This window comes from Xanthobacter sp. NM-59, assembly GCF_021401125.1.
Lineage (GTDB): Bacteria > Pseudomonadota > Alphaproteobacteria > Rhizobiales > Xanthobacteraceae > Xanthobacter.
In genome coordinates this window covers 1-230686 of record NZ_JACBFQ010000009.1, presented here as the reverse complement: position 1 = coordinate 230686, position 230686 = coordinate 1, and the positions used below count along the sequence as shown (strand labels likewise).

Here is a 230686-nt window from a genome sequence, read left to right as displayed (position 1 = left end):
TCACGCGCGCGGCCGAACGCTTCGCGGAGCTGGAGCTGCTGCCGCGCGAGACGATGACGCAGAAGCTGGTGGCAGACCTTGTGGAAGGGCGGCTCGACACCGCGATCGTGGCCCTGCCGGTCTCCGAGCCTGCCTTGGAGGAGCGGGCGCTGTTCGATGAGGAGTTCGTGCTGGTGCGCCCGGCGCGGGACCGGGCCAAGGCGCTGCCCACCCTGCAGGCCCTGCGCGAGATGCGCCTGCTTCTGCTGGAGGAGGGGCACTGCTTTCGCGAACAGGCGCTCTCCTTCTGCCAGATGCCGTCCCACCCCCCGCGCGATCTCATCGAGGGCAGCTCGCTGACGACTTTGGTGCAGATGGTGGGGGCCGGCCTGGGCGTCACCCTGATCCCGCAAATGGCGGTGCCTCTGGAGACACGCTGCGCCACGGTGTGCGTCGCCCGCCTGCCGGAGCCGCGGCCCTCGCGAACCATCGGGATGATCTGGCGCCGGACCAGCCCGCTATCGGCGCAGCTGGACCAGGTGGCGCAATTGGTGCGCGAGGCCGGCCTTGCCGCCGTCACCGCCGGCCTGGACGGCGCGTAAATGGCCTTTCGGGGTTTGTCGACTATCCCCCGCGCGGTAGATTTTGAGCGCGGGCTTTCAGGGGCTGGCCAGTTCTCCAGTCGCGAGCGCAAGTCGCCGAACGTGGCGTCTCAAAGCAAATTACTTCCAGCGTTCATTTTTTTGCCCGGCGTCTGGAGCCGGGGTGCGCGAACCTGTTCCCCCCGGAGCCTCTGGTGCGAGCGGGCCGAACTCTATGCCGGCGGTGGTCTGCAACGCCACCGTCGCCGCCAGGGTGAAGGTCGCTTGAAGGCTCTCCCGATCGGCATCATCGTTCGTTCGGCTTGGTTGAAGAGCGACCAGGACGATGGCCCTCGCTCCCCATGAGCCTGGCCGCCACGGTGCCGATGAACACGGCCGAGCCGTGCGCGAACACCGTGCGCGGCGGGCGGAGCCCGCGGCTGCCGGCAGCCCCTCGGGCGCGGGTGGGCGCGCGTCGCGTCGCGGTGCAGTGCGTCCCGTGTTCCGGCTCCCGCCTTGAGAGCGATGCCCGGCGGCGGGATTGTGGGTGATGGCAGGCGCCGCGACACCCCGGTTGATGTTCATTTGAATGTCGCAGAACTGACGCCTTAGCTTCAATGAGGCCGGATACGGTCCCGCCAATGTTCGATTGAACATTGCGATGGACGGGAATGAACATCACTTCGCGGCAGCAGGACATTGTGGAGCTGGCCCGCCAGGGCGGCTTCCTGAGCATCGAGCAGCTTTCCGAGCATTTCAGCGTGACCCCGCAGACCATCCGGCGGGACATCAACTGCCTGTGTGACGCGAACCTGCTGCGTCGGCGGCGCGGGGGCGCGGAATACATGGAGGCGCCCCGGCTCAACCTGCCCTATGCCTCGCGCCGCATCATGCATCCGCGCGCCAAGGAAGCCATTGGCGACCTGGTGGCCGGCCTCATTCCCAATGGCGCCTCGGTGTCGTTCGGCATTGGCACCACGCCCGAATTCGTGGCGCTGGCCATGCAGGGCCACGAGGACCTGACCGTCCTCACCAACAATCTGAGCGTGGCGATGGCGCTGAGCGTGACGGCCTCGAACCGCATCATCCTGCCCGGCGGCCCTGTGCGCCTGCCCGACCGCGACATGCTCGGCCCCCATGTGGAGGAGATGTACCGCAATTACCGGGTGGATTTCGGCATTTTCGGCGTCGCCGGCATCGAGCCGGACGGCACGCTGGTGGATTTCGACCGGGACGAGGTGCTGGCCCGCACCGCCATCCTGGAAAGCTGCCGCCGCTCGGTGCTGGTGGCCGACATCAGCAAGTTCGGCCGGCCGGCCCCCGCACGCGGCGGGCACATTGCCGATGTCCACATGGTGGTGCTCGATGCCGCGCCCCCTTCCGCCTGCGCGCCGCTGTTCGACGCGCCTGATGTGGCGGCGCGGCTGCAGGTCGCGGCCTTTGGCGTGGGAGCCTGAACATGGACGGAACGGCTTCCGATTTCGTGCGGCTGGATCGGGTCACGCGCACCTTTCCTGGTGGCGGCGGCGTGGAGGATCTCTCCATCTCGGTTCCCCGCGGCTCCTTCACGGTGCTGCTCGGCCCCTCGGGCTGCGGCAAGTCCACCACGCTGCGGCTGATCGCAGGGCTGGAGACGCCCGATCGCGGGCGCGTGGAGATTGGCGGGCGCGACGTGACGGGACTGGCGCCCTCGGCGCGGGGCCTGTCCGTCGTGTTCCAATCCTACGCGCTGTTTCCCCATCTCTCGGTGGCGGAAAATATCGTGTTCGGGCTCAAGGTGCGCCGCGTCGGCCGGGCTGTGCGGGAGCGCAAGCTTGAGGAGGCCCTGGCGCTCACGGGGCTGGAGGGGCTGGGGGATCGCAAGCCCGCACAGCTCTCCGGCGGCCAGCGCCAGCGCGTGGCCCTCGCCCGCGCCATCGTGGCCGACCACCCCCTGTGCCTGATGGATGAGCCCCTTTCCAATCTGGACGCCAAGTTGCGCCACAGCGTGCGCCAGGAGATCCGCGCCCTGCAGCGCCGCCTGGGCATGACGGTGGTCTACGTGACGCACGACCAGACCGAGGCCATGGGCATGGCCGATCAGGTCATTCTCATGCGCCAGGGCCGGGTGGAGCAGCGGGGCGCACCGGCCGAACTCTATCAGCAGCCGGCCACGGCCTTCGCCGCCGGCTTCATCGGCTCCCCGCCGATGACGCTGATCCCCGCCGCGGCCCTGCCGGGGGTGCCGGTGCCCGCGGAGCGAGCGCGCGAGGGGGTGCTGGCGGGCATTCGCGCGGAGGAGCTGAGCCTTCTGGCGCCGGGCGCCGGGTCGCTCCCCGCCACCGTTGCCGCGAGCGAGTTCCTGGGCGCGGAAACCTTCGTCTATCTGCGGCTGGAAGGCGGAGCGGAGCTGATTGCCCGCGTGCCCGGCCGCGTGGAGCCCGCAGCCGGGAGCGCCGTCTCGGTGGCCTGGGGCGAAGGCGCCATCCACTGGTTCGACCGCGAGAGCGGCCGGCGCATCCCCTCCGCCCAACGGCCCGACGGCGCCGTGGGCTGACCCTTCTCTTTTCACCCGTGTACGCGTTCCCAAAAGGCAGAGGACACGACCATGAGACGCTTCTTCACCGCCGCCGCCATGGCCGCGGGACTGTTCGCCGCCACCACGGTCTCGGCTTTCGCGAAGACCGAGCTCACCATGTATTACCCGATCTCCGTCGGCGGCCCGCTGACGAAGGTCATCGACGGCATGATCGAGGGGTTCGAGAAGGAGAACCCCGATGTGGACGTGAAGGCCGTTTATGCCGGCAATTACGACGACACCCGCGTGCGCGTGCTTTCGGCGCTGAAGAGCGGCCAGCCGGCCCAGCTCTCGGTGCTGTTCTCCATCGACGTTTATGATCTCATCGAGCAGGACCTCATCGTGCCGTTCGATGATGTGGTGAAGAGCGATGATGAAAAGGCTTGGCTCAGCAGCTTTTATCCCGCGCTGATGGCCAATGGCCAGGTGGAGGGCAAGACCTGGGGCATCCCGTTCCAGCGCTCCACCATCGTCATGTACTACAACAAGGAGATGTTCAAGGAAGCCGGCCTTGACCCCAACGCCCCGCCCAAGACCTGGGACGAAATGGTGGCCATGGGCAAGAAGCTCACCAAGGACGGCCGCTACGGCCTCATGGTGCCGTCCACCGGCTATCCCTATTGGATGTTCCAGTGCTTCGCCATCCAGAACGGCAAGGAGCTGATGAGCAAGGATGGCGCCAGCGTCTATTTCGATGACCCGGCCGTCATCGAGGCGCTCGACTTCTGGAAGTCCTTGTCCACCGACGCGAAGATCTCGCCCGCCGGGCTCGTGGAATGGGGCACCCTGCGCCAAGCCTTCGTGCAGGGCCAGACGGCCATGATGTGGCATACTACCGGCAACCTCACCGCCGTGAAGAAGGAAGCGAAGTTCGACTTCGGCGTGGCCGAGCTGCCGGCCCACAAGCGCCCGGGCTCGCCCACCGGCGGCGGCAACTTCTACCTCTTCAAGAACGCCAAGCCGGACGAGCGCGCCGCCGCCTTGAAGCTGATCCGCTACATGACCGCGCCCGAGCGGGCGGCTGAGTGGTCCATTGCCACCGGCTATGTGGGCGTCAGCCCCGCGGCCTATGAGACGCCGGCGCTGAAGGCCTATGGCGAGCAGTTCCCCCAGGCTTTGGTGGCCCGTGACCAGCTGAAGGTCGCCATCGCCGAATTCTCCACCTGGGACACCGCCCGCGTGCGCGAGGCCCTGAACAACGCCATTCAGGCCGCCCTGACCGGCACCAAGACCCCGGCCGAGGCGCTGAAGGGCGCCCAGGCCACCGCCAACGGGCTCCTCAAGCCCTTCAAGCACTGACACGCCCTTTAGGAACACTGCGGGGGCGGGTCATCGCCCGTCCCCGTGCTGCGAAGAAGCCCCCATGCCCGACGCTCTCGCCCCGGACCCCATCGCGCGCCAGCAGCGCCGCCTCCAGGCCCTTTATGGCTGGATGCTGCTCTCGCCCGCGCTGATCCTCCTGACGGTGTTCGCCTTCCTGCCCGCCTTCGCCACGGTGTGGGGCAGCCTTTATTCGCGCGGCACCGCGCGCCGGCCGGCGGTGTTCAACGGCCTTGAGAACTATGCCGACCTCGCCGCCGACCCGACCTTCTGGACGGTGCTGGGCAACAATTTCGTCTATGCGGCGGTGACCATTCCCGTTTCCATCGCCCTGGCGCTCGCCATGGCGCTGTGGGCGGATTCGCGCATTCCCCTGCGGGGCTTCGTGCGCAGCGCCTATTTCACACCGACCGTGCTGCCCATGGTCGCGGCGGCGAACCTGTGGCTGTTCTTCTACACGCCGGGCCTCGGCGTCATCGACAGCTTCACGTCCCTGTTCGGCCTTCCCGCCGTGAACTGGCTCGGCCAGCCGCAGACCGCCCTGGGCGCGGTGATGGTGGTGACGGTGTGGAAGGAGGCGGGCTTCTTCATGATCTTCTATCTGGCGGCGCTCCAGACCATTCCGCCGGACCTCAAGGAGGCGGCTTTGGTGGAGGGGGCTTCGCGCCTCACCTATCTGCGGCGTGTCCTGCTGCCGCTGCTGATGCCCACGACCGCGTTCATCTTCATCAACGCCCTCATCAATTCGGTGAAGTTGATCGATCACCTTTTCATCCTCACCAAGGGCGGGCCGAACAACGCGACCAAGCTCGTCCTCTATTGGATCTGGGAGATGGCCTTCTCGTATTTCGACCGGCCCCACGCCGCCGCGATGACGGTGCTGGTGCTGCTGGTGCTGGGCGCCGTCGCCGTCTTCCAGTTCGCGGTTCTCGACAAGCGGATCCACTACCGATGATGCCTTCATCCCCCGCCCGACCGATCCGCTGGAGCGCGGCGCTGGAGGCGATCGGCGCCTGGCTGCTGGCGCTGGTGTGGATCGCCCCGCTTCTGTTCGCCCTGTGGGCCTCCCTGCGGGCGCCGGGGCAGGCGCTGGATTTCTCCCTGGCCGCGCCCTTCACCTTCGAGAATTATCGCGCGGCCTGGGCGGCGGCGCCGTGGCCCGTCTATGCCCTGAACACGCTGGCGCTGGTGTCGTTCACCCTGGTGGGGCAGCTCGTGCTGTGCACCCTGGCCGGCTACGCCTTCGCCCGCTTCCGCTTTCCGGGGCGTGAGGCGCTGTTCGTGCTGGTGCTGCTGCAGCTGTTCGTGCTGCCCGAGGTGCTGATCGTCGAGAACTACGCGATGATTTCGCGCCTGGCCCTGCTCGACACCATCGCCGGCATGGGCCTGCCTTATGTGGCGAGCGCCTTCGGCATTTTCTTGCTGCGGCAGGCCTTCAAATCGGTGCCGGTGGAGCTGGAGGAGGCGGCGCGGGTGGAGGGCTGCTCCTGGCTCGGGGTGCTCTGGCGGGTCTATGTGCCGGCCGCGCGGCCGGTTTATCTTGCTTACGCCCTGGTTTCCGTCGCCACCCACTGGAACAACTTCCTGTGGCCGCTGATCGTGACCAACACGCCGGGCAGGCGGCCACTGACAGTCGGCCTCTCTTTGTTCGGTGCGCCCGAGAGCGGGGTGGACATCTCCGTTATCAGCGCGGCCACCATCATGGTGGTGGCGCCGTTGCTGATCGCCTTCCTCATCTTTCAGCGCCAGTTCATCCAGGCCTTCCTGCGTGCCGGGATCCGTTGAAGGGGGAAGACAGATATGCGTGGGTATCCACCGATACGCGCGCGGATTTTCCGAATGCAACCGCGTGTTATACTTTATGGCGGCTGCCGATCTAAAGCTGTTCGTCTTCAGATGACTATTTTCTGTGCAAGAAGTCCGTGAGGTTGATTCTTACCTCCACGGCAAAGTGATACCGGAATGCCACAATGTGAAACAAATTTGACTCTGGATACACAAATGCGGTGATGAAACCGGGTTCGGCGCTCGCCGCTCCATTGCGCGCTCTCCACTGGGCCTCTACGGCTTTTAGCCAAGGAAACTATCCGGTCGGGCGACCTTGGGGGGCGGAACGCGGGCTTGTTCTCGTCGGGCTGCATCGGTCGCATGCCGGGCTTTCGGGGCGGGGCAAGGCTGATGACGCGGGCGGAAGTCAAGGGTGGGGGTGCGGTTCGCGTCGAGGTTCTTGGTGGAGTGAAAGGCACGCGCCGGCTGCTGGACCGCTGGCGCCTGCTGCTGACATCGGCCCTGGTGCCGCTGCTGGAATTGGCCCAGTGGAGCTCCCCCTGGGACTCCACCAAGGGGCGTGCGGCTTCCGCGCGCGGCAGCTCCCGGCTCCAGCGTCGCCGCGGCAGGGTTCTGCGTCCGCTCGTGCTCGGCTCCGGCAGCGCGCTGTCCCTGGCTGCCGCCAGCATTTTGGGCGCTCACGTGGCCGGTGCGACTCCGTTGCCGTCCAATTGCGCGGTCACCGGCACCACCACCTTGTTGAGCTGCGACGCGACCTTGGTCAATGTGAGCATGACCACGGGCGCGGGAACGCTGACGGTGGATGGCCTGACCACCGGTGTGGTGGCCTACGGTTCCCCGACCACGCCGGGAACCTATGACCAGACGGTCACGCTGACCGGCGCCACGACGATCAACAACCCCACTTACAGTGCTCTGGTGATGCAGTTCGGTACCCTGCCGGACGCCAGCGTCATCGATGTCATCGTGAATGCCACCGTTCATATCGGCCCTGATGTGAATGCGACGATGGGCGGTGGTGGCGGCTTTGGCACCATCTGGGTTCGCAACGACAAGGGGGGCAATGTCGTCATCGACAATGCCGGCACCCTGATGGGCACGGCGCCGAGCACGACGGACGATGCCCCCACGCTAAGCGGCGTGACCAATCTGGGCGCGGTGAGCATCACCAACAGCGGAATCGTCACCTCCACCAATAATCGCGGCATCTATGCCGACGGCAATCATAACGGGGCCGTCGCCGAAACCGTGTCGGTGACGAACACCGCGACGGGGCAGGTTTTCGCGTATACGGCCGGCATCCGCGTCATCGACTATCTGGGGCTTGCCTCCATTGACAATGCGGGAAGCGTCAATGCCACGCTCCGCCAGGGCCTGATCGCCTGGTCGGCTGATGGTGATACTACCATCGTCAATTCCGGGACTGTCATTTCCGGCAACGACAACGCCATTCATGCCGCCACCGAGAATGGCAAGGCCACCGTCACGAACAGCGGCACGGTCACGGCCCAGGGGGATCCTGCTCTTGATGCGGCGCATGCCGCCATCACGACCCCTGACGGCTATAACGGCCTGCGCGCGTCGGTCGATGTGGCGGGCGACATCGAAATCACGAACACCATTACCGGCGTGGTTTCCGCCACTCGCGACAGCGGCATCCTGGCGGAAACGCCCCTGGGGGATGTCACCATCATCAATGCCGGCTCGATCACGAGCAAGACCGGCATTGTGGCGAACAGCGGCTTCGCCACCGGCAGCACGGTGGCGACTGGCCCCACCACGAATGGCGACATCTCCGTCACCAATTCCGGCACGGTGAGCGCCACCGATCTTGCCGTTTCCCTCGACGGCACCACCAATTATCTCGCAAACAGCGGCGGCATCAGCACCACCTTCACGACCGCGGTCGAGACTGGAAACGGTGACAGCACCGTCGTGAACCGCGGTACGATCTCCGCCGGTTCTGCGTCGGGCACGGCCATCAGCATGGGGTCGGGCAGCAACCGCCTGGTTCTGTACGACACCTCCTCCATCACCGGCATCGTCACCAATGCCAGCTCGGGCAACACGCTGGAGCTGACCGGCACGGGCACGGCCACGCTCGCCCTCGGCTCGGTGGGCGCGAGCGGCACCTATCGGGGCTTCGGCGATCTCACCAAGTCCGGCACCGGCCAGTGGACGCTGTCCGGCACGGGCGCCAGCCTCACCGGTACCGTCGATGTGGAAGGCGGCACGCTGGCGCTGGGCACGGGGGCGCAGCTGATTTCCCTGGGCGTCGTCATCGCCGGTGAGGTGGGGACAACCGCGACCGCCACCGCAAGCGGAGCGGGCACGTCCTGGACCGTGGGTGCTGATCGCATCGGTGTCGGCGTGCATGGCACGGGCACCTTGACCATCAGTGATGGTGCGACCCTCAGTTCGCCGGGCGGCGTGATCGGCTGGTACGCGGACGGCAACGGCACGGTGACCATCAAGGACAGTGGCAGCCGCTGGACCAACACCGCCGCCCTCTATGTGGGCAATGAGGGTACCGGCAGCCTGTCTGTCGAAAATGGCGGCTGGGTCGGCGCCACCGACACCTATGTCGGCACGGTGAGCGGCTCGCAGGGCACGGTGACCGTCACTGGCGCCAACTCCGTTATGACCCTCAGTGGCGCCTTCATCGCGGGTCATGAGAACGGCACCACCGCCACGGTGACCGTGAGCGACGGGGGGCGGCTCGACGCTGTCACCGGCACGCTGGGCAATCTGACGGGGTCGTCGGGCACCATGACCGTGACCGGGGCGGGGTCGTCCTGGGCCGCGGTGGAGGACGGTTCCGCCTATTCCGGTTACATCAATATCGGCCTCTATGGTCACGGCGAGCTCACCGTGACCGATGGCGGCGCCGTCTCCGCCACGCGCGTCTATATCGGCAATGACACGGGCTCCACGGGCATCGCGTCCGTGAGCGGGGCGGGGTCGTCGATCACGACGACGAGCAACCTTTATATCGGCACTGGCGGCGATGGCACGCTGACCGTTTCCGATGGCGCGCAGGTCAGCGCGGAGATCATCAAGATCGCCTATTTCAGCGGTGTGAACGGCACCTTGAACATTGGCGCGGCCTCGGGCCAGACGGCGGTGGCCGCCGGCGCCGTCTCGGCCGATGAAATCTGGTTCCTGGACGGAACCGGCAAGATCGTCCTCAACCACACGAGCACCGACTTCAGCCTCTCCGCGGCCATTTCCGGCACCGGCGAAGTGGATGTGGAGCACGGTACCTCCACCTTCTCCGGCGAGAGCACGTTCGCGGGTGCGCTGAACGTCACCGGCGGCAAGCTGGTGGTGACCGGCGCCATCCAACCCCTCAGCGGCAACTCTGCCCTGGACCTGACGGTGGCGGGCGGCGCGCTCGAGGTGCGCGGTGGCGGGCAGCTGACGACCCGTAGCGCCGCCATCGGCGCCACCACCGGCGCCAGCGCGGTGACCGTCACGGGCACCGGCTCCACCTGGGTGAACGCTGTTAACAGCGTCGACCTTTCCCGGGGGGTGGGGCAGACCGGCTCCATCACCATCAGTGATGGTGGCACGTTCAAGTCGCTGGGCAGTGGCGGTCTCTACATGGCGGCCGGAGGCGCCTTCACGGTCACCGGCGCCGGCAGTCACGTGCAGATCGGCGATCCCACCGCTCCCGCTTCGCCGCTCTGGCTTTATTCCTACGGCGGCACCATCTCCATTTCCGATCGGGCCAGCGTCTATACCAGCGGCACCTATGTGGGGGGCGATGGTGGTGATCTGGCCACAATGACGGTGACCGGCGCGGGCACCAGCCTCGTGGCCGATCAGCGCCTCTATATCGGCGGGCAGAACGGCTCCTATGACGTCTATCCCGTGAACGGCAATGGCCGCGCCACGGTCTCCGCCGGCGCCACCGTGACCACCGCCACCGTGGGCGTGGGCATGGATCCTCGCTCGGAAGGCGCGCTCCTGATCACGGGGGCCGGGTCTCAGGTCTGGGCCAAGGCGAATTCCACCTTTGCCACCCTGGGCAATTTCTATGTGGGCTATGCCGGCAACGCCACGGTGGTGGTGGCCGATGGCGCCATGCTGAAGGCCGATAACGAGGTGCGCGTCGGCTACGACACGGCGGGCTCGGGCGAGCTGGCCATCGGCGCGGACAGCGGCTCGGCGGCGGCCGCCGCGGGCCGCGTCGATGCGGCGAAGGTGGTGTTCGGCGCGGGCGCCGGTTCGGTGGTCTTCAACCATACCGACGCGGCCTATGTGTTCTCGGCGGCCATCAGCGGCGACGGCAGCGTCGCGCAGATGGGCAGCGGCACCACCATTCTTACCGGTGCCAGCACCTATACGGGCGCCACCACCATTTCTGGTGGAACGCTTCAAATCGGCAATGGCGGCGCCAGCGGCTCCATCAGCGGGAACATCACCGACAATGCGGCGCTGGTGTTCGATCGTTCGGACGATGTTTCCTATGCGGGCGTGATCTCCGGCTCCGGCACCCTTGAGAAGCGGGGCGCGGGAACGCTGACGCTGGCGGGGGCGAGCACGTTGAGCGGGCAGGCGACCGTGTCTGCCGGCACCTTGCAGCTGGATGGCAGCCTCGCGGGCGGCCTCGCCGTGGAAAGCGGAGCCATCCTCACCGGCACCGGCTCCGTGGGCGGGGCTCTGGCCGTGAAGGCCGGGGGCACCTTCTCCGGCACCAGCGGGGTGGCCTTCACGGTGGGTGGTGCGCTGACGCAGGAGGCCACCTCCGCCCTCGCGCTCACCCTCAATGCCCCGAGCGCGACCGCGGTGCTCGATGTCGGCGGCAACCTGACCCTCGACGGCACGCTGAACCTCACCGCCGGCACGGGCTTCGTCGACGGAACCTACCGGCTGATCGATTATGCAGGCACGCTGACCGACAATGGCCTGGCACTGGGCACGGTGCCGACGCATTCGCTCTATCGCATCGATACGGCGACCGGCGGCGAAGTGAACCTCGTGGTCGCGGCCGGCCAGTGGTGGAATGGCGCGGTGACCACGCCCGGCGGATCGTCGGTGGTGGGCGGCAGCGGCACCTGGGACGTGAGCGCCGCCACCACCAACTGGACCAACGCGGCCGGCAGCACCGCCGCGTCCTGGACCCAGAGCGGGCTTGCCATCTTCTCCGGAGCGGCCGGCACCGTGACGGTGAGCGGGGCGGTGGCGCCTCAGGTCGCGGGCATGGAGTTCATGACCGACGGTTATACGGTGGGCGGGGGCGCGATCACCCTCGCCTCGTTCTCGGCGGGAACGGCTCCCTTTATCCTCGTGGACGGTGGCACGGCCACCATTTCCTCGGCGCTCGCCGGCACCGACGGCATGGAGAAGAAGGGCGCGGGCGCCCTCGTTCTGACCGGTGCGAACACCTATACCGGCGGCACCACCATCACCGCCGGCACCCTGTCCATCGGCGATGGGGGCTCCGCAGGTTCGCTCGTCGGCGACATCACCAACAATGCGGCTCTGGTGTTCAACCGCGCGGACGATGCGACCTATGCGGGTGATATTTCCGGCACTGGCACCCTGGAAAAGAAGGGCGCGGGCACCCTCGTTCTGACCGGTGACCACACCCATACGGGCGGCACCACCATCACCGCCGGCACCCTTCAGCTCGGCAATGGCGGCACCTCCGGTTCCATCGTCGGCGATGTGGCCAATTCCGGCACGCTGGTGTTCGACCGCTCCGACGATGTGACGACCTCCGGCACCATCACCGGTTCGGGCGCGCTGGTGCAGCAGGGCACGGGCCGGCTGACCCTGGCTGGCGCCAACAGCGCCGGCGCGGGAACCACTGTGGCCGCCGGCACCCTGGTTCTGACGGGTGGCGCGAGCCTTGCGAGCGACGTGACGGTGCAGGGCGGTGCCGTCCTGGAAGGCAGCATTGGCGGGATGTCGGGCGGTACGGTCGCGGGCACGGTGAGTGTGGCCGATGGCGGCACGCTGCGCGCCAGCGCGGCGGGGTCCCACGGCCTCACCATGACCGGCCTGGTGCTCTCGAACACCGCGCATCTGGATGTGGGGCTGGGCACCACCGGCGCCAGCGCCGTCTTCGCGACGGATACCCTGACGCTCGATGGCATTCTCGATGTCACCGACACGGGCGGCATGTCGCTCGGCGTCTACAGGCTCATCAGCTACACCACCCTGACGGCGGACAACGGGCTCGAGCTGGGCACGACGCCCGGCCAATACGTCTACGAGATCCTGCAGACGCCGGGCCAGGTGGACCTGGCGGTGCTGAACAGCGACATGCTGTATTGGAACGGCAGCACCACCAGCCCGGATGGCACCCTGCATGGCGGCACCGGCACCTGGAGCGCCAACGCCTCCAACACCAATTGGCTCACCAGCACGCTCAACCAGTCCAAGGCCTGGAACAGCAGCTTTGCCGTGTTTGCCGGAACGCCCGGAACGGTCACCATCGACACATCGTCGGGTGTGGTTTCCGCGAGCGGTCTCCAGTTCATGGTGGATGGCTATGAGGTCACCGGCGGCGCGCTGGTTCTGGCGGCCCCCTCCGGCCGTACGCAGATCCGCGTGGGTGACGGGACGAGCGCCGGTGCCGGCTACACGGCCATTATCGCGTCCGAGCTCCAGGGCACCACGGGCCTTGAAAAGACCGACGTCGGCACCCTGGTTCTGACGGGCGAGAATACCTATTCGGGCGGTACGGTGGTTACGGCCGGCACGCTGCGGATCGGCAATGGCGGCAGCGCCGGTTCAATCCTGGGCGACGTGGAAAACAACGCGACCCTGGCCTTCGACCGTTCCGATGACACCACCTTCGCGGGGGCCATCTCCGGCACCGGCACCGTGGTTCAGCAGGGCGCGGGCACGCTGGCCCTGACCGGGGCGAACAGCTTCTCGGGCGGCCTCTCCATCCAGTCGGGCACGGTCCAGGTTGCGACCGCCGGCGCCCTCGGCACGGGCGGGCTGGCCCTCCAGGGGGCGGGCGCGCTGCAGGCCAGCGGAACCTTCGCCTATGGCGGCAACGTCACGCTGACGGCGGTGGGCGGCTCGGGCGGCGGCACCTTCGTCGTCGATGGCGCCGAAACGCTGACGCTGGCGGGGGTCATCTCCGGCAACGGCCAGCTCACCAAGTCCGGTTCCGGCACGCTGGTGGTGACGGGCGCGAATACTTTCGCGGGCGGCACGGTTATCGCCGCCGGCACCCTTCAGATTGGAGATGGCGGCACTGCGGGCACCATCACCGGCGACCTGGTGAACAACGGCACCCTGGTGTTCAACCGCTCGGACGCCTACACCTTCACCGGCGCCATCACCGGCAGCGGCGACGTGGCCTTCACGGGTGGCGGCACGGTGTCCTTCTCCTCGCCCTATCAGGGGCCGGTGACGGTGGACGAGACCACGGTGACGCTGGTCGCGGGCACGGTGAGCGGTTCGCCGTTCACGGTGAATGGCGGCGGCCACCTGGGCGGCACGGCCACCATTGGCGGCCTCGTGGTCAATTCCGGAGGCGTGGTCGGGCCGGGCTATTCGCCGGGTACCCTGACCGTCAGCGGCACCGTGACCTTCAATGCGGGCTCGGTCTATCAGGTGGATGTCACCCCGTCCGGCGCGCACGATCTCATCGTCGCGTCTGGCGACGTGACCATTTCGAGCGACGCCTCGGTTGAGGTGAAGGCGGTGGCGGGGCGCTATCCCGGCTCCAGCTCGCTCCAGATCCTGACCACCTCCGGCACGCTCACGGGCACCTTTGGCAGCGTGACCTCCGATTACGTCTTCCTCGACCCCACGCTGACCTATGACGCGCAGAATGTGTATCTGTCGCTCGTCTATAACGGTGTGGACTTCGTCACCTATGCGCGCACGCCCAATGAGGCGGGGGTGGCGGTGGCGGCGCAGGCCCTCGGCGGCGGCAACGCGGTCTATGACGCTATCGTCGCTCTGCCGGAAGGCGCCATTGCTCCGGCGTTCAACGCCCTGTCCGGCGAGATCTATCCGTCGGTGAACACGGTGCTCCAGCAGGAGTCCATCTATGTTCGCCAGGCGGTGGGCGCGCGCCTGCGGCAGGCGGCGGCAGGCCCCGATGCCCTGGCCCAGTCGGCCCAGGCCGCCGGGCCTACCACCGGGCGCCTGAGCAAGGATCTGGACGTCACCCTGTGGGCGCATGGTTATGGCGGCTGGGGCAACAGCTTCGGCAACGGCAATGCCGCCAGCATCTCCAACAGCCTCGGCGGCTTCCTCATCGGTGCCGACGTGGCGGTTGCGCCGAATGCGTGGGCGGGCGTGTTCGGCGGCTACAGCCGGTCGAGCTTCGACGTTGCGGCCCGCGCCTCCAGCGGCAACAGCGACAATTACGACATGGGCGCCTATGCCGGGGTGAAGCTTGACGCTTTCTCCCTGCGCGCCGGCTTCGCCTATGGCGTGCACGATGTGTCAGCGAGCCGGTCCATCGCCTTCCCGGGCTTCGCCGAAAGCACGAACGGCAGCTACACCGTGGGCACCACTCAGCTCTTCGGCGAGGCAAGCTATGGCGTGCCGGTTGGCGCGGCCATGTTTGAGCCGTTCGCCGGCCTCGCTTACGTGAACGTCGGCAGTGCGTCTTTCTCCGAGACCCTGCGCAGCGCAGCGCTGGCGGTGGACACGGGGTCCATGGACACGCTCTACAGCACGCTGGGGCTGCGCGCGGCGTTCTCGACCGAGCTGTTCGGCCGCAACCTGACGCCGAGCGTGACGCTGGGTTGGCAGCACGCCTTCGGCGACACCGACCCGGTGGCCGCCATGCGCTTCCTTGGCGGCACGACGCCCTTCTCCGTCTCGGGTGTTCCGATCGCGGAGGACGCGCTGCTGGTGGATGCCGGACTGGCCTATGGCCTCTCCGACACAGCCAGCCTTTCGGTGGCCTATACCGGTCAGTTCGCCACTTCCGCCAGCCAGAATGCCTTCATCGCGCAATTCTCGCTGAAGTTCTGATCTGAAGACGAAGGCCGGCACGCTGCGTCGGCCTTCTTTTTCGATCCCAGGGCACGTTCACGCGACGGCGGATCCGGGTCGCGTGAGCGGCGGACATAAGAACGGCGGCTAGATTTTTTTCCACGGCACGATGGAAGGCAGAAGCAGTCCCGGCCAGCCCTTCGGTGCGCCCGGATCGCCCGGGCGCGCTCGCGTCTCCATGGCCGCCTTCGGGGGAGGCGGCGGCCACGGTCCTCGCCTGTCGCGGACGGGCCGCGCGTTTGGGGGCTTTCGAACCTTCGTGTCGGTCCCGGGCCCGGCGATTCCCCTTCCTTGCCATGTCACGGCGGGTTCGGTGGCGATGGTGGGACGATCTAAGACTGCGACCCATTCGCGCATTTCCTTCGGGAATTGCGCCCGCGCCTGCGCGGTGGCTGCGGGGCGTTTTCGTTGGAGTTCAGCCGTTTGCGGCAACAATGCTGACGATCTGGCCGGCAGCAGAGACCCAGAAGGTCGCACACCTTAGAATGATTATAATTCCAATAATTCTCAGCTACTTACGCAAGTTGCGGTGAGGTGTTACACCTTGTCTCACCGACCTGAGCGCGGTGGTGCCCGGGTCTCGTTTCAGCGTTGGTGGATGCCATCATGGGGATGAGTGGGGGGATTTCCCTTCAGGGTTGCGGAGTTTCTTCCGCTGACTGCGCCCGACCTTCCCGCTGGCCCGGAATGTGTATGCCAACTTCCGGAAGCGCTTTCTCCGGCGGCCGTCGGTGCTCTCGGGCGGGGAAGCGACACCGAGCCATGACCTTTCAGTCCGCGTTTTTCATGGTCCGCAACGTTCGTGATTTCGAGGTTTGAGATGCACGATTCTTCTCCGAAATTTGCCCATGCCGGCCAGATCACGACCCTTGCCAACCTTCAGCCGGGCGAAAGCGGCGTTGTGGAATCCGTGGAAGCGGGCGTTTTCGAGCATGGATTGTCCGTGCGCCTGCGCGCCATGGGCGTGAGCGCCAGCCGCGAGGTTTCCATGATGCGGCGCGGATGGTTCGGCGGTCCGCTCGTGGTGCGCGCCGGCAAGGCGACCGACATCGCGATCCGCCGGGCGGAGGCTGCTCAGGTCAAGGTGCGCCGGGTGTGAGCCGAACGGCAGCCGCAGACGAGGAAGACGGGACGCGATATCGTCCTGAGCGATAACCGCGAGCCGAAGCCAGCGGAAGGCGATGTGTGTCCGGCAGGTCCGCCGGTCCGCATCATGGTGGGTGGCAGCCCATGCCGCCCTCGGACAGCGCCGGCAGGCTGCGCCGGCGGGTTCATTGAGGACCGTTCGAGCAACCGCGTCCGGTCTGCGCCCCGAGAGCGGCTCCGGACGGCTTCCAGCTGGGAAACACGATGGATTGCTGTGCACCCGAAGTAAAGCTCGCCCCGACGGATAATAAAATTCCGCGCGTCGCGCTCATCGGCCAGCCCAATACGGGTAAGTCGATGCTGTACAATCGGATCACGGGTGCGAGTGCCTATGTCGGGAACTGGCCGGGCATCACGGTCAGCCTCTCCAACGCCCGCGTGAAGCTGGGGGGGCGCGAGGTCGAGTTCGTCGACCTGCCGGGTATTTACGACCTCGAGGGCTTTTCGGACGACGAGACGGTGGTGGCCAACTTCCTCAAGGCCTATCCGGTGGATCTCGTCATCGTGGTGGTGAATGCGAGCCAGATCGATCGGCAGATTCTGATGCCCCTGCAGGTGAGGCTTCTCGGCCTGCCGGCGGTGGTGATGCTGAACATGGCGGACGAGGCGCGCAAGGCGGGCATCGAGATCGACCCCGCGGCGCTGTCGGCGCGGCTGGGTGTGCCCGTGCACCTCATCAGCGCCAAATACGGCCACGGCTTCGCAGATGCCATGGTCTCCGTGTCGGCCGCGCTGGATGGGCGGGCGGGCACGAAGCCGGTGTTCGCCAACTATGAGAGCCTGCGCGGGACCCTCATGACCGAGGAGACCCTCGCGGAGACGCTGCACGGCGCCGTCGCTTATCCGCACGAGCCGCCCAAGACCATCACGGACCGTCTCGACCGCTGGCTGCTGCACCCCATTCTCGGACTGCCCATCTTCTTCGCGGTCATGCTCGGCGTGTTCTACATCGTCTGGAGCATCGGCCTGCCGTCGCAGGACTGGGTGGGGGCGGTCACCGACTGGATCCAGTCCTCGATCCTGGAGCCGGTGTTGAGCCTGGGGCCGAGCTGGCTGCAGAACTTCGTCATCAACGGCATCTGGCTGGGCGTGGCCACGGTGGCGTCCTTCGTGCCGCTCATCATGCTGTTCTTCTTCTGCATGGCGGTGGTGGAGGATAGCGGCTACCTCTCGCGGGCCGCTTATCTCATGGACACCTGGATGCGCCGGCTGGGCCTCGATGGGCGCGCCTTCGTCATGCAGATGATGGGCTTCGGCTGCAACGTGCCGGCGCTGATGGGCACGCGCGTGATGCGCTCGCGGCCGCTGCGGCTATTGTCCATGCTCATCATCCCGTTCTCGCTGTGCTCGGCGCGGCTGGCGGTGTTCGTGTTCATCATCTCGGCGGTGTTCTCGCCGGTGCAGGGGCCGCTGGTCCTGTTCTCGCTCTATGTCATCAGCTTTGTCGCGGCTTTCCTGGCGGCGGCCATCTTCAGCCGCTCCAAGCAGTTCAAGAGCACCGAGCCGTTCGTGCTGGAGCTGCCGCCCTATCGCGTGCCGACCCTGCGGCAGGTGTGGCTGCGCGGCTTCGGCGAGCTGCGCGAGTTCCTGCACCGCGCCACCAGCTTCATCATCCTGGGCACCATGGGCGTGTGGTTCCTGACCAACTTCCCGGTGGATGCGGAAGGGCTGGACACCTGGGGCGGGCAGATCGGCCGCTTCCTCCAACCGGTCATGGCGCCCATCGGTATCGACCCCTACCTCACGCTGGCGCTGATCTTCGGCTTCATCGCGAAAGAGGTGGTCATCGGCTCCCTGGCAACCATCTATGCCATGTCGGCCGGGTTGGTCGCGCAGCACATCGCCACCACCGTCTCGCCGGCCGCCGCCTATAGCTTTTGCCTGTTCTGCCTGCTGTACACGCCGTGCCTGACCACGGTGGCGACCGCGAAGGCGGAGAGCCGGTCGTGGGGCTTCATGCTCTTCTCGCTGGCCATCTCGCTGGTCTATGCGTGGCTGGTGGCGTTTGTCTTCTACCAGTCGGCCCTGCTGCTCGGTTTCAAGTAGCCGCGGCCCTCCGGCTTCGCTCCACGCGTGAAACAAGAGGGCCACCCGCCGTCCGGCAGAAACGCTGGCCCGGCGGGTGGCCTTTTCACGGGACTGCGAGCTGGGGCCCCCATCCAAGGGGCGCGCGCTGAGCCGAAAGGCGACGGGGCCGGAATGCCCCGCCGTTGGGCGTTCGGGGCGGCTCAGGTCACGGCAGGGATCAGGCCGGCACCCGCGCGGCTTCCGGCCGGGCGTCGGCGGCGGGGGCAAACTCCATTCGGTTGCGCCCGTGCATCTTGGCGCGATAGAGAGCGCGATCAGCCAGCGGAACGGTGAGCATGAGATTGATCCCGTCGTGGTCCCAATAGACGCCCAGGCTCGCCGTGACGGGCAGAAGCCGGCCATCGGCCAGTGGGCCGAGATCGCCGATGGAGGCCCTCAGCCGTTCGGCAATCAGCTCGGCATCCCGCGCGTTCGTGTCGGTCAGGATGATGATGAACTCCTCGCCGCCGAAGCGCCCTACCAGGTCCTGTTTGCGCACCTTCTCCTTCAGCTGTCTGCCAACGGCTGACAGCACCATGTCGCCAACGTCATGGCCGAAGGTGTCGTTGACGGCTTTGAAGTGATCGAGATCCAGCACAAGGACGGCGGATGGGGCCATTCGGACCGCGCTGGGCAGGGCTTCGATATATTTGTCGAAGCCGCGCCGGTTGAGCAGGCCGGTCAGCGGGTCCGTCGTCGCCTCGCTCCTCAGCTGCATCATCCGAACCGCATTGCTGCGCTCGCGCTCCATCAGGCTGCCGAAGAGGATGACACCGAGCACATTGAAGAAGACCACGAAGGGGCCAGCCCCCGTGAGCACCCTCCACATGGCGTCTGCAGGCAGAAGGATTGTTGCGGCCAGGGAGAGGGAGATCATGGCGCCAAGCAGGGCGAGGCAGCGGGCGTGCTTGCAGATCCGGCCGTGCATGAAGTGGCCCCAGAACAGGCCCGCGGCCGACGCGATGCTCATTGAGACGAGCCCTGTTTCCATGCCCGCGCCGCCGATGGAAATGCGCATGGCAAAAGCCCCGACGAGGGCCGCCACAGCCCCCCAAATCCCCAGGAAGGCGCCCGAAAGGCCGACGAAAAGATTGCGCGGATCGACAATGACGCCCGGGGCCAGGGTGATGGTCTGAGACATCGCGAGAGCCGCGGCGCCACCGAAAAGAAGCCCCAAGCCAAAGCGCATCACGCTCTGCGGCAGCTGCGCGCGGAAAGAGAGCCCGTAGAGCACGGACAGCAGCGCCATGATGCCGAAGCTGTAGAGATAATGAATGACGAAAGCCATGGCGGTCCCGACGCGATTCAGCATGACGGGAAAACTATCCGGCAAGCTGTCATGCTTCGCAATCGTACTGGTTGCAGGCAGGCGAGTTTCGCTTCGGAAATGGACTGGAAGCCTCAGGAGATGGATGTTTTTCGGCCTTGGCGCGCAGCCTTGTGACCGGCACCGCTCACCACCCTCGGCCGCCACCCGCGAACGCGCCGCCCGGAACGCGAGGGGCGACGGGCAGGGCTGCTCATTTTGCCGCCCATCAAGGGCACGCGCTTCGCTGAAGCGACACGCCGACGTCACCGCTCACGGGAGGGGAAGCGCGCCGAAGGCACCTTCGCGCCGCCGCTGCGGCGTCGTCCAATCCTGGGATTTGCAGGGGAGCTTTGGTGGCGGATCGGGTTGGTGGAGCCGAGGGGAATCGAACCCCTGACCTCTGCAGTGCGATTGCAGCGCTCTCCCATCTGAGCTACGGCCCCGATCCATGGGAGGCGCCATTTACGCGGCGCCTCCCTTCAGTGTCAAGCGCACCCGGGCGGATTTTCAAACGCCCTGTGGATGGCTGCTGGTCTTGTCCACATCCCCTTGCGGCACCTCGCGGTCCCCGCGCAGCGCCACATAGATGGCGGGGATCACCAGCACGGTCAGCGCCGTCGAGGACAGGAGCCCGAAGAACAGCGAGATGGCGAGGCCCTGGAAGATCGGATCGGTCAGGATCACCGCCGCGCCGATCATGGCCGCCACCGCCGTCAGCAGGATTGGCTTGAAGCGGATGGCGCCGGCTTCCAGCAGCACCTCCTTCAGCGGCCGGCCCGGGGCGCGGGCGTGGCGGATGAAGTCCACCAGCAGGATCGAGTTGCGCACGATGATGCCGGCGAGAGCGATGAAGCCGATCATGGACGGCGCCGAGAACGGCGCGCCGAACAGCCAGTGGCCGAACACGATGCCGATCAGGGTGAGCGGAATGGGCGTCAGGATCACCAGCGGCAGCTTGAACGAGCCGAACTGCGCCACCACCAGGATATAGATGCCCAGGATCGCCACCCCGAAGGCGGCGCCCATGTCGCGGAAGGTGACCCAGGTCACTTCCCATTCGCCGTCCCACAGCACGGTGGGCTTGCTCTCGTCCGAGGGCTGGCCGTGCAGGGAGACGACGGGCTTGGGCAGGTTGCCCCAGTCCATGGCGTCGAGGGCCTTGCCCACGGCGATCATGCCGTAGACGGGCGCCTCATACGCACCGGCCAGATCCGCCGTCACCATCTCGGCCGCGCGGCCGTTGTGGCGGAAGATGGGGTAGGAGGAGGGCTCGCGGCTCACGCTCACCACATCGCCCAGCTCCAGCACGCCGCGCCCGCCGGGCACCGCATTGGCGGGCACGGGGGTGGAGAGGGTGCGGGCGTCCACCTGCTTGTCCGCCTTGGACAAAGCAAGGCGGATTGGGATCGCCGGGCGTCCTTGGCCGCGATGGGAATAGCCCACCGTGGCGCCGCCATAGAAGGCGCGGATGGCGTCGTAAACGTCCGCCTGCTCCACCTTGTAGAATTCGAGATTGTCCTGGTCGATGGCGAGGCGCACGCGCTCGGCCGTGGTGCCGAAGCTGTCGTCCACGTCCACGATGAAGGGCACGCTCTCGAATGCCTGGCGCACCTTGCGCGCCACCGCGCGGCGGGTTTCCGGGTCGGGCCCGTAGATCTCCGCCAGCAGGGTCGCCAGCACCGGCGGGCCGGGCGGTGGCTCCACCACCTTCAGGGCGCTGCCCTTGGGCAGGGGAATGGCCTTCAGCCGCTCCCTGAGCTCCAACGCGATCTGGTGGCTGGTGCGGTGGCGATCACCCTTGGCGGTGAGGTTCACCTGGATGTCGCCCTGGCGCGGCGCATTGCGCAGATTGTAGTGGCGCACCAGGCCGTTGAAGTTGAAGGGCGAGGCCGTGCCCGCATAGGTCTGGAACGAGACCACCTCGGGCACCGGGGAGAGCAGGTCCACCATCTGCTGCAGCACGCGGTTGGTGTCCTCCACCGACGCGCCCTGGGGCAGGTCGAGCACCACGTTGAGCTCGGTCTTGTTGTCGAAGGGCAGCAGCTTCACCGTGACATGCTCGGTGTAGAAGCTGGAGAGGGAGGCGAGCGTGATGCCCCCCACCACCAGCAGGAAGGTCCAGGCCCGCGCCTTGGTGCGCAAAATGGGCTCGGCCACCCGCACATAGAGCTGCCCCAGCTTGCCGCCATTGCCCGCCTCATGGGCGTGGGCCACCGCCGGCTTGGAGCTCGCCGCCTTCAGCATCAGCCAGGGGGTGAGCACCACCGCGACGAAGAAGGAGAACACCATGGCCGCCGAGGCATTGGCCGGGATGGGGCTCATGTAGGGGCCCATCATGCCCGACACGAACAACATGGGCAGCAGCGCCGCCACCACGGTCAGCGTCGCGACGATGGTGGGGTTGCCCACCTCCGCCACCGCCTCGATGGCGGCTTCGTCGCGCTTGAGGCCGTTCTTCATAGCCCAGTGGCGGGCGATGTTCTCGATGACGACGATGGCGTCGTCCACCAGGATGCCGATGGAGAAGATGAGCGCGAACAGGCTCACCCGGTTCAGCGTGTAGCCCATGAGGCGCGACGCGAACAGCGTGAGCAGGATGGTGGAGGGAATGACCACCGCCACCACGAACGCCTCGCGCCAGCCGATGGCCACACCCACGAGGACCACGATGGACAGCGTGGCAAGGCCGAGATGCAGCAGCAGCTCGTTGGCCTTTTCATTGGCGCTTTCGCCATAGTTGCGGGTGATGGTCATCTCCACGTCGGAGGGGACCATCTGGCCGCTCAGGGCGTGGATGCGCTTGAGCACCTCGTCGGCGATGACCACCGCATTGGTGCCGGGCCGCTTGGCGATGGCGAGCGAGACCGCCGGCACCCGCTCCAGCCTGTCGCCGGCGCCGCGCCGCACGTCATAGACGCGGGTTTCCTCGGGCTCGGTGGCGAGCGTCACCTTGGCCACGTCGCGCACATAGATGGGCCGCCCGTCGCGCGCGGTGAGCAGAAGGTTGCCGATCTCGGCCGGGGTCTGGAGCGTCTGGCCGGCGACGAGGGTGCGCTGCTGGCCCTTCTCGCGCACCGTGCCCGCCTGGAAGGAGCGGTTCGCCCCCTCGATCTTGCCGGAGAGCTGGGCCAGCGTGATGCCATAAAGCGAGAGCTTTTCCGGATCGGGCTCGACGCGGATCTCCTCCGGCTGCTCACCCACAATATAGGTGAGGCCGATGTCCGGCAGCTTGGCGATCTCCACCTGCAGCTCGCGGGCGATGCGGGTGAGGCCGTTGGCGGTCCAGCGGTCGGCGGCGTCGGGCTTGGGGGTGAGGGTCACCACCAGGATCGCCACGTCGTCGATGGAGCGCCCGACGATGAGCGGCTCGGGAATGCCCACCGGCAGCCGGTCGAAATTGGCCCGGAGCTTCTCGTGCACGCGCAGGATGGCGGCATCGGGATTGGTGCCCACCAGGAAGCGGGCGGTGACGAGCACGCCATCATCCGCCGTGTTGGAATAGACGTGCTCGACCCCGTCTATGCCCTTGACGATGGTCTCCAGCGGCTCGGTGACGAGCTTCACCGCATCTTCCGCCTTCAGCCCGTTGGCGGTGACATGAATGTCCACCATGGGCACGGAAATCTGCGGCTCTTCCTCGCGCGGCAGGGTGACCAAAGCGATGAGGCCGAACGCGAAGGCCGCCATCAGCAGCAGCGGCGTGAGGGGCGAATTGATGAAGGTGCGCGTGAGTGTGCCGGCAATGCCGAGCTTCACGTGATGGGGCTCGGGAGTGTTGCTCACGGCATCACCACCTTGTCGCCGTCGGCAAGGCCGGTGAGGACCTCCACGCGCGGCTTGCCGTTCTGGGCGAAGCGCTCGCCCAGCACCACCGCCACGTCCATGGGGCCCTGCGGCGTCATCAGGCGCAGATAATCCACGCCATGGCGGGTGGTGACGGCCTCAGGCGGCACCGCCAGCACCGGACGGCGGCCGATCTCGATCCACACGAGGGTGCGTTCATTGACGAAATAGTCGCCCAGGCCCGCCACATCCACGTCCGCCATCACGCGGCCGCCGGTGATCTCGGGATAGACTTTCACGATGCGACCTTCGCGCGCCGTGGCGATGTCACCGGCAGTCTGCACCGAAATGCCCCGCTGGCCGATGCGCACGAGCCCGCCTTCATGGATGTTGGCCGCGTGGCGCTCGGGCAAGGACAGGCGCAGATAATATTGGCCCGAGGCGATGCGGGCGATCTCGTCGCCCGCCAGAACCACGGAGCCGGGGGTGACCGGAACGGTCAGCACGCGCCCGTCGGCGGGGGCGAGCACGGCGCCCTCGCGCTCGCGCTGCACCACCACGGCGCGGTCGGCTTCCGCCGCGGCCACCTGGTTGGCGGCCACGTCGAACTGGGTCTTGGCGGTGTCCACCCGGCTCTGGCTGGCGAAGCCCTTGGCCTGCAGCTGCTGGGCGCGGTCCAGCTCGGTGGTGGCATTCTCGAGCTGGGATTTCAGCTCCTTGATCTTGGCCTCGGCGGCATTGAGCGTGAGGGTGAGCTTGTCGTCCACCACCAGGGCGATCTCATCCCCCTTCTTCACCTCGCTGCCCTCGGTGACCTTCACCTCGCGCACGGTGCCGCCGATTCGGGCGCGGGCCGGCACGACGGTGCGGCTTTCCACCTCGCCGAACACGCCTTTCATCTCGGGGATGTCCAGGCGCTGTACCAGGAAGGGGGCCTTTTCCGAAGGCCCGGTGGCGAGCTGCGGCGCAGGCGGAAGTGCCTGCGCCAGGGCTGGCGCGTAGGGAAGGCTGGCTGAAAGGGCGACAATCGCGGCGCCGCAAAGGGCCGCAGCGAGCGAGGGCGCGCGGAGAAGGGCAGGGGACATGATGTTCCGTTCCGGGCGGCTGTGCCGCCGAGTGCTCAGGAGAAAGCGCAGCCGGTCTTGAGGCCGAGCTTCTTGAAGATCATGGCCGCCGGGCAGAACCCGGTGACGGAGGCCTGCATCAGGTTCACGCCCACGAAGGCGGTGAGCCAGAACCAGTAGGGCGACACGAAAACGCCAAGGGCCAGGGACAAAAGCACCATGAACCCGGCAAACATCATGACGGCGCGATCGACCGACATTATTCTCTCTCCCGATTGCGGGCGGGGCGGGAAGCGCTCCGCGTTCTCTGGGTTGCAGATAACATTCAAAAGTTATAAATTCAAGATCATGAATGTAGTTGATATGATCCCGGCTTCGGAGAAGGCGGCGGAGCTGATGCGCTCTCTGTCCCATCCGCAACGGCTCCTGGTGCTGTGTGCGCTGGGGGGTGAGGAAAAATCCGTCGCGCAGCTGCGCGAGGAGCTGGGCATCGAGCAGGTGCCCATGTCGCAGCAGCTCATGCGCCTGCGGGCGGACGGCCTTGTCCAGGCGCGCCGGGAGGGCACCAGCGTCTTCTACCGCATCGCCCGCCCCGAGATCACTCAGGTGGTGGAGGCGCTCCACGATGCCTTCTGTGGGAAGATGGCGGGGTGTTGAAGGGGCGTCTACGGTTCCCAGATGAACCCCCTTTGGCGGGCCTCCGCTGCGGTGACGTTGAGCGTGTCTAAAGCGTCAATTGGCAACACAGGTGACGTGATGTGCGACAGATTGCCAACCGTCAGCGTGACTGGGTCCCGAGTGGGGCGCGAATCGCAACTCTAAATTCGCTTTGCCACTTATAGATATCGCTTTTGCTAAATTCCGTAAGGTGACCGCTATACATATCTTCTGAAAAATATTCCACTTGCTTGCCGCGGATGCCAATTTTTTGTTGTTTCAAATTATTTTTTTAAAATGTCGCCGAACTCAATTGGGCTTATGATTATAAAATGCTCGCCAAACTCCGCTACTCTCTTGTCTATTGGAAATAGATCTGTCGGTCGTCGGATGGCGTAGGTGCAGAATATATGTGTGTAATTATTTTCTGCATATCTTGTGATGACGGGGTCGCCTAAGTCCTCTGGTTTCACCGTTACAGATCGGACGGGGCCGTGTTCGAAGCCAAATATGATATCGCTTATATCGTGCGGCTGTATTATATGTGATGCTCCCTCTAGGCTGTCGCCTCGAACTTTGTTGTCTTCTAAAGAAGAAAAATAATTTATATGATTTAGGTGTATAGAGCCAAGTTCACGCAATGCCTCTAGGTGTTGCTTTTGGCCAAATTTAAGAAGTAGCAGGAATTCGAATTCGTCCCGGCGCTTCGTTGTGATTTTTGCAAGGCTAAGCAATCGCGCCTCCTCGCCTCACGGCCTTAATTGCCTCCCCCAGCTCCCCCGCCAGCCGTCCCTTTTCCTCCGGTCCCAGGAAGCCGCCCACGGCCACCCGTCGCGGGCCGCTCACCAGGGCCACTTCCTGGGTACCGAAGTCTTCGTCGTCGCGGCGGAAAAGGCGGGTCCAGAAGGGGTTGAGGCGCTCGGTGGTGGGGTGCCCGCGCGCGGGCTCCTTTTTCACTTCGATCAGGGTGGTGGTGACCGTGATGTGCTCGCGCGCCCGCGCCGCCCCGTAGCTGGCGCGGAAGGCGAGGTACAGCAGCAGCACGTCCAGCCCGAAGAAGCCGAACACCGGCCAGGCACCCATGGCCAGGAACAGGCTGCCCGAGCCGAAGCTCACCAGCCCCACGGCCCCCATCAGGAGCCGGAAGCCCGTTGGTGAGAGCGAGCGATGGGGCGCGAGCGTGACGGCATAGACGACCGGATCGCCCGCCGCTGCGGCGAGGTCCCCGCGCGCGTCCTTTCGGCTCAGGCTCGGATCGGTAGCGTCGCTCATGGGGCAGCAGTATACGGGAAAAATGCCACGAAAGCCGCCCGCTCCGCAGCCGCCCGTCGCCGAGGACAGCATTGATCCCCTGGCCGACCTGATCTCTCCGCCCCCGGCCCGGCCCAAGCGCCGCAAGGCCGCCGCTTCCGATGTCGCGACCGCCAAGGGGCGAACCGGCAAGGGGCGCGCGGCCACGGCCAAGACGGCCGCCTCGGGTGAGGCTGCCCCCAAGGGGGCGGGCGCCGGCAAAGGCGCAGCGAAGGGCAAGCCCTCAGCCAGCGCGAAAGGCGCGATGGCCTCCACGCGCAAAGGGGCGGCGAAGGCGGCCGAGCCCGTTGCCGCGCCCCGTCGCAACAAGGCGGTGGCCAATGCGGCGGCGGCCGCCTACGGCAAGACCGTGACATCCTGGAGCGAGGCTGAGATCGTCGAGGCTTTCTCCCGCTTTGAGAAGCAGGATCCCGAGCCCAAGGGCGAATTGGACCACACCGACCCCTACACCCTGCTGGTGGCCGTGGTGCTTTCCGCCCAGGCTACCGACACGGGCGTGAACAAGGCGACCAAGGGCCTGTTCGCCGCCGCCTCCACGCCCGCGGCCATGGTGGCGCTGGGGGAGGAGCAGGTGGCCCATTACATTCGCACCCTGGGCCTGTTCAAGAACAAGGCGAAGAACGTGGTGGAGCTTTCGCGCCTGCTGCTGGAGCGCCACCATGGCGAGGTGCCGCGCGACCGCGAGGCGCTGGAGGCGCTGCCGGGCGTTGGCCGCAAGACCGCCAATGTGGTGCTCAACATCGCCTTCGGCGAACCCACCATTGCGGTGGATACGCACCTGTTCCGGGTGGCGAACCGCACCGGCCTTGCCCCTGGCGCGACGCCGCTGGCGGTGGAAGAGGCGCTGGAGGCCCGCATTCCGGACCGCTTCAAGCTCCACGCCCACCATTGGCTGATCCTGCATGGCCGCTACATCTGCAAGGCCCGCCAGCCCGAATGCGGCCGCTGCCTTATCGTCGATCTGTGCCGCTGGCCGGAAAAGCATTTCTGATGCCGCAGGGGCATCGGCTTGAATTCGCGGCCCCTGTGGGCTAGTTGAAACGCAGGGTCCGCAGTTCACCCAGGCGTCACCGCCCCGAAAGGGGAGCTAAACCTGCCTCGTTCACGTTCGACCGACAGCTTATCCCGCGCCGCGTCGCAAGCCGGTGACCAACGACATCCGTTTCCCGGACCATCGGCGCACTGTCGAGGATAAGTCATGTCCAGACCGGTCTTTGCCCTTGCGGCGGACGACATTTCCGCTTTCGCGCGCGCCCTGCGGGGGCAGCTCGCCCAATGCGATCACCTGCCGAGCCATCTCGAGCTGCTCAACATGCTGGCGCGCGCCGGCGGGCACCGCAACTTCCAGCATTTTCGAACCGTGACACAAGCGCGGAGCCTGCCCCCGTCGCCGCCAGCGGAGCCGGTCGACGAGAAGCGGCTGGAGCGGGTGGCGCGCCTGTTCGATGCCGAGGGGCGGCTCACCCGCTGGCCCGGCAAGGAAAGCTGGCGCGTGCTGTGCCTGTGGCAGCTGTGGTCCCATCTGCCCGCCGGCGAGACGCTGTCGGAAGCCGAGATCAACGCACTCATGAATGCCCGCCATCTGTTCGAGGACCACGCCTTGCTGCGGCGGGAGATGGTGGATCGTGCGATGGTGTGGCGCACGGCTGACGGGCGCGCTTATCGCCGGATCGAGCAGAAGCCTCCCGTGGAGGCGCTCGCGCTCATTCGCCGGGTGGCGCAGCGCACGTCGCAGCCGCCGGGCGCGGCGGTTCAGGTTCACATTTCCCGCAATCCGGGGAATGTTCGGCACTCATGAGTCGCGGCCCGCGCGGGCCGCACTCCACGGAGCGAGGGGATGCACCCTGTGGCGTACGCGGCGGAAAGATTGCTGGAGCAGATCCCCAAGCCTCGGATCATCGAAACCCCGCGCGGGCCGCTGGCCTGCGCCATCGGGGGGCAGGGGCCGACGCTGCTGGCTCTGCACGGCGTCATGGGGGGGCTCGACCAGTCCTGGCTGCTCGCCCGCGCGCTGCTGGCGCGATGGGAGGGGTGGCGGATCATCGCGGTGGCGCGCCCGGGCTATCCGGGCACGCCGCTCAACACCGGCCGCACCGCCGAGGAGCAGGCCGAGGCTTATGCCAGCCTGCTGGCCACTCTGGGGGTAGAGTCTGCTTACGTGGCGGCCTTCTCCGGAGGCGGGCCTTCCGCTTTGGCTTTTGCGCGAAACCATGCCGCGCAGTGCCGAGGCCTGGTGCTCGTCAGCGCCTGCACGGGCAAGCTGGAGGCGAAGCCCGCGGCGCGCGCGGGCCTTGCCCAGGCGGACTTCCTGGCGCGCCTGCCGGGCATCCACCATGTTCCTGCTTGGCTGGTTCGCCATTGGCCGCAGGCGGCCGCGCGCGGCTTCGTGCCCGATGACGGGCAGCGGGCGCAGGTGTTCGCCGATCCCCAAGCCGGCCCGCTCCTGACGGCCCTGTTGCTCAGCTCGTGCCTGCGCACCGACGAGCGCATGCCGGGCACGCTCAACGACGTGGAGGAATTCTCGAAGCTGCCCGTGCGGTGCGGGCAGGGCGTAAGCGTTCCGGTGCTGGCGGTGCATGGCACTGATGATGGCATCGTGCCCTTCGCGCACGGGCAGGAGGTGGCGCGCACGGTGCCGGGCGCCCGCCTTCTGGCCCTTCCTCACGCCACCCATATGGGCGTGTTCACCCACATGGCGTCCGTGCGCGGGGCGGTGGACGAACTGCTGGGCGCGGTCCAGGTTTAGGGCTGGTCGACCTTCAGGATGCGAGGATTGGCGTAAAGCGGGCCCCACTCCCGCTTTGATGAGACGAAAACGCTCGCGGCTAGCGCTCCCAATGCGTCAGGCGATCGGCACGGCCTGCACAACAGGCCCTTGCCGCCACAAAACCTTCGGCGCGCGCCGCCGTTCCCCCCGCGCCCGCGGTCCTGCCGCTTACGCCCCGCCGCAGCCTTCTCTGGCAGACGGGAGAGGGAGCCACGGCGTGAAGAGCCGCCAAACGCGGGCGAAGGGTTGGCCCCGTCGCGGAATGGCGCTCCGTCCCATAGCGCAGTCGCGCGAAGTCGAGCGCGGGCTGTACGGAGAAACACGTCGAATCGATGGGTTGGAGCATGTCGCCGTAGCAGCGACATGCTCCCCGCACGCCCCTTGAGTTAGCCGGCCGGCGCTCAGCGCACCTCGGCGAGGAAGGCGCGCACCTGGGCGGGGTCCACGTCCTTGGCCACGAAGGCCTCGCCGATGCCGCGGGCCAGAATGAAGGTGAGGGCGCCGCGGCTGACCTTCTTGTCCTGGGCGATGAGGGTCATCAGGCCGTCCGTATCGGGCAGCTCGCCCGGCACGTCGGCGATGCGGGTGGGCAGGCCGGCGGCCTGAAGGTGGTGCACCACCCGCGTCACGTCCTGCCCGCAGCAAAGGCCAAGCTTGGCAGAGAAGGCGAAGGCCAGGGCCATGCCGATGGCCACGCCCTCGCCATGCAGCAGGCGATCGGAGAAGCCAGCGCCGGCCTCGAGCGCATGGCCGAAGGTGTGGCCGAGATTGAGCAAAGCGCGGTCGCCGGTTTCCTTCTCGTCGCGTGCGACCACGGCGGCCTTGGCAAGGCAGCTTGTCGCCACCGCCTCGATGCGCTCGGGGCCGCCGCTAATCACGCCGGCGTGGTGCGCTTCCAGCCACTCGAAGAAGGTGCGGTCGCCAAGCAGGCCGTATTTCGCGACTTCCGCATAGCCGGCGCGCACCTCGCGCACGGGCAGGGTGTCGAGCGCGGCGGTGTCCGCCAGCACCAGAACCGGCTGGTGGAAGGTGCCCACCAAGTTCTTACCCTGGGGCGAATTGATGCCGGTCTTGCCGCCGACGGACGAATCCACCTGGGAAAGCAGGGTCGTGGGCGCCTGCACCACGTCCACACCGCGCCGCAGCACCGAGGCGGAGAAGCCGGCAAGGTCGCCGACCACACCGCCGCCGAGGGCCAGCACCAGGTCGCGCCGCTCGATGCGGGCCGAAATCAGGCCTTCCACCACTTGCTGCAGGCCCGCCCAGCACTTGGTCTTCTCGCCCGGCTCCACGACGATGGCGGTGTGCTCGATGCCGGCCTCGCGCAGCGAGGCTTCGACGGTGGCGAGATGGCCGGCCGCCGCCACGTTGCGGTCGGTGACGATGGCCACCCGCGCACCCTTGCGCAAGGCAGTGATGTGGATGCCCGTTTCCGCCAGCAGTCCGGGGCCGATGAGGATGTCATAGGGCCGGCCCGCCAGGTCCACGCGCACGGCGCTGCGCGGGGCGCCGGCAGGGGAGGTGGGGGCAGGCGAAACGGCCATGGTGCTGTGTCCTCGATCAGGAAGGGTCAGGTGCCGGGCGAGCGATGCCACCACTTCGTCCACCACCACGTCATGGGCGACGTCGCGGGAATCCACCACCACGTCGGCTTCGGCATAAGTGGGGCCGCGCTGGCGCAGCAGGGCGGCGAGCTTGGCGCCGGGGTCGCCCTGGGCCAGCAGCGGGCGGTCGTTGCGCTTCTTCACCCGGCGCAGGAGGGTGTGCAGATCGGCCCGGAGCCAGACCGAGATGCCGTATTCGGCAACCGCCGCGCGGGTTTCTGCACTCATGAAGGCGCCGCCGCCGGTGGCGAGCACCATGGGGCCGGATTGCAGCAGCCGGGCCACCACGCGCTTCTCGCCCTCGCGGAACTCGGCTTCGCCACGGCGGGCAAAGATCTCCGGAATGCTCATGCAGGCGGCGCGCTCGATCTCTTCGTCGGCATCGACAAAGGGCAGGCCGAGGCGCTTGGCGAGCCGCCGGCCCACGGATGACTTGCCCGCGCCCGGCATGCCCACCAGCACCACAGTGCGCGCGCCCAGCCGCGCCAGAAGCTCATCGGTGGCGGGCTGGCCATGGGGGCGCCCCGTGGTCATGGTCCGGGTGTCCTCTGCTGGCGGCTCGATCTTCTGTGTCTGCACCCGAAATGTCCTTGGCTCCGGCCCGCCGGTCGCATCGCCGATTGGTTTGCCCGCGGGTTCGACCTTGGGCACGGCGCGGCCATCGCGACAGGTGGAAGTCATGCTTTCCAGCCGACACCTTCGGGCTCTACCATTGGCGAGCGAGGCGGGCAATGCGGTTGAACACGACGGTGGAGCGTGGCACCTCTTCGCGCATGGCCGGGATGTCGCGATTCGCCCGGCGTGGGAGAAGCTGCCGGTGCCTACTCTCATCCGTCTGCTCGTGGTGCTGGGCATTCTGGCCGGGCTCGGCTACGGCGCCTTGTGGGTACTGGCCAATCAGGTGCAGCCCAAGGAGCGGGAGATCACCTTCACGGTCCCGCCCGACCGGATCGGCAAATGAGCAGGTCCGGGCCCCTCGCTTTGTTCCTCGACATGCAGGCGGTGGAACGCGGGGCGAGCGCCAACACGCTGGAGGCCTATCGCCGCGACCTGGAGGACTTCTCCACGTTCCTCGCGGAGCGCCCGCAGGCCCCGGCCGATGAAACCCTGGCCAGCGCCGGCACCGATGCCATCCGCGCCTATCTGGCCGATCTCGACAAGCGCGGCTTCAAGGGCACCACCATCGCGCGGCGGCTTTCGGCGCTGCGCCAGTTCTACCGCTTCCTGTTCGCCGAGGGGCACCGGGGCGATGATCCCGCCGCCGTGCTCGAAGGGCCCAAGCGCGGCCGCCCGCTGCCCAAGGTGCTCACGGTGGCGGAGGTTTCGCGCCTGATCGAGGCCGCCCACGCCCGCGCCAAGGAGGATCTGGCCCCCGCCGAGGGGGACGGCGCGCGTGCCGCCCGCGCCGAGGCGCTCAAGCGGCAGCGGACGGTGTGCATCGTCGAGCTGCTCTATGCGAGCGGGCTGCGCGTGTCGGAGCTCGTGGGCCTTCCCGCATCCGCTGGCCGCAGTCGCTCGGATGCCATCATGGTGATGGGCAAGGGGCAGAAGGAACGCCTGGTGCCCCTCTCCGCCCCGGCCAAGGCCGCCATGGCGGCCTGGCTCGACGCCCGCGCCGCCGCCGGGCTGGAGGCCTCGCGCTGGCTGTTCCCCTCGTTCGGCGAGAGCGGCCACGTGACCCGCCAGCAGGCGGCGCGGGACCTGAAGGAACTGGCGCTGGCGGCCGGGCTCGACCCCGCCAAGCTCTCGCCCCACGTGCTGCGGCACGCCTTCGCCAGCCACCTTCTGGCCCATGGCGCCGACCTGCGCGTGGTGCAGACCCTGCTCGGTCACGCGGACGTATCCACAACGCAAATTTACACCCATGTGCTGGACGAACGCCTGAAAGGCATGGTGCGCGACCTGCATCCTCTATCGGAAGGATGAGGGCAGAGACGACTTTGTCCGCCGGCGCCCCTTTCCAGGGGGGCGGGGCGCGCCTATATTCCCCATGCCGGCGCAAGCCGGCTATGGCGATAAATGGGTGTCGTAATAAGCCATTCGGACCCGGGGGCGGTACCCGGCGCCTCCACCAGAGCCCAAGCCGCTATTCGGCGGCTGGGCTCCGGCGGGGGCGAAATAGGATCGACGAGGGTGTAAAGGGCTTTCTTTCGCTCGGCATTGTACCACCGTTATCGGGCTAAACTTATAGTTGCGAATGACAACTATGCTCCGGTTGCTCAGGCCGCGTGAGCGGTTTGAAAGACCAAATCAAAGTCCTCCCGGGTAGCACCGGATAGGCGGGGTTCGGAGGCACCTGGCAACAGAAGCCTCCACTTCCCTCCGGCGCAGCCGGATCGGCGGGAAGGTCGCACCCCGCTCCCGCGCGAGATCTGGCGCCTTTGGGGAAGGCGGCGGTGGAATTGGGGGTCCGGCTGGGGAACAAGGCTCAAGCGGACTCATGTCGGTCGATCACATCCGCTACGATCTTCTCGCCCAGGAAGCACTGCGCTCCGTCGTGCGGCGCGTGCTGTTGGACGTGGCCAAGGATGGCCTGCCGGGCGATCATCACTTCTACATCTCCTTCGACACCCGCGCCCCCGGCGTGCGGCTCTCGCAGCGCATGCGCGAGAAGTATCCGGAGGAGATGACCATCGTTCTTCAGCACCAGTTCTGGGATCTCAACGTCACCGACATCTCCTTCGAGGTGGGGCTGTCGTTTGGCGGCATTCCGGAGAAGCTGCTCATTCCGTTCTCGGCCTTGAAGGGCTTCTTCGATCCGTCCGTGAAGTTCGGCCTCCAGTTCGAGCTGGCCGCGCCCGAGGATGAGGCGGAAAGCGATGGCGAGGATGAGGGCGAGGAGCACCCCGCCGTGAAGCCGGCGGTCGCTCCCACCGCGCTCAAGCAGCCCTCACGTGGGGCCGCTTCGGAACCTGCGGTGTCCAGCGCCAATGGGGGCGTGGTCGACGCTCCGGTGGAGGACGAGGCCGCCGAGCGCCCAGCGGGCGGCGCCCAGGTGGTGCAGCTCGACGTTTTCCGAAACAAGAAGTGAGCAGCCGTTTCGTGCCGGCTGAAGGGTTGCTTCAGTGACCTTTGAAACCGAGGTGGCTGTCATTGGGGCCGGGGCCGCTGGTCTTGCGGCCGGTGTGCGCCTTGCTGCGGCTGGGGTGGACTTCCGGGTGCTGGAAGCGGCCTGCGTGCCCGGCGGCCGTGCGGCGACGGACCGCGAGACGCTGGGCGTGCCGTTCGATCTCGGATGCCACTGGCTGCACGACGCGCGCCGCAATCCCTTCGTGCCCATCGCGCGGAAGCTGGGCTTTGCCTTTGATGATTCGGGTGGGCGCCGTGGTGAACGGATGCTCCATCTCGGCACGCGGTTCGCGAAGCCCGATGAGATCGAGGAGGCCGAGGCCGCCGTGGAGGCCGCCTTTGCCGCCGTCTATGCCATCGGCCGCACCGGCCGCGACGTGGCGGCGAGCGAGGTGCTGCCGGAGCTCGGCCGCTGGGAGCCGTTGGCGCGCCATTGGCTGAGCCTGATGTCCGCCGCCCCGCCGGAGCGGATTTCCACGCTCGATTTCAGCCTCTATCAAGACAGCAACGACAACTGGCCGGTTGTCGACGGGTATGGCGATCTCATTCTCGCTCATGGGCGGGATGTGGCGGTCACCCTGGATTGTCCGGTCTCCCGCATTGATCACGGCGGCGCGCATATCGAGCTGGAGACCAAGCTGGGGCGTCTGCGGTGCCGCATCGCCATCGTCGCCGTGTCCACCGCGGTGGTGGCGCAGGGGCTGCTCGCATTTTCCCCGGCCTTGCCGCCGAAGCTGGGGGAGGCCTTCTCGGCTCTGCCCCTCGGTGTGGCGGAAAAGGTGGCGCTGCTGTTCGACCAGGACATGTTCGGCGTCGCGCCGCGCACGGGGCTTGATGCCTTTGACGAAAGCCGCGCGGAGGCGCTGGCTGTGTCCGCCATCCTCAATCCCGGTGGCGCTCCCGCCGCAGTGGTGCACATAGCGGGCCCCGATGCCGGGGCCCTGGTGCGCGCGGGCGAGGGGGCGATGGTGGATTTCGCTGCGTCGGCCCTGGAAAAGGCCTTCTCTTCCGGCCTGAAACGGCACATCCGGCGGGCGCGGGTCACCCGGTGGTCCGCCCGGCCCTATATTGGCGGGGGCTATTCCTGTGCGCTGCCCGGCGCGGGTGACCTACGCCAGACTTTGTCCGAGGGCATCGACGAGCGCATCTTCTTTGCCGGAGAGGCCTTGGGAGGCTCTGCGTTTTCAACGGCTCACGGAGCCCATCTGTCTGGCCTCGCGGCCGCGGACAAGGCGTTGGCCCAGCTCGGAAAGGCGGGCCCTGGATGAGCGCGTCCCTTCCGCTTTCGCTGGTCGTGGCGGTGGGCCGGAACGGCGTCATCGGCCGGGAGGGCGCCTTGCCGTGGCATCTCTCGTCGGATTTGAAGCGGTTTCGTGCCCTCACCTGGGGCAAGCCGCTGATCATGGGCCGGCGAACGTTCGAATCCATCGGCAAGCCTTTGCCGGGGCGCATTTCTGTGGTTCTGAGCGCCGATCCGGCCTTCACTGTTCCCGAAGGCGTCATCAAGGCCACGGACCTGCCGTCGGCCCTGGAGGCCGCCACCGCCGCTGCGGCATCGCTCGGGGCCGATGAGGCCATGGTGATCGGCGGCTATCGCGTGTTTGCGGACACGCTGCCGCTGGCACGGACCCTGGAGCTGACGGAAGTGGACCTGTCGCCCGCAGGCGACGTCCGCTTCCCGCCATTTGACCGTTCCCTGTGGCGGGAGATCCGTCGTGAGGGGCCACTGCAGGGCCCGCGCGACGACGCGCCGTTCACCTATGTGACCCTGGAGCGCGCCTGACGGACTGCAGTGGCTGTGCGCGATCTGCTCCCGCTCGCATGCGAGCGGGGCGATGACCGATCAACGTCCGCGACGCAATGCGCCTCGCTCGACGACCGGAAAAAATCGCTACTTCAAACGCGAGCGCATGTTCCGGATGTCGCAGAACGCAGAAATGCGCCGCGACTGTCTCCGTGTCTCAGGGAACCGCTGAGGCAACCTATCCTATTGCTGGTGCGCGCTTTTCCCGCGCGAACCGGTTCCCCTTTCCCGCGCGAACGCGTTAGTCCCCCACCAAGCCTGGTGGACGCGGCAGGTCGCCGAACCCGCGCGTGGGCGGCAGGGTCGGTTCCAGCGGCAGGGGCGGTGGCTCTACGGTGGCTGGCTGGCGTGGCCGTGGCGGCGCGACGTGCGGGCGCTGCGCGGCCTGCTCCGCGGCTGTGGCCGGGGGCGTCGCCGGGCGCGGCGGACGGCGCACCGTGGTCGCTCCGTTGGCGGCCGGCGCGGCGCTGGGCGCGACGGTCGGCTGGGGCGCCGCCGAGCGGTTTGCCTCGTTCGGCGGACGGGGGGGAGGCGGCGCGGCGGCAGGAGCCGGCGCATGCGATGCTGCGGGCGCAGGCGACGGAGCCGGCGACGTGCTGGTTCCGGCCGCTGGCGCGCTGGTGGAGACGCCGAAGGGGGATGTGGCCGGAGCCGGCGGCGCGGGCAATTCGCGACGCTCGATGACATCATTGCCGCGGCTCACCGGGCGTGTGGCTTGTGGTGCCGCCGGTCGGGCGGGGACGGCCACCGTTGGTTTCGCAGGTGCGGTTGCGGGTTGCGGCGCGGGTGGCTGCGGGGTTACGGGCTGGGGCGCGGCGGGGCTCGCAATGGGAACCTGAGGTGCTGCAGGGGCCGGGGGCGGAGGCGCCGCTGGGGCGGCAGGCTGGGCGCCGGCCGGGCTGCCATGCTGCTCTTCCAGCCGGCGCGTCTCGCGCTCGATGGCGCGCATGGCGATGACGCTGGTGAGGCCGGTGGCGCTCACCCTGCGATCCGGATCGGTGAGGACGCCGCGCCAGGCGAGTATGCCCGTGGGGCTGGTGCCGGACAGCGCCGCGCCTTCATATTCAATACCGCTCTCCATGAGCAGCCGGGCGAGGTCGATCCCGCCGGTGAAGGCAAGGCGGGTGTCGCCCACCTGCGCCCGTGCAGGAGAAAGGCGCACCAGGCCATTGACGGCGCTCAGCGTCGATTCCGCCGCCGGGACCTTCAGCGGTCCGCGCATCAGCGCGCGATCGAACAAGAGCGCGGTACGGCGTTCGTCGGGCGGCGTGGCGAGGCTCGCGGTCTCCTGAAGCACGGCGGCGAGCGCCGTCGGGTCGGCGTCACCCACCTCCAGGTTTTGAACCGCGATGGTGCCCTGGCCGGACAGGCCCTGCACCAGCTGCAGCGGGGTGCGGCCGCTGCCGCCAAGGTCGAGGGAGAGGCTCACGCGACCGGTGGGGGGCGCGCTGGCGCCGGCAGGGGCGGCGAGGGCGGCAATGTCCACCTTGTCGAGCAGCAGGCGGCCTTCCGTCTCCACGCCGTCGCCTCGGTGGCGCACTTCCAGATGGGCGCCGACCCGCCCGCCCCCGAAGCTGCCGGTGATGTCCCGGAGGTCGAGGTCGACGCCGTCGCTGGCTAGCCGCAGCTTGGCGGTGGTGAGGGCGTAGGGGCCAATCAGGGCGAGGCGGCTCGCCACCAGGTCCACGCCCAGTGCCACGCCGTTCACCGGATGGGGCCGGAAGAGCGCGGTGCTCCAGGGCGTGACGGCGGAGCTGGCGGGCTCCACCCCTGAGCGGGCGCCAAACAGGCCGACGAGGGTCGGCACGGACAGGGTGTCGAAGGCGAGCCGGCCGGTGAAGCGCGGCACGGTGCCGGGTTCCAGGTCGATGTTTCCGGTCACGGGCGCGCCGGCGAGTGAGCCTTCGATCTTTTCCGCACGCCACACGCCATCGGCGCGGGAAAGGTCAAAGGCCAGCGCCGCCGGCACCGGGCCATTGTCAGTGGCGGCGGCGAGCTGGGGCAGCAGGCGCCCGAGGTCAGCGCCATCGGCCCGTACGGAAAGGCGGGGCTCGATGGCGTCCTTGACCATGCGCGCGCGGCCCTCGGCCTGGAGGGTGACGCCGGTGGCCGTGAGCCGGGCCCGCACATCGCCTTCGCCCTGGGTGAGTGGGGCAAGGCTGAATTCGCCATGTACGGAACCGAGGCGCGGATTGAGCCCCTCAATGCCCAGCGCGCCAAGGACGGCAGCGCCGTCGGCCGCATCGGCATTGAGCTTCACCGCCATGGGTACGCCGGCCGCGCTGCGGGTGAAGGCCACCTCGCCCGAGAGGCTGCCCAGGCGCCCGGCGCTGGTGATGGCGCGCCCGCCGGCTTCGCTCCACACCACGGCGGTGGAAAGCTTCACCGGGGCGGCAACGGGCGCCAGGCGGGCGAGCACGTCTGCCGTTTCCGGGCCGGCCATCAGGCGCGCCACCGGCACCAGGCCATCGGCTTTGGCGCCCGCCATGGTGAGGTTGAATTCGCCGCGGGGCGTGGTGGAGAAATTCTCCATCCAGCCTGCCCCTTCCAGATGGATGCCCCCCAGGTCGTCCATCACCATGCGCTTCACGCGCCAGCTTCCACCGGTGGCGCTGGCCTCCAGGGCGAGGCTGCCCAGGGGCTGGCCGGCGACGGTGAGGTCGTGCCCGTCGAGCTTCAGCGCCGCATCGGCGCCACCACCCACGGCGGTCGCGGTCCGCTGCATCGCCGCCACCAGGGGGTCGAGGTCGAAGCCGTCCATGGCCAGGGTCATGTCCAGCTTCGGTCCGCCGCTGGTGGGCAGGGCGGCGGCGATGGTGCCGGTGAGCCGGCCATCGCCGAAGGCGGCGTTGAGATTGTCGAGGGTGAGCGCGCCGGGCGAGACCTTCAGCCGCGTGGCCATGCGCGCGGGCGCCTTTACCACCCCGGCGATGTCGCGGGCGGCGTCGGGCGCGGCCCAGCGCAGGAAGGCGGCGGGGTCCTCTGCGCTGAAGTTGAGGGCGCCGGCGAAGCCCTGGCCCTCCGGCGCGCCGGAGGCTTTCAGCGCGGCCTTGCCGGGAAGCTTGGCCTCTGCGGTATCGACGCGCCAGCCGGTGGGGCCTCCGGTGATGTCGAGCCGCACATCCCGAACCAGGGTGCCGCCGAGCACCAGCTGTTCCGCCGAAACGCCGATCTTGGAGGCGATATCGGGCGAGGGCAGGTCGGCGAGGGTCCACAGGCCGCGCGCCAGGGCTTCCGCCGGGCGGATGGCGGGGCTGGCGGAGGGGGCGCTTGCAGCGCCGCTCGCGCCGAGGGCGTCGAGGTCGAGGCTGCGGGCGTTCAGCACCACATCCAGGCCGATGGCGCGGCCCAGGCTGAGGCGGGCGGCCCCGGCGAGCTGGGCGGGGGTCGCCTCGCCGCCCAATGCCAGTTCCAGATTGTCGGCAAGGATCTGTGAGGGAGAGGCCTTCAGGTGGCCCGCGAACTGCCAGGAATCGAGCCCACCGGCACCCTTGCGCGCGAGGCTCGCACGCCCGTCGAAGGCGAGGGCGCCGCCGGTGGCGGAAAAGGCCCCGTCGAGATCCACGCTGTAGGGCCGGTTGCGCCCGTCCAGAACCAGCCGCAGCTTGCCCGTGCCGGCCTCATCGAGCTTGCCCAGGGTGGAGCGCAGCGCGAACCGCGCGCCGCCCGACTCCACTTCGCCGTCGAGCTTGAACGGGCCGCTGAGTGAGCGCGCCTCCCCATTCAGGTCGAGGTCGCTGAGGGTGAGGGTGTGGTCGGAGGCGCGGTCGAGCACGTCCAGGGTACCGTCCCGCACGTCCAGGCGGGCGATGCCGATATCAGCGGCGCGGCCGGCGCCGGTGGGCAGGGCGACGCGGCCATTGCTGTCGATGATGATGCGCATGCGAGGCTGCACCAGCGTGACGCCGGTGGCCTCCACCTGCCCGCGCATGAGGGCGCCGAGGGACAGTTCCGCCTTGAACTGCCGCACCGTGCCGCCGGTGGAAACCACATCGCCCAGCGTCACGTCCGATAGGGTGACGCGCGGGGCCGGCAGGATCTCCGCCTCGATGGGGCCGCGAATGACCACCGGAATGCCCAGGGTCTGGCCGATCTCACGCTCGAACGTGCCGCGCCAGGCGTTCCAGTCCACCACCAGCGGCGCCGCGAAGGCGCCGAGAATGGCGAGTGTCACCGCCGTCGCGAGGCTGATGAGGATCCCTTGCACGCCCGTCTCCTCGATCGCCCGCCGCCGGCGGGCCGTTTCGGCTCCATTGTGGCGCATCTTCGCGTCATTGTTGCAGCGCGAAAATCGCTCCTGCCGTCCTTACGGAAATTTCCTGCGCCGCGCATTCCGGTTCGCAGGAAGAAGGTATTTGGATGCCGCGAGCAGGGGCGGCTTTTCCGCTTGCCCCGCGACCGGCGCCCGTAGGTGGTCAGAGGGTGACGACCTTGCCGGGATTCATGATGTTGCCCGGATCCAGGGCCCGCTTGATGGTCCGCATCACGTCGAGCGCCTCTTCGCCATGTTCGGCCGCCATGTATTTCATCTTGCCCTGGCCGATGCCATGCTCGCCGGTGCAGGTGCCGCCCATGGCGAGCGCCCGTTCCACCAGCCGGCCCATGAATTGCTTGGCCTTGGCAAGGTCGGTGGCATCCGCCATGTCCACCATCAGCACGGTGTGGAAATTGCCGTCACCCACATGGCCGACGATGGGCGCCACCAGGCCCATGGCGTCAATGTCCGCCTTGGTCTCCTCCACGCAGTCGGCAAGGCGCGAGATCGGCACGCAAACGTCGGTGGCCACGGCCTTCGCGCCCGGGCGCAGCAGCAGCGCGGCCCAATAGGCATCGTGCCGGGCCTGCCACAGCTTGGAGCGTTCCTCCGGCCGGGTGGAAAAGACGGAAGGGCCGCCGCCAAACTCTTCCGCGATGGCGCCGAAGCGCTGCGCCTGTTCCTCCACACCCGCGTCGGTGCCGTGGAACTCCAGGAACAGGGTCGGGCTCTCGGCGAGAGAGAGCTTGGCGTAGGCGTTGCAGGCCTTGACCTGCACCTCGTCCAGAAGCTCGATGCGCGCCACCGGAATGCCGCTCTGGATGGTGGCGATGACGGCATCGCAGGCCGCCGTGATGCTGGGGAAGGGGCACACCGCGGAGGAGATCGCCTCCGGAATGCCGTAGAGCTTCAGGGTGATCTCGGTGACGATGCCGAGCGTGCCCTCGGCGCCCACGAACAGGCGGGTGAGGTCATAGCCCGCCGAGGATTTGCGCGCGCGCGTGGCGGTCGTGATGAGGTTGCCGTCGGCGGTCACCACCTTCAGCGACAGCACATTGTCCTTCATGGTGCCGTAGCGCACCGCATTGGTGCCGGACGCGCGGGTGGAAACCATGCCGCCCAGGGAGGCATCGGCGCCGGGGTCGATGGGGAAGAACAGGCCCTGGTCGCGCAGCTCCTCGTTCAGCCGCTTGCGGGTGACGCCGGGCTCGATGACACAGTCGAGGTCGGCGCTGTTGACCGCCAGGATGCGGTTCATGCGCGACAGGTCGATGCACACCCCGCCGTGCGGCGCATTCACCTGCCCTTCCAGGGAGGTGCCCGCGCCCCAGGCGACGACCGGCACCCCGTGGGCCGCGCAGATGCGCACCGCCGTCTGCACATCCTGCGTGCATTCCGCCATCACCACGGCGTCGGCCGGCTCATTGGGCAGGTAGGTGGTCACATTGGCGTGCTGCTCGCGGATGGCCGCATTCGTCACGACCTTGTGATCCAGCGCCGCGCGGAGGTCGGCGATGGCAAGGGCCACCTGCTCGCCATCGCGGGGGGCGGGGTTCGCTGCTGCAGCAAGCATTTACGTTTCCTTAACTTTGACGGCGACCGCCGATGGCGGGCTGATTCGCGTTTGAACGGAAGTGGTAGGTGATGGCCATCGGGAGGTGTTTTCAATTTGACAGTGATATTTCTGATTCGGCCGGTCCGCCAGATTTTGCTCCATTTCCGAGGTGACGATAGCCCAATCTGCGGGCAAAGTGAGTGCCCATAAAGAAACTCCAAGACAGGGTGCGACTGCCATGCTGGATCGGATCGACTTCGAGCCTGTATTCTTCGCCCCGTTTGTCTCCTCCGCCAGGAAGGTGGAACGGGCGTGGATCGATTATAACGGCCACCTGAAGATGGCTTACTATAATCTGGTGTTCGACCAGGCAGTGGAAGAGGCTTTAACTCTTCTGGGCCTTGGTCCTGAATATGCGCGGGAGAGAGGGGCCTCCTTCTTTACTGCGGAAGCGCATGTGCGCTTCCTTCGGGAGATCACGCCGGAATGCCCCGTGCGCGTCACTCTGCGCCTCATGGACTACGACGAAAAGCGGATCCACCTCTATCAGGTGCTCCATCATGCCGCCGAAGGGTGGGTGTCGGCCACCTGTGAGCAGGTGGCGCTCCATGTGGACCTCAGGACACGGGGCGTGACCGCTTTTCCCGATGACGTTCTGGAGCGTATCGCCATGATGCGCGCCACCCATGCCGCGCTGCCGACCCCTGATGGCCTGGGGCGCCGGGTGTGCATGACCGCCCGCTGCTGAGGCGGTTTTCTGTTCAGCTTCCGCCACGGGATGGCCGGCGCGCAGCAGGGTGGGCGCCGGCCATTTCTTTTGCTCCATGCGCTCGTGCTCTTTGCTGCATGGAGAGCGGTTGACATGGCCGCCCCTCGGGGGTATTTCCTCACCCGTCGGCGATGCCTGAATTTTGAGCTGTAGCGCGGCGCTCCTCGGAAAATAAAAGAGATTGGTTGCCTGCAAGGTGCGGGCCGGATGGGGCGTGCCTTCGTTGCGTGCAATGCAGGGCAGCTATGCTGACCTATCTCTTCGTATTCTGTGCAGTGCAGCATATCCTGTTGGTCATGACGGGCGATGTGCCCGGAACCGATGCCGGATGACGTGACCCGGAACAGGAGGCCTCCATGAGTGCCGTGACCTATCCCGCGAAGTCGTTCTCCCTCCCGCGCGATGTGGCTGCCGCTTCCGCCGTGAAGCCTGAACGGGGCTTCTGGGGGCGGATGTTCGATGCCCTCATCGCCGCGCGGACCGCTCAGGCCGAGCGTGAAGTGGCGCGCTATCTCGCTCACCGCGGCCAGGATTTTCGCGATCTCAGCCTGTGAGCCTCTCGCGACGCGCGTGAGCCCTGCTTTTGAAGTTTGCTCCGCACCCGGAGGGTGGGTGCGGATGATGAGGCCCGGCCTCCGGGCCGGGCCTCATGCACTGAAATACAACTGGCCGCGCATGGCGTGTGCCTGATCGCACCGCACAGGGTCCCGTGCGACCTCGGTGGCTTCCGTTTTTCAGGAAGCACAGAGCCGTCTGTCTTTTTGTCTTGATGCGTTTCCTCCACGCAAGCCGGTTCGCACCTCGCGCGGAAAGGCCCTTAGCCCTGGCCGGCTCAGGTCTGTGTGGTGGAGGCTTGGTGGGGGCGGACCGGCCGCGCAGCATGAAGCACTTGCGGCCTTTTTCTTGTCTTTGCTCGCCCTGCTGACGCCGCTGGTGTCAGGCGGCTGCGCCTCTGCTTGATTGCGCATGACGGCGGTAACCGCATTGACGCGCGCAGCAAGGTGACGGCGGAAGGGCGTCCGCCATCACCGCTCCTTGGGCGGGCGTTCAGTCGTAGGCGGCGAGCATCAGAGTGGCCCAGCCCTCGATATGACGTCGGGAAACCAGGTGGAGACCCTGGCTGCGATAGGCGGCGAGGGCAGCCGGCTCCTGCGCCACCAGCAGGCCCGAGAGCACGATCCGCCCACCCGGCGCCAGCAGCGCCCGCAGCGGCTTGGCGAGGCGCTTCAGCGGCGGCAGCAGGATATTCGCGAGGATCAGATCATAGGGGCCGGCCGCCCGGATGCTCTGGGCGTCGGCGCCCGCCGCATGCAGCAGGGTGACACCGGGCCCGGCCTTGTTGGCGCGCGCATTGGCCTTGGCTGTCCGCACGGCAACGATGTCGATATCGCTGGCCACCACCTGGGTGTGAAAGCGGCGAGCGGCGGCGATGGCGAGCACGCCGGTGCCGGTGCCCACATCCAGAATCCGCTGCGGCCGCCCGATGCGCGCGATGTCGGCGATCGCGGCCAGGCACCCCTGGGTGGTGCCATGATGCCCGGTGCCGAAGGCGAGGGCGGCTTCGATCTCGATGCCGATGACACTGGCCGGCACCCGCCCGCGATCATGGGCGCCATGCACCATGAACGAGCCCACCTTCACGGGGGCAAGACCTTCCAGGCTCGCGGCCACCCAGTCCTTCTCCTCGATGGCGGAAAAGACGGCGGTGGCAGCGATTTCCTCCCCCGCGGCGGCGGCCACCAGGGCGCGCAGGCGGTCGGCATCGAACGCCTCGCCGGCGAACACCTCCACCACCCATTCGTCCTCCGTCCGCTCAAAGTCCGTCACAGCCACATCGGCGGGGTCGAAGCTCTCGGAGATGAGGTCGGAGATGTGCAGGGCCGCGAGGCGAGGGGCGGCCACGCGCATCACGTGGGTGGCATCGTTCGGGGGAAGGCCTTCGAGCATCGGGAACGGTATCCGGACTTCAGGGGCGCCTCAGGCTTCGAACGCTCCGACGAAATTGTCGCGTCCACCGGCCTTGGCCGCATAAAGGCGCTTGTCGGCCACCCCGAGCAGGTCCGTCAAGCTCTCCCCATCATGGGGGGCGGTGGCGACGCCGATGGACAGGGTGAGCGTGGGCACGCCGTCCGGCAACGTCAGGGCGGCGACGCGCGCCCGCAGAACGGAGGCCAGCCGCAATGCGCCGGTATGGTCCACACCCGGGGCGAAGGCGGCGAACTCGTCGCCGCCGTAACGCACCACATAGTCCGATTGCCGCAGGGCGTCGGCCAAGGCGTCCGCCACCTGCCGCAGCACCTGATCCCCCATGGGGTGGCCGTGCTGATCGTTCACGTCCTTGAAGTTGTCGATGTCGATGAGCAGCAGGCTTGTGGGCCGGCGGGTGGCCTGCGCCAGCTTGAGCAGCTCGCGCCCCAGCGGCTCGAACTGGCCGCGGTGCAGAACCTGGGTCAGCGGGTCGCGGCGCGCAGCCAGGCTCAGCGCCTCATAGCGCTGCCGGTAGGTGAGGGCGTCGAACACATCGCGCAGGCGGCGCGGGGTGCTGGCGGTGTGCAGCTCATAGCGCTGGAGGTAGAAGACAAGGATGACCGCATAGATGCCCGCGGCCACCAGCTTGCCGATCCAGCCGCCAAGGCCGGCGGACAGGGGAACCCCGACGCTGAGGTGCAGCACCGTGAAGAAGCCCGCCTGATCGAAGGTGAGCACCAGCGCCAGCGTCAGCCAGATGGCGAGCACCGGCATGCGCCGCAGTGGCCGCGAAATGCGTTCGTAAAGCAGGATCATCGCGATGCAGTCCACGAACAGCAGCGCGGTGCCCCACAGCATGAGGCCGCCGATCTGGTCCATGAACGAGAGCTCGCTCGTCGCCGGGCCCGTCCCGTGCGCGAACTCCAGCCGTAGGATCGAGACCAGGGCGATGAGGATGGCGTTGCCCAGAAGCAGCCCGTAGATCGGTTGGCGTGCCATCTCCGCATCCTCCCGGATGTAGACCAGGAGCAGCAGCGCCAGCTTGCCAGAGAACATGACCACCGAGCCCGGTGAAAGGGACACGCCAAAAGGCAATGAGAGGTAGAATGTGGCCGCAAGATAAGTCTCCATGAAATGGAGACTGCCCAGCGCGCAGAAGAAGGTGCCGATGCCCAGGGTGGCGCGCAGCCGGAACAGCGCCAGCATGGCTCCGATATAGAGGAGCAGCGCGAGCAGGAGCGGGGTCAATGTCAGCAGGGCCATGGGTCGGATGCGACACCGAGCGACCCGGCGGCGGCGCCGTTCGCAGGGAGGAGAGAATGCGTTGGCTACCGGATGCCGCTTGGGAAGGCACCTCCCACCGCGCGACGAGGAAAATTAAAGCATGATGACGGCCTCTGACAAGGACCAGGACCGTAGTTTAGGCGTGCAATTTTTCTTTAATGCATCTTTTGATCTGCCGGACGCACCGGCTGCGCCACTCGCATCTGCAAACAAAGGGTCGGCCAAGCATTCATTGCCGCTCACCGACGGGCCGATGACGTATCGGCAGCGCGGGAGAAGGGCCTTCTGGGCGTGGTGGCCCTGTCGGTCTTCCGCTGCGTTGCCCTTTTCCCTCGCCCCCCGCGAGCGGGTGAGGGGCTGTGGCATGAGGATGCTTTGGTGGCCGGGAGTGCGCCGCGCGCGGCCAGCACGAGCCGCGCTCGGTTTCAGGCCTTCTCCACAAAGGTTTCAAGCACCCGCTTCTCGCCCGCTTTGTCGAACTGGACGGTGAGCTTGTTGCCGTCGATGCCGATGATGTCGCCGTAGCCGAACTTGATGTGGAACACCCGCTCGCCGCAGCTGAAGGCGGAGGACGATGCGGTAGAGGACGCCACCAGCGTGCCCTCGATGACCGGCGCGCTGCGCTGCGGGCTGCGGGCGCTGCCGCGTCCGGCATTGTAGCCGCCGCGGTCGTTGGCGCTGTCGCTGCGCTGGCTTTGCGCGCGCTGCCAGCCGGGCGTGGAATAGGACGAGTTGCCGAACGAGCCGCCCATGCGGTCGAAGCGGCTCTCGCCATAGCCGGAATTGCCATAACCGGAATGGCCGTAGCCCGATCCGCCCCAGCCGGCGCCGCCGCGGCTTTCCTCCACCCGCACATGGGCGTCCGGCAGCTCGTCCAGGAAACGGCTCGGCACGGTGGAATTCCACAGGCCGTGAATGCGCCGGTTGGAGGCGAAATAGATGCGTGCCGATGCCCGCGCGCGGGTGATGCCCACATAGGCCAGGCGCCGCTCTTCCTCGAGCCCCGCTTTGCCCTGCTCGTCCAGCGCGCGCTGGTGGGGGAACAGGCCCTCCTCCCAGCCGGGCAGGAAGACGGTATCGAATTCCAGGCCCTTGGCGGAATGCAGGGTCATTACCTGCACGGCGTCTTCGCCGGCGCCGTTATCGGTGTCCATCACCAGGGAGATGTGCTCCAGGAAGCCGCCGAGATTCTCGAACGGCTCCATGGAGCGCACCAGCTCCTTCAGGTTTTCGAGGCGCCCGGCCGCCTCGGCGGAGCGGTCCTTCTGCCACATCTCCGTGTAGCCGCTGTCGTCGAGGACGATCTCGGCCAGTTCGGTGTGGGGCAGCACGCGGGCCTGCTCGCGCCAGCGCTCGAAGGATTCCATGAGGCCGCGCAGTGTGGAGCGCACCTTGGGCTTCAGCTCCTCGCTCTCGGTCAGCACCCGCGCGGCGTCCTGAAGCGGCACGCCGGCGGCGCGGGCCACGTCGTGGATCTGCTTCATGGTGGCATCGCCGATGCCGCGCTTGGGAACGTTCACGATGCGCTCGAAGGCGAGATCGTCCGAGGCGGAGTTCACGCAGCGCAGATAGGCCAGCGCATCGCGGATTTCCGCCCGCTCATAGAAGCGCGGGCCGCCGATGACGCGATAATTGAGGCCCAGTGTGACGAAGCGGTCCTCGAACTCCCGCATCTGGAACGAGGCGCGCACCAATATGGCGATCTGCGAGAGCGGATGGCCGGCGCGCTGGAGCGCCTCGATCTCCTCGCCGATGGCGCGGGCTTCCTCGCCACTGTCCCAGGCGCCGGTGACAGTGACGTGCTCGCCATCCTCGCCTTCGGAAAACAGGGTCTTGCCGAGCCGGCCCTCATTATGGGCGATGAGGTGGGAGGCGGCGGCCAGGATGTGGCCGGTGGAGCGATAATTGCGCTCCAGGCGGATGACGGTGGCGCCGGGGAAATCGCTCTCGAAGCGCAGGATGTTGTCCACTTCGGCGCCGCGCCAGCCATAGATGGACTGGTCGTCGTCGCCTACGCAGCACACGTTTTTCGAACCCTGGGCCAGAAGCCGCAGCCACAGATACTGGGCGACGTTCGTATCCTGGTACTCATCCACCAGCAGATACTTGAACCTGCGGTGGTATTCGGCGAGCACATCGGGGTTTTCGCGGAACAGGCGGATGCCTTCCAGCAGGAGGTCGCCGAAATCCACCGCATTGAGGGCCTTCAGCCGCGCTTGGTAGGCGGCATAAAGCGCGCCGCCCTTGCCATTGGCGAAGGCCGCGCCCTCGCCGGCGGGCACGTCCTTGGGGGAGAGGCCGCGATTCTTCCAGCCGTCGATGGTGGCGGCCAGCAGGCGCGCCGGCCAGCGCTTCTCATCGATGTTGTCTGCGGCCAGCAGCTGCTTGAGAAGGCGGATCTGGTCGTCGGTGTCGAGGATGGTGAAGCCGCTCTTCAGCCCCACCAGCTCGTGATGGCGCCGCAGGATGCGCACGCCGATGGCGTGGAAGGTGCCGAGCCAGGGCATCCCCTCCACCTGGTCCCCCACCATGGTGCCGATGCGGTCCTTCATCTCGCGCGCGGCCTTGTTGGTGAAGGTCACGGCCAGGATCTGGGAGGGAAAGGCACGCCCGGTGGCGAGGATGTGGGCGATGCGGGTGGTGAGCACGCGCGTCTTGCCGGTGCCCGCGCCGGCCAGCACCAGCAGCGGGCCCTCAAGGGTCTCCACCGCCGCGCGCTGTTCGGGATTGAGCCCGTCGAGATAGGAGGGGCCGGGGGCGGAAGCCATCATCGCCGCGCGCGCCCGCGCCGCAATGCCGCCAGGGCGGGGCGTCGCGGCGGGAGCGGGGGTGTCGGCGCGGTGGATGGGATCGGAAGGCGTGCTCAAAACGGATATCTCGTGTCGCTCCGCGATTCTCGCAGGAGAACAAAATGGCACTCGAGCCCCCGGAAAGCGAGAGGCAGAGCGCGGATGGGGCTGGCGGCCTTCGGGCCGCCCTCAGTCGGTGGTGCGGGCGGTCGCCTCGGGAGCGGCGGCCTGCGCCTCGGCGGTGTCCTTGGGCAGGTGCACCACATAGAATTTGCGCACGGGCGTGACCGAGCGCCAGATGCCCTTGAAGCCCGCGGGGATCAGGAAGGATTCCCCGGCGGTATAAGTTTCCAGGTGGCCGGAGGCGTCGGTCAGTTCCACCGTGCCCTCGATGAGCACGCAGAATTCGTCCTCGTCATAATGGACGGAGAGGGTGGAGCTCTCCGAGGCCCAGAAGCCGGCGGAAAAGGCCCCGGTCTTGTCCTGGTACCATTCGTGGACGGTGGTGGCGGAAGCCGGGTCCACATGGGGCACGGGATTGAAGCGGATGGAACGGAGCGTCATGGCAGCCTCGGCGCTTGCGGACAGGGTCCGGCGGTGCGCCATCCTTGGCGGACGATTCCGGCGGCGGCAAGGAGGCCGCTCACCGCACAGGCTCCTGCGGTGAGCTCTTCAGCCCGGCGATCAGCAGCGCGCCTAGGCCAAAGAAAGCCAGCAGTACCGCGACGCCGGCCCTTTGGCTGGCGGTGATGGCGGTCACCAGCGCCACCGTGGTCGGCGCGGCGAAGGAGGTGATGCGCCCCGACAGCGCGAACAGGCCGAAGCATTCGGTGAGATGCTCGGTCGGGGCCAGCCGCACCAGCAGGGTGCGCGAGGCCGCCTGCAGCGGGCCCGCCACCAGGCCGATGAGAAGGCCAAGGCCGAGATAGGCCTGCTCCGGCACGGTGGCGAACAGTCCGCTGGCGGGCGCCGTGGGCAGCAGGCCGAACAGGACCGAATCCCGCGCCAGCGAGAGCAGACCGATGCAGGCGGCGATCAGGCTGATGAGCGAGACGAGGATCACCGTGCGCGAGCCCAGCCGGTCGTCCAGCCACCCGCCCGCCAGCGCCCCGAACGTGCCGGTAATGGTGATCAGGATCCCGAAGATGCCGATTTGCACCGAACTCCAGCCGAACACCCCGGCCGCATAAATGCCGCCGAAGGCGAACAGGGCCACCAGCCCGTCCGCATAGATCATGTTGCCGATGAGGAAGCGCGTGAGCATCGGCCGGGCCTTCAGGCGTGGCAGCAGGGCGCGGATGCGCGCGAGCCCGGTCCGCGCCGCCAGCGCCATGGGCATGGCCGATGGCGGATCACGCACCAGCAGAAACAGGGGCGTCACCAGCACGGCGAACCAGACGGCGGTGAACGGCCCTGCCAGCCGGTCGCCCTGCCGCTCGGCCGCGTTCAGCCCGAAGGCCGGGGGGTGGCCCAGCAGGGTGAGGCCCGTGTCCGGCTGGGTGGAGAAGAATGCGAGCATCAGCGCCAGCGAGATCAGGCCGCCGAAATAGCCCGCCGCCCAGCCGATGCCTGAAAGCCGGCCGAGCTGCTCCGGCGGGGCGAGCCGGGGCATCATGGCATTGTTGAACACCGTGGCAAATTCGACGCCGATGGTGCCCACCGCGAACGCGACCAAAATCAAGGGAATGCGGCTTTCGTCCCCGGGCGGCGAAAACCACAGCAGGCCCGAGCCCAGCATCAGCATGGCGCCGAATAGGGCGATCCAGGGCTTGCGCCGTCCGGAGGCATCCGCGACCGCACCCAGCACCGGCGACAGCACGGCGATGATGAGGCCGGCCGCTCCGGTGGCGAAGCCCCAGAGGGCCTGCCCGTCCGCCGGCGTGGGCGCCACCGCCGAGGCGAAGTAGGGCGCGAAGATGAAGGTGGTGATCAGTGTGAAATAAGGCTGGCAGGCGGGATCGAAAAGGATCCAGCCAAAGGCCGCCCGCCGTCTTTCCCGGTTCGTGTCGATCGGGGGCATGGAGAAGAATTATCGCGTTGGTGGAATGGGGATGCCAATGCGGATTTTTGACCTTATCACAATCCGTTCGCCGGCAACGGGATGCAAGAATTTCGTTTATTATACAAGCTATTTTGCCTTGAACGACGCGGCGTGTTCCGTACACTCCCGACCGTGACCCTTCATGAGCGACGAACCCCGGCGAGGTGGCCTTTCCCCTGCGCCCGTGGTCGTGGCCGGAGGTTCGCGGGCGTAAGCGATGGGCGTCGTCCGTGATGTCCCTGGCGCTGCCCGGCGCCAAGCGAAGGTCTTGAGCCATGCGGCTGTTCGTTCCCGAGCGTGACATTGTCATTGGCGAGGAGGTCTTGTCCTTCCTGCGGCTGTTGCGCAGTGCGCTTGGGGTTGGGTTCATGGTGCTGGCCTGCCCCGGCAAGGGGGAGGTGGTCGTGGATGCCGAAGGGCGGGTCGGGGGCAATGACACGGCGACGCCCGCGCATCTGTTCGAGGTGGCTGCGGCGCTCCGGCAGCGCCTGGCCATCGACGATCTTCAAGAGTGCGCAGCCTATAGCGACACGCGGCTTCCCGGGGTCGACGAGCCGCTGCGCTTCTTCGCGAGCGTGCCCCTGATCGCGCCGACCGGCGCGGGCCTTGGGGCTTTGTGCGCGGTGGACACGCAGCCCCATGACATCGGGATGGCCGAACTCGCCGCCCGCCTGGAGGATGCGGCGCGCGTGGCGGCCTCGCTGCTGGCGCCGCGGCTGGATGGCGCCACCCTGGCCCAGCTCGGCTTCGATCTCGCGCAGGCGGAGAGCGCATCGCGGGCCCATGTGGCGGGTGAGCAGCGATACCGGAAGATGTATGAGCGGGCCGCCGCGCTGGCCAAGATCGGCGTATGGGAGTGCGATCTCGTCACCGGCCGGCTCTCCTGGACCGATGGCGTTTATGACATTTTCGGCCTGCCGCGCGGCAGCCGCATTACCCGCGAGATCGTGCTGCCGCTTTATGACCATGCCTCGCGCCGGGAGCTGGAACGCCGGCGCGAGCAGGCCATCGAAACCGGCACCGGCTTCACCCTCGACGTGCGCATTCGGGATGTGCGCGGCACCCTCAAATGGATGCGCGTGACCGCCGAGGTGGAGATGGAGAATGGCACGCCGGTGCGCATCTTCGGCCTCAAGCAGGACATCACCGCCGATCATCGGCAGATGGAGCGCCTGCGCCAGTATGCCGAGCACGACGCCCTCACCGGCCTCGCCAACCGCGCCATGTTCGAGCAGGCGCTTGCTGCCCAGTCCGCCGCGGATCCTGCGGGCGGGCCCGTGTGCGCGCTGCTGCTGGTCGATCTCGATGGCTTCAAGGCGGTCAACGACACCTACGGTCATGCGGTCGGCGATGCCTGCCTTGTGGAGGTTGCGGCCCGACTGCGCCGCATTTTCCGCGGGGCGGAGGTGATCGCCCGCATCGGCGGGGACGAGTTCGCCGTGCTGGTGCGCGGCGGACATGCGGTCTCCAGGCTGGAGGGGCGGGCGCGCGCGGCGGTGGAGGAAATTGCAAAGCCCATCTGCGCGCTCGGCCAGGTCTTCAGCGTCGGTGCGTCCGTCGGCATCGCGCGAGCGGGCGGCGGAGAAGGCGGCAGCGCGTCCGTGACGGACCTGTTCGCGCGGGCGGATTCCGCCATGTATGCGGTGAAGGGCGCCGCGCACCAGCGTGGCGCGGACGACGCGAAGGCCCATCCGCGCCCCCGGCGTGCGTAACCCCCTGGACATGGTGTTGTTTGTGTCGGGCGATGGCGGCGGGCCTCACGGCACGCCTGGAGCGGCCATGACAGGGGCATCCGCCTGCCGCGTCTTTCCTTCCCGCATTTTCGCCTGAGGCGGGAGTGTCCTCCGCCTGCCGGGGCGGCTGCGCCACTTAAGGTGGCTGGGGACATCCTTGGTCGCCTGGGCTGTGCCCGCGGGGCCGGGGCGGCCTTCGCGCATTTTGGCGGAAGGCATTCTCCCAGCGGAAGCGGCCTATGCATAAATGGAGCGGATCCTCGGCGGCATTCAGTTCATCCGCTAAGGTAATGATGAAGTCATGTTTATGAAAACGTCATTCAATGACGATTTCATGACGGGCTAGATCGGGATACCGCAAAAAATTTATCGCATCTCGTCCATGATTTCATATGCCATTGCTACATATGCGGATATGTCTCTGTCGCATGTGCCGGGATGCGGTTCATGGCTGCGCCCCTGTGCGTAGTGCCGGTCTTGGCCGGCAAAAAGCCGCCGCCAAAGGTGGGAGATGATGATGAAGTCCCAGATCGTCGAGGAGCTCGGCCAGGGCGAGATTCTCCTGCCGTCCCTCATCGCGGAGGGCCTCAAGGCCAATGATCGCGTGAAGGTGCGGCTCAGCGTGCTGCAGGATGCCAGCCGCCACGCCCGGGCCCCTGCTGTGCAGCGTTTCGACCTGGGCGACGAATGCCGGCAGGTGGGCCTCGACCCGGTGGCCATGGATGCGCTGGTGACACGGGCGGGGCGCGCGGCGGCCAGCGATGTCAGCGCGCCGGGCATCGGGGCGCTGGGCGTCGGCGTGTGGGAGGATGTGGCGACCATGGCGCGGGCCGTGGCGGCGGGTGATGCCGCTGCGGGCGAGGCCGCCCAGCAACGCCTCGCGGCCTTGCGCGCCAACACCGCCCTTGGCCACAGCGACACCCTGTCGGAAGCCGAGATCCTGACGCTTTCCAGCCTGTCCGCCAATGGCGGCGACAGCCTGCATCGCCTCATCATGGATCTGCACAAGGAGCTGAACCAGCTCGCCGCGACCCACGCCGAGGAGGTGGTGGCGGGGGCCCATGTCTATGGCCTTCAGCCGGAGGACCGGCCGGCGGTGGAGGCGTTCATGCGCGGGGTGGAGGCGACCCGGCGGCTGAAGTTTGACCATCCGGGCCTCGCCACCATCGCCACCCGTTCCGGCACGCGGCTCACCATCCAGAACGACATCGGCGAAACCGACGCTCATGTGGTGGTGATCGTGGTGGAGAACGACACGGTCAGCGTGACGTATTCAGACGTGCATCGCCCGCGCGCGAAATTTTTCGTCGCCTGCTTCGACGACTTTCCGGCGCGCTGGAGCGACTTGGACGCGCACCATGCGGAAGGGCTCGCAGAAGGCGGCGTCTTCTATCTCGTGTCCGGCCGCCTGACCGATGCGGACGAGGCCAAGCGCTTCGCCTTCCTGGAAGCGCTTGGGGCGGCGCTGGTGTTCCTCATCGATTGGAACAAGGCGCGCAAGGTGCTGCGCACCTGGGTGCCGAAGGCGGACGCGCTGCGCATTCTGCAATGGGGCGCCCGCAACCGCGTGGGCCATCGCGCCTTCCTGGAGCTCGGCGGCAGCGAGCTGGTGGCGGCGGCGGTGCATCATGCCGCGCCCACCCGCATCGGCTTCGGCGAGCGGCTCGATGCGGTGCTGGGCCGCGAGGCGGCGGTGAGCTTCCTTCAATCCGTCCTGCGCATTTCGGCGGAGGCGCTGCTCGACGGCAGCTCGCTGCGGCTGGCGCGCGACCGCATCGAAGCGGATCTGGTGTGGCGCCTGCAGCGGGTGGATACGGCGCTGCTGGCGGTGGTGATCCGGCAGGCGGGCCTTGCGCGCGAGGTGGCGGTGGACATCGCCCAGCACGTGGACGCCATCGCCAATGGCCGCGAGACCGATGGCGATGCCCTGGCTGAGCGGGCCCGCAATATCGAGCAGAAAGCGGACCGCATCGCCCTCGAAGTGCGCGGCGAGATCGCCCGGCTTGATGCCGACCGTGGCGTGGAGCGGCTGGCCAACAGCATCGAGGAGGCCATCGATGAGCTGGAGCAGGCTGCCTTCATCGCCTCCCTGGTGCCCTCGGGGTTCGATGCCGACCTTGCCGAGGTGCTGGTGCATCTGGCGCGGATAGCGGTCGAGGGCAGCGAGGCGGCCGCCATGGGGGTGGCCGCGGCCTCCGAGATCCCCGACGGCAACCGGGTGGACAGCGAGGACGCCCTTGCCGCCTTCGCGCGCCTGGTCGAGATCGAGCATGAGGGCGACACCGCCGAGCGGGCCGTGACCACGCGGGTGCTGCGCGGCGACTACGACATGAAGGTGGCCCTCTCCGCCTTGGAGCTGGCCCGCTCTCTGGAGCGGGCCACTGATCAGCTCGCCGGTTTCGGCCATCTGCTGCATGCCCATGTTCTCGCCGACCTCACCAAATAGGAAGGGCTCATCCATGAAGATCGTGCGCATCGGCGCGACGCGCGCGCCAGCCGAGCCCGGCACCCTGCCATCGGCCGACACGGTGGGGGCGAAGGCGGCCAATCTGGCGCAGATGGCGGCCCTGGGGTTGCCCGTTCCGCCCGCCTTCGTGCTCCCGGTGAGCCTGTGCGCCGCCATCGTGCGGGGCGATGGGGATGCCCGCGAGAAGCTGCGGGCCGGCCTTGCCGAGGGCATCGGCTTTCTGCAGGAGGCCACCGGCCGCATGCTGGGGGATCGTCGCAAGCCGCTGCTGGTTTCGGTGCGCTCGGGCGCCGCGCGCTCCATGCCCGGCATGCTCGACACGGTGCTGGATGTGGGCGCCACGCCCGAGGCGGTGCATGGCCTGATCCGCAGCACCGGCAATCCGCGCTTCGCCTGGGACTGCCGCCGGCGGTTCCTGGAGAGCTTCGCCTCCGTCGTGCTCGGCATCGATCAGGCGATTCTCTCGGCGCCCCGCGCGGCCTTGCTGGCGGAAGAAGGCGTGCGGCGGGTGGAGCAGCTCGACGGCGAGGCCCTGGAACGCCTGGCCCGCGCCTATTCCGAGGCCCTGGACGATGATGGGGACGCTGCCCCCGCCGACCCGATGGCGCAGCTGGAGGCCGCCGCCCAGGCGGTCTACCGCTCCTGGATGGGCGAGCGGGCGCGGACCTATCGCGCGCTGGAGCGCCTGGAATATCTCGAGGGCACGGCGGTGACGGTGCAGGCCATGGTGTTCGGCAATCGCAGCCTGACCTCCGGCTCGGGCGTCGCCTTCTCGCGCGATCCCTCCAGCGGGGCGCCGGAGCCGGTCATCGACGTGCTGTTCGAGGCGCAGGGCGAGGATGTGGTGTCCGGCTCCCGCTCGCCGCAGACCGAGGCGGCCCTGGGGCGCGTGGTGCCGGTGGCCGCCAGGAACCTGCGCGAGACCCTGGTGACCCTGGAGCGGGCCTTCCGCGACGTGCAGGACGTGGAATTCACCATCGAGGACGGGCGGCTTTGGATGCTGCAGACCCGCTCCGCCAAGCGCACGCCGCGGGCGGCCCTGCGCATCGCCATCGATCTCGTCCGGGAGGGCATCATCACGCCCGAGGAAGGCCTCAAGCGCGTCGGTGCGCTGGATCCTGAGATGCTGGTGGAAGCGCGCCTGACCGATGTGGGCGAGCCGCTGGTGCTCGGCACCGGCGCTTCCGCCGGCGTGGCGGTGGGGCGCGCGGCCTTTTCTTCCCGGAGCGCCCAGCGCCTGGCCGATGGCGGCGAGCCGGTGATCCTGGTGCGGCCCGACACATCGACCTCGGACGTGGCCGGCTTCTCGGTTTCCGCCGGCATCGTCACGGCCGTGGGCGGGCGTACGGCCCATGCGGCGCTGGTGGCGCGCCAGATGGGCAAGCCCTGCGTCGCCGGCTGTGTCGAACTCGCGGTGGAACCGGAGGCGGGCGAGGCCCGTGTGGGCGACACCCGGATCAGCGAAGGCGACTGGCTTTCCGTGGATGGGGTGGCCGGGGCCGTCTATCTCGGCCGGGGGCGGATCACTGTCGACCGCCTGGAGGGCGAGCTGCGCGTGGTGGAAGGCTGGCGTGGCGCCAAGGCGCACGCCTGAAGCGCCAGCGCTTTTCTGGCGCGCACGGTGGGGCGGCTCGCCGCTTCACGCCGTCCTGGCATCGAAGTGGCGGCGGGCTGCCGCCACTTCACCCGAATGCTCATGGGCCCATCCATTCAGGCTCTCCAGGACCCCGGCGAGGGATCGTCCCAGGGGGGTGAGCTCATATTGGACCCGGGGCGGAGTGGTCGGGAACACGGTGCGCGCCACCATCCCGTCCCGCTCCAGGCCGCGCAACGTGACCGTGAGCATGCGTTGCGAGACCGAGCCGACCTGCCGGCGCAGAGCATTGAAGCGGCAGGGGCCGGCAATCAGATTCAGGACAACCAGCACGCTCCAGGTATCCCCGATGCGGTCGAGCACATTGCGGGTCGGGCAGCCTCCTGCGGTCTGCGTGTCGATCGTCACCGGCGCGCGGCTCGTGGTCGTGGCGGCTTCAGGCGGCTGGAGCGGCGCCATTTGGCCTTGAGCCCTCTCATGGACGGGAGCCTTGCGCGGGGCCATCGGTTCCTCCGGCGTTACCTCGTGTTCGGAAGGTGCCTTCTTTATACCAGGTTCCTGATAGGGATATGGTTCTCAATGGGAACCATATCAGCTCCGCGCGATCCGTCGCGTCCCGCCGCTTTGCGGGATTGATGCGCGGGAGCGTGGAGATAGGGAGCATGTCATGAAGATTGCCGTTCTCGGGGCCACTGGCATGGCGGGGTCTCGCATCGTGGCTGAGGCCCTCGCCCGTGGTCACGAGGTGACCGCCATCGCGCGCAAGCCCGAGGGGCTCGCCAATCATGCCGCACTGACCCGGGTGGCCGCCGATGTCGCTGCTCCTGGTCTTGCAGAATTGCTGCGGGGGCACGACGCGGTCGTGAGCGCGCTTCATTTCCAGACCCTTGGGGAACCTGCGTTGGCCAGCGCCCTGAAGGCGGCCGGCGTGCGCCGTGTGTTGATCGTCGGCGGAGCGGGGAGCCTGGAGGTGGCGCCGGGTGTTTTGCTCGTCGATACCCCCGAGTTTCCCGCGGAGTGGAAACCCTTCGCCCGTCCGGGGGTCGATTTTCTCCAGCAGTTGCGGGCCGAAAGCGAGCTCGACTGGACGTTCATCTCGCCGTCCGCCTTCTTTGAACCGGGCGCGCGCACCGGCGTGTTCCGGCTGGGTGGCGACCAGCTTCTCGTGGGGGCGGACGGGCGCAGCGCGATCTCGGCCGAGGACTATGCCGTGGCTCTCCTCGACGAGATCGAGAAGCCGGCCCACATCCGCATGCGGATGACCGTCGGCTATTGAAAGTCCGGCCTTTGGGTTGGACCGCCGGGCCCATCATTGGCCCCGGCGGTGCCGTCGTCGTGTCTCAGCCGCGCACCAGATCCCCAAGCAGGCTGGCCGCGAGCGTCAGCTTGGAAAGGCTGAGGCCGGAGGCGGCGATGTCGCGCACGGTGCCGCGCATGCGCTCCACCTCGTCGCGGTGGGCGGACACATAGGCATCAAGCCCTGCCTCCCCGGCGCCGCCCTCGGTCAGGACCAGCCCGGTGATGCGCCGCAGGAAGGTTTCGAGCTGCATCAAGGCGCGGTCGAGGGCCAGGCGGTCATAGTAATCGGGCGCCACGATGCTGCGCGCCTGCATCACCAGGTCATCCACCGCGAAGTAGCGCCCGGTGGCGAAGAAGGTGCTGGCGACATCGGGGATGGGGCGGCCCGTGGTCTGGGCCAGGAGCGCGATGTCGGCCGCCGCCGCGAGCGCTTGGGTGGAGGCGAGCCGCCGCGCCAGATCCGGTGGCACCTCGTCGGCGGCGAGCTCGTCGATGCGCGCCTGGCGGGCGATCCGCCACGCCTCGGGCAGGCTCTCATCCAGCGCCGCGGCCACCGCCGCGATGCCGGCGCGATATCGCTCCACCACCGCCGCAATGCCCTCGGCGAACGAGACATTGCCGAGGAACCAGATGATGCGGCTCAGCGCCAGCTCCTCAAGCGCGGCATAGAGGCCGAGCTGGGTCATTCCCTTCACCTTGGTGTCGAGCGCATCGATCTCCGCCATGAGCTCGGGTAGCCCATAGCTGTCGCGCACCACGGCGAAGGCGCGGGTAATGGCGGCGGCGTCGGCCCCGGTCTGGTCCGCGATGCGGGCGAGGGCGGACGGGCCGCATAGGTTCACAATGGCGTTGGAAAGTCCGGTGGCGATGATCTCCCGCTTCAGCGGATGAGCGGCAATGGCCTCGGGGAAACGCGCCTCCACCTCCGGCGGGAAGTAGGTGACCAGCTCGCGGGCAAGATAGGGGTCGTCCGGCACGCTGGAGGCGACAAGGTCGGCATTGAGGGTGAGCTTGGCATAGGCCAGCAGCACCGCCAGCTCAGGCCGGGTGAGCACGTCCCCGCGCGAGCGCCGGTCGGCGATCTCTGCGTCGGAGGGCAGGAATTCCACCGCCCGGTCCAGCTCGCCGCGCGCCTCGAGCATCTGCATGAGCCGCTGCTGGAAGGCGAGGTTGTCGGCGCCGCTGCGCTGGGCCAGGGAAAGGGCCAGGGTCTGGGCATAATTGTTGCGCAGAACCAGGCGCGCCACTTCGTCGGTCATCTCCTTCAGCAGGCTGGCGCGGCTGTCGCGGGTGAGCGCCCGGGCCTCCAGCGGGTGGGCCAGGGCGATCTTGATGTTCACCTCCACGTCGGAGGTGTTCACACCCGCCGAATTGTCGATGGCATCGGTGTTGAGGCGAATGCCGCGCCGTGCCGCCTCGATGCGGGAGCGCTGGGTCATGCCCAGGTTTGCGCCCTCGCCGATGACTTTGGCGTTGAGCTCGGCGCCGGTGACGCGCACGGCATCATTGGCGCGGTCGCCGGCATCGGCGTCGGTCTCGGCGGAGGCGCGCACATAGGTGCCGATGCCGCCGAAAAACAGAAGGTCCACGGACGACTTCAGAATGGCGTTGATGAGCTCCGCCGGGGTGGCGTGGGTCTTGGGGAACCGCAGCAGCGCCTGCACTTCGTCCGAAAGCTCGATGCTCTTGGCCGAGCGCGGAAACACGCCGCCGCCGGGGGAGATGAGGCGCGCGTCATAGTCGGCCCAGGAGGAGCGCGGCAGGTCGAACAGGCGCCGGCGCTCGGCATGGGCGCGTTCCGGGTCGGGGGCGGGGTCGAGGAAAATGTGGCGATGGTCGAAGGCGGCCACCAGCTTGATGGCGGATGACAACAGCATGCCATTGCCGAACACGTCGCCGGACATGTCACCCACGCCCGCCACCGTCACCGGCGTGGTCTGAATGTCGATGTCCATCTCGCGGAAATGCCGCTTCACCGCCTCCCAGGCGCCGCGCGCGGTGATGCCCATGGCCTTGTGGTCGTAGCCCACGGAGCCGCCGGAGGCGAACGCGTCGTCCAGCCAGAAGCCGTGGCGGGCGGAAATGGCGTTGGCGGTGTCGGAGAAGGTGGCGGTGCCCTTGTCCGCGGCCACCACGAGATAGGGGTCGTCGCCGTCGAGGCGCACGGTGTCGGCGGGGTGGATCACCACGCCGCCCTTCAGGTTGTCGGTGAGGTCGAGCAGGCTGGAGACGAACAGCTCGTAGGCGGCGGTGCCTTCCGCGAAAATGGCTTCGCGGCTGCCGCCGGCGGGCAGGCGCCGGGGCACGAAGCCGCCTTTCGCCCCCACTGGCACGATCACCGCATTCTTCACCTGCTGCGCCTTCACCAGGCCGAGGATCTCGGTGCGGAAGTCCTGCGGCCGGTCGGACCAGCGCAGGCCGCCGCGCGCCACCTTGCCGAAGCGCAGATGCACGCCCTCCACGCGCGGCGCGCAGACGAAGACCTCGTAGAGCGGCCGGGGCAGGGGAAGCCCCTCCACCTTCGCGCTCTCCAGTTTGAGGGCGATCGCCTCGCGCGGGCGGCCCTCCTCGTCGGCCTGGTAATAGGTCGTGCGCACGGTCGCATCGACCAGATTGATGATGCGCCGGATGATGCGATCCTCGTCCAGGCTCGACACCTGGGTCAGCGCGCCGGCCAGCGCCTCGCGCAGGGAGCCCTCCCGGCCGGCGCGGGCCTCGGGTGTCAGCGCCGGGGCGGGATCGAAGCGGGTGCGGAACAGGGCCACGATGTCACGGGCGATGGCCTCATGCTTGGCCAGCGTGCGCCACAGATAATCAAGGCTGAAGGGAAGGCCGGCCTGGCGCAGGTAGCGTGCCAGCGTGCGCACCAAAGCGGCCTCGCGCCAGGAAAGGCCGGCATCGAGCACCAAGGCGTTGAAGCCGTCATTCTCGGCGGCTCCGCGCAGCACCGCGTTGAGGCAGTCCTCCAGGCGTTCGTCCGCCCCGGTGATGGAGATGGCGCCGCCATCGGCCCGCTCCAGCGACATGTCGTGGAGCCAGCAGCGTTCCACGCTGGGCGTGCCCTCGGCTTCCTCCTCGCTGGCGATGCTGTCGCCGTCCTGGGGCTCGATGCGGTAGGTGCGCTCGTTGATGGCCTTGAGGCCCATGTTTTCCAGCATGGGCACGCGCAGTGACAGCGGCAGCGGCGCCCCGTATGAGAGCAGGCGCAGGGAGATGCGCGTGGCCGCATCATTGGGGCGCCGGTAGAAGTCGATGGCCACCGGGCGCTCCGGCGACAGACGCTCGACGCGCTCGATGTCGGCGAGGGCGGTGGTCACGTCATAGGCGGCCTGGTAGCCGGCATCGAAGGCCGGGCCGTAGCGGTGTCGCAGCAGGGCGCCATTGGTCCCAGCCAGGACGGGGTCAGCCGTAATGGCGGCGCACAGGCGATCGGCCCAGGACTGGGTGGCGGCCGAAACGGCGCGCTCCAGCGCCGGCAGCTCCAGCTGCGGCGTCGGGCCGCCCGAGCGGTCCACCGTGTAATGCACGCGGGTGAGCGGCACGGCGGCCAGGAAGCTTTCGGTGAAAGCGGAGATGGCGCCGCCGAAGGCGCCTTCCAGGATCGTGCCCACCTGCTCGCGCACCTCCGCATCGAAGCGCTCGCGCGGCACATAGACCAGCACCGAGGCGAAGCGGCCGAAGCGATCCAGGCGCGGCAGCACCCGCACGCGCGGCCGGTCATAAAGGGAGAGGATCTCGCGGGCGTGGGTGGCGAGGGTGGCGATCTCGATCTGGAAGAAGTCGTCGCGCGGGTAGGTTTCGAGCACCGTTTCCAGCGCACGGGCGGAGTGGCTCTCCGGCTCCAGGCCGGAGCCGCGCACGACCGCATCGGCCTTCAGCCGCAGATAGGGGATTTCCCGCACCGAATGGGTGTAGGCGGCCGAGGTCAAGAGCCCCACGAGATGGACGACGCCGGTGAGCCGGCCTTTCTCGTCGTGGGTCTTGATGCCCACATAGTCCATGACATTGCGCCGGTGCACGCGCGAGCGCAGGCTGGCCTTGGAGAAGACCAGAGGCAGCGGCCCTTCCAGGAAGGAGCGGATCTCCGGCGAGGTCACCACCGGCGTGTCGCCCAGGCGCAGCGCGCGCACCGTGGGGTCGCGCAGCACGCCGAGGCCGGAGCCAGGGTCCATCTCCAGTCCGCCTTTGCCATCCAGCGTGTAGGTGCGCACCCCGAGGAAGGTGAAATTGTCCTCGGTGAGCCAGGAGATGACGTCGGCGGCCTCCAGCCTGTCCTTTTCGGAATAGGGCGTCTTGTCCTTGCGCAGGCTCTTGGCCAGGCTTTTCGCCTGCCGGCGCATGGCCTGGAAATCGGCATTGATGGCGTGGACATCGCCCAGCGTCGCCTCGATGCCGGCCTTGAGGCGCACTTGTTCTGCGGCGTCGATGGTGGCCACGTGCAGGTGGATGAGGCTTTCGCGATTGTCCTCCGCCTCCCGGTCCGAATGCTCGGCGAGGCCCGAGGCCTTGCCGTCACGGTCGCGCACCACATGGAAGATCGGGTGGGCTGCAAGCTTCAGTTGAAGTTTCCGATCAGCGAGCTCGCCGGCGACGGAATCGAACAGGAAGGCCATGTCGTCATTGATGGCCTCGATCACGGTCACGGCCGCGGCGCCCGTGCCGGCATCGAACACGCGCACGTCGGCAACGCCGCGCGGGCGGGTGATGAGGTGGGTCCAGGCGTCGCGGATCAGCCCGGCGGCCAGGGCCGGATCGAGGGGCGCGAGGTCTTCCGGCGCGATGGCGCCGAGGAAGGTGCGGGCGAACAACTCCGGCACCTCGGGCGCGGTTGCCGAGAGGATGGCGCGGATCGCGTCGATGCGTCCTTGCACGTCATGATCGGTTTCGGCAGTCTGAACGCCTTGAACAGTCATGGCCACTCCCCCGAATGGACGCCCTCGCCCGCACCGGCCCGGTTCCTCCTGGAACCGTCGGTTCCCGGTAGGGAACGTTCGGCCCGAGCCACGACGCCAAGATGACGAGGAAACGCCAATGCCCCCCACAGTGAAGACCGCGGCCGCCCGTTCAAGAGCGAAAAGCGCCGCCGCCGAAAAAACCAGCACGCCTGCGAAGCGGGCGCCCGCCGCGCCGAAGGCGGCTTCCGCCCCGGCCAAGGCTGCCGCGGTGGTGACGCGCAAGCGGGACGACACGCCCGCCATCGCGCTCGACCTGCCCATGGCGGAGCTGGACGCGGCGAATGAGGCGTATTTCGAGAAGTGCCGCACCAAGATCGGCTTCGTGCCCAATGTCTTGCAGGCCTATGCCTTCGACCTGGCGAAGCTTTCCGCTTTTTCCGCCATGTACAACGATCTGATGCTGGCTCCCTCCGGTCTGTCCAAGCTGGAGCGGGAGATGATCGCCGTTGCCGTTTCCAGCGTGAATCGCTGCTATTACTGCCTCACCGCCCACGGCGCAGCGGTGCGCCAGCTGTCGGGCGATCCGGTGCTGGGCGAGCAATTGGTGATGAACTATCGCGCCGCCCGGCTCGATCCGCGCCAGCGCGCCATGCTCGATTTCGCCGTGAAGCTCACCGAGCGCCCCCATGAGGTGGAAGAGGCTGATCGTGCCACTCTGCGGAATGTCGGTTTCACGGAGCGGGACATCTGGGATATCGGCGCCGTCACCGGTTTCTTCAACATGACGAATCGCCTGGCCTCCGCCACCGACATGAGGCCGAACGAATCCTATCACGGGGACGCGCGCGCCCTGGCGCAATAACGGCTCGCACGCCGGTGCAACGGGCCCGCCAGGGCATCGGTGCGCGGCGTGGATGCCCTCAACCATGTGGGCATCACAAAAATTTTTCCGAGCGTACGCTCGTTCTATTCCGCATTGTGGTATGAAGGACTTGGCCTCTCGGCGGACGAATGTTCGCTGGGAGGACCGGTTGACGCATCCGGCGCATCGCGTGCTAGGGTGCGCCGCACGATAAAGCGCACCGCTCAAGGTGCCGATCCGGAGGAAACCGCCAGAAGGGTGCGCACAGCGTGCGCGCATGCGCCCCCATGGCCTCAACACGAGGGCGCCCACCGATCATGGACACCGTCGCAGACGTGCCCTACATCGTTGAAGCATCAGGTCTCACGAAGGAGTTCAAGGGGTTCGCGGCCGTCAAGAACGTGAACCTCAAGATCCGCCGCCACACCATTCACGCCCTCATCGGGCCGAATGGAGCGGGCAAGACCACATGCTTCAATCTCATCACCAAGTTTCTGGAGCCGACCCGCGGAACCATCCGCCTCAACGGCCGCGATATCACGCGTACGCCGCCGGCCGACGTGGCGCGGCAGGGCATGGTGCGTTCGTTCCAGATCTCGGCCACGTTCCCGCATCTCACGGTGTTGGAGAATGTGCGCATCGCGCTGCAGCGGCCCTTGGGCAATTCGTTCCGCTTCTGGCAGTCCGACGCGACGCTCAACGAGCTGAACGATCGCGCGTTGGAGCTGCTGGAGGACGTGGACCTGACCTCCTATCGCGACCATCTCGCGGTGGAGCTGCCCTATGGCCGCAAGCGCGCCCTGGAAATCGCCACCACACTCGCGCTTGACCCTGAGATGCTGCTGCTGGACGAGCCCACTTCCGGCATGGGCCGGGAGGATATCGCCCGCACGGCCGAGCTCATCAAGCGGGTCTCGGCCAACCGCACCATCCTCATGGTGGAGCACAATCTCTCGGTGGTGGCGGACCTCTCGGACATGATCACCGTGCTGGCGCGCGGCGAGATCCTCACCGAGGGGCCCTATGCCGAGGTTTCCAAGAACCCGCAGGTCGTCGAGGCCTATATGGGCACCGGGCATGGAGCGCACTGACATGGCCGAGACCAACGCGCCCCTGCTTCAGGTGAAGGACCTGCACGGCCATTATGGCGAGAGCCATGTGCTGCACGGCATGACCTTCGACGTGCATCCCGGCGAGGTGGTGACCCTGCTCGGCCGCAATGGCGCCGGCAAGACCACCACCATGCGGGCCATCATGGGCCTCTTGCGCAAGCGTGCCGGCTCCATCCGCTATGAAGGCACGGAGACGGTGGGCCTCGCGCCCAACAAGATCGCCCGCCTCGGCATCGCCATCTGCCCGGAGGAGCGCGGCATCTTCGCGTCTCTCTCGGTGCGCGAGAACCTCCTGCTGCCGCCGGTGGTGCTGCCGGGCGGGCTCACAGTGGACGAGATCCACGAACTGTTCCCGCGCCTCGATGAGCGCCGCAACAGCCAGGGCACCAAGCTTTCCGGCGGCGAGCAGCAGATGCTGGCCATCGCCCGCATCCTGCGCACGGGCGCCAAGCTGCTGCTGCTGGATGAGCCGAGCGAGGGCCTGGCCCCCGTCATCGTGCAGCATATCGGCCAAATCATCCGCGACCTGAAGAAAAAGGGCTTCACGGTGCTGCTGGTGGAGCAGAACTTCCACTTCGCCTCCACCGTCGCCGACCGCCACTATGTGGTCGAGCATGGTCGCGTGGTGGACATGGTGGAGAATGACAAGATCGCGGAAAACGCGGCGCGTCTCGAAGCATTCCTGGGCGTGTGATTCGATCAGTGCGCCCAGTGCACTTGTGTTCCTGACAAATATAAAGCCGGCGAAAGTCCGGCACGGAGGAGACATCATGCGATTTGCTGCCATTCTGCTGGCGGCCACGAGCCTCGTCGGCATCGGCGTGGCCCAGGCTGCAGACCCCGTTCCCGTGAAGATCGGCGTGCTCAACGATCAGTCCGGCCTTTATGCCGATCTCGGCGGGCCCGGCTCGGTTTGGGCCGCCAAGAAGGCGGTGGAAGACTTCGGTGCCGCCGCCAAGGGCCTGAAGGTGGAGGTGATCGCCGCCGACCACCAGAACAAGGCCGACGTGGGCACCTCCATCGCCCGCAAGTGGTACGATACGGAAGGCGTGGACGTGATCCTCGACACGCCCAATTCCGGCGTGGCCCTCGCGGTCTCCGGCGTGACGCAGGAGAAGAACAAGGTCTTCATCAATTCCGGCGCCGCCACCTCCGACCTCACCGGCAAGGCCTGCACGCCCAATACCGTGCATTGGACCTATGATACCTGGGCGCTCGCGAACGGCACCGGCAAGGCGATCGTGAAGACTGGTGGCGACACCTGGTTCTTCCTCACCGCCGATTATGCCTTCGGCCACGCGCTGGAGCGCGACACCTCCAAGGTGGTGGTGGACAATGGCGGCAAGGTGGTGGGTTCCGTGAAGGTGCCGCTCAACAATGCGGACTTCTCCTCCTTCCTGCTGCAGGCGCAAAGCTCTAAGGCCAAGATCATCGGCCTTGCCAATGCCGGTGGTGACACCATCAATTCCATCAAGCAGGCGTCGGAATACGGCATCGTCGAGGGTGGGCAGAAGCTTGCCGGCCTGCTGATCTTCCTCACCGATGTGCATTCGCTGGGCCTGAAGACCGCGCAGGGGCTGAACCTCACCTCCGCCTGGTACTGGGACCAGACCGACGCCAACCGCAAGTTCGCAGACGAATTCGCTAAGGCCAATGGCGGCCGGCGCCCCACCATGGTGCAGGCCGGCGTGTATTCGGGCGTGCTGCACTATCTGAAGGCGGTCGAGGCCTTGAAGTCCGCCAAGGATGGCGCGGCCGTGGTGGCCGAGATGAAGAAGATCCCCACCGACGACCCGCTGTTCGGCAAGGGCGAGGTGCGCGCGGACGGGCGCCACATCCACCCCATGTACCTCTACGAGGTGAAGAAGCCGTCCGAATCCAAGGGGCCGTGGGATTATTACATCCTGAAGGCGACCATTCCCGCCAATGAAGCGTTCCGCCCGCTGAGCGAGAGCGACTGCCCCCTGGTGAAGAAGGGCTGAGGCCAACTCGAGACGGGCCGACCTTCCCCCGCGGGCCGGCCCGCTTTCTCCTGACGAGACGGATGTCCCATGTTCGAGCTTCTCGGCATTCCTCCCCAGGCGCTGTTTGGCCAGCTGCTGCTGGGCCTTATCAACGGCGCGTTCTACGCCATGCTGAGCCTCGGGCTCGCGGTGATCTTCGGCCTGTTGAACGTCATCAACTTCACCCACGGCGCGCAATACATGATGGGCGCGTTCGCGGCGTGGATGCTGCTCAACTATCTGGGCGTGCCGTTCTGGGGCGCGCTCGTCATCGCGCCGGTGATCGTTGCTATCATCGGCATGGTGATCGAGCGCACGCTCTTGCGGCGCCTCTATAATCTCGATCATCTCTACGGCCTGCTGCTCACCTTCGGCCTCGCGCTCATCTTCGAGGGGCTGTTCCGGCGGCAATACGGGTCGTCGGGCCTGCCCTACAACAATCCGCTGCCGGGCGGCACCAATCTGGGCTTCATGTTCCTGCCCAATTACCGCGCCTTCGTGGTGGTGGCCTCGCTGGTGGTGTGCTTCGCCACCTGGTTCGTCATCGAACGCACGAAGCTCGGCTCTTACCTGCGCGCGGCCACCGAGCGGCCGGATCTGGTGCAGGCCTTTGGCATCGACGTGCCGCGCATGATCACGCTCACCTACGGCTTCGGCGTGGGCTTGGCGGCGCTCGCCGGCGTGCTCGCGGCGCCCGCCTACCAGGTGAGCCCTACCATGGGCTCAAACCTCATCATCGTGGTGTTCGCGGTAGTGGTGATCGGCGGCATGGGCTCCATCATGGGCGCCATCCTCACCGGCTTCGGCCTGGGCGTGGTGGAGGGTCTCACAAAGGTGTTCTACCCGGAGGCCTCGTCCACCGTGATTTTCGTCATCATGGCCATCGTGCTCATGGTGAAGCCCGCCGGCCTGTTCGGCACGGCGAAGTGAGGCGGCTGCCATGAGCGCATCGACCAGTTCTTCTTCCCGCGCCCCGGCCGGCGCCGCCTCCGGTGGCTCGTCCGTGCTCACCGTGATGGGCCTTGCGGCCATCGCGGTGCTGCTGGTGGCGCCGTTCGGCGTCTATCCCGTGTTCCTGATGAAGGTGATGTGCTTCGCGCTGTTCGCGTGCGCCTTCAACCTGATGCTGGGCTATACGGGCCTGCTCTCGTTCGGCCATGCCATGTTCTTCGGCGGCTCGGCCTACATCACCGCCCACACCATCAAGGTGATGGGCTTCTCGCCGGAGCTGGGTATTCTGGCGGGCGTCGCGTTCGCGGCGGCGCTGGGCTTCGTCGTGGGCATCATCGCCATCCGCCGGCAGGGCATTTATTTCGCAATGGTCACGCTGGCCCTGGCGCAGATGTTCTTCTTCTTCTGCCTCCAGGCCCCCTTCACCGGCGGCGAGGATGGTCTGCAGTCGGTGCCGCGCCGGCCGCTGTTCGGCTTCATCGACATCACCAACGACGTGCATCTGTATTACGTGGTGCTGGCCATCTTCGTGATCGGCTTCCTGGTCATCTACCGCACCATCCACTCGCCGTTCGGGCAGGTGCTCAAGGCCATCCGCGAGAATGAGCCGCGCGCCATCTCGCTGGGCTATCGGGCGAACCAGTACAAGCTGCTCGCGTTCGTGCTGTCGGCGGGCCTGGCGGGTCTTGCGGGCTCCACCAAGGTGCTCGTGTTCCAGCTGGCCTCGCTCACGGACGTGGCCTGGCAGATGTCCGGCGAGGTGATCCTGATGACGCTGGTGGGCGGCATGGGCACCATTCTCGGCCCGGTGGTGGGCGCCGCTGTCATCGTCACCATGCAGAACTATCTTGCCGGGCTCGGCGAGTGGGTGCTGGTGATCCAGGGCGTCATTTTCGTGGCCGCGGTGTCGCTGTTCCGCAGGGGCATCGTGGGCGAGGTGCTCGCCATCGCCAAGTATTACGGGAGCCGGAAGGCCGGCTGAACCGGCGCCCGCGCGGCGCGACAGCGATCTTTTTGATTGCGTGTCATGTCGCTAGGCTATCCTCTGTCGCGACAGGTCACCAGGAGCAGGCGCCATGTGGTGCCGGCTCCTGGTGCCGGATTGGCGAGGGGAAGCGATGAACGCGGTCGGACCAGCGCAAGAGCAGCTTCATGGCGGCATCACGCGCTATGCGGACTGCCTGCTGCTCGGGGGCGGCATCGCCAGTGCTTCGGCGGCCGCAACCCTGCGGTCGGAGGGGGCCACCGGCTCCGTGATGATGGTTTCGGCCGAGGATGTGCCGCCCTATCATCACACGGCCCTGTCCAAGGGCCTGCTGCTGGGCGACGACCCGGATGGGCACATCTACATCCATCCCCAGAGTTTCTATGAAGAGAATGCCATCTCGCTGGTGCTGGGCACCAAGGTGGTGCGGATCGACACGGTCAAGCAGCAGATCGTCACCGCCGCTGGCGAGCACATCGGCTATGGCCAACTGCTGATCGCCACCGGCGCCAAGCCGCGTCCGCTGGACGTGCCGGGCGCCAAGCTGCCCGGCGTCTTCAGCCTGCGCCACAAGACCGATGCGGATGCCATTCGCGCCGCCATGGTCGGGGCCAAGCGGGCGGTGGTGCTGGGTGGCAGCTATCTCGGCATGGAAATCGCCATGTCGCTGCTGGAGAAGGGCCTCAAGGTCACCATCATCGAGAAGGGGCCGCGCCTTCTGCCCCATCTGGAAGCTCACAGCCTGTCCCAATATTTCGAGGGCTATGCACGCGAGCGGGGCGCCACCCTGCTGCTGGGCGACGCGGTCAGCGCCGTGCGCGGCAAGAACAAGGTGGAGGGGGTGGAAACCGCGGGCGGCCGCCGGGTGCCGTGCGAGCTCGTTGTCGTTTCCATCGGCGCGACCCCGGCCACCAGCTTTCTCGCGGGGAGCGGCATTCCCCTCGACGACGAGGGCTATGTGCTGGTGGACGAACAGTTGCGCACGGGCGTCGCCAATGTGTTCGCCGCCGGCGACATCACCAATTTCCATGATCCCGTGTTCGCCCGACGCCGTCACCTGCAGCATTGGGACAATGCGCTGAAGCAGGGCCGGCTGGCCGCCCGCAACATGCTGGGGCGCCGGCTGCGCTATGACGAAGTCTCCTATTTCTTCTGCGAGGTGGGCGACATCGGCTTCAACGTGCTCGGCGCCACCGAGGAGGCGGACAACTGGATTGCGCGCGGTTCTCTGGAGAACGGCTCGTTCGGGCTCTTCTACCTGAAGGGAGATGTGCCGCGCGCACTGTTCACCGTGGGGCGGCCGCCCGATGAAATCCGGGTGGCGGAAGGGCTGATCCGCTATCGGGTGTCTCTCGGCGCGGTGAAGCATCGCCTGCGCGAGCCGAGCTTCGTGCTTGATCACATCCCCACCCAGACGGCGCTGATTCTCCAGGGCGGCGGCGCGCTCGGCGCGTTCGAGTGCGGGGTGGTGAAGGCGCTGGAGGAAGAGGGCATTTTCCCCGACATCGTCGCCGGCGTCTCGATCGGCGCGCTGAACGGCGCGGTGGTGGCGGCCAATCCGCGCCATGCCACAGAGGCGCTGGAATCCTTCTGGGCCGACCTGTCCGTGGCCACCCCGCAGCTCCCCTTTCTGGAGATGCGGCGGGCGGCGGCGGCCTCCACCATTCTCACCATGGGCGTGCCGAACTTCTTCACGCCGCGCTGGGTCATCCCCCCGCGTGGGCCGGAGGACTGGCCGGCCAACTGGACCAGCTATTACGACACCTCGCCCATGAAGGCGCTGCTGGCCAAATATGTGGACTTCTCCACCTTGAAGGACAGCCCGGTCCGGCTGCTGATGAGCGCGGTGAACGTCACCACCGCCAGCCTGGAGGTGTTCGACAGCTATGTGGACGAGCTGACCGCCGACCACGTTCTGGCCAGCGGCAGCCTGCCGCCGAGCTTCCCTTGGACCATCATCGACGGCAAGCCTTATTGGGATGGCGGGATCGTCAACAATTCGCCGCTGGATCTGCTGCTGGAGCGCTGCGGGCCGGACGGCAAGCGGGTCTTCATCGTCGACCTGTTCTCCGGCCGCCGGCCGCTGCCCTCAAACATGATCGAAGTGTTCGCGCGGCGCGAGGAGATCGTCTATTCCGAACGGGTGCAGAGTGATCTGCATTATCGCGAGAAGATCGAATATTATCGCAAGCTGGTCGACCACATCGTCAGCCGCCTCGACGATGTGGAGGCGGCCAAGGTGAAGCGTCTGCCCGCCTTTATCCAGCTCATGGGCGATGGCGCCATGAGCTCCATGACCCGCATCGTCCGCAGCGGCCAGGGCGCGGAGCATGCTTCGCGCGACTATGATTTCTCCGATCTCGCGGTGCAGGCCAATATTGCCGACGGTTATGCCGAGGCGAAGCGGGCCTTAGGGCACGCCTGAGGCATTTCAAGGCTTCCGTTGAAGGGGAGGCGCACGCCGCGTGCGGCGGCGCGGGCGGGCTCCTCATTCACGCCCCGTGCGTAGAGCGCGCGGACGCGCCCTTATCCCGTGACATAGGTTGCCCCGTCGTGCCGGGACCTGATGTGACTGCGCTTAACACGCAGCGATCGCCCTTGTGCCCTTCCCGGCCACCAGCCGTGGTCCACGCCGTTTCCTGCGGGCTCTCTTGTCGCGCTCCGGGGGCAGTTTGACGGGCCGGACGGTGAAATGGGGGCTCACCATCCGGCCCGCTAGCCCATGCCGGTCAGGGCTTGGCATGGGTAGCTCAAATTTCACCGCGAGCTCGCGCCCTCGGGGGGAGCCTTCAGCTCGCATGTTCGCGGTGCACAGCAACCTGAAATCAAGTGTGCTCGCATCGCGAGTAATTTGTCTTATCAAGTTTCAGAGCGCGCGAAAAGAAATAAATCTTCTGTTGAATTGGTATTGGTTGGCCTTTTGGAGTGAGGAGACGGTTTTGTTCCACTCCGGAATTTTCTGCATAAATTGTAGTTTTATCAGCGAGATACGACCATATCCCATCATGCAATGCGTGTATGACGGAATATAGCTTTTAGCAAGTCTTCCGTAGGGTTATATGGATGCCATGCTATCTTCTGCCGCAGGCGATGGCTTGAGTCGGTTGTGTGAGTCGTGGATTTAGCTTTTGGTGCGAAATGAAACCTTAGCGCGAACGTGCCTCGGCTTGCGGGTCGCGCGCCGGGGCCTCTTGGTGTTGGTTTGCTTCAAAGTGGAATAAACTTTCCGGTTGTGGTTCGCGGCAGGGCATCTCACCTCCGCGAAGCCTCGGCGCCGATGCGGAAAAAATGTGCACCGTAGGATCGCGACTTGAAAATGGGCGGGGAAACGACACATGACTGTCGCATGTACCCTCGATTGCGCCCTTTGCCCCTGCGAGCCAGCTTGCCATGAGCCAGCTTTCCGACAGCCATTACCGAACCGCATTCGAGAACGCGAGCGACGCGATCTTCATCCATGATCCTGACGACGGGCAGATCCTGGAGGCCAACGAGACCTCGGAACTGCTGACCGGGTACTCGCGCGATGAATTGCTGACCATGACGGTTGCGGGCATCAGCCCGCCGCGCAAGCCCTTCTGCCCGGAGCAGGCGCTGCGGCTCATCCGCCGCGCCAGCGAGCAGGGCGGCTCGACCTTTGAGTGGACCATACTGCCGCGCGGGGGCGATGAGCTGCCGGTGGAGGTGAACCTCAAGGTCATCACCGTGGAAGGGCGCCGGCTGGTGCTGGCGCTGTTCCGCGACATTCGCGAGCGCAAGCTCTATGAGGAGCGGCTGATTGCGCGCGAGGCCCATTTCCGGCGCCTGATCCAGCATTCCTCCGATGGCATTGCCATCGTGCAGCCCAACGGCCGGCTGCGCTATGTGTCACCCTCCATCTCCACGGTGTTGGGCTATGACGAACGTCGCGCCACCGGCCGCAACGTGCTGGACTATATCCATCCTGCGGACATCGAACGGGTCCGCCTGCTGCTGCGTCCCGAGGGGCAGATCCCGGCCGACGCGGATGGGGCCCAGCACGTCACCTATCGCATCCTCCACCGCGACGGCGGCTGGCGCCATCACGAGGCGACGGTGAAGAACCTGCTGCGGACCTCCGAGATGGAGGGCATCCTGGTCAATTACCGCGACGTGACCGAGCGCGTGGAGGCCGAGCGCAAGGCACGCGAGCGTGAGCGTGAGCTGGAGCATGTGGCGCGCTGCCGCTCCATGGGCGAATTGGCCTCGGCCCTGGCCCACGAGTTGAACCAGCCGTTCGCGGCCATCGGCAATTATATCGGCGGCTGCATCCATCGCCTGGAGAGCGGCCGCTTCGATCCGGACGAGACGCTGACGGCGCTGCGCGAGGTGAATGCCCAGGCTGAGCGGGCAGGGCGCATCATGGGGTCCATCCTCAATTTCACGCGCCGAAATGAACCCCAGCGCCAGCAGGTGGATGTGAACGAGATGGTGCGGGACGTGGCCTCCTTCATCGACCTGAAGGCGGAGCGATCCGAGGCGCGGGTGGAATATGGGCTGTGCGAGCAGCCGGTCAGCGCGGTGGCGGACCCCATCCTCATCGAGCAGGTCATCCTCAACATTGCTTTCAATGGCATCGAGGCGATGGCCGCCACGGCGCCCGGGCGGCGGGTGCTGCGGATCACCACCGATCGGCTGCCGCGCGCCGTGCGCATCTCGGTGGAGGACAATGGCCACGGCCTGCCGCGCATGAATCCGGACCAGATCTTCGACGCCTTCTACACCACCAAGAAGGAGGGGCTGGGCATCGGCCTGGCTCTGTGCCGCACCATCGTCGATTCCCATGCCGGGCACATGTGGGCGACATCCGGGGCGAGGGGCACGGTGTTCCACGTCGCCTTGCCCATCGAGGAAGAAAAGGGAGGCCGCGCATGAGCACACCGCCGCGACCGGAGGCCGGGGCCCCCGTGCCTGTCGTCTATATCGTGGATGACGACGACGCGGTGCGCACCTCCCTGCGCTTCCTTTTGGAATCCGTTGGGTGTGACTTGCGCGTGTGCGCGGGGGCGGCCGAGTTCCTCGATGCCTATGACACGGGCAGGCCCGGCTGCGTGGTGCTCGACGTGCGCATGCCCATGATGGGCGGTTTCGACCTTCAGAAGGAGCTGTCGCGGCGGGGCGCGCCCTTGCCCATCGTCTTCATCACCGGCCATGGCGACGTGCCCATGTCGGTGCGGGCGCTCAAAAGCGGGGCTTTCGACTTCATCCAGAAGCCCTTCAATTATCAGGTGATGATCGACACCATCCAGGCGGCCGTGGCGGAAGGCGCACGCCTTTTTGCCGAGGCGCAGCACAATACGCGCCGGGCCCAGCGCCTGCATTCCCTCTCCCCCCGCGAGCGGGCGGTACTTGACCTGATGATCGAAGGGCATCAAAATAAGCAGATCGCCCATGAATTGGGCATCAGTCCCAAGACCGTCGAGGTGCATCGCGCCAATATTCGACAGAAGTTGGGCACCGACAGCCTTGCCAAGATTGTGCAGATGGTGTGCGGCGTGAAGCCGGCATCTGGGGAGACCCCCGACATCCATTAGGGAAAACCCTAATAGGTCTGCGATCGTCCCCAATTGAGGGCGATCCGTGCGCCTTTCTAAAGTGACTCCAGAACCTGCGGGGACGCGGGAGCCAGCCGGAAGTCAAATCTGGCGGCGAAACCTGACACTGGGGTCACGATGTCTCACACAGCACAGCGTATTCTTGTTGCCACTTCGCTGCTGTTCTGCGGCGCGGGGGCGGCGCACGCCACCGAAGGTGGTGGCGGCTCCTACCAGAACGGCGCCGAAAGCTTCATGACCGGCTATCTGCCGCCGCCCGGTTTCTATCTGGTCAGCTACAACGAATATTATACGGCCAGCACCTTCAAGAACAGCAGTCCGCTCTTCAACGACTTCAGTGCCACGGCCGCGGCCACCGTATTCCGCGCCATCTATGTTACCGATGTGCAGATCCTGGGCGCCAACTGGGCCATGCACGCCTTCCTGCCCATCGCCAGCGTGGACGCGTCCTTCGGCGGCATGTCGGGGCATTCCACCGGCATCAGCGATATCACCATCGATCCCTTTATTCTGGGCTGGCACTTCGGCGACTGGAACTTCATCACCGGCTTCGACATCACCTTGCCGACCGGGCGCTACGATGCGAACTCGCTCGCCAATACCGGGCGGAACTACTTCACTTTCACGCCCGTCTTCGCCTTCACCTACCTGAATAAGGATGGTTGGGAGTTCTCCGCGAAGGTCATGTACGACTTCAACACGGAGAACCAGGATACCAACTACCAGTCCGGCCAGGAGTTGCACACGGACTTCGTGGCGGCCAAGCATTTCGGCCCGTTCGCCATCGGCGTCGGCGGCTATGCCTATAAGCAGACCACGCCTGACAGTGGCCTTGGCGCCGTGTTCGGCGGCTTTGAAGGGCAGGCGGTCGGTCTCGGCCCGCAGATCATGTACACGTCCGGAAAACTCACCGCTGTCGCCAAGTATATGAGCGAGTTCGCGGTGGAAAATAAGCCGCAGGGCGACCGGGTGTGGGTCAACATCATCGCTGCTTTCTGAATTTCTGCACATTTTTCGGAGTTCAAGATCATGCCGGCTGTGCCCGTCATCGATGTGTTTTCCTATTCCGGCGGCATCGTCGGTCCGTCGGTTCCCATGCTCGGCCCGGTGGCCGATGGCGGCACCATCCGCACCGGCACGCCTCCGGGCTGCTGGGGGCCCATGATCACCCCCAAATTCCAGGGTGGTCATGAGGTGACCCAGCCGGTGGCCGTGGAGGGCGCCGAGGTGGGCGACGCGGTGGCCATCAAGATCCGCAGGATGCAGGTCACCTCGCTCGCCACCGCCTCGGGCGTGATGGAGTTTGTGGAGGGGCGTTATCAGGGTGACCCCTTCGTGGCCAAGCTCTGCCCGGTGTGCGGCACCATGAGCCCGCCGAGCCACGTGGAAGGCATCGGCGACGAGGCCATTCACTGCGACGTCTGCGGCTCCGAGGTGAATGCGTTCCGTGTCGCCAATGGCTATGTGATCGTGCTGGACCGCGAGGCGGGCGTGAGCCTCACCGTCAGCAAGGACGTGGCGGCGAAGCTGGCCGGCGAGGCGAGCGCGTTCTCGGCCCTGCCGGCGGCGGCGGAGCAGCATTCCATCCTCAGCCTTGCCCATGCGGACATTGCGGGCCTTGCGGCCCACATGCAGCCCTTCCTCGGCAATATCGGCTCGACTCCTTCGGCCGACATTCCGGACTCCCACAATGCGGGCGATTTCGGCTCCTTCCTGGTGGGCGCGCCGCACAAATACGCGCTGACCGCCGAGGCCCTGGCCGCCGCCAAGACCGATGGCCACATGGACACCAATTCGGTGCGCGAGGGGGCCATCCTCATCTGCCCGGTGAAGGTGAAGGGCGCCGGCATCTATATGGGCGACATGCACGCCCAGCAGGGCAATGGCGAGATCGCCGGCCACGCCACCGACGTCTCGGGCGAGACCGAGGTCGAGGTGGAGGTCATCAAGGGCCTTGGCATCGATGGCCCCATCCTGCTCCAGCGCCCCGACGACCTGCCGCCCATGGCACGCCCCATGACCGGCGCCCAGAAGGCTGCCGTGAAGGCGCTCGGCGCCCGCTACGGCCAGATGGAGGTGGAGGAGAACGGCCCCATCACCTTCATCGGCTCCGCCGCCAACCTCAATGATGCCACCAAGAACGGCCTGGAGCGCGCCGCCGCCATCACGGGCCTGCCCTACGACGAGATCCTGAACCGGGCCACCATCACCGGCTCCATCGAGATCAGCCGTCTGCCGGGCGTGGTGCGCGTCACCTTCCTCTGCCCCATGTCGATCCTGGAACGGCTCGGCATCGCCCATCTCGTGCGCGCCCAATACGGACTTTGAGGAGCACATCCATGTCTGACACCCAGCAGAAGTGGGCTTCGGCCTTTCCCGAGCTCGGCACCGGCCCCATCCCGGTGGAACCCTGCGTCTCCCCCGCTTTCTTCGACGCCGAGATGGAGAAGGTGTTCAAGAAGGCCTGGCTGAAGGTGGCGCGGGTGGAGGAAATGCCCAAGGCCGGCGACTTCAAGGTGAAGAAGCTGGCCTTCGCCCACACCTCCATCATCCTCATCCGCGGCAAGGACGGTACCGTTCGCGGCTTCCACAATGTGTGCTCCCACCGGGGCAACAAGGTGGTGGTGGAGACCGGCGACGAAACCTTCGGCTCCAGCAAGGCGGCGGTGGTCACCTGCCGCTTCCACGGCTGGGTCTATGACGCCAAGGGCGAACTGGTCTCCGTGCCGGAGGAGGAGAAGTTCCACTCCTGCTTCCATCGCGGCGAAAATGGCCTGACCCCCGTGCGCACTGAGGTGTGGGCCGGCTTCGTGTTCGTCAATCTCGACGCGGAGGGCAAGGAGAGCCTCACCGATTTCCTGGGCGGCATCGGCCGGCATCTCGGCGACTTCCCCTATGAGAAGATGGGCAAGTGCTATGCCTACAACACGGTTCTGAACTGCAACTGGAAGGTCGCCCACGACGCCTTCGCGGAAGCCTATCACGTGGCCACCATCCACGCCGGTTCGTTCCCGAACGTGTTCTCCTCGGGCCTTCAGAACGTGCAGCTGTTCGGCCCCCACCGCACCACGGCGGTGTGCCTGTCCATGGATGCCGAGCCCAAGCCCGTGGCCAAGCTCGCCAACTCCATCACCGGCGCCTCGCTGGTCACCAATCGCGGCGCCTCCATGCTGCCGCCGAGCGTGAACCCGGATCGCCGCCCCGATTTCTCCTTCGAGCTGTCGGTGCTGTTCCCGAACCTGCTGCTGCATGTCTCGGAAGGCATCTGGTTCACCCACCAGTTCTGGCCGCTCGCCCACAACAAGACGCGGTGGGAAGGTAAGTATTACTTGCCCATGCCGAAGACCAACTCGGAAGTGTGGGCGCAGGAATTCTCCCAGGTGCTCCAGCGCAATGCGTGGCTGGAAGATACCGCCACCATGGAGGATACCCAGGACGCCCTCGAATCCGGCGCCAAGACCGTGATGCACCTGCAGGATGACGAGGTGCTCATCCGCCACGGCTACCACGCCCTTGAACACTTCATGACCGCCGCCGAGTGAGGATGACGCGATGACCACGACCCTTCCCGCGGATTTCCAGGGCCTCGCCCCCTTCGCCGCCTGGGCGCTGTCCACCCAGGATGAGCGGCAGCACAAGCGCATCAGCTCCACCAAGGTGGAGCTGAAGGAATTCTACGAGGCGATGCTGCCCGCGCTGCCCAAGATCCTGGAATATGTGGATCAATTCCCCCTTGGTCAGATCGCGCCGGAGGCCAAGCCGGTGTTCTGGATGGCCCTGTCCATGGCCGAGGTGGCGCCCCACGTGGAGCTCTATCGCGGCGATCCGAAGGTGCCGCACTCGTTCGACGAGGCCCGCTTCGTCGCCGAGCACGGCCAGATCCCGGCATGAGCACCGCGATGGGCGGTACCGATGGGCTGGAGCGCCGCTTGGCGCGGCTCGAAAGCCTGGAGGAGATCCGCAGGCTCGTCGGGCTCTATGCCCTCGGCGCCGACCGGCGGAACGATCCGGAGATCTTCGCCGGATTGTACACCGGGGATGCGGTGTGGGAGGCGGCCGGCTTCGGCCGCTTCCAGGGCCGCGAGCTGATCGTGAGCGAGCTCGCCCGCATCGGCCGCGAAACCATCGTCTGGACGCTGCATTACATGACCTCGCCGGTGATTGACATCGACGAGGACGGGGAGGGCGCCCGCTGCCGCTGGTGGCTGTGGGAGCTCTCCAAGATCAAGGACCAGCCCGGCGACGAGGCGGTGGCCCACTTCCTGGGCGGCACCTACGACACGCGCCTCAAGCGCGCGCCCGACGGCTGGCGCTTCTGCCACGTCACCCTCGATCTGCCCCTCATCAGCCCCCACGAGCCGGGCTTCAAGACCCGGCCGTGACCTTCCAGATTTCAAGGAACATCCCATGCGCAAGATCGCCATCATCGGCGGCGGGCAGGCCGGCCTGCTGCTCGGCTTCGGCCTGATCGACAAAGGCTACGACGTCACCATCTATTCGGACCGCACGGCAGAGCAGGTGCTGCATTCGCGCCTCGCCACCACGGCCTTCCTGTTCGAAAGCTCGCTGAAGATCGAGCGCGATCTGTGCCTGAATTTCTGGGAAGACGTCGGCCCCTATGGCGAGGGCATCCATGTGGACTTCCGCGGGCCGGACGGCACCGTGGGCCTGTCCGTGCAGGGGCGGCTCGGCGTCAATCATGGCCAGGCGCTGGACGTGCGCACCAAGTTCCACCGCTGGATGAACGAATTCTCCCGGCGTGGCGGGCGGCTCGTCATCCAGGCCATCACCATCGCCGACCTGGAGCGCATCTCGGCCGAGAACGACCTTACCATCGTCGCCGCCGGCAAGGGCGCAATCACGGCCCTGTTTGAGCGCGACGAGGCCCGCTCGCCCCACAAGGTGCCGCCGCGCAATCTCGCCGCCGTGCTGGTGACGGGGTCGAACCTCACCGGTGACCGGCCATGGCGCGAGATCCCGTTCCGTCCGCTGCGCTTCAACTTCATTGCGGGGGCGGGCGAATACTTCTCGCTGCCCTTCTATACGCACACCAAGGGCGAGTGCCGCTCCTTCCTCTTCGAGGCCGTGCCCGGCGGCCCCATGGATGTGTTCCAGGACGTGAAGGACGGCGCGGAGATGCTGGCCACCGTGCGTGAGGTGGTGAAGCGCCTCACCCCCGACCAGGCCGAGCACGTGCCCGACGACATGGAGCTGACCGACGCTAATGCGTGGCTGAAGGGCTCGTTCACGCCCGTCACCCGCAAGCCGGTGGGCGTGCTGCCCTCGGGCAATATCGTGTTCGGCATCGGCGACGCGGTGGTGCTCAACGATCCCATCGCCGGGCAGGGCGCCAACAATGCCAATCGTATGGTGAAGGCCTATCTCGCCGCCATTCTGGAGCGGGGCGACAAGCCGTTCGACCGCGACTGGATGGAAAGCCTGTTCAACGGCTTCTGGGAGACCTCCGGGCAATATACCTGCGGGTTCACCAATGGCCTGCTGGTGCCGCCCACGCCGGCGGTGATGGAAATCCTCGGCGCCGCCTCCAAGGTGCCGGCCATCGCCGACGAGTTCTGCGGTAACTTCAACGATCCCACCCGCTTCTGGCCGGCCATCGCCGACCTCGACGCGGCCAAGCGTTATGTGGCGTCGAAGGTGGCCCATGTCGCGTGAGATGGTGTCGCTCGACGCTGCGTCCGAGACCGTGGAAGCGGAGCGGCGCGCCTTGCGCCGTTCCCTCTCCCTCTACGCCACCGGCGTGTGCGTGGTGACCACGCTGGCGCCGGAGGGTGAGAAGGTGGGGCTGACGGTGAACTCCTTCGCCTCGGTCTCCCTGGATCCGCCCTTGGTGCTGTGGAGCCTGGCCAAGACTTCGCCGCGCCTGTCCCTGTTCCGGGGCGCGACGCATTTCGCGATCAATGTGCTTTCCGCCGCCCAGGAAGAACTGTGCAACCGCTTCGCCCGCCCGGGCGCGGACCGGTTCGCGGGGCTCGATCTCGATGCGGGCGCGGGCGGCGCGCCGCTGTTGCCGGGCTGCCTCGCCACGTTCGAGTGCGCGCGGCACGAGGTGGTGGAGGGCGGCGACCACATCATTCTCATCGGCCGGGTGGTTGCGCACCGGCGCGGCGCCGGAGCCCAGCCCCTTGTGTTCTGCAACGGGGCGCTCCGAAGCTGGCCGAGCCTTCAGGAGGCGAGCCATGGCTGATTTGTCGGGCAAGGTGGCCATCGTCACCGGCGGCGCCACCCTCATCGGCGCCGCTGTGGCGCGCAAGCTGGTGGAGGCGGGCGCCCGCGTCGTCATCGCCGATATCGACGCGGAGGGTGGCGCGCGGGTGGTGACGGAGCTCGGCGCCGCCGGGCTCTTCGTCCGCACCGACGTGGGGGATGATGGCGCCATCGCGGCCACGGTCGCCACCTGCGTGGAGCGCTTCGGACGTATCGACGCCTTGGTGAATGCGGCCGCCTGCTACATCGACCAGGGGCCGTCCTCCTCGCGGGCGGACTGGGCGGCGGCGTTCAATGTGAACGTGTTCGGGGGCATCGCCTTCCTTCAGGCCTGCCGACCGCACATGGCGGCCCAGGGCGGCGGCTCGGTGGTGAACTTCACCAGCGTGTCGGGGCACATCGCCCAGGCGGGACGCTGGGTCTATCCCGCCACCAAGGCCACCATCGAGCAGGTCACGCGCTCGGAGGCCCTTGATCTTGCCGGCGACGGCATCCGCGTGAACGCGGTGTCGCTGGGCTGGACTTGGTCCGCGCCCATCTCCGCCATGGTCGGCGGTGACCGGGCGAAGGCGGATCGCATCGCCGCGCCCATGCACATCACCGGCCGGGTCGGAGATCCGGACGAGGTGGCCGAGGCGGTGCTGTTTCTGCTGTCGCCGCGCGCCTCCCTCATCACCGGCACCACCCTGTCGGTGGATGGCGGCTATCTGACCCTGGGGCCCGAGCGGCGGGGCCTTTCCCTGGCGGAGATCGAAGCATGAGCGAGACCCTGACGGACGACATCGTGCTCTGCCGCGCTTCCGACGTGCCGGAAGGCGGGGCGCTGAAGGTGGAATTGGACGGCCGCGCGCCGCTGGCCGTGTTCCGCGTCGGCGGGCATTTTTTCGTCACCGACGACACCTGCACCCATGGGGATGCCTCCCTTTCCGAAGGGGAGCTGGATGCGGAGGACATGGTGGTGGAATGCCCCTGGCATTCGGGGGCGTTTGAGCTCGCCACCGGCAAGCCGTGCGGGGCGCCGTGCACCATTCCCCTGAAGGTCCATCGCTTCGAGCTGCGCGGCGGCGACATTGTGCTGGTGGCCTGAGCCATGGCGCGGATCACCCTCGACACCGGCGACACCTTCGACTGCGCGGACCACGACACCCTGTTGCGGGCCGGCCTGCGCGCGGGCCTCGGCCTGCCTTACGAATGCAATGCCGGCGGCTGTGGCACCTGCAAGGTGGAAGTCACCTCCGGCGAGGTGGAGAACCTTTGGCCCGACGCGCCGGGCCTCTCCGATCGCGACCGGCGCAAGGGGCGCGTTCTGGCCTGCCAATGCCGTGCGCGTGGGGATTGCACGGTGAAGGTGCGGCTGGACCCGGCCTGCGTGCCGTTGATCTCTCCCGTGCGGTGCAAGGCGGTGCTGGACGGCAGCGACGACATCACCCACGACATCCGCAGCTTCCGCTTCCGGGCCGAGGGGCCGGCGCGTTTCCTGCCTGGGCAATATGTGATGCTGTCTTTGTCCGATGGCCTGGAGCGCGCCTATTCCCTCGCCAACCTGCCCAATGAGGCGGGGGTGTTCGAGGTGATGGTGCGCCGTGTGCCCGGCGGGCGCATGACCACGCGCCTGTTCGAGGGGGCGGTGGACGAGGTCACGCTCGACGGGCCGTTCGGCCTGGCCCATCTGCGGCCGGGGGAAAGGGACGTGGTGTGCCTGGCGGGGGGCTCGGGCCTGGCGCCGATGGTCTCCATTGCCCGTGCCGTGGCGGCGGAGGGATCGCCCAGGCGCGTGATCTTCTTCCATGGCGGGCGCACCGGCGCCGATGTGCTGGATGTGGCGTGTCTCGATGCGCTGACCGGTCTCGGGCCGCGCCTGACTTATGTGCCGGTGGTGTCGGGGGAGATGGTGCGCGGGCTCGCGCACGGCATGGTGCACGAGGCGGCGCAGGCCTGGCTTGAGGGGACCATGGATCGCTTCGACTATTATTGCGCCGGCCCGCCTCCGATGATGCAGGCGCTGGAGACGATGCTTGTGCGCGAAGGTGGGCTGCCCGCCGACCGCGTGCGCTTCGATCGCTTCTTCTGACGTGCATCGAGCGGGCAAGGGGCCGTCGCGGGGGCGGCCCCTTTGCTTTTGTGGATCGGACCCATCCGGCGGATGCAGTCCCGGCGCTGTGTGCAAGGCCGGATCGAGATTCAACGCGCAAGGCTTGGTTTGCGTCTCGTCCCCGCTCCCGCTTGCGGGGAGGGGAGGCGGCCCCGATGCCGCCCCGTAGTCAGATGGTCGACGTTGAAAGCACGCGGCCTTTCCGAGGCCGTGCCTTTCAGTTCTTGCCGTGCTTTCGTCCCTGCGTTCACGCGCTTCCCCAGTCACCCCCCGCAAGCGGGAGAGAGGCTGCGGTGTGAGGCGCGCCCATTCCGCACGCCCATGCTGGGGCCCAAGCCACGCGCCAGTGGTGGCCCAAGGGGCGAGCCTTGTGGCGGGCATGCCCCCTGAAGCTTGATCCGACCTATGCCGCGCTGCCTTGGGCGCGCCAAGCGCGCCAGCCGCCGAAGCTGGTGATGTCGCGGGCCTGGGCGATGGCGTGGGCCTCGCACAGGAAGCCGCTGGCGGCGCTGCCGTCATCCAGCGAGATCTTGCCGATGCCCAAGGGGGCGGGAATGGCGGCCACGAACGCACCGAAGGCGGCGGCCGGCAGCCCCCACACCTCCACCTCGATGCCGGGGCCGGCAAAGCCCGGCTCGCGCACCAGTCCAGGCTTGGGCGGCACCGTACCCGGCAGTTCGTGCAGGCGATAGTCCGGCGTGGTGCGGCAGGCCTTCAGCAGCACGCCGCCGGCCCGCGTCAGCTCGGGATTGAGCGGCATGCCCGACAGGTGGGCGCCCACGACCACCAGGGGCACCAGCCCATCGGTGGAGGGGGCAAGCCGGGCGGCCTCCGGCAGCGCGGCGCCGCGATCGCGCCCAAGGCCGCAAGGGGTGTCCTTGGCGGCGGCGCGGTGCAGCCGGTCCGCCAGCACCGCCAGGGCATCATCGCAGAAAGCGGGGGCGATGAGCGTCACGCCCACCGGCAGCCCATCGGCGCGGAAGCCGGCGGGCACGGCGACGCCGCAGCAGTCCAGCAGGTTCACGAAATTGGTGTAGCGCCCGAGCATGGAATTGAGGGCGATGGGTTCGGCCTGCATGTCGGCCACCGTGGTGATGCGCGGCGCGGTGGGCAGCAGCAGCACGTCCATCTTCGCCCATTCGCCGTCGGTGGCCTTGCGATAGGCTTCCAGCGCATAGGCGCCGCAGAAGGCATCCACGGCCGAGAACTTGCGCCCGCCGCCGACGATGGTGCGCACGGTGGGGTCCATCTCCTGCGCGTGGCCATCGAAGAAGTTCTCGATGGCCGCGAGGCGCTCGGCCACCCAGGGGCCGCCATAGAGCAGGTTCGCGCAGTCGCGGAACGGCGCGTAATTGATGGGAACGGCGGTGCCGCCCAGCGCCGTGAGGCGCGCAATGGAGGTGTCGTAGAGGGCCTCGGCCTCCTTGTCGCCGTCGAAGAAGCGTTCCTTGCCCGCGAGCACTCCGAAGCGGAAGCCCGTGAGCGGCAGGGGACGGGCGGCGCTGGCGCGGGAATAGGCGTCGCCTTCGTCCGCGCCTTCCATCATCTGGCGCACCAGCGTTGCATCCCCGGTGGTGACGCCGAAGACGGAGATGCAGTCGAGGCTGCGGCATGCGGGCACGAGCCCGGTGTTCGGCACCAGGCCCTTGGTGGGCTTCACGCCCACCAGATTGTTGAACGCCGCCGGCACGCGGCCCGAGCCCGCCGTGTCGGTGCCCAGCGAGAAGGCCACCAGCCCCGAGGCCACCGCCACAGCCGAGCCGGAGGAGGAACCGCCGGAGATATAGTCGGCATTGAACACGCTGCGCGGCGCGCCATAGGGCGAGCGGGTGCCGTTGAGGCCGGTGGCGAACTGGTCGAGATTGGTCTTGCCGATGACCAGCGCGCCCGCCGCCTTCAGGCGCTCGACCACCACGGCGTCACGCGCCGGCTCATAGGCGAAGGCGGGGCAGGCGGCGGTGGTGGCCAGCCCCTTCACGTCGATATTGTCCTTCACCGCGAAGGGCATGCCCCACAGCGGGCGCGCTTCGCGCCCACCCTCGGCCATGAGCGCCCGCGCGGCGGCGCGCAACTCGTCATCGGAGAAGCGCGAGATCCAGATGGCGGGGTCGGTGGCCTGATGGAGACGGCGGATCACCTCCTCGATCACGTCGAGGGGGGTGAAGGTGCCGGCCCCATAGCCTGCCTTCAGGGTCGAGATATCGAGCATGTCCGGCAGCATCAGGCACTCTCCTCCATGACGGCGATCACGTCGCCGGCGCGCACGGTGCGGCCCGGCTTGCATCGCACTTCCACAAGGCGACCGGAAGCCGGGGCGAGAACTTCCATCTCCATCTTCATGGATTCGAGGATGGCGATGGGCTCTCCCGCCTTTACCACCGCACCTTCCTCCACCACCACCTTCCAGACCGTGCCGGTCATGTGGGCGGCAACCGCCGTGGCGCCGGACGGCAGGGGCTCTTCCTCGCCGGCCGCCAGCACCAGGGCATCCTCGGCCACGAAGCTGTCGAGCCCGCGAGCCTTCCAGTCCGCCCGTTCCGCCTCGAAGGCGGCCTGGCGGTGGGCCTGGAAGGTGTCGATCTCCGCTTTGTTTTCACTGAGGAATTGCGCGTGCTCGCGCCACGAGAAGTGGGTCTCCTCGATTTTCAGCGGATAGCGGCCATGGGGGAAGGCCGCGCGCGCCTCGGCCAGCTCCTTTTCATCGACCGGATAGAACTTGATGCGGTCGAAGAAGCGCAGCAGGTGGGGGTGGCCTTCCGGGAATTCCCGCGTGGTGCGCCAGGAATTCCACATCTGCACCGTGCGGCCGAAGAGCTGGTAGCCGCCCGGCCCCTCCATGCCATAGACGCACAGATAGGCGCCGCCGATGCCCACCGCGTTTTCGGGGGTCCAGGTGCGGGCCGGATTGTACTTGGTGGTGACGAGGCGGTGGCGCGGATCGAGCGGGGTCGCCACCGGTGCACCCAGATAGACGTCGCCCAGGCCCAGCACCAGATAATCCGCCTCGAACACGATGCGATGCACGTCCTCGATGGAGTTCAGGCCATTGATGCGGCGGATGAACTCGATATTGGACGGGCACCAGGGCGCATCTGGCCGCACCAGCTCCTGATACTTGCGCATGGCGAGCTGGACGGACGGGTCGTTCCAGGACAAGGGCAGATGCACGATGCGCGAGGGCACGGTGACATCCTCGCCATGGGGCAGGCTCGCTTCCAGCTCCGCCAGCGCCGCCGTGAGCTTGGCGCCGGACATGCGGTCGGGATCGAAATGGATCTGCAGCGAGCGGATGCCCGGGGTCAGGTCGACGATGCCCGGCAGGTTGGCGGCGCGGATGGCCTTCGCCAGCAGCCCCACGCGCAGGCGCAAGGCGATGTCGAGCACCATGGGGCCGTATTCCACCAGCAGATAGGCATCGCCCGCGCGGCGATAGACCACCGGCACCTCGCCATCGGGAATGGAGCCGAGGATCGGGCTTTGGGTCAGCCCCTCGGCGGCCGGCAGCACAGTGGGTGCGGTGATGCGCGGGCTTTCCGCCACATAGCCGTCGGCGCAGACGAAACGCACGCCGTCGCCGGGCTTGAGCTGGCCCACCTTCCACAGGTCCTCGTTGGCCACCACCACGGGGCACACGAACCCGCCAAGGCTGGGACCATCGGGTCCCAGGATGATGGGCATGTCGCCGGTGAAGTCGAGGGCGCCCACCGCATAGGCGTTGTCGTGGATGTTGGAGGGGTGCAGGCCCGCCTCGCCGCCATCGGTGCGGGCCCAGCGGGGCTGCGGGCCCATGAGCCGCACACCGGTGCGGGCGCTGTTGAAATGCACCTCATAGCGGTGGGTGAAGAGGTCGGAAATGTCCTCCACCTGGAAGAAGTCCGGTGCGCCATGGGGACCGGACCGCACGGTGAGAGACCACTCATTGGTGAGGGCCGGAATCTCGTCTGGCGCAGCCTTGCGGGCGGGCGTGGTGGGGGCATCGCCCAGCTTCAGCACATCGCCGGCGCGCAGCGTCCCCGTGGCGTGGCCGCCGAAGCCGCCGAGGCCGAACGTCGCCTTCGAGCCCATGAAGTCGGGCACGTCGAGCCCGCCCGCCACCGCCAGATAAGCCCGCTGGCCGGGACCGCTGACGGCCTTCAGCGACAAGGTTTCGCCCGCCTTGATCTCCACCGGCTCGAAGCGCGGCACGCTCTGGCCTTCGATCCTAGCGCCCATGTCGGCGCCGGTGAGGGCGATGACCGCATCGCGATGGAAGCGCAAGGTGGGGCCGGTGACGGTGCATTCCAGCGCCGCCGCGCCTTCCGGATTGCCCACCAGCACGTTGGCGAGGCGGTGGGAACGCGCATCCATGGGGCCGGACGGGGGAATGCCCACGTCCCACAGGCCGATGCGGCCGGGCACGTCCTGCACGCTGGTCTGGGCGCCGGGGTTCAGCACCTCGATGGCGCGGGGCTGGAAGGCGAAATCCTTCAGCACGCTGGTCGCCACCTCGCCCGACACGAAGGCTTCGCCCGCCGTGACGGCACCGAGATAATCGAGATTGGTCTCAAGGCCGTAGATGCGCGCCGCCTTCAGCGCGGCCTGGAGCTTAGCCACCGCATCGGCCCGGTCCGTGCCGTGGACGATGAGCTTGGCGAGCATGGGGTCGTAATGGGCGGTCACCTCGCTGCCGCGCTCGATCCAGCCATCCACCCGTGCGCCTCCGGGGAAGGTGAGTGACGTCACGCGGCCGGTGGAGGGGCGGAAGTCCGCCTGCGGGTTCTCCGCATAGATGCGCGCCTCAATGGCCGCACCCTTGGGGGCGAGGCTCTGGGGCGGGGTGAATTCGCCTGCCGCCTGGCGGATCATCCATTCCACGAGATCCACGCCGAACACTTCTTCCGTCACCGGATGCTCGACTTGGAGGCGCGTGTTCACCTCAAGAAAATAGAAGTCCTGGCGGGCCACGTCCCAGATGAATTCCACCGTGCCGGCGCTTTCATAGGAGACGGCCTCGCCCAGCTTGCGGGCTGCCTCCGCAAGGCGCGCGCGCTGCTCCAGGGTGAGGCCGGGAGGCGGGGTTTCCTCCAGGACCTTCTGGTTGCGGCGCTGGAGCGAGCAATCGCGCTCGCCCAGCGTCAGCACCCGGCCATCGCCCAGGCCAAAGATCTGCACCTCCACATGGCGGGCGGTGGCGACGAAGCGTTCCAGATACACCCGCGCATCGCCGAAGCTGGCCTTGCCCATGCGCTGGACATTGGCGAACTTCGTGCGCAGCTCCTCCTCATTGGCGCAGAGCTGCATGCCGATGCCGCCACCGCCGGCGGTGCTCTTCAGCATCACCGGATAGCCCACCTCATGGGCGGCCGCGACCGCCGCATCCGCATCGTCCAGGAGGCCGGAGCCGGGCAGCAGCGGCACCCCGGCGGCCCGCGCGATGTCGCGCGCCGTGTGCTTCAGGCCGAAGTCGCGCAAATGCTCCGGGCGCGGGCCGATGAAGGCGATGCCTTCCGCCTTCAGCCGCTCGGCGAAGGCGGCGTTTTCCGACAGAAAGCCGTAGCCGGGATGCACCGCCTCAGCGCCCGTCGCCTTGCAGGCGGCAAGGATGGCATCGGCCTTCAGATAGCTGTCCTTGGCCGCGTCGGGGCCCACATGAATGGCCTCGTCGGCGGCAAGAACAGGCGCGGTGAAGCGATCTGCGTCGGAATAGACCGCCACCGATTGAATGTTCATCTTGCGGAGCGTGCGGATCACACGCCCGGCGATCTCGCCCCGATTGGCGATGAGAACCTTCTTGAACATGGCGCTCACCTTTATCCGTCAGGCCACGGTCGGATCGAACACCAGGACGCGGATGGGCGTCGGGTCGAAATCGTTGCAGGGATTGTTCACCTGCGGGCAGTTGGAGATGAGAACCAGCATGTCGCGGGCGGCGAGCAGGTCCACATGGTCGCCGGGCGCGGAGACGCCATCCACGATGGCAAGCTTGCCGTCGCTCTCAATGGGCACGTTCATGAAGAAGTTGATGTTGGGCACGATGTCTCGCTTCGTCATGCCGTGGGCGGCTGCGGCCATCACGAAGTTCTCGCGGCAGGCGTGCATGTAGCGGGTGTGGTGGCCGAAGCGCACCGTATTCGCCTCGCACGAGCAGGCGCCCGCCGAGGTGTCGTGCCGCCCGCAGCTATCGCCCACCACCACGGCCAGCACATTACCGAAGTTCGACATGAGCTTCGTGCCGGTGGTCACATAGGGCGCGCCCTGGGTGAGGATGGTGTCCTGGGCCGAATAGCGCTCGGACGTGTCGTGGGCGTCATAGACGAGGGTATCCACCGCCTGGCAGCCCTTGAGATCCACGATGCGCAGGATCTGACCCTTCTGGATCACCTTGGACCATGGCCGGTTGGCGGGCACGGTGAAATCATAAACGGCCTTGGCCTCGTCCAGCACGGGGGCGGCGAAGAAGGGGGTGGTCATGGTTTGAGCGTTGGTCATCGTCCCCTCCCTCAGGCCTCAAGCCAGGTGGCGTTGTTCTCGAAGCCACGCTTGGCTTCGGCGGTGGCGGTGCGGCACAAATCGTCGGTCGCGGGCTCGGAGAGCTGGAAGACGATCGCCTCGATGGGCTCAGGGGCGAAGCTGGTGTCGGGCGCCAGCGGATGGGGGCAGTTGGAGACCGCCACGATGAGGTCGAGCTCGGCCCTGAGGTCCACGAAATCGCCCTTCTGAACGATGCCGTCGCGCCACACGGGCTTGTGGTCCACGAACGAGACCGGCGCGAAGAAGGTGATGACCGGGGCCACATCACGCGGGCCCAGGCCATGCTTGGCGGCGGCGAGCCACATGTTCTCGCGCGTGTTGCGAAGGGCCGCGTCGCCATATTTCGCAAGGTTCGAGGCGGGGGTGGAACCACCCATGATGGGGTCGTGAGCGCAGCAGGTGTCCTCGACGATGGAGAACAGCACGCGGCCCATGTCCGAGAGCAGCACCCGCCCCTTGCGGATGTCGGCGGTCCACTGGACCTTCACCGTGTCGGCGCTGTTATAGCGCTCGGAGGGGTCCGCAAGGCTCCAGGCGAACACCGAAACGCCCGGATTGCCGGCGGTGTTGAGAAGGCGCAGGCCCTCGCCGCGGCGGATCACCTTGGTCCAGTACCAGCCGCCGGGAATGGTTTCGGTGTGGCGGATTGTTTCCGGGGCGATGGGGGCGCCGTCGCGGGCGGTGGGGGCGGGCAGGACGCGCGGGGTCACCGCGTCGCCGGCGGCCTTGAGTTCCTCATAACGCTGGCGGCGGGCGGCGATCAGGGCTGCCTTTTCGGCATCTCGGGTGTCGATCGATGGTGTCATGTCTCAACGCCTAGAACGAGCGGGTCGTCCCGCCTGATGCCCGTTGGCGCCGGGTCGTCCCGGCCGGGAGGAGAGAGGTTCAGCTCAGGGATGGGCGGCCGGCGCGCCCGCGATGCGGGGCGGCCAGATGCCGATATCCTTGGCGATGCGGGCGCCATAGCGTCCGCCGTCGGAGGGCTCGTCGCGCCGGCGCTCAAAGGCGATGACGCGGGTGGCGAGGCCGAATGCCTCGGGCAGATCGTGGGTCACCATCACGGCGGTGAGGGCGCGCTCGTGCCACAGCTTGCGCATCAGCACGTGGATGTCGGCCCGGATGCCCGGATCGAGGGCGCCGAAGGGCTCGTCCAGCAGCAGAACACGGGGCTCGGCCATCAGAGCCTGGGCCAGGGCGAGGCGCTGCTGCATGCCGCCGGAAAGCTGGCTTGGATACTTGTCCGCCGCGTGGGAGAGGCCCACCGCGTCCAATAGCTCGCGGGCCTTCGCCTTGGCGGCGTGCAGCTCGGCGCCAAACACGCGCCCGAGCAGCCGGCCGCCGATGTTGCGCGCCCCCAGATCCTTCGCCAATACGATGTTGCCCAGCACCGTCAGATGCGGAAACACGGAATAGCGCTGGTAGACCACCCCCCGCTCGGGGCCCGGCTCGGCCGGAATGGGCTTGCCGTCCAGCTCGATGACCCCGCGGGTGGGCACCTCTTCTGAGAGCAGCATCTTAAGGAAGGTGGTCTTGCCGCAGCCGGAGGGGCCGACCAGCGCCACGAAGGCCCGCTCCTCGATCTCCAGGTTGATGTCCTCGAGCACGACGCGGTCATCGTACTCCTTCCACAGGTGGCGGACGCTGATGAGGCTCATTGGGCGGTCCTCGCGGCGGCGAACCAGGGGAAGGCGCGGCGCTGCAGCAGCACCAACGCGATTTCCATGAGGAAGGCGAGGAACGTGATCCAGGCGACATAAGGCAGGATCACGTCCATGGCGAGATAGCGGCGCACCAGGAAGATGCGGTAGCCAAGCCCACTCTCCGAGGCGATGGCCTCCGCCGAGATCAGGAACAGCCACGCGGGGCCGATCTGGAGGCGCACCGAATCGATGAGGCGGGGCAAAATCTGCGGCAGCACCACCCGCAGCACCAGCGTCCAGGACGAGGCGCCCAGCGTCTGCGCCTTGATGAATTGCTGGTGGGGCATGTCCATCACCCGCAAGGCGATATCGCGGACGAGCAGCGGGGCGATGCCGATGGCGATCAGCGCGATCTTCGAGGCCTCGCCCAGCCCCATGGTGATGAACAGGATGGGCAGGATGGCGAGCGGCGGCACCATGGACACCACCGCCACGAACTGGCCGAGCAGTGCCCGAAGATAAGGCAGCACCCCGATGGCGATGCCGAGCACCGCGCCGATGAGGGTGGCGATGCCCAGACCCGCGAACAGGCGGCCGAGGCTCGCTGCCGTGTCGTTCCACAGGGGGATGGTGCCGGTGCGCACATCCACCGTGAAGGCCATGCGCACGATGGCGTCGCCGATGGTCGCCAGCGACGGGAGGAGCTTGTCGGCCGGGTTCTCCGAAAGCCGCACGGCGGAAGCGATCAGATAGAGCACCAGCACGGCGACGAAGGGCAGCAGCGCCAGGACACGGGCCCATCCTTTGGCGGGCGATCGATTGACGAGACGCATCGACGGTCCTCTCTCGGCGGGATTCGGCTGGGGCTGCGCCGGGCGCGCCGGGCGCGCCGGTGCTGCGGGGGCGTTCGGGGAAGGAGGGGCGGGGCTGAGGGACCCCGCCCCCGGGCGGCGCCGAGCCGCTTTCGCGCAGGCGCCGCGGCGGAGCTTGGGGCTCAGAGCTTTCCGGCGGCGGCGTCCGACATGTAGGCGTCGTTGAAGCGGAACTTCACATTGGCCTTGTCGCCCAGCACCTTGCCGTCGGCGAGCTCGATGCCGACCACGTCCACGGAGGGGGCGCCATTGCCGAGCAGGCCATGGTCGAACAGGAAGTGACGCACCTTGTCCATGGTGGCGCCCACTTCGGGAGAGCGCGCGAAGGCGGCGGCCTCGGCCGGCTTGGCGAACAGCTTGGTGGCGGCCATCTGCGATTCGAAGCCGGCGAGATCGGTGCCGGAGGCCTTGCCCATGGCCTCGCGGGCGGCCTTACCCTCCGGCGTGTCCGAGGTCATGATGGCGAGCGTCTCATACCAGATGCCGGCCAGGGCCTTGGCGAAGGCGGGGTTGTCCTTCAGCGTCTGGGTGTTGACCACGGTGAGGTCCATGATCTCGCCGGGGATCTGCGACGAATCGAACACCTTGTGGGCCTTCGGGTCGGCCAGGATCTCGGAGACGATGGGGTTCCAGGTGACCACAGAGGTCACGTCCGGGGTCTTCCAGGCGGCGGCCATGTCGGCGTCGGAGGTGGAAACCACCTTCACGTCCTTTTCCGACAGATTGATGGAGGCGAGGGCGCGGGCCAGCAGGTAGTGGGAAACGGAGAATTCGACGAGATTGACCTTCTGGCCCTTGATGTCGGCCAGCTTGTCCTTGTCCTTCAGGATCACGGCATCATTGCCGTTGGAGAAGTCGCCGATAATGACGGCGCTGGTGTCCACGCCGCCCACCGCCGGGGTGGAGAGGGCGTCCATGTTGGTGACGGTCAGCGCGTCGAAGCCGCCTACCGTGTATTGATTGATCGATTCGGCATAGTCGTTCACCTGAACGACGTCGATATTGATACCGTACTTGTCGGCCCACTTCTTGACGATGCCGGCGTCCTTCGCCCAGCCCCAGGGCATCCAGCCCACATAGATAGTCCAGGCGAGCTTGAAGTCCTTCTTCGGCGCGGCGAATGCGTCGTGCGCCATCAGGGGCACGCTGGCCGCGAGGACACCCAGCGCCAACGCGCCGGCCTTGAGGATGTTCTTGATGTGGTATTTGCCTGACATCGCCAATTCCCCTCGTGGTTCGATGCGCGTCTTGCTTTGACGCGAGATCCTATCGAGACCTGGAATTGGCGAGACCTTTAGTGATGCCAATTCCTGGCCACTGAGGTCTCCCGGGATTTTGCCCCGCCGTGCCCGTGCGGATTTCTCCCGCTCGGGTAGCAGCTCTCGGACCAGCGCCTCAATGAGGCCGGAACCCTAGCCGCCAACTCAATACGTTTATAAAACGCAGGTGATACCCTGAAGGCAACGGCGTTCTTCGGGCATTCTGCCGAAATTTTGCACACCGATTTGCCTGCATAAAGATCAATTGCTCCTTCCGGAGCGGTGCTGGGGCCGCCCCGGAAGAAGAAGTCGTCGCCTCAGGCGCGCTCGTCCAGCGGGTGGGTGCGCAGGCGCATGGGGTCGTAGAAGGGCGTGCGCACCACATTGGCCTCGAAGGTGGCGTCGCCGTCCTTTACTGTGAGCGCGGTGCCGAGCGCGGTCACGTCCGGCTTGAGCGAGACGAGGGCCAGCGACTTCATGAGGTGCTGGCTGTAGGTGACCGAGTTCACCACGCCCACCTCGGCGCCGTCCTTGAAGATCTTCGAGCCGGGGGTGACCGCCGCGGCGGAGAGTACCTCCATGCCGGCCTGGTGGGTGCGCTCGGTGCCCTTGCGCTTGATGAGGGCCTCCTTGCCGCGGAAGGACGGCTTGGTGAGGTCCACCGACCAGTCCATCAGCACTTCCCAGGGGGTCGTGTCCTTGTGGGGCATGTCGAACGGGAAGAAGAGCAGGGCGCCTTCCACGCGGACGATGTCCAGGCAGTCCCACGACACGGCCATGGCGCCGAACGGCTTGCCCGCCTCCAGGATCTTGTCCCACAGGTCCACGGCGTCCTTGGCCGCGCAGAACACTTCATAGCCACGCTCGGCGGAATAGCCGCCGCGGGCCAGCGAGACCGGCACGCCGAACAGGGTGGTCTTGCCATGCCCGAAATAGGGCAGGGCCTTCAGGTCCATGGGCGTGTGCGGCGCGAGGATGTCGAGCGCCTTGGGGCCCTGGAGCGAGAGGATGTGGATGTCGTCATCACGCTCATAGGTGACGTCGAACCCCTTGGCGACCACGGGCAGGGCTTCTTCCAGCGCGCCGCCGCCATGGGAAAGGCGGAAATTCTCCGGCCCGTCCACATAGATCAGCACGTCATCGATGAGGCCGCCATTGTCGTCCACCAAAGAGGCGATCATGGAGCGGCCGGCGGGCACCTTGGCGATGTCGGCGGTGACCAGCTGGTTGATGAAGGCGAGCGCGTCCTTGCCGCTGACATTGATGATCTTCAGCGCCGAGACGTCGATGAGGCCGGCCTTGTAGCGCACTGCCCCGGTCTCCTCATAGGGGCAGGTGGCATAGTGCTGGGGTATGGCCATGTTGTTCCACGATTCCTCGAGCTTCGAGCCGAGCTCGCGGTGACGCCCGTTGAGAATCGATTGGCGCCAAACGGTTTCAGTCATCCTCATCCCCTCTTTGAACGCACTTGCCGGCCCGACGGCCTTCGCTTGTGGACACTGGCGGAGGATGCCGCCGCATTCGTGCGAGCGGCTTCCGCCTGTGGCGCGCATCCTGAAAGGGCACCCATTAGGTGTCAATTACTTTTCTTGTGAAGAAATTCATTGTTCTCGCCGCCCAAGAATTGATCCCGTCTCATCCTGTCTTTCCGGAGCTTTGCTGCGCTTGCACATGAAATGACCGTTTCATGCTCAATCAATGGGCTTGCACAGCGCGCAATCGATGGCAGTGTGTTTCTGCGGCGTCAAAAAAGTTCACTGAGGGGAACAGATCGCCGAAAGGCGCAACTGCAGGCCGGCCCGAGGTCAGGGACCGGCCCTGGCGGAGCTTATGTCATGTCCGATGTCAAGATGTGGGGTGCAGAGCAGTATTGGGGCCTCGGTTTCGAGTGGGACCCGCAATGGCTGCTGACGCCGGCTCAGAAAGAGCTGCAGAAGAAGCTCATTGCTCTGTGCGAGACCACCCTGCGCGCGAACGCCATTGAGAGCGATCAGAAGTATATCTATCCGCGCAAGAATTTCGAGGCCCTGGCCACCCTCGGACTTCTCAGCCTGAATGTGCCGAAGGAGCTCGGCGGCCTGGGTGAAAACCATGTGTGCGCCGCGATGGTGGTGGAAACCATCGCCCGCTACGGCTGCCCCTCCACGGCCATGTGCTACACCATGCATCTGGGCGCCACGGCGGCCGCGCTGCTGCGCCACCACGGCAACCCGGTGCTCACCGACATCCTGAAGCGGCTGGACAAGGACGTGCTCATCGGCACCCTTTCCTACTCGGATCCGGAGACCGGCTCGCACTTCTGGTACCCGATCTCCTCCAAGGCCGAAGCCCATGGCGATGGCTGGAAGGTGACCAAGAAGGCGTCCTGGACCACGTCCGGCGGCTTTGCCGACTGGTACATCATCCAGACCACCAGCCCCGGCTTCTCGGGCGACTATTCGGACCTTTCCTGCTTCCTCGTCACCAAGGACCAGGTGCAGTCCAACCCGGCAGAGTGGGACGGCCTCGGCCTCCACGGCAACCAGTCCGGCCCCATCGTCATCGACAATGTGGTGATTGAGAAGCACGCTCTGGTTGGGCCGATCGGCGATGGCGCCAAGTCCAATGACGAGGTGGTGGACCCGTTCTTCCTCACCATGTCTTCCGCCTGCTGGAATGGCATCTCCATGGCAGTGATCGACATTGCCAAGCGCCACACCACCCGCAAGACCCATAATGACGTGGGCATGCGCGTCGCCGATTATCCCACCATCCAGGATTATGTGGGCGAGGCGATCATGGACACCAACACGGTGCGCGCCTTCGACTTCCAGATGGCGGCGGCGCTCGATCAGGCGACCAACAATTGCGACTGGTCGATCCACAAGGACGTGGACGTGCTGCCGCGCTCGCCGCTGCTGCACTGGCTGTGGCAGCTCAAGTTCACCGCCTCCAAGAACGTCACCCATGTGGTCGACAAGATGATGCATGCCACCGGCGGCACCGGCTATCGCCCGGCGCTGGAGATCGAGCGTTATCTGCGCGACGGCAAGGCCGGCTGGGTGATGGGCCCCACCAACGAGGTGCTGCGGCAGTTCGTGGGCAAGGCCTCGCTGCTGGGCTTCGAAGTGCTCGACTACTGGAACAAGTCCATCAATACTCGTGTGCTGAACAACGAGGTCAAGAAGATGGATGACGAGGAGAAGCGCGCCTTCGCCGAGAAGCTGCTCTCCGAGATCAAGACCGCCAAGGTGGCCTGATCTTTCGCCCCATGTGCCCCGCGATGAGAACCTTCCGTATCATCGTAGGGTGCTGGCCTCTTCCGCACCCGTTGGCGGAAAAGGCCACCGCCCGCCCCCGCCGGGGCGGGCGTTCCCTGCCGGGCGCCGCGCGCGCCGGCCGCTGTTTCATCCGTGAGATTTTCCCAGGGATTGCCCCATGACCAGCATTGATCTCGACGCCCGCCTCGACCCGCGCGAGCTGCGCAACGCGCTCGGCCGCTTCGCCACCGGCATCGCCGTTGTGATGGCGGGTGATGATGAGGGGCTCATGGGCGTGACGGTGAATTCCTTTTCGGCCGTCTCCCTCGATCCACCGCTGATCCTGTTCTGCATGGCCCGCAAGCTGCTGTCGCTGTCGCGTTTCGAGAAGGTCGATGCCTATTCGGTCAACATCCTGCTGGAAGATCAACAGGATGTCTCCAACCGCTTCGCCACCGCTGGCGAGGACAAGTTCGCGGGCACCAGCTGGGAGCATGGCCCGAGCGGCGCGCCGCGCCTGATGCCGGCCCATGCCGTGTTCGAGTGCGTGCCCTATGCCCATTACGATGGCGGCGACCATGTGATCTTCGTCGGCCGCGTCGTGCACATGCACGCGGAAGGGGAAGAGCCGCCGCTGCTTTATTACCGGGGCCGCTATCGTGTGCTGGCCACCGTCGAGTAGGCGTCTTCCGGCCGTCTCGGAAGACTGATGGGAGTGGCGGGCGCCTCGGGCGCCCGCAGGTGAGATGGGGGTGTGATGGACGCGTCTCTTCTGCCCGTGGCCGGTGTCCGCGAGCCGGTGGGCCCGCGCGCGGGCGAGCGTTTCGTGGTGCGCGGGGGCGGCTGCGGCATGGCGCAGCTCCATGCCGGTGACGCGATCACCATTGTCGATCCCGAGGGGCTGCAAGCCGCGCACCTTTTCGCCATTGACGTGACGGGCCGCCCCGCCGGGGCCGGGCTGGGTCTGGATGGCGCGGAGGGTGAAAGCCTCTCCGTGGTGCTCGCGGCCGGCGGCGAGGGGGCGACAGACATCGCCCGCCTGCTCTCGGCGCGCGGCGTGGATCCTGCCGCGCAGAAGGCCGTTCCGGTGCTTGCCGCGCAGGAGGAGCCGGGCCGCAGCGTCACGCTGACCAGCGCCACCGACCTCATGGTGGTGATCAGCGCCCCCGGCGTCGCCATGGCGCCGGACGAGCAGGCGCCGCCCACCGAGCTGCTCGTCTCCATCACCCGCATTCCCGGCGCCGAGGTGCCCCTGCCGCCGCCCTTGGGCGCGGTGAAGCTGGACCTTCGCGTGCCGGCCGCCGAGGCGCGGGTCTATACGGTGAAGGCGGGCGACTATATCCAGATCATCGATGTTTCTGGTCGCCAGTGCTCGGACTTCCTGGCCTTTGACGCGGCGGCGCTGGAGCGGGGCCAGGAATATGGCCTGGATGCCACCACCACGCGCACGCTCATGGGCTCGGCCTATCCCGGACCGGGGCTCCACTCCAAGTATTATGACGAGCGCCAGGTGGCGCTGGTGGAAACCATCCGCGACACGGTGGGGCGGCACGACACGTTCGCGCTGGCCTGCTCGGCCAAATATTATGACGACATGGGGTATCCGGGCCACGCCAATTGCTCGGACAACTTCAATGCGGTGCTGGAGCCCCTGGGCATCAAGCCCAAGCGCGGCTGGCCGGCCATCAACTTCTTCTTCAATACGGGCATCGACCACACCAACGCCCTCACCATGGATGAGCCGTGGTCGCGGCCGGGGGATTATGTGCTGTTGCGTGCGCTCACGGATCTGGTGTGCGCCACCTCCTCCTGCGCCGACGACATCGATTCCGCCAATGGCTGGGAGCCCACCGACATCCACGTGCGCGTCTATGATGGCGCCGAGAACTTCTCCAAGGGAACAGCGTTCCGCATGAATGCCGAAGCCGAGCCGCGCCTGACGCGCGAAAGCGCCTTCCATCCGCGCATCGCGGAGAAGACCCGTAACTTTGTGGAATATCGCGGCTTCTGGCTGCCCACGTGCTTCACGGGCGAAGGCCCCATCGCCGAATATTGGGCGTGCCGCGAGAAGGCCGCCATCATGGACCTGACGCCCCTGCGTAAGTTCGAGGTGACGGGGCCGGATGCGGAAGTGCTGCTTCAGCGCACCGTCACCCGCGACATCCGCAAGCTCACCGTGGGCCAGGTGGTCTATACGGCCCTGTGCTACGAGCATGGCGGCATGATCGACGATGCCACCGTGTTCCGCCTCGGCCCGGCCAATTTCCGTGTGGTGTGCGGCGAGGAGTTCACCGGAAAGTGGCTGCGCGACAAGGCTGCCGAATGGGGCCTCAAGGCCTGGGTGAAGTCCTCCACCGACCAGCTCCATAACATCGCGGTGCAAGGTCCTCTCTCCCGGGAGATCCTCTCTGAGGTGATGTGGACCGCCCCCACGCAGGCGTCCATCACCGAGCTGAAATGGTTCCGCTTCGCCGTGGCGCGCATCGGCGGGCCGCTGGGTGCGCCGGTGGTGGTGTCGCGCACCGGCTATACGGGTGAGCTGGGCTTCGAGATCTGGTGTCATCCCAAGGATGCCACCGCCGTGTGGGACGCGGTGTGGGCAGCGGGCGAGCCCAAGGGCATGAAGCCGCTGGGCCTGACGGCGCTCGACATGCTGCGGGTGGAAGCGGGCCTCGTCTTCGCCGGCTATGACTTCTGCGACCAGACGGACCCCTTCGAGGCCGGAATCGGTTTTGCGGTTGCGAACAAGGACGAGGATTTCGTCGGCCGCGAGGCTCTGTTGCGCCGCAAGGCCAATCCGGCCCGAAAGATGGTCGGCCTGATCGTCGAGTCCAATGAGGATGTGGGCCATGGCGACCCGCTCTATGTGGGCCGGGCCCAGGTGGGGGTCGTCACCAGCGCCACCAAGTCGCCGATCCTGAAGGCGAATATCGCGCTGGCGCGGGTGGATGTGGCCGAGGCCGAGACCGGCAGGACGCTGGAAATCGGTAAGCTGGACGGGTTGCAGAAGCGCATTCCCGCCCGCATCGTGCCCTTCCCCCATTTCGACCCGCAAAAGACCCGCGTTCGCGCCTGAGGGCGTCCCGCGCTCGCCCCTTGAGCTTAAGCTCAAGGGCGGCGGGGACAAGACCAACGCCGGCGCCCTGGTGTGTCACTGCAATCCATTTCAACCCGCGCGGCAAACGCTGCGCGGGTTGGTTGCGTTTCTGCGGTCGGTGGGAAGTATTGATGCACCAGATATCTACGTCAGCTTCACTGCCCCATGCTGCTGCGCACCAAATAGACTTCGTGCGTGCAAAATGGGCAGCGCTATGGATAAAAAATCGGCTCGATCTTACTTAGGGTCAGTTGTATATCCTCATTGACAATAAATTTTCGTATGGAGAAACTCCCTCCAGAAAGAGGGGTCAAACCATGAGCATTGCAGCGCTTAAGGAAGCGGCGTCTGCCCCAGAGGCGGGCGAGCTTCAGCGAAAGATCAGTTGGACGGGGGCATTCTGGATCGCCAGCGGCGTTCCGGCCCTCGTCCTGTTCTCCATTGGAGCCATTGCGGCCACGGTCGGCGCACCCGCATGGGTGATCTGGATCGTGTCCATCTCCTTCGGTTTCCTTCAGGCCTTCACGTATGCCGAAATTGCCGGCCTGTTCCCGCACAAGTCGGGCGGTGCCTCGGTTTATGGCGCCATCGCGTGGGTGCGCTATTCCAAGCTGCTGGCGCCGTTCTCAGTGTGGTGCAACTGGCTCGCCTGGTCTCCGGTGCTCTCCATCGGCTCGGGTCTGGCGGCGGGCTATGTGCTTTCCATTCTGTTCCCGGCCGATTCCGTCATCAACACCTGGTCGCTGACGCTGCTGGACCTCAACTGGCTGAAGAGCGGCCTTGAGCTGCGCGTCAACGCCACCTTCTTCCTGGGGGCGGCGCTGCTGCTCGTCGCCTTCGCCATCCAGCACCGGGGCATCAGCCAGACGGCGCGGGTGCAGGTCATCCTCGGTGTCGCGGCGTTGCTGCCCTTGATCCTCATCGGCCTTGTGCCGCTCTTTACGGGAGACGTGCTGGCCGCCAATCTCGGGCCGTTCGCGCCGCTGGCGAAGGATGAGGCGGGCCATGTGATCGCCGGCCAGTGGAACATGGCGGGCATCACGCTGATGGCCGGCGGCCTCTTCATCGCCGCGTGGTCCACTTATGCGTTCGAGACGGCCGTGTGCTACACGCGCGAGTTCAAGGACCCGGCGCGCGACACCTTCAAGGCCATTCTTTATTCCGGCCTTCTGTGCATCTTCGTCTTCACCGTGGTTCCCATCGCCTTCCAGGGCGTGCTCGGCCTCGGCCAGATGGTGACGCCGGCGGTGCTGGACGCCCAGGGCAATGTGGTGACGCCGGCCGTCTATGACGGCATCCTCTCCGCCGACATCTATTCCGGAATGGGGGTGGCGACCGCCATGGCGGGCATGATCAAGGGTGGCCCGGTGGTGCACAACATCATCGTGGTGATGCTGATCTTCGCCCTGATGCTGGCCATCATCACGTCCATGGCCGGCTCTTCGCGCACGCTCTATCAGGCGTCGGTGGATGGCTGGCTGCCCAAGTACCTGTCGCATGTGAACGAGAATGGCGCACCCACCCGCGCCATGTGGACGGACCTCGGCTTCAACCTCATCCTGCTGATGATGTCGGACTATGTGTTCGTGCTCGCCATCTCGAACTCTTGCTACATTCTGTTCAACTTCCTCAACCTCAACGCGGCCTGGATTCACCGCATCGACCGCCCGAACTGGGAGCGTCCCTTCAAGGCGCCCAACTGGCTTCTGGGCACCGGCGTGGTGCTGTCCTTCGTGAACATGGCCCTGCTCGGCATGGGCGCGGACATCTGGGGCGCCGGCACGCTGGTGACGGGCCTCGTGTGCGCCGCCCTCATCCTGCCGGTGTTCGCCTTCCGCCACTATGTGACGGACAAGGGCCAGTTCCCGGCGGCCATGCTGGAAGACATGCACCTGAAGGCTGAGGAAGGTGCCGGAACCCGCGCCGGGCTGCTGCCCTACCTGGCGCTCCTCCTGGGCGCGGTGGTCGTCATCGTCGCCCATTCCATCGCGGTGTACTGAACGGAAACGAGATGAGCGACCAAGGGATCAAGAGTAAACCGACCTATGGCAAGATCGCGGGCGACAAAGCCGCCCGCTATCAGCTCCTGTTGGTCGAGGGGGCTGAGATTCCGGCCGAAGTGCTGGCGGAAGGGGTTGACCCCTCCGCCTTCGAGACCTGGACGGTGGCCCATGCCAGCGCCCTGCCGGCCGCGCCCATGATGGACGAGGCCCCGGGCACGGTGCGCCCGTTCCGCTCCGCCTCCCACATGTTCTCGGCCCTGGAGGAACGGTTGGACCGTGAAACCATGGGCCTGCGTTTCTACGCCGTGGGCGCCGAGCCGTTCCTGTGGGACGCGTTCAACATCGCCTCCGCCGCCGGGCTGTCGCAGCAGGAGATGCAGTTTGCCCATGTGGGGCCGAAGGCGCGGCGCATCTATTGCGTCCATTGCCGCACCCTGATGGATGGCGTCACCACGTCCATCGTCACCTGCACCGGCTGCGGCGCGCCCCTGTTCGTCCGCGACCATTTCTCCAAGCGCCTCGCCTCCTACATGGGCGTGCAGGTGGATGCCGAGGCCCCCGGCGAGGTGCCCGCAGCTGAGGAGCTCTACAAATGAACGCCGGAACCCTCAGCGTGCGCGTGCGTGAGATCACCGAGCTCGCGCCCACCCTCAAGCGCTTCTCCTTCGAGCCCGCCCATGGCGGCGAGTTCCCCACCGCCCCCGCGGGCGGCCACGTGATGCTCACCCTGCGCGACGGCGACAAGGTGATGAAGAACGCCTATTCGCTGGTTTCCGCCCCCGGGCAGCGCGCGCGCTACGAGATCATCGTGCGCAAGGTGTCCCAGTCGCGCGGCGGCTCGGCCTTCCTGCACAGCAAGGTCGCGCCCGGCGACGTGCTGGACATGGCCATGCCCGGCAGCCTGTTCTCGCTGGCCTCCACCGCGAAGAAGCACCTGCTCATCGGCGGCGGCATCGGCATCACGCCCATGCTTTCCTTCCTGGCGGAGCTGAAGAGCCGGGGCGGGCGCTGCGAGATGCACCAGCTCTCGTCCCTGGACGAGGCGCCGGTGTTCGAGCGCCTGCTGGCCCCGTTCTCGGACGACGCCGAGATTGCCATTCACACCGGCGGGCGCGCGGCCTTCGACCTCGCCGGCCTGCTGGCGCGCCAGCCGCTGGGCACCCACGTTTATGTGTGTGGCCCGCACAGCCTGATGGATGCGGTGGTGTCCACCGCCGCCGCCTTGGGCTGGCCGAAAGGCAAGGTGCACAAGGAAAGCTTCGGCGCCGCCGCCGGCGGCCTGCCGTTCAAGGCCATCCTGAAGCGCTCCGGCATCGAGGTGGAGGTCAAGGAGAACGAGACCCTGCTCGAGGCCATCGAGGCGGCGGGCGTGGCCGCCTCCTGCCTGTGCCGGGGCGGTGCCTGCGGCGAGTGCGCCACGGCCGTGGTGGACGGCGAGCTGGACCATCGCGACGACTTCCTGTCCGACGAGGAAAAGGCGGCCGGCAAGCTCGTCATGCTGTGCGTGTCGCGCGCCCGGGGTCCGCGCCTCGTCCTTGATCTTTGAGCCGTGGAGGGAAGACCATGACCGTCCAGTTCAAGCCCGCAGAAACCTTCCGCGACATGTTCAACTTCAAGAAGTCGCCGGAAGACATCCTGCGCTTTCCGTTCCCGTTCCCCGAGGATGAGTACATGTACTCGGTGAACATCGAGCCCCACGTGAAGGGTGGCCCCACCGCTGCCTTCCAGGCGGCGTTCGACATTGACGAGCACTATATCGCCGAGTGCCGCGAGCGTGAGCGGGTGCTGAAGGAGGACCCCAAGCGCTGCCAGGTGCTGCCCCATATGGCGACCGCCGAATGGGACACGCTGGAACTCATCATGGAGAGCCTGGCGTCCGACTATCCCGAGCACTTCTCTCTGTCGAAGGCCGGCGACGTGTGGACCTGGGTGAACCGCCCGCTGGGCATCCACCAGACCTTCACCTTCGGCAAGGCCGAGACGCTGCCCTATGGGCCGTTCGAGTACATCACCCGCCAGGTGCAGGGCGACTTTACCCTGCAGGACCAGCGGGACGACATGCTCTATGTGGACGGCGGCATGGTGACCACCCAGGCCGACTGGTCGTTCGAGTTCAATATCGGCATGAGCTTCATGGAGTGGCACGGGCCGGTGCCGGTGGCGCACGAGGCCGGCGTGTTTGAACGCGCGCTCAAATATTTGATGCGCCTGCAATATGGCCAGCCGGTGCGCCGGCTCAACTGGACCATGACCATCAATCCGCGCCTCGACACCTCGCCGGAGAATTATCCGGTGTGGGGTCCGGACCGCACCACGGTGACGCCGGAGAATGTGGGCGACAAGGTGCATCTGCGGGTGGAGCTGCAGACCCTGTTCCGCCTGCCGCGCTCCAACGCCATCCTGTTCGGCATCCGCTGCTATCTGGCGCCGCTGAACGATCTGGTGAAGGTGCCCAAGTGGCGCCGTCGCCTGCATCGCGTGCTGCGCGGCCTGCGGCCGGAACTGGCCGAATACAAGGGCATGACCCGCTATCGGCAGACGGCGGTGGACTATCTCGCCGCCCTGGACGACGGCGCCCCCACCTCCAAGGGCATCGCCCCGGAGATCGACAAGCTGGAGGGCTGACGCCCGGCGCCTTGCGTTCCACGGTCCTGAAACAAAGAACGGCGGCTCCTCGGGAGCCGCCGTTTTTTCATGTCAGGCGCTGGTGAGGCCGCTCAAACGCCGGCCTGGGAGACGAATTTCGGGTTGAGATAGGCTTCGATGGCTTCCGAGCCGCCCTCGGAGCCATAGCCGGAATCCTTCACGCCGCCGAACGGCACTTCCGGCAGGGCCAGGCCCAGGTGGTTGATGGTCATCATGCCGGCTTCCACTTCGTTCGCCACCGCTGTCGCGGTCTTGGCGGAGCGGGTATAGGCGTAGGAGGCAAGGCCGAAGGGCAGCCGGTTGGCCTCGGTGATGGCTTCGTCGAAATCCGAGAAGGGCACCATCATGGCCAGCGGGCCGAAGGGCTCCTCGTTCATCATCCGCATCTCGCGGGTGACGCCCGTCACCACCGTGGGCTCGAAGAAATAGCCCTTGTTGCCGATGCGGGCACCGCCCGTCGCCACTTCCGCTCCGCGCTGGCGGGCATCGGCGATCAGCGCTTCCATGGCCGGGATGCGCCGCTCATTGGCGAGCGGGCCCATGGTGGTGTCGGGGTCGAGCCCGTTGCCCACCTTCACCGTCTTGGCCACGGCCACGAAGGTGTCCACAAATTCCTGGTACACCTTTTCCTGCACCAGGTAGCGGGTGGGGGACACGCAGACCTGGCCGGCATTGCGGAACTTGGCGGTGGCGATCTGCCGGGCGGCGGCCTTCACGTCGGCATCCTCGAATACGATCACCGGCGAGTGGCCGCCCAGCTCCATGGTGGCCCGCTTCATGTGCGCCCCGGCCAGCGCCGCCAGGTGCTTGCCCACCGGGGTGGAGCCCGTGAAAGTGATCTTGCGGATGGTGGGATGGGGAATGAGATATTCGCTGATCTCCGCCGGCACGCCATAGACGAGGCCGATGACGCCCTTGGGCACGCCCGCATCCACGAAGGCGCGGATGAGCTCGGCGGGGGAGGCGGGGGTCTCCTCCGGCGCCTTCACGATGATGGAGCAGCCGGCGGCGAGCGCCCCGCACAGCTTGCGCACCACCTGGTTGATGGGAAAATTCCAGGGCGTGAAGGCCGCGACGGGGCCAACCGGCTCCTTGACGACGAGCTGGTAGACGCCCGGCGCGCGGGCGGGGATGACGCGGCCATAGGCGCGCCGGCCTTCTTCGGCGAACCAGTCGATGATGTCGGCGGCGGCGAGGGTTTCGCCGCGCGCTTCCGCCAGCGGCTTGCCCTGCTCCTGGGTCATGAGGCGGGCAATGCCCTCCGCCCGCTCGCGCAGCAGGTCGGCGGCGCGGCGCATGAGCTTGGAGCGATCATAGGCCGACACCTTCCGCCAGACGGCAAAGCCACGGGCGCTCGCCTCCAGGGCCGCGTCCAGGTCGCCGCGGGAGGCGTGGGCGACGCTGCCGATCTCCTCCTCAGTGGCCGGGTTGAGGACCGCGATGCGGCGTCCACCCTCGGCATCCCGCCAGATCCCGTCAATATGGAGCTGGACGTTCGGGTAGGTCTGGTCCTGAAGCATGGGCGGATCCTCACTGTGTTCCGCGGTCGCGCCGGCGCGCGCCACCGCGCACCTATAGCCCTCGAAGGCGGGGGGATGAAGCGCCCTCGGCTCGCCGCCGTCGGTTGCGCACCGCGGCGGGGCTTGTTTCCGAAAGCGGGCCGCAATAGGCACGCACAAGGGCACCGCGAGCGCGGCAAGCCCGCAAGATGCCAGGGAGAATGGCCCATGACGCAGGAAACGTTCCGGGCGCTGGTCGCGCGCAAGGCCGAGGGGGGACAGGCTGTCGCCCTGGAGCAGATCACCGAGGCGGACCTTCCGGAGGGCGACGTCACGGTGGACGTGGAATACTCCTCCTTCAATTATAAGGACGGGCTGGCCCTGAAGGGGCTCGGGCGCATCCTGCGCACCTTTCCCATGGTGCCCGGCATCGATTTCGCCGGGACAGTGCGCGCGAGCGGACACGTGGATTTCAAGCCCGGCGACAAGGTGGTGCTCACCGGCTGGGGCGTGGGCGAGAACTGGTCCGGCGGCTTCTCCGAGCGGGCAAAGGTGAAGGGCGAGTGGCTGGTGAAGCTGCCGGCCGGCCTTTCCCCCCGGCAGGCCATGGCCATCGGCACCGCCGGCCTCACCGCCATGCTCTGCGTGGATGCGCTGGAGCGCCACGGCATCGCGGCTGGCGGCGAGGTGCTGGTGACGGGCGCGGTGGGCGGTGTGGGCTCGGTGGCGGTGCGCCTGCTGTCGCGCCTCGGCTACAAGGTGAGCGCGCTCACCGGCCGGCGCAGCGAAGAGGACTTCCTGAAGAGCCTCGGCGCCAGCGCCATCGTGGATCGGGCCGATTATGCCGCGCCCGGCAAGCCGCTGGCGGGCGAGCGCTGGGCCGGCGCCGTGGACACGGTGGGCGGGCCGGTGCTGGCCAATGTGCTGGCATCCACCGCTTATGGCGGCGCCGTGGCGGCCTGCGGCCTTGCGGGCAGTTCCGAGCTTGTCACCACCGTGTTTCCGTTCATCCTGCGCAACGTCGCGCTGCTCGGGGTCGATTCGGTGAATTGTCCGGTGGCGCGGCGGATCGCGGCATGGAACCGGCTCGCGGTCCTTCTCACCGAGGCGGATTTTGCCCTGGTGACGCGTGAGGTTGGGCTGGATGAGCTCTTCGACCTCGCCGGCGAGATCCTCGCGGGCCATGTGCGCGGGCGGACCGTCGTGGCCGTGCGCCGCTGAGGGCATGCCTTGCGACGGGGTATCCCGGGATGGGGTGCCCCGTGGCACCACGCGGGCAACACCGTCCGGCCGCCGCGACATGTGCGCGCGGCCGGCCGCGGACAGCACGCTTATGATGCAGTCGGCCCCGGATCGAAGTATACGAGTGGATACGGCATGCGCCGGCGGGGTGGGGCGATTGTCACCGGCCGGCTCGCAGATGATGACAGAGGACCATGGACGAGCCTTCGGACACCAATCTTTCCCGTGCGGAATACGCCTACCAGCGGATTCGCGATGCGATCCGGTCGGGAGAGTTCCAGCCGGGCCAGCGGCTGCGAGAGGCCGACCTCGCCGAGCACTTCAAGGTTAGCCGGACCCCCATCCGGGAAGCCATACGGCGCATCACCGCAGATGGCCTGTTGGAGCTGGTGCCCGGCCGTGGCCTCGCGGTGGCGCAATTCTCCATGCAGCAGGTGCGGGAAATCTATTTCCTGCGCGCGGTGCTGGAGGGGGCCGCCGCGGCCCTCGCCGCCCAATATGCCTCGCCGTCCGAGGTGAAGGCCATGGCCGACCTGCTGGACCAGAGCGCGGACGTGCTCGACGACCCGAGCGAGACGGCCCGCTTCAACCGCCTGTTCCATCAGGCGATTTATGAGGCGGCCCGTAATCGCTACCTGTCGCAGGCGCTGGCGCAATTGTCCGATGCGCTGACCCTGCTGCCGGGCACGACCTTCGAGGCTGCGGGGCGTTCGCCTTCGGCCTTGGTGGAGCATCGCGCCATCCTGGACGCCATTACCGCCCGCAAGCCGGAATTGGCGGAGGAAGCTGCGCGTTCCCACATCCACCGCGCCAGCGAAACGCGCATCGACATGATGTTCCGCACCGCCTGAGGGGCCTCTCCATTCGGTGCGCCGAAGGTGTTCCCTCCGTCCGCCCTTCGCGCAAAGGGCGGAGACGGCGGAGCTTGTGAGGAGCAATATCGGCATGGAACGCTCTGAGGGGGGCGGTTTCCGCGTCCGTCCCGCCGTGGCTGCCGATGCTCCCGCCCTCCCGGCCGTGGAACGTGCCGCGGGGGAGGTGTTCCGCGCGCTGCCCGATCTCTCCTGGATTGCGGACGACGCGGTGCAGTCGGAGACGTGCCGCCGCGAGCTTATCGCCAGCGGCGGCGCCTGGGTGGCGGAGGATGCCAGCGGAAGGCTTATCGGCTTTCTGAATGGCGCCGCGCTGGACACGGCTTTCCACATCCATGAGCTCAGCGTTGTTCCCGAGCGGCAGGGGGAGGGCATCGGCCGCGCCTTGCTGGCGGCGGCGCGCGGCTGGGCCACGGGCGGGGGCTTCACGGCATTGACGCTGACGACCTTTCGCGATGTGCCGTGGAACGGGCCCTTTTATGCGCGGCTGGGCTTCGCGGCCCTGAAGGATGACGCTCTCTCGCCCGCCTTGATGCGCATTCTAGATCGCGAGGCGGCGGCGGGCCTGCCGCGTCGGCGCCGCTGCGCCATGATGCTGCCGCTGCCCTGACGCGGAAACACGAACGCCGCCGTGGACGAGCCGCGGCGGCGCTGGAGATACGTCGTATCGGTCAGTGAAAGCCTTCCCCACGGTCGTGATGCGGGGAGGGCATCAGCGGGGTGCTCAGGCGTCGGCGGAGCGCAGCTTGTCCAGGCTCCAGGCGCCGCCGCCGGCGACGGCAAGATAGAGGAACACGAAGGAATAGAGCGCCGCCAGCTCACCGCCATTCAGGATGGGGAAGAAGTTCTGCGGGGCGTGCACCATGAAATAGGCCACTGCCATCTGGCCGGAGAGCAGGAAGGCCACCGGTCGCGTGAACAGGCCCAGCGCCAGCAGCACGCCACCCACCAGCTCGATGATCCCGGCGACGCCGAACCGCGACAGAATTTGCAGGTTCGCGAACATGGGCACCAGCGGGAAGGCGAACAGCTTCGCCGTGCCGTGGGCCAGGAACATGAGCGCGGCCATGATGCGCAGCACGGACAGGATGCGCGGGCGCCAGGCGTCGAAGAAGTCGTTCGAGAGCATGATGTTACCTTGAAAGATGCCGGCGAGGGCGGGGGCAGTCAGCGCCCTGCTCGCCGACAGGACGCGGAACGTGTGATGGGCCGGGCGCTCAGCCGAACTGGAAGCCGGAATACGCCTTGCCGAAGATGTGATCGTGGAAGACGCGGCGGCCGGGATCTGTTCCCGCAGCGCCAGCCGCCACGAACAGCGGCACCAGGTGCTCGCTGCGCGGGTGGGCCGCCAGGGCAGCGGGGGCAGAGGCCCAGGCCGCGAGCCGGGCTTCCCGCTCCGCCGGGTCCTTGTCCTCCACAGCCTGGGTGAGCCACGCGTCGAACGCCTCGGAGGCGAGGGCGACGCGCGGATCCGGGCTGAAGAAGGCCCGCAGATTGTGGAAGCTCATGCCGCTGCCGACGATGAGCACGCCCTCGTCCCGCAGCGGCGCCAAAGCGTGGCCGAGGGCCAGATGGGCCCTGGGATCAAGCTCACGCTGCAGCGAAAGCTGCACCACCGGCACGTCGGCGTGGGGATAGATGAGCATGAAGGGGATGAACACGCCGTGGTCATAGCCGCGCGCGCCATCCTCGCCAGTGGCGATGCCGGCACCCTCCAGCAGGCCGCGCACGCGCGCCGCCAGCTCAGGCGAGCCCGGGGCCGGGTAGCTCAGCCGGTAGGTGTCCGCCGGAAATCCGTAATAGTCGAACAGCATGCCCGGCCGGGTGCCGCTGTTGACTGTGACGCGGCTCTCCTCCCAATGGCCGGAGATGACCAGCACCGCCTTCGGCCGGGCACCCAGGCTGGCATCGAGCCCGGTGAGATAGTGCGCGAGCCCGTCCCACCGCGCGGAGGGGTCGTCCGAGGGCGCCATGAAGGGCCAGGGGCCACCGCCATGGGCGATGAACAAGGTGGGCCACCTCTTGGTGGCTGCGGTTTCGGTGCTGGACATGAGGGTGTCCCTTTCTCGCGGTCCGGCGTCAGGCGCCGTTTGCGTGAGGGGAATGTGGGACTTCCCATCATCGAAAAAAACTGGGAAACTTTCGGCATTCAATATCGAAAAATGCGATGATGATATGGACGGCCTGACCCTCGATCAGATCCAGGTGTTTCTCACCGTGGTGGAAACGGGCAGCTTCTCGGCGGCGGCCCGGGCCATGAACCGCACCCAGTCCGCGGTCACCTATGCGGTGCAGCGGCTGGAGGAGCAGTGCGGCGTGTCGCTGTTTGATCGCGATGCCTATCGCCCGACGCTGAACGAGGCCGGCCGCGCCCTGCTGCCGCGCGCCCGGCGCATTGCCGAGGCGGTGGGCGCGCTGCGAATGGAGGCGCGCGGCATCGCCGGGGGGCTGGAGCCGGAGCTGTCGCTCGTGGTGGACTCCATGTTTCCCATGCCGGTGCTGCTGGAAGCACTGAAGGGCTTTCGCGCGCACTTTCCCACGGTCCAGACCCGGCTTTATGTGGAGAGCCTGTGCGGCGCAGCCCAGCTCGTCACCGACGGAGGCTGCGCGCTGGGCGTGGTGGTGGCTTCGGCCACCGACACGTCGGTGCTCACGCGGGTGCCGCTGCTGGAAGTGGAGCTGGTGCTGGTGGCCGCGCCCTCCCATCCGCTGGCGGGGCGCACCGGGCCGGTGCCGTCAGAGGACCTGCGCGATTATGTGCAGCTTGTGCTCACCGAGCGGTCCGGGCCCGGCGAGCCTGATCGCGGGGTGCATGCCACCCAGACCTGGCGCATCGGCGATCTTGGGGCCAAGCACGCCATGCTGCGGGCGGGCCTGGGCTATGGCTCCATGCCGCGCCCGATGGTGGAGGCGGACCTTGCCTCCGGTGATCTGGTGCGCATCGTGCCGGAGGATTGGGACGGGCGCGCAAGCGGCCTTTCCCTGCCCATGTGCGTGGTGCATCGCACCCGCGACGCCTTGGGCCCCGCTACCCGGTGGATGGCGGACCATCTCGCCGCCGTCTCCCGCGCCTCTCCGCCGGGCAAAAGCCAGGACGCGCGGTGAGGGGGCTCGCCGGGTCGCGGCCGCCCGGCGCCCTCAGCTTGGAAGCAGGCGGGCTTCCTGAAGGTCGATCTCGCGCACCAGCTTGCGCACCATTTCGTCGGAAAGCTCGTTGGCGCGACCGCGGCGGTAGAATTCCTGGCGCTCCGCGCGCAGGGCCGCAAGGCGCAGCTCCTGCTCGATGCTCTCGGCCTGGCGATAGCGCTCGCCATCGGCGCCACCGCGGCCGTGACCGTCGATGCGCTGGCGATAGAGCTCCATCAGGCGGGCGCTCATTTCCGTGTAGAGGTCCGCATCGTGGCGCCCCCTGGAGAGGCTGTGCTGGGCTTGCTCGATGGCCTTGATGGCGGCCTCGGCGGCGGCGGCGCGGGCGCGGTCTTCCTCCTTCTGGTGGGTGGGCTCGGCCGGTAGCTTCAGGCCCTTCAGCAGCACCGGCAGCCCGATGCTGGCAGCCACCAGCGAGACGATGATGACGCCCGCTGCCAGGAAGATGGCGAGGTCGCGGCCGGGGAAGAAGGAGCCGTCATTCATGAAGATGGGCAGGCTGAGCACGCCGGCCAGGGTGATGGCGCCGCGCACGCCCGCCAGCGAGGTCACCGCCACCAGGCGCCAGCTTGGCCGCTCCATGCGGTGGCCGCGCCGCGCGGCGCGGTAGAGGGTGAAATTGAGCGAGAACCACGCCCACACGAACCGCAGCGCCGCCAGCGCCACATTGATGGCGAGCACATAGACGATCAGCCAGATGGGTTCGTGATGCCCGGCCTCGCGCACCACCCGCGCGGCACCGGAGATGATGGAGGGCAGCTGCTCGCCCAGGAGCACGAAGATGACGCCATTGGCGGCGAACTGCACCATGTCCCATACGGCGGTGCGCTGCATGCGGGTGATGGCGAGCGCCTGGCCAGTCTGCTCGGCATAGCTCATGGTGATGCCCGCCGCCACGGCCGCAAGGATGCCCGAGCAGTGGAGGTGCTCGGCCAGCAGGTAGGCGGCGAAGGGAATGAGCAGGCTGATGAGCACCTGCGATCCGGTTTCCTCGCCCAGCCGGTGGGAAATCCAATTCTTCGCCTGGGTCACGCCCAGGGTCACGGCGATGCCGATACCGATACCGCCGGCGGCCAGCCACACGAAGGTGCCGGCGGCCTCCACCAGCGAGAAGCTGCCGGTGAGCGCGGCGGCCACCGCAAAGCGCATGCACACGAGGCCGGAGGCATCGTTCAGCAGCGACTCGCCCTCCAGAATGTGCATCAGCCGCTTGGGAATGGGCACGCGGGCGGCAATAGCGGACACCGCGATGGGGTCGGTGGGCGAGAGAATGGCGGCGATGGCGAAGGCGACCGCCAGCGGAATGGCCGGGATCATCCAGTTGATGAACAGACCCAGCCCCAGAACCGTGAACACCACCAGCCCGAACGCCAGCTCCAGGATGGCGCCCCGGTCCGTCAGCAGCCCTTCCTTGGGAATGCGCCAGCCGTCGAGGAACAGCAGCGGCGGCAGGAAAAGGAGAAAGAAGATGTCCGGCTGAAGCTCCACGCCCAGGTCCGCTACGGCGGCGATGGAGAAGCCGAGGGCGATCTGCACCAGCGGCAGGGGGACCGGGATGGGCAAAGCGCGGGTGATGGAGCCGCTGAGAACGACGCCGACAAGCAGCAGCAGGGTCGCGGTGATGGTGGCCATGGCGCAGGATCTGGGCGCGTTTGCGGGAAACCCGCGGAGGGAAAAGGGGTCCGCGCCGGCGACCGCTACACGTCATCGGCTGCCCGGACCAGGGCCGGGAGGCCGATGGATCTTGTCCAGCCGTCGCCGGATCACGTCACCGCCGGAGCTTCCTCCGGCCGGCGGCGCGAGTCGCGGCGTTGAGACTGGATATCACCCCCTTCGATGTCACCACCATGGCATTGGGCGGGAGCGCGGCGATAGGTCTTAGGTCGGCCCCCCGGTTCCCATCGCCGGCAGCGCCCCCGGGACCGCTCAGTCCGCGAGGGGAGTGCCCGCGGCGATGATGTCGGCGGTGTGCTCGGCGAGGCGGGGGGGCATGCGGCGTACTGGCAGGCGCTCGCCATCGAAGCGGTAGGGCGGGGCGAGCACGTTCTGGTCGACACCGTCCAGGGAGGTGCGGCGCACCACCATTCCGGTCTGGGCCGCGCGGGGGGAGGTGAGGGCTTCCAGCAGGCCGAGAACCTCGCCGGCCGGGATATCCGCCGCCTTGAGCGCCGCCAGCAGATCAGCGCGGCGATGCTTCAGCAGCTCGGCTTTCAGGATGGGCAGCAGCTCCGCCCGATTGCGCGAGCGCTCCAGATTGGTGGCGAAGCGCGGATCCTCGGGCAGATCGGGCCGCTCGATGATGACATCGCAGAAGCGCTTGAACTGGGCGTTGTTGCCCACGGTGAGCACCAGCGGCCCGTCGGCGGCGGGGAACACGCCATAGGGTACGATCGAGGGGTGCGCATTGCCGTAGCGCGGCGGATCCTTCTGCTGGGCCAGCGCCTCCAGGCCGTAATAGCAGGTGAGGGTGAGGCCGCAGTCATACAGCGCCAACTCCAACTTGCGCCCGCGCCCGGTGCGCTCGCGCTGGTAGAGGGCGGCGAGCACCGCCTGCGCCGCATATTGGCCGGTGAACAGGTCCACCGCCGCCACGCCGAACTTCAGCGGCGGCTGGTCGGCTTCGCCATTCAGCGCCATCAGGCCCGCCTCGCCCTGCACAACGAGATCATAGCCGGGGCGGGTGGCTTCCGGGCCATCGGAGCCGTAGCCGGCGATGGAGCAATAGATGAGGCGGGGATTTTCGGCGGAAAGGTCCCCATAGCCCAGGCCCAGCCTGTCGGCGCCGCCGGTCTTGAAGTTCTGCACCACGATGTCCGCTTCCCGCGCCAGGGACTTCACCAGAGCGAGGCCCTCGGGCGTGGTGAGGTCGGCGCCGATGGAGCGCTTGTTGCGGTTCACGCTGTCGAAATAGGAGGTGTTGGTCTTGCCTGTGCGCAGGCCCCAGTCCCGGGTGTCGTCACCGCGCACCGGATGCTCGACCTTGACGACGTCGGCCCCCAGATCTCCCAGCACCTGCGCGCACCACGGGCCCGCCAGGATGCGCGACAGATCCAGAACCTTCACGCCCGACAGGGGCAGGTCGGCGGCATCTTGCGGGGACACGGCTTCACTCATCGAAACGGACTCCGGGGAACGGGGCGTCAGGCGCCCATCACGCCGTCCAGGCGGCGCACCATCTCGATCAGGCGCGGGCGCACCTCGTCGAGCAGGAACTTGGGTTCGGAAATAACGGTGGGGGCGCCGCAATTGATGGCCATGGGCGGCAGCCCGCCGCCAGGGCGGAAGCCCACCGCGATGGCGCTCACGCTCGGCTGCCAGTCGCCGAAGGAGCAGCAGCAGCCGAGGGTGGCGTGGTCCTCCATGGCCCTTTCCAGGTCCGCGCGCACCTGGGGCCAGGCGAGGGAATCCAGCATCTTGATCTCCTCGAACAACGGTGCGCGCTCCGCCTCGGTGAGGACGGAGATGAACGCGCGGCCGATGGAGGAGCGCACCATCGACATGCGCACGCCCACATCGATGTTGAGCGAGATGGCGGCCGGTCCCCTGAGGCATTCCACATAGCGCATGGAGAGCCGGTCGCGCACGGCAAGGCCCACCGTGGCGTTGGAGAAGTTGGCCAATTCGCGCATGGCGGGCCGGGCGATCTGGCGCACGTCGAGCCCGCCCAGTGCAACGGTGCTGAGGGCCACCAGCTGGGTGCCCAGGCGATACTTGCCCACTTCCTCCACGAAATGCAGGTAGCCGAGCTTCGTCAGCGTGTAGGTGAGGCGCGAGACGGTGGAGCGCGGCAGCTTGCAGCGCTCCGCGATCTCGTGATTGGCAAGGAACGTCTCGCCCCGCTTGAAGCAGGCGAGCACCTCCAGCCCCCGCGCCAGAGCGGTGACGAAGTGGCGGTCGTCCTTGCCTTCGCCGTCAGTGTCGATCTCGGTCGGGGGCGTGTCGTTCGCTCTCATGGTCGGGCTTTCAGGGCCACGCCGCGCCGGGGCGCGGGCGCCGCGGCGGGGTGCCGTCGGTGCCCCCATTATCGGGGATTCGGGGCGGGGCGCATCGCTCATCCCTTACCTCTTGAAGAAGGCCGCGAACGCGGCCTGGGCGGCGGGCTGGAGCCGCAGCGCATGGAAGTGCTCCGCTTCCAGCGCCAGGGCGCGGGCGACGGGCTCTGCGGTGGCATGGCGCAGCAGGCTCTTGGTGGCGGCGAGCGACGCGGGCGGCAGCGCAGCGAGGGCTTTTGCCCTTTCCAGCGCGTGGGAAAGGGCGGCGCCCTCCTCGGTCACCGCGTTCACGATGCCGGCCTCAGCCGCCTCAGCCGCGCCGAACAGCTCGCCCAAAAGCAGCAGCTCCGCGGCGCGCTTGGTGCCGGCGATGCGGGGCAGCAGGTAGCTGGAGGCGCCCTCCGGGCACAGGCCGAGATTGACGAAGGGCAGGCGGAAGCGGGCGCCGGCGCCAGCATAGGCGAGATCGCAATGCAGTAGCATGGTGGTGCCGATGCCCACCGCGAAGCCTTCCACCGCGGCCACCACGGGCTTCGGGAAGGTGGAGAGCACGCCGAGATAGGTGAGCCCCGCGCTGGGCTCGCCGGCATTGGAGGTGTCCTGGAAATCGGCGAGGTCGTTGCCGGCGGTGAAGCAGCCGGCCGCGCCGGTGAGCACCACGGCGCGCACGCTGTCATCGGGTGCGGCGGCCTTCAGCGCCTCGGCCAGGGCGCCATAGGTGGCGCGATCCAGTGCGTTGCGGCGCTCGGGGCGGGAAATGGTGAGCTGGCGCACGCCCTCGTGCGGATCGGTGATGATGAGGCTGGGGCTCATGGCGGCGTCTCCTGTGGGTGGCGGGGGCTTGTGCCGCCTCGTGCGCGGTGGCCGCTCAGGCGGCGAAGCTCGCCGCGCGGGCCGCGAGGCGGGCGCGGGCGTCCTGATATTCGCTGGAGAGGCGTGCCACCACCTCCGCCACAGGCGGCACATCGGCGATGGTGCCCACGCCCTGGCCGGCGCCCCACACGTCGCGCCAAGCTTTCACGCGGGTGGAGCCGAAATTCATGGCGCTCTTGTCCTGGTGGGGCAGGGCATCCGGATCGAGCCCGGCGGCGACGACGGACGGCTTCAGGTAATTGCCCGGCACGCCCGTGAAGAAGGGCGAATAGAGGATATCCGCCGCCGAAGAGGAGGCGATCATCTCCTTGTAGGGCTCCACGGCGCGGGATTCCGCCGTGGCCAGGAAGCGCGTGCCCATATAGGCGAAATCCGCCCCCAGCGCCTGGGCGGCGAGGATGGCTTCGCCCGTGGTGATGGCGCCCGCGAGCGCGATGGGCCCGTCGAAGAAGCGCCGGACCTCGCCCAGCAAAGCGAACGGGCTCAGCGTGCCCGCATGGCCACCGGCACCGGCGCACACCAGGATGAGGCCATCGACGCCCGCTTCCAGCGCCTTTTCCGCGTGGCGCACGGTGGTGACATCGTGGAACACGACGCCACCATAGGAATGGGCCTGGCGCACCACATCCCCCGGCGCGCGCAGCGAAGTGATGATGAGCGGCACCTCATGGGCGACGCACGTCTCCATGTCCCGCTCCAGCCGGTCGTTGGAGGCGTGGACGATCTGGTTCACGGCGAACGGCGCGATGCGGCGGGTGGGGTCGGCGGCCTTGGCGGCGGCGAGCTCCGCCTTGATGCGGGTGAGCCAGCCGTCCAGCGTGTCGGGCGCGCGGGCATTCAGGGCGGGGAACGAACCCACGATGCCCGAGAGGCACTCGGCGATCACCAACTCCGGCCCGGAGACGATGAACATGGGCGAGGCGATCACCGGCAAAGTGAGGCTGTTTCGGAAGGCCTCCGGCAGGCGGCTGGCACTCATTGGGCGGCCTCCTCCTTGACGCCCTCGCGGGCGAAATAGAGGTCGTGCAGCCGATCGAGATCGATGCCGGCCGCCTTTTCGGACAGGATCACCTTGCCTGAGCGCATCAGATGCAGATCGTCCGCCACCGACAAGGCGATGCGGGTGTTCTGCTCGATGAGAACGATGGTGGTGCCCTCTTCCTTCAGCTTGCGGATGATGTCGAACACCTCGTTCACGATCACCGGGGCAAGGCCGAGGGAGGGCTCGTCGATGAGCAGGATGCGCGGCTTTGCCATCAGCCCGCGCCCCATGGCCACCATCTGTGCCTCGCCGCCGGAGAGGGAGCCGGCGAGCTGGTGCCGGCGCTCCTTCAGCCGCGGGAAGAAGGCGTACATGCGCTCGATATTGGTGGCGAGGTCGGCCCGGCAGCGCTCGGGATAGGCGCCCAGGCACAGGTTTTCTTCCACCGTCATGTCCCGGAACACGAGCCGACCCTCGGGCACCATGACGAGGCCCTGGGCTGCCAGGTCCCAGGTCTTGCCCTTGAGCGGCTGGCCGCCCATGAGGATCTCGCCCTGATAGGGCAGAAGGCCCGTGAGGGTGCGCAGCAAGGTGGTCTTGCCGGCCCCGTTCGGCCCCACGATGGCGGTGAGCGCACCCTCGCGGAAGGTGAGGTTCACGTCCCACAGGACGGTGATGGCGCCGTAGCCGGAGGTGAGGTTGCGCGTCTCAAGCATGGGCGGTCCCCGTATAGCTTTCCACCACGGCCGGATTGTTGAACACCTCGGTGGGGCTGCCGTCGGCGATGAGCTGGCCGAAATTCAACACCACCGCGCGGGTGCAGAGCCCCGAAATGGTCTCGATGTCGTGCTCGACGATCACGATGGTGAGGCCGAACAACTTGTGCAGCTCCTTCAGCTTCATCATGAAGGAGCGCTTGGCGTTGCTTTCCAGGCCCGCCAGCACCTCGTCGAGCAGCAAGAGCTTGGGCTCGGTGGCGAGCGCCTTGGCGATCTCCAGCCGCTTCAGTTCCTGCAACGCGAGGGCGTTGGCCGCGTCCGCGTCCGCCTTGTGGGAGAGCTCCATCACGGCGAGGATCTCGTCGATGCGGTTTTCGTCATGCCGCCCGGCGCCGAACACCTGCGCCACCGCCAGATTTTCCCGCACCGAAAGGTGGTGCATGGGCTGGGGGATCTGGAAGGTGCGGCCGATGCCCGCCCGCGCCCGTTTGTGCAGCGGCAGGCCGGTGACGTCGGTGCCGTTGAAGGTGATGCGCCCGCGCGCCTTCACGAGGCCCGAAATGGAGTTGAACAAGGTGGTCTTGCCCGCCCCATTGGGACCCACCAGCCCCAGGATCTCGCCCTTTTTGATATGGAACGAGATGTCGGACAGTGCGGTGAGCCCGCCGAAGCGGACGGTGACGGCGTCAAGCTCCAGCATGGCTCTTCTCCGAGGTCTTGTTGAACTGGCCCTTGGTGAAGAAGCGTCTGACAAGACCGGCGAGGCCATTGGGCGCCAGCAGCACCATGATGGCGAGCACGATGCCCAGCAGGATCTGGTGGCCCACCGGGATCAGGCTTTTGGCGATCACCTGGTCGAACAGATAGATCACCACCGCGCCGAAGATGGGTCCCAGCACCGAACGGTAGCCGCCGAACACGGCCGCGATGATGGGCATGACGCTCCACACGCCGGAAAAGGCATAGTCCGGCTCCAGGAAGCCGATGATGTGCGCGTTGAGCGCCCCGAACACGCCGGCGATGAAGGCGGAGAGGAACAGCATCCAGGACTTCAGCAGGGTGGCGTTCACGCCCACCACGCGGGTGGCGTCCTCGCTCTCGGCGATGGCGCGCAAGGCGGTGCCCACATGGCTCTTGCGCAGCAGCACATAGACCACCGCGAACAGCACCACGCAGGCGAGCACCACCACATAGCTTCCGGCCCGATCGGCGAGATCGATGCCGAAAAGGGTGGGCAGGCCCGGATAGCGCTGCAATCCGGCGGCCCCGCCCGTGAGCCAGTCGAGCTCGGTGGCGAGGATGCGGAAGATCTGCGCATAGGCCAGGATCGCCAAAGCGAAATAGGGGCCCGACAGGCGCAGCGCCGGCAGCATGGCGATGGATGACAGGGTGGCGACCACCCCGCCCAGCGGAATGGCCAGCAGCACCGGCACGCCGAGCTTGGCCGCCAGCAGCGCCGAGGCATAGGAGCCGACGCCGAAGAAGGCCGCATGGCCGAACGAGACCATGCCCCCGAGATTGCCCAGGAGCGCCCAGGACAAAGCAAGGCCCGACAGGATGAGGGCCGAGATCAGAAGGCCGAGCATATAGGGACTGGCGCCGGTCAGCAGCGGCAGCAGGGCCAGGATGACGAGGCCGGCGCCGAGCAGGGCGCCGCGGCCCTGGAAGCGGGATGAGGCCACCGGGGCGGAGGTTGCGGGCGAAGTCACACTCATGGCTTGCCTTTCAGCCGCGCCGGGCGCGCGCGCCGAACAGGCCGTTCGGCAGGAGGAACAGGACCAGGAGGAACAGCACCATGCCGGCGAGCTCCTGAAGGGCGGAAGAGGCGAGGGTGACGGTGAGCGCCTCGGTGACGCCCAGCAGCACCGCGCCCAGGAACACGCCGGGAATGGAGCCCACGCCCGCCAGCACGGTGATGATGAAGGCCTTCACGGTGAGCGCATGGCCGGTGGCCGGCTGCACCACGCTCATGGTGTAGAGCGCGACGCCCGCGAACGAGGCCAGCGCCCCCGCCACCAGGAATGAGACCGTTTCGATGCGCGCGGGGTTGATGCCCATGAGGCGTGCGGCATTGCGGTTGGAGGAGACGGCGCGCACGGCGCGGCCGTACCAGCTCGACTTGAGCCACCACCACAGCACGCCCATGAGCACCACGGACAGCACGAAGGCGATGATCTCGCCGCGCATGGCGAACAGATCTCCGAACGACACTGCATCCTGCAGGAAGGCGGAGGAGGTGCTGCGCATGTCACTGGCGAAGATGAGCAGGATGGCGTTGGTGAGGATGATGCCGATGGCGAAGGTGAGGATCAGCGAGTTGAGCTCGCGGTGGTCCTTGATCTTGTCCACCAGCACGAACAGCGCCCAGCTCACCGCCATCACCACCACCAAAGCGAGGGGGATGGCCCAATAGGGGTCGAGCCCGGTGCGCGATTCCACCAGATAGGCCATGTAGGCGGCGAGCAGCACCAGCTCGCCGTGGGCCAGATTGATGATGCGCATGGCGCCGAAAGCGAGCGCCAGGCCGAGCGCCACCAGCGCATAGACGCCGCCGATGAGCACGCCGGAAAACAGCGCCTGCAAAATGAGATCGGTCATGTCACCTCGACGGGGAACATCGTGTCCTGAAGGAACCCGCGGAGGCGATGCCTCCGCGGGAGAGGGGCTCTCAGGAAAGGATCACCAGGGCAGGCCCGGATAGACGACCTCGCCATTGGCGGCCGACTTCGGGGAGACGAGCACGATCTTGCCGTCGCGATGCTGGCCCATGGAGAGCGAGAAGTTGGGGTTGTCGCCGGTGGCGTCGAACTGGATGCGGCCGAGCAGGCTGTCGCGATCGGTCTTGCGCATCTGCTCCGCAAGGCCGCCCTTCTCCAGCGAGCCGTCCTCGGCGGCGCGGAAGATGGCCTCGCACAGCACCATCGTTTCGACGAAGCTGAGGGTGGAGAGATACTCGATGTCCTTGTTGTAGGTCTGCTTGTAGACCTCGGCGAACTTCTTGCCTTCCTCGCTCTTCACTTCCACCGGGAAGGGCAGGAAGGAGGTGCCGACCACGTTGTTCATGAGGTCGGGAAACTCGGTGTACATCTTCGGGGTGGCCAGCGACCAGGTGCCCACCATGAGCTTCACATTGGGCTTCAGCACCTTGGCGGCGCGGATGATGCCCACATAGTCATTCTCGTAGGCCGACATCATGATGATGTCCGGCTTGTCCTGCAGCTTGATCTTGTTGATGATCGGCTTGAAATCGGTGATGGCGGGGTCGAACTTGTGCACGGTCACCTTGATGCCCTTGGCCTCAAGGTCCTTTTCCAGGCCTTCCGCGAGCAGCGCCGGGGCTTCCTTGGTGGACGCGATGATGGAAACCTTCTGCGGCTTCAGATCACCGATCAGGGTTGCGATGCCGCGCTCGTAGCCGGCATTGTTGTTGATGCGGAAGAAGGTCTTCAGGCCGCGCTTGGTCAATTCGTCGGAGACCGCGCCGGCGGTGATGTAGACCTTGCCCAGCTTGTCGGAAGCATCCGACGCCGGGCCGATGATGTTGGAGCCATAGCCGCCGATGATGGCCACCGAGCCGTCCGCCGCCAGCTTCTCCACGGCGGACACGGCCTTGGCGGGGGTGCTTTCGTCGTCGATCAGGTCGATCTTCACCTGATACTTGGGCGAGATGGCGTTGCACATCTTCACCGCCACCTGCATGCCTTCGTTGAAGGCCTGCCCCGAGCGGGCGAGCGTGCCCGTGAGCGGCATGTGGGCGCCGATGGTGAAGGTCTGCGCCTCCGGCTTTCCGGCATCCTGTGCCTTCGCGCCGGTCGCGCCCGCCGTGAGGGCGATGGCGAGCGTGGCTGACGCGATCATCTTGCGGACCATGTTTTTCCTCCCAGAGCGAATCCAGCGCCGGAAAGCAATTCCGAACGAGCGCTCGTTCGGATGAGCTTCCAAGATCAGGTGGAGACGAAGGCTGCGTCCGGGGGCGGCCCGGGCGTCTCTTCCGGCTCCTGCGGGTGATCCGGCAAGGGGAGGTGGCGCTGATTCATGGCGTCGCCAGCAGCGTGGGCCTTCGGTTCAAAGGGCCCTGAAGCTCCCGCGCCACAGGCGCTGGAACATGCTGCGTCTTCCTCCCCGCTGCGCGGTTTTTCCGCGTTCTGAGCCCTTCGAGCGGCGGTTCGCTCCAGGGCCATCGATGAATGGCACGGTGGCCGGGCCGGTGTCAATTTATGCAGACAAGAATTCCGCAGGTCAGAACGAAAAATGTTGTGACGGTATCTGGTGGCCATATTCGGGATCCAATGCGGATTGACAATCTGGAAATTGCGCGGCACCTCTTTCAAAAATGCAGATTGATATTCTGCATTGCAGAACCATTGGGAGGATCCATGGCACCGGTCCACAGCGCGACCCTGAATGGCGTCGCCGTGCTCACCATCGACAATCCGCCGGTCAATGCGCTGGGCGCGGCGGTGCGCGCCGCCCTTGCCGCCGGTGTGGCGCAGGCGGTGGCCGATCCGGCGGTGAAGGCCATCGTGCTCGCCGCGCAGGGCAAGGTGTTCGTGGCGGGCGCCGATATCTCCGAATTCGGCAAGCCGCCGGCGCCTCCCTCCCTTCCCGATGTGGTTGCGGCCATTGAGGACAGCGCGAAGCCGGTGGTGGCGGCCATCAACGGAATGGCGCTCGGCGGCGGGCTGGAAGTGGCGCTTGCCTGCCATGCCCGGGTGGTTGCGCCGGCCGCGAAGTTGGGCCTTCCGGAGATCAAGCTCGGCCTTATTCCGGGCGCCGGCGGCACCCAGCGCCTGCCGCGCCTCATCGGCGCCGCGCCCGCCTTTGCCATGATGCTGTCCGGTGATCCGGTGTCGGCGGAAAAGGCTGTCGCGTCCGGACTGGCGGATGAGGTGGCGACCGGCGATCTGGTCGCCACTGCCTGCGCCGTCGCGCTGCGGCTGGCGGACGCGGGAGCCTGGACCAAGGCGCGTGAGCGCGCCGAAAAGCTCACGGTGGAGGACCGCGCCGCCTTTGAAGCGGCGGCGGAGGAGGCGCTCAAGCGCTCCGCGCGCATTCCCAACGTGCCGGCCTTGGTCGATTCGGTGCGCGGCTGCCTGGACAAGCCGTTCGATGCCGCCCTTGCGGCGGAGCGGGAGCATTTCAAGGCGCTGGTGGCGGATCCCTCCTCCAAGGCGCTCCGTCACATCTTTTTCGCCGAGCGCGAGGCCGCCCGCATTCCCGGCATCGGCAAGGAGGTGAAGGCGCGGCCCATCACCAAGGCGGCGGTCATCGGCGCTGGCACCATGGGCGGCGGCATCGCCATGTGCTTCGCGCAGGCCGGCATTCCCGTGACCCTCATCGAGGTGAAGCCGGAGGCGCTGGAAACCGGCGTCGCCCGCATCCGCGCCAATTACGAGACCTCGGTGAAGCGCGGCTCGCTCTCCCGGGAGGCCATGGAGGAGCGGCTGCTGCGCATTCTGCCGGCTGTCGGGCTTGAGGCGGCGGCGGATGCCGACATCGTGGTGGAAGCGGCGTTCGAGGATATGGGCGTGAAGGCGGACATCTTCGGCACCCTGGACAAGGTGACGAAGCCCGGCACCATTCTCGCCACCAACACGTCCTATCTGGACGTGGACGCCATCGCCGCTACCACGTCGCGCCCGCAGGATGTGGTGGGCCTGCATTTCTTCAGCCCCGCCAACGTGATGCGCCTGCTGGAAGTGGTGCGCGGGGCGAAGACCGCGCCCGACGTGCTGGTGACGAGCCTCGATCTTGGCCGCAAGCTGGGCAAGCTGCCGGTGGCGGTGGGCGTGTGCTACGGCTTCGTGGGCAATCGCATGCTGGCCAAGCGCACCGAGGCCGCCGAGCGGCTGCTGCTGGCCGGCGCGCTGCCTCATGAGGTGGATGCGGCGGTGACCGATTTCGGCTTCCGCATGGGCCCCTTCGCCATGGCGGACCTGGCCGGCATCGACATCGGCTGGCGCGCGCGCAAGGCGGCCGGCGACAAGGCGGTGAAGGCCCCGGTGGCGGACGCTTTGGCTGAGCAGGGTCGCTTCGGCCAGAAGACGGGGCGCGGCTTCTATCTTTATCCCGCCGGCGCCCGAGCCGGTGCGCGCGATCCGGAGACGGAGGCGCTCATCGTGGCGCTGTCACAGGCGCGGGGAATCACCCGCCGCAGCTTCTCCAAGGAGGAGATCCAGGCTCGCTTGTTCTACCCGATGGTGAATGAGGGCGCGAAGATCCTGGAAGAGGGCATCGCCGCGCGGGCGGGCGACATCGATATCATCTGGGTGAACGGCTACAATTGGCCGTCCTTCACCGGCGGTCCCATGCACTGGGCCGAGGATGTAGGTCTCGCCAAGATCGTCGCCGGCCTGGAAGAGCTTGCCGCCGAGACGGGGGACGACAGCCTCAAGCCTGCGGCGCTTCTGAAGCGTCTGGCGGAAGGCGCCGGCACCTTCTCGGCGAAGGAAGCGGTGTGATGGCGGCTTCTGGCGCTTCGGCGCCGCACCCATCGGCGCTCCCCTGGCAGGCCGCCTTCCCGGAGGTCTGCGACTGGGCGGCGGGGCTGGAAATCACCACTCTGCCGGATCTGCTCGCCGCCGGCGTGGCGGCCGGCGGCAGCAAGCCGGCGCTCGATTTTCGCGGCGCCAAGATCAGCTATGGCGATCTGGCGCGCGAGGTGGAGCGCCTCGCCAGCGGGCTGGCCGGGGCCGGTGTGAAGCGGGGCGACAATGTCGCGCTGCTCCTGCCCAACACGCCCTATCACCCGCTCTGCTTTTTCGCCCTCACGCGGTTGGGCGCGCGGGTGGTGCACATCAGCGCGCTCGATGCCCGGCGCGAGATCGTCCACAAGCTGAAGGCGACCGGCGCGCGCCGGCTCGTCACCACCAATCTGCCCGGCTTCCTGCCCAGCGCCCTGGAAATGATCGAGGAAGGCGTGGTGGACGAGGTGCTGGTGGGAGATGATGCCCGCTGGGGCGCGGGCGAGGTGGCACCGCTGCCGCTTCCCGAGCGCGCGGGCGTGCGGCTCCTGTCCGAGCTCTTCAGCGATGCCCCCCTGATGGCGCCGCCGCCCGGGGTGGACGACATTGCGGTGCTGCAGTTCACCGGCGGCACCACGGGCCTGCCCAAGGCGGCCATGCTGAGCCACGGCAATCTCACCTCGGCGGTGAGCATGTATCGGCTGTGGCGGGATATGGGCCGGCCGCTGGTGCCGGGCAGCGAGAAGGTGGTGGCGGTGCTGCCGCTGTTCCACATTTACGCGCTCACCACCGTGCTGCTGCGCCATCTGCGCGATGGCAACGAGGTGCTGCTGCGCCAGCGCTTCGATGTGGAAACGTTGATCCGCGACATTAGCGAACTGAAGGCCAGCGCCTTTTCCGGCGTGCCCACCATGTGGGTGGCGCTTCTGAATCGGCCGGGCGTGGAGGCGGTGGATTTCTCCACGCTGAAATCCTGCGTCTCGGGCGGGGCGCCGCTGCCGTTCGAGGTGCAATCGAAGATCGAGGCGCTGGTCGGCAACCAGCTCAACAATGGCTGGGGCATGACGGAGACGGCGCCCGCCGGCTCGCGCGTGCCGTTTGGCGTGGAGCGGCGGCCTGGGCTCATCGGCATTCCGCTCCCTGGGCTCGCGCTGCGCATCGTCGCCATGGACGAGCCGGGCCGCGCCTTGGCCACCGGTGAGGTGGGCGAGATCGCCATTCGCGGGCCCAATGTGTTCAAGGGCTACCTGAATGACGAGGCGGGAACGGCGTCCGCCTTCCATGATGGCTGGTTCCTCACCGGCGACATGGGGCGGATGGACGAGCGCGGCCTTTTCGAGATCGTGGATCGCCGCAAGAACATGATCATCTCGTCGGGCTTCAACGTCTATCCGGCGGCGGTGGAGAACGCCATTTACGAGCACCCGGCGGTGGAAGAGGTGATCGTCATCGGCGTTCCCGATGCGTATCGCGGCCAATCGGCCAAGGCCTATGTGAAGCTCAAGGCCGGCGCCGCGCCCTTCACCCTCGACGAGCTGACAGGGTTCCTCGCTGACCGGCTGGGGCGCCACGAAATGCCCCGCGCCCTGGAATTCCGCGATCAACTGCCCCGCAGCCCGGTCGGCAAGCTGCTGCCGAAGGTGCTCATGGCGGAAGCCGCGGCCGAGGTCGAGGCCGCGGCACAAGCGGCCATCAAGGCTGCGGAAGCCAACACAACACACTGAAGATCAAAAGAGGAAGCGTTCATGGTCGAAGCCGTCATCGTTTCCACCGCGCGCACGCCCATCGGCAAGGCGCAGCGCGGTGCGCTCAACATCACCAAGGGGGCGGACATGGCCGCCCACGCCATCCGCCACGCCCTCTCGCGCGGCAAGGTGGACCCGGCGGAGGTCGAGGAAGTCGTCATGGGCTGCGGCTATCCGGAAGGCGCGACGGGCGGCAATGTCGCCCGCCATGGCGCCCTGGTGGCCGGCATCCCGGTGACCGCCACGGGTGTCACCGTGAGCCGCTTCTGCGCCTCGGGCCTGGAGGCGATTGCCCATGCCGCCAAGCGCATCGTCATGGATGGCGTGCCGGTGGCGGTGGCCGGCGGGGTGGAATCCATCTCTTTGGTGCAGCCCATCAATCGCGAGCTGTTCCGCAATGACTGGCTGATGGCCAACAAGCCGGACATCTACGTGACCATGATCGAGACCGGCGATACCGTGGCCAAGCGCTATGGCGTCACCCGCGAGGCGCAGGATGCGTTCTCCTTCGCGAGCCAGCAGCGCACGGCGGCGGCCCAGGCGGCGGGCCTGTTCGACAATGAGATCGTGCCGATCACCGTCGAGAAGGCGGTGACCAACAAGGACACCGGCGAGACCGCCCGCCAGACCGTCACCCTCGCCAAGGACGAGGGCAATCGCCCCGAGACGACCCTGGAGGGCCTTTCCAAGCTGAAGCCCGTGCGCGGCGACGATTATTTCGTGACCGCCGGCAATGCCAGCCAGCTGTCCGATGGCGCCTCCGCCAGCGTGCTCATGTCCTCCACCGAGGCGGCGCGGCGGGGCGCGGACGTGCTCGGCATCTTCCGCGGCTATGCCACCGCTGGCTGCGAGCCGGACGAGATGGGCATCGGCCCCATCCATGCGGTGCCGCGCCTTCTGGAGCGCCAGGGTCTCAAGGTGTCCGACATCGGCCTTTGGGAGCTCAACGAGGCGTTCGCCTCCCAGTCGGTCTATTGCCGCGACACCCTCGGCATCGACCCCGAGCTCTGCAACGTGAATGGCGGCGCCATTTCGGTGGGCCATCCCTTCGGCATGAGCGGGGCCCGGCTGGTGGGCCACGCTGTGCTGGAAGGGCGCCGGCGCGGCGTGCGCTATGCGGTGGTCACCATGTGCATCGCCGGCGGCATGGGGGCTGCGGGCCTCATCGAAATCAATCCGGGAGCCTGAGCCATGGATCTGCGCTTCACACCCGAAGAGATCGCCTTCCGCGAGGAAGTGCGCACCTTCTTCCACACGAAGATCCCGGCCGAGATCCGCGCCAAGGTCTCCGAGGGCCGCAAGCTGGCACGGGAGGACTACGTGACCTCCCAGCGCATCCTGAACGACAAGGGCTGGGCCGTGCCCAACTGGCCGGTGGCCTATGGCGGCCAGTCCTGGAGCGCCGTGCAGCGTTATATCTTCATGGAGGAGCTGATGCAGGCGGCGGTGCCGCTGCCTTTGCAGTTCAACTGCTTCATGGTGGGTCCGGTGATCGCCACCTTTGGCAACGAGGCGCAGAAAGAGCGTTTTTTGCCGCGCATCAAGAGCCTGGAGGACTGGTGGTGCCAGGGCTTCTCCGAGCCCGGCGCCGGCTCCGACCTCGCTTCGCTGAAGACCCGCGCGGTGCGCGAGGGCGACCATTACATCATCGACGGGCAGAAGACCTGGACCACCCTCGGCCAGTATGCCGACTGGATGTTCTGCCTCGCCCGCACCGACTTCGAGGCGAAGAAGCAGAAGGGCATCTCCTTCATCCTTATCGACATGAAGACGCCCGGCGTCACCGTGCGGCCCATCATCACCATCGATGGCCGGCATGAGGTGAACGAGGTCTTCCTCGACAGCGTGAAGGTGCCGGTCGAGAACCTGGTGGGCGAGGAGAACAAGGGCTGGGACTATGCCAAGTTCCTGCTCGCCAATGAGCGCACCGGCATCGCCCGCATCGGCATGTCGAAGGAGCGCATCGCCCGCATCAAGCGCCTCGCCAAGGTGACCCCGGCCGGTGCCGGCACCATGTGGGACGATCTTGATTTCCGTTCGCGCCTCGCGGCGGTGGAAATTGAGCTGAAGGCGCTGGAGATCACCCAGATGCGCGTCGTGGCGGCGCAGGCGACGCGCGATCCCACCAAGCCCGATCCGGCTTCCTCGATCCTGAAGATCAAGGGCTCCGAGCTGCAGCAGGCCACCACCGAGCTCCTGGTGGAACTGGCCGGGCCCCAGGCGCTTCCCGCCTCGCGGCCCGATGCCGGGCACAATGATGCCGAGGCCCTGTTTGCCTGGGCGGACGCGGCGGCGCCCGTCTATTTCAACCACCGCAAGGTGTCCATTTACGGCGGGTCCAACGAGATCCAGCACAATGTGATCGCCAAGGCGATCCTGGGCCTGTGAGGAGGAGCGCATGGATTTCGATCTTACCGACGAACAGTCGCTCCTGAAGGACACGGCCCAGCGCTGGGCCAGCGACACGTATTCCAGCATCGAGCAGCTCACCGCCGCCCGCGCCGAGCCCCTGGGCTTTCCCGAGGCCAAATGGGCTGAGCTGGCTGAGCTGGGGCTGCTCGGCCTGCCGTTTGCGGAAGCGGATGGCGGTTTCGGCGGCGGGCCGGTGGAAACGCAGGTGGTGATGGAGGCTCTCGGCCGCGCTTTGGCGCCCGAGCCCTATCTCGCCAGCGTGATCCTGGGCGGTGGGGCGGTGCGCCTTGCCGGCAGCGAGGCGCAGAAGGCGGCTTTGCTGCCGGGCCTCATCGACGGCTCGGTCCGGCTGGCCTTCGCCCATTCAGAGCTCCAGGCCCGCTATGACCTGAACGATGTCGCCACCTCCGCCCGCGCGGTGGACGGCGGCTTCCGCCTCGATGGGCGCAAGAGCGTCGCGCTGAACGCGGACGCGGCGAAGACCCTGGTGGTGAGCGCGCGCACCTCCGGCGACCGGCGCGACGAAGTGGGTATCACCTTGTTCGTGGTGCCCGTGGATGCGGCTGGCGTGACGCTCGAAGCCTATGCCACCCAGGATGGCGGCCGCGCGGCGGATGTGATCCTGACCGACGTGTTCGTGCCCGCCGATGCCGTGCTCGGCACCGTGGGCGCGGGCCTGCCGGTGGTGGAGCGGGTGGTGGAAGGCGCCATTGCCGCTCTGTGCGCCGAGGCGGTGGGCCTGATGGAGGCGCTCAACGCGCTGACGGTGGACTATCTGAAGACCCGTAAGCAGTTCGGGGTCGCTATCGGATCGTTCCAGGCGCTTCAGCACAAGGCGGTGGACATGTTCGTGGCCCTGGAGCAGGCCCGCTCCATGGCCCTCTACGCCGCCATGATGGTGGAGGCGGAAGACCCGGCCGAGCGCCGCGTGGCCCTTTCCGCCGCCAAGGTGCAGATCAACCGTTCGGCCCGCTTCGTGGGCCAGACGGCGGTGCAACTGCACGGCGGCATCGGCATGACCATGGAATATATCGGCGCCCACCATTTCCGGCGCCTCGCCATGATCGAGCTGATGTTCGGCGACACGCCCTACCACCAGCGCCGGGTGGCCGGCGAGGGCGGTCTCGTCGCCGCGGCCTGACCGCTTCGCGCGCGAAAAAGAAGGCCCGCCGCAGGCATGCGGCGGGCTTTTTCATGTCTGCCGCCGGCTGGCCCGCGCGCCAGCCTTCGCGATCACAGGAAGCCCGTGGAGATCCACGGCACGGCGGCGACGATCACGAGCCCCAGGAACAGGGCCGCCAGATAGGCCAGGATGGGGCGCATGCCGGCGACGGGGTCGACACGGCTGATGGCGCAGGCGGCGTAATAGCCAACGCCGAACGGCGGCGCGAACAGGCCGATGCCCATGGCCAGAATGACCACCATGGCATAGTGCACCTCGTGAATGCCCACCGCCCGCGCGATGGGGAACAGCAGCGGCCCGAACAGCACGATGGCGGGAATGCCTTCCAGCAGCGAGCCGAGCATGATGAACGCCACCACCGACACCGCCATGAAGGTGATGGCGCCGCCGGGCAGGTGCGTCATGGTTTCCGCCAGCGCGCGCGAGAAGCCGGACTGGGTAAGCCCCCACGCCATGGCCGTGGCGGTGCCGATGATGAGCAGGATGGCGCCGGACAGGCTGGCCGTGTCCACCAGCATGGGCTTCAGCTTCCGCCACTCGAAGCGACGATAGATGAGAAGGCCCACCACCACGGAATAGGCGATGCCGATGGTGGAAACCTCCGTCGCGGTGGCCACCCCTTCGATGACCGCCGCGCGGATGACGAACGGCAGGGCGATGGCCGGCAGCGAGATGAGCAGGGCGCGCCCGATCTCGCCCCCGGAGGCGCGCCTCACATGGGAGAGGTCTTCGCCGCGATGGCGGCGCCACACCACGAAACACAGCATGGCCCCCAGCACCACCGCCGGCAGCAGCCCGCCGGTGAACAGGGCGGCGATGGACACACCGGTGACCGAGCCGATGGTGATGAGCACGATAGAGGGCGGAATCGTTTCCGTCTGCGCACCGGTGGCGGACAGCAGGGCCACGAGGTCGCCTTCGTCGGCGCCGCGCTGCTTCATCTCGGGAAACAGCACGGGCGCCACCGCCGCCATGTCCGCCGCCTTGGCGCCGGAAATGCCGGAGACGAGATACATGGCGCCCACCAGTACATAATGCAGGCCGCCGCGCACATGGCCGAGCAGGCTGGCGAGGAAGCTCACCATGGCCCGCGCCATCCCCGTCATCTCGATGAGCTGACCCAGGAACACGAACAGCGGCACCGCCAGCAGGATGAGGTGGCTCATGCCCTCGTCCAGGCGGCCCACCATGGTAAGCATGGGCGTGCGGGTGGTGAGCGCCAGATAGCCGAAGGTGGCGAGCCCGAAGGCGAACGCGATGGGCACCCCCGCCAGCACGCAGAAGGCCACGACGCCCACGAAGAAGATGAGCAGGTTGATGTTGCCGAGCCCCTTCAGGGCCGGGCCCACCATCCAGAACCCGGCGATGACGAGGCCGGCCACCACCAGGGCTTTCAGCACCAGCAGGGGGCGGCCCAGCCGCGCCAGCTTCAGCACCGCGAAGGCCACCATCAGGCCGAGCCCGGTGAACAGGGCGCCCGCTCGCCAGGAATTCTGCAGGTCCAGCGCCGGTGTGCGGATGAAGGCTTCCTCCTCGGCATATTCCAGCGCATGGGGCAACAGCAGCGCGCAGAAGGCGAGGCCGGCCACCACCGCGATCACCTCCAGGAAGGCGCGGGCCTCCGGCCCCACCATTCCGGCAATGATGTTCATACGCATGTGCTCGCCCCGCCGGAACGCCACGGCGGCCCCCAGCATGGCGAGCCACAGGAACAGGATGGAGGCGAGCTCGTCGGACCAGATGAGCGGCGCGTGGAAGACATAGCGGGAGATGACGCCGGCGAACAGAATGACGATTTCCGCCGCCACCAGCAGCCCGGCGGGCCACTCCACCAGCGCGGCCAGAACGCTCTCGATCGCGGCCGCGGCGCGCGTGAACGCGTTTGGCGGCCCGGAGAAGACGGCGCCGGCCGGGGGATGATGCGCGTGGCCGTGAGGGGATGGGGGCTGGGGCGCTCGGGCCAGGGTCGCGGCGGCGCTGCCGTCTCCTTGCTCTGGGGCGCGAATAGGCACACTCCGGCCGCCGTGGCGGTCAAGTCCCTGCATCAGCTCTTTCCTCCCGGCACCGTCTTGTTCGCGATGCTGTCTTGGCTGCGGTGCTGTCGGGCCCTTGTTTCCGGGCCCCTTGAACAGGCCGCCATGCTGGCGGACCTTCCCTGTGATTGCAACGCCCGTGCGGCCGCGCGGCATCGTCTGGACGCCGCGCGGCGGCAGCTCAGGCGCCGGCGCCGGCCTTCTGGCGCCGCACGAAATCGTGGAAGGCGGCGAGCTGCCCCTCGATGAAGCTCAAGGTGCCCTGGTCGGTCAGGGTGCCGTCGGTAACCTTGGTATGGACCTGTCCCACCATCACTTCCGGCACATTCATCACCGGCACGTCGAGGCACACCAGCACCTGGCGGAGATGATACTGCGCCCGCGCGCCACCGAACCCGCCCATGGAGGCGGACTGGAGGACGGTGGGCTTGCCCTTCAGCGGCTTTTCCTTGAGCCGGGAGAGCCAGTCGATGGCATTCTTGAGCCCGCCGGGGACCGAATAGTTGTATTCCGGCGTCACGATCACGAGCGCGTCGGCACCGGTGATGGCGTTCGACAAAGCGGTGACGGATTCGGGAATGCCGGCTGCTTCGATGTCGCCGTCATAGATGGGCAAGAGGGCGATGGACGGCAGGATCTCGACGCTCACGCCCTCCGGCGCGAGCCCCGAAAGCGCACGGGCGATGGCGGCATTGTAGGAACCCTTGCGCACGCTGCCCACCAGAACGACCCACTTCATGGCGAGACCTCATCTTCAGGCGCCGGCCGATTGCCGGCCCTGAAGATCAGCACAATTGCGCGCCGGTGTCATACCTTTAGCTAAGCTGTCCCGGGGAAGCTGCGGGCCGGGCTCAGCCGATGCGCACCATGTGGTTGTCGAAGCGGGGGCCGCCCGTGTGCCGGGCGACGATGGCGACGCCATCATCCTTCACCGCGATGCGCACCACCTCGCCATAGCCGCTGGCGGCAATGAAACTGCCCGGCTCATAAGTCATGGCTAGGCCGCAGCCGTCCACCAATGGAACGGCGCCGATATAGCGCCCGTCGGCCTTCCACACGGCCACTCGTCCGCCGCGGGGGGAAGAGCAGGCCACGAAGCGGCCCGACGCATCATGGGCCACCGAGCCCACATAGCCGCGCAGCTCGCGCCAAGCGTTTTCCGGCGCATCGAACGGGCGCAGCGCGCCGTCGGCGACGATGGAGAATAGCAGCGGGCGGGCGACCCCGTCCTTCAGCAGGTCCTGGGCGGCCACCACCGTATTGCCGTTTCCATCGCGGGAAAGATGGCGCAGCGACAGGCTGGCGAGATCAGCGCTAAGCCGCCCCTCGCCCCTCTGTCCGCCGGAAGAGGGGTCCAGCAGCGCGATGGTGGAGCCGGTCACCTCGGCGTCGAGCGCCTCGGGCGTGTTGGGCTCAATGCCGCCATTGGCGATCACCAGCACGTTGCCGGAGAGCATCAGGTCATGGGGGCCGTCGCCGCCGGTGGACCACTGGTCGCGGATGGCGAAGCCGCCGGCCACGTCGCGGCATGTCAGCACGCCGCGCCCCATGGTCCGCCGGCCATTCTCCAGCTGGCTGTGCTCGATCTCCGCCATGAAGAAGAAGCGGCCGTCCGCAGAGAACCGGCCATGGCCGGAGAACACGCGGCCTTCCCCTGGCTGCAGGGTGCTGAGCACGCCCGGCCGGTCGCGCCGGAACACCACCGCCAGCTTGCCGGGACGCCGCCCGACCGCCACCGCCAGCGGACCGGTGGGGCTTGCCTCCACCCCGTGCAGGCGGGCGGCGGACGGGGCATCCACATCAGCGTCACCCGCGCCATCGACGCAGACGGCGGCAAAGCCCTCCGCGAGCCCGGCGGTGGAGAGCCAGCCGGCGTCCGCCGTTGCCGCCTTGAGGCGCGAGAAGGCCGGAACCGCCAGCAGCCCGCCGGCCACAAATGCGCGGCGCGAGAGCAGAAACGTGGAGCGCTCTTCGTCGGATCCCATCGAAGGACTCCTCAGTCGCCGTCGAGGGCGTTGAAGCCCAGGGAAATGCCGAAATAGGAGGCCATCGGCCGGTAAACCACGAGCTGGGCGGCCTTGAAGGTCTTGATGTCCGCTTGCAGAGCCGCGGCGCCGCTGGCGGTCTGCGCGGCGGCGCCGAGGTCGGCGGGCAGCTTGTCGGCGGCGGCGTCCGCTTCCTTCGCGGCCTTGTTCACCACCCATTGCGGCCGGCTCGGCATCTGGGTCGCGATGGTGCGCAGCAGCTCGTCCGCGCTCTTCACCATGTTCGCCGCCACGCGGCCGGAACGGCCGGAACGCCAGCTGTCGGCGGAAAGGGGCTTGGCCTCCGAGGGGCCGGCGCCCAGCACGGGCAGGATCTTGGTGTCGGTCACGCGCTGGAAGGCGCCGGAAAGGTCAGTGAGGATCATGCCGGGCACCGCCGCCGCGTCGGGGAACAGGGCAGGGTCGCCCTTGCCGGCGACAAGCCCGCCCAGAAGCCCCCTGGTGCGGTCGCCCCACTGGCCGCGGATGTCGTGGGAGATCGTGGCGAGATTGGTGGCGACAGCGACGCCAAAGGCGCAGCGGCGCGCCGATTCCGGCCCCGTCGCCAGCGCCTCCGCGGCGCTCTGCTCATAAAGCAGCCGCTCCAGCGCCGGCAGGCCCTGCACGGCGGCGCTTGCCTGCGGGAAACGCTCGGGCGAGAGGCGCGCGGGATCGCTGTCGGAAATGATTTCGGCCATGCCGCGGGCGATGCCGTTGCGCCGGTCGGGGAAGAAGCTGAAGCGGTCGGCCCGCAGCTCCTGGCTGATGGGGCCGAAGGTGATGAATTCCACCGCGTTCCAGGCGTCGGCGGTCTTGCCATAGGCCTCCTTCAGGCCCGCAATGCCGTCGGCATCGGGCTTGGCGCAGAAGCTGCTCCAGGCGGTCTTCTGGGCCTCGGCGGCGCCGGCCAAGGCGTCATAGCGTGGCAGAAGCCAGCTCTCGATGACGGCGGGCGCGTCGAAGGTGGGGTTCGCCGCGAGGGCGGGAGCCGTGGCGAGCGTCGCGGCGCAGGCGAGGCCGGCGAGTGCCTTGCGCGCCGTGGCGAAGGCTGGGCGGGCAATGTTCTCAAGCATCCGTTACGACTTCCAGAACCTAGAGGGATGAAACATAGTCGAGCAATGCGGCGCGCTCGCGGTCGGGCAAGGCGCGGAAGCGGGCCGCCGCCGGGGCGGCCTCGCCCCCATGCCATCCCACCGCCTCCGAAACGGAGCGGGCACGGCCATCGTGCAGCAGACCGGTATCACGGCCGATGGCCTGCGAGATACCCATGAGCGGCGCGGTGCGCCAGTCGGACGCGCCGGCGCGGGGCTCCGGCATGGTGTCACCCAGATCGGGTCCCATGTCATGGAGCAGCAGATCCGAATACAGGCGTGCCTTGCCGCCGTCCGCTGTCGGCAATTCGGGGCGGTGGCAGGCGGCGCAGCCCACGGAGGCGAACAAGCGCGCGCCTTCGCCGCCGCTCGGCGTCGCGCCGTGGGGCACCGGAAGCGAGGCCACATAGGCCACCACGCGGTCCAGCACCGCCGCGCCGATCTCGAAGCCCGGCGCGCCACCCGGCGCCGCGGTGGGGGCGCCATAAGGGGCGCCATGAGGCGCGCCGCGGCAGGCGGCCTGGGCCGCCGTGCAATCCCCCCAGGGCTCGGGATGGAGCGGGTTCGACAGGCCGAGATCGAGGAAGAAGGCTTCCGCGCTCTGGCTCTCGATGGTGGGGTGGCTCGCTTTCCAGCCGAACCGGCCGATGCGCACGCTGCCGTCCGCCTGCGGAACGCGGCGCGCCTTGCCGGAAATGCCGTCGTGCCCCGCCGCCTGCTCCTGCTCCAAGGCCAACAGCGTGGCATCGGAGACCGCCGCCATGGCGCCGCGACCGTGGAGGTCCGGCGCAACGCGCAGGGAGAGGCCGCTCCTGGCGCTGAGCGGGCCGTAAGCCGGCGCGTCGATGCGGGGCTTGCGCGCCCGCCGGCCATCCGGCAAGGCGGTGTCGTCCGCCGCGATGATGCCTTCCGCCGTGAGGCCCGGCACCGCGTCGATCTGCAGGCGCCGGCCATAGATGGGATCGGCCGCGCCATCCGGCTGGCCGATCATCAGAACCATGCCGCGCCCTTCCACCTGGCCCTTTGCGTCGAAGGCCGCCGCCGCCCGCCCGCTGGCCGGGTGGCAGGAGGCGCAGGAGCGCGCATCGAACAGGGGGCCAAGGCCATCATCGGCCTGGGTTGTGGTGGGGGCGGGCGTCCAGGGGCGCTTGAACAGGGCCTTGCCCATGTGCACGTCCAGATCGTCGAGGGCGCGCGCTGGCGTCGCCACCAGCGGCAGGGCGCAGGCGAGGGCGGTGGCGAGAAGCGCCGCATGAATCTTGGTGCGGGCCATCACGCTACCCGGAACCAGCCCATGAGGCCGGAATCCATGTGCTCGAGGATGTGGCAATGGAACACCCAGTTGCCGCTGGCGGCCTTGAAGGCGATGTCGACGCTCTCATTGGGCTCGACGATCACCGTATCCGCCAGGAATTGCGGCAGGTTCTTCTTCTTGGAGGAGGAGAGTACCTTGAAGACGTGCCCGTGCAAATGCATCGGGTGAACGTGCTTGGTCACGTTGGTGATGGTGAGCACGTAGCTCTCGCCGTTCTTCAGCACGTTCAGCGGCGGCGGCAGGCGCAGGTCCGCCCCCGCGCCCCAGGAATTGCGGTTGATGGCCCAGAAGGTCTTGTCGCCCACGCATAGGGAATCGATGAGCGCCTTCGCCAGCGGATCGTCCGGCGGCAAGGGCGGGGCGATGGCGGTGGCGCCGGCGGCGGTCTGCACCAGGAAATCAAGGTGGGAGGCCTTCGCCACATCCGGCAGGGGCAGCTCGGCGGGCGTGGGCAGCGCCTTGGGCTTGAAAGGGACCTTCCTGCGCCCCTTGTCCACCGCCACCAGGGTGGTCAGCAGATACGGTTCGGCGGTGCGGTAATCATAGATCTTCACTTCCTGCCCGGGCGCCGGCATGCGCACATGCACATCGAGCCGCATGGCCGGGCCCATGCGCCAGACGCCATCAGGGGCATCATCGAGGGCGAAGGGCTTGGTGGCCTGGCCATCAATGGCGATAACCGCCGCCTCTTCGACGTCGCAGCCGAAATCAATGACGCGGGTGGCATCGGCGACGATGGCGCGCACGCGCACATCGCCATAAGCGGGGGCCTCCACCCGCGGCGGAACGACGGAGCCGTTGACCGCGCGCACATTGCCGAAGGAACCGGCCGTGGAGGCGCCTTCATCGGTGAACATCTGGAGCCAGCGGCCGTCCGCTTCATCCAGGCGCCAGTCCTTCACGACGATGATGTGCTCCAGGTCGAAATGCACCTCCTTCTCGCGCGGGTGCTCCACGAACAGAAGGCCCACCAGCCCGCGCCCCACCTGGCCGGTCTCGTCGCAATGGGGGTGGAAGAAATAGAAGCCGGGATCCGGCAGCGGCACATTGTAGAAGAAGCGGCCCCCGGCGGGCACGACGGGCTGCGTGATGGGCGCGACGCCATCGAAGATGTAGGGTCCGCGAATGCCGTGCCAGTGCACGGTGGTCGGGTCGGGAAGCCTGTTGTCGAACTCCACCATCAGGCGCGTGCCTTGCGGGGCACGCAGGGTGAAGAACGGCTTTCCATTATAGGAGCAGAAGCGGGGCGTGGGCGGCTTGTCCGCGCCGAGCAGGGGCACCTTGATCTCCTCCGCCGCCAGCGACAGGCGCAGCTGGGGGGCATCGGGGGGCAGGGTGTCGATGGCCTTGGGAAGCTCCTCGCCCACGAGGGCGGATGGCACGAAGGCCGCGGCTCCCGCCGCGGCCCCTCCCAGCATCAATGCACGGCGTGAGATCACCGCCAAAGCCTCACTTCTTGCCGATGGCCGCGGGCTCGTCGAGGCTCTGGGAGCCTTCAACCTTGATCTGCAGCTTGAGGACGGCCACGCCGCGCTCGATGGCGTGGGCCTGGGCCACCAGGGCGTCCACACCGGCCTGCACGAGCTTGGCGCCCTTCTCATTGCCTTCGCCCAGCATCTGGTCATAGGCCATCTCGCCGGAATCGGCGGTGTCCTTGATGGCCTTCAGCGCGGCGAGGGCGGCGTCCGACTTCTGGTCGATCTCGTCGGCGACCTTCGGATCCTTGGCGCGCACCAGATCGGCGACGGACGGGCCGGTGACGGTGGTGCCGTCGGGCTTGGTGAAGCGGCCGTAATACACGTCGCGGATGCCCACTTCGTCGTAATAATGCGAGTTGTGGGTGTTGTCGGAGAAGCAGTCATGCTCCTCTTCCGGGTCGTGCAGGATCAGGCCGAGCTTCATGCGCTCGCCCGCCAGCTCGCCATAGGAGAGGGAGCCGAGGCCGGTGAAGATGACAGCCAGGCCCGCATTGTCCTTCTTCTTCAAAAGCGCCTTGCGCGCGGCGCCCTTGGGGGCCCACGAGTCGGTCATTTCCTTCAGGTCATCCACCAGGGTCTGGGTGGCTACCTTCAGATACTGGCCGCGACGGTCGCAATTGCCGTTGGTGCAGGCCTTCAGGTCATAATCGGTCCAGGAGCGGGCGCCGGCGCCGGGCCCGGTGCCGTTGAGGTCCTGACCCCACAGCAGGAATTCGATGGCGTGCCAGCCCGAGCCGACATTGGCCTCCACCCCGCCCGCCGTGTTCAGGTCGTGCAGCAGGTCCGGAGTGATCTTGGTGACGTCGATGGTCTTCTTGCCGATGCGGATCGTCTTGGAGGCGATGACATTGGCCGTGTAGAGCGGATTTTCGTCCGAGGTTTCACCATACTTGGACTTGTCCACGTAATCGATAAGGCCCTCGTCCAGCGGCCAGGCGTTCACATTGCCTTCCCAGTCATCGACAATCTTGTTGCCGAAACGAAAGGCCTCCGTCTGCTGGTAGAAGGTGCGGGCGTTTTTCCACGCATCCTTCGCCTTTTGCTGGGTCTCGGCGCTGGGGGCCGCAACGAAGGCGTCGATGGCCTGTTGCATCTGCTTGGCGGTCTCGTAGGACGCGCCATACATGGTCTGTGCGAGGTCGGCATAGTGGGTGATCACATCGCGGGGCTTGGGCGCTTCGGCAAAAGCCGGCGCCGCGAAGCTCACCACGGCGGCGATCGCGCCGGCAATGAAATGCGCGCGCATCAACCTGTCTCCTGGTTCGGGCCAATAACATTCAAACGACAGGGGCGACCGCAAAGGCTCCGCCTCCCCAGCGCGGGCAGCTTAGGGAGGGGTCGCCGGCCTCGCAAGGTCGTGGCCAAATAATGGAATTGTTCTATGTCGCGATGACCCTAGGTCAAATTACATTACAGGTATCGGCGTGCAAGCATCTTCGCTGCAGGAGCTGGTATTCCGTTTGGGATGAAAGTCACAGTCGCGCCGATGATGCCGTTTGCCACAGCTGCAAAGTGCCGGTCGTGGGTGCGGCCCCTGTTGAATTGCGCGCAGCGCCCGCATGCGGCCGCTCTTTGGTTGTCTTCCACCGCGCCTCTGCCTGTCAGGCCAATTTAAACTCATTCCAATCTAATGGCGCCCGGCTGACATGGAGCTGGCGGCAGTGTTAAAAATAAGTGGCATCTATCTGGCCCATGAACATGCGGCTGAAGCTTTGAATTTTTGAGTCATTCTAAATTGTTCGCGAAATCTTCCAGAAGCGGTTCTTCGCGCTTCAACTCAGTTCCTGGTGCACCGGGCCGTGGCGCGGCTGTGGCCCTGCGGGGTCGCGGCGGGTGTCTGGCCTTTGGTTCCGGTGTGGCCTGAAAGGAGATGTGACATGCTGGCGGCCCTCCTCGTCGTGTTTCGTGAGGTGCTCGAGGCGGGCATCGTCATTGGTGTGGTGCTCGCGGCGTCCGAGGGCATCCGTGGGCGCGGGCTCTGGATCAGCGCCGGCGTGCTCGGCGGCATGCTCGGCTCGGCGGTCCTCGCGGTGTTTGCCGAACGCATCTCCAACCTCTTCGACGGGTCGGGCCAGGAGCTGCTGAACGCCTCCATTCTTGCGGTGGCGGTGGTCATGCTGGTGTGGACCGTCGTGTGGATGGCGAGCCACGGCCGCGAAATGGTCATTCAGATGCAGGCGGTGGGCAAGGATGTGAAGGAAGGCCGCAAGCCCCTCACAGCCCTCGCCGTGGTGGTGGGCATGGCGGTGTTGCGGGAGGGCGTCGAGATCGTCCTGTTCGTCTACGGCATCATGTCCACAGGCATGGAGAGCGTGCCGAACGTGGTCAGCGGGGGCCTGCTCGGGCTGCTGGCCGGCGCGGTGGTGGCCTTCATCCTCTATCGCGGGCTGGTCGCGGTGCCCTTGAAATATCTGTTCAAGGTGACGGCTTTCGTCATCACGCTGCTGGCGGCGGGGCTCTCTGCGCAGGTCGTTGGGATCTTGCAGGATGCCGGCTTCATTCAGTCGCTCGCGGATCCGGTGTGGAACAGCAGCTGGCTGCTGTCGGACGAGGGCGCCCTCGGGCGGGTGCTACGCACGCTCGTGGGTTACCGCGCGGAGCCCACGGGCATGCAGGTCATCGCTTATGTGACCACGGTGGCGGTGATCGTCATCCTCTCCAGCCTCGTCAACAACCGCATTGCCAAGGCCAAGCGGATCGGCCGGCCCGCGCGGGCCTGAACCTCCCTTGGTGGGCAGGGCCTGCACTGCGGCGTGTTGCGCAGGCTGAGCGCTGGTCCTGGCTTTTCCGCCGGGCCGCGAGGCACCCGCGTCGTTCTCCCCGTGGTTTCCAAGCCTGCGGCTGCTCACTTTTTCGCGGATTTAAAGCGGCGCTGGATGCGGCCGCCGGTGGCGAGCGTGCTCAGCAAAAGTTGATCTGTGGCGTGGGCACCGGATCTGCGGTAAAAGGAAAGCTTGTCGGGCGATACTGGGGGGTGCCGTCCGCCCGCCCCAGGGCACAAAGCATGTGGCCCTGAGACGTCGAGGAGGCGCCGTGAGTCAAGACTTGTCATCCCGCCTGTTCCTGCGGGTCGATTTTCCCGATGGACGCCGCCTGGGCCCGGGAAAGATCATGCTGCTCGAAGCTATTCGCGAGCACCGTTCCATCCTGTCCGCGGCTAAGGCGATTGGCATGAGCTATCGCCGCGCGTGGCTGCTGGTGGATGAGCTCGATCGCATGTTCGAGCAGAAGGTGATCGTGACCTATCCCGGCCGGCGCGGGGCAGGGACGGAGGTGACCGCTTTCGGCGAGAGGCTCATCGCGCTCTATCGCGCCATGGAGCGGCAGGCTGCCAAGGCCACCCGCTCCACCTTGGATGAGCTTACTCAGGCTCTGGCGGATGAGACCGCCCGGCAACCAGGCGAAGAGCCGGCGCCGCTGAATGCGCAGGCGGGGTGAAGGGCTCGTCCTGCAGCGGGAAGTTCGGCGAGCGACTGTCCACCGCGACAGCCTTGATCATGGCCCACACCGGCATGCCTTCCTCGAACGCCAGTCGTTCAACGCTCTCCAGCGTGACGAGCGACTGGAGCTTGCCGTGGGGCAGCACCACCTCCACATTCGCATAAGGCCCGCCTTCCTTGCGGATGGAGCCGATGGTGCCCGCCAATCGGTTGGTCACCGAAACATCAATGGGCCGTGACAGGCACAGCGACACGTCGCGCGAGCGGATGCGCGCGCGCACCGGCGAGCCGACGCGCCGGTCCACCAGCGGCACGCGCAGTTCCCCGTCCGCGAAGGAGAGGGTGGAGAGGGAGAGGTTTGTGTCGTGCGCCTTCACGGTGCAATCGAGGATGGTCCCGAGATCAAACCGGCCGAGAACGGGGGCCAGATCCGTGCGCGAGAGCACATCCGCCAGTGGGCCGCTGGCGATCATGGTTCCGTCCTTCAGGGCGGTCACCGTGTCGGCGAGGCGCAGGACTTCCTCGATGGAGTGGCTCACATACAGGATGGGAAGGCGCAGATCGTCTCTCAGGCGCTCAAGATAAGGCAGGATCTCCTGCTTGCGCTGCTCGTCCAGGGAGGCGAGCGGCTCGTCCATCAGCAGCAGGCGGGGCTGGGCCAGCAGGGCGCGGCCGATGGCCACGCGCTGACGTTCGCCGCCGGAAAGGGTGTGCGGCCGGCGCTTCAGCAGGTGGCCGATGCCGAGCATGTCCACCACCGCGTCGAAGCTGATGGAGTGGTCGTGCTTGGCGCGGCGCTGGCCATAGCGCAGGTTGCTGTCCACGCAGAGGTGGGGGAACAGCCGCGCATCCTGGAACACATAGCCCACGCGCCGCTTCTCGATGGGCAGGTTGATGCCCTTCTCCACGTCCACGAACACCTCGTCGCCCACCTGGACGCGGCCCTGATTGGGCTGCACGGAGCCGGCGACGATCTGGATGATGGTGGTCTTGCCCGAGCCGGAACGGCCGAACAAAGCGGTGACACCGGAATCCGGGGCAGTGAACTGCGCGCTGAGCTTGAAGCCGGTGCCGCGGTCAAGGGTGACGTCAATATCGATCATATCCGGCCCAGCGCGATCTTGATGCGACGGTCTGCCATCTCCGCGAGCACGAGCGCGCTCAGCGCCAGCACCACCGAGACTGCGGTGAGGCGCAGCGCCATGGCGTCTCCGTCCGGCATGTGGGTGGCGCTGTAGATGGCGAGGGGAATGGTGCGCGTCTGGCCCTCGACATTGGACACGAAGGTGATGGTGGCGCCGAATTCGCCCAGCGCCGATGCCAGCGAGATGAGGGCGCCGGAGAGGATGCCGGGCGTCATCAACGGCAGGGTCACGGTGAAGAAGGCGTCGAGCCGGCTGGCGCCAAGGGTGCGGGCGGCGGTCTCGATGCCCCTGTCGACACCATCGAGGGCGAGGCGGATGGCATTGACCATCAGCGGAAAGCTCACCACTGCGGCTGCCACGGTGGCGCCCGCGGTGGTGAACATCAGGCTGATGCCGAACCACTCATATAGAAATTGTCCGAGATAGCCGCGGGTGCCGAGGGTGAGCAGGAGGATGTAGCCGACCACGACCTTGGGCAAAACCAGCGGCAGATGCACGAAACCGTCGAACAGACCTTTGCCGGGAAATTCGGTGCGGGACAGGATCCAGCCCACCACGATGGCCGGCGGCATGCTCCAGATGGTGGACCAGAAGGCAACCTTCAGGCTCAGGGCCACCGCTGTCCATTCTTCTGGTGTCAGCAGCATGTGAAAATTCCGAAAAGCAATGTCACAAAAATTGTAAACCGAAGTGCTGCAGGTGCGAAGCGTATCTTCGCACCTGCAGTCTTTTTCTCATGCAAGGCACGCGGGTCGCCGCCGCTGGGCCACCGCCGCGGTGCCTCACTTCACCGAGAAGCCGTACTTCTTGTAGATGTCCTTGGCCTCGGGGCTGGTGAGGAAGGCGAAGAAGGCCTTGGCTTCCGGCGTGTCGTGCTCCTTCACGAGGGCGAAGGGATATTGCACCGGCGGATGGCTGTCGGCCGGGAACACCGCGACCACCTTCACGTTCTTGGCGATGGCGGCATCAGTGGCGTAGACCACGCCGTAAGGCACCTCGCCGCGCTCCACCAGGGCAAGGGCGGCGCGCACGCTTTCGGCGCCGACGATGCGGGGAGCGACCTTGTCCCACACGCCGAGATTGGTGAAGGCGGTCTTGGTGTAGATGCCCACCGGCACGCTGTCGGTCAGGCCCGTGGCGATGCGGCCCTTGGGGCCCAGCAGGGCCTCGATGTCCATGCCCTTGGAAATGGTGACGGGCTTGGCGCTGTCCGCCGGGGCAACCAGCACCAGCTCATTGCCGATGGGAACCACGCGCGAGGACGGCACGATGAGGCCCTTCTGCTCGGCGAAGTCCATCCACTTCAGGTCGGCGGAGGCGAAGATGTTGGCCGGCGCACCCGCTTCCATCTGCTTGGCGAGGGCGGAAGAGGCGGCGAAGGAGAATTTCAGCGAGGCCTTGTTCTTGGCTTCATAAGCCTTGCCGATATCCTGGAAGGCATTGGTGAGGCTCGCCGCGGCGAAGGTGGTGACCGTGGTGTCGGCGGAAGCTGCGGTCGCGCGGGCCGCCTCTTCGGCGCGCGCGGGGCCGAAAAATGCTGTGCTGGCAAGGACAAGGCCCAGCACAAGGCCGCGCCGCCGGATGGCAAAATCGATCATGGAAATTATCTCCCCCGGTTGGTATATCCATTCATATATAGGATACCCGGGGGAGACAAGCTTCGGCATTGCCGCATGAACACGGTAAGCGCGTCCGGTGCGGTGGCGCTCCGGTATGACGGGGGCCGGAGCCGTGCGGCCTCAGCCGCCGATCAGCTTCAGCGCCAGTGCGCCGGGCGCGAGCATGGCAAAGGCCCAGACCGCCGCGCTGGCCACGTTCGCGACCTGGAAATGGCTTTGGCGCATGGCGAGAATGCCGGCGATGAGCGGGACCACGGCTCGCACGGGCCCGAAAAAGCGGCCGACTGCCACGCCCCAGATTCCAAACCGGGTGAAGAAGTCCTCGGCGCGCGCCACCAGATCGGGGCGCCTGGACAGCGGCCAGAAGGTCTTCGCGCGCTCTTTGTAATAGAAGCCGAACCAATAGGAGACGGCATCGCCGAGGGACGCGCCCACGACCGCCGCAAGCCAGATGGGGAAGAAGTGGAGGCCGGATGCCTCGACCAGCGCGCCGATGGCCAGCAGCAGCACGGTCGCGGGCACAAGGAAGGACACGAGCGCCAGCGACTCGCCGAACGCAAGGGCGAACACGATGGCCGGGGCCAGGGCCTGATGCTCCTGCACGAAGGTGGTCGTGGCGTCGATCAAAGCCTGGGGGTCGAACATGGCGCCTCCGCCCGTCATATGCCCCGGTGGTTGCGCTGGGGAGATGACGGGATATGGCCCGCGCCGCAATGGCACGGGATTCTCGCGCTCTATATGGAGATGCAGTGCGGCAGAAAAGAGTACGCGCGCCCGACGTTTCGTCGCTGAAAAGCGGCTGGTGTTGGCGCCGCCGCCTTGAAATCGTCATGGGGATGCGTCATATGCACTGCCATAGTGATCCGTCGGCAGGCGGCGTTCCCGAGATCCAGAGAGGATCGCGAGTGACACCTGCGCGTGACGGCGCTGTCGGGCCGCGTAGCGGAGACCGCTCGGAGCTTCATTATCCTGGAAGCGTCTCAGGCGGCTTAGCCCGAATTCCATGTTTCTTTTGGACACCCCTGGCCACGCGGGATGTCGAAGATCCTCGCGAGCTGTGCCGCCGCGTGAGCGCCACGCGTGCGCGCTCCGGCGCCGTTCGCCCATGAAAGACAGAGCTTGACCTCTTTTTCTGCCCTCGGCCTCGCCGAGCCCATCGTTCGTGCCCTCGATGAAGAGCGGCACGTCACGCCGACCCCCATTCAAGCCCAGGCCATTCCTGAAATTCTCGCCGGCCGCGACCTGATCGGTATCGCCCAGACCGGCACCGGCAAGACCGCCGCTTTCGCCCTTCCCATTCTTGACCGCCTGCTGCGCCATCCGCGCCGGCCGGAGCCGCGTGCGGTGCGCGCTCTGGTGCTCTCGCCCACCCGCGAGCTGTCGGGCCAGATCGTCGACAATTTCCAGAAGTTCGGCCGCCATGCGCGCATCTCGGTGGCGCTCGCCATCGGTGGCGTGCCCATGGGCCGCCAGATCCGCTCCCTTTCGCGCGGCGTCGACGTGCTGGTGGCCACCCCCGGCCGCCTCATCGACCTTGCCGAGAACAATGCGGTGCGGCTCGACCAGGTGGAAGTGTTCGTTCTCGACGAGGCGGACCAGATGCTGGACATGGGCTTCGTCCACGCCATCCGCGCCATCGTGCGCCGGCTGCCCCACAAGCGGCACTCGCTGTTCTTCTCCGCCACCATGCCCTCGGCCATCGCCGAGCTGGCGGGTTCCATGCTGCATGATCCGGCGCAGGTGGCGGTGACCCCCGTCTCCAAGACCGCCGATCGCGTGGACCAGCGCGTGGTGCTGGTGGACAAGCCCAACAAGGGCCAGCTGCTGGCCGAGGTCCTCGCCAAGGAAGAGATCGACCGGGCCCTGGTGTTCACCCGCACCAAGCACGGCGCCGACAAGGTGGTGCGTGTGCTGGCCAAGGTGGGCATCGCTGCCGAGGCGATCCACGGCAATAAGTCCCAGAACCAGCGCGACCGCGTGCTCGCCGCCTTCCGCGAGGGCACCGTGCGCACCCTGGTGGCCACCGATATCGCCGCCCGCGGCATCGACGTGACGGGCGTGAGCCACGTCATCAATTTCGATCTGCCGAACGTGCCCGAGAGTTATGTCCACCGCATCGGCCGCACCGCGCGCGCCGGCCGCGAGGGCATCGCCATTTCCTTCTGCGATCACGAGGAGCGCGCTTACCTGCGCTCCATCGAGCGGCTGATCAAGATGCAGATCCCCTCGAGTGACCGTCGTGGCTCGGGCGCCGCCTTCGAGGTGCCGGAAGGCACGCCGCTGGAGGTGTCCCCCGTGGAGGCGCGTGAGGAAGTGCGTGGCGGTCGTCCGCCGCGTCGTCCGCGCCGTCCCGAGGGCGGTCGCAATGGCGGGCAGCGCCAGGATGGTGATCGCCGCGAGAATGCGCGGGCCGAAGGTGGCCGGCGTGAGGGCGGACGGGACGAGGCGCCGCGTCGCGAGAAGCGCCCGGCCCCCGCTCGTGCGGAGGGCCGCGATGGCCAGCCGCGCGAGGCGCGGGGCGGCGAGAGTCGCGAAGGGCGTGGCGGCCAGCCGCCGCGTGGCGGGCAGTCCCGTGGCGGCCAGCCCCGTCATGAGGATGGCCGCGCCCCCAGCCGCTCCGAGCGTCCCGAAGGCCGTGCCGCACGCGGGGAGCGTTCCGGCAGCCGGCCCACCGGTGGCGAGCTGGGTGGTATCGGCTTCATGAAGGCGGTGCCGTCTCGCTCCGCACCGCGCGGTGAGACCCAGGGCAAGGGCGCCAAGCGCCCGGGCCGCTGAGGTTCGCGAAGGTTCAAACCAGGTGCGGGGGCGCCGAAAAGCGCTTCCCGCATGCATGACACCTATGGGCCGGAACGCGGAAACGTGAGATAAGGCCCGCCAATTCCGCCCCGATCGGGGTCACTGGAGAAGGCTATATGGCGAAAGAAGAGCTGCTGGAGTTCGAGGGCACCGTCACGGAAGTCCTGCCCGACGGCAATTTCCGCGTGCGACTGGACAATGATCATCAGATCCTGGCCTATGCCGCCGGCAAGATGAAGAAGAACCGCATCCGCACCATCGAAGGTGACCGGGTGGTGGTTGAGATGTCGCCGTATGATCTCGATCGCGGCCGCATCAACTTCCGGCACAAGGTCGAGGGTTCCGCACCGCCTCCCGGCGCGCGCCGCCAGCAGAATTTCCGTCGGCGCTGATATATCCTCTGGTTCCAGCCGGCCCGCCGGCGGCGGGGAGATGATGCTCCTCGCGCCGCTCGGAGCCTTGCGCCGCGATGCGGGAGCCAGAGATGGGATTGCGCCTTGCAAAGGTCGTACTGGTGGCGTCGCTCGCCGCCTATGCGCTGATCGTCGCCTACGGAAACCTGGTCGACTACGGCTCGAACTATGCGTTCGTGGGCCATGTGCTGAGCATGGACACGACCTTTCCCGGCAACGCCCTGATGGGGCGGGCCATTACCGATGAGCGGATCTGGCGGGCGGCCTACGCCGCCATCATCGCCGCGGAGGGGCTGAGCGGCCTGCTTCTCGCCGCTGGTGCCCTGGCCATGCTGGCCCGCTTGCGCGCGCCCGCCGCCGTCTTCGAATGCGCGAAGGGGCTCGTTTATATGGGCGCCGCGCTCGCCTTCCTGGTCTGGTTCTTCGGCTTCATGGTGGTCGCTGGCGAATATTTCGCCATGTGGCAATCGCGGGAGTGGAATGGCCAGGACGCCGCTTTCCGCATCTATATGGCCGTGCTCGGCGTGCTGATCCTGGTCGCATTACCGGAGCGCGATCCGGCGTGACGACCTCCGCTGGCGGCGTTCGTCTGCTGCACCGCACACCGCTCAAGCGCTGAAAAGTCTTTCATTTCCTCCCTTTCCTGCACGCGGTGGGTTGCTTCCGTAACCGAGGCCCCGCTACGTTGCGCGCCCGTCCGCGGCGGTAAGAACACGCGGCGGGTACAATTTCAGCGACCCAGGGAGGGAAGGGTGTCGCCAGTTCTCAGTGTGGTCCAGCCGGCTCCACAGGTGCAGACGAGCGCCGTGGTTCTGGAGAAGGTGCGGATCGCCTTTCCCAATGCCAAGCGCGGCGGGGCCTCCTTCGTCGCCGTGGATGACGCGAACCTTGCGGTCGCGGATGGTGAGTTCGTGGCCATCGTGGGGCCCACGGGCTGCGGCAAGTCCACCCTTCTCAATGCCACCGCCGGCCTGCTGAAGCCCGCCTCCGGCAGCGTCTCCATCTTCGGCGAGGCCTTGTCCGGCCTGAACCGGAAGGCTGGCTACCTGTTCCAGGCGGAAGCGCTGTTTCCCTGGAAGACGGCGGTCGAGAATGTGGCCATCGGCCTCGACATCGTCGGCACCCCCAAGGCGGAGGCGCGGGCCGAGGCGCGCGAATGGCTGGCGCGCGTGGGCCTGGCCGCCTTCGCGGATCGCTATCCACACATGCTCTCGGGCGGGCAGAGGAAGCGCGTAGGCCTCGCCCAGGTGCTGATCCGCCACCCCAAGATCCTGCTGATGGACGAGCCTTTCGGTCCCCTCGACGCGCAGACGCGCCAGATCATGGGCAACCTGCTGCTGGACCTGTGGAGCGCCGACCGCAAGGCGGTGATGTTCGTGACCCACGATCTGGAAGAGGCGATCGCGCTCGCGGATCGGGTGGTCATCATGGGCGCGGGGCCGGCGGCGCGCATCATTGGCGAATGGAAGGTGCCCATCGCCCGCCCGCGCGACATCGACGTGCGGCTCGATCCCGAATTCCACCGGCTGCACAAGGAGATCTGGGCGGCGCTGAAGGATGAGGTGGTGAAGGGCTACAGACAATCGGAAACGGTGGAGCAAGGGCAATGATGCGCAGCCGCTCAACTCTGCTGGGGCTTCAACTGCTGGTGGCCGTGGTGCTGCTGGCCATCTGGCATCTCGGCTCCACGGTGAAGCTGAACATTCCCGCCATCTCGGCCAAGCCGTTCTATGTGCTGGATCCGTTCTTCTTCTCTACCCCGGTGGCGGTGTTCCAGCGCACCTTCCTCGACTTCTACTCGGGGGCCATCTGGTATCACCTTGGCATCACGCTGCTGGAAACGCTGCTGGCCTTCGCCATCGGCGCCGCGGGCGGGGTGCTCATCGGCTTCTGGTTTGCCCGCAAGGCGGTTCTGGCAGCCGTGTTCGACCCCTATGTGAAGATGGCGAACGCGCTGCCGCGCGTGGTGCTGGCGCCTATTTTTGCGCTGTGGCTGGGGCTGGGCATCTGGTCCAAGGTGGCGCTGGGCGTCACGCTGGTGTTCTTCATCGTCTTCTTCAACGTCTATCAGGGCGTGAAGGAGGTGAGCCCGACCTTGCTCGCCAATGCGCGCATGCTGGGCATGAATGAGCGCCAGCTCATGCGCAACGTGTTCTGGCCGTCCGCCCTCACCTGGATGTTCTCCTCGCTGCACACGGCCGTGGGCTTCGCGCTGGTGGGCGCGGTGGTGGGTGAATATCTGGGCGCGGCGGCCGGGCTCGGCTACCGCATCCATCAGGCCGAGGGCGTGTTCGACGTCACCGGCGTGTTTTCGGGCATGGTGGTGCTCTCCATCTTCGTCATCATCATCGACATGCTGGTGAGTGCCATTGAAAAGCGGCTTCTGGTCTGGCGCCCGGCGCCGGCCACGGCGCAATGACAGGGAGGAAGACAATGGGAATGTTGAAGACCCTCGCCGCAGGCGCGCTCGCGCTGGCCGGCCTTGCCGCGGTGGTGACCGGGCCGGCGGCCGCCCAGCAGGCGGAGAAGCCGCAGGTCACCATCGGCGTTGGTGGCAAGCCGCTGCTGTATTATTTGCCGCTGACCATTGCGGAGCGGAAGGGCTACTTCAAGGACGAGGGGCTCGACGTCACCATCAATGATTTTGGTGGCGGCGCGAAGTCGCTTCAGGCCCTCATCGGCGGATCGGTGGATGCGGTGACGGGTGCCTATGAGCACACCATCCGCATGCAGGCCAAGGGCCAGGACATCGTTTCGGTGATCGAGCTCGGCCGCTTCCCCGGCATCGTGCTGGTGGCGGGCAAGGACACCGGTATCAAGAGCGTGAAGGATCTGAAGGGCAAGAAGGTGGGCGTCACCGCCCCCGGTTCCTCCACCAACTTCTTCGTCAATTTCCTGCTGGCGAAGGACGGCTTGAAGCCGGAGGACGTGTCCTTCGTGGGGGTCGGTGGCGGCGCCTCCTCGGTTGCGCAGATGAAGCATGGCGGTATCGAGGCCATGTCCAACCTCGACCCCGTCATCACCAAGCTGGAGAGCGACGGCGACGTCATCATCCTGGCCGACAGCCGGACCGAAGAAGGAAGTGACAAGATTTTCGGCGGGCCCAACCCGGCGGCCGTGCTCTACCTGAAGCGGGACTTCACTGCCCAGAATCCGGTCACCACGCAGAAGCTGGTGAACGCCTTTTACAAGGCCCTGAAGTGGCTGCACACCGCGAGCCCGGCCGATGTGGCCGCCGTGGTGCCGCAGGAATACCTGCTGGGCGACACGGCGCTGTATGAGGCGGCCGTGAAGAACTCCATGCCCATGTATTCCATCACCGGCCTCATTCCCGAGAGCGCGCGCAAGACCGCGCTGGGCATGCTGGTGGAGTTCGACCCGGAGCTGAAGGCCGCGAACATCGATCTCGGCAAGACGTTCGACGGGACCTTTGTGAAGAAGGCGTCCGGGGCGAACTGACTGGGCGTGTTCTCGGGGCGGGCGCCTGTCTCCCGCCCCTTGAAAAGCCCTCATGCCGTGCCCATATAGGATTTGTCCTGGTTGAAAGCCCGTCGGATCGCAAATGTGGTCCGGGGGCGCCATGGAAGACGGACGGATGTACTCCGCTTTCAGGGTAACGAGGACTTCGTTCCTCCGCCGCATGTCTTTGATGCGCGGAGGGACGACCTTGTTGGGGAAGGGGCCGATCTCTGTCGTCCCCACATCAAAAAGCCCGGGCTCAGCCCGGGCTTTTGTGTGTTCTGAGGGGGTGCCGCCCCTTGGCTTGCGCGGCAACGGGGCCGGGCCGAAGCCCACGCCTCAGCGCTGCACGTAGACCGTGGCGCCCACGCGCACGCGGTTATAAAGGTCCACCACATCGTCATTGGTCATGCGGATGCAGCCTGATGACACCGCTTGGCCGATGGTTTCCGGCTCGTTGGAGCCGTGGATGCGGTAGAGGCTCGATCCCAGATACATGGCGCGCGCGCCGAGCGGATTGTCGATGCCGCCGGGCATGTAGCGCGGAAGGTCCGGGCGGCGCTTCAGCATCTGCGCGGGCGGGGTCCAGCCGGGCCACTCGCGCTTTGCGCTCACCGTCTTCACGCCCGACCACTGGAAGCCGTCGCGGCCCACGCCCACGCCATAGCGGATGGCGTGTCCAGGCGAGGTCACATAGTAAAGCCGCCGCTCCGAGGTCCGGATGACGATGGTGCCCGGCCTGTACTTGGAGTCGAAGGCCACCATCTGGCGCGGAATGGGCGAGGAGCTGCTCACCACGCCCACGTCAGACGGCGTGGCGAGGAACAGCTTCGCGAACGGGAAAAGTTCAATGCGATCATTGGCCCGTGCCGGGCCCGCCGATACCAGTGCGGCCGCGATCGCTGCGGCGGCGAGGGCTTTGAAGTGCATCATGGCGCTCGGTCTCGTGTCGTCGGTCTCAGTCGGGGACATACTGGACCGGTGGATAACAACGCATGCGATACGCGCCGCCCCGCACCAGCGGCATCCATTTTTTCGCCACAAACGGACATGACCGCAACCGCTTTGTGGCCCTTGGGTTCCCGCTGCAGCGGGGTGCGGCATACTTTTTTCGGTCGTGCGTTCCCAAAGCCACGCTTTCGTTGCGCCGCAGCGGGGTTCAGCCTCAGGTGGCGCTCAGCGCCCGACGACGTGAACGAAGGAGGCGAGGTCGGCATTGAAGGCCGCGCTCGCTTCCAGGAACGGGGCATGGCCTGCTTCCGGATAAAGGGCAAGGCGGGCGCCGGGCACAGTCGCGGCGATATGGCGGGCCATGGCGGGGGCCACCACCTCGTCCCGCTCGCCCTGGGCCACCAGGACCGGCAGCGAGAGGCCGCGCAGTACATCCTCATATTCCGCGGCCCGGTCGAACAGGGCGGCGCGCACTTCGGCGGGCACCACCATGTTGAAGCCGATGAGGGTTTCGACTAGGTCCTGGGGCTGCGCGCCGGCGAAGCAGCGGCGCACGAAGGTGCGGGTGGCGGCGATATTCTCGGCGAGATCGGGTGAGCACATGCGCCGCATCAGGCGATTGCAGGTGCCGTAGAATTCCCGGGCATTGGCGGTGGCCGCATCCACGAACACGATGCCGCCGAGGGCGGAACTGCCGTGCGCGGCCAGATAGTCGCCGATGATCCGCCCGGCATAGGACCATCCCACGAGGATGGGGCGCTTGAGCCCGCTCTGGGCGATCACGGCGGCCAACTCCCCGGCCCATCGCTGCTGGTCCTTGTAATAGTCCGGCTCCAACGGTTTGTCGGAGGCGCCGTGGCCGCGAAAGTCGTAGGCCACGAGCCGGCAATGGGCCAGCTCCGGCGCGTTCAGCTGGTTCATCCAGACCATGCCGCAATGGGAGAAGCCGTGGATGAACAGCAGCTCCGGCCCCTCACGCGTGCCCCATTCCTGAACCTTGATGGAAAGCCCGTCGGGCGTGGTGACGCGAAAGGCGTGGGCCGGGCGGGGCACAAGGCTCGGCGCGGTGTCCGGGGTGGCGTTCACGAAGGCGGTCATGGGGAAGGCTCGCGGCATCTCGGAAGGATGGGCAGCTTATACCAAAGGCGGTGGAGTTGCCCCCTGGTACCGCGCTCCGGCCACCTCGGCGCGGGAGCGCACGCTGGGCGCCGGTGGAAAATGGCGGGATGGCATGAGCCGCAAATTCGCCTGCGGACAGCGCCGGCGGGCAGCCCCGCGAGGCGGGTGCATTAAAGCATCCGCAACCCATTTCTAGCAGGAAGAAGGAACTCGCGCCCTGCGGGCGGACCCACGGCTTGCGCCCGGTCGCTCTGCGGCTGTCCCGAGTCCGGGAAGGAATCTCATCATGTCGGGATGCTTCAAGCCCCATCGTTTTCCGCCACGCGCCCACGGCCTGGGCCTTGGAGCGTTCATGCTCGCCCTCGGAATCGCGGCCCCGGGCTCCGGCGCCAGTGCCGCGGAACAGTACATGACGCTGGGGCTGCCCTTCTTCGAGCCGTATCGCGCCGCCATCGCCACCCTCGACATCAATGGCGGCAAGGTTACCGGAACGCTGGCCGCGCCCGCGGGCGATCCGCGCCCCGCTCTGCCCATCACCGGCACCCTGGCCGACGGCACGCTGAAGCTGACCGTGGGGAGCGGCGCGGACGCCTACACGTTGAGCTTCAGCGAGGATGAGCGCGGCATCCAGCAGGTGTGGGACGAGACGCTGGCAGTGGGCGATCTGGACCGGGTCTCCTTCTTCCGCCCCGCCGCCGGATTCTCCAGCGCGGCTCTGGCAGTGCAGCACATGGGGGATGACTGGTGCGGGCAGGTTTATGGCGGCCTTTCCGTGGTGCTGCGCTCGCAGTCGCTGAAGTCCATGGCCACGCCGCCCGCGGCCCTGGCCGATCTCGACGTGTCGGCCACCAGCCTGTCCCATGGGGCGGTGAGGGCGAAGCTGAAGGATGTGTGGAGCCGGCTGCGCCTCGCGGCCTATGACGGCGACGACATCGCCATCGACGTGGCCGTGCCCGTGGGGGCCGAGGCCAGCACGGCGAAGGCACTGCGGGCCGAGCCGGCGGTGGCCGCGGTGACCTTGCCCAATGCCTGCACCGAAATGGCCCTGGCCGTGGTGCCGCGCGCCAGGATCAGCGATGGCGGCACGCTCTCCGATGCCAAGCTGAAGAGCTACCTTGAAGGCATGCTCAATCGTCTGTACTCCGGCGGCAGCGCGGAAGGCGGCGCCGTCGGCGGCCGCAAGTTCAAGCTGGCGGACGTGAGCGTGGCCAAGGGCGCCGATGGCGGCCCGGTCTTCTCCGCCCGTGTGACGGCGGAATCGGAGGCCTCGCGCCTTGCGCGGGGCGGGTGGGACCAGTTCACCCTGTCGGTGCGACCGGTCATCACCGCGACCGACGCGGCCGACACCATCTCCCTGATCCCCGCCGTGACGGACCTGAAGACGGCGAAGAAGGCGGGCGCCCAGATGCCCGCCGACAACGCCTTCAAGCCCGTGGACGACGAGGCGATGGCCACTGGCATCGACCACCGGCTGGTGTCGTGGCTGGCGGCGGCGGAAAATTCGCGCTGCGACTTCCTCACCCATGCCGGCTTCGATGAGCCCGAGGGGGCCTATAGCTGCTCCAACGTTTCCATGGACGATGTTCCCCACGCCGACGACAATTGAGGGCGCAGGCTCCGGCTCCGGCCGGGGCCTCCTGCCCACATGGCGTCAGGCGGCGCCGGCCTCGCGGGCCGCCTCGTGGTAGTCCGAATCGCGGTCATGGTCGTGCGCGGCATGGTAGGCGGGCTCGCTCATGCCGCGCTTCCAATAGCCCACCGCCACCAGGTCGCGGGGCGGTAATCCCCTTTCGTCCCGCAGATAAGTACGCAGCGCGCGCGCGGCGCCCGATTCCGCGGCCACCCAGGCGGCCATGGCGCCGGCCGGGGGAAGGTCGGTGGCGCGGACGGCATTTTCCAGCAGACGTGTCGTTCCGGGCTCCGCGCCGTTGCGGTGGAGGTAGCGCACCTGCACGCCCGGCGGGGCGGCGATGTCCTGTTCATCCCTGGCGTCCGGCACCTCCAGGAAGGCGAAGCCGTGGGTGGTGGGCGGCAGGCGCTCCAGGATCGCGGCGATGGAGGGCAGCCCGCTGAGGTCACCCGCCAGCAGCACCGTCTGTGCCGCAGGCAGCACACGCCCACCGGGTCCCCCCACGCCGATCCGCTCTCCGGGCCGCGCCCGCCGCACGAAGCGCGCGGCCGGGCCGTCATGGCCATGCAGCGCGAAATCCACCCAGAGCTCGCCCCGCTGCGGCTCGAACCGGCGCACCGAATAGGTGCGCGGAATCGGCCGGCGCGGCTCCGGTGGCCAGATGGCGCGGCCATCGGGACCCTCGACCGGCCATTCCGGCTCCGCGAGTCCCTCCGGCGGGATGAGCAGCTTGATGGTGGGGCCGGTGCCGAAGCCTGCGATCTCGGGCCCGCCGAGCACCACCCGCTGCATGTGCGCGGTGACCGCCTCCACCCGCAGCACTTCAAGCACCCGCATGCCCCGATAGCGGGCGGGGGCGGCCGATGTCGTGTGAAGGGGGGCGGTCATGGCGCGCCGTCCTTGGCCTGAGGGCCGAGAAAGAATTCCAGGCCCGCCAGCAGCGCATGGGGGGCGGCGGAGGCGTGGGTCTGGCCGGGGAAGACCTCGAGAGTGACGTTCGCCGGCTGCCCGGGCAAGGCTGCGAGCCGGCTGGAGAGTTCGCGCGCGGCATCCACCATGCGGCGGTCCGCCAGGCGCCTCGCGACCGATTCCGCTTCGGGCAGATCGGCCAGCCCGGGATGCAGCTGCTGCTCCTGGCCGCCGACCGTGAGCAGCAGCCGGCGCTTGCCGGCGGGCGGGTGCGCGGCGAAGGCCGCCTCCTCTTTCAGGATGGCGTTGTCGGCCCACCAGATTGAGGGGCTGGCGGCGATGTAGGTGGAAAAGGCATCGGGCCGCGTGAACAGCACATGGAGCGTGAACAGGCCGCCGAAGGAATGGCCCATCAGCCCCTGGCGCGCCGGATTGACGGCGAAGTCCTTGTTGATGGACGGCCTGAGCTCGTCCAGCAGGAAGGACAGGAAGGCGTCGGCCGCGCCGGTGTCCTCGGGCTTCAGATAGGTGGAGCGGTCGCCGGCAGGGGCGGGGGCCGGGGTGAGGTCCGGTGCGCGCCGACGCATGTTGTGGGGCGCGTCGCCGGGGTAGCCCACGGCCACCAGCACGGCCGGCTGGATCAGCCCGCCCTGGCTGCGGGCCTGGGTTCGCGCGTAGTCGGACAGCGTTCCCGCCACCGCATTTCCGTCCAGCACATAGAGCACCGGATAGCCCTCGGGCGGCGGTGGCTCCTGGGGCAAAGCGATGAAGATGCGGTAGGCAAGGCCGCTCTTCGCGATCACCAGCCGCTCTTCGGTGCCGGGCAGGGTGACGGGGCCGGCGGCCGCCATCCGTCCCCCGCCGAGAAACCCGGCGAGGGTGAGCAGAAGGGCGCAGGCGTGCGCGAGGGAGGAGGCGGGGCGGATCATCAATAGGTCGCGCTCACCTTGAGCCAATAGCCGCGCGGCTCGCCATAGAAGTTGAACACCGAGACAGATCCGATGCGGGTGTAATAGACCTCGTCCAGCAGGTTGGTGACGGTGAGGGTGGCCTTCCAATTGTCGTTGAACTTGTAGCCAGCCTGCAGGTCCACCAGGGTATAGCCGTCTGCCGTGAGCTTCACATTGCCGGACTGGGTGTAGAAGCTGGAGAGGATCTTCAGGCCGCCCGCCACATGGAAGCCGCGCAGGGCGCCCTCCTGGAACTCATACTTGGTCCACAGGTTGTAATTGTGCCGCGGCGTGTAGGTGCTGAAGCCGGCCTGGAGCTGGGCGGCGGTGGCGGTGAGGTATTCGGTGTTGGTGTAGGTATAGCCGGCATAAATGTCCCAGCCGGGCGCGAGGCGTCCGCTCACCTCCGCCTCCCAGCCGGAGACCTCGACTTCGCCCGAGGCCACATAGACATTGGCAACATTGGTGGCGAGGGCGCGATTGTCGTCACGGATCAGGAACATGGCGGCGGAGGCATTGAGCGCGCCGTCGAAGAAAGAACCCTTCACGCCGCCTTCATACTGGTAGCCCTGGCGCGGGTCGATCACGTCGCCGGCGGCGTTCAGCTCGGTCTGCGGTGTGAAGGTGGCGCTGTAGCTGGCATAGACGGAAATTTCCTTCGTCATGTCGATGACGAGGCCCGCATAGGGCAGGAACTTGCCGTCGATATCCACGTCCGAGCTGGTGGTGGTGAGGCCCGAGGTGGTGAAGGTGTTCACCGTGGAATTGGCGTCATACCAGGAGAAGCGCCCGCCCAGCAGCACATGCACCTGATCGAGCGGGTTGATGCGCGTCTGGGCGTAGAGGCCATATTGATCGGGGTCGGTGGTGCTCTCGCGATTATAGATCGTGAGCGGCTCGGCCACCGCATAGGGGTTCGGCAGATAGACATTGTAGATGTCGGACAGGCCGGTGGAGGTGGGCGCCCACTGGTCCTGGTCCAGAAGCTGGAAATCCGCGCCGACGGTGATCTGGTGCTCTTGCCCGAACAAAGTGAAGGGCGTGGCGATATGGGCATCGCCGGAAAGCGTGGTCTGGGAGACCTGCGCCGCCGTATATTGCATGCCGATATCGCCCCAGGTGGCGGCGGCGGTGCTCACGGCGGTCTTGCCATAGGCGTACTTGTAGTCGATGTCGCGATCCGAATAGCGCAGGGAGGCCTTGGCCTCGCCGCCATTGTCCAAATCGTGCTTCAGCTCCACCAGATAGTCGGTGCTTTCATTGTTGAAGCGGTTCCAGGTGGCGCCCACGAAAGTGGAGCGGGGTACGTTCAGGAGCTGGCCGGTGCCGTTGCCCAGATTGATGGCGGGCAGGCCGTTGAAGGGCGTGATGTCCCGTTCCTGGTGCCAGGCATAGACCGATAGGGTGGTGTTTTCGGTGATGTCGAAATCGAGGGCGCCATAGCCCACCCACACCTGGTTGTCGTTGATGTCGACGAATGAGTTGCGGTCCTGGAAGGCGCCGCCGATGCGTGCCCGCACGGTGCCCGCCTCGTTCAGCTTGCCGCCCGCATCCACCTCGGCGCGCACGAAGTCCCACGAGCCGTAGCTGAGGTTGGAATTGATGAAGGGCTTGGCGAGCGCGGGCTTCAGCGTGCCATTGACGATGCCGCCCGGGCCCGCATTGTTGCCAGCCGAGCCGCCGTAAAAGAGGCCGGCTGGGCCCTTCAGCACGTCCAGGCGGTCGAAGATGAACAGGTCCGGCTGGGTGCCCAGGATGGAGGAGAGCGGCGCCGGCAGGTTGTTCACCAGCATGGTGTCGATCTCAAAGCCGCGGGAGAAGATGGAGGAGCGGCCCTGGTCGTTGGCGAGCACCACCATGCCGGTGGTCCGGCGCATGGCGTCCTCGAGCTCGCTGAAATTCTCGTCGGCGATGCGCTGGCTGGTTACCGTGGAGATGGATTGGGGGATTTCGCGTACATTGGTGGGGGTGCCGACGCCGATGGTGGTGATGGCCGCCGTATAGGTGTCGAGCCCTTCGGTAAAGACCTCTTCCTGCAGCTTCTTTTCCTGCTGGACCTGCACGGTCTCCAGCTGGATGTCGCGCGCCGCCGCGTCCTGGGCGCGGGCGGCCGGGGTGGCGGCGAGAAAAGCCGCCGCGGTGCCCGACAAAAGGGTGCCCGACATGAAATGGCCCGTGCGAAGCCGCAGCACGGGCAGGCGTTTCAATACAATCATGAAATCCCCGCAGGTGGCGAATATCGTTCAAGTTGCGCCGGGCGTGGCGCTGACTTGCGTGTGGCTGGCCCCGGCTGGTGGTTCTTTCTTAACGGACGGCTCCGTGTCTTCTCCAGTACGAATGCCTTTGTGGGATCGTATAATTCGTTTGCAAAATCCCCATCTGTTTAAACCTGGAACGGTTTGAACATCGTCTTTCGTATGGGTTGGGCAAAGAATTGGCCTAATCTGGAATAATACTAAATTTAAATCGGCCTTCTGGTGCTTGACAGCGTGCCGCTTGCGCTCTGTTCATGATCCATGACCCATTCCGATGCGCTTCCGCCATCGACGGACGCGGCCGAGGGCGCGCCGCGTGGCGCCCTGGTGCGCTCCCGCGACATCGCCGCTTTATCCCGCGGCGCGGGGCAGCAGGGGTTTCACCTCGTCACGCCGCGCCTCGGGGCCGATGGCGCATTGCTGCGGGGGCGCTATGTGCTCAGTTCGCTGCGCAGCGGGCTGGTGCTGCACGCCACCGACGCCACCGACCTGCACGATGCCACCACCCGCGTCGTGCATGGGGCGGGACTCACCATCTCCGTGTTCCTGGCGGGGGAGGCGGACATCTTCCTGGGCGGCCGCCCGCTGCATCTGGGCACGCCGGAGGGGGCCGAAGGGGTGCTGATGGCCCGGGCCGAGCCCGATTTGTTCGTGCGCCAGGGCCGGCGCGGGGCGCGCGTGCGCAAGGTGAATGTCTTCCTGCCCGCCGGCTGGCTGGAGCGCGAGGAACATGATGACCGGCGCCACCAAGCGGTGATGGCCTTCTCCCGCGACCACCGGGCCAATGCCCGCTGGCGCCCCTCCGCCCACATGACCGCTCTGGCCGAACAGATCCTGGCGCCGCCTCCCTATGGCCCGCTGCTGGCCGGCCTTTATGCGGAAAGCCGGGCCATGGAGCTCGCGGTCGGCGCTTTGGGCCTGCTCGATGCGGGTAGTGAGGGCGAGGCGCCGGCCGCGCTGCGTCCGCGCGAGCGTGAGCGCATGTGGGCGGTACACGACTTCATCGAAGCCCACCTTCAGCGCGAGATGAGCTTGGAGGAGATCGCCCGCGAGGCGGGCATGAGCATCAATTCGCTCCAGCGGGCCTTTCGCGGCGCGTTCGGCAGCACGGTGTTCGAATATGTCCGCCGCCGCAAGCTGGAGATGGCCCGCGACGGCCTCGCCGCTGAGGGGCTCACAGTGGCCCAGGCCGCTTTCGTGGCGGGCTATGGTTCGGCGGCCAATTTCTCCACCGCCTTCAAGCGCGCCTTTGGTGTTTCCCCCAAAGCCTGGCGGGAAAAGGGCCGGCGCGGCGGCTGAGGCGCGGGCGTCGCGCCATGAGCGATCATGGAGTGCCAACGGCGGGCGTTGCCCGCGCGGCTGGCCTTTTCGGCCCTCAGCCGGCCAAGGCTGCGGGGCCGGAGCGCCCCGCGTAATGGTTTGCGGCTTAATATATTGCATGTTATCTATTGTGATGTTAGACATAAGGCATGCCTACTTCCTTTGAACGTCACATCCTTGGTCAGCTGGTGGCGCGGGTGGCGCGCTATTGGCGTCGCGCCATCGACCAGGCGTTGGGGGAAAGGGGCATGTCCCAGGCCACCGCGCTGCCGCTGCTGGTGCTGGCCCGCCTGGGTGGAGAGCTGCGCCAGGGCGCCATTGCCGAAGAGCTGGGGCTGGAAGGCCCCTCGCTGGTGCGCATCGTCGACACGTTGCTGGCCGAAGGGCTGGTGTCGCGGCGCGAGGATCCTGCTGACCGGAGGGCCAAGCTGCTCAGCCTCACCCCGCGCGGGGCGGCGCAGGTGGAGCAGATCGAGGCCACGGTGGCCACGCTGCGCGACCGGTTCTTTGCCGATCTCTCCGACGAGGAACTCGCGGTCATGGTGCGCGGCCTGTCCAAGCTGGAGGCGGCGCTGCTGCAGGAGCTCACCTCGTGATCCGGCTTCCCTTCGGCATCGGCCGCAACGAAATTCTGTTCTCCCTGAAGGCCTTCGGGGCCGCCGTGGTGGCCCTTTGGATCGCGCTCCAGCTCAATCTGGAAAAGCCCTATTGGGCCATGGCCACGGCCTATATCGTGATGCAGCCGCTGGCCGCGGCGGTGACGTCCAAGGCCATGTTCCGAGTGATGGGCACCTTTCTGGGCGCCGCCGCGGCGGTGGTGATGGTGCCCAATCTGGTGGCTGTGCCAGAGCTATTGTGCCTCGCGCTCGCCTGCTGGGTGGGGCTGTGCCTGTTCATCAGCCTGCTCGATCGGACCCCGCGCAGCTATGTGGCGATGCTCGCCGGCTATACCTGCGCCATCATCGCCTTCATGAGTGTCAGCAATCCGGAGGCCGTCTTCCAAACCGCCCTGTCGCGCACGGAAGAGATCACGGTGGGCATATTGTGCACCGCGGTAGTGGCGCGCCTGATCATGCCCCGCCATCTCGGCCCGCTGATGACCGCGCGCCTCGATGCATGGGTAAGCGATGCCGGCCGCTGGGCGGGCGACGTGCTGTCCGGCCGGCCGGACCCGAGGACCTCGGAGCGCGACCGGCGCAAGCTTGCCACCGATACGGTGGATCTGCTCGCCCTCACCACCCATCTGCCCTACGACACTTCGGAGCTGCGCCATGTGGCCGGCCAGGCGCGGGAGCTGCAGCAGCAGATGACCGCGCTGCTACCCATCCTCTCAAGCCTCGGTGATCGCCTGTCCGTGCTGCGCCGGGACGGGCCGCTGGATCAGCGGGTGACCACGCTGCTGGACGACGTGGCCGCCTGGATCGCAGGCGGGGCCGAGAGCGCCGCCGATGCGGTGTCGCTCAGGGCCCGCATCGCCGAATTGACGGCCACGCTGCGCGGCGAGGGGCCGGAGCGGTGGGCCTGGCGGGACCTGCTGGTGGGTTCGCTGCTGGCGCGGCTCACCGAGCTCATCGCTGTGTGGGACAATTGCTTGTCCCTGCGCGCGGACATCGCCAATGGCCGCACCCGGCGGACGCGTTTTCGCGGCATGGTGGCGCGCTATTCTGGTGATCCGCGGCTGCATGTGGATGTGCGCAGCGCGGCGCTGGCGGGGGTCGCGGCGGGCGCCGGCATCCTGGTGTGCTGCGCCTTCTGGATCATCACCGGATGGCATGAGGGCTCGGGCGCAGCCCAGATGGCGGCCATTTTCCTGTCCCTGTTCGCGGTCATGGACAATCCGGTGCCGGTGATGCGGCTGTTTGCGCGCTACAGCCTTTATGCGGTCGTCGCGGTGGGGCTGCTGCAGTTCCTGGCGCTGCCTTATGCCGACAGCTTCGTGGAGGTGGTGGCGCTCTGCGCCCCCTTCCTGCTCGTGTTCGGCGCCCTGATGGCGACCCCGAAATGGGGGCCGCTCGGCTTTCTGATGTGCGTGAACGTGCCCCTGGCCACCATGCTCGACACCCGCTTGAGCGTGGACCTGGCGGCTTATGTCAACGGCAATGTCGCGGGGCTGATCGGCATGATGGCGGCGGCCTCCACCGCCGGCATGCTGACGGCGGTGGGCGCGGAACGCGGCATCGCCCGCCTGCTGCGCGCCAACAGCGCCGATCTTGCGGCCATTGCCGAGGGGCGTGGCGGTGGCGACCGGATGGCGCTGGTGCGTCGGCTGGTGGACCGGTTCGCTCTGCTGGTGCAGCGCCACGTTCTCATCCCTCCAGCCGGCGCCCCCAAGCCGGAGAATGCGCTGCTTGATCTGCGGGTTGGCCTCAACATTGCGGATCTGGCGCGCGTGGAGCCGCAATTGCCGCCGCTGCGGCGGCAGGCGGTGGCGCGCCTGCTGTCCCGCCTGGCCGCCCATTTCCGGAGCCGTGGCGCGGCGTCGGCCACGCGGCCACCGCTTGAGGACATTGACCGGGTCCTTTCCACCTTCACCGACCGGCGCGACACCACCCCCGCGGGCGCGGTGGCGCTCGGCGCGCTGGTGGGCCTGCGCTGCGCGCTCGCGCCCGATGCGGCTGAGCCCGCGCCGGTGCCGCTGGACGAAGCCTGCTGGAGTCCCGCCGCATGAGAGGCGACATCGACATTTACGGCCTGTTTGTGCCGGAACTTCTGCTGTGCGCGGTGCTGGCCCTCGTGGCGCGCGCGCTGCTCGGCCGGCTGATGGCGCGGGCGGGCCTCTACCGCGCCCTGTGGCACCCCCCGCTCGCGGATTTCGCGCTGTTCGTGATCTGCCTCGGCGGCATCTCCTTTCTGTTGCATGGAATTTGACGATGAGCACCGTTCTGCCCCGTCTCGGCCGGGTGGCTCTCACCCTCGGCCTCGTCTGCGCCGCAGCCGTCGTGGGGCGCGGCCTGTGGATCTATTACATGGACGAACCCTGGACCCGCGACGGCCGCATCCGCGCCGACGTGGTGCGCGTGGCACCCGATGTGTCCGGGCTGGTGGAGAGCGTGAGCGTCGCGGACAATGCCCATGTGAAGAAAGGCGAGGTCCTGTTCGCCATTGACGGCACCCGCTTCCGCATCGCCCTCGAGCAGGCGGATGCCGCCCTCGCCAGTTCCGAGGCCACGCTGCAGCAAGCGCATCGCGATCTCGCGCGCTACAGCCAGCTGAGCGAGACCACCGTCAGCCGGCAGAAGCTGGAGGAGGTGTCGACCGCCGCCGCCGAGGCCGAGGCCGCCGTGCAGAAGGCGAAGGCTGATCGCGAGCTCGCCCAGCTCAATCTGGAGCGGTCGCAGGTGCGCGCGCCGGTCAACGGCGTCATCACGAATTTCACCCTCCAGCCCGGAAATTATGTGAGCGCCGGCCAGCCGGTGACGGCGCTGGTGGATGATGATTCCTTCCACGTGCAGGGCTATTTCGAGGAAACCAAGCTCGAGCGGATCCATGTGGGCGATCGGGCCGTGATGCGGCTGATGGGTACCGGCGGCAATCTCCACGGACACGTGGTGAGTATCGCGGCGGCCATCGAGGATCGGGATCGCTCTGATTCGTCCAACCTGCTCGCCAACATCAACCCGACCTTCAGCTGGGTGCGGCTGGCCCAGCGCGTGCCCGTGCGCGTGAGCATCGACGAGGTGCCCGACGCCGTGAAGGTGGTGGCGGGGCGGACCGTGACCGTGAGCATCCAGCCGAACTGAAGACGGGCGCTTCGGAGAGGATGCCGGATACGGGACGCCAGTGGGCGGTCGGCGGTGTCCAGGTGGCCAAACGCTTGAAGGCCAAGCTTTGCCGCAGGTGGTGCCCCTGACTGGCGCCAACTGGTCGCTCACATGGCGGCGCGGACAAGCGATCCTGTCGCCGGGGCGCGCGGCGGCCTTGGGCCTTGCGGCATTTCGCGGTGGCGGGGCGATCCGCGTGGGTTCGGCGCCCGTGTCCCCTTGCGGAGGCCCCGCGCCGCCGGTTCTGCCACGCGCTGACGCTGTGCCGGCGGCGTGAAGCGTGTGACGCACGCCGCGGTCAAAAGCATCTGCGCGCAAATCCGCTTTTCGACTCCGTGAAACGCGGAAAAGCTCAAAGGGCTGAGCGCGCTAGCCTCTTGGGGCGGGCGCTGTGGAGCCGGTGCGCAGAGGCTTGGTCGGAGGCAGGGGAGCGACGGGGAGGGGCGCGGCTGGTGACGCGCCCGCCGGGGCCGCCCGGGGCTGCGGCGCGGGCTGGGCGCCGGCCACGCCCTCCGCCTCCTTCAGCAGGCGTTCCAGCGCGGCGAGCCGCTCCGCCGACTTGGGCGACAGCGTCACCGGCCGCAGCGAATCGGCCAGGCCCGGCACCTCGATGGGCGGCGGCGGCGGATCGAGCTTGGGAATGGGCGAGCTGACGCCGGGAATGGGTTTGATCTCAATGCCCTGGTGGGCATAGGCCATCACCTTCTGCCAGGTCATGGCGGGCAGGGAGCCGCCCGTCATCTTGTTCATGGAAGCGTAGTCGTCATTGCCAAACCACACGCCGGCCACGTAGTTGCCGGTGAAGCCCATGAACCAGGCATCGCGATAGGCATTGGTGGTGCCGGTCTTGCCGGCGACCTTGGAATTCACGAGGCGGGCGCGGCGGCCGGTGCCGTTTTCCACCACGTTGTTGAGCATGTTGTTGATGTCGTTGAGCTGCGGCGTCGGGATGATCTGCACCGGGGAGGGCGCGTCGCGGTCGAAGCGCCACACCACCTCGCCATTGCCGATGCGCATTTCCACCACCGCGTGGGGATAGACGCTGCGCCCGCCATTGGCGAACACCGAATAGGCGGTGGTCATGTCGATGAGTGTCACCTCGGCCGCGCCCAGGGGCAGTGGCGCGCTGATGGGCAGGGGCGTGCGGATGCCCATCTGGTGGGCAAGATCCACGATCTTCTTGCGCCCGAACTTCTCCGCTAGGCGCACCGCCACCGTGTTCAGCGAGTGCTGGAGTGCGGTGGCGAGGGTGATGGAGCCCATATAAGAGCGGCCATAGTTCTGCGGGCACCAATTGCCCAGGCAGATGGGCGCATCCTGCACGATGGTGGTGGGCTTGTACCCATTCATCAGCGCCACGGTGTAGACGAAGGGCTTGAAGGAGGAGCCGGGCTGGCGCAGCGCGTCGGTGGCGCGGTTGAACTGGCTCTCCCCATAGTCGCGCCCGCCCACCATGGCGCGCAGCGTGCCATTGGGCTCCATCACCACAATACCGCCCTGGGTCACTTTGTAATCGCGCCCGAACTCGCGGATCGACTGGTCGAGGGCGGCTTCTGACACCTTCTGGATATTGGGATCAAGGCCGGTGCGCACCACGAAGATGCGCTCCGTGACCGAGGCGGGCAGCTGGTCCACCAGCTTCTTCACCTCGGCGAAGGCGTAATCCAGATAGTAATCAGGCACCGCTTCGTCGCTGCGGTCCACGGGGGTGGCGGGGTTGCGGCGGGCGCCGAATACCTGGCCTTCGGTCATGAAGCCGGCATCCACCAGATTGTCGAGCACGGTGGAGGCGCGGGCGCGGGCGGCGGGCAGGTTCACATGGGGCGCATATTTGGAGGGCGCCTTGAACAGGCCGGCGAGCATCGCGGCCTCGGCGAGGTTCACTTCCCGCACCGACTTGCCGAAATAGTAGCGCGCCGCCGCATCCACGCCATAGGCGCCGCCGCCCAGATAGGCGCGATCCAGATAGAGCTTCAGGATCTGGCCCTTGGTGAGCCGGGTTTCCAGCCAGACGGCGAGAAAGGCTTCCTTGATCTTGCGCTCGATGGTGCGCTCGTTGCTCAAAAACAGGTTCTTGGCGAGCTGCTGGGACAGGGATGAGCCGCCCTGCCGCACGCCGCCGGCCCGCGCATTGGTGACCACGGCGCGCAGCGTGCCCGAAACGTCGATGCCCCAATGCTCGTAGAAGCGCCGGTCCTCGGTGGCGAGCACCGCCTTGATGAGGTGGTCGGGGAAATCCTCCAGCGGCACGGTGTCGTTCTGCTTGACGCCGCGCTCGCCGATGATGTTGCCGTAGCGATCCAGGAAGGTGACGGCGAGCTCGGTGCGCTTCAGCCAGTCGTCCGAGGTTTCGTGGAAAGCGGGGATGGCGAGGGCCAGCACCGCCACGAAGCCGATGGTGCCCAGGGTGAGCGCTTCCGAGGCGAGGCCGATGAAGAAGCGCGGGATACCGCTGATATTGAAGTTTTCAGTGAAGGCCGCATAGGCGGACAGGGCACGCCGGGTGCGGCTGCCGAGGCCGAACAGCGACGAATCGAGAAAGGCGTCGAAATCCAGCGCCGCATTGCGCAGCCAGGTCAGGAAAGAATGACGCTCGGGCTCGGACACGGGGCAGGCTCACCGGTTGGAGCGGATGCAACGGAAGCGGCAGGCCATGCCCGCCACCTCATTTGCCACGCCTCGAAGGTGGCGATTTCGCGACCATGGCGCAACACGTCCGTAGCGCGATGCTCCCGTGTCATGCCTGATGTCATGCCCCGGTGTCGTGGCACGGCACGGCGCGCGCCCGGCAGGCCGGCTCAGGACTTGGGCAGTTCCAGCACGCCGTTGGGGCTCAGCTTGTCCACCAGAGCGGGGAGGTATTGGGAGAGCATTTCGGTGAGCTTGTCGGGGGTGAGGCCGATTCCCGCCGCCATCTGCGCAAGCTGCGTGTCACCCAGGGCAGAGACGATGTCGCTCGCGCTCACCGGCAGGTTGTCGCCGCTGGACAGCCAGCTCGCAACCTGCTCGCCCAGGCCGGATTCCTGGAGCTGGGCCAGAAGGCCGTCGAGGCTGCCATAGGGGGTCTTGGCCAGGGCGCCGTTGAGCATGCCCGGCAGCGCCTGGGCCATGGGCCCGCTCAGCGCGGAATTCAAAAGGCTGCCAAGGCCGCCGGAGCTGCCCGCCTGGGAGAGAACGTTGTTGAGAACGCCGCCCAACATCTGATCAAACAGTCCCATGGCCTTAGCCCCTCTGTCGCGGTTTACGGCGGTGCACGCGCAGGGCGTGCAACGCCCGGTATCTCTCCTGCCCATCTAATGGAAGACGGCCCCGGAGTCGATCACAAGTCGCGGCGCCCCTGCGGCTCGGCGACGCTGGGGCGGGATGTGGCCTTTGCTTTCGGCGGGAGTACGGCTAACGCCTAAAGGATGATGTCTGCCCCCCTGTTCACCCTGTTCGCGATCATGACCGCCCTGGCCGCCCTGGCGGTGCTGTGGCCGCTGAGCCGCTCCCGCACCCTGAAGGGTGAGCGGGAGGCGGATCTTGCCGTTTATCGAGACCAGCTCGCGGAGATCGATCGCGACCGGGAGAGCGGCCGCCTGCCGCCCGAGCAGGCCGAGGCCGCCCGCACGGAAGTCGCGCGCCGGATGATCGCCGCGGACGCCGCCCGCGCCGCGGAGAGCTCCGCCGCCCAGGGCAATGCCGGCCGTCGCCGCACCGCCGCTGTGATGGCGCTGGTGCTGGTGCCGCTGTTCGGCGCCGGGCTCTATATCTATCTCGGCACGCCCGATCTGCCCGGCGCGCCCCTCGCCGAGCGCATGGAGGGGCCGGCGGACCGGGGCGACGTGGCGATTCTGGTGCGCAAGGTGGAAGAGCACCTGGCGCAGAACCCCAATGACGGCGCCGGCTATGAGGTGCTGGCACCGATCTATCTGCGGCTCGGCCGGCTGGATGACGCGGCCCGCGCCTACGCCCAGGCCATCCGGGTGCTGGGGCCCACGGCGCTGCGCTATTCCGCCCTTGGCGAAGTGCTGACCATGCAGGCCAATGGTATCGTGACCGCCGAGGCCCTCAAGGCGTTCCAGGAGTCGGTGAAGCTCGACCCGACCGAGCCGCGCGCCAGCTATTTCCTGGGCCTTGCCGCCGAGCAGGATGGCCGCGACGCTGACGCGGCGGCCATCTGGAAGGCCATGCTGGAGCGTACGCCGGCCGATGCGCCCTATCTGCCTCTCTTGAAGAAGGCGCTCGCCCGCGTGGAAGGCGGGGTGAACGGCGCCCCGGCCATGCGGCCCCCGGCCGCAGCGGCCGCGCCGGGGCCGAGCGCCTCCGATGTGGCCAACGCCGCCTCCATGTCGGCGGATGACAGAAGCACCATGATTCGCGGTATGGTGCAGAGGCTGCAGGACCGCCTGACCGCCTCGCCCAACGACCTCGAGGGGTGGCTGCGCCTCGCCCGCGCCTACAAGGTGCTGGGGGATGGCGAAAAGGTGAAGGAAGCTCTGGCCTCCGCGCGGACCGCGTTCGCAGGCAATGCAGAGGCGTTGGCGCGCATCGATGCCGCGGCGAAGGACCTGGGGCAGGGAGGCTGAGGCGCCTGCCTTTGGGTGAGGGCTGCCCCTCGCCTCAAGGGCTCCATAAGAAGAAAGCGGGCGGGTACCGCTCCTTGCTTTCCCGGGTTTTATCGGGAAACGCCGGGGTGCCCGACCAATCGAGTTGAGGCTTGGGTGTCGGAAAACGTGGGACACCGGGAGGACACACAATGACGCGCAAGGGCCGTCGCCTCGTGCTGATTGCCGCCGGACTGGGCGTGCTGGCGCTCGCCGCCGGCCTGATCCTGTCGGCGCTCAACGATACCATCGTGTTCTTCCGCACGCCCACCGAGGTGGCGCAGCAGCAGGTGGCGCCCGGCTCGCGGCTGCGGCTGGGCGGGCTGGTGGAGACGGGCTCCGTCACCAAGGCCGGCACGCTCACCACCTTTTCGGTGACCGACGGCAATGCCGCCGTGAAGGTGGCCTATTCCGGCATCCTGCCGGACCTGTTCCGCGAGGGGCAGGGGGTGGTGGCCGAGGGCGCTCTTCTGCCCGACGGCACCTTCCGCGCCGACAGCGTGCTCGCCAAGCACGACGAGAAATACATGCCGCGCGAGGTGGCCGACGCCCTCAAGAAGCAGGGCGTGTGGAAGGAGGGCGAGAATGGCGCGCCCGTGCCCGCCCGCGCCACCGGCGCCGCCAATACGGGGAGCTGAGCTGTCGTGATCGCTGAACTCGGCCAATACGCCCTTGCCCTGGCGTTCGCCCTCTCCATTCTCCAGGTGGTGCTGCCCAGCTGGGGCGCGGCCAGGGGCGACGCGGTGCTGATGGGCACCGCCGCCCCCATCGCCTTCGGCCTCATGGGCTTCGTGAGCTTCGCATTCGCGGCTCTCATCCAGCTTTATGTCACGTCGGACTTCACGGTCCTGAACGTGGTGGAAAACTCCCACTCCCAGATGCCGCTGATCTACAAGATCACCTCCACCTGGGGGAACCACGAGGGCTCCATGCTCCTGTGGGTGTTCGTGCTGGCGCTGTTCGGCGCGCTGGTGGCGGCCTTCGGTGGCAACCTGCCGGATCGGCTGAAGGCCCATGTGCTGGCGGTGCAGGGGCTGATCGGCCTCGCCTTTCTCTCCTTCATCCTGTTCACCTCCAATCCCTTTCTGCGCCTCGCCCCGCCGCCGGCGGAGGGGCGCGATCTCAATCCCATCCTCCAGGACCCGGGCCTCGCCATCCATCCGCCGCTGCTCTATCTCGGCTATGTGGGGCTTTCGGTCTCGTTCGCCTTCGCCATCGCGGCCCTGATCGAGGGGCGCATCGACGCCGCCTGGGCGCGCTGGGTGCGGCCCTGGACGCTGGCGGCCTGGGTGTTCCTCACGCTCGGCATCGCCATGGGCTCCTACTGGGCCTATTACGAGCTCGGCTGGGGCGGCTGGTGGTTCTGGGATCCGGTGGAAAACGCCTCCCTCATGCCGTGGCTCGCCGCCACCGCGCTCCTGCACTCGGCCGTGGTGATGGAGAAGCGGGACGCGCTGAAGGTGTGGACCATCCTGCTCGCCATCCTGGCCTTCTCGCTGTCGCTGGTGGGCACCTTCCTGGTGCGTTCGGGCGTGCTCACCTCGGTGCACGCCTTCGCCACCGATCCGGCGCGTGGCGTTTTCATCCTGGGCATCCTCACCTTCTTCATCGCCGGTGGGCTCACCCTGTTCGCCTTCCGCGCGTCAGAGCTGAAGCAGGGCGGGCTGTTCGCGCCCGTGTCGCGGGAAGGGGCGCTGGTGCTGAACAACCTGTTCCTCACGGCCGCCACGGCCGCGGTGCTGGTGGGCACGCTCTATCCCCTGGCGCTGGAGGCGTTGACGGGCGCGAAGATCACGGTGGGGCCGCCTTACTTCAATCTCGCCTTCGGCGGGCTGATGCTGCCCCTGATCTTCGCCATTCCCTTCGGCCCCCTGCTGGCCTGGAAGCGCGGCGACCTTTTGGGCGTCGCCCAGCGGCTGATGCTGGCAGCCGGGCTTGCGGTGGTGGCGGCCGTGGTGACGGCGGCGGCGGTGACCGGCGGCCCGGTGCTGGCGCCGCTGGCGGTGGGCCTTGCCGTGTTCATCATGCTCGGCGCCCTGACTGACATCGCCGAGCGTGCTGGCCTCGGCCGGGTGCGGGCGAAGGTGGCCGTGGCGCGTCTCGCCGGCGTGCCGCGCTCGGCCTATGGCACCGCCATCGCCCATTTCGGCGTGGGTGTGTGCCTGCTGGGCATCGTGTGCGAAGCCTCCTGGAGCCATGAGAAGATCGCCGCCGTGAAGGTGGGGGACCAGATCGTGATCGGCACCCGCGACCTCACCCTGGAGCGCATGGAGAACCGCACGGGCCCGAACTATCGCTCGCGCACCGCGGTGTTCTCCATCCGCCATGACGGTGTCTCGGAGGGCACCATCGAGGCGTCGCGGCGCATCTTCTCCTCGCGGCAGATGGCCACCACCGAGGCCGGCATCCGCACCTTCGGCTTCAGCCAGCTCTATGTGAGCATGGCGGAGGAGACGACGGACGGGCATGTGTCCGTGCGTGCCACCTTCAAGCCCAATGTGACGCTGATCTGGCTCGGTGCGGTGGTGATGGCGTGCGGTGGGCTGCTCTCGCTGATGGATCGGCGTCTGCGCATCGGCGTGCCCAAGCCCGCGCGGCGGCGCGAGGCGGCGGTTCCGGCGGAGTGAGGCTGATGGCACCCTTTTTCACCCGACTGGCCCTGGCCCTCCTGGCGGGTCTGCTCCTAGTGGCGCCCGTGCGTGCCGTCCAGCCGGACGAGGTGCTGAGCGATCCGAACCTGGAGAGTCGCGCGCGCACCCTTTCCGCCGAGCTGCGCTGCATGGTCTGCCAAAACCAGTCCATCGACGATTCCGACGCTCCACTGGCGCGGGACCTGCGCCTCATCGTGCGGGAGCGGCTGAAGGCGGGCGACAGCGACAGCCAGGTGCTCGACTTCATGGTGGCGCGCTATGGGGAGTTCGTGCTGCTGCGGCCGCGCTTCTCCTGGCGCAATGCCCTTCTGTGGGCGACGCCGGCGCTGGTGCTTGCCCTCGGCGCCTTCGCTTCCGTGGTGGCGCTCCGCCGCCGCCGGGCCGCCGCAACCTCCGCCGATGCGCATCTAACGGCGGAGGAGGAAGCCAAGCTGAAACGCCTCCTTTCCGACGGGGCACCGCCCGCCAAGGGGTGAGGCCTCGTGGTCGGCTGACTGTGAGCGGATGGAGCGCGTTCCTGCTGTGCGGGAAGCTGCGCGGGCGCTTTCGGGGGCGTGGCGCCCTTGAGATCGCGCGCGCGATCCTGATGCGGCCGGCCTGGCGTTGCGGCGCGTGGGCGGCCTGTTGCCGCCTCCCTCGATGCCGACCTGAGCGCGGAGACTAAGGCCAAGCGGAAGCGCCTTCTCTGCGATTGGCGCCGCCGTCCAAGGCCTGAGGCCTCATGGTCGACGGGCTGCGGGGGATTGCGTCCCGCTTCATGGTCCGTGGGAGGCCGGGCTGGTGCCCTCCGGCGGTACCACCTTTCGGCCGCCGCGATCCTGGTGCGCTCGGTCGGCGCCATCTTGCGGCGTGCGGGGGCGCCTGAACGAGAAGGCTGCATCAGGTGGCTCTGTCGCGGGGCCGCAGTCGCGCCATCCGGTCATGAGCGGATGGCGCGACTGAAGGAAGACCCCCCACTCGGCGCTTCATTCCTGGCTGCCGCCGTAGCGCCGTTCCAGGTGGGCCTTGAAGACGCGGGCGTCGAGCGGGCGGCCGGTGGCATGGGTGAGGAGCGCGTCGGTTTCCAGCAGGGAGCCCTGGGAATGCACATTCGTGCGCAGCCACGACAGCAGCGGGCCGAAATCGCCCCGCGCGATGCCGGGCAGAATATCGCCATCGGCCGTGCAGGCGGCGTCGAAGAGCTGGGCGGCGGTCATGGCGCCCAGGGTGTAGGTGGGGAAATAGCCCCAGCCGCCGCTGGGCCAGTGGATGTCCTGAAGGCAGCCCAGCCGGTCATCGGGCGGCACCACGCCGAGCAGCGCCCGCATGCCCTCTGCCCAGGCGCCGGGCAGGTCTTTCAGCGCCATGTCGCCGGCGATCAGCGCCTTTTCCAGGCGATAGCGCAGGATCACGTGGGCCGGGTAGGTCACCTCGTCGGCGTCCACGCGGATGAAGCCGCGCTTCACGGTTGTGTAGTGGCGCCACAGGGCATCCGCCTCCCAGGCCGGGCCGGAGCCGCCGAAGGTCGCGCGCATGCGGGGCGCGGCGAAGGCGAGGAATTCGCGGCTGCGGCAGGCCTGCATCTCCATCAGCAGGGATTGGCTTTCATGCACGCTCATGGAGCGCGCCTGGCCCACCGGCTGGCTCAGATACGCGGCCGGGCGGCCCTGCTCATAGAGGGCGTGGCCGGTCTCGTGCAGCACCCCCATGAGGGCGGATGAGAAATCGCCCTCGTCATAGCGGGTGGTGATGCGCACGTCGTCGTCCGCGCCGCCGCAGAACGGATGGGTGGAGACATCGAGCCGGCCGCGATCGAAATCGAAGCCCACCACCTTCATCATCTCCATCCCGAGCGCCCGCTGCGCCTCGACGGAGAAGGGGCCTGCCGGCAGGGGGGTGTTGGGCCGCCGGGCCTGAATCTCCAGCACCTTCTCGGTGAAGGCGGGCAGGAAGGCGGCAAGGTCGTCGAACAGGGTATCGATGCGCTCGGAGTGGCCGCCGGGCTCGTAATCGTTGAGGAGCGCGTCATAGGGGGAAAGGCCCAGCTTCTCGCCCTTGGCGGTGCCGATCTCCCGCTGCAGGCGCAGCACCTCTTCCAGCAGTGGCAGCAGGCTGGCGAAATCCGCCTCCGCGCGGGCCTTGCGCCAAGCCATCTCGCATCGGGAAACGGCCTTGGAGGAGGCCTCCACCAGGTCGGAGGGCAGGGCGGTCTGCACCGTCCACAAGCGGTGGATTTCGCGGAGATTGGCGCGCTCCCACGCGCTGAGGCCGTTGTCCGCTTCCGCATCGGGCAGCCATTCGCCCACCCGCGGGTCGGTGACGAGGCCATGGTGCAGCACCCGCAGCAGAGCGAGGCTCTCGGATCGCGTATCCATGGAGCCCTTGGGCATCATCACATCGCTGTCCCATTGCAGGATGCCGATGGCGTTGGACAGTGCGGAAGCGCGGCCGAAATGGGCGGAAAGATCGGTGTAGGCGGTCATGTCTCACGATTTCCGAACGCTGAGCCGCCGCGGCGGCCGAAAGGGCGGGCAAGGCAATGGGGAGAAGGTAATGCGCCGTGGCTTTGCGCGAAAGGCCGTCGGCGGAGCGAAAAAAACCCGGCGCCGGAGAACCGGGCCGGGTGGAGGCAATGACAGGTTGGGGAAGGGCGGCGTCAGGCCGCCTTTTCGCCGGGCGTGAGGGAGAGCACGGATTCGAAGCCCTCGAATTCCGGGCCGCCGATATAGTTCACCGTGTTGGTGCTCTCGCCGGCCTTGCGGTGGGCGAGGCGGAAGGCATCCGACTTGGTCCAGGCCTCGAAATCGGCCTTGGTGGCCCACACGGTGTGGGAAATGTAGAGGGTGTATTCCTCCTTCTCCGGGCCCCGGCACAGATCGAAGGCGACGAAGCCGGGCACGGCGGCGATGTAGGTGTCGCGCTCGCGCCAGACGGTCTCGAAGGCGGCTTCCGAACCGTGCTTGACCTTGAAGCGGTTGGTGGCAATGAACATGCTATGGCTCCGTCTGAAAATGGGGCGCGGCGGCCCGGCTACTTGACGATGGGGGCAGGGGTCGCGGCGGCGATAACGTCGCCGCCGATCGTGACCTTCAGCCCGGCCTTGAAGGTGATGCCGGCGCTGGGCACGAACTGCTGATAGACAGTGTATTGCTCATTGAGCAGGTTCTCCAGGGCGAACTGGGCGGTGATCCACTCGGTGGCCTGGTAGGAAAGATAGGCGTTCACCAGGTTGAAGCTGGGCGTCACCAGCTCCTCGAGCTGCGAGGCGGTGTAGGTGGAAGGCAGGTCTTCCGCCGTCTTGGCCGCTACCCACTGCCAGCGCACCGATGCCTGCAGGCGCTTGTCGAACAGGCGCGTGCCCAGGGTCGTGGCCACGTTGTTGGGCATCACGGAAACGAGCGGCTGGTTGTCGGTCTGGTTGTCGCCGGACGAGACGGTGGCGTTGAAGCCCAGGAACCAATAGCCCGCATCATACATGCTCTCGAACTCGAAGCCCTGGAGCTGGGCCTCGGCCACGTTCTGGTACTGGTAGCAGAGCATCCAGCCCGCGGCGGCGCATGCCGGCACGGCGGCGGTCATGTAGTCGATCTCGATATAGTCCGAGACGTCGTTGCGGTAGAGATTGGCCTTGGCGCGGAACTTGTCGCCCTTGGCGAAGATGTCGTTGAACCGCAGGTTGACGCCGATTTCCTTGTTCTTGCCCACCTCGGCCTTCAGGTCGGGGTTGGGCAGGAAGCCGAAGCTGAAATACGGGCTCACCGAGGGGTGTTCGCCATTCACGAGGGCCTCGGTCACGGCCGGGGCGCGGTAGCCTTCCGCATAGGTGGCGTAGAAGGTGATCCACTCGAACGGCGTGACGCCCACGGTGATCTTGGGGGAGAAGCGGTCGCCGCTGGTGCCCGGAGTGGTGTCGCTGGAAAGCTTGTAGGAATCGTAGCGCACGGCGGCGATGGTCTGAAGCCAAGAGGTCCAGTCGGCCTGCCATTGGGCGAAGGCGCCGCCCACGGAGCGCTCGCCCGAGGGATTGTATCCGGCGCCGAAGCCGTAATTGTCCTCGTTGCTCACGTCGTCGTGGAAGTAATCGCCGCCGATGGTGAGGGCATTCTTCACGGAGCCGACATTGAGCCGGGATGTGTTGTTCACATCAAAGCCCCAGGTGTCGATGCCAAAGCTGCGCGGATCGCCGACGCAGCCGGTGGAGGTGGAGCAGGTGCCGTCCACCTTGGTCTGGTCCTGGTTCACCTGGTTCCAATAGGCGGTGGAGCGCCAGTCGAACCAGGTGTCGTCCGGGTTCGAGTAATTGTAGCTGGCGGTCAACGTGCGGTTGGTCACGTCGGTGCCGTATTGGGTGGTGCCGGTGGGCGGATAGCTGTTGGCGGTGGTGTAGCTGCTGTCGAGGTTGAGGGCGGTGAGCTTCACCTCGTGGAAATCCGCTGGCCGCACGGTGAGCTTGGCGAGGCCGGTCCAGGTCTGGTAGCCGGTGCCGATCACCTCATTGCCGTCGCCGTCGGTGTAGGGCGACTGGTCCCGCAGGGTGCCGCCGAAGAACAGGTCCATATTGTCGTTGATGCGGGTGGCCGCGAAGGCGGAACCGAAGCCCATGGGGCCGTTGGAACCGAACTCGCCGCTGGTTTCCACCCCCCATTTCTGGCCGGGCTTCAGGATGTCGCTCACATCCTTGGTGCGGAAGCTGACCACGCCGCCGATGGCGCCGGAACCGTAGATGTTGGCCACCGGGCCGCGCACCACGTCCACCGTGCTGAGCAGAGCGGGCTCCAGGAAGAAGGAGCCGGCGCCGTCATTGTGGCCGAGCTGGGTGAAGTTCTGGCGCGCGCCATCGAGGATGACCGCGACACGACCGAAGTCCTGCATGCCGCGAATATTGATGGATGCCTGGGTGGAATTGCCGTTCTGAAGCACCGTGGTGCCCGGAATGCCGAAAAACACCTGCTGCGTGGTCGAGGCCATGAGCTGCTGCAGCTCATCGGGCGTGATGACGCTGACGCCGGCGAGCGCGTCCACCGCCGTGGTCTCGATGCCGCGCGTGGCCGCGACCGTCAGGGTGTCGAGGGCGATTTCGTCTTCGCTGGCGGAAGCCGGCGGCAGGCTCTGCGCCAGCGCGGCGGCGCCGTTCAGAAACAGCGCGCCGGCTGCGGCGCCGCTCAAAAGAAATGAACGAATGAAAGGGGCTCGATGGGGGTGTGATGGCCCACGCACGATGATCGTCTCCGCGTCATGTCGTGGCTGGCTACCGTTCGTGGGGCAGAACTTCGCGCGCTGCAGGACCGTCTCGCCTGCGAGGTCCGGGTTATCGCGCTACCAATGATGCGTCAAGCTGAGTCAATGCGCGCTTGTCAAAATATGAAAATAAATCCATCTATTGATGCACGATTGTCGCCATCTATAGAGGTTTTTAATTTTGAATAAATCGAATATGGCGAGTCAAGTGAATCAGATCGACTCTGAAATACGAGATTGGAGTGATTCAAAATTGCGCATATTGATGTCGCTCAATATCGTTGTGGCTGCAATGCTTTTCGCGATCCTGCCGGCTCTTGCCTCAGCCCGGGCGGTGGAGGTGATGGACGCGCGCGGGCGGGTGGTGTCCGTGAAGGATGCCTCCCGCATCGTGTCCATCGGCGGCTCGGTCACGGAGATCCTGTTCGCCCTTGGCCTGGGGGATCGGGTGATCGCGGTGGACCAGACCAGCCGTTATCCCGCCGCCGCGCGCAAGCTGCCGGACGTGGGCTATTCGCGGACGCTGGCGCCCGAAGGCGTGTTGTCGGTGGGGCCCAGCGTCATCCTGGCCGTGGAGGGTGCGGGGCCGCGCTCCACCCTCGATGTGCTGGAGAGCGCCTCGGTGCCGGTCGTCATCATTCCCGATGCTCATGACGCGGACGGCGTGGTGCGCAAGATCGAGGCGGTGGCGGCCGCGGTGGGCGAGCCGGAAAAGGGCAGGGCCCTTGCCGAGGCCGTGCGCGCCGATTTCACCGCGCTCGGCAAGGCCGTGGCGGAGCTGAAGGCGCATCCGCGCGCGGTGTTCGTGCTCTCCATCGGCAATGGCACGGCGGTGGTGGGCGGCGTGGACACCAGCGCGGATGCCATGTTCCAGCTGGCGGGGGTGCGGAACGCCATGGCCGCCATCAAGGGCTACAAGCCGGCGGTGGACGAGGCGGCCATGGCCGCCGATCCAGACGCGGTGGTGGTGATGCGCGGCGGCGGGCAGGTGCTGGACGCTGAAAGCGTGCTCGGCCTGCCCGCCTTCGCCGGCACGCCGGCGGCAACGCAGAAACGATTCGTCAGCCTGCCCGGCTCCTATCTGCTCGGCTTCGGCCCGCGGGCGCCGCAGGCGGCGCGTGACCTGGCAGCCGCGCTTCATGACTCGAACATGCCCGAGCTGCCGGCGCGGCCCTGGGCGGCGGAGCCCGACGAATGAGCGCGGAACACATGCCCCTTTCCGCCGCCGCGCGCCCCGCGCGCCGGCCGGTGACGGCGGGCCTGGGCCTGTTCGCGGTGCTGGCGGTGCTGTCCTTCCTGGGCGCGCTCGCCATCGGGCCGTTCGCCATTCCGCCGGCCCGGGTGCTGGCGGTGCTGTGGGATGCGGTGAGCGGCGTTCCGGCGGCCGAGGGGCTTTTGCGCGAACGCATCGTCATCCTGGATGTGCGCCTGCCGCGCGCGGTCCTCGGCGCCCTGGTGGGGGCCGGCACGGCGGTGGCCGGGGCCATGATGCAGGGGGTGTTCCGAAATGCCCTGGCCGATCCGGGACTTGTGGGCGTGGCGCCCGGGGCGGCGCTGGCGGCCGTGGCCTGGGTGGTGTTCGGCGGCGCGCTCGGGGCAGTGCTGCCCTCTTCGGTGCAGCTGCTCGGCCTGCCGTTGGCGGCGTTCCTGGGCGGGCTTGCCACCACGCTGCTCATCGGCCGGCTCGCCACCAGCGACGGCCGCACCTCGGTCGCCACCTTGCTGTTCGCGGGGCTGGCGCTGGGCGCGCTGGCGAGCGCCGGCACCGGCGTCATGGTGTTCATGGCCTCCGAGCAGCAGACCCGCGAGTTCCTGTTCTGGACCATGGGCAGCCTCGGCGGCGCCACCTGGGTGAAGGTGGGGCTTGCCGCGCCGTTCATCATCGCTCTGGTGCTGGCCTCTCCACTGCTGGCGCGCGGGCTCGACGCCCTGGCGCTCGGTGAGGCGGAGGCCTTCCATGTGGGCATCGCGGTGGAGCGGCTGAAGCGCATTGCCATCATCGGTGTCGCTGCGGGCGTGGGCGCATCGGTGGCGGCCGCCGGGGTGGTGGGCTTCATCGGCCTCGTGGTGCCCCATCTGGCACGGCTGGCGCTGGGCCCCTCCCATCGGGTGCTGCTGCCGGCCTCGGCCCTGCTGGGGGCCGCGGTGCTACTGGCGGCCGACATTCTCTCGCGCATGCTCGCCGCGCCGGCGGAACTGCCCTTGGGCGTGGTCACGGCCCTGGTGGGTGCGCCCTTCTTTCTGTGGCTGCTGCTGCGGCGCCGCGCCTTCGTGGGGTGAGACGATGTATGAAGCGAAGGATGTGCGGGTCGTGGCCGGCGGCCGGGTGCTGCTGGATGGCGTAGCCCTGGCCCTGCGGCCGGGCGAGGTGACGGTGCTGGTGGGCCCCAATGGCGCCGGCAAGTCCACGCTGCTGAGAGCCCTGTCGGGCGAGCACCGGCTGGCGGGCGGCACGGTGCGGCTCGATGGAGCGGACATTCACGCCATGCCGGCGGCCGAGCTGGCGCGGCGCCGCGCGGTGCTGCCCCAGGCGGCGGAAGTGGCGTTCGCCTTCTCGGTGGCGGAGGTGATCTCGGTGGGCCTCATGGGCGTCGGTCCCACGGCGGGCGGGGAGGGCGCATCGCGCGTCGCGAGGCTGTTGCGGCAGGTGGACCTGCCGGGCTTTTCGGAGCGCCGCTATGAGAGCCTTTCGGGCGGCGAGCGCCAGCGCGTGCAGCTCGCGCGCATCCTGGCCCAGCTGGAATGCGCGCAGGCGGGCAAGCCCTCCTACCTGTTCCTGGACGAGCCCACGGCCAGCCTCGATCTTGCCCACCAGCTCACGGTCCTGCGCCTCGCCCGGGCCCATGCGGATGCCGGCGGCGGCGTGCTGGCCGTGCTGCACGACCTTAACCTCGCGGCCATGGTGGCGGACCGCCTGGTGGTGCTCGCCCATGGTGGCCTGGTGGCCGAGGGCCCGGTGGCCGGGGTGCTCACGGACGAGGTGCTGGAGCGGGCCTTCGGGGTGAAGGTGCGGGTGGGGGTGGCCCCGCCCGGTCCGTTCGTGCTGCCGCAGAACGTCGCCGTGGCCTGATTCTCTGCCTTATCTGACGGAAGGTCAGATGGGCCGGCGCGGCGGTGGAACCCGCCCATCGGGGCGGGGATCTGTGGACAAGTCAGCGGTCGCGGCGTCTCTTTCGCCACCGGGATGGCCGCGCTCCACCGCCGGAGCGCGGCCTCACGCCAGCTCCTGGGCCGCCTTCAGAACATCCTCGGCATGGCCATCCACCTTCACCTTGGGCCAGACCCTGGCGATCTTGCCGTCGCGGCCGATCAGCACGGTGGCGCGGGTGATGCCCATGAACTTGCGGCCGTACATGCTCTTTTCGCCCCACACGCCGTAGGCTTCCAGCATCTCGTGGGTCTCGTCGGAGCCGAGGGGGAAGTCGAGCTCGTGCTTGGCCTTGAAGCTGTCCTGGGCCTTCACCGGATCGGCGGAAACGCCGACGATGTCGGTGTCCGCGGCGGCAAAGGCGGCCTTGAGGCCGTTGAAGGCGATCGCCTCCTTGGTGCAGCCGGAGGTGTTGGCCTTGGGGTAGAAATAAAGCGCCAGCTTGCGGCCCTTGAAATCGTCGAGGCTCACCTCGCCGCCGCCGTCCCGTTTGAGGCGAAACGGGGGTGCTTTGGAGCCGACTTCGGGAATTTTACCCATTCGCCTTCCTTTCGACGTGTTCCGCGCCATACGGCAAATCGCTGGACCTGAGGCGAGCATAGTCCCGTTCCGTGGGCGGGCGGTATGCTGTGCGCGCATCGATCCACCTCATCTTTACGCCGAAGATGGACATTAGGTTGAAATGTTGGGGCGTGTAATGGGTGCGCGGCGGTTCGCGGCGGCACCCGCCAGAGCGTCCGGTGAGTGAGACGGTTGCGGGAGGACGACGCGGGCATGGAGGATTTCGGGCCGAGCCCCGCTTCGCAGCGGCGCAGACCACGCCACGCGCACATCCGCAGCCTCATGGGTGCGCTGGTGCCGCGGGGGCGCATCGCGCGCGTGGCCGCGAGCATCGTGCTCGGCTTCATCGCCCTCGCCAGCCTCGCGGCGCTGACCCTTTACGCGCTCATCGCCACGGGCGTGGTGACCGCCAATGTGGCGACGCCCTATATCGAGCAAGCCCTGGAGGACCGAATCGGCGATGGCCGGAAGGTGTCCATCGGTTCCACCACCGTGGAGCGGGCGAGCGATGGCGCAACCGCTGTCGTGGTTCACGACATCAAGGTTTTCGCGGCCGATGGCGAGCTGATGGCCAGCGCGCCCAGCGCCGAGGTGGAGCTGGAAGGCTCCCTGCTCTCGCTCATGCCCAAGGCGCGCCGTGTGGACCTCATCGGCGCGCAGATGACGGTTCACATCAGCGCCTCCGGCCAGCTCGCCGTGGCCGTCGCCTCGGGCGACGATGCCCAGCCGGTGAAGCCATCCCTCAAGTCGCAGCCGGTTCCGCCGGTGGCCGGCGGCGCGCCCTCCGCGCAGCCGGTCGCGGCCGTGGGTGTCCCCGGCGCGGCTGATCCGGCGGCCCACGCCGCAATGCCGGCCGCCGCCCCCGATGAAATCGATCCCCTGCGGCTGCGCTTCCTGGCGCAATGGCTGAAGGATCTCGATGCGGTGGGCTTCGATGGAGGCGCCCTGGCGGACGTGGGCCTGAAGGATGGCACCCTCATCGTTGAGAATGAGAGTTCCGGCCGGCGCATCGTGTTTCGCCACATCACCGTGCGGCTGGCGCGGATGCCGGCGGGCGGCGCGGAGCTGAGCTTCACCTCCCAGGGGCCGCAAGGCGTCTCCACGGCGGTGGCGCGCATCGCGCCCGCCCGCAATGACGAGCGGGCGGTGGAAGTGGTCATCAACGACCTGTCCACGCGCGATCTGGTCCAGGCCTTCAGCCAGGATCACCGCCGCTTCTATATGGACACGCCCCTGAACGCGACGCTGACGGCGCGCCTGGGCCTGAATGGCGACCTGAAGGCCGCCGATGCCGATATCGAGCTGGGAGCCGGCGCCATCGGCAATGGCGAGGAGCCGACCGAGCGCTTCATCATCGACTATGCCCATCTGGGGGCCCGGCTTGATGCCACCCGCCGGGTGATCGTGCTCGACCCCATCGTGGCCGCCAAGAACGAGAACAAGGTGGCGCTGAAGGGTGAGATCCACGTGCCGGCGCAGGCCCGCGACCCTTGGTCCTTCGCCATCTCGCAGGATTCTGTGGTGCTCAAGGGCCCGGAGATGAGCGAGCCGGCGCTCGTCATCGACCAGGTGGAGGTGGCTGGCGCCTATGACACCGCGAGCCGCCAGCTGCGGGTTGAGCGCGGCCTGCTCGGCAGCAAGGTCGGCAGCTTCACCTTCACCGCCGCCTTCGATTTCGGCGCGCAGGTGCCGAGCCTGCGCATGCAGGGCGCTGCCTCGCCCATGCCGGTGGCCACCGTCAAGCGCTTCTGGCCGGTGAGCATCGCGCCCCCGGCGCGCCAGTTCGCCATCGAGAACGTTTCCGGCGGCACGGCCAGCGACATCAATCTCCTGGTCAACATCCCGCTCGACCTCATCGGCCAGAAGCAGGTGCCGCTGCCCGAGGACAGCGTGCATTTCACCATCAACGGCAAGGGCGTGACCCTGCTGCCGGTGAAGGGGCTGCCGCCGGTGGAGAATGCCAGCCTCGCCATCGTGGTGACGGGCCGCACCGTGCGCATCGACATGCCCGATGGAACCATGGTGACGCCGCAAAACCGGAAGATCGCGGTGAATAACGGCGTGATGTTCATGCCGGATTATTTCCCGCGCGAGCCCACGGCGAAGATTTCGGTGCGCTTCGCCGGGCCGGCGGATGCTGCCGTTGAGGTGCTGGGCATGGAGCCTCTGAAGGGGCCGGCTGGAACCGCCTTCGACCCTTCCACCACGCGCGGCAAGTTCTCCGCGTTGCTCCAGCTCAACATCATCTTCCGCAAGGTGCCGCTGCCGGAAGACCTTGACTACTCGGTGGATGCCACCCTCACCGATTTCGGCGTGGACAAGGTGTTCAAGGCGCTGCGGCTCGAGGGCGCGACGGTGCAGGCGTTTGCCTCGCCTACCGGCATTCTGCTGCGTGGCAACGGCAAGCTCGGCGGCGCGCCCATCGCCTTCGAGTATGAGAAGAAGAAGGATGTGGCCGACGCCGACATCCGCATCAGCGCCACGGTGGACGATGCGGCGCGGGTGAAGCTCGGGCTGGACGTGCCGGGCATAACGGGACCGCTGGCGGTGCAGTTCGTCGGCACCACCAACAATGTGGACACCCGCGCGACCATCGAGGTGGATCTGACCGCGGCCCGCATTTCCGATCTTATTCCCGGCCTCAGCAAGCCCAGCGGCAAGCCCCTCAAGGCGCGCTTCAGCATGAATGACGAGGGCCGCACGGTGCGGCTCAACGACCTGACCATGGAAGGGTCGGGCACGCTGCTGAAGGGCTCGCTGGAGCTTTCGGATTCGGGGGATCTGCTGTCCGCCCAGTTCCCGGTGTTCCAGCTTTCCGATGGCGACAAGGCCGCGCTCAAGGCGGACAAAGCGGGCGAGGTGCTGAAGGTCCGCCTCACCGGCGAGGTGATGGACGCGCGCGGGATCATGAAGAGCATCATGACCACACCCACCGGTTCGGCCAACCGCCGCCAGACCAAGATGCCGGATGTGGATCTCGACGCGAAGGTGGGGGCCCTGACCGGCAACAATGGCGAGGTGATGCGCCAGTTCGACCTGCGCGTCGCGCGGCGCGGGGTGGAGATAACGGAGCTGGACCTTTCGGCCAAGGTGGGCCGCGAGGGCTCCCTTTCCGGCAAGATCCGGGACTGGAAGAATGAGATCCGCGACTGGCGCGGCAAGGGGCCGGCGCTGCAGGTGGCCACCACCGATGCCGGCGCGCTGCTGCGCTTTCTCGACATCTATCCCAAGATGCAGGGGGGCGATGCCTGGTTGGTTGTGGACCCGCCACGCAGCGACGACACCCCGCAGCAGGGCCTGCTGCATCTGCGCAACTTCTTCGTGAAGGGGGAGCCGGGCCTCACCCAGCTGTCCAGCGCGGTGCGCGACTCCTCCGGCAACATCGTTGATGGATCGGCGGCGTTCGAGAAAGCTCAGGCTCAGTTCGTGCGCACGCCGGGCAAGATCACCTTTAAGGATGGCGCCATCTGGGGCACCTCCGCGGGCGTGACCTTCGACGGCACGCTGGATTTTGCCGCCAACCGGCTGTCCATGCGGGGCACCTTCGTGCCCGCTTACGCCCTCAACAACATGTTCTCCAAGCTGCCGGTGCTGGGCATGTTCCTCGGCGGTGGCCCCAATGAAGGGCTGTTGGGCGTGACGTTCGAGGTTGTCGGTCCCATGAGCGGGCCGACGCTGCGGGTGAACCCCATCTCCGCCGTGGCGCCGGGCTTCCTGCGCAAGATCTTCGAATTCCGGGATTCCAACGACACCCCGCCGGGCTGATCGCAGGCGGCGGGGGCCGGGCATTCCCGGCCGGCTCGACTGCTTCAGCTTTCCATGGAAACGCTGAGCGGTCGATCCGTTCGTCTGTACGCATGTTCTTGAGGCGAGCCTGTTTCCGCTTCGCTCGAAAGCGCCCTAAAGCAGGCTCTGTCCGGTGAGGGTCACGCAGAAGCTGTCCAGCAGCCGCGCTTCCTCCTCCATCAGGGTGCCGTCGGCGGCGATCACCTGAAGGCCGGCCTTGAGCAGGCGCGCGATGGCGGGCTGTTCCGCGTCCAGCAGGGTGTCAAGCGCCCGGTCCACGCTCTCCGGCGTCGGCCGCAGGCGACCGAGATGGGCCGCCAGCCGCTCCCGCTCGGCGCCGGAAAGGTCGAGGCCGGCGGCGGTGCAGGTCCGCTCGCAGAAGAACTGGATCTCCTCCATCTCCGCCGCGCCAAGGTCGCCGTCGGCGAGGGCAAGGGCGAGCAGCAGCACCACGCCGGACTGGCCGATGAGGGTGCGGATGCGGTCCCAGCGCACATCGGCGGGTTCCGCGCTCGGCACGATGATGGCGTCCTTGGGCCAGGTGAAGCCGAAGGTTTCGAAGAAGAAGCGAGAAAGCGGCTCGCGCCGGGTGCCGTCGAAATCGGTGACGGCCTTGATGCGGTCCACCCGGAAAGCGCGGGTGGCCTGGCGCTCGTGGCACTTAGCCACCAGGATGGGCACGCCCTCCACATTGCGCTGCACGGCCCAGACCGAAATGCGCCGATGGCTGCGATTGCCGGCATGGTCCACGTAATCGATGACGAAGGACTGGCCCTCGGCCGGGTCGTGGTCGTGACGGTGGTCCGCGATCTCGTCATGGGGATCGTCGGCGGGCACGGTGATTTGCCCGGCATGGGCATAAAGGGGTGCACGCAGGCCGGCGACGCGGCCGATGAAGAACGACTTGAGCGAGGTGATGGCGTTCATGGGGAGCATCCAGCGTCGCCTTATTGGTAACCCATAGGGGCGCGTGGACAAAGAGGGAACCTTGGCCGTGCTGTCGGCTATTCCCTGCGGGGGCGTCATTGGCTAAGGTCCGCCCTTTCCGCGCCGGACACCCGGGGCCCGCTTCCGGGCCCGCTCCCGGGTCCGCGCCGGAAGCGGACTTCAAGAAACGGTCGGGAGTGGACATGTCGGTCGCCGTGAACATGGAAGACGGGTTGGCTTCGCAGGGCGGAGCGTCCCGTCGGGCTTGGACCCGGGACGAGGCGCTGGCGCTTTACGGCGCGCCGTTCAACGATCTTTTGTTCCAGGCCCAGACCGTCCACCGCGCCAACTTCGACCCCAATGCGGTGCAGCTGAGCCGCCTCTTGTCCATCAAGACCGGCGGTTGCCCGGAGGATTGCGGCTATTGCAGCCAGTCCGCCCGCAATGATGCCGATCTCGACGCCTCCAAGCTCATGGAAGTGGAGCGTGTGCTGGCCGAGGCGAAGAAGGCCCGCGACGCCGGCGCCACGCGCTATTGCATGGGCGCCGCCTGGCGCAGTCCCAAGGAACGCGACATGGGCTTCGTGCTGGCCATGGTGGAGGGGGTCAAAGCCCTCGGCATGGAAACCTGCATGACGCTCGGCATGCTCTCCCCCGATCAGGCGGGGCGGCTGAAGGCGGCGGGGCTCGATTATTACAACCACAATATCGATACCTCCGAAGCCCACTACGCCAACGTCATCACCACCCGCACCTTCGCCGACCGGCTGGAGACGCTGGATAATGTGCGCGAGGCGGGCATCAAGGTGTGCTCGGGCGGCATTCTCGGCCTCGGCGAGAAGGCGGAGGACCGGGTCGACATGCTGGTGACCCTCGCCAACCTGCCCGAGCCGCCGGACAGCGTGCCCATCAACATGCTCATCGCGATCCCCGGCACGCCCATGGAAAACGCGCCGAAGGTGGACCCCATCGATTTCGTGCGCACCATCGCGCTCGCGCGCATCATGATGCCCACCTCCCACGTGCGCCTCTCCGCCGGCCGCACCGAGATGAGCGACGAGATGCAGGCCTTGTGCTTCTTCGCCGGCGCCAATTCCATCTTCGTGGGCGAGACCCTGCTCACCGCCGGCAATCCCGAAGAGGACAAGGACACGCAGCTGTTCCAGCGGCTGGGGCTCCACCCCATGGAAATGAAGGTGGAGATCGAGACCGTGGAGGTCGAGGCCCCCTGCGCCTCCATGGCGGCGGCAGCGGCGGAATGACCGAACCCGGCCGCTCCGGCCTGCTGGAGCGCTATGCCGCCACCCTCAGGGGGCTGGAGCGCAAGGATCGCCTGCGCACCCTGGCTCCCCGCGCCGGGCGTGATTTCGCCTCCAACGACTATCTCGGCCTTGCCGCCTCGGGGCGCCTGGGCGAGGCGGTGCGGCGCGCGCTGGATGCCGGCACCCCCGTGGGCGCCGGCGGCTCGCGTCTGCTGCGCGGCAATACCGAGGAGCACGAAAGCCTGGAGGCCGCGGCCGCCCAGTTCTTCCATGCCGAGCGGGCGCTGTTCTTCGGCGGCGGCTTCGTGGCCAATTACACCGCTCTCACGACTTTGCCGCAGAAGGGCGACCTCGTGGTGATGGACGAGCTGGTGCACGCCAGCGCCCATGAGGGGGTGCGGGCCGGCCGCGCGCTCGCCGCCACCGCGCGCCATAATGATGTGGAGGCGTTCGCCGAGGAGATCCGCCGGTTCCGTGCCGGCGGCGGCACCGGGCGGGTTTGGATCGCGGTGGAAAGCCTCTACAGCATGGATGGCGACCGGGCGCCGCTCCATGAGCTGATGGCCTTGGCCGACGCCAACGACGCCTTCTTCTTCATCGACGAGGCCCACGCCACCGGCGTCTATGGGGAGGACGGCCGCGGGCTGGCCGCGTCCTTCGAGGGGCGCGAGAATGTGCTGGTGCTGCACACCTGCGGGAAGGCGCTGGGCGGTTCCGGCGCGCTCCTGGCGGGCGCCAAGGTGCTGTGCGACTTCCTGGTGAACCGGGCCCGGCCCTTCATCTATGCCACGGCCCCCTCGCCGTTGACCGCGGTGGCGGCCGAGGAGGCGCTGCGGCTGCTGGAGGCGGAGCCGGAGCGGCGGGCGCGGCTCGCGGCGCTGGTGGCCCATGCGGGGCGCCAGCTCGCGCGTATCGGCGTGCCTGTTTCCGGATCGCAGATCCAGCCCATCATCATCGGCGACAACGGCCGGGCCATGGCGCTCGCGAGCGCCATGCAGGCGCGGGGCTTCGACGTGCGCGGCGTGCGCCCGCCGACCGTGCCCGAGGGCACGGCGCGCCTGCGCGTGTCCTTCACGCTCAATGTGGAAGAAGCGGACGTGACCGCCCTGGTGGACGCCCTGGCCGAGGACATGGGGAGCCGCGCGGCATGACCCGTCTCGTGGTGACCGGGACCGATACCGGCATCGGCAAGACGGTTTTCAGCTCCGGCCTCGCCGGATTCCTGAAGGCCCGCTACTGGAAGCCGGTGCAATCCGGCCTGGAGGAAGAGACTGATTCCGAGGCCGCCGCCCGGCTCGGCGCGCTGCCGGCGGCCGATGTCCTGCCGGAGGCCTACCGCCTGAAGACGCCGGCCTCGCCCCATCTGGCCGCCGCCATCGACGGCGTGACCATCGACCCCGCCCGGCTCGACCCGCCCGCCGATGATCCGGCGAAGCCGCTGGTGATCGAGGGCGCGGGCGGGCTGATGGTGCCGCTCACCGATGATCTGCTTTTCATCGACGTGTTCGCCCGCTGGCGGCTGCCGGTGGTGCTGTGCGCGCGCTCTGGCCTCGGCACCCTCAACCACACCTTGCTGTCGCTGGAGGCGCTGCGCGCCCGCGCGGTGCCGGTGCTGGGCGTGGTGCTCATCGGCCCGCCCCATGGGGAGAATGCGCGCATGATCGCCCGCCTTGGCGCGGTGCGCGTGCTCGGCACCCTGGTGCCGCTCGATCCTCTGACGCCCGCCAGCCTCGCCGCGGCCTTCGCCGCCGGCTTCCGGCGGGAGGATTTTCTCGAAGGACGAGAAGGACAGACGCTTTCATGAATGGCGCCATTCCCTGCGGCTCGCCCATCTGGCATCCGTTTACCCAGCACGCGCTCCAGCCCGTCATGACGCCCATCGCCCGCAGCGAGGGGGCCCATCTCTACACGCCCGAGGGCGCGCGCATTCTCGATGCCATCTCTTCCTGGTGGGTGGTCACCCACGGCCATCGCCACCCGGCCATCGTGGAGGCGGTGAAGGCGCAGGTGGACACCCTCGACCAGATCATCTTCGCCGGCTTCACCCATGCGCCGGCCGAAGGGCTGGCGCGGGAGCTGGTGGCGCTGGCGCCCGAGGGGCTGTCGCGGGTGTTCTATTCCGACAGCGGCTCCACCGCCGTGGAAGTGGCGCTGAAGATGGCGCTGGGCTACTGGCGCAACATGGGCATCGACCGCAGCTCCATCGTGGTGATGGAGGGCGGCTACCACGGCGACACCATTGGCACCATGTCGGTGGGCGAGCGTGGGGTGTTCAACTCCGCCTACGAGCCGCTGCTGTTCGATGTGAAGCGCGTTCCCTTCCCCCACGCCGGGCGCGAGGAAGAGACGCTGAAGGCCCTCTCCGCCTTGTGCGCGGAAGGCCCGGCGGCCTTCATCGTGGAACCGCTGGTGCTCGGGGCGGGGGGCATGCTGATCTATCCGCCCGAAGTGCTGGCGGCCATGAAGGACATCTGCGAGGCCCATGGCGTGCTCTTCATCGCCGATGAGGTGATGACCGGATGGGGCCGCACCGGCACGCTGTTCGCCTGCACCCAGGCCGGCATCAGCCCGGACATCATGTGCCTGTCCAAGGGCATCACCGGGGGCCTGGTGCCGCTGGCGGCCACTTTGTGCCGTGAGGATATCTTCACGGCCCATTACTCCATGGACCGGTCGCGCACCTTCTTCCATTCCTCCTCCTACACGGCCAATCCCATCGCCTGCGCGGCGGCGCTGGCCAATGTGGGGGTATGGCGCAATGAGCCGGTGGCGAAGCGGGTCGCCACCCTCGCCACCTGGCAGGGCGCGTTCATCGAGCCCTTCCGCCACGATGCGCGGTTTGAGAATGTGCGCCGCTGCGGCACCATCACCGCGCTCGACCTCAAGGTGGGCGATGCGGGCTACCTGGCCCAGGTGGCGCCCCGCCTGATGGCCTATTTCCTGGAACGCGGCCTGCTGCTGCGCCCGCTGGGCAACACCATCTACGTGATGCCCCCTTATTGCGTGACCCGCGACGAGCTGGGCGAGATCTACGCCGCCATCGACATGCTGCCGGGGGTGCTCGCATGAGGGGCGCGCCGGCGAGCCGCATCGCCGGCTTCGGCCGCCACGCGCCCGCGCGGCGCGTGGAGAATGCCGAGCTGGAGGCGGCTCTCGGGCTGGAAGCAGGCTGGATCGCCCGGCGCACCGGCATCCGCGCCCGGCGCTATGCGGCACCAGACGAGGCGCTGACGGATATTGCCCGGCCGGCCGGTGAGCAGGCGCTGGCCTCCGCGGGCATCGATCGCGCGGACGTCGGCCTGCTGCTGCTCGCCACCTCCACGCCGGATCATCTGCTGCCGCCCTCGGCGCCGCTGCTGGCGCACCGGCTGGGGCTGACCGGGGCCGGGGGCGTCGATCTCGCCGGCGCGTGCTCGGGCTTCCTGTACGCCCTGGCCCTGGCCGACGGCTTCGTGCGCACCCAGGGGCGGCCGGCCCTGGTGGTGGCCGCCAACATCCTGAGCCGGCGCATCAATCCGGCGGATCGTTCCAGCGCCGTGCTGTTCGCCGATGCCGCGGGCGCGGCGCTGCTGGTGCCCTCCGAACGGGTGGATGCCGGCCTTCTGGGCGTGCATCTGGCGGGCGACGGCGCCCATTACGACCTCATTCGTATTCCGGCCGGCGGTAGCCGCAGGCCATATGGGCCGGACGTGCCGGCCGAGGATTTGTTGATGAGCATGCCGGATGGCCGCGCGGTTTTCACCCAGGCGGTGGAGATGATGACGCAGGGCGCGCGGCGCGCTTTGGATGAGGCGGGGGTGGCGGCCAGCGCGGTCACCCGCTTCGTGCCCCATCAGGCCAATGTTCGTATCTTCGAGGCGGTGCGCAAGGCGGTGGGGCTGGGACCGGAAACGGTTGTTTCCACCATCGCCGAATTCGGCAATTCCTCGGCCGCCACCATCCCCTTTTCCCTCGCAGCAAGCGCCGAGGAGCGGCCCCTTGTTTCGGGCGAGAAGGTGCTGATGACGGCGGTAGGCGCCGGCCTGACGGCAGGCGCGGTGCTCTATGCGGTGCCTTGAGCCGCGTTGCGCGAAGAAAGAACGTGAATTCAATAGGCTAAGGTGTGTCCACAATAGGACGAGGCGGCCCTAGGGCGCGCCTTCGCGCAGGAAGCGGCCCTGCACCCAGCCCGTGGGCTTGCCGCCTTCGCGCGGGGCAACCTGGCACCAGCGCTCATCGTCCTTCATGGCGCAACCCATGTTGGTCAGCCGCGCCCCGTTGGCGAAGCGCGCAAGGACACTGTCGCGGGACGAGGGGCCAGCGTGCAGCTCCAGCTCGTGCCCCGGCTCCAGGCCGCGGACCTCCCACACATCCGGGCCGCCCATGAGCCCGTCCGCAAAGTCGGACGCGGTGGCGGGCAGCGTGGCGCCCAAGGCGAAAACAAGGCTCAGGGCGGGCACGAGATGCGGCCGCCGGTGAAAGGGGCGGGCCGGAGCCTGTGGCGTTCCGGCCTCAATCGGCATCGGGCACCAGGGCGATGGCTGCGATGAGCCGGCCATAGTCGGCCTCCTTGCGATGGGTGGAGCGGCGGAAGGAATAGAAGCGCGCCTCGTCCGTATAGGTGTCGAGCATCAGGTCTTCGATCTGCTCGATCCCCGCTTCCTCCAGCCGGCGGCGGATGAAGCCCGGCAGGTCGAACAAGGCATGGTGGGGCCGGTCGGCGGGGGCGAAGAAGCGGGCGTAAGTCTTGTCGACCGCCAGGAAGCGCGCCACGAAATCCTCTCCCACCTCATAGCTCGACTGGCGGATGAGGGGGCCGATGACGGCGCGGATGGCGCCGCGTCGCGCGCCCTGCGCCTCCATCAGCGCGATGGTGGCGCCGATGACGCCGCCGATGGCGCCCTTCCACCCGGAATGGGCTGCGGCCACCACCCGCGCTTCGGGATCGGCGAACAGCACTGGCCCGCAATCGGCGATGGAAATGGCGGCGCCCAGCCCCGGCGTGCGGGTCACGATGGCATCGGCCTTGGGCGCGTCCTCGCGGGTCCAGGGCGCGGTGGCGAGAACGGCGTCGGGGGAATGCACCTGCCAGCAGGCCAGCAGATTTTGCGGCGCAAGGCCGAGGGCGGCCGCCATGCGGGCCCGATTCTCCTGCACCGCCTCCGGGTCGTCGCTGGAGCCCATGCCGCCATTCAGGCTCGCATAAAGGCCGGTGGAGACGCCACCCGAACGGGTGAAAAACGCGTGGCGGATGCCGGGCAGGGCCGCGAGGGAGGGGGCCTCGATCTTCATGGGGTGCGTCCTCGTTGCACGCGTTCCGCTGGCTCGCGCCCCACCCGCGCGGGGCAGGGCCTTGGGGAAAGTCTGTAGCGCTTTCTTCTTAACGGGAAGGGCAAAGGGTTCTTCTTGGGGCACTTCCTGGGGTGTCTCTTGGGGCACTTGTCGCCGGTCGGGGCGGATGCTGCGCCGCATCGCCGCGGCAGGCGCGGACGCCGCCGGGTTCACGCTGCGTCTTCAGGGCGTTGCAGGGAGCGGCGGAGGTTGCCGGCCAAGGGGCGGGGCTTTTGGAGGCTTGATTCAAGCTATATTCAGTAGAATATAACACGGCACCCGGACACCGACGGCCAAAGCATGCCGCGCCTTCGCCGCTTCCGCGTTCGGACGCATGGCGCGTGCCTTTCCGTTCCGGAGGACCGAGATGCGAATACTGGCGTTCCTGCTGGGTGTGATGGCCCTGAGTATCACTACGGCCCGTGCCGCAGATCCGGTGCGTGTGGCCTATGCGGGCTCCATGGGGGTGGTGATGGACCGGGCGCTGGGTCCCGCCTTCACCGCGCAGAGCGGCGCCCCCTTCCAGGGCATTGGCCAGGGCGCCTATGGGCTGGCGCGGCTCATCGCCGGCGGGCAGATCCAGGCCGACGTCTTCGTGTCCATCACCCCGGGGCCGGTGGAGATCCTGAGGAAAGCGGGCCTCGTGGATGGCGCCGTGCCGGTGGCGAGCACGGCCATGGTTATCGTCTACAACGAGAGAAGTGCATTCGCGGCCGATTTCCACGCGGCCAGGAAGGGCAAGACCCCCTGGTGGAAGGTGCTGGAGAAGCCGGGCGTGAAGTTCGGCCGCACCGATCCCGCCACCGATCCCCAGGGGCGCAACATCATCTTCACCTTCCTGCTGGCGCAGCGTTACTACAACCAGCCGGATTTGATGCAGAAGGTGCTGGGCGGCGTCTTCAACGACCAGCAGATCTTCGCCGAGGGCTCGGCCCTGACGCGGCTGGAAGCCGGGCAGGTGGATGCCAGCTCCGGCTATCAGAGCGCGGCGGCTTCCGCCAAGCTGCCTTTCATCACCCTTCCCGACGAGATCAACCTCTCCAACCCCGCCTTGTCCGCCGAATGGTACGACAAGGTGAGTTTCGAGCTGCCCGGCAAGGACGGCAAGCCGGAGGTGGTGAAGCCCCAGCCCATGGTGTTCTACGCGGCAGTGCTGAAGAACGCCCCCAATCCGCAGGCCGGCGTCGCATTCCTGAAGTTCATGACCACGCCCGAGGGACAGAAGATGTTCCAGGAGGCGGGCTATGGCCCGCCCAAGGGCGGAAAGATCTGAGCTGCGAGGCGCGCCTTGTCCCTCACATCGGGCCGTTCCGGCTCCCGCCTGCTGGGCGTCGCGGCTGTGGTCGCGGCGCTGGTTCTCGCCGTGCTGGTCGCGCCCTTCGTCACCCTGGCCACGGCCACCGACTGGTCGAGCTTTCAGCTCGCCGATGGAGACTGGGACGCCATCTGGGTCTCTCTGGGCTATGGCGGCCTGGCGATGGTCATCATCATCCTGCTCGGCACGCCGCTTGCTTGGTGGCTGGCGCGCAGCCGCGCGCGTGGCAAGTGGATCGCGGATGTGCTGCTGCTGCTGCCGCTGCTCTCGCCGCCGCTCGCGCTGGGCATTCTGCTGGCCTCCTTCTATGGCCCCTATGGGCCGGCGGGCGCGCTGCTCTCCCACGCCGGGCTGGTGCTCAGCAACAATCCGCCGGCCTTCATTCTCGCCACCTGCTACGGCGCCGGGCCCTATTTCGTGATCGCCGCCCGCTCGGCCTTTGAAGGGGTGCCGCTGGAACTGGAGGAGGTGGGGCTTACCCTCGGCCGCGGGCCGGTGGAGCTGGTGGCCTTGGTCACGCTGCCGCTGGCGGCGCCGGGGCTGCTGATGGCGCTGGCCGTGGCCTGGGTGCGGGCGGTGGGCGAATTCGGTATCGTGCTGGTGGTCGCCTATTTCCCACAGGGCATGCCCGTGAAGCTGTGGGTCAATCTTCAGGATCTCGGCCTTCAGGCGGTCTATCCGCTGCTCTGGGCCTTCTTTCTCCTGGCCATGCCGGTGCCGCTGCTCATGCGCGCCTTCACCCGCAGATGGGACGGCCCCGCATGAAAATCACCTGCCACCTGGAGCACCCGGTACCGCTCGATGTGGCGTTCGAGGTGCGCGGACTCACCGTGCTGCTCGGTCGCTCGGGGGAGGGCAAGACCACCATCCTGAAGGCGCTCGCCGGTCTCCTGCCTTCCGAAGGCACGCCGTTCGACGGCCAGCCGCCCCAGGCCCGGCCCATCGGCTATGTGCCGCAGAGCCTGTGCCTGTTTCCCCATCTGAGCGTGTGGCAGAACGTGGCCTTCTCCCTCGACGGCGCCGAGCGTCGGCCCAAGGCGCTGGCGCTGCTGGAGCGGTTCGGCCTCGCCGCATTCGCGGAGCGGCGGCCCCGGCAATTGTCCGGCGGCCAGCAGCAGCGCGTGGCCCTGGCCCGGGCCCTCGCCCGTGAGCCCGAGCTGCTGCTGCTGGACGAGCCCACCTCCGCGCTTGATCCCGTCACCCGGGACGAGGTGGTGGCGGAGCTGATCGCCATCAGCCGCGACGGGCGGCCCGCCGTGCTCGCTTCCACCCACGACCGGCAGATGGCCCTGGCGGCGGACCATCTGGTGATTCTCTCCCAGGGGCGTGTGGTGCAGCAGGGCGCACCCGACGCCCTCATGGCGCACCCGGCGAGCCCCGAGGTGGCCGGCCTTCTGGGCCTCAAGCGCAAGGCCGCCTGAGCCTTTCCGCGCCTGCGAAGACGAGGAAAGGCAGAAGCCACTGGGTGAGCGTGTTTTTCTAAGCGATCGGGGGCGTTCGCGTAAGAGGGCTCGCGCCGGCGCCGAAGAGTGGCGGTGGCCGGCGGAAGCTACGCGGATAGGGCGCGCGGGGCGTATGCGCTCTGGATCATCGTGCTGGGCGCAAGGGCCCCGCCGCCCGAATGCCCCCTTCGCGCACGGAGGCGCAAGTCGCCCTCGTCGCTGGGAGGCTGGAAGCATCGACTATGCCTGGCGACGGAACCGAGCCGGTGGCCGCGACCTTCGGGCACGCCACACGGCGGTGGCACTCTGGGCACCTGCGATGTCGGCGCCGGGTCGTTGCCCATCGTCCGTTTGAGGACGGCGCGGCGGGCCTCAAACGTCCGGCTGCCCCTCAGCCGTGGAAGGCCTCCGCCGCATCGAAGGCCGGCGGGGCACCAAGGGATGGGCCCGCGAGGGCCAGCACTTTGAACAGTTCGCCCATTTGCCCTTCCCCAGTTCCGGCCAGCCGCAGGGCGGCTGCGGCAACGGCCTCTTCACCTGCCGCGCCAGCTTCCGCCATCAGCCGTTCCGCCCGCTGGGCGAGCCCCAGCCGCAGCAGAAACTCGCCCTGGGGCAGGGGGCCGAATGCGGCCGCGCCCTGCCCACGGGCCATGCGGGCGAGGGCGGCGAAATCCACATGGGCGGTCAGGTCCGCCTCGCCGGGCTCCGCCAGCGGATCGGCGAAGGCGTGGCGGGCAAGGGCCTGCAGCGTATCGCCGAAACCGCCAGCGTGGCCATAGTCCACGATCAGGGCCGCGCCCCCCTCGGCGACGAGGCGGCGCGCGAGGGCAAGGGCGGGGCCGCTTTCCATGCGCTCCAGCACCGCACCCTCGGGGGCCGGGCCCCGCGGCGCGAAGGCCGCGGCCAGAGGCGAGGGGCGCGGATCGAGGCCGAAGACCAGCTGCCCGTCCCCGTCGAGCCCCACGCGCCGCTCGTGCCAGCCATCGGCGGCGGCCACATACTGGTCGATGGGCAGGGCATCGAAGAATTCGTTGGCGAGCACGATGGCTGGGCCCGGCGGCAGCTCCTCGATACGCGCGTGCCACTGCACGTCAATATCCGCCAGGGTGCGCCTCTGGGCCTCGCGCAGCACCGGGCTCGTTTCCACCAGATGCACTCGCGCCGCAGCGCCGAAGGCGGGCAGGATGCGCGCCGCCCGCAGGGCATCGGCCATGAGGGTGCCCCGGCCGGGGCCGAGCTCCGCCAGCACGAAGGAGGCGGGCGCGCCCATCTGCTGCCAGGTGGCCACCGCCCACAGGCCCAGCAGCTCGCCAAACATCTGGCTGATCTCGGGCGCGGTGGTGAAATCGCCGCCCGCACCCAGCGGATCGCGGGTAATGTAATAGCCGTATCGGGGATGGCCGAGGCACAGCCCCATGTAGCGGCTCACCGGCATGGGCCCGTCGGCGGCGATGATGGCGCGGATCTCCGCCGCGAGAGGACCGCTCACGCGGCGGCCTTCGTCTTCAGCGCATAGGCCGCCAGCGCGGCGCCGGCCAGGACCACGGGCACCGAAAGCCACATGCCCATGGTGGTGCCGAAGGCGAGATAGCCAAGCTGCACATCCGGCTCGCGGAAGAATTCACCGACGATGCGCCCGAAGCCGTAGCCCATGCCGAAAATGCCGGCGGCAAGGCCGGGCCGCTTCAAGGCGCCCATGCGCACCGCGACCAGCATGATGGCGAACAGCAGGATTCCTTCCAGCCCCGCCTCGTAAAGCTGGCTGGGATGGCGCGGCACGCCGCCGCCATTGGGGAAGATCACGGCCCAGGGCACATCGGCCGGGCGGCCCCAGAGCTCGGAATTAATGAAGTTGGCGATTCGCCCGAACAGCAGGCCGAGCGGCGCCACCACGCCCGCCACATCGAGCAGCGAGAGGATGCGGATGCCGCGCGAGCGGGCGAACAGGACGAGCGCGACGATGGTGCCCGTAAGCCCGCCGTGGAACGACATGCCGCCTTTCCACACGGCGATGATGTCCGCCGGATAGGCCATGAAATGGGGTAGGTTGTAGAACAGCACATAGCCGATGCGCCCGCCGAGGATGACGCCCAGCGTGGCCCAGAACAGGGCATCGTCCAGGTCCTGCGGCTTCATGGGCGAGGTGCCGCCCCAGAGCTTCGGCATGGCGACCAGCCGTCGCCCGAGCAGCCAGCCGAGCACGAGCCCCGCAATGTAAGCGAGGGCATACCAGCGGATGGAAAGCGGGCCGATCTGCACCAGAACGGGGTCGATGGCGGGGAAGGGCAGGGCGAGCATGCTGCGAAAATCCTGGACTGGAGCGCGCCGGGGCCGGATGACCGGGGCGCATCTGGCGCGGGCGGGCCGCCGCCGTCAAGGATGCCGGGCGGGAAGCATGCCGCACCGCACAGGCCCGGTGCCGGTGTGCCGCAGCGGCGCGGGCCTTGCGCCGGACGCGCGCTCTCGCCATGTTCACGGCAAATCGACGCGCGCCGCCGCACACTGAGTTCCGCCGCGCCGCCGCAGGAGACCACCGCCATGACCCAGACCACCGGCCGCATTTTCGATGAGATGGCCCGCCTTGTGAACGATGCGGCGGGCGTGGCGCAGGGTGTGCGGCGGGAGGCCGAGACCATGATGCGCACCCAGGTGGAGCGCTTCCTGCGCGACATGGATCTCGTGAAGCGCGAGGAGTTCGAGGCCGTGAAGGACATGGCCGCCGCCGCCCGCGAGGAGAATGAGCGCCTGGCCGAGCGCCTCGCCGCCCTGGAGGCCAAGCTCGGTATGAGCGCGGATGCTCCTGCCGCTGGAGCGCACGGGAGCGAGACCCCGGCCCAGCCCTATGACGAGAGCTTCGGCCACGGCTCCCAGGCCTGAGGCGGCGCGGGCGCTCCGCGCGTTCGGAGCGCACCTTTTGTGTGCATGCGCAAGCGGTGTACACAATCCGTCGTAGCCGCGCCATCTTTACCCGCGATATACTGATTTTCGTGGCGATTCGAAGCCGGTTCGTCGTGTCGCGGGTATACGACGGGGCGTAGGCTCGCCTGACGTGCACGGGTCCGGTGCGGGTGTCGGGCGCAATCGTGTCTGGCACGCCGCCATGGGGCGCAGGCTTCCGGATTCTCCGGGTCCTCACCCCGTACCAGGCGGCGCGGCACCGGCGTGTGCTCGGTTTGAAGTGGTTCGTCTTGAAGGGGGTCGTTTCATGGCGCGCGGTGCTCTGCGCATGCCTTTGGCCTCGTTGCCCGGGCGTCGTTTTGCCCCTGCCGTGTCCGGCCGTCTCCGCGTTCCTCCCACCGCGAGGTCGAGGCATGTCTCTCATCGACATTGAAGCCGAAGCGCCGGCCAATCCCGTGGATCTCGTGGAGCAGCTCGCCGCTATCCACGATTGGTCCTTCGAGCGCTCCGACGAAGACGAGATCACCCTCTCGCTCGCCAGCCGCTGGACCGACTGCCATGTCTCCTTCCAGTGGATGGACGAGCTGGAGGCGCTGCACGTCGCCTGCGCGTTCGATTTCAAGGTGCCCGAGGGGCGCCGCGGTGAGGTGTTGAAGCTGCTCGCCGTGGTCAACGAGCAGATGTGGCTCGGCCATTTCGACATCTGGTCCCAGGAAGGCGTCGTCATGTTCCGCCATGCCTTGGTGCTGGCGGGCGGGGCCACGGCTTCCGACCGGCAGTGCGAGGCCATCGTGGATGCCGCGCTTGACGCGGTCGAGCGATATTATCCCGCCTTTCAGTTCGTGGTGTGGGCCGGCAAGACCGCGCGCGAGGCCATGGACACCGCCTTGTTCGACACCGTGGGCGAAGCGTGAGCCGTTCCCGATTTGAGCCCGCGCGGGTTTCCCCCCGCGCGCGGCTGGCTTAAAGCAGAGCCTCGAACAGTCGGCGATGGCCCAGGCGCTCGCCGGCCGCGATGCGAGGCGATTATGAGCGACGTGGTGTTGAAGAACCTGTCCGGCCCGGTGGTGCTGCTGGGCGCGGGCAAGATGGGCGGGGCCATGCTGGAAGGCTGGCTGAAGCTCGGCCTGCCGGCCAATCTGGCCGTGGTCATCGATCCCCATTTGCCCGAAGCCATGGCCGCCGATCTCAGGGCGCGGGGCGTGTCGGTGAACCCGCCGGCGCACCTCGTCGCGTCGCCCGCCGTGCTGCTGCTCGCGGTGAAGCCCCAGGTGGCGCCGGAGGCCGTGCCGCAGGTGGCGCCGCTGGCGCGCGCGGGCACTCTGGTGGTTTCCATCATGGCGGGGCGCACCCTCTCCTTCCTTGCGGACTATTTCCCTGAGGGCACGCCCCTGGTGCGCGCCATCCCGAACACGCCGGCGGCCATCGGACGCGGCGTCAGCGTCGCGGTGCCCAGCGAGACGGTTTCGGCCGCCGACCGCGCCCTGGCCAGCGCGCTGCTCGGCGCCATCGGCATCGTGGAGTGGGTGGATGAGGAAGGCCTGATGGACGCAGCCACGGCCGTTTCCGGCTCCGGGCCGGCTTATGTGTTCCTGTTGGCCGAGGTGCTGGCCGAAGCGGGGCGGGTTGCGGGTCTTCCAGCCGATCTTGCGGCGCGCATTGCCCGCGCCACCGTTTCGGGTTCCGGGGCGCTGCTTGAGGCCTCCGATCTTCCGGCGGCGACCCTGAGGCAGAATGTCACCTCACCTGGCGGCACCACGGCTGCGGCTCTCGCGGTTCTCATGCACGAAACGCGCGGTTTCGGTCCCCTGATGGAAGCGGCTGTCGCCGCCGCGACGCGGCGCGGGAAGGAACTTGCGGGCTGAGGCGGGCCGCACCCGCTGAGTGGCGGTCGATCGACATTCGGCACCAAGGTTTGTCCATGGGGCCTTTCCCTCGCCCTCTAGTGGGGGAGGAAGGCACGCGAGGGACAGGCTGGTGGGAGGAGCGTCTGCGTTGCCGCCTGCGCTGACTGTCGAACGGTTCCTTCCGGGGCGCTGGCGGGGCTCGTCCGCGCCCCTTGCCTCTACGGGCGGCCCCGCCGTCCAAGGGGCAGCCGCGCGCATCCCGGTGCGTCTGAAGGCAGCGGGCCAGAGATGGGGGCGCTTGACCCGGGACGTGGCGGTCCGCCAGGATCTCCAGCGTGATCCCAGGTCCTCACCAGGATGCCAAGCGCGCGCACGGATCCCGGCTGTTCGCCGCAAGCTCGGCGGAAGTGTTGGCGTAACCTCGGATCTCCTAAGGCACGCTGGCCCATCCAGGTGGGAAATGTAGCCGCTTGGGGAGCTGGGGCGCGTGTTGTGAGCCCCTGTGCGGTGCCCAGGCGAGTCAACGGAGGGTCGAGCCATGACATCGGAGACTGCCCGCGAGGCCTGTCTGCGCAGCTTCCTGGATCTGCTGGCCACACGCCCCCTGTGGCGGATCGATCTTGCGGCGGTGGCCGCCGAGAGCGGGGTGGCCCTTTCCGAGATGCGGGCGGCCTATGCCACTGTGGACGATCTGCTGGCGGCTTTCTTTCGCGCTACCGATCGGCATGTGCTGGCGGAGGGGGGGCCCGATGCGGAGGATTTCGCCGGCGAGGGGCCGAAGGAGCGGCTGTTCGAGGTGCTCATGCGGCGGCTTGATGCGCTGGAGCCCCACCGCGAAGCGGTGCGGGCGCTGGTGCGCGGGGCGCGGCGGGATCCGCTGCTGGCCCTCAAGCTGCTGCGCCTGTCCGCCCGCTCCCAGCGCTGGATGCTGGCGGCTGCCGGCATTGATTGCGCGGGCCTTGCGGGCGCGGTGCGTGCCAAGGGGCTGGCGGTGCTCTTCGCCCGGGTGCTGGAGGTGTGGCTTGAGGATGACGACCCCGGCCTCTCCCGCACCATGGCGACTCTCGATCAGGAATTGGCGCGGGGCGGCAAGCTTCTGGAGATGATGGACGATCTGGCCTTCATCGCGCTGCCCTGGCGCACCCGCCGCCGCACCGCCTCCCCGCCGGCGGATGATTCGGCGCCGGCCGATTGAGGTGGGGGCATCGGCGCGGTCTAGAAAAGCGGTGGCGGCTGCCGGCCTTTTGCGCCGCGCGCAATAGGTCGCTGCGGCCCCTTCACAGCATCGGCTGTTCGCCGCGCTTGAAGCGCTCTCTCGCCGCCATGTGTCCAGCTTGGACGGAAGTCATGCTGCCGCAGCGTGCATGCCTTCAGCGGCGGCTTTCGACCAGTGCGAGGGCCGCGGCGAAGGCCTCCGCGATGCCGAGACTGCTGGTGTCCAGAAAAGCGGCGTCGCTCGCCTGGGTCAGAGGGGCGGCGGCGCGGTTCGAATCACGCTCATCGCGCCTGCGGATGTCCGCGAGCACCTCGTCGTAGCTCACCGCGTCGCCGCGCCCCACCAGCTCCTTGTGGCGCCGCTCGGCGCGGACCGCAGGGGAGGCGGTGACGAACAGCTTGGCCGGCGCATCGGGGCAGATCACGGTGCCGATGTCCCGCCCGTCGAGCACCGCGCCCCCGGGCTGGGCCGCGAAGCGGCGCTGCAGATCGAGCAGGGCGGCGCGGACATCGGGGTTGGCGGCAACCACGGATGCGGCCTCACCCACCTCGGCTGAGCGCAGCGCATCCGGATCCAGATCGGCGGCGTCGAGTGCGCGCGCGACGGCGGTCGCCGCCGCGGCATCGCCGAGCACGCCCGCCGCCAGGCAGCGCGCGCCGACCGCGCGGTAGAGCAGGCCCGTATCCAGATGCGGCAGGCCGTAATGGGCCGCGAGGCGCCGCGCCAGGGTACCCTTGCCCGATGCCGCCGGCCCGTCGATGGCGATGATCATGCTTGTCTCAATCGATCTGGGCGCCGAGCGCACGCATCATGGGGAGAAAGGTGGGGAAGGAGGTGGCGATGAAGGACACGTCGTCCACCGTGACGCCCGCGTCGCTGGCCAGCCCCAGCACCAGGAAGGACATGGCGATGCGGTGATCCATATGGGTCTTCACCGGCCCGCCACCCACAACCGTTGAACGGCCGGACACGATGAGGTCGTCGCCCTCCACCCGGTGGGCGATGCCGCAGGCGGCGAGCCCGTCGGCCACCGCCGCAAGGCGGTCGCTCTCCTTCACCCGCAGCTCGGAGAGGCCGCGCATCACGGTCTCTCCCTCCGCGAAGGCGGCGGCGACGGCGAGGATCGGATATTCGTCGATCATGGCCGGGGCGCGCTCCGGCGGCACCTCGACACCCATGAGGCGGGAGTGCCGCACCCGCAGGCTGGCCACCGTCTCTCCGCCCTCCTCGCGGGCGTCGAGAATGGCGATGTCGGCCCCCATTTCCTGCAGGGTGGTGACGAGGCCGGTGCGCAGCGGATTCAGCATGAGGTCGGTAAGCATGACCTCGGAGCCGGGCACCAGCAGCGCCGCCACCAGCGGGAAGGCGGCGGAGGAGGGGTCGGCGGGCACGTCCACCGGCGCGGCCTTCAGGCGCGGGTGGCCCTGCAGGGTGATGCGGCGGCCGGCATGGCCGAACGGCTCAACGCGCACATCAGCGCCGAAATGGGCGAGCATGCGCTCGGTGTGGTCGCGGGTGGCCTCGCGCTCCACCACCACCGTCTCGCCGTCGGCGCCGAGGCCGGCCAGCAGCACGGCGGACTTCACCTGGGCCGAAGGCACCGGGGTTTCGTAGGTGACGGCGGCGAGACGATCGCTGCCTTTGAGCGCGAGCGGCAGGCGGCCGCCCTCGGCCATGGACACGACCTGGGCACCCATCATGGTCAGCGGGTCCAGCACGCGCTTCATGGGACGACGGCGCAGGCTGGCGTCACCGTCGAAGGTGGCGGTGATGTCCTGGCCGGCCACCGCGCCCATCATGAGACGGACGCCGGTGCCGGAATTGCCGAAATCGAGCGGGGCGGCCGGAGACACAAGGCCCCGGTTGCCCACGCCGTCGACGATCCATTCGCCCGGCCCGAGCCGCTCCACCGTGGCGCCCAAGGCGCGGCAGGCGGCGGCGGTGTTGAGCACGTCCTCGCCTTCCAGGAGGCCGGTGATGTGGGTGCGCCCTTCCGCGAACAGACCGAAAATGAGCGCGCGGTGGGAGACCGATTTGTCGCCGGGAACCCGGACCGAGCCGTGAAGCGGCGGCGAACGGCGGGCCGTGGCGGGAGAGGGGCTTGCGGAAGCGCTGCTCATGGTCGATCGGGCCTCGGGCGTCGGCACGCGGCTGGCGAACCCTGCCGCGCCACGTTCTTTTTATGGGGTGCGGCGCCGTTTAGCACAGCCCTTTCGCCGGTGCCACGCGCCTGCTCCGGGCGGGATGGCGGCCGCATCAGCAAGATTGTGCCTTGACACCAATCGTGCGAGGCGCCAATGGAGCACGCTCTGTTTACAGCCCTACCGAGGAACTTTGCCGTGGCGAAGCCTGAACTCGGCACCAAGCGCATCTGTCCTGTTACGGGGCGCAAATTCTACGACCTGAACAAGGACCCGGTGGTTTCTCCTTTCACGGGCGAATCCTATCCCAGGTCCTATTTCGAGCCTGCGGCCCGCGGTGCCAGCCGCACCGAAGAAGTGACCAAAGACGACCACGACGGCGAGGAACCCGCCGCCGATGTCATCAGCCTGGAAGAGGCTGACGAGGAGGCCGCCGGCACCACCAAGGCGGGTGCGGCTTCCCCCGACGTGGATATGGATGAAGACATCGAGGCCGGTGACGAAGACGCCTTCCTGGAGGAAGACGAGGACGACGGCAACGACGTGACCGGCCTGATCGGCGAAGGTCGCGAGGACGACGAGGAAGCCTGAAAAAAAGGGCTTGCAGTCAAACGCGGTCTGTGCTTTAAGGCCGCTCTCGCTCGGCGGACATGAACCGCCGGGCTCCCGCCGCGGGGCTTCCCGGCGCGCTAAAGGTCGAGGAACCATCAGGTTCGCAAGATCGCTGCGCGCACCCGCGGCCCGGTGGGGCCATAGCTCAGTTGGGAGAGCGCTTGAATGGCATTCAAGAGGTCGGCGGTTCGATTCCGCCTGGCTCCACCAAATTTCTAATCCCATCAGATCCTGAAAAATGCCGCGTTGGCGCCCGTGCCCTTGAACAAGTGCGGCGTCGCTGGCTTGCGCGCGGGTCTGAATCACTTTTCCTGATCCGCTTTGTCACCCGCTTCAGGGGCCCGACCGGCTCCGCATTAGCGGAGCTTGCGCGCGCGGCGCCGCACGGCACGCAGCTCCCCTGGTGCCACGGCCTGAGGCTTGACGCGGGTCGCGGCCCCATCTGGGTCGCTGCCCCACTCGGGTCATGGCCCGCTTTGACCATGGCGGCACTTGGATCGCGGGCTCGCATGTGGCGCGCGAACGCCTGCGGCTTCTTGCTTTCGGAAAGTTGTCCACCGTATTTGAATGTACGGCCTCAGCGGCGGGGTTGTCAGGTGCGATTCCCTATGGCATTTACGCGCCTCCCCTGGGGGCCATAGCTCAGTTGGGAGAGCGCTTGAATGGCATTCAAGAGGTCGGCGGTTCGATTCCGCCTGGCTCCACCAGTCTCCTTCCAGGGGAATAGCCAATTGAGCTTTTAGCTCTTGGCGGAGTTTTTCAGGAAGTCTGCTCAATTCAGTCTAACTCTGCCGCCTCCGTGCGCGGTGTCGCCCGCGATGCGCGAGGGGGGCTCTTGAGCGGCTGGCGCTCCTGGCGCATGTTTCGCGCGCCGCGGTCAGCGGCGCACTGGCTCTGGAACAGGGTGCCGCCGATGCCGGCGCCGAATGGGTGCAGGATGAGCGACGCTGTAAAGCATGTGACCGTCGGCAACGTGACGTTTGGCAATGATCTGCCGTTCGCCTTCATTTCGGGTCCGTGCCAGATCGAAAGCCGGGATCACACCTTCCGCCTGGCGGCCTTTCTCAAGGCGGAAGCGGAGAAGGCCGGCGTGCCCTTCATCTTCAAATCGTCCTACGACAAGGCGAATCGCACGTCCCTCAAGGGCCGGCGCGGCATCGGCCTCGACGAGGGGCTGAAGATCCTGGAGGCTGTGCGCGCCGAGTTCGGCTGCCCGGTGCTCACCGACATCCACGATATCGAGCAGGCGCGGACCGCCGGCAAGGTGGTGGACATCATCCAGATTCCCGCCTTCCTCTGCCGGCAAACGGATCTGCTGATCGCGGCGGGCGAGACGGGTGCCGTGGTGAATGTGAAGAAGGGGCAGTTCCTGGCGCCGTGGGACATGGCCAATGTGGCCGACAAGATCGCGTCCACCGGCAATGAGCGCATCCTGCTGTGCGATCGCGGCACCTCCTTCGGCTACAACACGTTGGTGAGCGATTTCCGCGGCCTGCCCATCATGGCGCAGACCGGCTACCCCATCGTTTTCGACGCCACCCATTCGGTGCAGGAGCCGGGCGGGCGGGGCGGCTCTTCCGGTGGCAAGCGCGATTTCGCGCCGGCGCTCGCGCGCGCGGCGCTGGCGGTGGGGGCGGCCGCCATCTTCGCGGAAGCGCATGATGATCCGGACCACGCGCCTTCCGATGGGCCGAACATGCTGCCGCTGGAGTGGATTGGCCCGCTGCTGAGGGATCTCACCGCCCTCGACGCCATCGCCAAGAACAAGTCCCTCACTGCCGCCTTCTGAGGCGCGGCTCCGGCCTGCGCGTCGCCCCACCCCCGCGGAGGCCGGCGCTCGGGCTTTTCCCATCTTCTGCCGAAAGGTGCAGCATGAGTGACGTCGCCATCATCATTCCGGCGCGATATGCGTCGAGCCGCTATCCCGGCAAGCCGCTGGCGAAGCTGAAGGGCGCGAGCGGCATCGAGCGCACCCTGGTGGAGCGCTCCATTCTGGCAGCCCGCGCCGGGGCCGATGGCGCGGCGGTCTATGTGGCGACGGACGACGAGCGAATCGCGGACGAGGCCCGGCGCCTGTCGACGCCCGTCATCATGACCGATGCCGCTTGCCGCAATGGCACCGAGCGCGTGGCGCAGGCAGTGGAGCGGGCCGCCATCACGGCGGAAATCATCGTCAATCTTCAGGGTGACGCGCCGCTGACGCCGCCGCACTTCGTGACGGCCCTGGTGAAGGCCATGCGTGACGAGCCTGCGCGCGAGGTTGCGACGCCGGTCCTGCGCTGCGACGAGGAATCGCTGGAGCATTTTCTGGCCGACCGGCGGGCCGGGCGGGTCGGGGCGACCACGGTGGTGTTCGACCGGGCCGGCAACGCCCTTTATTTTTCCAAGGAAGTCATTCCCTTCACCAATGGCAAGGCAAAGGTGGATGGGGTGGTGCCGGTGTTCCACCATGTGGGCCTTTATGCCTACCGCCGCAGCGCGCTCGATGCCTATGGGCGGATGGAGCAGGGAGTTCTCGAGACCCTCGAGGGGCTGGAGCAGCTGCGCTTCCTGGAGCACGGCACGCCCATTGCCGCCGTCGAGGTGGAAGCGCGAGGCGCGGCCTTCTGGGAGCTGAACAATCCCTCCGACGTGCCGCTGATCGAAGGCTATCTCGCGAAGATGGGGATGGAGTGAGGGGCGCCCCTCCCACCCGATAAAAAGGCGAAAGCCGGTGCGACCGGCGCGGGCCCCGTTTTGCCCGCCCGCGCCGGTCGCGCATGGGAAAGACGGGCTTGCTCCCCGCCGGCCTAGCCCACCTTTGCTCGAAGGGGGCGTGGAACGTTACCAGCCTGTGAGCTTGGAGAGCTGGAGTACGAGTTCCGTCTGGCGGTTGATGCCCAGCTTGGAGAATACGCGCTTGAGCACCACGCGGGCGGTGCCCTGGGTGATGCCAAGCTGGCCGGCGGCCTGCTGCAGGGCCACGCCGCTGCCGATGAGCGCGGCGAGTCGCGCTTCGCCCAGCGACAGGCCGAACATGTCGCGGATCACCGCCGGCGCCACCATCTGGTGTTGTTCCAGGGGCACGGCGACGATGAGGGTGCGCGCTTCGCCATCCTGCCCACCGAAGCGCGCCTGCGCCTCCGCCCTCACCGGCAGGGCCCATGCCGCGAGCCGCTGGCCATCCTCGTCACTCAGGACGCACGCGTGGGGCGGCTCGCTCGATGCGCTGGCCTCCATCGCAGCCTTCACCATCGCCTGGAAGCGCGGTCGCTCGGCGGGCTGACGCGGCATCATCCGGCCGGCGGGCTCGCAGAAGAACGAGGCGAACTGGGCAAGCGCGCTTTTGTTGGCCATCACCCGCCGCCCGCTCGTGTCGAGGGCGTAGATGCCCGCCGAAACGGCGTCCAGGGCGGCGATCATGGCCACCTGCGAGGTGTCGAGATTGGCGATGCGCATGGACACCCGCAGCGCCTGTTCCACATGCCGGCCCAGCAGGCGCAGGGTTTCCATGTCCTGTTGGCAGAATGGCGGCTTGTCCTTGGCGCGGGGCACCGAGAGCGCCACCAGATATCCGAAATCCGGTAGCATGACCGCGGACATGAGCCAGCCGAATCCCACGCTGCGGAAGAATTCCGTATAGATGGGGTGGGTCTCCATCTCCTCCTTGGTGGCGATGGTGAAATCACTCATCACGTCGCCGTCGCGCAGGTGATGCTCAATGGCGCGCAGCGCGTGGAGGTCGCGCGTCCACCATTCGCCGTTCAGGTAGGTGCGCACCGCGGCGTGCAGCTCCGGCGCGTGGATGAATTCGGAAGGCGCGTTTTCCTTGTAGAAGAGCACGATGGCCCCTTCGCCATCGACCACGGCGCCGATCTTGGACAGCACCTGCGGCCACAGCTCCGGGGCCAGCGCGGCGCCGTAGATCGCATAGATGACATCGTCGAGCCGCTCGAGCGTTGGCATGGTCATGGCGTCCCACTTCGTCCAGTCCAGCGCGCTCGGCGTTCTGCGCCGAGCAGGGCAATCCTCGATCCTCTCACCCGTGTGGGTGGAGGTATGAATGCACTATATCTCCCGCGGCGAAAGCGGAATTCGCTTCGACCTCGGACGTTAGGCGCGAACGCCGCGCGTGGCTCTCGCCAATTGGTCGATGCGTGAATGCGGGCGGCCGCTTCGAAGAAGGCGGGCCTCTGTGGCGCAAATGCCCGCCGCGGATTTATTTTCGCCGGTTGCGCAATCTCGACGAGCCGCTGCGCAATCGTGGTAGCGGCCTAACGGCTTCCTCAGAGAAATCCCCAAGGAACGCGCGGATCCGGCAGGCACCCCCTGTCGCTGTGTCTGCGCTCGGCGGCATTCCGGGGGAGTGGTCATGGTGCGGAAGAACGTTGGCGGCCGGTTGGCGCGCGATGGCGAGGCGGGCATGGCCCTTCAGGCGCGCGCCGCGGGCGGCGTGGTCTCCATCCGCCGGCGGCTCCTGGTAACGTCCGCGCTGATGCCGGTGCTGGCGCTCTTCCTGACGACCGCGGGCCCCGCCTTCGCCGGCGGGGGCGGACCTACATCCCCTCGATCGCAGGCGGCTTGGGCGGCGCCGGCGGAACGGCCGGCGGTGGCGCGAACTCGCTCGCTCCCGCCGGCGCCGGCGGCTATGGCGCATATGGCGGCACTGCGGGGGGATGGCGGCCTCGCGCCCATCGCGCAGCCGGGGAATGGTGGCGACGGCGGCAGCACGTCTGGTGCGGACGGCACGGGTCTCGTCGTCAACGGCAGCGGTGGCGCAGGTGGAGCACCCTTCGGTGGCGACGGCGTGGATGGCGGCAGCGTTGCCGCGGGCGATACGGGAGCCGGCGGCAAGGGCGGTGACGGCGGCAACGGCAACTCGCCGAGCATGAGCGGTGGAGGCGGTGGAGGCGGTGGCGGCTTTGGCGCCATCGTCGGAGGTTCCGGCGACCTGGGTGTGCTGACCACGGCCGTGACAGGCGGCGCGGCGGCGCGGGCGGCGGCGGTGGGGATTCATATAGCGGCGCCGGCGGCGGTGGTCTCTTCATCTCCAGTGGCGCCGCGGCGTCCGCCACCATCGGCTCCATTGTCACCGGTGGCGCCGGTGGCCGCTCCTATCACGGCGGTGCCGGCGGCAGCGGCCTGTATGTGGTGAATGGCAGCTGCTCCGACATTGTCGCTGTGAACCTGGCCAATGGCGCGGTGGTGCAGGGCGGCGCCGGTGGCGGGCTGGTCGCGGCCACAGCGGGCGTCGGCGGTGTTAGGTGGCCTGGGTGGTGATGGGGTGACCCGCGCGAATGCAATCGCGTTCACCGGTGGAACCAATATTCTCGAACTTGCCGGTGACGGCTCTGCCTATGCCACGATCACAGGCGAAATGGTGGCGGTGTCCGGCGGCACCGACACCTTGAAGCTTTCCGGCGCCGGCGGTGTTTTCGACGCGGCTGACATCGATGCCGGAAATGGCGGGCAGTTCAAGAATTTCGCGGCCATCGAGGTGGCCTCCGCCTGCACCTGGGTGGTGAAGAACTTCTCATCCGTGAACTGGGGAACCTTCGTGACGGCCCCGGCTTTGGCGGTGCAATCGGGCACGCTGCAGCTCGGCAATTCGAGCGTCAATGGCGGCCTCATGGTGTCGGCGACGGTGGCGAACGGCGCGACCCTTTCCAATGACCCCACCGGGACGCACACGGGATACATTTTCGGCGACATCACGGTTGAGGCCGGGGGCCACCCCGCTGCCACGGTGGTGGCGAACCGTTCGGCCATTTCGTCCGGGGCGGGCGCGATCATCCTCCATTCCGGCGCGGTCCTCGACGCCACCCTTGGCGCGTCCGATAGCGGCAACGCCGTCTATTATGCGTCGACGAACCTCACGCTGAACATCACCGACAATGGTGCGATGGGGCTCGGCACCTATCTGGTGATTCAATACGACGGCACGCTGGCCGGTTCCGGCCTGACCATCGGCACCGCGCCGACGGACTTCGAATATACCATCAACACCAGTATTGCGGGCGAGGTGCAGCTTCTGGTGGCCGATGGCGGCCTCTATTGGAGCGGCACCACGACGGGGGGCAGCACCTCCTCGGTTGACGGTGGCACCGGGACCTGGAGCGCCAACGGCTCCACCAACTGGACCAATTCCGGCGGCACCAGCCACGTCGCGTGGAGCGACGGCAAGAACGCCGTGTTCGCGGGCGCGGCCGGCACCGTGTGGGTGGATACCACTCGGGCGCGGTCATCACCAAGGGCCTCAAGTTCGTCACCTCGGGTTATGAGATCGCGGCTGATTCCTCGAGCTATGTTCTCACGCTGGCCAGTGCTTCGGTGCAGCCGGTGGTGAACGTGGTCGATGCGTCCGCCATCGCCACCATCTCGGCGGGGATCGTTGGCTCGGACGGCCTTGAGAAGACCGGCGACGGCAGGCTGATCCTCACTGCGGACAACACCTACGCGGGCGGCACCACCATCTCGGCCGGCACCCTCCAGCTGGGTGCCGGGGGCGCCTCGGGGTCCGTGTCCGGCGACATCGCCAATGACGGGGCGCTGATCTTCAACCGCTCCAATGCGGTGCTTATTCCGGCAGCATCACCGGCACCGGCACGCTGGAGAAGCAGGGCGCGGGCACGCTGACCCTCACCGGCGACATGCAGGCCACCGGCGGCACCACCATCACCGCCGGCACGCTCCAGATCGGCGATGGCGGCACGTCCGGATCGATCGCGGGGAATATCGCGGACAATGCCGCCCTGGTCTTCAACCGAGCCGACACCGTGACCTATGGCGGCGCCATCTCGGGCACCGGCGCCTTGGTGAAGCACGGGGCGGGCACCCTCAAGCTCACCGGGGCCAACACCTATGCCGGAGGAACCACGGTTTCCCAAGGCACCGTCCAGGTGTGGGGGGCCGAGGCGCTGGGCAGCGGCGCGCTGGCCCTTCTGGGGGCGGGCACGCTGCGCGCCAGCAGCAGCTTCACTTTTGCCAAGGGTATGTCCCTGACCCCGTCCGGCACCAGCGGCGGCGGCACCCTCAGGGTGGATGACGCGCAGGTGCTCACCGTGTCCGGCATCGTTTCCGGCGCGGGCAAGCTCACCAAGAGCGGCACGGGCGACCTGTGGCTGACGGGCGCCAACACCTTTAGCGGCACCACCACTGTCAGCGCCGGCCGGCTGTTCATCGCCGGCGGCTCCTCGCTCTCCGATACGGCGCGCCTGTCGGTGGCGGGCGGCGCCAGCCTCTCGCTCACCGATGCAGACGAGGCGGTGGGTTCGCTGGCGGGCGCCGGCGGCGTGGCGCTCTACGGCCATTGCCTCAGCACGGGCGGCGACGGCACCAGCTCCACCTTCTCCGGCGCCATCACCGGTTCGGGCTGCCTAGCCAAGAGCGGAGCGGGCACGCTGACCCTCACCGGCACCAACACTATGACGGAGGCACCAGTGTTTCCGAAGGCACGGTGCAGGTCTATGGCGAAAGCGCGCTTGGCAGCGGCCCGCTCGCCCTTTCCGGCACCGGCACCCTGCGCGCCAGCGACACTTTCACGTTCGCCACGGCCGTTTCGCTGACGCCCACCGGCGGCGCGGGGGGCGGCACCTTTGAGGTGGACGACGCCAAGACCCTCACGTTGACCGGGACCATTGCGGGCCTCGGCAGCCTTGCCAAGACCGGCGCCGGCACGCTGGTGATCGGCGGTGCCAACACCTATGGCGGCGCCACGAATGTGGACGCCGGAACCCTCATCGCCACCGGTGGCCAGGCCATCGGCGACACCAGCGGCGTGAATGTGGCCTCCGGCGCCCGCTTCATCCTCCGCTCGGACGAGAGGGTGGGCTCGATCGGCGGCAGGGGCGGCGTGGAGCTGGCGGGGGCGAGTCTCGTCACCGGCGGCAACAATGCCAGCACGAGCTTCTCCGGTTCCATCACCGGCACCGGCGGCCTCACCAAGACCGGCACGGGAGTGCTGACCCTTTCGGGCGCGAACACCTATGCGGGCGACACGGCGGTGAACGGCGGCACCATCGCGCGGACGGTGCACGTGCTTGATGGCGGCACCCTGGCCGGCACCCAGTTCAGCGGCCTCACCATGGGCGGGCTCGACCTGTCCTCCGGCGCGACCCTGGCGGTGACCCTGGGCGCGGTGAGCGACAGCGCGGTGTTCAACGTCAATGGCAACGTGACGCTGGACGGCACACTGAACGTGACCTCCGCCGACGGCTTCGGCCTCGGTGTCTATCGGATCGTCAGCTATACCGGCGCGCTCACCGACAATAGCCTTGAGGTGGGCGCCATGCCCGGCGGCTATGAAGGCGGCGTGCAAACCTCCGTCGCCGGCCAGGTGAACCTGGTGGTGGACGAGCCCGGCAGCCCGATCCTGTTCTGGAACGGCGCCCACACCGCGCCCACGCAGACGGTGCTGGGAGGCACCGGGACGTGGACGGCGGATGCCCAGACCAATTGGATCAACGCCAGCGGCACCATCTCCAGGGCCTGGAACAGTGGCTTCGCCGTGTTCCAGGCCAATGCCGGAACGGTGAGCGTGGACAACAGCCACGGCCGGGTGACCGCGCTCGGCATGCAGTTCCTGGACACGGGCTATGTGGTGACCGGCGGAGATATCCTTCTCTCCGGCGTCTCGCCCGCACCCATCCGCGTGGGTGACGGCACCGCGGCCGGGGCCGGCACGGTGGCCACCATCGCCAGCGTGCTGAAGGGCTCCACTGGCATCGAGAAGAGCGATTTCGGCACCCTCATCCTCACCGGCGCCAACACCTATACGGGCGGCACCACCATCTCGGGTGGCACGCTTCAGCTCGGGGATGGCGGTGCCTCGGGCTCGATCCTGGGCGATGTGCTGAACAACGCCGCCCTCGCCGTCGACCTTTCCGGCGAAAGCACCTTCGCGGGGACCATCTCCGGCACCGGCGCGGTGGTGCAGAAGGGCTCGGGCACGCTGACGCTCAGCGGCGCGAACACCTTCTCCGGCGGGCTCTCCATCGCCTCCGGCACCGTGCGGGTCGCGGCGGCGCAGGCGCTCGGCAACGGGGCCCTTGCCCTCAGCGGGGCGGGCGCCCTCAGCGCGGGCGGCACTTTTGCCTATGGTGCGGCGTGACGCTCACGGCCATGGACGGCAGTGGCGGCGGACCTTCGCCGTCGACGCCGCGCAGACTCTGACGCTGTCCAGCGTGGTGTCGGGCGACGGCGCCCTCACCAAGGCCGGCGGCGGCACGCTGATCCTGGCCGGAACCAACACCTATGCGGGCGGAACCACCATCGCCGAGGGCACGCTGCAGCTCGGCAATGGCGGCACCACGGGGTCCATCGTCGGCGATGTGGTGAACAATGCCAGCCTGGTGTTCAACCGTTCGGACAGCTACGCCTTCAACGGCTCCATTTCCGGCACCGGCCTCGTGACCTTCACCGGCGGCGGCGAGGTGACCTTCTCCGCGCCCTATGAGGGCCCGGTGGCGGTGGATAACGCGGCGGTGGTGCTCACCAAGGGCACGCTCACCCCCTCGCCCTTCACCGTGAATGACGGCGGGGTGCTCGGCGGCACCGCCACCATTGGCGGGCTGACGGTGAATGCGGGCGGCATCGCCGCGCCCGGCTGCTCGCCGGGAACCCTGACGGTGAACGGGGCCGTCACCTTCAACTCGGGCGCCGTTTATCGGGTGGACGTGACGCCGGCAGGCGAGCACGATTTGATCACCGCCACCGGAGCCGTCACCATTTCCGACGGTGCCGCGGTGCAGGTGTTGGCGGAGAGTGGCCGTTATCCGGCGTCCAGCAGCATCACCATCCTGTCCACGTCCGGAACGCTCGCCGGCACTTTCGGCACGGTGACATCGGACTTCGCCTTCCTTGATCCGACGCTTACCTATGACGCGCAGAACGTCTATCTAAGCCTGATCTACAGTGGGGTCGACTTCATCACCTATGCGCGCACGCCCAATGAGGCGGGCGTGGCCGTGGCGGCGCAGGCGCTCGGCGCCGGCAACGGGGTGTATGACGCCATCCTCGGCCTGCCGAAAGGGTCCGTGGCCGCGGCCTTCAACGCCCTTTCCGGCGAGGTCTATGCCTCGGTGGATACGGTGCTGCTGCAAGAGTCCATCTATGTCCGCGAGGCGGTGGGCGCGCGTCTGCGGCAGGCGGCCAGTGGCCCCGATGCCCTGGCCCGGGCGGCCCAGGGGGCCGGTCCCTCCACAGCGCGTCTGAGCCAGGACCTGGATGTGACCTTGTGGGCCCATGGGCTATGGCGGCTGGGGCAACAGCTTCGGCAACGGGAATGCCGCCAGCATTTCCAACAGCCTGGGTGGCTTCCTCATCGGTGCCGACGTGGTGGTTCAGCCCAATGTGTGGGCCGGCGTGTTCGGCGGCTACAGCCGCTCCAGCTTCGAGGTGGATGCCCGCGCCTCCAGCGGCAACAGCGACAATTACGACGTGGGCTTCTATGCCGGCGGGCAATTCGGAGCCTGGGCGCTGCGGGGCGGTTTCGCCTATGGGTGGCACGATGTGTCGGTGAGCCGGTCCATCGCCTTCTCTGGCTTCAGCGAGACCACCAGCGGCGGCTACAGCCTGGGCACTTCCCAGCTCTTCGGCGAGGTGGGCTACGATGTCTCCCTGGGCGGCTATGTCTTCGAGCCGTTCGCCGGCCTTGCCTATGTGAATGTCGGTGGCGCCTCGTTCTCCGAAAGCTATCGCGCCGCTGCGCTGGCGGTGGACACTGGCGCCATGGACACGCTCTACAGCACCCTGGGCGTGCGCGCCGCGACCTCCGTGGAGCTGTTCGGGCGGGCCCTGACGCCGAGCATGACGCTGGGCTGGCAGCACGCCTTCGGCGACATCGCGCCCACCGCCGCCATGCGCTTCCTGAGCGGGACCACCCCGTTTGAGGTGGAGGGCGTGCCGATCGCGCAGGATGCGTTGCTGCTGAATGCGGGCCTTGCGTACGGCGTGTCGGATGCGGCGACCCTGGCCGTGACCTATAGCGGCCAGTTCGCGACCTCGGCCTCGCAGAATGCCTTCACCGCTCAGTTCTCCCTGAAGTTCTGACGGGAGCTGCGACCCGAGCGTCCGCGAGAAGCAAAGGCCGGCCGCTGGACACATGATGCCAGCGGCCGGCCTCGGCTTAGGCGGCTTCAGCTTCGTTGATGGAAGTAGAGAGGCCGTCAATGCTTTTACGCGGGTCCTTCGCACGAGCTAGCCCCAGCGATGCTCGGAAACGCTTTGGGGTTTGACGCATTCGCCCGCTGCACGCCATCGCGGTGGCTTCGGGCAATGCCTTGGCAAGGATGGAAATTTCAAGATGAGATGTTCGCTTTTCCGGGTGGCCGGCGTGCTGGGCCTGTCCCTTCTTTCCGCCGGATCCGCCATGGCGCAGCAGAAGCCGGCAGCACCGCCCGCGCCCGCCGCCGGCGCCCAGCCCTCCCAGCCGGGCGCCACCACGGCCACCTATCGGGACTGGGTGTTGCGCTGCGTGACCCAGGAGGGCGGCGGGCAGGGCAGTGGGCGCGTTTGCGAGATCGCCCAGAACCTGCAGATGCAAGGCCAGGGCACAGTGGCGAGCATCGCCGTCGGCCGCGCCGATCCGAAGGGGCCCGTCAGCCTCGTCATTCAACTGCCGCCGGGCGTGTGGCTGCCGGCGGGCGTAAAGGTGCAGGTCGACGACAAGGCGAAGCCGATCCAGCTTGAATTCAAGAAGTGCCTGCAAAGCTGCTTCGCCGAGGCGCCCCTGGATGCGGCCGCCCTTCAGCAATTGCGCGCCGCCAGCGAGCCGGGCAACTTCACTTTTGAGAATGGTGCGCGGCGCACGTTGACGTTGCCGATCTCGTTCAAAGGTTTTGGAGCGGCACTTGACGCCAGCCTGAAGTCTTGAGATGCCGTTTTTCACCTTCCGCTGAAGCAAAAGGCAATCCGATGGCCGCAACCCCTTCCAGCGCCACGCCGACGTCGAGCCCCCTGTTCTACCAGTCTCCCGTGCTCTTGAATTTCAAGGAGCATGGGCAGTTCGGGCTGCGGCCCGAGGTCACCTTCGGGTTTGCGGCGGAAGCCACCGCGATTCCGCTGGTCGCTACTGAGTTCGCGCAGGCGCAGCGGCATTACCCCATCGTTTTCGCCAGCAATGAAGGCGCCATGCCGCTGGCGGTGACGGGCCTTACTATGGGGCGGAACCTGTTCGTCGATCCGCAGGGGAACTGGACCGCGGGCACCTATGTGCCCGGCTATGTGCGGCGCTATCCCTTCATCAGCATGGCGCCGGAAGCGGGCGGCGCCACCATGCTCGGGCTCGACGCCACCTCCTCGCGCGTGAGCGCGGATGCGGCCCGCGACGGGGCGGACCGGCTGTTTACGGCTGACGGCAAGCCCACCCAGGTGGGCAGTGCTGCCATGGCCTTCTGCGACGCATACGCGGTGGAATATGAGCGCACCCGCGCCTTCGCCGCCGCGCTGGTGGCCCATGGCCTGCTGGCGGAGCGTTCCGCGCGGATCAAGCACCCCAATGGCGCGGAGCAGGTGGTGCAGGGCTTCCGCCTCATCGACGAGCCCACCTTTCGGGCCCTGCCCGCGGATGTGGTCGCGGAGTTTCATGCCAAGGGTTGGCTGGACCTCATCGTCCTGCACCTTGCTTCGCAGGGGAGCTGGCTCACGCTGATGGAACGCGCCACGGCCGGCGATGGCGCGCCTGCCTCCACTCTGAACTGAGCACGGGCTGACGACAAGACAGGGGCCGGCGGAGCTGCCACTTCACCGGCCCCTTGCGTCTGTTCGTGATATCACGGCTTGCCGCGGGCTGAACTCAAGGTCTGCGAGAGGTATTCGCCGAACTTGTCCGAGTAATATTTCGAGAAATTCCCCAAATTGGAGAAGCCGAAGGCAAGCGCGACGTCGGTGACCGTCGCCTGCTCGCCGGCCGCAAGCAGGCGCTCACGCGCGGCGTTCAGGCGCTCGTTGCGGATCCAGGTTACTGGGGTGCAGCCGAAGCGTCGCTGAAAGGCATATTGCAGGGCCCGGGCCTAAAGTCCGCTGATCTGCTCCAGGTCGGTCATGCTGAGGCGCTCGGCGAGATGGGCCACGATGTATTGGCACGCCAGGCCCAGGCCCCCATCCACGCTGGCGCCGGGCGACCGGGCCTCTTCCGGAAACAAGCGCGCGTGGAGCAGCATGGCGCAGAGCGTGCGATAGAACACGTCGTCGAGCGCCATGGCCGCGGCGGCCTGTCCGTTCATCCGGCAGGCATCGAGGGCGCTGCAGGTGCTGCGCAGCCGAAGATTGAAATTCATCTTGCCGGCGCTCAGCGGCATCACCGTGGGCTGCTGCAGATCCAGCCGCACGTCGTCGCCGCCAAGCATGGTGCGGGCCGTGGCCAGCAGACGCAGCTTGTCGAGGGTCGCGACCACGATGGAGCGCGAGCCGCCGATGCCGATCCGCTCGCCCTCCGGTGCCAGCAGTGCGGCCTTCGCGGGCTCGCAGCGGATGCTTTCCCCATTCACCTGCGATTGAATAGGGCCGCCATCCACCGGCATGAAGAAGGAGAATTCGTCGGATCCACTCGGGTGCGAATGGACGTGTGGGCAAGGGCACTGATCCTCAACCCATTGACGACGAGGGACGATTGCTGCGTGGCAAAAGCGGCCCGCTCGCCGATGGCGTCGTATTCGGCTGCCCATCCCATGGCCCGCTGCATCTGATCCTGCATCTGCAGGATGGAGCGGGTCAGCACCTGGTTCGGCGTCCCGAAAAGCAGCGGGTAGAGGGTTTCACTCGTCCTGGACGCCATGTGCCGCCGCCACTAATCATCTGGGATGGGATCGGAACAGCAAAACTCGCCGGTCGTCTTCCGGGCGATGCTGAATGCTCCCGATTTTAAAGTTTTTGCGGGCGGAAGGGCGGGGAGGGCGCGCCCCGAAAGCGTGTCAGCTCAAGTCGCGAAGCCATGTCCCGGATTCCGTGCAACAGGGGAACGCCGTGGCGGCCCGTTCCCGCTGGATGACGCGCCTTTTCAAGGCGCTGCCGGCAGTGGAAAGGATCACCGTTGGTAACGTGATCCTATTCCTTCAACCTGGACTCGATCAAGCGACATGGCGATCCGTCAGCGCGCCTTGCTGCCTCGCCGAGAGGTTCAGGGGCATGCTGTTTCGCGGGCCCATGCCCCCGTCCGCGGAGGGCTTGAGGGCGCAAGCTTCGGGCTGCGATGCGCTTCCAAATGGCGGCCCCGTCATGGGGCCGGGCGCAAGCGCGCGGTGCGTTCAGCTGCGCCGGGCGTTGCTGGCCATGTAGATCTGCGCGTAGCCTTCCTTGATCGCGGCGTTGATGCGGTCGATCCGGCGGTCGATGTGCTGGGAGAGCACCAGGGCGGCGCTTTGGCCGTCGCGCCTCTTGAGATGCTCCACGACAACGCGGTGCTCCTGCTGGGTGGAGGAGCGGTTGGCGCTGGTCATGTCCGTCTGGCGAACGAAATGGATGCGGGCATTCACGTTGCGCAGCACCCGCAGCATCTCGGCATTGCCGCACAGGGCCATCAGCCGCTCGTGAAACTCCTCGTCGAGCTCCAGCAGCTTGGGCGTGTCCAGGTCGGTCGAGGGCAAAGCGGAATTGAGCCAGGACAAGAGCGAGTCGATCTGCCCATCGGAAGCCCGCTCGGCGGAGATGCGCACGGCGGCCACCTCCAGCGACTTGCGCAGCTCATAAAGATCGAAGATCTCCTGCGCGTCCAGCTCGCGGCAGAAGAAGCCGCGCCCCGGCGAGAATCGCAGGAACCCCTCGGTGTTCAGGCGGTTCAACGCCTCGCGCAGGGGCGTGCGCGACACGCCGAGCCCCTTGGCGAGATCGCCCTCGTTCAGGCGTTCACCGGGCTTGAAGTCGAAGCTGATCGCACGCGAGCGGAGCTCGGCGTAGACCCTGTCGACAATGCTTTCCGAGCCGTCCGCGTCTACGCTCATCGGCTGTCGCTTTCCCTGTCGCTTTGTATGCTGCTTAGCATACAGAGTACCGCGCAAATCAGGAAACAGCAACCGTTCGCCCCTTTGCCGCAGCAGGGTGCCGCAAAGTCTGCCCCTCGGAGCGCTTCCTCCAGCCGCCTCTCGGGCGGCGTGGAGCGCATGGCAATGTCGATATACGGTATTGCATTTCGACCTGAATTCAGAATAATCGACAGCGCGGCCGATACCTGTTGCGTCGCCCTGTCCCGCCCGGCGAAGCTGTCGCAAAGTTCCCCTCGACCATCAAGGAGAAGGCCGAATGTCCATTCAAAGTCCGGATCTGGGACGCGGGCAGCAGGCCGGGGCGAGCGCGCTCGATCACCTTGTCATCAATGTGCTGAAGGACATGGATGCGGCGGAGGCGGCGTTTGCGGCGCTCGGCTTCACGCTGACGCCGCGGGGGCATCATTCCCTGGGCTCCATCAACCACCTGATGGTGTCGCGCGATTCCTATCTTGAACTGGTCGGCGTGCCTGAGACGGGCTTGCAGCGCCAGGAGGTGCTGGACAGTCCGCTGGGCATCAGCGGCCTCGTCTTCGCCAGCGACACGGCGGAGGACACCTTCGCGCGCCTCTCGGGTGCGGGCCTGCCGGCGCTGGAGCCTTTGGCCTTCTCGCGGCCGCTGGTGGTGGATGGCGTTGAACGCGATGTGGCCTTCCGCACCGTGCGCATGGCGCCGGGATTCCTGCCGGCGGGGCGCACCTATTTCTGCCAGCACATGACGCCCGATCTGGTGTGGCGGCCGGAATGGCTGGTCCATGCCAACGGCTATTGCGGCATCGGCCGCGTCATCATTGAAAGCCCCGATGCGGACCGGATGGCCGAGCGCTATGCCGCCGTGGCGGGAAGCCAGGTGGTGCCCGGCGCCGCCGGCTGGCGGGTGCCGCTGCCCAATGCGGATCTGGTGGTTCGCAAGGGCGAAAAGGCCCGCTTCGTCACAGCCGAGCTCATCTTCGCAGCGCTCGATGAGATCGAGCGGCGGGCGCAGGGGCTTCCCGCGGCCGTCTGGCACCGCCATGGCCCGGATGTGGCCACCCTGGCCCTGCCGGCTTTTCACCTCGAATTTCTTTGCATCGCCAATTCTGCACGGAGCCCGTCATGAATCAGTCCGTCCCCCAGCGCGCGCCGGAGCCGCAGCCGGGCCAGGGCGCTTGCGAAAGCCGCCCGGGCGCGCGGAACCGGGAGTGGGTGGCCGAGGCGGTGAGCCGCATCGAGGGCGATATCAATCGCTCGGCCGACACGCATCTCATTCGCGTTCCGCTGCCGAACAATCCGGCCATCACCTTGTACCTCAAGGATGAATCGAGCCACCCCACGGGCAGCCTCAAGCACCGGCTGGCGCGCTCCCTGTTTCTATACGCCTTGTGCAATGGCTGGATCGGGCCGGATACGACAATCATCGAGTCGTCGTCGGGCTCCACCGCCATTTCGGAGGCCTATTTCGCCCGGCTGCTGGGCCTGCGCTTTCTGGCGGTCATGCCGCGCTCGACCTCGCCCGAGAAGGTGGCCGCGATCTCGTTCCAGGGCGGCGAGCCCCATCTGATCGACGGCTGGAACACCTCGCAGGCGGCACGCGATCTCGCGCGCGACCTGAACGGCCATTACATGGACCAGTTCACCTTCGCCGAGCGCGCCACCGACTGGCGCGGTAACAACAACATCGCGGATTCCATCTTCAGCCAGATGACCCGCGAGATCTATCCCGTGCCCACTTGGATCGTGTGCGGCGCGGGCACCGGCGGCACGGCCACCACCATCGGCCGCTACATCCGCTATCGCAAGCTGTCCACGCGCCTGTGCGTGGCCGATCCGGCCGCCTCGGTGTTCCATCGCTATTATGCGGATCGTTCGGTGCGGCGGGTCGACGCCTGCAAAAGCGTGATCGAAGGCATCGGCCGCACTGAGGTGGAGCCCTCCTTCAACCCCAACCTGGTGGATCGCATGATCGCGGTGCCGGATGCGGCGAGCATCGCGGCCGCGCGCAAGATTTCCAGCATCACGGGCCGGTCCTGCGGCGGATCGACGGGCACCAATATTTCCGCCTGCCTCGATCTGATCGGTGAAATGGAGGCGCGCGGCGAGGGCGGCTCCATCGTGACGCTGCTTTGCGATTCCGGCGAGCGCTATCGCTCCACCCTTTATGACGACCGTTGGCTTGCCGAAAGCGGGCTCGACGTCTCCCCCTACGCGGCCCGTCTCGACGCCGTTTTCGGAACCAGGCCCTAGGCCGCCCTGCCTCGGAACATGATCATGCACGGAACCTTCGACTGGACGGCAGGCTATCCCTCACGGCGCCTGCCCGTGTTCGGCAACAATGTGGTGTCCACCTCCCATCCGCGCGCCGCGCAGGCGGGATTGCAGATGCTGTGGCGCGGCGGCAATGCGGTGGATGCCGCCATTGCGGCGGCTGCCGTCATGACGCTGGTGGAGCCCTGCAGCAACGGCCTGGGCTCGGACGCCTTCTGTATCCTGTGGGACGGCAAGCGCCTGCATGGCCTCAACGCTTCCGGCTTCGCCCCGGCCGCGTGGACGCCCGATTATTTCCGCGGCAAGTACGGTGAGGACACCGCCACGCCCCCCAAGAGGGGCTGGGATTCGGTGACCGTGCCGGGTGCGGTGGCCTCCTGGGTGGCACTGTCGGAGCGCTTCGGGCGGCTGCCCTTTGCCGACCTCCTGGCCCCCGCCATCGAGATCGCGGAGGCGGGCTGGCTCGTTTCCACCAATGTGCAGCACAAGTGGGCGGCGGCCGCGACCCTGCCGGACCTGGTCGGCCAGCCGGGCTTCAGTGAGGCGTTCCTGCCCGCCGGGCGCGCGCCGCGCGTGGGCGAGCACTTCCGCCTGCCGGGCGCCGCGCGTGCCCTGCGCCGCATTGCTGAAACCAAGGGCAAGGCGCTCTATGGCGGTGAGATCGCGGAAGCGCTGGAAATGAACGCCCGTGCCCATGGCGGGGCGCTGAAGGCCGCCGACATGGCCGCCTATGCGCCGGAATGGGTCGAGCCCATCTCCATGCCCTATCGCGGCTATACGGTGCATGAGATCCCGCCCAACGGGCAGGGCATCACCGCCTTGATGGCGTTGGGCATCCTCTCCAATTTCGATTTGCCGTCCATGGCTGTGGACGGGGTGGAGGCGCAGCACCTCCAGATCGAGGCCATCAAGCTGGCTTTCGCCGACGTCTATCGCTACGTGGCCGACCCCGCCGCCGCCGCGATCCCGACGAAGGACATGCTGGATGCCGATTATCTCGCCTCCCGCGCCCGTCTCATCGACCCGCGCCGCGCCCAGCCGTTCGCGCCGGGCAATCCGGTGAAGGGCGGCACCATCTATCTCGCGGCGGCCGACGCCTCGGGCATGATGGTCAGCTTCATCCAGAGCAATTACATGGGCTTCGGCTCCGGCGTGGTGCTGCCGGAATGGGGCCTCTCGCTCCAGAACAGGGGCTTCGGATTCAGCTTGAATGAGGGCCATCCTAATGTGGTGGCGCCGCACAAGCGGCCGTTCCACACCATCATTCCCGGCTTCGTCACCAAGGACGGCCAGCCGGTGATGAGCTTCGGCGTGATGGGCGGCAACATGCAGCCCCAGGGCCATGTGCAGACCCTCGTGCGCATGCTGGACTTCGGCCAGAACCCGCAGGCGGCCTGCGACGCGCCGCGCTGGCGCTTCGACCGGGGCATGGCCATCAATATCGAGCAGGGCACCGATCCGGCCCTTCTCGCCGGCCTCACCGCATTGGGGCATGAGGCGGCGATCCTGGACGATTCCTACCAGGACTTCGGCGCCGGCCAGTTCATCTGGCGCATGGGCGACCCGTCGGTGGAGGGCTACGCCGCCGCCAGCGATCCGCGCCGGGACGGCCAGGCCGTGGTGGGTTGAACGCGAGCGGCGTGGGCGAGCAGGTGGCGAGCGAGCAGGTGGCGAACGTGCAAACCTCAGGAACTGGCGCCGATTGCGACGTTCTCGTGCTCGGCTCGGGCTGCGCCGCCCTCACGGCGGCGCTCCATGCGGCCGCGTCGGGGCTCAAGGTTCTGGTGTGTGAGAAGACCGCCCTTCTGGGCGGCGCCAGCGCCATGTCGGCGGGGGGGATCTGGGTTCCCGCCAACCACCTCGCCCGCGCCGCCGGCATTGCCGACGATGTGGAGGACGCCATCGGCTACATCGCCTCGGTGTCGCCCGACCACATCCGCGAGCCGGAGCAGTGGCGCAACATGGTGCTGGCCGGCCCGCATATGCTGCGCATGATCGAGGAGCGCACGCCGCTGCGCTTCCGCCTGACCGGGGAGCCGGACCCTTATGCCGCACATCCCGGCGCGCGGGCTGTGGGGCGCATGGTGTCGCCGCGGCCCATCAGCCGCCTCGCGGCGCGCCATCTGGCCTTCAGGGTGCGCGGGTCCACGCTGCCGGAGGTGTTCACCTATCATGAGGTGCTGGAGACGGACCTTTATCACAAGCCCGTCTCCACCACGATGAAGCTGCTGCCCCGCCTTCTGCCCCGCCTGCTCACGCTGTCGGCCGGCAAGGGCACGGCGCTGATGATCGGGCTGGTGCGCGGCTGCCTGGACCATGGCTGTCGGTTCGAGCTGAACGCGCGCGGCGTGGAGCTGATAGAGGAAGGCGGGCGCGTCACCGGCGCCATCATCGAGGGGCCCGCCGGCCGGCGCCCCATGCGCGCGGCGCGGGCGACGCTGATCGCCACCGGCGGCTTCGAGTGGAATGCGGAGATGATGGCCCGCTATCTGCCGGGGCCGCTGCAATTCTTCGGCCCGCCCCAGGGCAATGCCGGCGACGGGCACCGGATGGCGGAAGCCATCGGCGTGGAGCTGGCCCGCATGGACGAGGCCAATGTCACCGCCGCCATTCCCAAGCGCTATCATGGCGCCGTGCATGGCATGCCGGTGCCCTATCATGCCGAGCCCAACGCCATCGTCGTGAACCGCGAGGGGCGCCGGTTCGTCGACGAACTCGCCATGAATATCGGCGAGTGCCTCAACGAATACGACGCGGACGGCCGCCCCCGGCACCTGCCGGCCCATGTCATCACCGATGCGACCTATCTCTCCATCGCGCCTTTGGTGCGCCATTTCGCGCGGCTGGTTCCCGGCTGGATGGTGAAGGCGCGCACCATCGAGGAACTGGCCGGCAAGATCGGCCTCGCGCCGGCGACGCTGAAGGCGACCGTGGAGCGCTACAACGCTCTGTGCGCGGGCGGGGTGGATCTCGATTTCGGACGCGGCCAGACCCGCGCCCACCAGAAGGCCGATAAGCGCAAGCGGCTCGGCCTCTCGCCCATCGTGAAGGCGCCCTTCATCGCCCTGCGGTTCGACCGCTCCATCATGACCACCAAGGGCGGCCCGCGCACCAATGCCTTCGGGCAGGCGCTGCGGGCGGACGGCTCGGTGGTGGAAGGGCTTTATTGCGCGGGGGCGTCCATGGCCAATCCCATCGGCACCCGCGGGGTGGGGGCGGGCACCACGCTCGGCCCCTTCATGAGCTGGGGCTATGTCTGCGCCCACCACATGGTCACCGGTGCCGGCCCTGAAGGGGCCTGACGATTATCGTTTCGCCGGGTCGTGGCCCGGCTTCCAAGAGGAAGACCTCCATGAAGATCGTGAAGACTGAGAGCGCTCCCGCCGCCATTGGCCCCTATTCCCAGGGCATCGTCAGCGGCGGCTATTTCTATTCGTCCGGGCAGATCCCGCTGAACCTCGCTGGCGAGGTGGTGGGCACTGAGATCGAGGAACAGACCCGGCAGGTCTTCGCCAACCTGCGTGCCGTGCTGGCGGGGGCGGGCAGCGCGCTGGACAAGGTGGTGAAGTCCACCGTCTTCATCAAGAACATGGCTGATTTCGCCAAGTTCAACGCGGTTTATGCCGAGGCCTTCGGCAGCCACGCGCCGGCCCGCTCGTGCGTGGAGGTCGCCCGCCTGCCGCGTGACGTGCTGGTGGAAATCGAGGTCGTGGCCGAGGTCGGCTGATTCCTGTTCCGGGGTGCCATCATGTCTCTTCATGTCGCCGTGATCGGCGCGGGCGCGGTGGGCGTCATCAGCGCCATCGAGCTGCTCAGGGCGGGGTATCGGGTCACGCTCATCGAGCCCGGCCGGCCGGGGGGTGAGCAGGCGGCGAGCTACGGCAATGCCGGCTGGCTCTCCTGCCAGTCGGTGATCCCGACCTCCACGCCGGGCATGTGGAAGAAGGTGCCCCGGTTCCTGCTGGACCCGCTGGGTCCCCTCGCCATCCGCTGGCCCTATCTGCCGCGCGTGGCCCCCTGGCTGCTGCGCTCGCTGCTGGCGGGCTCCACCTTCGAGCGCATCACCAGGACGGCGGGCATTCTCCAGCCGCTGCTCCAGGATACGCTGGCGCTGCACAGCGCATTGGCGGCAGAAGCCGGGGTGTCCCACCTCATTGCCCCCGGCGGCGTGCTGCACGCTTATCCGGACCAGGCGGCCTTCGCGGCGGAAAACCGGGGCTGGGCCATCCGCTCCAGCGTGGGCATCCGGTGGCGGGAGCTGTCGGGCGAGGCGCTGCATCGCGAGGTTCCCGCCCTGCCGGAGCGCTACACCGTGGCCCGCATGGTGGAAGGGGCAGGGCGCTGCCGCGATCCGGGCGCCTATGTGGCCGCGCTCGCCGGGTTGGCGCGTGCGCGCGGTGCGCAGGTGCTGGAAGCCGCCGCACGCGATTTTCGCTTTGAGGCCGATCGCCTGCGCGCGGTGATCACCGACCGGGGTGAGGTGCCATGCGATCGCGTGGTGATCGCCGCCGGCGCGCGCTCCAAGCCGTTGACGGTCCGGCTCGGGGATCCCATGCCGCTGGAAAGCGAGCGTGGCTACCATGTCATGGTCGAGGGCGCCTCGGTGGGGCTCACCTCCAGCTTCATGGCGTCCGACGGCAAGATTGTCGTGCATGAGATGGAGTGCGGCCTGCGCGTGGCCGGGCAGGTGGAGATTGCCAGCGTGGACGCCGCGCCCGACTGGCGACGCGCCGAGATCCTCAAGGCCCATCTGGCCCGGCTTTATCCTCGCCTCGATCTGTCCGGCGCGAAGTTCTGGCTGGGCCACCGCCCCGCGATGGCGGACGGGCGTGCCTGTATCGGCCGTTCGCGCCGTTCCGCGGACGTGATCTATGCCTTCGGCCATGGCCATGTGGGGCTGGTCGCCTCGGCCCGGACCGGCCGCTTGATGCCGGACCTCATCGAGGGCCGCAAGACCGAGATCCCGCTGGACGGATTCGACCCCAGCCGTTTCCGCTGACGCGCCACGCGAGATTGTCACCGGCGCCCGGGTCCGATCCCCGCGCGTCTGTTGACCGCCTGCCCCTCCCGCTCCACGCGGCTGAAAGCGCGCTGCGGCGTCACCTGGGCGGCTTCACCCCTCATTCCGTCATTTCATGCTGCAGTGCAGTCGTGCGGCGGCCGGGGCGACTGCTTCCCGCTCCCGTGACGACGCCTTCTCTCCCCCCCACCTGTGCCGACCTTTGGCGCGGATTCGCTTGCGCGCGCAGGGCCCGGCGAGGGCTGCATCTTCCATTCATAGGCCCACGGGGCGGGAAAATGCGCGTGAGGTTTGCTCAATGTGCTGCAAGGCTCATCATGACTGCACTGCAAAAAGCGTACTTTATGGGCAGGTTGGACAAGATATGTGCATATCTGCGGAAGCGTAAAAAAGCGTCGAAGCTGTAAAATACGGTATTGAATTCGATCCTGAATTCAGAATAATCGACAGCGTTGCGGGCTCTTCCGCCTCGGCTGCTTCCGCAGCCGGCGCAGGTCGGGGTGACCGTGAACACCAAGCGCCGCTGTCCCGGATTGGGGTTGCGGCGCGTGATCGGGGCGGGCCCTGGGCCGCCTCAAGCATCCTGGAAGTCGGGGTCAGAGTTCTCCGCGCGCCGGTCGCGTCCGGCACCAAATGAGGTGGAAGCCATGAACTTGTCTCGCCGTACCCTTCTTGCCTCCGTTTCGGCGGCGGCCCTTGCGGGCGTGCTCCCGAAGGGCGTCTTCGCGGCCGAAAGCACGCCTACGAAGGGAGGGGTGCTGACAGTTCAGCTCGGCGCCGAGCAGCGCATCCTGAATCCGGCCATCCGTGCCTCGACCTCGGTGTTCATCGTCACCGGCAAGATCGTGGAAGCGCTGGTGGATCTCGGGGAAGACGGCTCCATCGTCCCGGTGCTGGCCGAATCCTGGGAGGCCGCGCCCGACGGCAAGAGCGTGACTTTCAAGCTGCGCGAAGGCGTGACCTGGCACGACGGCAAGCCGCTGACGTCCGCCGACGTGCAGTACAATGCCATGCAGCTCTGGAAGAAGTACCAGAACTACGGCACCCAGCTTCAGCTTTACCTGGACGCGGTGGATACGCCGGACGACCGTACGGCCATCTTCCGCTATTCTCGCCCCATGCCGCTGGATCTGCTTCTGCGCGCCATGGTGGACCTGGGCTATCTGGTGCCGCGCCACCTGTATGAGGGCACGAACCCGCTCGACAATCCCGCCAATACCGCGCCCATCGGCACCGGCCCGTTCAAGTTCGTGGAATACCAGCGCGGCCAGTACATCATCGCCGAGCGCAACCCGAATTACTGGCGCAAGGACCAGCCCTATGTGGACCGCATCGCCTGGCGCTTCATCACCGACAAGTCGGCGGCCGCCGCGGCGATGGAAACCGGTGCGGTCCAGCTTTCCGCTTATAACCAGCTCTCGCTCGCTGATCTCGATCGCCTGAAGAAGGATCCGCGCTTCTCCGTCGGCACCCGTGGCAACGAGGCGAACCCGTTCAACAACACGGTCGAGTTCAACCACCGCCGCAAGGAGCTGGCGGACGTGCGGGTGCGCCGCGCCATTGCCCATGCCATCGACGTCGAGTTCTTCATCGAGAACTTCCTCTATGGCAACGGCAAGGTGGCCACCGGCCCGATCCCCTCGGTGTCGAAGGCCTTCTATCCCGGCGGCACCTTCCCTTATCCGTTCGATCGCAAGAAGGCCGAGGCGCTGCTGGACGAGGCCGGTTACAAGCGCGGCGCCGACGGCAATCGCTTCACCCTGCGCCTGGTGCCTGTGCAGAACGCGGAAGATGTTCCGCTGTTCGGCACCTACATCCAGCAGTCGCTGGCGGAAGTGGGCATCAAGGTGGACGTGGTGCAGCTCGACAATGCGGGCGCGCTGGCGACCATCTACAAGGAATGGAACTTCGATCTGGCCACCGGCTGGCACCAGTATCGCGGCGATCCGGCGGTTTCCACCACGGTGTGGTTCCGCTCCGGTAGCCCGAAGGGTGCGCCCTGGACCAACCAGTTCGGCTACAAGTCCGAGGCCCTCGACAAGCTGATCGACGAGGCGGCGTCCGAGATCGATCCCGTCAAGCGCAAGGCACTGTACGCCAAGTTCGTGCAGATGGTGAATGAGGAGCTGCCGGTGTGGTTCGCCACCGAGCGCCTGTTCACCACCGCCGCCAGCGTCAAGCTGCAGAACGACAATAATACGCCGCGCTGGCCCTCCAGCTCCTGGCACGACCTCTATCTGTGAAACGATCCGGGCGCCGCTTCGGCGGCGCCCGGACCAGCCTTGGGACGCCCCCCATGCAACTGTTGAGTTTCGCGCTGCGGCGTCTGGCCATCAGCCTGCCGAGCCTTCTGATTATCCTGGTGGGCGTCTTTGGCCTGCTGCAACTCGCCCCCGGCGACACGGTGGACGCGCTTCTCGCCCAGATGGGCGGCGGCGACGCCAAGATGATCGAAACCCTGCGCCAGCATTACGGTGTCGATACGCCGGCCTGGATCCAGCTTGCCGACTATCTCGTGCGGCTGGTGCATCTGGATCTCGGTTATTCGGCCATCTATGGCAAGCCGGTTGCCGATGTCATCTTCGAGCGGCTGCCCGTCACCCTGCTGCTCATGGCCTCGTCCCTTACCCTCGCGTCCTTGGGTGGCGTTGTTCTGGGCGTCATCGCCTCGCGTTATGTGCATCGCTGGCAGGACACGCTCATTTCCACCCTCGGCATGCTGTTTTACGCCACGCCCGCCTTCTGGCTGGGTCTGATGGCGGTGGTGATCTTCTCCATCAAGCTCGGCTGGTTGCCGGCCGGCGGCTTCGAGGAGATCGGCGTCGAATATTCGGCTTGGGGGCGGGCGGCGGACATCGCCTACCACATGGTGCTGCCCACCATCACCTTGAGCCTCATCTTCCTCGCCACCTATCTCAGGATCATGCGTGCTTCCATGCTGGAGGTGTCGACGCTCGATTTCGTGCGCACGGCGCGGGCCAAGGGTGTGGACGAAACTTCCATCGTGACCCGACACATCCTGCGCAACGCGCTGCTGCCGCTGGTCACGCTGATCGGCCTGCATGCCGGCACCATGCTCGGTGGCGCTGTGGTGGTGGAAAGCGTGTTCACCCTGCCGGGCCTGGGGCGCCTCGCCTACGAATCTGTGGTGCAGCGCGACCTGAATACCTTGCTCGGCATCGTCTTTATTTCGGCTTTGCTGGTGATCCTGGTCAACTTCGCGGTGGACCTGATCTATGCCCGCCTCGATCCGCGTATCCGCGGGAAAGGAAACTGATCCATGCCCGCCTTCAAGCGTTACTTCCGCAATTCGTCGGCGGTGATGGGGCTGGTGTTGCTGGTGGCCGTAGTGCTGCTGGCGCTCAGCGCGGATTTCCTCTTTCCCCGCAATCCGCTGTCCCTGGCGGGCCGGCCCCTGCAATGGCCCATGGCCAACCCGCGTTTCTGGCTGGGCACCGACAATATGGGCCGCGACATCGCCGCCCAGATCTTCTACGGCGCCCGCATCTCGCTGCTCATCGGCGTGGTGGCCACCTCGCTGGCCATTGCGGTCGGCATCCTGGTGGGCGCGGTGGCCGGCTATTATGGCGGGCTGGTGGATGAGGTGCTGATGCGCATCACCGATGCCTTCCAGACCCTGCCCAACTTTCTGCTGCTGCTGCTGCTCATCGCAGTGTTCGGCTCGCGCATCGAGATGGTGGTGATCGCCATCGGCGTCGTCTCCTGGCCCGCACCAGCGCGATTGACACGGGCGGAGTTCATGACCCTTCGAAATCGCGAGTTCGTGGAGGCCGCCCGCCTCTCGGGGCTCAGCGACACCCGCCTGATCTTTGGCGAGATCCTGCCCAACGCCCTGCCGCCGGTGATCGTCTATGCCAGCGTGGTGATGGCCACCTCGATCCTGCTGGAAAGCTCCCTGGCCTTCCTCAACCTCTCCGACCCCAACGTGCCCTCCTGGGGCAATCTGGTGGGCCTGGGCCGCTCCGTGCTCCGCTCGGAATGGTATGTGAGCGCCATTCCCGGCTTCGCCATCCTGCTGACCGTTCTCGCCGTGTCTCTGGTCGGACAGGGACTGAACGACGCCCTCAATCCTCGACTGGATGAACAATGAGCCATCGTCTCGCCGTCGAAGGCCTCTCCGTCGCCCTGCCCAAGGGCGCCGACCGGCCGCTCGCTCTGGACAACGTCTCGCTGACCCTGGGCTCGAACGAGATCCTGTGCCTGGTGGGCGAAAGCGGTTCCGGTAAATCCACCACCGGTCGGGCCATCATGCGCCTGCTGCCCCCCTCGGTGCGTATCCAGGCCGGGCAGGCCCGGCTGGACGGCCAGGAGCTGTTCTCCCTCCCGGAGCCCGCCATGCGCGAAATCCGGGGCTCCCGGATTGGCATGATCTTTCAGGAGCCGATGACGGCCCTGAACCCGCTGCGCACCATCGGCGACCAGATCGGCGAAGTGTTCCGCGTCCACACCAAGCTGACGCGGACGGAGACCGCCAAGCGGGTGCAGGAGCTGCTCAGCGAGGTGCTGATCCCCGATCCCGTGGCGGCCGCCAAGGCGTTTCCCCATGAGCTGTCGGGCGGCCAGCGCCAGCGGGCCATGATCGCCATGGCGCTGGCGCTTGAACCGGCGGTGCTGATCGCCGACGAGCCCACCACCGCCCTCGACGTGACCACCCAGGCGCAGATCCTGAAGCTGATCCGCGACCTGCAGAAGCGCAAGGGCACCGGGGTGCTCTTCATCACCCACGATTTCGGCGTGGTGGCGGAGATCGCCGACCGGGTCGCGGTGATGCAGTGGGGTAAGGTGGTGGAGCAGGGCCCCGCCAGCGAGATCCTCAACAATCCGCAGCATCCCTATACCCAGAGCCTCATCGCCGCCGTGCCGCCGCTGAAGCCCACCGCGCGCCCGCCGTGTGACAACGAGGTGCTGTTGCGGGTGAGCGGCCTGTCCAAGACCTATGGGCGCAAGACCCTGTTCGGCAAGGGCCGCGTGACCCATGCGGTGCGCGACGTGTCGTTCGAGCTGCGGCGTGGCGCAACCTTGGGCATCGTCGGTGAGAGCGGGTCCGGCAAGTCCACCACCGCCCGCTGCGTCGCCCGCCTCATCGCGGCCGATACCGGCAGCGTGACGCTGGGTTCGGAAGACCTTCTGGCCCTGTCCGCGCGCCAGTGGCGGCGGGAGAGCCAGAAGGTGCAGATGGTGTTCCAGGATCCCTTCGCCTCGCTCAATCCGCGCCGCCGGGTGGGAGAGCTGGTGGCGCAGGGGCTGGTGGCCCGCGGCGTCGATCGCGGCAAGGCCATGGACCGCACCCGGCTGCTGTTCGAGATGGTGGGCCTCGATCCGGAGGCGGTGAGCCGTTATCCGCACGAATTCTCCGGTGGCCAGCGCCAGCGCATCGGCCTCGCTCGGGCGCTCGCCCCCGAACCGCAGGTGCTGATTGCCGACGAGGCGGTCTCGGCGCTGGACGTGTCGGTGCAGGCGCAGGTGCTGGATCTCCTGGAAAGCCTGCGCCAGCGGCTCGGCCTTTCAGTGCTGTTCATCACCCATGATCTGCGCGTGGCGGCGCAGGTGACGGATGAGCTGATCGTGATGAAGAACGGCGAGATGGTGGAAGCTGGCCGGGCGAGCGACATCCTCGAAAACCCGCGCCACCCTTACACCCAGATGCTGATCGGGGCGGTTCCCGGCCGCAACTGGACACCGCCGGGCCACGCCGAGGCCGCGCCCCAGTGATGGCGGCCGGCACCGCGAAGGGAGATCCCATGTACGCCCGTCAGAATGGCGATGTGATCGAGAGCGTTCTCGGTCTCACGCCCTCCTCGCCGATCCCGGAACTGCGCGGGCTGCGGCCGATGCTGAAGCATCTGTCGCAGACCAGCTACGCCGCCGCTCTCGAGCCCGAGGAGCCGTGCAACTTCTCTCGCGCCGAGCGGGCGGCCCTGGCCGCGCGCATGGCCGCCGCGTGGCGCTGCGAGGAGCTCGCCACCCATTATCGTGCCCGGATGGTGGCCGAAGGGGGCGGGGAGGCGGAAGCGGCCCTGGCGGACCCTGCATGGTCCCCGCCCGCGCCCGCCGGGCGGCTGGCTGCCGTGCTGCGCCACGCCGACCTCGTGACCCTGAAGCCGAAAAGCGCGACGCGGGCCGATATCGAGGCCCTGAAAGCGAGTGGGCTGGATGAGCGCGACATCGTCGCGCTCTCGGGCCTCATCGCGTTCGTGAACTATCAGATCGTGCTCGTCGCGGGCCTTCGACTGCTGCGGGACCATTGAGATGCAGGGCCACTGAGATGCAAGATCCGGTTCTTGATTTCACCACCGATCCGCTGGACTGGCGCCCCCATATCATCCCCGTCGACCTTGCCGGCGCGACCCCCGAGCAGCTTGACGCCATGAAGGTGACGCCCTCGAACAAGGGCGTTTCGCCCTATGTCCTGGTGCTGGCCCACGAGCCGGACATGCTGCGCGAGCGCACGCCCTTGTTCAACGAGATCATGTATGGCGAGGGCGGTCTTTCCCGCGCCGGTCGTGAGCTTGGGGCGCTGGGGGCCTCGGTGGTCAATCATTGCGTCTTCTGTGCGTCTGTGCATGCGGCGCGCTATATCCAGCAGGCGCGCAAGCCCGAGATCGTCGCCGAAATCTTCGAGAACGGCGCCAAGGCTGACCTACCCCTTGAGGAACAGGCGCTGTTCGACTTCGCGGTGGACATCACCACCGATCCCATGTCAGTGACGAGCTATCACCTCCATCATCTGCGCAACATGGGGCTGAGCGATCTGGAGATCGTGGATCTCATTCATGCGGTCGCCATCTTCGGCTGGGCCAACCGGCTGATGCACACCCTGGGCGAGCCGCATCGCAAGGGGTGACCGGCGCACGCCATCGCATGATTTCCCGCCCCGGATCCGATCTATTCTCCTCGCCGGGGCCGCTCCCGTTCCCATTTTCCAAGGTCAACGTTCGTGCGCATCAAGATTGACCCGTTTCTTCCTGCCCTTGTGGCGGTTGTTGTGCTTGCCCTGGTCTGGCCGCAGCCGGGGGTGACCGGGGGCTTTCTCCACGCGGACCGCGCGGCGACCTGGGGGATCGGCGTCATCTTCTTCCTCTATGGCGTGTCGCTCGCCACCCGGCGGCTGCTGGAGAGCGCGACCCGCTGGCAGCTGCACCTGGTGGTGCAGCTCGCCACCTTCGCGCTGTTCCCGCTGG

Annotated in this window: 188 protein-coding genes, 3 tRNA genes, 1 other RNA gene, 1 pseudogene and 1 riboswitch (1 of these 194 cut by a window edge); of the genes and pseudogenes, 121 read left to right on the top strand and 72 right to left on the bottom strand. The window is 67.5% G+C overall.

Annotated elements, in window-relative coordinates; genetic code table 11:
* From L0966_RS16565 to feoB, 9 genes are all read left to right on the top strand, one after another.
* On the top strand, nucleotides 1-581 hold the 3' portion of the coding sequence (locus tag L0966_RS16565; protein WP_234053063.1) for a LysR substrate-binding domain-containing protein. The gene continues 337 nt to the left of window position 1, outside the view; the window shows 581 of its 918 coding nt (coding positions 338-918); the start codon falls outside the window, past its left edge; the stop codon is at nucleotides 579-581.
* A 650-nt stretch (nucleotides 582-1231) separates the two neighbouring features.
* Nucleotides 1232-2017, top strand: a complete 786-nt coding sequence (locus L0966_RS16560) for a DeoR/GlpR family DNA-binding transcription regulator (RefSeq protein ID WP_234053062.1) — start codon at nucleotides 1232-1234, stop codon at nucleotides 2015-2017.
* Between the two features lie 2 nt (nucleotides 2018-2019).
* Entirely contained in the window at nucleotides 2020-3096 is a 1077-nt protein-coding gene (locus L0966_RS16555; RefSeq protein ID WP_234053061.1) for an ABC transporter ATP-binding protein, read from the top strand.
* A 51-nt stretch (nucleotides 3097-3147) separates the two neighbouring features.
* Entirely contained in the window at nucleotides 3148-4416 is a 1269-nt protein-coding gene (locus L0966_RS16550) for an ABC transporter substrate-binding protein (RefSeq protein ID WP_234053060.1), read from the top strand.
* Between the two features lie 64 nt (nucleotides 4417-4480).
* On the top strand, nucleotides 4481-5392 hold the full coding sequence (locus tag L0966_RS16545) for a carbohydrate ABC transporter permease (RefSeq protein ID WP_234053059.1): 912 nt from the start codon (nucleotides 4481-4483) through the stop codon (nucleotides 5390-5392).
* On the top strand, nucleotides 5389-6222 hold the full coding sequence (locus L0966_RS16540; protein ID WP_234053058.1) for a carbohydrate ABC transporter permease: 834 nt from the start codon (nucleotides 5389-5391) through the stop codon (nucleotides 6220-6222). The genes L0966_RS16545 and L0966_RS16540 overlap by 4 nt, the downstream gene beginning before the upstream one ends.
* A gap of 450 nt (nucleotides 6223-6672) precedes the next feature.
* Nucleotides 6673-15186, top strand: coding sequence for an autotransporter-associated beta strand repeat-containing protein (locus L0966_RS16535; protein ID WP_234053057.1), 8514 nt, complete (start codon nucleotides 6673-6675; stop codon nucleotides 15184-15186).
* An 841-nt stretch (nucleotides 15187-16027) separates the two neighbouring features.
* On the top strand, nucleotides 16028-16306 hold the full coding sequence (locus tag L0966_RS16530) for a FeoA family protein (protein ID WP_234053056.1): 279 nt from the start codon (nucleotides 16028-16030) through the stop codon (nucleotides 16304-16306).
* 251 nt (nucleotides 16307-16557) lie between these two features.
* Entirely contained in the window at nucleotides 16558-18399 is a 1842-nt protein-coding gene (gene feoB, locus L0966_RS16525; protein WP_234053055.1) for a ferrous iron transport protein B, read from the top strand.
* A gap of 199 nt (nucleotides 18400-18598) precedes the next feature.
* Here the strand turns inward: feoB and L0966_RS16520 are convergent, their stop codons facing one another.
* From L0966_RS16520 to L0966_RS16500, 5 genes are all read right to left on the bottom strand, one after another.
* On the bottom strand, nucleotides 18599-19708 hold the full coding sequence (locus tag L0966_RS16520; protein WP_234053054.1) for a diguanylate cyclase: 1110 nt from the start codon (nucleotides 19706-19708) through the stop codon (nucleotides 18599-18601).
* A 388-nt stretch (nucleotides 19709-20096) separates the two neighbouring features.
* Nucleotides 20097-20172: transfer RNA gene (locus L0966_RS16515), tRNA-Ala, on the bottom strand.
* Nucleotides 20173-20236: 64 nt separating this feature from the next.
* Nucleotides 20237-23485 carry an efflux RND transporter permease subunit gene (locus L0966_RS16510; RefSeq protein ID WP_234053089.1) on the bottom strand — a complete coding sequence of 1083 codons (3249 nt, stop codon included), beginning with the start codon at nucleotides 23483-23485 and terminating at the stop codon, nucleotides 20237-20239.
* A 23-nt stretch (nucleotides 23486-23508) separates the two neighbouring features.
* Entirely contained in the window at nucleotides 23509-24597 is a 1089-nt protein-coding gene (locus L0966_RS16505) for an efflux RND transporter periplasmic adaptor subunit (protein WP_234053053.1), read from the bottom strand.
* A gap of 35 nt (nucleotides 24598-24632) precedes the next feature.
* On the bottom strand, nucleotides 24633-24836 hold the full coding sequence (locus L0966_RS16500; protein WP_234053052.1) for a DUF2892 domain-containing protein: 204 nt from the start codon (nucleotides 24834-24836) through the stop codon (nucleotides 24633-24635).
* Between the two features lie 88 nt (nucleotides 24837-24924).
* On the opposite strand from L0966_RS16500, the gene L0966_RS16495 reads away from it, so the two are divergent.
* A complete protein-coding gene (locus tag L0966_RS16495) occupies nucleotides 24925-25233 on the top strand; it encodes a helix-turn-helix transcriptional regulator (RefSeq protein WP_234053051.1) in 309 nt (102 codons plus the stop codon).
* A gap of 726 nt (nucleotides 25234-25959) precedes the next feature.
* Here the strand turns inward: L0966_RS16495 and L0966_RS16490 are convergent.
* Nucleotides 25960-26505, bottom strand: a complete 546-nt coding sequence (locus L0966_RS16490; protein WP_234053050.1) for a DUF2244 domain-containing protein — start codon at nucleotides 26503-26505, stop codon at nucleotides 25960-25962.
* A 283-nt stretch (nucleotides 26506-26788) separates the two neighbouring features.
* Here L0966_RS16490 and nth point away from each other — a divergent pair, with 283 nt between their 5' ends.
* The 3 genes from nth to L0966_RS16475 all read left to right on the top strand — a co-directional run bounded on the left by nth (nucleotide 26789) and on the right by L0966_RS16475 (nucleotide 29290).
* Nucleotides 26789-27535, top strand: a complete 747-nt coding sequence (gene nth, locus L0966_RS16485; protein WP_234053088.1) for an endonuclease III — start codon at nucleotides 26789-26791, stop codon at nucleotides 27533-27535.
* A 207-nt stretch (nucleotides 27536-27742) separates the two neighbouring features.
* Nucleotides 27743-28342, top strand: a complete 600-nt coding sequence (locus tag L0966_RS16480) for a DUF2087 domain-containing protein (RefSeq protein WP_234053049.1) — start codon at nucleotides 27743-27745, stop codon at nucleotides 28340-28342.
* Nucleotides 28343-28381: 39 nt separating this feature from the next.
* Nucleotides 28382-29290 (top strand): alpha/beta fold hydrolase, encoded by a 909-nt coding sequence (locus L0966_RS16475; protein WP_234053048.1) that lies wholly within the window; start codon nucleotides 28382-28384, stop codon nucleotides 29288-29290.
* Between the two features lie 422 nt (nucleotides 29291-29712).
* Here the strand turns inward: L0966_RS16475 and aroB are convergent, their stop codons facing one another.
* A complete protein-coding gene (gene aroB / locus L0966_RS16470) occupies nucleotides 29713-31449 on the bottom strand; it encodes a 3-dehydroquinate synthase (RefSeq protein WP_234053087.1) in 1737 nt (578 codons plus the stop codon).
* A 283-nt stretch (nucleotides 31450-31732) separates the two neighbouring features.
* Here aroB and L0966_RS16465 point away from each other — a divergent pair, with 283 nt between their 5' ends.
* The 6 genes from L0966_RS16465 (at nucleotide 31733) to L0966_RS16440 (ending at nucleotide 35767) form a co-directional block, all read left to right on the top strand.
* Nucleotides 31733-31876, top strand: coding sequence for a hypothetical protein (locus tag L0966_RS16465; protein WP_234053047.1), 144 nt, complete (start codon nucleotides 31733-31735; stop codon nucleotides 31874-31876).
* Nucleotides 31873-32841, top strand: a complete 969-nt coding sequence (locus L0966_RS16460) for a site-specific tyrosine recombinase XerD (RefSeq protein ID WP_234053046.1) — start codon at nucleotides 31873-31875, stop codon at nucleotides 32839-32841. The genes L0966_RS16465 and L0966_RS16460 overlap by 4 nt, the downstream gene beginning before the upstream one ends.
* 27 nt (nucleotides 32842-32868) lie before the next feature.
* Nucleotides 32869-33232: a transfer-messenger RNA gene (ssrA, locus tag L0966_RS16455) on the top strand.
* Between the two features lie 123 nt (nucleotides 33233-33355).
* Nucleotides 33356-33946, top strand: coding sequence for an SspB family protein (locus L0966_RS16450; RefSeq protein ID WP_234053045.1), 591 nt, complete (start codon nucleotides 33356-33358; stop codon nucleotides 33944-33946).
* A gap of 34 nt (nucleotides 33947-33980) precedes the next feature.
* Nucleotides 33981-35252, top strand: coding sequence for an FAD-dependent oxidoreductase (locus L0966_RS16445; RefSeq protein ID WP_234053044.1), 1272 nt, complete (start codon nucleotides 33981-33983; stop codon nucleotides 35250-35252).
* Entirely contained in the window at nucleotides 35249-35767 is a 519-nt protein-coding gene (locus L0966_RS16440) for a dihydrofolate reductase (protein WP_234053043.1), read from the top strand. The genes L0966_RS16445 and L0966_RS16440 overlap by 4 nt, the downstream gene beginning before the upstream one ends.
* Before the next feature lie 262 nt (nucleotides 35768-36029).
* On the opposite strand, the gene L0966_RS16435 is transcribed toward L0966_RS16440, so the two are convergent.
* Both L0966_RS16435 and L0966_RS16430 read right to left on the bottom strand, forming a co-directional pair.
* A complete protein-coding gene (locus L0966_RS16435; RefSeq protein ID WP_234053042.1) occupies nucleotides 36030-39995 on the bottom strand; it encodes an AsmA-like C-terminal region-containing protein in 3966 nt (1321 codons plus the stop codon).
* Between the two features lie 208 nt (nucleotides 39996-40203).
* Nucleotides 40204-41616 carry an FAD-binding oxidoreductase gene (locus L0966_RS16430; RefSeq protein WP_234053041.1) on the bottom strand — a complete coding sequence of 471 codons (1413 nt, stop codon included), beginning with the start codon at nucleotides 41614-41616 and terminating at the stop codon, nucleotides 40204-40206.
* A gap of 220 nt (nucleotides 41617-41836) precedes the next feature.
* Between L0966_RS16430 and L0966_RS16425 the strand changes: the two genes are divergently transcribed.
* Both L0966_RS16425 and L0966_RS16420 read left to right on the top strand, forming a co-directional pair.
* Nucleotides 41837-42346: a thioesterase family protein gene (locus tag L0966_RS16425; RefSeq protein ID WP_234053040.1), complete on the top strand. Its 510-nt coding sequence runs from the start codon at nucleotides 41837-41839 to the stop codon at nucleotides 42344-42346.
* Between the two features lie 377 nt (nucleotides 42347-42723).
* Nucleotides 42724-42921, top strand: coding sequence for a hypothetical protein (locus L0966_RS16420; RefSeq protein ID WP_234053039.1), 198 nt, complete (start codon nucleotides 42724-42726; stop codon nucleotides 42919-42921).
* Nucleotides 42922-43414: 493 nt separating this feature from the next.
* Here the strand turns inward: L0966_RS16420 and L0966_RS16415 are convergent, their stop codons facing one another.
* The 5 genes from L0966_RS16415 to L0966_RS16395 all read right to left on the bottom strand — a co-directional run bounded on the left by L0966_RS16415 (nucleotide 43415) and on the right by L0966_RS16395 (nucleotide 50428).
* The gene (locus L0966_RS16415) at nucleotides 43415-44314 is read right to left on the bottom strand and encodes a 50S ribosomal protein L11 methyltransferase (protein ID WP_234053038.1); all 900 of its coding nucleotides are present in this window, start codon (nucleotides 44312-44314) and stop codon (nucleotides 43415-43417) included.
* A 30-nt stretch (nucleotides 44315-44344) separates the two neighbouring features.
* Entirely contained in the window at nucleotides 44345-45598 is a 1254-nt protein-coding gene (locus L0966_RS16410) for a diguanylate cyclase (RefSeq protein ID WP_234053037.1), read from the bottom strand.
* Nucleotides 45599-46044: 446 nt separating this feature from the next.
* Nucleotides 46045-48486: an ATP-dependent helicase gene (locus L0966_RS16405; protein WP_255684072.1), complete on the bottom strand. Its 2442-nt coding sequence runs from the start codon at nucleotides 48484-48486 to the stop codon at nucleotides 46045-46047.
* 111 nt (nucleotides 48487-48597) lie between these two features.
* Nucleotides 48598-48972, bottom strand: coding sequence for a cupin domain-containing protein (locus L0966_RS16400; protein ID WP_234053036.1), 375 nt, complete (start codon nucleotides 48970-48972; stop codon nucleotides 48598-48600).
* A gap of 79 nt (nucleotides 48973-49051) precedes the next feature.
* Nucleotides 49052-50428, bottom strand: a complete 1377-nt coding sequence (locus L0966_RS16395; protein ID WP_234053035.1) for an MFS transporter — start codon at nucleotides 50426-50428, stop codon at nucleotides 49052-49054.
* Nucleotides 50429-50724: 296 nt separating this feature from the next.
* Between L0966_RS16395 and L0966_RS22385 the strand changes: the two genes are divergently transcribed.
* From L0966_RS22385 to L0966_RS16380, 3 genes are all read left to right on the top strand, one after another.
* On the top strand, nucleotides 50725-52161 hold the full coding sequence (locus tag L0966_RS22385; protein WP_304945426.1) for a sensor domain-containing diguanylate cyclase: 1437 nt from the start codon (nucleotides 50725-50727) through the stop codon (nucleotides 52159-52161).
* A gap of 532 nt (nucleotides 52162-52693) precedes the next feature.
* Nucleotides 52694-54628, top strand: coding sequence for a DUF47 family protein (locus L0966_RS16385; protein ID WP_234053034.1), 1935 nt, complete (start codon nucleotides 52694-52696; stop codon nucleotides 54626-54628).
* A 13-nt stretch (nucleotides 54629-54641) separates the two neighbouring features.
* A complete protein-coding gene (locus tag L0966_RS16380) occupies nucleotides 54642-56243 on the top strand; it encodes a PEP/pyruvate-binding domain-containing protein (protein WP_234053033.1) in 1602 nt (533 codons plus the stop codon).
* 45 nt (nucleotides 56244-56288) lie between these two features.
* Here L0966_RS16380 and L0966_RS16375 read toward each other — a convergent pair whose 3' ends face one another.
* Nucleotides 56289-56702, bottom strand: coding sequence for a helix-turn-helix domain-containing protein (locus L0966_RS16375; RefSeq protein ID WP_234053032.1), 414 nt, complete (start codon nucleotides 56700-56702; stop codon nucleotides 56289-56291).
* 208 nt (nucleotides 56703-56910) lie between these two features.
* Here L0966_RS16375 and L0966_RS16370 point away from each other — a divergent pair, with 208 nt between their 5' ends.
* Complete coding sequence (locus tag L0966_RS16370) at nucleotides 56911-57519, top strand: NAD(P)-dependent oxidoreductase (RefSeq protein ID WP_234053031.1); 609 nt, start codon at nucleotides 56911-56913, stop codon at nucleotides 57517-57519.
* 64 nt (nucleotides 57520-57583) lie between these two features.
* Here L0966_RS16370 and L0966_RS16365 read toward each other — a convergent pair whose 3' ends face one another.
* The gene (locus L0966_RS16365) at nucleotides 57584-62455 is read right to left on the bottom strand and encodes an NAD-glutamate dehydrogenase (RefSeq protein WP_234053030.1); all 4872 of its coding nucleotides are present in this window, start codon (nucleotides 62453-62455) and stop codon (nucleotides 57584-57586) included.
* A 301-nt stretch (nucleotides 62456-62756) separates the two neighbouring features.
* Between L0966_RS16365 and L0966_RS16360 the strand changes: the two genes are divergently transcribed.
* From L0966_RS16360 to L0966_RS16270, 19 genes are all read left to right on the top strand, one after another.
* Complete coding sequence (locus tag L0966_RS16360; protein ID WP_234053084.1) at nucleotides 62757-63299, top strand: peroxidase-related enzyme; 543 nt, start codon at nucleotides 62757-62759, stop codon at nucleotides 63297-63299.
* A 317-nt stretch (nucleotides 63300-63616) separates the two neighbouring features.
* Nucleotides 63617-64390 carry an ABC transporter ATP-binding protein gene (locus L0966_RS16355; RefSeq protein WP_234053029.1) on the top strand — a complete coding sequence of 258 codons (774 nt, stop codon included), beginning with the start codon at nucleotides 63617-63619 and terminating at the stop codon, nucleotides 64388-64390.
* Between the two features lies 1 nt (nucleotide 64391).
* Entirely contained in the window at nucleotides 64392-65105 is a 714-nt protein-coding gene (locus L0966_RS16350) for an ABC transporter ATP-binding protein (protein WP_234053028.1), read from the top strand.
* Nucleotides 65106-65181: 76 nt separating this feature from the next.
* The gene (locus tag L0966_RS16345) at nucleotides 65182-66393 is read left to right on the top strand and encodes an ABC transporter substrate-binding protein (protein WP_234053027.1); all 1212 of its coding nucleotides are present in this window, start codon (nucleotides 65182-65184) and stop codon (nucleotides 66391-66393) included.
* Between the two features lie 69 nt (nucleotides 66394-66462).
* A complete protein-coding gene (locus L0966_RS16340) occupies nucleotides 66463-67344 on the top strand; it encodes a branched-chain amino acid ABC transporter permease (RefSeq protein WP_234053026.1) in 882 nt (293 codons plus the stop codon).
* Nucleotides 67345-67354: 10 nt separating this feature from the next.
* Nucleotides 67355-68347 (top strand): branched-chain amino acid ABC transporter permease, encoded by a 993-nt coding sequence (locus L0966_RS16335; RefSeq protein ID WP_234053025.1) that lies wholly within the window; start codon nucleotides 67355-67357, stop codon nucleotides 68345-68347.
* Nucleotides 68348-68483: 136 nt separating this feature from the next.
* Nucleotides 68484-70775 (top strand): FAD-dependent oxidoreductase, encoded by a 2292-nt coding sequence (locus L0966_RS16330; protein ID WP_234053024.1) that lies wholly within the window; start codon nucleotides 68484-68486, stop codon nucleotides 70773-70775.
* A gap of 965 nt (nucleotides 70776-71740) precedes the next feature.
* Nucleotides 71741-73243, top strand: a complete 1503-nt coding sequence (locus tag L0966_RS16325; protein WP_234053023.1) for a PAS domain S-box protein — start codon at nucleotides 71741-71743, stop codon at nucleotides 73241-73243.
* Nucleotides 73240-73902, top strand: a complete 663-nt coding sequence (locus tag L0966_RS16320) for a response regulator transcription factor (RefSeq protein ID WP_234053022.1) — start codon at nucleotides 73240-73242, stop codon at nucleotides 73900-73902. The genes L0966_RS16325 and L0966_RS16320 overlap by 4 nt, the downstream gene beginning before the upstream one ends.
* A gap of 138 nt (nucleotides 73903-74040) precedes the next feature.
* Nucleotides 74041-74922 carry a transporter gene (locus tag L0966_RS16315; protein ID WP_234053021.1) on the top strand — a complete coding sequence of 294 codons (882 nt, stop codon included), beginning with the start codon at nucleotides 74041-74043 and terminating at the stop codon, nucleotides 74920-74922.
* Nucleotides 74923-74952: 30 nt separating this feature from the next.
* Nucleotides 74953-76251 (top strand): acetamidase/formamidase family protein, encoded by a 1299-nt coding sequence (locus L0966_RS16310; RefSeq protein ID WP_234053020.1) that lies wholly within the window; start codon nucleotides 74953-74955, stop codon nucleotides 76249-76251.
* Between the two features lie 11 nt (nucleotides 76252-76262).
* The gene (locus L0966_RS16305) at nucleotides 76263-77465 is read left to right on the top strand and encodes an SRPBCC family protein (RefSeq protein WP_234053019.1); all 1203 of its coding nucleotides are present in this window, start codon (nucleotides 76263-76265) and stop codon (nucleotides 77463-77465) included.
* 10 nt (nucleotides 77466-77475) lie between these two features.
* Nucleotides 77476-77814 carry a hypothetical protein gene (locus L0966_RS16300; protein ID WP_234053018.1) on the top strand — a complete coding sequence of 113 codons (339 nt, stop codon included), beginning with the start codon at nucleotides 77476-77478 and terminating at the stop codon, nucleotides 77812-77814.
* Nucleotides 77811-78305 carry a nuclear transport factor 2 family protein gene (locus L0966_RS16295; protein ID WP_234053017.1) on the top strand — a complete coding sequence of 165 codons (495 nt, stop codon included), beginning with the start codon at nucleotides 77811-77813 and terminating at the stop codon, nucleotides 78303-78305. Before L0966_RS16300 ends, L0966_RS16295 begins: the two co-directional genes overlap by 4 nt.
* Nucleotides 78306-78330: 25 nt before the next feature.
* Complete coding sequence (locus L0966_RS16290; protein WP_234053016.1) at nucleotides 78331-79596, top strand: styrene monooxygenase/indole monooxygenase family protein; 1266 nt, start codon at nucleotides 78331-78333, stop codon at nucleotides 79594-79596.
* Entirely contained in the window at nucleotides 79586-80128 is a 543-nt protein-coding gene (locus tag L0966_RS16285) for a flavin reductase family protein (RefSeq protein WP_234053015.1), read from the top strand. Before L0966_RS16290 ends, L0966_RS16285 begins: the two co-directional genes overlap by 11 nt.
* Complete coding sequence (locus L0966_RS16280) at nucleotides 80121-80909, top strand: SDR family oxidoreductase (RefSeq protein ID WP_234053014.1); 789 nt, start codon at nucleotides 80121-80123, stop codon at nucleotides 80907-80909. Before L0966_RS16285 ends, L0966_RS16280 begins: the two co-directional genes overlap by 8 nt.
* Complete coding sequence (locus tag L0966_RS16275) at nucleotides 80906-81235, top strand: non-heme iron oxygenase ferredoxin subunit (protein ID WP_234053013.1); 330 nt, start codon at nucleotides 80906-80908, stop codon at nucleotides 81233-81235. Before L0966_RS16280 ends, L0966_RS16275 begins: the two co-directional genes overlap by 4 nt.
* Before the next feature lie 3 nt (nucleotides 81236-81238).
* Entirely contained in the window at nucleotides 81239-82219 is a 981-nt protein-coding gene (locus tag L0966_RS16270; protein ID WP_234053012.1) for a 2Fe-2S iron-sulfur cluster binding domain-containing protein, read from the top strand.
* A 424-nt stretch (nucleotides 82220-82643) separates the two neighbouring features.
* On the opposite strand, the gene atzF is transcribed toward L0966_RS16270, so the two are convergent.
* The 8 genes from atzF to L0966_RS16230 all read right to left on the bottom strand — a co-directional run bounded on the left by atzF (nucleotide 82644) and on the right by L0966_RS16230 (nucleotide 93966).
* Nucleotides 82644-84461, bottom strand: a complete 1818-nt coding sequence (gene atzF, locus L0966_RS16265) for an allophanate hydrolase (RefSeq protein ID WP_234053011.1) — start codon at nucleotides 84459-84461, stop codon at nucleotides 82644-82646.
* On the bottom strand, nucleotides 84461-88018 hold the full coding sequence (uca, locus tag L0966_RS16260; protein WP_234053010.1) for an urea carboxylase: 3558 nt from the start codon (nucleotides 88016-88018) through the stop codon (nucleotides 84461-84463). The genes atzF and uca overlap by 1 nt, the downstream gene beginning before the upstream one ends.
* An 18-nt stretch (nucleotides 88019-88036) precedes the next feature.
* Complete coding sequence (locus tag L0966_RS16255; RefSeq protein WP_234053083.1) at nucleotides 88037-88690, bottom strand: urea amidolyase associated protein UAAP2; 654 nt, start codon at nucleotides 88688-88690, stop codon at nucleotides 88037-88039.
* Nucleotides 88691-88719: 29 nt separating this feature from the next.
* On the bottom strand, nucleotides 88720-89556 hold the full coding sequence (locus tag L0966_RS16250; protein WP_234053009.1) for an urea amidolyase associated protein UAAP1: 837 nt from the start codon (nucleotides 89554-89556) through the stop codon (nucleotides 88720-88722).
* 84 nt (nucleotides 89557-89640) lie between these two features.
* Complete coding sequence (locus L0966_RS16245; protein WP_234053008.1) at nucleotides 89641-90405, bottom strand: ATP-binding cassette domain-containing protein; 765 nt, start codon at nucleotides 90403-90405, stop codon at nucleotides 89641-89643.
* The gene (locus L0966_RS16240) at nucleotides 90402-91223 is read right to left on the bottom strand and encodes an ABC transporter permease (protein ID WP_234053007.1); all 822 of its coding nucleotides are present in this window, start codon (nucleotides 91221-91223) and stop codon (nucleotides 90402-90404) included. Before L0966_RS16240 ends, L0966_RS16245 begins: the two co-directional genes overlap by 4 nt.
* Nucleotides 91224-91384: 161 nt before the next feature.
* Nucleotides 91385-92479, bottom strand: coding sequence for a putative urea ABC transporter substrate-binding protein (locus L0966_RS16235; RefSeq protein WP_370640764.1), 1095 nt, complete (start codon nucleotides 92477-92479; stop codon nucleotides 91385-91387).
* 105 nt (nucleotides 92480-92584) lie between these two features.
* A riboswitch (guanidine-I (ykkC/yxkD leader) is annotated at nucleotides 92585-92689 on the bottom strand.
* 149 nt (nucleotides 92690-92838) lie between these two features.
* Nucleotides 92839-93966 (bottom strand): aminomethyltransferase family protein, encoded by a 1128-nt coding sequence (locus L0966_RS16230; RefSeq protein WP_234053006.1) that lies wholly within the window; start codon nucleotides 93964-93966, stop codon nucleotides 92839-92841.
* A gap of 390 nt (nucleotides 93967-94356) precedes the next feature.
* On the opposite strand from L0966_RS16230, the gene L0966_RS16225 reads away from it, so the two are divergent.
* From L0966_RS16225 to L0966_RS16195, 7 genes are all read left to right on the top strand, one after another.
* Nucleotides 94357-95760, top strand: a complete 1404-nt coding sequence (locus L0966_RS16225; RefSeq protein ID WP_234053005.1) for an acyl-CoA dehydrogenase family protein — start codon at nucleotides 94357-94359, stop codon at nucleotides 95758-95760.
* Between the two features lie 178 nt (nucleotides 95761-95938).
* Complete coding sequence (locus L0966_RS16220) at nucleotides 95939-96442, top strand: flavin reductase family protein (RefSeq protein ID WP_234053004.1); 504 nt, start codon at nucleotides 95939-95941, stop codon at nucleotides 96440-96442.
* A gap of 75 nt (nucleotides 96443-96517) precedes the next feature.
* Nucleotides 96518-98836, top strand: a complete 2319-nt coding sequence (locus L0966_RS16215) for a DUF1989 domain-containing protein (RefSeq protein WP_234053003.1) — start codon at nucleotides 96518-96520, stop codon at nucleotides 98834-98836.
* A gap of 338 nt (nucleotides 98837-99174) precedes the next feature.
* A complete protein-coding gene (locus L0966_RS16210) occupies nucleotides 99175-100857 on the top strand; it encodes an APC family permease (RefSeq protein ID WP_234053002.1) in 1683 nt (560 codons plus the stop codon).
* Between the two features lie 11 nt (nucleotides 100858-100868).
* Complete coding sequence (locus tag L0966_RS16205; protein WP_234053001.1) at nucleotides 100869-101456, top strand: dimethylamine monooxygenase subunit DmmA family protein; 588 nt, start codon at nucleotides 100869-100871, stop codon at nucleotides 101454-101456.
* Nucleotides 101453-102406: a PDR/VanB family oxidoreductase gene (locus tag L0966_RS16200; RefSeq protein WP_234053000.1), complete on the top strand. Its 954-nt coding sequence runs from the start codon at nucleotides 101453-101455 to the stop codon at nucleotides 102404-102406. Before L0966_RS16205 ends, L0966_RS16200 begins: the two co-directional genes overlap by 4 nt.
* A gap of 17 nt (nucleotides 102407-102423) precedes the next feature.
* Nucleotides 102424-103485 (top strand): DUF3445 domain-containing protein, encoded by a 1062-nt coding sequence (locus L0966_RS16195; RefSeq protein ID WP_234052999.1) that lies wholly within the window; start codon nucleotides 102424-102426, stop codon nucleotides 103483-103485.
* A gap of 92 nt (nucleotides 103486-103577) precedes the next feature.
* Here the strand turns inward: L0966_RS16195 and L0966_RS16190 are convergent, their stop codons facing one another.
* Entirely contained in the window at nucleotides 103578-105026 is a 1449-nt protein-coding gene (locus L0966_RS16190; protein WP_234052998.1) for an NAD-dependent succinate-semialdehyde dehydrogenase, read from the bottom strand.
* 207 nt (nucleotides 105027-105233) lie between these two features.
* Between L0966_RS16190 and L0966_RS16185 the strand changes: the two genes are divergently transcribed.
* From L0966_RS16185 to L0966_RS16175, 3 genes are all read left to right on the top strand, one after another.
* Nucleotides 105234-106226, top strand: coding sequence for an MDR family oxidoreductase (locus L0966_RS16185; protein WP_234052997.1), 993 nt, complete (start codon nucleotides 105234-105236; stop codon nucleotides 106224-106226).
* Between the two features lie 215 nt (nucleotides 106227-106441).
* Entirely contained in the window at nucleotides 106442-107098 is a 657-nt protein-coding gene (locus L0966_RS16180; protein WP_234052996.1) for a GntR family transcriptional regulator, read from the top strand.
* A 94-nt stretch (nucleotides 107099-107192) separates the two neighbouring features.
* A complete protein-coding gene (locus tag L0966_RS16175; RefSeq protein WP_234052995.1) occupies nucleotides 107193-107729 on the top strand; it encodes a GNAT family N-acetyltransferase in 537 nt (178 codons plus the stop codon).
* Nucleotides 107730-107843: 114 nt separating this feature from the next.
* On the opposite strand, the gene L0966_RS16170 is transcribed toward L0966_RS16175, so the two are convergent.
* Both L0966_RS16170 and L0966_RS16165 read right to left on the bottom strand, forming a co-directional pair.
* Complete coding sequence (locus L0966_RS16170; RefSeq protein ID WP_234052994.1) at nucleotides 107844-108248, bottom strand: DoxX family protein; 405 nt, start codon at nucleotides 108246-108248, stop codon at nucleotides 107844-107846.
* Between the two features lie 88 nt (nucleotides 108249-108336).
* Nucleotides 108337-109170 (bottom strand): class III extradiol ring-cleavage dioxygenase, encoded by an 834-nt coding sequence (locus tag L0966_RS16165; protein ID WP_234052993.1) that lies wholly within the window; start codon nucleotides 109168-109170, stop codon nucleotides 108337-108339.
* 124 nt (nucleotides 109171-109294) lie between these two features.
* Between L0966_RS16165 and L0966_RS16160 the strand changes: the two genes are divergently transcribed.
* A complete protein-coding gene (locus tag L0966_RS16160; RefSeq protein ID WP_234052992.1) occupies nucleotides 109295-110224 on the top strand; it encodes a LysR family transcriptional regulator in 930 nt (309 codons plus the stop codon).
* A gap of 33 nt (nucleotides 110225-110257) precedes the next feature.
* On the opposite strand, the gene L0966_RS16155 is transcribed toward L0966_RS16160, so the two are convergent.
* The 10 genes from L0966_RS16155 to L0966_RS16110 all read right to left on the bottom strand — a co-directional run bounded on the left by L0966_RS16155 (nucleotide 110258) and on the right by L0966_RS16110 (nucleotide 120702).
* Nucleotides 110258-111898 carry a Na+/H+ antiporter gene (locus L0966_RS16155; protein ID WP_234052991.1) on the bottom strand — a complete coding sequence of 547 codons (1641 nt, stop codon included), beginning with the start codon at nucleotides 111896-111898 and terminating at the stop codon, nucleotides 110258-110260.
* 294 nt (nucleotides 111899-112192) lie between these two features.
* The gene (locus L0966_RS16150) at nucleotides 112193-113380 is read right to left on the bottom strand and encodes a CaiB/BaiF CoA-transferase family protein (protein WP_234052990.1); all 1188 of its coding nucleotides are present in this window, start codon (nucleotides 113378-113380) and stop codon (nucleotides 112193-112195) included.
* A 26-nt stretch (nucleotides 113381-113406) separates the two neighbouring features.
* Nucleotides 113407-114219, bottom strand: a complete 813-nt coding sequence (locus L0966_RS16145) for an IclR family transcriptional regulator (protein ID WP_234052989.1) — start codon at nucleotides 114217-114219, stop codon at nucleotides 113407-113409.
* 105 nt (nucleotides 114220-114324) lie between these two features.
* Nucleotides 114325-115071 carry an enoyl-CoA hydratase-related protein gene (locus L0966_RS16140; protein ID WP_234052988.1) on the bottom strand — a complete coding sequence of 249 codons (747 nt, stop codon included), beginning with the start codon at nucleotides 115069-115071 and terminating at the stop codon, nucleotides 114325-114327.
* A gap of 55 nt (nucleotides 115072-115126) precedes the next feature.
* Nucleotides 115127-116110 carry a nitronate monooxygenase family protein gene (locus L0966_RS16135; RefSeq protein ID WP_234052987.1) on the bottom strand — a complete coding sequence of 328 codons (984 nt, stop codon included), beginning with the start codon at nucleotides 116108-116110 and terminating at the stop codon, nucleotides 115127-115129.
* Nucleotides 116107-116829 (bottom strand): ABC transporter ATP-binding protein, encoded by a 723-nt coding sequence (locus tag L0966_RS16130; protein ID WP_234052986.1) that lies wholly within the window; start codon nucleotides 116827-116829, stop codon nucleotides 116107-116109. The genes L0966_RS16135 and L0966_RS16130 overlap by 4 nt, the downstream gene beginning before the upstream one ends.
* A complete protein-coding gene (locus L0966_RS16125; protein WP_234052985.1) occupies nucleotides 116822-117532 on the bottom strand; it encodes an ABC transporter ATP-binding protein in 711 nt (236 codons plus the stop codon). Before L0966_RS16125 ends, L0966_RS16130 begins: the two co-directional genes overlap by 8 nt.
* On the bottom strand, nucleotides 117519-118547 hold the full coding sequence (locus tag L0966_RS16120; protein ID WP_234052984.1) for a branched-chain amino acid ABC transporter permease: 1029 nt from the start codon (nucleotides 118545-118547) through the stop codon (nucleotides 117519-117521). Before L0966_RS16120 ends, L0966_RS16125 begins: the two co-directional genes overlap by 14 nt.
* A 10-nt stretch (nucleotides 118548-118557) precedes the next feature.
* Complete coding sequence (locus tag L0966_RS16115) at nucleotides 118558-119430, bottom strand: branched-chain amino acid ABC transporter permease (RefSeq protein WP_234052983.1); 873 nt, start codon at nucleotides 119428-119430, stop codon at nucleotides 118558-118560.
* Nucleotides 119431-119511: 81 nt separating this feature from the next.
* Nucleotides 119512-120702 carry an ABC transporter substrate-binding protein gene (locus tag L0966_RS16110; RefSeq protein ID WP_234052982.1) on the bottom strand — a complete coding sequence of 397 codons (1191 nt, stop codon included), beginning with the start codon at nucleotides 120700-120702 and terminating at the stop codon, nucleotides 119512-119514.
* A gap of 506 nt (nucleotides 120703-121208) precedes the next feature.
* On the opposite strand from L0966_RS16110, the gene L0966_RS16105 reads away from it, so the two are divergent.
* The 5 genes from L0966_RS16105 to L0966_RS16085 are packed head-to-tail and all read left to right on the top strand — an operon-like array spanning nucleotide 121209 to nucleotide 128594.
* Entirely contained in the window at nucleotides 121209-123293 is a 2085-nt protein-coding gene (locus L0966_RS16105; protein ID WP_234052981.1) for a 3-hydroxyacyl-CoA dehydrogenase NAD-binding domain-containing protein, read from the top strand.
* Entirely contained in the window at nucleotides 123293-125020 is a 1728-nt protein-coding gene (locus L0966_RS16100) for an AMP-binding protein (protein ID WP_234052980.1), read from the top strand. Before L0966_RS16105 ends, L0966_RS16100 begins: the two co-directional genes overlap by 1 nt.
* A gap of 21 nt (nucleotides 125021-125041) precedes the next feature.
* Complete coding sequence (locus tag L0966_RS16095) at nucleotides 125042-126229, top strand: acetyl-CoA C-acyltransferase (protein WP_234052979.1); 1188 nt, start codon at nucleotides 125042-125044, stop codon at nucleotides 126227-126229.
* A 3-nt stretch (nucleotides 126230-126232) separates the two neighbouring features.
* Nucleotides 126233-127429 carry an acyl-CoA dehydrogenase family protein gene (locus L0966_RS16090; protein ID WP_234052978.1) on the top strand — a complete coding sequence of 399 codons (1197 nt, stop codon included), beginning with the start codon at nucleotides 126233-126235 and terminating at the stop codon, nucleotides 127427-127429.
* Between the two features lie 10 nt (nucleotides 127430-127439).
* Complete coding sequence (locus L0966_RS16085; protein ID WP_234052977.1) at nucleotides 127440-128594, top strand: acyl-CoA dehydrogenase family protein; 1155 nt, start codon at nucleotides 127440-127442, stop codon at nucleotides 128592-128594.
* 92 nt (nucleotides 128595-128686) lie between these two features.
* Here the strand turns inward: L0966_RS16085 and L0966_RS16080 are convergent, their stop codons facing one another.
* From L0966_RS16080 to L0966_RS16050, 7 genes are all read right to left on the bottom strand, one after another.
* Entirely contained in the window at nucleotides 128687-130681 is a 1995-nt protein-coding gene (locus tag L0966_RS16080) for a TRAP transporter large permease subunit (protein ID WP_234052976.1), read from the bottom strand.
* 169 nt (nucleotides 130682-130850) lie between these two features.
* Nucleotides 130851-131408 (bottom strand): NADPH-dependent FMN reductase, encoded by a 558-nt coding sequence (locus L0966_RS16075; protein ID WP_234052975.1) that lies wholly within the window; start codon nucleotides 131406-131408, stop codon nucleotides 130851-130853.
* Between the two features lie 112 nt (nucleotides 131409-131520).
* Nucleotides 131521-132654 (bottom strand): DUF1513 domain-containing protein, encoded by a 1134-nt coding sequence (locus L0966_RS16070; RefSeq protein WP_234052974.1) that lies wholly within the window; start codon nucleotides 132652-132654, stop codon nucleotides 131521-131523.
* 11 nt (nucleotides 132655-132665) lie between these two features.
* On the bottom strand, nucleotides 132666-133766 hold the full coding sequence (locus tag L0966_RS16065) for an imelysin family protein (RefSeq protein WP_234052973.1): 1101 nt from the start codon (nucleotides 133764-133766) through the stop codon (nucleotides 132666-132668).
* A 19-nt stretch (nucleotides 133767-133785) separates the two neighbouring features.
* The gene (locus L0966_RS16060; RefSeq protein WP_234052972.1) at nucleotides 133786-135057 is read right to left on the bottom strand and encodes a di-heme oxidoredictase family protein; all 1272 of its coding nucleotides are present in this window, start codon (nucleotides 135055-135057) and stop codon (nucleotides 133786-133788) included.
* Entirely contained in the window at nucleotides 135057-136481 is a 1425-nt protein-coding gene (locus L0966_RS16055; protein ID WP_234052971.1) for a multicopper oxidase family protein, read from the bottom strand. Before L0966_RS16055 ends, L0966_RS16060 begins: the two co-directional genes overlap by 1 nt.
* A 67-nt stretch (nucleotides 136482-136548) precedes the next feature.
* The gene (locus tag L0966_RS16050; protein WP_234052970.1) at nucleotides 136549-137823 is read right to left on the bottom strand and encodes an imelysin family protein; all 1275 of its coding nucleotides are present in this window, start codon (nucleotides 137821-137823) and stop codon (nucleotides 136549-136551) included.
* Nucleotides 137824-138454: 631 nt separating this feature from the next.
* Here L0966_RS16050 and L0966_RS16045 point away from each other — a divergent pair.
* Entirely contained in the window at nucleotides 138455-139297 is an 843-nt protein-coding gene (locus tag L0966_RS16045) for an FTR1 family protein (protein ID WP_234052969.1), read from the top strand.
* 313 nt (nucleotides 139298-139610) lie between these two features.
* Nucleotides 139611-140015: a winged helix-turn-helix domain-containing protein gene (locus L0966_RS16040; RefSeq protein WP_234052968.1), complete on the top strand. Its 405-nt coding sequence runs from the start codon at nucleotides 139611-139613 to the stop codon at nucleotides 140013-140015.
* Here the strand turns inward: L0966_RS16040 and modC are convergent.
* The 4 genes from modC to L0966_RS16020 form a co-directional block, all read right to left on the bottom strand.
* A complete protein-coding gene (gene modC / locus L0966_RS16035; RefSeq protein WP_234052967.1) occupies nucleotides 139939-141120 on the bottom strand; it encodes a molybdenum ABC transporter ATP-binding protein in 1182 nt (393 codons plus the stop codon). The genes L0966_RS16040 and modC overlap by 77 nt on opposite strands.
* The gene (gene modB / locus L0966_RS16030; RefSeq protein ID WP_234052966.1) at nucleotides 141117-141809 is read right to left on the bottom strand and encodes a molybdate ABC transporter permease subunit; all 693 of its coding nucleotides are present in this window, start codon (nucleotides 141807-141809) and stop codon (nucleotides 141117-141119) included. Before modB ends, modC begins: the two co-directional genes overlap by 4 nt.
* Before the next feature lie 135 nt (nucleotides 141810-141944).
* Nucleotides 141945-142760: a molybdate ABC transporter substrate-binding protein gene (gene modA, locus L0966_RS16025; RefSeq protein ID WP_234052965.1), complete on the bottom strand. Its 816-nt coding sequence runs from the start codon at nucleotides 142758-142760 to the stop codon at nucleotides 141945-141947.
* A 141-nt stretch (nucleotides 142761-142901) separates the two neighbouring features.
* Nucleotides 142902-143426: a DedA family protein gene (locus tag L0966_RS16020; protein WP_234052964.1), complete on the bottom strand. Its 525-nt coding sequence runs from the start codon at nucleotides 143424-143426 to the stop codon at nucleotides 142902-142904.
* Nucleotides 143427-143900: 474 nt separating this feature from the next.
* On the opposite strand from L0966_RS16020, the gene L0966_RS16015 reads away from it, so the two are divergent.
* The 6 genes from L0966_RS16015 to L0966_RS15990 all read left to right on the top strand — a co-directional run bounded on the left by L0966_RS16015 (nucleotide 143901) and on the right by L0966_RS15990 (nucleotide 149449).
* The gene (locus tag L0966_RS16015; protein WP_234052963.1) at nucleotides 143901-145556 is read left to right on the top strand and encodes a DEAD/DEAH box helicase; all 1656 of its coding nucleotides are present in this window, start codon (nucleotides 143901-143903) and stop codon (nucleotides 145554-145556) included.
* 137 nt (nucleotides 145557-145693) lie between these two features.
* A complete protein-coding gene (gene infA / locus L0966_RS16010) occupies nucleotides 145694-145969 on the top strand; it encodes a translation initiation factor IF-1 (RefSeq protein WP_234052962.1) in 276 nt (91 codons plus the stop codon).
* Between the two features lie 92 nt (nucleotides 145970-146061).
* Nucleotides 146062-146556, top strand: a complete 495-nt coding sequence (locus L0966_RS16005; RefSeq protein WP_234052961.1) for a DUF2165 family protein — start codon at nucleotides 146062-146064, stop codon at nucleotides 146554-146556.
* Nucleotides 146557-146760: 204 nt separating this feature from the next.
* Nucleotides 146761-147600: an ABC transporter ATP-binding protein gene (locus tag L0966_RS16000; RefSeq protein ID WP_370640770.1), complete on the top strand. Its 840-nt coding sequence runs from the start codon at nucleotides 146761-146763 to the stop codon at nucleotides 147598-147600.
* Nucleotides 147597-148409, top strand: coding sequence for an ABC transporter permease (locus L0966_RS15995; RefSeq protein WP_370640767.1), 813 nt, complete (start codon nucleotides 147597-147599; stop codon nucleotides 148407-148409). The genes L0966_RS16000 and L0966_RS15995 overlap by 4 nt, the downstream gene beginning before the upstream one ends.
* Nucleotides 148410-148423: 14 nt before the next feature.
* Nucleotides 148424-149449 carry an ABC transporter substrate-binding protein gene (locus tag L0966_RS15990; RefSeq protein ID WP_234052960.1) on the top strand — a complete coding sequence of 342 codons (1026 nt, stop codon included), beginning with the start codon at nucleotides 148424-148426 and terminating at the stop codon, nucleotides 149447-149449.
* 339 nt (nucleotides 149450-149788) lie between these two features.
* On the opposite strand, the gene L0966_RS15985 is transcribed toward L0966_RS15990, so the two are convergent.
* Nucleotides 149789-150382: a L,D-transpeptidase gene (locus tag L0966_RS15985; RefSeq protein ID WP_234052959.1), complete on the bottom strand. Its 594-nt coding sequence runs from the start codon at nucleotides 150380-150382 to the stop codon at nucleotides 149789-149791.
* A gap of 243 nt (nucleotides 150383-150625) precedes the next feature.
* Nucleotides 150626-151498: an alpha/beta fold hydrolase gene (locus tag L0966_RS15980; protein WP_234052958.1), complete on the bottom strand. Its 873-nt coding sequence runs from the start codon at nucleotides 151496-151498 to the stop codon at nucleotides 150626-150628.
* A gap of 373 nt (nucleotides 151499-151871) precedes the next feature.
* Here L0966_RS15980 and L0966_RS15975 point away from each other — a divergent pair, with 373 nt between their 5' ends.
* Entirely contained in the window at nucleotides 151872-153125 is a 1254-nt protein-coding gene (locus L0966_RS15975) for a hypothetical protein (protein ID WP_234052957.1), read from the top strand.
* Between the two features lie 45 nt (nucleotides 153126-153170).
* Here the strand turns inward: L0966_RS15975 and L0966_RS15970 are convergent, their stop codons facing one another.
* The 3 genes from L0966_RS15970 to L0966_RS15960 are packed head-to-tail and all read right to left on the bottom strand — an operon-like array spanning nucleotide 153171 to nucleotide 157224.
* Complete coding sequence (locus tag L0966_RS15970) at nucleotides 153171-154037, bottom strand: siderophore-interacting protein (protein ID WP_234052956.1); 867 nt, start codon at nucleotides 154035-154037, stop codon at nucleotides 153171-153173.
* The gene (locus tag L0966_RS15965) at nucleotides 154034-154987 is read right to left on the bottom strand and encodes an alpha/beta hydrolase (protein ID WP_234052955.1); all 954 of its coding nucleotides are present in this window, start codon (nucleotides 154985-154987) and stop codon (nucleotides 154034-154036) included. Before L0966_RS15965 ends, L0966_RS15970 begins: the two co-directional genes overlap by 4 nt.
* Nucleotides 154987-157224 (bottom strand): TonB-dependent siderophore receptor, encoded by a 2238-nt coding sequence (locus L0966_RS15960; protein WP_234052954.1) that lies wholly within the window; start codon nucleotides 157222-157224, stop codon nucleotides 154987-154989. The genes L0966_RS15965 and L0966_RS15960 overlap by 1 nt, the downstream gene beginning before the upstream one ends.
* A 300-nt stretch (nucleotides 157225-157524) precedes the next feature.
* On the opposite strand from L0966_RS15960, the gene L0966_RS15955 reads away from it, so the two are divergent.
* The 5 genes from L0966_RS15955 (at nucleotide 157525) to L0966_RS15935 (ending at nucleotide 162323) form a co-directional block, all read left to right on the top strand.
* A complete protein-coding gene (locus L0966_RS15955) occupies nucleotides 157525-158562 on the top strand; it encodes an AraC family transcriptional regulator (RefSeq protein WP_234052953.1) in 1038 nt (345 codons plus the stop codon).
* A gap of 170 nt (nucleotides 158563-158732) precedes the next feature.
* Entirely contained in the window at nucleotides 158733-159179 is a 447-nt protein-coding gene (locus L0966_RS15950; protein WP_234052952.1) for a MarR family winged helix-turn-helix transcriptional regulator, read from the top strand.
* Nucleotides 159176-161251: an FUSC family protein gene (locus L0966_RS15945; protein WP_234052951.1), complete on the top strand. Its 2076-nt coding sequence runs from the start codon at nucleotides 159176-159178 to the stop codon at nucleotides 161249-161251. Before L0966_RS15950 ends, L0966_RS15945 begins: the two co-directional genes overlap by 4 nt.
* Entirely contained in the window at nucleotides 161248-161451 is a 204-nt protein-coding gene (locus tag L0966_RS15940; protein WP_234052950.1) for a DUF1656 domain-containing protein, read from the top strand. The genes L0966_RS15945 and L0966_RS15940 overlap by 4 nt, the downstream gene beginning before the upstream one ends.
* A gap of 2 nt (nucleotides 161452-161453) precedes the next feature.
* Nucleotides 161454-162323: an HlyD family secretion protein gene (locus L0966_RS15935; protein ID WP_234052949.1), complete on the top strand. Its 870-nt coding sequence runs from the start codon at nucleotides 161454-161456 to the stop codon at nucleotides 162321-162323.
* Nucleotides 162324-162713: 390 nt separating this feature from the next.
* Here the strand turns inward: L0966_RS15935 and L0966_RS15930 are convergent, their stop codons facing one another.
* Together L0966_RS15930 and L0966_RS15925 are read right to left on the bottom strand one after the other, a co-directional pair.
* Entirely contained in the window at nucleotides 162714-164951 is a 2238-nt protein-coding gene (locus L0966_RS15930) for a PBP1A family penicillin-binding protein (RefSeq protein ID WP_234052948.1), read from the bottom strand.
* 191 nt (nucleotides 164952-165142) lie between these two features.
* The gene (locus L0966_RS15925; RefSeq protein ID WP_234052947.1) at nucleotides 165143-165562 is read right to left on the bottom strand and encodes a YidB family protein; all 420 of its coding nucleotides are present in this window, start codon (nucleotides 165560-165562) and stop codon (nucleotides 165143-165145) included.
* A 189-nt stretch (nucleotides 165563-165751) separates the two neighbouring features.
* On the opposite strand from L0966_RS15925, the gene ccmI reads away from it, so the two are divergent.
* From ccmI to L0966_RS15905, 4 genes are all read left to right on the top strand, one after another.
* Nucleotides 165752-166912: a c-type cytochrome biogenesis protein CcmI gene (ccmI, locus tag L0966_RS15920; RefSeq protein ID WP_234052946.1), complete on the top strand. Its 1161-nt coding sequence runs from the start codon at nucleotides 165752-165754 to the stop codon at nucleotides 166910-166912.
* Nucleotides 166913-167082: 170 nt separating this feature from the next.
* Nucleotides 167083-167568 (top strand): cytochrome c maturation protein CcmE, encoded by a 486-nt coding sequence (gene ccmE / locus L0966_RS15915; protein ID WP_234052945.1) that lies wholly within the window; start codon nucleotides 167083-167085, stop codon nucleotides 167566-167568.
* A gap of 6 nt (nucleotides 167569-167574) precedes the next feature.
* On the top strand, nucleotides 167575-169557 hold the full coding sequence (locus L0966_RS15910) for a heme lyase CcmF/NrfE family subunit (protein ID WP_234052944.1): 1983 nt from the start codon (nucleotides 167575-167577) through the stop codon (nucleotides 169555-169557).
* Nucleotides 169558-169562: 5 nt separating this feature from the next.
* Entirely contained in the window at nucleotides 169563-170057 is a 495-nt protein-coding gene (locus tag L0966_RS15905; RefSeq protein WP_234052943.1) for a cytochrome c-type biogenesis protein, read from the top strand.
* Nucleotides 170058-170546: 489 nt separating this feature from the next.
* Here the strand turns inward: L0966_RS15905 and L0966_RS15900 are convergent, their stop codons facing one another.
* The 3 genes from L0966_RS15900 to L0966_RS15890 form a co-directional block, all read right to left on the bottom strand.
* On the bottom strand, nucleotides 170547-172043 hold the full coding sequence (locus L0966_RS15900; RefSeq protein ID WP_234052942.1) for a carboxypeptidase M32: 1497 nt from the start codon (nucleotides 172041-172043) through the stop codon (nucleotides 170547-170549).
* A gap of 173 nt (nucleotides 172044-172216) precedes the next feature.
* On the bottom strand, nucleotides 172217-172552 hold the full coding sequence (locus L0966_RS15895) for an antibiotic biosynthesis monooxygenase (RefSeq protein ID WP_234052941.1): 336 nt from the start codon (nucleotides 172550-172552) through the stop codon (nucleotides 172217-172219).
* A 38-nt stretch (nucleotides 172553-172590) separates the two neighbouring features.
* On the bottom strand, nucleotides 172591-174726 hold the full coding sequence (locus L0966_RS15890) for a TonB-dependent hemoglobin/transferrin/lactoferrin family receptor (RefSeq protein ID WP_234052940.1): 2136 nt from the start codon (nucleotides 174724-174726) through the stop codon (nucleotides 172591-172593).
* 364 nt (nucleotides 174727-175090) lie between these two features.
* On the opposite strand from L0966_RS15890, the gene L0966_RS15885 reads away from it, so the two are divergent.
* Genes L0966_RS15885 through L0966_RS15875 form a run of 3 tightly spaced genes read left to right on the top strand, consistent with a single transcriptional unit; the run spans nucleotide 175091 to nucleotide 177868 of the window.
* Nucleotides 175091-175996, top strand: a complete 906-nt coding sequence (locus L0966_RS15885; protein ID WP_234052939.1) for a hemin ABC transporter substrate-binding protein — start codon at nucleotides 175091-175093, stop codon at nucleotides 175994-175996.
* Nucleotides 175993-177078 carry an iron ABC transporter permease gene (locus tag L0966_RS15880; protein WP_234052938.1) on the top strand — a complete coding sequence of 362 codons (1086 nt, stop codon included), beginning with the start codon at nucleotides 175993-175995 and terminating at the stop codon, nucleotides 177076-177078. The genes L0966_RS15885 and L0966_RS15880 overlap by 4 nt, the downstream gene beginning before the upstream one ends.
* 4 nt (nucleotides 177079-177082) lie before the next feature.
* On the top strand, nucleotides 177083-177868 hold the full coding sequence (locus L0966_RS15875) for a heme ABC transporter ATP-binding protein (protein ID WP_234052937.1): 786 nt from the start codon (nucleotides 177083-177085) through the stop codon (nucleotides 177866-177868).
* Between the two features lie 144 nt (nucleotides 177869-178012).
* Here the strand turns inward: L0966_RS15875 and L0966_RS15870 are convergent, their stop codons facing one another.
* Nucleotides 178013-178516, bottom strand: a complete 504-nt coding sequence (locus L0966_RS15870) for a peroxiredoxin (protein ID WP_234052936.1) — start codon at nucleotides 178514-178516, stop codon at nucleotides 178013-178015.
* Between the two features lie 174 nt (nucleotides 178517-178690).
* Here L0966_RS15870 and L0966_RS15865 point away from each other — a divergent pair, with 174 nt between their 5' ends.
* Nucleotides 178691-182272, top strand: coding sequence for a DUF3971 domain-containing protein (locus L0966_RS15865; RefSeq protein ID WP_234052935.1), 3582 nt, complete (start codon nucleotides 178691-178693; stop codon nucleotides 182270-182272).
* A 135-nt stretch (nucleotides 182273-182407) separates the two neighbouring features.
* On the opposite strand, the gene L0966_RS15860 is transcribed toward L0966_RS15865, so the two are convergent.
* Complete coding sequence (locus L0966_RS15860) at nucleotides 182408-183220, bottom strand: WYL domain-containing protein (RefSeq protein WP_234052934.1); 813 nt, start codon at nucleotides 183218-183220, stop codon at nucleotides 182408-182410.
* Nucleotides 183221-183441: 221 nt separating this feature from the next.
* Here L0966_RS15860 and bioB point away from each other — a divergent pair, with 221 nt between their 5' ends.
* Genes bioB through L0966_RS15835 form a run of 5 tightly spaced genes read left to right on the top strand, consistent with a single transcriptional unit; the run spans nucleotide 183442 to nucleotide 188540 of the window.
* Complete coding sequence (gene bioB / locus L0966_RS15855) at nucleotides 183442-184482, top strand: biotin synthase BioB (protein WP_234053079.1); 1041 nt, start codon at nucleotides 183442-183444, stop codon at nucleotides 184480-184482.
* The gene (locus L0966_RS15850) at nucleotides 184479-185633 is read left to right on the top strand and encodes an 8-amino-7-oxononanoate synthase (RefSeq protein WP_234052933.1); all 1155 of its coding nucleotides are present in this window, start codon (nucleotides 184479-184481) and stop codon (nucleotides 185631-185633) included. The genes bioB and L0966_RS15850 overlap by 4 nt, the downstream gene beginning before the upstream one ends.
* Nucleotides 185630-186286: a dethiobiotin synthase gene (gene bioD, locus L0966_RS15845; RefSeq protein ID WP_234052932.1), complete on the top strand. Its 657-nt coding sequence runs from the start codon at nucleotides 185630-185632 to the stop codon at nucleotides 186284-186286. The genes L0966_RS15850 and bioD overlap by 4 nt, the downstream gene beginning before the upstream one ends.
* Nucleotides 186283-187551, top strand: a complete 1269-nt coding sequence (locus tag L0966_RS15840) for an adenosylmethionine--8-amino-7-oxononanoate transaminase (protein ID WP_234052931.1) — start codon at nucleotides 186283-186285, stop codon at nucleotides 187549-187551. The genes bioD and L0966_RS15840 overlap by 4 nt, the downstream gene beginning before the upstream one ends.
* Nucleotides 187548-188540: a beta-ketoacyl-ACP synthase III gene (locus L0966_RS15835; protein WP_234052930.1), complete on the top strand. Its 993-nt coding sequence runs from the start codon at nucleotides 187548-187550 to the stop codon at nucleotides 188538-188540. Before L0966_RS15840 ends, L0966_RS15835 begins: the two co-directional genes overlap by 4 nt.
* 69 nt (nucleotides 188541-188609) lie before the next feature.
* Here L0966_RS15835 and L0966_RS15830 read toward each other — a convergent pair whose 3' ends face one another.
* On the bottom strand, nucleotides 188610-188921 hold the full coding sequence (locus tag L0966_RS15830; RefSeq protein WP_234052929.1) for an SH3 domain-containing protein: 312 nt from the start codon (nucleotides 188919-188921) through the stop codon (nucleotides 188610-188612).
* Nucleotides 188922-188973: 52 nt separating this feature from the next.
* On the bottom strand, nucleotides 188974-189753 hold the full coding sequence (pgeF, locus tag L0966_RS15825) for a peptidoglycan editing factor PgeF (RefSeq protein WP_234052928.1): 780 nt from the start codon (nucleotides 189751-189753) through the stop codon (nucleotides 188974-188976).
* A gap of 406 nt (nucleotides 189754-190159) precedes the next feature.
* Here pgeF and L0966_RS15820 point away from each other — a divergent pair, with 406 nt between their 5' ends.
* Genes L0966_RS15820 through L0966_RS15810 form a run of 3 tightly spaced genes read left to right on the top strand, consistent with a single transcriptional unit; the run spans nucleotide 190160 to nucleotide 192528 of the window.
* Nucleotides 190160-191065, top strand: a complete 906-nt coding sequence (locus L0966_RS15820) for an extracellular solute-binding protein (protein WP_234052927.1) — start codon at nucleotides 190160-190162, stop codon at nucleotides 191063-191065.
* Nucleotides 191066-191080: 15 nt separating this feature from the next.
* Nucleotides 191081-191872 carry a molybdenum ABC transporter permease gene (locus L0966_RS15815; protein WP_234052926.1) on the top strand — a complete coding sequence of 264 codons (792 nt, stop codon included), beginning with the start codon at nucleotides 191081-191083 and terminating at the stop codon, nucleotides 191870-191872.
* Nucleotides 191869-192528 carry an ABC transporter ATP-binding protein gene (locus tag L0966_RS15810; RefSeq protein ID WP_234052925.1) on the top strand — a complete coding sequence of 220 codons (660 nt, stop codon included), beginning with the start codon at nucleotides 191869-191871 and terminating at the stop codon, nucleotides 192526-192528. Before L0966_RS15815 ends, L0966_RS15810 begins: the two co-directional genes overlap by 4 nt.
* 412 nt (nucleotides 192529-192940) lie before the next feature.
* Here the strand turns inward: L0966_RS15810 and L0966_RS15805 are convergent, their stop codons facing one another.
* Nucleotides 192941-194038, bottom strand: coding sequence for an SAM-dependent methyltransferase (locus L0966_RS15805; protein WP_234052924.1), 1098 nt, complete (start codon nucleotides 194036-194038; stop codon nucleotides 192941-192943).
* The gene (gene lgt / locus L0966_RS15800) at nucleotides 194035-194847 is read right to left on the bottom strand and encodes a prolipoprotein diacylglyceryl transferase (RefSeq protein WP_234052923.1); all 813 of its coding nucleotides are present in this window, start codon (nucleotides 194845-194847) and stop codon (nucleotides 194035-194037) included. The genes L0966_RS15805 and lgt overlap by 4 nt, the downstream gene beginning before the upstream one ends.
* Before the next feature lie 240 nt (nucleotides 194848-195087).
* On the opposite strand from lgt, the gene L0966_RS15795 reads away from it, so the two are divergent.
* The 4 genes from L0966_RS15795 to L0966_RS15780 all read left to right on the top strand — a co-directional run bounded on the left by L0966_RS15795 (nucleotide 195088) and on the right by L0966_RS15780 (nucleotide 198489).
* The gene (locus L0966_RS15795; protein ID WP_234052922.1) at nucleotides 195088-195426 is read left to right on the top strand and encodes an accessory factor UbiK family protein; all 339 of its coding nucleotides are present in this window, start codon (nucleotides 195088-195090) and stop codon (nucleotides 195424-195426) included.
* Between the two features lie 434 nt (nucleotides 195427-195860).
* On the top strand, nucleotides 195861-196361 hold the full coding sequence (locus tag L0966_RS15790; RefSeq protein WP_234052921.1) for a YbjN domain-containing protein: 501 nt from the start codon (nucleotides 195861-195863) through the stop codon (nucleotides 196359-196361).
* Between the two features lie 114 nt (nucleotides 196362-196475).
* Nucleotides 196476-197312, top strand: coding sequence for a pyrroline-5-carboxylate reductase (proC, locus tag L0966_RS15785; RefSeq protein WP_234052920.1), 837 nt, complete (start codon nucleotides 196476-196478; stop codon nucleotides 197310-197312).
* A gap of 520 nt (nucleotides 197313-197832) precedes the next feature.
* The gene (locus L0966_RS15780; RefSeq protein WP_234052919.1) at nucleotides 197833-198489 is read left to right on the top strand and encodes a TetR/AcrR family transcriptional regulator; all 657 of its coding nucleotides are present in this window, start codon (nucleotides 197833-197835) and stop codon (nucleotides 198487-198489) included.
* 175 nt (nucleotides 198490-198664) lie between these two features.
* Here the strand turns inward: L0966_RS15780 and cmk are convergent, their stop codons facing one another.
* Together cmk and aroA are read right to left on the bottom strand one after the other, a co-directional pair.
* The gene (gene cmk, locus L0966_RS15775) at nucleotides 198665-199282 is read right to left on the bottom strand and encodes a (d)CMP kinase (protein WP_234052918.1); all 618 of its coding nucleotides are present in this window, start codon (nucleotides 199280-199282) and stop codon (nucleotides 198665-198667) included.
* A 7-nt stretch (nucleotides 199283-199289) separates the two neighbouring features.
* Nucleotides 199290-200630, bottom strand: coding sequence for a 3-phosphoshikimate 1-carboxyvinyltransferase (gene aroA / locus L0966_RS15770; protein ID WP_234052917.1), 1341 nt, complete (start codon nucleotides 200628-200630; stop codon nucleotides 199290-199292).
* 219 nt (nucleotides 200631-200849) lie between these two features.
* Between aroA and L0966_RS15765 the strand changes: the two genes are divergently transcribed.
* From L0966_RS15765 to L0966_RS15745, 5 genes are all read left to right on the top strand, one after another.
* Entirely contained in the window at nucleotides 200850-201242 is a 393-nt protein-coding gene (locus L0966_RS15765; protein ID WP_234052916.1) for a TIGR02300 family protein, read from the top strand.
* Between the two features lie 155 nt (nucleotides 201243-201397).
* Nucleotides 201398-201473 (top strand) — tRNA-Ala (locus L0966_RS15760).
* A 421-nt stretch (nucleotides 201474-201894) separates the two neighbouring features.
* Nucleotides 201895-201970: transfer RNA gene (locus tag L0966_RS15755), tRNA-Ala, on the top strand.
* Between the two features lie 230 nt (nucleotides 201971-202200).
* Complete coding sequence (gene kdsA / locus L0966_RS15750) at nucleotides 202201-203052, top strand: 3-deoxy-8-phosphooctulonate synthase (protein ID WP_234052915.1); 852 nt, start codon at nucleotides 202201-202203, stop codon at nucleotides 203050-203052.
* A gap of 83 nt (nucleotides 203053-203135) precedes the next feature.
* Nucleotides 203136-203939: a 3-deoxy-manno-octulosonate cytidylyltransferase gene (locus L0966_RS15745; protein ID WP_234052914.1), complete on the top strand. Its 804-nt coding sequence runs from the start codon at nucleotides 203136-203138 to the stop codon at nucleotides 203937-203939.
* Between the two features lie 147 nt (nucleotides 203940-204086).
* Here L0966_RS15745 and L0966_RS15740 read toward each other — a convergent pair whose 3' ends face one another.
* Nucleotides 204087-205214 carry a helix-turn-helix transcriptional regulator gene (locus L0966_RS15740; RefSeq protein ID WP_234052913.1) on the bottom strand — a complete coding sequence of 376 codons (1128 nt, stop codon included), beginning with the start codon at nucleotides 205212-205214 and terminating at the stop codon, nucleotides 204087-204089.
* Between the two features lie 400 nt (nucleotides 205215-205614).
* Here L0966_RS15740 and L0966_RS15735 point away from each other — a divergent pair, with 400 nt between their 5' ends.
* The 6 genes and pseudogenes from L0966_RS15735 to L0966_RS22565 all read left to right on the top strand — a co-directional run.
* Entirely contained in the window at nucleotides 205615-206397 is a 783-nt protein-coding gene (locus L0966_RS15735) for a hypothetical protein (RefSeq protein ID WP_234053090.1), read from the top strand.
* A 129-nt stretch (nucleotides 206398-206526) separates the two neighbouring features.
* The gene (locus L0966_RS15730; RefSeq protein ID WP_234052912.1) at nucleotides 206527-207588 is read left to right on the top strand and encodes a hypothetical protein; all 1062 of its coding nucleotides are present in this window, start codon (nucleotides 206527-206529) and stop codon (nucleotides 207586-207588) included.
* A 2-nt stretch (nucleotides 207589-207590) separates the two neighbouring features.
* On the top strand, nucleotides 207591-207878 hold the full coding sequence (locus L0966_RS15725) for an autotransporter-associated beta strand repeat-containing protein (RefSeq protein WP_234052911.1): 288 nt from the start codon (nucleotides 207591-207593) through the stop codon (nucleotides 207876-207878).
* A gap of 14 nt (nucleotides 207879-207892) precedes the next feature.
* A complete protein-coding gene (locus L0966_RS15720) occupies nucleotides 207893-208807 on the top strand; it encodes an autotransporter-associated beta strand repeat-containing protein (RefSeq protein WP_234052910.1) in 915 nt (304 codons plus the stop codon).
* On the top strand, nucleotides 208699-210351 hold the full coding sequence (locus L0966_RS15715) for an autotransporter-associated beta strand repeat-containing protein (RefSeq protein WP_234052909.1): 1653 nt from the start codon (nucleotides 208699-208701) through the stop codon (nucleotides 210349-210351). The genes L0966_RS15720 and L0966_RS15715 overlap by 109 nt, the downstream gene beginning before the upstream one ends.
* Nucleotides 210338-210493 (top strand): annotated as a pseudogene (locus L0966_RS22565) (hypothetical protein); the annotation flags it as partial. The gene L0966_RS15715 and the pseudogene L0966_RS22565, both read left to right, overlap by 14 nt.
* Before the next feature lie 197 nt (nucleotides 210494-210690).
* Here L0966_RS22565 and L0966_RS15710 read toward each other — a convergent pair.
* Entirely contained in the window at nucleotides 210691-210891 is a 201-nt protein-coding gene (locus L0966_RS15710) for a hypothetical protein (RefSeq protein WP_234052908.1), read from the bottom strand.
* A gap of 593 nt (nucleotides 210892-211484) precedes the next feature.
* Between L0966_RS15710 and L0966_RS15705 the strand changes: the two genes are divergently transcribed.
* The 3 genes from L0966_RS15705 (at nucleotide 211485) to L0966_RS15695 (ending at nucleotide 213941) form a co-directional block, all read left to right on the top strand.
* The gene (locus tag L0966_RS15705; protein WP_234052907.1) at nucleotides 211485-212291 is read left to right on the top strand and encodes an autotransporter outer membrane beta-barrel domain-containing protein; all 807 of its coding nucleotides are present in this window, start codon (nucleotides 211485-211487) and stop codon (nucleotides 212289-212291) included.
* A gap of 253 nt (nucleotides 212292-212544) precedes the next feature.
* Nucleotides 212545-213114 (top strand): invasion associated locus B family protein, encoded by a 570-nt coding sequence (locus L0966_RS15700; RefSeq protein ID WP_234052906.1) that lies wholly within the window; start codon nucleotides 212545-212547, stop codon nucleotides 213112-213114.
* A gap of 41 nt (nucleotides 213115-213155) precedes the next feature.
* On the top strand, nucleotides 213156-213941 hold the full coding sequence (locus tag L0966_RS15695; RefSeq protein WP_234052905.1) for a SapC family protein: 786 nt from the start codon (nucleotides 213156-213158) through the stop codon (nucleotides 213939-213941).
* Between the two features lie 71 nt (nucleotides 213942-214012).
* Here L0966_RS15695 and L0966_RS15690 read toward each other — a convergent pair whose 3' ends face one another.
* The 4 genes from L0966_RS15690 to L0966_RS15675 all read right to left on the bottom strand — a co-directional run bounded on the left by L0966_RS15690 (nucleotide 214013) and on the right by L0966_RS15675 (nucleotide 216178).
* Complete coding sequence (locus L0966_RS15690; RefSeq protein ID WP_234053078.1) at nucleotides 214013-214195, bottom strand: helix-turn-helix domain-containing protein; 183 nt, start codon at nucleotides 214193-214195, stop codon at nucleotides 214013-214015.
* A 57-nt stretch (nucleotides 214196-214252) separates the two neighbouring features.
* Complete coding sequence (locus L0966_RS15685; protein ID WP_234052904.1) at nucleotides 214253-214762, bottom strand: hypothetical protein; 510 nt, start codon at nucleotides 214760-214762, stop codon at nucleotides 214253-214255.
* The gene (locus L0966_RS15680) at nucleotides 214726-215016 is read right to left on the bottom strand and encodes a hypothetical protein (RefSeq protein WP_234052903.1); all 291 of its coding nucleotides are present in this window, start codon (nucleotides 215014-215016) and stop codon (nucleotides 214726-214728) included. The genes L0966_RS15685 and L0966_RS15680 overlap by 37 nt, the downstream gene beginning before the upstream one ends.
* A gap of 469 nt (nucleotides 215017-215485) precedes the next feature.
* Nucleotides 215486-216178, bottom strand: a complete 693-nt coding sequence (locus tag L0966_RS15675; RefSeq protein ID WP_234052902.1) for a GntR family transcriptional regulator — start codon at nucleotides 216176-216178, stop codon at nucleotides 215486-215488.
* Nucleotides 216179-216476: 298 nt separating this feature from the next.
* Here L0966_RS15675 and L0966_RS15670 point away from each other — a divergent pair, with 298 nt between their 5' ends.
* The 13 genes from L0966_RS15670 to L0966_RS15610 form a co-directional block, all read left to right on the top strand.
* Nucleotides 216477-217319, top strand: a complete 843-nt coding sequence (locus tag L0966_RS15670; protein WP_234052901.1) for a VOC family protein — start codon at nucleotides 216477-216479, stop codon at nucleotides 217317-217319.
* Entirely contained in the window at nucleotides 217316-218443 is a 1128-nt protein-coding gene (locus tag L0966_RS15665) for a PLP-dependent cysteine synthase family protein (protein ID WP_234052900.1), read from the top strand. Before L0966_RS15670 ends, L0966_RS15665 begins: the two co-directional genes overlap by 4 nt.
* A 24-nt stretch (nucleotides 218444-218467) precedes the next feature.
* The gene (locus L0966_RS15660; protein ID WP_234052899.1) at nucleotides 218468-220093 is read left to right on the top strand and encodes a gamma-glutamyltransferase family protein; all 1626 of its coding nucleotides are present in this window, start codon (nucleotides 218468-218470) and stop codon (nucleotides 220091-220093) included.
* The gene (locus L0966_RS15655; protein WP_234052898.1) at nucleotides 220090-221766 is read left to right on the top strand and encodes an FAD-dependent oxidoreductase; all 1677 of its coding nucleotides are present in this window, start codon (nucleotides 220090-220092) and stop codon (nucleotides 221764-221766) included. Before L0966_RS15660 ends, L0966_RS15655 begins: the two co-directional genes overlap by 4 nt.
* Nucleotides 221767-221816: 50 nt before the next feature.
* Nucleotides 221817-222191, top strand: coding sequence for a RidA family protein (locus L0966_RS15650; protein WP_234052897.1), 375 nt, complete (start codon nucleotides 221817-221819; stop codon nucleotides 222189-222191).
* Between the two features lie 21 nt (nucleotides 222192-222212).
* On the top strand, nucleotides 222213-223463 hold the full coding sequence (locus L0966_RS15645) for an FAD-binding oxidoreductase (protein WP_234052896.1): 1251 nt from the start codon (nucleotides 222213-222215) through the stop codon (nucleotides 223461-223463).
* Nucleotides 223464-224131: 668 nt separating this feature from the next.
* Complete coding sequence (locus L0966_RS15640; RefSeq protein WP_234052895.1) at nucleotides 224132-225727, top strand: ABC transporter substrate-binding protein; 1596 nt, start codon at nucleotides 224132-224134, stop codon at nucleotides 225725-225727.
* 53 nt (nucleotides 225728-225780) lie between these two features.
* Nucleotides 225781-226761 (top strand): ABC transporter permease, encoded by a 981-nt coding sequence (locus L0966_RS15635; protein ID WP_234052894.1) that lies wholly within the window; start codon nucleotides 225781-225783, stop codon nucleotides 226759-226761.
* Nucleotides 226762-226764: 3 nt separating this feature from the next.
* Entirely contained in the window at nucleotides 226765-227595 is an 831-nt protein-coding gene (locus tag L0966_RS15630) for an ABC transporter permease (protein WP_234052893.1), read from the top strand.
* On the top strand, nucleotides 227592-229217 hold the full coding sequence (locus L0966_RS15625; protein WP_234052892.1) for an ABC transporter ATP-binding protein: 1626 nt from the start codon (nucleotides 227592-227594) through the stop codon (nucleotides 229215-229217). The genes L0966_RS15630 and L0966_RS15625 overlap by 4 nt, the downstream gene beginning before the upstream one ends.
* A gap of 29 nt (nucleotides 229218-229246) precedes the next feature.
* Nucleotides 229247-229753 (top strand): CMD domain protein, encoded by a 507-nt coding sequence (locus tag L0966_RS15620; protein ID WP_234052891.1) that lies wholly within the window; start codon nucleotides 229247-229249, stop codon nucleotides 229751-229753.
* 17 nt (nucleotides 229754-229770) lie between these two features.
* Nucleotides 229771-230349, top strand: a complete 579-nt coding sequence (locus L0966_RS15615; protein ID WP_234052890.1) for a peroxidase-related enzyme — start codon at nucleotides 229771-229773, stop codon at nucleotides 230347-230349.
* Between the two features lie 93 nt (nucleotides 230350-230442).
* Nucleotides 230443-230686: bile acid:sodium symporter (locus L0966_RS15610; protein ID WP_234052889.1), on the top strand; the 244-nt coding region annotated here is incomplete at its 3' end.

Excerpts from the sequence above, each read along its gene's own strand:
- L0966_RS16560 (WP_234053062.1), top strand. The coding sequence starts at position 1,232 with ATGAACATCACTTCGCGGCAGCAGGACATTGTGGAGCTGGCCCGCCAG.
- L0966_RS16555 (WP_234053061.1), top strand. The coding sequence starts at position 2,020 with ATGGACGGAACGGCTTCCGATTTCGTGCGGCTGGATCGGGTCACGCGC.
- L0966_RS16550 (WP_234053060.1), top strand. The coding sequence starts at position 3,148 with ATGAGACGCTTCTTCACCGCCGCCGCCATGGCCGCGGGACTGTTCGCC.
- L0966_RS16545 (WP_234053059.1), top strand. The coding sequence starts at position 4,481 with ATGCCCGACGCTCTCGCCCCGGACCCCATCGCGCGCCAGCAGCGCCGC.
- L0966_RS16540 (WP_234053058.1), top strand. The coding sequence starts at position 5,389 with ATGATGCCTTCATCCCCCGCCCGACCGATCCGCTGGAGCGCGGCGCTG.
- L0966_RS16530 (WP_234053056.1), top strand. The coding sequence starts at position 16,028 with ATGCACGATTCTTCTCCGAAATTTGCCCATGCCGGCCAGATCACGACC.
- feoB (WP_234053055.1), top strand. The coding sequence starts at position 16,558 with ATGGATTGCTGTGCACCCGAAGTAAAGCTCGCCCCGACGGATAATAAA.
- L0966_RS16520 (WP_234053054.1), bottom strand. The coding sequence starts at position 19,708 with ATGGCTTTCGTCATTCATTATCTCTACAGCTTCGGCATCATGGCGCTG.
- L0966_RS16505 (WP_234053053.1), bottom strand. The coding sequence starts at position 24,597 with ATGTCCCCTGCCCTTCTCCGCGCGCCCTCGCTCGCTGCGGCCCTTTGC.
- L0966_RS16500 (WP_234053052.1), bottom strand. The coding sequence starts at position 24,836 with ATGTCGGTCGATCGCGCCGTCATGATGTTTGCCGGGTTCATGGTGCTT.
- L0966_RS16495 (WP_234053051.1), top strand. The coding sequence starts at position 24,925 with ATGAATGTAGTTGATATGATCCCGGCTTCGGAGAAGGCGGCGGAGCTG.
- L0966_RS16490 (WP_234053050.1), bottom strand. The coding sequence starts at position 26,505 with ATGAGCGACGCTACCGATCCGAGCCTGAGCCGAAAGGACGCGCGCGGG.
- nth (WP_234053088.1), top strand. The coding sequence starts at position 26,789 with ATGGCCTCCACGCGCAAAGGGGCGGCGAAGGCGGCCGAGCCCGTTGCC.
- L0966_RS16480 (WP_234053049.1), top strand. The coding sequence starts at position 27,743 with ATGTCCAGACCGGTCTTTGCCCTTGCGGCGGACGACATTTCCGCTTTC.
- L0966_RS16475 (WP_234053048.1), top strand. The coding sequence starts at position 28,382 with ATGCACCCTGTGGCGTACGCGGCGGAAAGATTGCTGGAGCAGATCCCC.
- aroB (WP_234053087.1), bottom strand. The coding sequence starts at position 31,449 with ATGACCACGGGGCGCCCCCATGGCCAGCCCGCCACCGATGAGCTTCTG.
- L0966_RS16460 (WP_234053046.1), top strand. The coding sequence starts at position 31,873 with ATGAGCAGGTCCGGGCCCCTCGCTTTGTTCCTCGACATGCAGGCGGTG.
- L0966_RS16450 (WP_234053045.1), top strand. The coding sequence starts at position 33,356 with ATGTCGGTCGATCACATCCGCTACGATCTTCTCGCCCAGGAAGCACTG.
- L0966_RS16440 (WP_234053043.1), top strand. The coding sequence starts at position 35,249 with ATGAGCGCGTCCCTTCCGCTTTCGCTGGTCGTGGCGGTGGGCCGGAAC.
- L0966_RS16430 (WP_234053041.1), bottom strand. The coding sequence starts at position 41,616 with ATGCTTGCTGCAGCAGCGAACCCCGCCCCCCGCGATGGCGAGCAGGTG.
- L0966_RS16425 (WP_234053040.1), top strand. The coding sequence starts at position 41,837 with ATGCTGGATCGGATCGACTTCGAGCCTGTATTCTTCGCCCCGTTTGTC.
- L0966_RS16420 (WP_234053039.1), top strand. The coding sequence starts at position 42,724 with ATGAGTGCCGTGACCTATCCCGCGAAGTCGTTCTCCCTCCCGCGCGAT.
- L0966_RS16415 (WP_234053038.1), bottom strand. The coding sequence starts at position 44,314 with ATGCTCGAAGGCCTTCCCCCGAACGATGCCACCCACGTGATGCGCGTG.
- L0966_RS16410 (WP_234053037.1), bottom strand. The coding sequence starts at position 45,598 with ATGGCCCTGCTGACATTGACCCCGCTCCTGCTCGCGCTGCTCCTCTAT.
- L0966_RS16400 (WP_234053036.1), bottom strand. The coding sequence starts at position 48,972 with ATGACGCTCCGTTCCATCCGCTTCAATCCCGTGCCCCATGTGGACCCG.
- L0966_RS16395 (WP_234053035.1), bottom strand. The coding sequence starts at position 50,428 with ATGCCCCCGATCGACACGAACCGGGAAAGACGGCGGGCGGCCTTTGGC.
- L0966_RS22385 (WP_304945426.1), top strand. The coding sequence starts at position 50,725 with ATGCGGCTGTTCGTTCCCGAGCGTGACATTGTCATTGGCGAGGAGGTC.
- L0966_RS16385 (WP_234053034.1), top strand. The coding sequence starts at position 52,694 with ATGATGATGAAGTCCCAGATCGTCGAGGAGCTCGGCCAGGGCGAGATT.
- L0966_RS16380 (WP_234053033.1), top strand. The coding sequence starts at position 54,642 with ATGAAGATCGTGCGCATCGGCGCGACGCGCGCGCCAGCCGAGCCCGGC.
- L0966_RS16375 (WP_234053032.1), bottom strand. The coding sequence starts at position 56,702 with ATGGCGCCGCTCCAGCCGCCTGAAGCCGCCACGACCACGAGCCGCGCG.
- L0966_RS16370 (WP_234053031.1), top strand. The coding sequence starts at position 56,911 with ATGAAGATTGCCGTTCTCGGGGCCACTGGCATGGCGGGGTCTCGCATC.
- L0966_RS16365 (WP_234053030.1), bottom strand. The coding sequence starts at position 62,455 with ATGACTGTTCAAGGCGTTCAGACTGCCGAAACCGATCATGACGTGCAA.
- L0966_RS16360 (WP_234053084.1), top strand. The coding sequence starts at position 62,757 with ATGGCGGAGCTGGACGCGGCGAATGAGGCGTATTTCGAGAAGTGCCGC.
- L0966_RS16355 (WP_234053029.1), top strand. The coding sequence starts at position 63,617 with ATGGACACCGTCGCAGACGTGCCCTACATCGTTGAAGCATCAGGTCTC.
- L0966_RS16350 (WP_234053028.1), top strand. The coding sequence starts at position 64,392 with ATGGCCGAGACCAACGCGCCCCTGCTTCAGGTGAAGGACCTGCACGGC.
- L0966_RS16345 (WP_234053027.1), top strand. The coding sequence starts at position 65,182 with ATGCGATTTGCTGCCATTCTGCTGGCGGCCACGAGCCTCGTCGGCATC.
- L0966_RS16340 (WP_234053026.1), top strand. The coding sequence starts at position 66,463 with ATGTTCGAGCTTCTCGGCATTCCTCCCCAGGCGCTGTTTGGCCAGCTG.
- L0966_RS16335 (WP_234053025.1), top strand. The coding sequence starts at position 67,355 with ATGAGCGCATCGACCAGTTCTTCTTCCCGCGCCCCGGCCGGCGCCGCC.
- L0966_RS16330 (WP_234053024.1), top strand. The coding sequence starts at position 68,484 with ATGAACGCGGTCGGACCAGCGCAAGAGCAGCTTCATGGCGGCATCACG.
- L0966_RS16325 (WP_234053023.1), top strand. The coding sequence starts at position 71,741 with ATGAGCCAGCTTTCCGACAGCCATTACCGAACCGCATTCGAGAACGCG.
- L0966_RS16320 (WP_234053022.1), top strand. The coding sequence starts at position 73,240 with ATGAGCACACCGCCGCGACCGGAGGCCGGGGCCCCCGTGCCTGTCGTC.
- L0966_RS16315 (WP_234053021.1), top strand. The coding sequence starts at position 74,041 with ATGTCTCACACAGCACAGCGTATTCTTGTTGCCACTTCGCTGCTGTTC.
- L0966_RS16310 (WP_234053020.1), top strand. The coding sequence starts at position 74,953 with ATGCCGGCTGTGCCCGTCATCGATGTGTTTTCCTATTCCGGCGGCATC.
- L0966_RS16305 (WP_234053019.1), top strand. The coding sequence starts at position 76,263 with ATGTCTGACACCCAGCAGAAGTGGGCTTCGGCCTTTCCCGAGCTCGGC.
- L0966_RS16300 (WP_234053018.1), top strand. The coding sequence starts at position 77,476 with ATGACCACGACCCTTCCCGCGGATTTCCAGGGCCTCGCCCCCTTCGCC.
- L0966_RS16295 (WP_234053017.1), top strand. The coding sequence starts at position 77,811 with ATGAGCACCGCGATGGGCGGTACCGATGGGCTGGAGCGCCGCTTGGCG.
- L0966_RS16290 (WP_234053016.1), top strand. The coding sequence starts at position 78,331 with ATGCGCAAGATCGCCATCATCGGCGGCGGGCAGGCCGGCCTGCTGCTC.
- L0966_RS16285 (WP_234053015.1), top strand. The coding sequence starts at position 79,586 with ATGTCGCGTGAGATGGTGTCGCTCGACGCTGCGTCCGAGACCGTGGAA.
- L0966_RS16280 (WP_234053014.1), top strand. The coding sequence starts at position 80,121 with ATGGCTGATTTGTCGGGCAAGGTGGCCATCGTCACCGGCGGCGCCACC.
- L0966_RS16275 (WP_234053013.1), top strand. The coding sequence starts at position 80,906 with ATGAGCGAGACCCTGACGGACGACATCGTGCTCTGCCGCGCTTCCGAC.
- L0966_RS16270 (WP_234053012.1), top strand. The coding sequence starts at position 81,239 with ATGGCGCGGATCACCCTCGACACCGGCGACACCTTCGACTGCGCGGAC.
- atzF (WP_234053011.1), bottom strand. The coding sequence starts at position 84,461 with ATGCTGCCGGACATGCTCGATATCTCGACCCTGAAGGCAGGCTATGGG.
- uca (WP_234053010.1), bottom strand. The coding sequence starts at position 88,018 with ATGTTCAAGAAGGTTCTCATCGCCAATCGGGGCGAGATCGCCGGGCGT.
- L0966_RS16255 (WP_234053083.1), bottom strand. The coding sequence starts at position 88,690 with ATGACCACCCCCTTCTTCGCCGCCCCCGTGCTGGACGAGGCCAAGGCC.
- L0966_RS16250 (WP_234053009.1), bottom strand. The coding sequence starts at position 89,556 with ATGACACCATCGATCGACACCCGAGATGCCGAAAAGGCAGCCCTGATC.
- L0966_RS16245 (WP_234053008.1), bottom strand. The coding sequence starts at position 90,405 with ATGAGCCTCATCAGCGTCCGCCACCTGTGGAAGGAGTACGATGACCGC.
- L0966_RS16240 (WP_234053007.1), bottom strand. The coding sequence starts at position 91,223 with ATGCGTCTCGTCAATCGATCGCCCGCCAAAGGATGGGCCCGTGTCCTG.
- L0966_RS16235 (WP_370640764.1), bottom strand. The coding sequence starts at position 92,479 with ATGTCAGGCAAATACCACATCAAGAACATCCTCAAGGCCGGCGCGTTG.
- L0966_RS16230 (WP_234053006.1), bottom strand. The coding sequence starts at position 93,966 with ATGACTGAAACCGTTTGGCGCCAATCGATTCTCAACGGGCGTCACCGC.
- L0966_RS16225 (WP_234053005.1), top strand. The coding sequence starts at position 94,357 with ATGTCCGATGTCAAGATGTGGGGTGCAGAGCAGTATTGGGGCCTCGGT.
- L0966_RS16220 (WP_234053004.1), top strand. The coding sequence starts at position 95,939 with ATGACCAGCATTGATCTCGACGCCCGCCTCGACCCGCGCGAGCTGCGC.
- L0966_RS16215 (WP_234053003.1), top strand. The coding sequence starts at position 96,518 with ATGGACGCGTCTCTTCTGCCCGTGGCCGGTGTCCGCGAGCCGGTGGGC.
- L0966_RS16210 (WP_234053002.1), top strand. The coding sequence starts at position 99,175 with ATGAGCATTGCAGCGCTTAAGGAAGCGGCGTCTGCCCCAGAGGCGGGC.
- L0966_RS16205 (WP_234053001.1), top strand. The coding sequence starts at position 100,869 with ATGAGCGACCAAGGGATCAAGAGTAAACCGACCTATGGCAAGATCGCG.
- L0966_RS16200 (WP_234053000.1), top strand. The coding sequence starts at position 101,453 with ATGAACGCCGGAACCCTCAGCGTGCGCGTGCGTGAGATCACCGAGCTC.
- L0966_RS16195 (WP_234052999.1), top strand. The coding sequence starts at position 102,424 with ATGACCGTCCAGTTCAAGCCCGCAGAAACCTTCCGCGACATGTTCAAC.
- L0966_RS16190 (WP_234052998.1), bottom strand. The coding sequence starts at position 105,026 with ATGCTTCAGGACCAGACCTACCCGAACGTCCAGCTCCATATTGACGGG.
- L0966_RS16185 (WP_234052997.1), top strand. The coding sequence starts at position 105,234 with ATGACGCAGGAAACGTTCCGGGCGCTGGTCGCGCGCAAGGCCGAGGGG.
- L0966_RS16180 (WP_234052996.1), top strand. The coding sequence starts at position 106,442 with ATGGACGAGCCTTCGGACACCAATCTTTCCCGTGCGGAATACGCCTAC.
- L0966_RS16175 (WP_234052995.1), top strand. The coding sequence starts at position 107,193 with ATGGAACGCTCTGAGGGGGGCGGTTTCCGCGTCCGTCCCGCCGTGGCT.
- L0966_RS16170 (WP_234052994.1), bottom strand. The coding sequence starts at position 108,248 with ATGCTCTCGAACGACTTCTTCGACGCCTGGCGCCCGCGCATCCTGTCC.
- L0966_RS16165 (WP_234052993.1), bottom strand. The coding sequence starts at position 109,170 with ATGTCCAGCACCGAAACCGCAGCCACCAAGAGGTGGCCCACCTTGTTC.
- L0966_RS16160 (WP_234052992.1), top strand. The coding sequence starts at position 109,295 with ATGGACGGCCTGACCCTCGATCAGATCCAGGTGTTTCTCACCGTGGTG.
- L0966_RS16155 (WP_234052991.1), bottom strand. The coding sequence starts at position 111,898 with ATGGCCACCATCACCGCGACCCTGCTGCTGCTTGTCGGCGTCGTTCTC.
- L0966_RS16150 (WP_234052990.1), bottom strand. The coding sequence starts at position 113,380 with ATGAGTGAAGCCGTGTCCCCGCAAGATGCCGCCGACCTGCCCCTGTCG.
- L0966_RS16145 (WP_234052989.1), bottom strand. The coding sequence starts at position 114,219 with ATGAGAGCGAACGACACGCCCCCGACCGAGATCGACACTGACGGCGAA.
- L0966_RS16140 (WP_234052988.1), bottom strand. The coding sequence starts at position 115,071 with ATGAGCCCCAGCCTCATCATCACCGATCCGCACGAGGGCGTGCGCCAG.
- L0966_RS16135 (WP_234052987.1), bottom strand. The coding sequence starts at position 116,110 with ATGAGTGCCAGCCGCCTGCCGGAGGCCTTCCGAAACAGCCTCACTTTG.
- L0966_RS16130 (WP_234052986.1), bottom strand. The coding sequence starts at position 116,829 with ATGCTTGAGACGCGCAACCTCACCTCCGGCTACGGCGCCATCACCGTC.
- L0966_RS16125 (WP_234052985.1), bottom strand. The coding sequence starts at position 117,532 with ATGCTGGAGCTTGACGCCGTCACCGTCCGCTTCGGCGGGCTCACCGCA.
- L0966_RS16120 (WP_234052984.1), bottom strand. The coding sequence starts at position 118,547 with ATGAGTGTGACTTCGCCCGCAACCTCCGCCCCGGTGGCCTCATCCCGC.
- L0966_RS16115 (WP_234052983.1), bottom strand. The coding sequence starts at position 119,430 with ATGACCGATCTCATTTTGCAGGCGCTGTTTTCCGGCGTGCTCATCGGC.
- L0966_RS16110 (WP_234052982.1), bottom strand. The coding sequence starts at position 120,702 with ATGGTCCGCAAGATGATCGCGTCAGCCACGCTCGCCATCGCCCTCACG.
- L0966_RS16105 (WP_234052981.1), top strand. The coding sequence starts at position 121,209 with ATGGCACCGGTCCACAGCGCGACCCTGAATGGCGTCGCCGTGCTCACC.
- L0966_RS16100 (WP_234052980.1), top strand. The coding sequence starts at position 123,293 with ATGGCGGCTTCTGGCGCTTCGGCGCCGCACCCATCGGCGCTCCCCTGG.
- L0966_RS16095 (WP_234052979.1), top strand. The coding sequence starts at position 125,042 with ATGGTCGAAGCCGTCATCGTTTCCACCGCGCGCACGCCCATCGGCAAG.
- L0966_RS16090 (WP_234052978.1), top strand. The coding sequence starts at position 126,233 with ATGGATCTGCGCTTCACACCCGAAGAGATCGCCTTCCGCGAGGAAGTG.
- L0966_RS16085 (WP_234052977.1), top strand. The coding sequence starts at position 127,440 with ATGGATTTCGATCTTACCGACGAACAGTCGCTCCTGAAGGACACGGCC.
- L0966_RS16080 (WP_234052976.1), bottom strand. The coding sequence starts at position 130,681 with ATGCAGGGACTTGACCGCCACGGCGGCCGGAGTGTGCCTATTCGCGCC.
- L0966_RS16075 (WP_234052975.1), bottom strand. The coding sequence starts at position 131,408 with ATGAAGTGGGTCGTTCTGGTGGGCAGCGTGCGCAAGGGTTCCTACAAT.
- L0966_RS16070 (WP_234052974.1), bottom strand. The coding sequence starts at position 132,654 with ATGGGATCCGACGAAGAGCGCTCCACGTTTCTGCTCTCGCGCCGCGCA.
- L0966_RS16065 (WP_234052973.1), bottom strand. The coding sequence starts at position 133,766 with ATGCTTGAGAACATTGCCCGCCCAGCCTTCGCCACGGCGCGCAAGGCA.
- L0966_RS16060 (WP_234052972.1), bottom strand. The coding sequence starts at position 135,057 with ATGGCCCGCACCAAGATTCATGCGGCGCTTCTCGCCACCGCCCTCGCC.
- L0966_RS16050 (WP_234052970.1), bottom strand. The coding sequence starts at position 137,823 with ATGCGCGCGCATTTCATTGCCGGCGCGATCGCCGCCGTGGTGAGCTTC.
- L0966_RS16045 (WP_234052969.1), top strand. The coding sequence starts at position 138,455 with ATGCTGGCGGCCCTCCTCGTCGTGTTTCGTGAGGTGCTCGAGGCGGGC.
- modC (WP_234052967.1), bottom strand. The coding sequence starts at position 141,120 with ATGATCGATATTGACGTCACCCTTGACCGCGGCACCGGCTTCAAGCTC.
- modB (WP_234052966.1), bottom strand. The coding sequence starts at position 141,809 with ATGCTGCTGACACCAGAAGAATGGACAGCGGTGGCCCTGAGCCTGAAG.
- modA (WP_234052965.1), bottom strand. The coding sequence starts at position 142,760 with ATGATCGATTTTGCCATCCGGCGGCGCGGCCTTGTGCTGGGCCTTGTC.
- L0966_RS16020 (WP_234052964.1), bottom strand. The coding sequence starts at position 143,426 with ATGTTCGACCCCCAGGCTTTGATCGACGCCACGACCACCTTCGTGCAG.
- infA (WP_234052962.1), top strand. The coding sequence starts at position 145,694 with ATGGCGAAAGAAGAGCTGCTGGAGTTCGAGGGCACCGTCACGGAAGTC.
- L0966_RS16005 (WP_234052961.1), top strand. The coding sequence starts at position 146,062 with ATGGGATTGCGCCTTGCAAAGGTCGTACTGGTGGCGTCGCTCGCCGCC.
- L0966_RS15995 (WP_370640767.1), top strand. The coding sequence starts at position 147,597 with ATGATGCGCAGCCGCTCAACTCTGCTGGGGCTTCAACTGCTGGTGGCC.
- L0966_RS15990 (WP_234052960.1), top strand. The coding sequence starts at position 148,424 with ATGGGAATGTTGAAGACCCTCGCCGCAGGCGCGCTCGCGCTGGCCGGC.
- L0966_RS15985 (WP_234052959.1), bottom strand. The coding sequence starts at position 150,382 with ATGATGCACTTCAAAGCCCTCGCCGCCGCAGCGATCGCGGCCGCACTG.
- L0966_RS15980 (WP_234052958.1), bottom strand. The coding sequence starts at position 151,498 with ATGACCGCCTTCGTGAACGCCACCCCGGACACCGCGCCGAGCCTTGTG.
- L0966_RS15975 (WP_234052957.1), top strand. The coding sequence starts at position 151,872 with ATGCTCGCCCTCGGAATCGCGGCCCCGGGCTCCGGCGCCAGTGCCGCG.
- L0966_RS15970 (WP_234052956.1), bottom strand. The coding sequence starts at position 154,037 with ATGACCGCCCCCCTTCACACGACATCGGCCGCCCCCGCCCGCTATCGG.
- L0966_RS15965 (WP_234052955.1), bottom strand. The coding sequence starts at position 154,987 with ATGATCCGCCCCGCCTCCTCCCTCGCGCACGCCTGCGCCCTTCTGCTC.
- L0966_RS15960 (WP_234052954.1), bottom strand. The coding sequence starts at position 157,224 with ATGATTGTATTGAAACGCCTGCCCGTGCTGCGGCTTCGCACGGGCCAT.
- L0966_RS15955 (WP_234052953.1), top strand. The coding sequence starts at position 157,525 with ATGACCCATTCCGATGCGCTTCCGCCATCGACGGACGCGGCCGAGGGC.
- L0966_RS15950 (WP_234052952.1), top strand. The coding sequence starts at position 158,733 with ATGCCTACTTCCTTTGAACGTCACATCCTTGGTCAGCTGGTGGCGCGG.
- L0966_RS15940 (WP_234052950.1), top strand. The coding sequence starts at position 161,248 with ATGAGAGGCGACATCGACATTTACGGCCTGTTTGTGCCGGAACTTCTG.
- L0966_RS15935 (WP_234052949.1), top strand. The coding sequence starts at position 161,454 with ATGAGCACCGTTCTGCCCCGTCTCGGCCGGGTGGCTCTCACCCTCGGC.
- L0966_RS15925 (WP_234052947.1), bottom strand. The coding sequence starts at position 165,562 with ATGGGACTGTTTGATCAGATGTTGGGCGGCGTTCTCAACAACGTTCTC.
- ccmI (WP_234052946.1), top strand. The coding sequence starts at position 165,752 with ATGATGTCTGCCCCCCTGTTCACCCTGTTCGCGATCATGACCGCCCTG.
- ccmE (WP_234052945.1), top strand. The coding sequence starts at position 167,083 with ATGACGCGCAAGGGCCGTCGCCTCGTGCTGATTGCCGCCGGACTGGGC.
- L0966_RS15905 (WP_234052943.1), top strand. The coding sequence starts at position 169,563 with ATGGCACCCTTTTTCACCCGACTGGCCCTGGCCCTCCTGGCGGGTCTG.
- L0966_RS15900 (WP_234052942.1), bottom strand. The coding sequence starts at position 172,043 with ATGACCGCCTACACCGATCTTTCCGCCCATTTCGGCCGCGCTTCCGCA.
- L0966_RS15895 (WP_234052941.1), bottom strand. The coding sequence starts at position 172,552 with ATGTTCATTGCCACCAACCGCTTCAAGGTCAAGCACGGTTCGGAAGCC.
- L0966_RS15885 (WP_234052939.1), top strand. The coding sequence starts at position 175,091 with ATGCTTTTCGCGATCCTGCCGGCTCTTGCCTCAGCCCGGGCGGTGGAG.
- L0966_RS15880 (WP_234052938.1), top strand. The coding sequence starts at position 175,993 with ATGAGCGCGGAACACATGCCCCTTTCCGCCGCCGCGCGCCCCGCGCGC.
- L0966_RS15875 (WP_234052937.1), top strand. The coding sequence starts at position 177,083 with ATGTATGAAGCGAAGGATGTGCGGGTCGTGGCCGGCGGCCGGGTGCTG.
- L0966_RS15870 (WP_234052936.1), bottom strand. The coding sequence starts at position 178,516 with ATGGCGCGGAACACGTCGAAAGGAAGGCGAATGGGTAAAATTCCCGAA.
- L0966_RS15860 (WP_234052934.1), bottom strand. The coding sequence starts at position 183,220 with ATGAACGCCATCACCTCGCTCAAGTCGTTCTTCATCGGCCGCGTCGCC.
- bioB (WP_234053079.1), top strand. The coding sequence starts at position 183,442 with ATGGAAGACGGGTTGGCTTCGCAGGGCGGAGCGTCCCGTCGGGCTTGG.
- L0966_RS15850 (WP_234052933.1), top strand. The coding sequence starts at position 184,479 with ATGACCGAACCCGGCCGCTCCGGCCTGCTGGAGCGCTATGCCGCCACC.
- bioD (WP_234052932.1), top strand. The coding sequence starts at position 185,630 with ATGACCCGTCTCGTGGTGACCGGGACCGATACCGGCATCGGCAAGACG.
- L0966_RS15840 (WP_234052931.1), top strand. The coding sequence starts at position 186,283 with ATGAATGGCGCCATTCCCTGCGGCTCGCCCATCTGGCATCCGTTTACC.
- L0966_RS15835 (WP_234052930.1), top strand. The coding sequence starts at position 187,548 with ATGAGGGGCGCGCCGGCGAGCCGCATCGCCGGCTTCGGCCGCCACGCG.
- pgeF (WP_234052928.1), bottom strand. The coding sequence starts at position 189,753 with ATGAAGATCGAGGCCCCCTCCCTCGCGGCCCTGCCCGGCATCCGCCAC.
- L0966_RS15820 (WP_234052927.1), top strand. The coding sequence starts at position 190,160 with ATGCGAATACTGGCGTTCCTGCTGGGTGTGATGGCCCTGAGTATCACT.
- L0966_RS15810 (WP_234052925.1), top strand. The coding sequence starts at position 191,869 with ATGAAAATCACCTGCCACCTGGAGCACCCGGTACCGCTCGATGTGGCG.
- lgt (WP_234052923.1), bottom strand. The coding sequence starts at position 194,847 with ATGCTCGCCCTGCCCTTCCCCGCCATCGACCCCGTTCTGGTGCAGATC.
- L0966_RS15795 (WP_234052922.1), top strand. The coding sequence starts at position 195,088 with ATGACCCAGACCACCGGCCGCATTTTCGATGAGATGGCCCGCCTTGTG.
- L0966_RS15790 (WP_234052921.1), top strand. The coding sequence starts at position 195,861 with ATGTCTCTCATCGACATTGAAGCCGAAGCGCCGGCCAATCCCGTGGAT.
- proC (WP_234052920.1), top strand. The coding sequence starts at position 196,476 with ATGAGCGACGTGGTGTTGAAGAACCTGTCCGGCCCGGTGGTGCTGCTG.
- L0966_RS15780 (WP_234052919.1), top strand. The coding sequence starts at position 197,833 with ATGACATCGGAGACTGCCCGCGAGGCCTGTCTGCGCAGCTTCCTGGAT.
- cmk (WP_234052918.1), bottom strand. The coding sequence starts at position 199,282 with ATGATCATCGCCATCGACGGGCCGGCGGCATCGGGCAAGGGTACCCTG.
- aroA (WP_234052917.1), bottom strand. The coding sequence starts at position 200,630 with ATGAGCAGCGCTTCCGCAAGCCCCTCTCCCGCCACGGCCCGCCGTTCG.
- kdsA (WP_234052915.1), top strand. The coding sequence starts at position 202,201 with ATGAGCGACGCTGTAAAGCATGTGACCGTCGGCAACGTGACGTTTGGC.
- L0966_RS15745 (WP_234052914.1), top strand. The coding sequence starts at position 203,136 with ATGAGTGACGTCGCCATCATCATTCCGGCGCGATATGCGTCGAGCCGC.
- L0966_RS15740 (WP_234052913.1), bottom strand. The coding sequence starts at position 205,214 with ATGACCATGCCAACGCTCGAGCGGCTCGACGATGTCATCTATGCGATC.
- L0966_RS15735 (WP_234053090.1), top strand. The coding sequence starts at position 205,615 with ATGGTGCGGAAGAACGTTGGCGGCCGGTTGGCGCGCGATGGCGAGGCG.
- L0966_RS15720 (WP_234052910.1), top strand. The coding sequence starts at position 207,893 with ATGCAGGCCACCGGCGGCACCACCATCACCGCCGGCACGCTCCAGATC.
- L0966_RS15705 (WP_234052907.1), top strand. The coding sequence starts at position 211,485 with ATGGGCTATGGCGGCTGGGGCAACAGCTTCGGCAACGGGAATGCCGCC.
- L0966_RS15700 (WP_234052906.1), top strand. The coding sequence starts at position 212,545 with ATGAGATGTTCGCTTTTCCGGGTGGCCGGCGTGCTGGGCCTGTCCCTT.
- L0966_RS15695 (WP_234052905.1), top strand. The coding sequence starts at position 213,156 with ATGGCCGCAACCCCTTCCAGCGCCACGCCGACGTCGAGCCCCCTGTTC.
- L0966_RS15685 (WP_234052904.1), bottom strand. The coding sequence starts at position 214,762 with ATGCCGGTGGATGGCGGCCCTATTCAATCGCAGGTGAATGGGGAAAGC.
- L0966_RS15680 (WP_234052903.1), bottom strand. The coding sequence starts at position 215,016 with ATGGCGTCCAGGACGAGTGAAACCCTCTACCCGCTGCTTTTCGGGACG.
- L0966_RS15675 (WP_234052902.1), bottom strand. The coding sequence starts at position 216,178 with ATGAGCGTAGACGCGGACGGCTCGGAAAGCATTGTCGACAGGGTCTAC.
- L0966_RS15670 (WP_234052901.1), top strand. The coding sequence starts at position 216,477 with ATGTCCATTCAAAGTCCGGATCTGGGACGCGGGCAGCAGGCCGGGGCG.
- L0966_RS15665 (WP_234052900.1), top strand. The coding sequence starts at position 217,316 with ATGAATCAGTCCGTCCCCCAGCGCGCGCCGGAGCCGCAGCCGGGCCAG.
- L0966_RS15660 (WP_234052899.1), top strand. The coding sequence starts at position 218,468 with ATGCACGGAACCTTCGACTGGACGGCAGGCTATCCCTCACGGCGCCTG.
- L0966_RS15650 (WP_234052897.1), top strand. The coding sequence starts at position 221,817 with ATGAAGATCGTGAAGACTGAGAGCGCTCCCGCCGCCATTGGCCCCTAT.
- L0966_RS15645 (WP_234052896.1), top strand. The coding sequence starts at position 222,213 with ATGTCTCTTCATGTCGCCGTGATCGGCGCGGGCGCGGTGGGCGTCATC.
- L0966_RS15640 (WP_234052895.1), top strand. The coding sequence starts at position 224,132 with ATGAACTTGTCTCGCCGTACCCTTCTTGCCTCCGTTTCGGCGGCGGCC.
- L0966_RS15635 (WP_234052894.1), top strand. The coding sequence starts at position 225,781 with ATGCAACTGTTGAGTTTCGCGCTGCGGCGTCTGGCCATCAGCCTGCCG.
- L0966_RS15630 (WP_234052893.1), top strand. The coding sequence starts at position 226,765 with ATGCCCGCCTTCAAGCGTTACTTCCGCAATTCGTCGGCGGTGATGGGG.
- L0966_RS15625 (WP_234052892.1), top strand. The coding sequence starts at position 227,592 with ATGAGCCATCGTCTCGCCGTCGAAGGCCTCTCCGTCGCCCTGCCCAAG.
- L0966_RS15620 (WP_234052891.1), top strand. The coding sequence starts at position 229,247 with ATGTACGCCCGTCAGAATGGCGATGTGATCGAGAGCGTTCTCGGTCTC.
- L0966_RS15615 (WP_234052890.1), top strand. The coding sequence starts at position 229,771 with ATGCAAGATCCGGTTCTTGATTTCACCACCGATCCGCTGGACTGGCGC.